Origin of the sequence: Alteraquisediminimonas sediminicola (assembly GCF_019740335.1) — a bacterium.
Classification (GTDB): Bacteria; Pseudomonadota; Alphaproteobacteria; order Sphingomonadales; family Sphingomonadaceae; genus Alteraquisediminimonas; species Alteraquisediminimonas sediminicola.
In genome coordinates, this window is sequence record NZ_JAHXZS010000004.1 from 1 (window position 1) to 230,686 (window position 230,686).

Annotated in this window: 192 protein-coding genes, 1 tRNA gene and 8 pseudogenes (1 of these 201 cut by a window edge); 97 read left to right on the top strand and 104 right to left on the bottom strand. The window is 58.8% G+C overall.

Annotated features, from left to right (window positions below):
* Together K6117_RS14460 and K6117_RS09375 are read left to right on the top strand one after the other, a co-directional pair.
* Positions 1-114: pseudogene (locus tag K6117_RS14460) on the top strand (biopolymer transporter ExbD); the annotation flags it as partial.
* Positions 115-151: 37 nt separating this feature from the next.
* Complete coding sequence (locus K6117_RS09375) at positions 152-607, top strand: ExbD/TolR family protein (protein ID WP_221794319.1); 456 nt, start codon at positions 152-154, stop codon at positions 605-607.
* Between the two features lie 303 nt (positions 608-910).
* On the opposite strand, the gene K6117_RS09380 is transcribed toward K6117_RS09375, so the two are convergent.
* A complete protein-coding gene (locus K6117_RS09380) occupies positions 911-2,176 on the bottom strand; it encodes a threonine ammonia-lyase (RefSeq protein ID WP_221794321.1) in 1,266 nt (421 codons plus the stop codon).
* Between the two features lie 56 nt (positions 2,177-2,232).
* On the opposite strand from K6117_RS09380, the gene K6117_RS09385 reads away from it, so the two are divergent.
* Positions 2,233-3,099 (top strand): NAD(P)-dependent oxidoreductase, encoded by an 867-nt coding sequence (locus K6117_RS09385; protein ID WP_221794323.1) that lies wholly within the window; start codon positions 2,233-2,235, stop codon positions 3,097-3,099.
* Positions 3,096-4,598, top strand: a complete 1,503-nt coding sequence (locus K6117_RS09390; protein WP_221794325.1) for an amidohydrolase — start codon at positions 3,096-3,098, stop codon at positions 4,596-4,598. The genes K6117_RS09385 and K6117_RS09390 overlap by 4 nt, the downstream gene beginning before the upstream one ends.
* A gap of 7 nt (positions 4,599-4,605) precedes the next feature.
* Here the strand turns inward: K6117_RS09390 and K6117_RS09395 are convergent, their stop codons facing one another.
* Together K6117_RS09395 and K6117_RS09400 are read right to left on the bottom strand one after the other, a co-directional pair.
* Positions 4,606-5,724 carry a M14 family metallopeptidase gene (locus K6117_RS09395; RefSeq protein WP_221794328.1) on the bottom strand — a complete coding sequence of 373 codons (1,119 nt, stop codon included), beginning with the start codon at positions 5,722-5,724 and terminating at the stop codon, positions 4,606-4,608.
* Between the two features lie 4 nt (positions 5,725-5,728).
* Complete coding sequence (locus tag K6117_RS09400; RefSeq protein ID WP_221794330.1) at positions 5,729-6,292, bottom strand: DUF4136 domain-containing protein; 564 nt, start codon at positions 6,290-6,292, stop codon at positions 5,729-5,731.
* 236 nt (positions 6,293-6,528) lie between these two features.
* Between K6117_RS09400 and purE the strand changes: the two genes are divergently transcribed.
* The 5 genes from purE (at position 6,529) to K6117_RS09425 (ending at position 11,307) form a co-directional block, all read left to right on the top strand.
* Positions 6,529-6,984 carry a 5-(carboxyamino)imidazole ribonucleotide mutase gene (gene purE / locus K6117_RS09405; protein ID WP_425514701.1) on the top strand — a complete coding sequence of 152 codons (456 nt, stop codon included), beginning with the start codon at positions 6,529-6,531 and terminating at the stop codon, positions 6,982-6,984.
* Entirely contained in the window at positions 6,981-8,054 is a 1,074-nt protein-coding gene (locus K6117_RS09410) for a 5-(carboxyamino)imidazole ribonucleotide synthase (protein WP_221794333.1), read from the top strand. Before purE ends, K6117_RS09410 begins: the two co-directional genes overlap by 4 nt.
* 63 nt (positions 8,055-8,117) lie before the next feature.
* Entirely contained in the window at positions 8,118-9,392 is a 1,275-nt protein-coding gene (gene serS, locus K6117_RS09415; RefSeq protein ID WP_221794335.1) for a serine--tRNA ligase, read from the top strand.
* Position 9,393: 1 nt separating this feature from the next.
* A complete protein-coding gene (gene surE, locus K6117_RS09420; protein WP_221794337.1) occupies positions 9,394-10,158 on the top strand; it encodes a 5'/3'-nucleotidase SurE in 765 nt (254 codons plus the stop codon).
* A 69-nt stretch (positions 10,159-10,227) separates the two neighbouring features.
* The gene (locus tag K6117_RS09425; protein ID WP_221794339.1) at positions 10,228-11,307 is read left to right on the top strand and encodes a M23 family metallopeptidase; all 1,080 of its coding nucleotides are present in this window, start codon (positions 10,228-10,230) and stop codon (positions 11,305-11,307) included.
* 27 nt (positions 11,308-11,334) lie between these two features.
* Here the strand turns inward: K6117_RS09425 and K6117_RS09430 are convergent, their stop codons facing one another.
* Positions 11,335-11,724, bottom strand: a complete 390-nt coding sequence (locus K6117_RS09430) for a flagellar protein FliS (protein ID WP_221794341.1) — start codon at positions 11,722-11,724, stop codon at positions 11,335-11,337.
* Between the two features lie 48 nt (positions 11,725-11,772).
* The gene (gene fliD, locus K6117_RS09435; protein WP_221794343.1) at positions 11,773-13,149 is read right to left on the bottom strand and encodes a flagellar filament capping protein FliD; all 1,377 of its coding nucleotides are present in this window, start codon (positions 13,147-13,149) and stop codon (positions 11,773-11,775) included.
* Between the two features lie 163 nt (positions 13,150-13,312).
* On the opposite strand from fliD, the gene K6117_RS09440 reads away from it, so the two are divergent.
* The 4 genes from K6117_RS09440 (at position 13,313) to uvrB (ending at position 18,345) form a co-directional block, all read left to right on the top strand.
* Positions 13,313-13,969, top strand: coding sequence for a protein-L-isoaspartate O-methyltransferase family protein (locus tag K6117_RS09440; protein ID WP_221794346.1), 657 nt, complete (start codon positions 13,313-13,315; stop codon positions 13,967-13,969).
* A gap of 15 nt (positions 13,970-13,984) precedes the next feature.
* Positions 13,985-15,430, top strand: coding sequence for a TolC family outer membrane protein (locus K6117_RS09445; protein WP_246604996.1), 1,446 nt, complete (start codon positions 13,985-13,987; stop codon positions 15,428-15,430).
* 66 nt (positions 15,431-15,496) lie between these two features.
* Complete coding sequence (locus tag K6117_RS09450; RefSeq protein ID WP_221794348.1) at positions 15,497-15,973, top strand: DUF2497 domain-containing protein; 477 nt, start codon at positions 15,497-15,499, stop codon at positions 15,971-15,973.
* A gap of 188 nt (positions 15,974-16,161) precedes the next feature.
* On the top strand, positions 16,162-18,345 hold the full coding sequence (gene uvrB, locus K6117_RS09455) for an excinuclease ABC subunit UvrB (RefSeq protein WP_221794350.1): 2,184 nt from the start codon (positions 16,162-16,164) through the stop codon (positions 18,343-18,345).
* Positions 18,346-18,385: 40 nt separating this feature from the next.
* Here the strand turns inward: uvrB and K6117_RS09460 are convergent, their stop codons facing one another.
* The 10 genes from K6117_RS09460 to K6117_RS09505 all read right to left on the bottom strand — a co-directional run bounded on the left by K6117_RS09460 (position 18,386) and on the right by K6117_RS09505 (position 29,961).
* The gene (locus K6117_RS09460) at positions 18,386-19,222 is read right to left on the bottom strand and encodes a type 1 glutamine amidotransferase (RefSeq protein ID WP_221794352.1); all 837 of its coding nucleotides are present in this window, start codon (positions 19,220-19,222) and stop codon (positions 18,386-18,388) included.
* 39 nt (positions 19,223-19,261) lie between these two features.
* Positions 19,262-20,488 carry an ABC transporter permease gene (locus K6117_RS09465; RefSeq protein ID WP_221794355.1) on the bottom strand — a complete coding sequence of 409 codons (1,227 nt, stop codon included), beginning with the start codon at positions 20,486-20,488 and terminating at the stop codon, positions 19,262-19,264.
* Positions 20,485-21,471, bottom strand: coding sequence for an ABC transporter ATP-binding protein (locus tag K6117_RS09470; RefSeq protein ID WP_221794357.1), 987 nt, complete (start codon positions 21,469-21,471; stop codon positions 20,485-20,487). Before K6117_RS09470 ends, K6117_RS09465 begins: the two co-directional genes overlap by 4 nt.
* Before the next feature lie 182 nt (positions 21,472-21,653).
* Positions 21,654-24,230, bottom strand: coding sequence for an ATP-dependent chaperone ClpB (gene clpB, locus K6117_RS09475; protein WP_221794359.1), 2,577 nt, complete (start codon positions 24,228-24,230; stop codon positions 21,654-21,656).
* Positions 24,231-24,309: 79 nt separating this feature from the next.
* On the bottom strand, positions 24,310-24,990 hold the full coding sequence (gene radC / locus K6117_RS09480; protein ID WP_221794361.1) for a RadC family protein: 681 nt from the start codon (positions 24,988-24,990) through the stop codon (positions 24,310-24,312).
* A 45-nt stretch (positions 24,991-25,035) separates the two neighbouring features.
* Complete coding sequence (locus K6117_RS09485; protein ID WP_221794363.1) at positions 25,036-27,348, bottom strand: ATP-dependent helicase; 2,313 nt, start codon at positions 27,346-27,348, stop codon at positions 25,036-25,038.
* A gap of 45 nt (positions 27,349-27,393) precedes the next feature.
* Positions 27,394-28,395: a nucleotidyltransferase domain-containing protein gene (locus K6117_RS09490; protein ID WP_221794365.1), complete on the bottom strand. Its 1,002-nt coding sequence runs from the start codon at positions 28,393-28,395 to the stop codon at positions 27,394-27,396.
* The gene (locus K6117_RS09495) at positions 28,392-29,258 is read right to left on the bottom strand and encodes an HprK-related kinase A (protein WP_221794367.1); all 867 of its coding nucleotides are present in this window, start codon (positions 29,256-29,258) and stop codon (positions 28,392-28,394) included. The genes K6117_RS09490 and K6117_RS09495 overlap by 4 nt, the downstream gene beginning before the upstream one ends.
* Complete coding sequence (locus tag K6117_RS09500) at positions 29,255-29,545, bottom strand: HPr-rel-A system PqqD family peptide chaperone (protein WP_343211768.1); 291 nt, start codon at positions 29,543-29,545, stop codon at positions 29,255-29,257. Before K6117_RS09500 ends, K6117_RS09495 begins: the two co-directional genes overlap by 4 nt.
* A 26-nt stretch (positions 29,546-29,571) precedes the next feature.
* Positions 29,572-29,961, bottom strand: coding sequence for a hypothetical protein (locus K6117_RS09505; protein WP_221794371.1), 390 nt, complete (start codon positions 29,959-29,961; stop codon positions 29,572-29,574).
* Between the two features lie 91 nt (positions 29,962-30,052).
* Between K6117_RS09505 and K6117_RS09510 the strand changes: the two genes are divergently transcribed.
* The 10 genes from K6117_RS09510 (at position 30,053) to K6117_RS09555 (ending at position 40,902) form a co-directional block, all read left to right on the top strand.
* The gene (locus K6117_RS09510; RefSeq protein WP_221794373.1) at positions 30,053-31,294 is read left to right on the top strand and encodes a sensor histidine kinase; all 1,242 of its coding nucleotides are present in this window, start codon (positions 30,053-30,055) and stop codon (positions 31,292-31,294) included.
* Positions 31,295-31,377: 83 nt separating this feature from the next.
* Positions 31,378-32,424, top strand: coding sequence for a substrate-binding domain-containing protein (locus K6117_RS09515; protein ID WP_221794375.1), 1,047 nt, complete (start codon positions 31,378-31,380; stop codon positions 32,422-32,424).
* 60 nt (positions 32,425-32,484) lie between these two features.
* Positions 32,485-33,867, top strand: a complete 1,383-nt coding sequence (gene pstC / locus K6117_RS09520) for a phosphate ABC transporter permease subunit PstC (protein WP_221794378.1) — start codon at positions 32,485-32,487, stop codon at positions 33,865-33,867.
* Positions 33,860-35,134, top strand: a complete 1,275-nt coding sequence (gene pstA, locus K6117_RS09525) for a phosphate ABC transporter permease PstA (protein ID WP_246604997.1) — start codon at positions 33,860-33,862, stop codon at positions 35,132-35,134. The genes pstC and pstA overlap by 8 nt, the downstream gene beginning before the upstream one ends.
* An 8-nt stretch (positions 35,135-35,142) precedes the next feature.
* Positions 35,143-35,922 carry a phosphate ABC transporter ATP-binding protein PstB gene (gene pstB, locus K6117_RS09530; protein WP_221794380.1) on the top strand — a complete coding sequence of 260 codons (780 nt, stop codon included), beginning with the start codon at positions 35,143-35,145 and terminating at the stop codon, positions 35,920-35,922.
* 11 nt (positions 35,923-35,933) lie between these two features.
* The gene (gene phoU, locus K6117_RS09535) at positions 35,934-36,629 is read left to right on the top strand and encodes a phosphate signaling complex protein PhoU (protein ID WP_221794382.1); all 696 of its coding nucleotides are present in this window, start codon (positions 35,934-35,936) and stop codon (positions 36,627-36,629) included.
* A gap of 29 nt (positions 36,630-36,658) precedes the next feature.
* Entirely contained in the window at positions 36,659-37,357 is a 699-nt protein-coding gene (gene phoB, locus K6117_RS09540) for a phosphate regulon transcriptional regulator PhoB (protein WP_221794384.1), read from the top strand.
* 32 nt (positions 37,358-37,389) lie between these two features.
* Positions 37,390-37,800, top strand: coding sequence for a SufE family protein (locus K6117_RS09545; protein ID WP_221794386.1), 411 nt, complete (start codon positions 37,390-37,392; stop codon positions 37,798-37,800).
* A 115-nt stretch (positions 37,801-37,915) separates the two neighbouring features.
* On the top strand, positions 37,916-40,243 hold the full coding sequence (locus tag K6117_RS09550; RefSeq protein ID WP_221794388.1) for a DNA translocase FtsK: 2,328 nt from the start codon (positions 37,916-37,918) through the stop codon (positions 40,241-40,243).
* A 206-nt stretch (positions 40,244-40,449) separates the two neighbouring features.
* The gene (locus K6117_RS09555; protein ID WP_221794389.1) at positions 40,450-40,902 is read left to right on the top strand and encodes a MarR family winged helix-turn-helix transcriptional regulator; all 453 of its coding nucleotides are present in this window, start codon (positions 40,450-40,452) and stop codon (positions 40,900-40,902) included.
* 27 nt (positions 40,903-40,929) lie between these two features.
* Here K6117_RS09555 and mnmA read toward each other — a convergent pair whose 3' ends face one another.
* On the bottom strand, positions 40,930-42,015 hold the full coding sequence (gene mnmA, locus K6117_RS09560) for a tRNA 2-thiouridine(34) synthase MnmA (RefSeq protein ID WP_221794391.1): 1,086 nt from the start codon (positions 42,013-42,015) through the stop codon (positions 40,930-40,932).
* 189 nt (positions 42,016-42,204) lie between these two features.
* On the opposite strand from mnmA, the gene secA reads away from it, so the two are divergent.
* Positions 42,205-44,943 (top strand): preprotein translocase subunit SecA, encoded by a 2,739-nt coding sequence (gene secA / locus K6117_RS09565; protein WP_221794393.1) that lies wholly within the window; start codon positions 42,205-42,207, stop codon positions 44,941-44,943.
* Positions 44,944-45,223: 280 nt separating this feature from the next.
* Here the strand turns inward: secA and K6117_RS09570 are convergent, their stop codons facing one another.
* The 3 genes from K6117_RS09570 to groES form a co-directional block, all read right to left on the bottom strand.
* Positions 45,224-45,523, bottom strand: a complete 300-nt coding sequence (locus tag K6117_RS09570; protein ID WP_221794395.1) for a hypothetical protein — start codon at positions 45,521-45,523, stop codon at positions 45,224-45,226.
* Positions 45,524-45,739: 216 nt separating this feature from the next.
* Entirely contained in the window at positions 45,740-47,395 is a 1,656-nt protein-coding gene (gene groL, locus K6117_RS09575; RefSeq protein ID WP_221794397.1) for a chaperonin GroEL, read from the bottom strand.
* 87 nt (positions 47,396-47,482) lie between these two features.
* Positions 47,483-47,770 (bottom strand): co-chaperone GroES, encoded by a 288-nt coding sequence (groES, locus tag K6117_RS09580; RefSeq protein ID WP_221794399.1) that lies wholly within the window; start codon positions 47,768-47,770, stop codon positions 47,483-47,485.
* Between the two features lie 382 nt (positions 47,771-48,152).
* Between groES and K6117_RS09585 the strand changes: the two genes are divergently transcribed.
* The 3 genes from K6117_RS09585 to K6117_RS09595 all read left to right on the top strand — a co-directional run bounded on the left by K6117_RS09585 (position 48,153) and on the right by K6117_RS09595 (position 48,976).
* The gene (locus K6117_RS09585; protein ID WP_221794401.1) at positions 48,153-48,359 is read left to right on the top strand and encodes a cold-shock protein; all 207 of its coding nucleotides are present in this window, start codon (positions 48,153-48,155) and stop codon (positions 48,357-48,359) included.
* 198 nt (positions 48,360-48,557) lie between these two features.
* Positions 48,558-48,707 (top strand): hypothetical protein, encoded by a 150-nt coding sequence (locus K6117_RS09590; RefSeq protein WP_221794403.1) that lies wholly within the window; start codon positions 48,558-48,560, stop codon positions 48,705-48,707.
* A 50-nt stretch (positions 48,708-48,757) separates the two neighbouring features.
* Positions 48,758-48,976: a hypothetical protein gene (locus K6117_RS09595; RefSeq protein ID WP_221794405.1), complete on the top strand. Its 219-nt coding sequence runs from the start codon at positions 48,758-48,760 to the stop codon at positions 48,974-48,976.
* A gap of 92 nt (positions 48,977-49,068) precedes the next feature.
* Here the strand turns inward: K6117_RS09595 and sdhA are convergent, their stop codons facing one another.
* From sdhA to sdhC, 3 genes are read right to left on the bottom strand one after another with little or no spacing between them, the layout of a single operon-like run.
* Complete coding sequence (gene sdhA / locus K6117_RS09600; RefSeq protein ID WP_221794407.1) at positions 49,069-50,871, bottom strand: succinate dehydrogenase flavoprotein subunit; 1,803 nt, start codon at positions 50,869-50,871, stop codon at positions 49,069-49,071.
* Positions 50,871-51,260: a succinate dehydrogenase, hydrophobic membrane anchor protein gene (sdhD, locus tag K6117_RS09605; RefSeq protein WP_221794409.1), complete on the bottom strand. Its 390-nt coding sequence runs from the start codon at positions 51,258-51,260 to the stop codon at positions 50,871-50,873. Before sdhD ends, sdhA begins: the two co-directional genes overlap by 1 nt.
* A 2-nt stretch (positions 51,261-51,262) precedes the next feature.
* The gene (gene sdhC / locus K6117_RS09610; RefSeq protein WP_221794411.1) at positions 51,263-51,688 is read right to left on the bottom strand and encodes a succinate dehydrogenase, cytochrome b556 subunit; all 426 of its coding nucleotides are present in this window, start codon (positions 51,686-51,688) and stop codon (positions 51,263-51,265) included.
* A gap of 241 nt (positions 51,689-51,929) precedes the next feature.
* Between sdhC and K6117_RS09615 the strand changes: the two genes are divergently transcribed.
* A complete protein-coding gene (locus K6117_RS09615) occupies positions 51,930-52,841 on the top strand; it encodes a 50S ribosomal protein L11 methyltransferase (RefSeq protein ID WP_221794413.1) in 912 nt (303 codons plus the stop codon).
* A gap of 188 nt (positions 52,842-53,029) precedes the next feature.
* A tRNA-Leu gene (locus K6117_RS09620) sits at positions 53,030-53,116 on the top strand.
* A gap of 202 nt (positions 53,117-53,318) precedes the next feature.
* Here the strand turns inward: K6117_RS09620 and K6117_RS09625 are convergent.
* The 5 genes from K6117_RS09625 to K6117_RS09645 all read right to left on the bottom strand — a co-directional run bounded on the left by K6117_RS09625 (position 53,319) and on the right by K6117_RS09645 (position 57,539).
* Positions 53,319-54,956: a recombinase family protein gene (locus tag K6117_RS09625; RefSeq protein WP_221794415.1), complete on the bottom strand. Its 1,638-nt coding sequence runs from the start codon at positions 54,954-54,956 to the stop codon at positions 53,319-53,321.
* Positions 54,953-55,384, bottom strand: coding sequence for a DUF2924 domain-containing protein (locus tag K6117_RS09630; RefSeq protein WP_221794417.1), 432 nt, complete (start codon positions 55,382-55,384; stop codon positions 54,953-54,955). The genes K6117_RS09625 and K6117_RS09630 overlap by 4 nt, the downstream gene beginning before the upstream one ends.
* Positions 55,384-55,704, bottom strand: a complete 321-nt coding sequence (locus tag K6117_RS09635; protein ID WP_246604998.1) for a DUF3489 domain-containing protein — start codon at positions 55,702-55,704, stop codon at positions 55,384-55,386. Before K6117_RS09635 ends, K6117_RS09630 begins: the two co-directional genes overlap by 1 nt.
* Before the next feature lie 223 nt (positions 55,705-55,927).
* Entirely contained in the window at positions 55,928-56,758 is an 831-nt protein-coding gene (locus tag K6117_RS09640; RefSeq protein WP_221794419.1) for a 23S rRNA (adenine(2030)-N(6))-methyltransferase RlmJ, read from the bottom strand.
* Positions 56,759-56,990: 232 nt separating this feature from the next.
* Positions 56,991-57,539 (bottom strand): pseudouridine synthase, encoded by a 549-nt coding sequence (locus K6117_RS09645; protein WP_221794664.1) that lies wholly within the window; start codon positions 57,537-57,539, stop codon positions 56,991-56,993.
* 422 nt (positions 57,540-57,961) lie between these two features.
* Between K6117_RS09645 and K6117_RS09650 the strand changes: the two are divergent.
* The 6 genes and pseudogenes from K6117_RS09650 (at position 57,962) to K6117_RS09670 (ending at position 62,493) form a co-directional block, all read left to right on the top strand.
* Positions 57,962-59,096: pseudogene (locus tag K6117_RS09650) on the top strand (IS3 family transposase).
* Positions 59,080-59,259 (top strand): annotated as a pseudogene (locus K6117_RS14645) (alcohol dehydrogenase catalytic domain-containing protein); the annotation flags it as partial. The pseudogenes K6117_RS09650 and K6117_RS14645, both read left to right, overlap by 17 nt.
* Positions 59,260-59,304: 45 nt before the next feature.
* Positions 59,305-59,910 carry a quinone oxidoreductase family protein gene (locus K6117_RS09655; RefSeq protein ID WP_343211769.1) on the top strand — a complete coding sequence of 202 codons (606 nt, stop codon included), beginning with the start codon at positions 59,305-59,307 and terminating at the stop codon, positions 59,908-59,910.
* Positions 59,911-59,997: 87 nt separating this feature from the next.
* Complete coding sequence (locus K6117_RS09660; RefSeq protein ID WP_246604999.1) at positions 59,998-60,771, top strand: glucose 1-dehydrogenase; 774 nt, start codon at positions 59,998-60,000, stop codon at positions 60,769-60,771.
* A gap of 383 nt (positions 60,772-61,154) precedes the next feature.
* Entirely contained in the window at positions 61,155-61,667 is a 513-nt protein-coding gene (locus K6117_RS09665) for a nuclear transport factor 2 family protein (RefSeq protein ID WP_221794424.1), read from the top strand.
* A complete protein-coding gene (locus K6117_RS09670; protein WP_221794426.1) occupies positions 61,648-62,493 on the top strand; it encodes a glucose 1-dehydrogenase in 846 nt (281 codons plus the stop codon). The genes K6117_RS09665 and K6117_RS09670 overlap by 20 nt, the downstream gene beginning before the upstream one ends.
* Before the next feature lie 27 nt (positions 62,494-62,520).
* Here K6117_RS09670 and K6117_RS14650 read toward each other — a convergent pair.
* The 6 genes and pseudogenes from K6117_RS14650 to K6117_RS09695 all read right to left on the bottom strand — a co-directional run.
* Positions 62,521-62,586, bottom strand: a pseudogene (locus K6117_RS14650) (DUF4236 domain-containing protein); the annotation flags it as partial.
* A 90-nt stretch (positions 62,587-62,676) separates the two neighbouring features.
* On the bottom strand, positions 62,677-62,907 hold the full coding sequence (locus tag K6117_RS09675; protein WP_221794428.1) for a PDDEXK family nuclease: 231 nt from the start codon (positions 62,905-62,907) through the stop codon (positions 62,677-62,679).
* 115 nt (positions 62,908-63,022) lie between these two features.
* Positions 63,023-64,444: a phage terminase large subunit gene (gene terL / locus K6117_RS09680; RefSeq protein WP_221794429.1), complete on the bottom strand. Its 1,422-nt coding sequence runs from the start codon at positions 64,442-64,444 to the stop codon at positions 63,023-63,025.
* Entirely contained in the window at positions 64,431-64,826 is a 396-nt protein-coding gene (locus tag K6117_RS09685; protein WP_221794432.1) for a DUF5681 domain-containing protein, read from the bottom strand. Before K6117_RS09685 ends, terL begins: the two co-directional genes overlap by 14 nt.
* On the bottom strand, positions 64,819-65,913 hold the full coding sequence (locus K6117_RS09690) for a DNA methyltransferase (RefSeq protein ID WP_221794434.1): 1,095 nt from the start codon (positions 65,911-65,913) through the stop codon (positions 64,819-64,821). The genes K6117_RS09685 and K6117_RS09690 overlap by 8 nt, the downstream gene beginning before the upstream one ends.
* Before the next feature lie 344 nt (positions 65,914-66,257).
* A pseudogene (locus K6117_RS09695) lies at positions 66,258-66,777 on the bottom strand (integrase core domain-containing protein); the annotation flags it as partial.
* A gap of 651 nt (positions 66,778-67,428) precedes the next feature.
* Between K6117_RS09695 and K6117_RS09700 the strand changes: the two are divergent.
* From K6117_RS09700 to K6117_RS09715, 4 genes are read left to right on the top strand one after another with little or no spacing between them, the layout of a single operon-like run.
* Positions 67,429-68,451 (top strand): universal stress protein, encoded by a 1,023-nt coding sequence (locus K6117_RS09700; protein ID WP_221794436.1) that lies wholly within the window; start codon positions 67,429-67,431, stop codon positions 68,449-68,451.
* Positions 68,448-76,925, top strand: a complete 8,478-nt coding sequence (locus K6117_RS09705) for a GH36-type glycosyl hydrolase domain-containing protein (RefSeq protein ID WP_246605000.1) — start codon at positions 68,448-68,450, stop codon at positions 76,923-76,925. Before K6117_RS09700 ends, K6117_RS09705 begins: the two co-directional genes overlap by 4 nt.
* A 35-nt stretch (positions 76,926-76,960) precedes the next feature.
* Positions 76,961-77,344: a hypothetical protein gene (locus K6117_RS09710; protein ID WP_221794438.1), complete on the top strand. Its 384-nt coding sequence runs from the start codon at positions 76,961-76,963 to the stop codon at positions 77,342-77,344.
* A gap of 37 nt (positions 77,345-77,381) precedes the next feature.
* The gene (locus tag K6117_RS09715) at positions 77,382-77,948 is read left to right on the top strand and encodes a hypothetical protein (RefSeq protein WP_221794440.1); all 567 of its coding nucleotides are present in this window, start codon (positions 77,382-77,384) and stop codon (positions 77,946-77,948) included.
* Positions 77,949-77,970: 22 nt separating this feature from the next.
* Here K6117_RS09715 and K6117_RS09720 read toward each other — a convergent pair whose 3' ends face one another.
* From K6117_RS09720 to K6117_RS09735, 5 genes are all read right to left on the bottom strand, one after another.
* Positions 77,971-79,515 carry a L,D-transpeptidase family protein gene (locus K6117_RS09720; protein WP_246605001.1) on the bottom strand — a complete coding sequence of 515 codons (1,545 nt, stop codon included), beginning with the start codon at positions 79,513-79,515 and terminating at the stop codon, positions 77,971-77,973.
* A 323-nt stretch (positions 79,516-79,838) separates the two neighbouring features.
* Positions 79,839-79,982 (bottom strand): IS66 family insertion sequence element accessory protein TnpA, encoded by a 144-nt coding sequence (gene tnpA / locus K6117_RS14655; RefSeq protein WP_425514705.1) that lies wholly within the window; start codon positions 79,980-79,982, stop codon positions 79,839-79,841.
* A gap of 400 nt (positions 79,983-80,382) precedes the next feature.
* Positions 80,383-81,318: a formylglycine-generating enzyme family protein gene (locus K6117_RS09725; RefSeq protein WP_246605002.1), complete on the bottom strand. Its 936-nt coding sequence runs from the start codon at positions 81,316-81,318 to the stop codon at positions 80,383-80,385.
* Between the two features lie 48 nt (positions 81,319-81,366).
* Positions 81,367-83,763, bottom strand: coding sequence for a sulfatase-like hydrolase/transferase (locus K6117_RS09730; RefSeq protein WP_246605003.1), 2,397 nt, complete (start codon positions 83,761-83,763; stop codon positions 81,367-81,369).
* Positions 83,764-83,849: 86 nt separating this feature from the next.
* Positions 83,850-86,345 carry a TonB-dependent receptor gene (locus K6117_RS09735; RefSeq protein ID WP_221794442.1) on the bottom strand — a complete coding sequence of 832 codons (2,496 nt, stop codon included), beginning with the start codon at positions 86,343-86,345 and terminating at the stop codon, positions 83,850-83,852.
* A gap of 291 nt (positions 86,346-86,636) precedes the next feature.
* Between K6117_RS09735 and K6117_RS09740 the strand changes: the two genes are divergently transcribed.
* Positions 86,637-87,311 (top strand): TetR/AcrR family transcriptional regulator, encoded by a 675-nt coding sequence (locus tag K6117_RS09740; protein ID WP_221794444.1) that lies wholly within the window; start codon positions 86,637-86,639, stop codon positions 87,309-87,311.
* A 51-nt stretch (positions 87,312-87,362) separates the two neighbouring features.
* The gene (locus K6117_RS09745) at positions 87,363-88,565 is read left to right on the top strand and encodes an aromatic ring-hydroxylating oxygenase subunit alpha (protein WP_221794446.1); all 1,203 of its coding nucleotides are present in this window, start codon (positions 87,363-87,365) and stop codon (positions 88,563-88,565) included.
* Between the two features lie 445 nt (positions 88,566-89,010).
* Here the strand turns inward: K6117_RS09745 and K6117_RS09750 are convergent, their stop codons facing one another.
* Positions 89,011-91,299 carry a TonB-dependent receptor gene (locus tag K6117_RS09750; protein WP_221794448.1) on the bottom strand — a complete coding sequence of 763 codons (2,289 nt, stop codon included), beginning with the start codon at positions 91,297-91,299 and terminating at the stop codon, positions 89,011-89,013.
* Positions 91,300-92,350: 1,051 nt separating this feature from the next.
* Between K6117_RS09750 and K6117_RS09755 the strand changes: the two genes are divergently transcribed.
* The 9 genes and pseudogenes from K6117_RS09755 to K6117_RS09795 all read left to right on the top strand — a co-directional run bounded on the left by K6117_RS09755 (position 92,351) and on the right by K6117_RS09795 (position 99,815).
* Positions 92,351-92,590: a hypothetical protein gene (locus K6117_RS09755; RefSeq protein ID WP_221794450.1), complete on the top strand. Its 240-nt coding sequence runs from the start codon at positions 92,351-92,353 to the stop codon at positions 92,588-92,590.
* Between the two features lie 48 nt (positions 92,591-92,638).
* The gene (locus K6117_RS09760) at positions 92,639-93,664 is read left to right on the top strand and encodes an MDR family NADP-dependent oxidoreductase (protein ID WP_246605004.1); all 1,026 of its coding nucleotides are present in this window, start codon (positions 92,639-92,641) and stop codon (positions 93,662-93,664) included.
* Positions 93,665-93,838: 174 nt separating this feature from the next.
* Positions 93,839-94,323: pseudogene (locus tag K6117_RS09765) on the top strand (IS3 family transposase); the annotation flags it as partial.
* A gap of 242 nt (positions 94,324-94,565) precedes the next feature.
* Positions 94,566-95,342, top strand: a complete 777-nt coding sequence (locus K6117_RS09770) for an SDR family oxidoreductase (RefSeq protein WP_221794452.1) — start codon at positions 94,566-94,568, stop codon at positions 95,340-95,342.
* Positions 95,343-95,363: 21 nt separating this feature from the next.
* A complete protein-coding gene (locus K6117_RS09775) occupies positions 95,364-96,467 on the top strand; it encodes an acetoin dehydrogenase dihydrolipoyllysine-residue acetyltransferase subunit (protein WP_281422131.1) in 1,104 nt (367 codons plus the stop codon).
* A gap of 11 nt (positions 96,468-96,478) precedes the next feature.
* Complete coding sequence (locus K6117_RS09780) at positions 96,479-97,477, top strand: thiamine pyrophosphate-dependent dehydrogenase E1 component subunit alpha (RefSeq protein WP_246605005.1); 999 nt, start codon at positions 96,479-96,481, stop codon at positions 97,475-97,477.
* Positions 97,478-97,490: 13 nt separating this feature from the next.
* A complete protein-coding gene (locus tag K6117_RS09785; protein ID WP_221794457.1) occupies positions 97,491-98,507 on the top strand; it encodes an alpha-ketoacid dehydrogenase subunit beta in 1,017 nt (338 codons plus the stop codon).
* An 11-nt stretch (positions 98,508-98,518) separates the two neighbouring features.
* Entirely contained in the window at positions 98,519-99,286 is a 768-nt protein-coding gene (locus K6117_RS09790) for an SDR family NAD(P)-dependent oxidoreductase (RefSeq protein WP_221794459.1), read from the top strand.
* 1 nt (position 99,287) lies between these two features.
* Entirely contained in the window at positions 99,288-99,815 is a 528-nt protein-coding gene (locus K6117_RS09795) for a nuclear transport factor 2 family protein (protein WP_221794461.1), read from the top strand.
* Positions 99,816-99,842: 27 nt separating this feature from the next.
* On the opposite strand, the gene K6117_RS09800 is transcribed toward K6117_RS09795, so the two are convergent.
* The 3 genes from K6117_RS09800 to K6117_RS09810 form a co-directional block, all read right to left on the bottom strand.
* Positions 99,843-100,610, bottom strand: a complete 768-nt coding sequence (locus K6117_RS09800) for a TetR/AcrR family transcriptional regulator (RefSeq protein WP_343211771.1) — start codon at positions 100,608-100,610, stop codon at positions 99,843-99,845.
* Between the two features lie 140 nt (positions 100,611-100,750).
* Positions 100,751-101,629: a sugar phosphate isomerase/epimerase family protein gene (locus tag K6117_RS09805; RefSeq protein WP_221794465.1), complete on the bottom strand. Its 879-nt coding sequence runs from the start codon at positions 101,627-101,629 to the stop codon at positions 100,751-100,753.
* Between the two features lie 19 nt (positions 101,630-101,648).
* The gene (locus K6117_RS09810) at positions 101,649-103,019 is read right to left on the bottom strand and encodes an aromatic ring-hydroxylating oxygenase subunit alpha (RefSeq protein WP_221794468.1); all 1,371 of its coding nucleotides are present in this window, start codon (positions 103,017-103,019) and stop codon (positions 101,649-101,651) included.
* A gap of 87 nt (positions 103,020-103,106) precedes the next feature.
* Between K6117_RS09810 and K6117_RS09815 the strand changes: the two genes are divergently transcribed.
* The 4 genes and pseudogenes from K6117_RS09815 to K6117_RS09830 all read left to right on the top strand — a co-directional run.
* On the top strand, positions 103,107-104,660 hold the full coding sequence (locus K6117_RS09815; RefSeq protein ID WP_343211770.1) for an aromatic ring-hydroxylating oxygenase subunit alpha: 1,554 nt from the start codon (positions 103,107-103,109) through the stop codon (positions 104,658-104,660).
* A 400-nt stretch (positions 104,661-105,060) separates the two neighbouring features.
* Positions 105,061-105,450: a VOC family protein gene (locus K6117_RS09820; protein WP_221794470.1), complete on the top strand. Its 390-nt coding sequence runs from the start codon at positions 105,061-105,063 to the stop codon at positions 105,448-105,450.
* Complete coding sequence (locus tag K6117_RS09825) at positions 105,447-106,097, top strand: glutathione S-transferase family protein (protein ID WP_221794471.1); 651 nt, start codon at positions 105,447-105,449, stop codon at positions 106,095-106,097. The genes K6117_RS09820 and K6117_RS09825 overlap by 4 nt, the downstream gene beginning before the upstream one ends.
* Before the next feature lie 45 nt (positions 106,098-106,142).
* Positions 106,143-106,562 (top strand): annotated as a pseudogene (locus tag K6117_RS09830) (SRPBCC domain-containing protein); the annotation flags it as partial.
* A gap of 84 nt (positions 106,563-106,646) precedes the next feature.
* Here K6117_RS09830 and K6117_RS09835 read toward each other — a convergent pair.
* Positions 106,647-107,504, bottom strand: coding sequence for an OmpA family protein (locus K6117_RS09835; RefSeq protein ID WP_221794472.1), 858 nt, complete (start codon positions 107,502-107,504; stop codon positions 106,647-106,649).
* Between the two features lie 217 nt (positions 107,505-107,721).
* The gene (locus tag K6117_RS09840; protein WP_221794683.1) at positions 107,722-108,057 is read right to left on the bottom strand and encodes a DUF2322 family protein; all 336 of its coding nucleotides are present in this window, start codon (positions 108,055-108,057) and stop codon (positions 107,722-107,724) included.
* Between the two features lie 379 nt (positions 108,058-108,436).
* Between K6117_RS09840 and K6117_RS09845 the strand changes: the two genes are divergently transcribed.
* From K6117_RS09845 to K6117_RS09855, 3 genes are all read left to right on the top strand, one after another.
* On the top strand, positions 108,437-108,925 hold the full coding sequence (locus K6117_RS09845; RefSeq protein ID WP_221794473.1) for a nuclear transport factor 2 family protein: 489 nt from the start codon (positions 108,437-108,439) through the stop codon (positions 108,923-108,925).
* A 27-nt stretch (positions 108,926-108,952) separates the two neighbouring features.
* Positions 108,953-109,702 carry an SDR family oxidoreductase gene (locus tag K6117_RS09850; RefSeq protein WP_221794474.1) on the top strand — a complete coding sequence of 250 codons (750 nt, stop codon included), beginning with the start codon at positions 108,953-108,955 and terminating at the stop codon, positions 109,700-109,702.
* 130 nt (positions 109,703-109,832) lie between these two features.
* On the top strand, positions 109,833-111,485 hold the full coding sequence (locus K6117_RS09855; protein WP_221794475.1) for an FAD-dependent oxidoreductase: 1,653 nt from the start codon (positions 109,833-109,835) through the stop codon (positions 111,483-111,485).
* A 129-nt stretch (positions 111,486-111,614) separates the two neighbouring features.
* Here the strand turns inward: K6117_RS09855 and K6117_RS09860 are convergent, their stop codons facing one another.
* Entirely contained in the window at positions 111,615-111,968 is a 354-nt protein-coding gene (locus tag K6117_RS09860; protein WP_221794476.1) for a VOC family protein, read from the bottom strand.
* A 195-nt stretch (positions 111,969-112,163) separates the two neighbouring features.
* Positions 112,164-114,122 (bottom strand): oxidoreductase, encoded by a 1,959-nt coding sequence (locus K6117_RS09865; protein WP_221794478.1) that lies wholly within the window; start codon positions 114,120-114,122, stop codon positions 112,164-112,166.
* A gap of 253 nt (positions 114,123-114,375) precedes the next feature.
* Here K6117_RS09865 and K6117_RS09870 point away from each other — a divergent pair, with 253 nt between their 5' ends.
* Together K6117_RS09870 and K6117_RS09875 are read left to right on the top strand one after the other, a co-directional pair.
* Positions 114,376-115,068: a TetR-type transcription factor C-terminal domain-containing protein gene (locus tag K6117_RS09870; protein ID WP_221794480.1), complete on the top strand. Its 693-nt coding sequence runs from the start codon at positions 114,376-114,378 to the stop codon at positions 115,066-115,068.
* 180 nt (positions 115,069-115,248) lie between these two features.
* Complete coding sequence (locus K6117_RS09875; RefSeq protein ID WP_221794685.1) at positions 115,249-116,886, top strand: flavin-containing monooxygenase; 1,638 nt, start codon at positions 115,249-115,251, stop codon at positions 116,884-116,886.
* Positions 116,887-116,925: 39 nt separating this feature from the next.
* On the opposite strand, the gene K6117_RS09880 is transcribed toward K6117_RS09875, so the two are convergent.
* Together K6117_RS09880 and K6117_RS09885 are read right to left on the bottom strand one after the other, a co-directional pair.
* Positions 116,926-117,300 (bottom strand): c-type cytochrome, encoded by a 375-nt coding sequence (locus K6117_RS09880; RefSeq protein WP_221794482.1) that lies wholly within the window; start codon positions 117,298-117,300, stop codon positions 116,926-116,928.
* A 121-nt stretch (positions 117,301-117,421) separates the two neighbouring features.
* Positions 117,422-117,640 carry a hypothetical protein gene (locus K6117_RS09885; protein ID WP_221794484.1) on the bottom strand — a complete coding sequence of 73 codons (219 nt, stop codon included), beginning with the start codon at positions 117,638-117,640 and terminating at the stop codon, positions 117,422-117,424.
* A 200-nt stretch (positions 117,641-117,840) separates the two neighbouring features.
* Here K6117_RS09885 and K6117_RS09890 point away from each other — a divergent pair, with 200 nt between their 5' ends.
* The 3 genes from K6117_RS09890 to K6117_RS09900 are packed head-to-tail and all read left to right on the top strand — an operon-like array spanning position 117,841 to position 120,661.
* Complete coding sequence (locus tag K6117_RS09890) at positions 117,841-118,893, top strand: type III polyketide synthase (protein WP_221794486.1); 1,053 nt, start codon at positions 117,841-117,843, stop codon at positions 118,891-118,893.
* Positions 118,890-119,585 carry a methyltransferase domain-containing protein gene (locus K6117_RS09895; protein ID WP_221794488.1) on the top strand — a complete coding sequence of 232 codons (696 nt, stop codon included), beginning with the start codon at positions 118,890-118,892 and terminating at the stop codon, positions 119,583-119,585. Before K6117_RS09890 ends, K6117_RS09895 begins: the two co-directional genes overlap by 4 nt.
* Positions 119,573-120,661, top strand: a complete 1,089-nt coding sequence (locus K6117_RS09900; RefSeq protein ID WP_221794490.1) for an NAD(P)/FAD-dependent oxidoreductase — start codon at positions 119,573-119,575, stop codon at positions 120,659-120,661. Before K6117_RS09895 ends, K6117_RS09900 begins: the two co-directional genes overlap by 13 nt.
* Here the strand turns inward: K6117_RS09900 and K6117_RS09905 are convergent, their stop codons facing one another.
* The gene (locus K6117_RS09905) at positions 120,662-120,922 is read right to left on the bottom strand and encodes a hypothetical protein (RefSeq protein ID WP_221794493.1); all 261 of its coding nucleotides are present in this window, start codon (positions 120,920-120,922) and stop codon (positions 120,662-120,664) included. It lies immediately after the preceding gene.
* A 135-nt stretch (positions 120,923-121,057) separates the two neighbouring features.
* Here K6117_RS09905 and K6117_RS09910 point away from each other — a divergent pair, with 135 nt between their 5' ends.
* The 3 genes from K6117_RS09910 to K6117_RS09920 are packed head-to-tail and all read left to right on the top strand — an operon-like array spanning position 121,058 to position 124,432.
* Positions 121,058-122,386: an Hsp70 family protein gene (locus tag K6117_RS09910; RefSeq protein ID WP_425514702.1), complete on the top strand. Its 1,329-nt coding sequence runs from the start codon at positions 121,058-121,060 to the stop codon at positions 122,384-122,386.
* The gene (locus K6117_RS09915; protein ID WP_221794495.1) at positions 122,383-122,856 is read left to right on the top strand and encodes a GreA/GreB family elongation factor; all 474 of its coding nucleotides are present in this window, start codon (positions 122,383-122,385) and stop codon (positions 122,854-122,856) included. The genes K6117_RS09910 and K6117_RS09915 overlap by 4 nt, the downstream gene beginning before the upstream one ends.
* A gap of 40 nt (positions 122,857-122,896) precedes the next feature.
* Complete coding sequence (locus K6117_RS09920) at positions 122,897-124,432, top strand: bifunctional aminoglycoside phosphotransferase/ATP-binding protein (RefSeq protein WP_221794498.1); 1,536 nt, start codon at positions 122,897-122,899, stop codon at positions 124,430-124,432.
* 23 nt (positions 124,433-124,455) lie between these two features.
* Here K6117_RS09920 and K6117_RS09925 read toward each other — a convergent pair whose 3' ends face one another.
* Positions 124,456-125,556, bottom strand: a complete 1,101-nt coding sequence (locus K6117_RS09925) for an HPP family protein (RefSeq protein ID WP_221794500.1) — start codon at positions 125,554-125,556, stop codon at positions 124,456-124,458.
* A 26-nt stretch (positions 125,557-125,582) separates the two neighbouring features.
* A complete protein-coding gene (locus tag K6117_RS09930; RefSeq protein WP_221794502.1) occupies positions 125,583-126,038 on the bottom strand; it encodes a globin domain-containing protein in 456 nt (151 codons plus the stop codon).
* A gap of 175 nt (positions 126,039-126,213) precedes the next feature.
* On the opposite strand from K6117_RS09930, the gene K6117_RS09935 reads away from it, so the two are divergent.
* Positions 126,214-128,286: a transglycosylase domain-containing protein gene (locus K6117_RS09935; protein WP_221794503.1), complete on the top strand. Its 2,073-nt coding sequence runs from the start codon at positions 126,214-126,216 to the stop codon at positions 128,284-128,286.
* A 184-nt stretch (positions 128,287-128,470) separates the two neighbouring features.
* Positions 128,471-128,815: a DMT family transporter gene (locus tag K6117_RS09940; RefSeq protein WP_221794505.1), complete on the top strand. Its 345-nt coding sequence runs from the start codon at positions 128,471-128,473 to the stop codon at positions 128,813-128,815.
* 423 nt (positions 128,816-129,238) lie between these two features.
* Here the strand turns inward: K6117_RS09940 and K6117_RS09945 are convergent, their stop codons facing one another.
* The 3 genes from K6117_RS09945 to K6117_RS09955 form a co-directional block, all read right to left on the bottom strand.
* Positions 129,239-129,751, bottom strand: a complete 513-nt coding sequence (locus tag K6117_RS09945) for a GNAT family N-acetyltransferase (protein ID WP_221794507.1) — start codon at positions 129,749-129,751, stop codon at positions 129,239-129,241.
* Positions 129,752-129,920: 169 nt separating this feature from the next.
* Positions 129,921-132,452 (bottom strand): ABC transporter permease, encoded by a 2,532-nt coding sequence (locus tag K6117_RS09950; RefSeq protein WP_221794508.1) that lies wholly within the window; start codon positions 132,450-132,452, stop codon positions 129,921-129,923.
* A complete protein-coding gene (locus K6117_RS09955) occupies positions 132,449-133,150 on the bottom strand; it encodes an ABC transporter ATP-binding protein (protein WP_221794510.1) in 702 nt (233 codons plus the stop codon). Before K6117_RS09955 ends, K6117_RS09950 begins: the two co-directional genes overlap by 4 nt.
* On the opposite strand from K6117_RS09955, the gene K6117_RS09960 reads away from it, so the two are divergent.
* Together K6117_RS09960 and K6117_RS09965 are read left to right on the top strand one after the other, a co-directional pair.
* The gene (locus K6117_RS09960) at positions 133,149-133,883 is read left to right on the top strand and encodes an arylesterase (protein WP_221794512.1); all 735 of its coding nucleotides are present in this window, start codon (positions 133,149-133,151) and stop codon (positions 133,881-133,883) included. The genes K6117_RS09955 and K6117_RS09960 overlap by 2 nt on opposite strands.
* Before the next feature lie 63 nt (positions 133,884-133,946).
* The gene (locus K6117_RS09965; RefSeq protein WP_221794514.1) at positions 133,947-135,047 is read left to right on the top strand and encodes an AI-2E family transporter; all 1,101 of its coding nucleotides are present in this window, start codon (positions 133,947-133,949) and stop codon (positions 135,045-135,047) included.
* Positions 135,048-135,226: 179 nt separating this feature from the next.
* On the opposite strand, the gene K6117_RS09970 is transcribed toward K6117_RS09965, so the two are convergent.
* Together K6117_RS09970 and K6117_RS09975 are read right to left on the bottom strand one after the other, a co-directional pair.
* On the bottom strand, positions 135,227-135,865 hold the full coding sequence (locus K6117_RS09970; protein WP_221794516.1) for a response regulator transcription factor: 639 nt from the start codon (positions 135,863-135,865) through the stop codon (positions 135,227-135,229).
* The gene (locus K6117_RS09975) at positions 135,855-138,143 is read right to left on the bottom strand and encodes a PAS domain-containing sensor histidine kinase (protein WP_281422132.1); all 2,289 of its coding nucleotides are present in this window, start codon (positions 138,141-138,143) and stop codon (positions 135,855-135,857) included. The genes K6117_RS09970 and K6117_RS09975 overlap by 11 nt, the downstream gene beginning before the upstream one ends.
* 517 nt (positions 138,144-138,660) lie before the next feature.
* Between K6117_RS09975 and K6117_RS09980 the strand changes: the two genes are divergently transcribed.
* On the top strand, positions 138,661-138,864 hold the full coding sequence (locus K6117_RS09980; RefSeq protein ID WP_221794520.1) for a hypothetical protein: 204 nt from the start codon (positions 138,661-138,663) through the stop codon (positions 138,862-138,864).
* A gap of 127 nt (positions 138,865-138,991) precedes the next feature.
* Here K6117_RS09980 and K6117_RS09985 read toward each other — a convergent pair whose 3' ends face one another.
* The 6 genes from K6117_RS09985 to K6117_RS10010 all read right to left on the bottom strand — a co-directional run bounded on the left by K6117_RS09985 (position 138,992) and on the right by K6117_RS10010 (position 143,426).
* Entirely contained in the window at positions 138,992-139,438 is a 447-nt protein-coding gene (locus K6117_RS09985) for a host attachment family protein (protein ID WP_246605009.1), read from the bottom strand.
* A gap of 378 nt (positions 139,439-139,816) precedes the next feature.
* Positions 139,817-140,503 carry a phosphoribosyltransferase gene (locus K6117_RS09990; RefSeq protein ID WP_221794522.1) on the bottom strand — a complete coding sequence of 229 codons (687 nt, stop codon included), beginning with the start codon at positions 140,501-140,503 and terminating at the stop codon, positions 139,817-139,819.
* A 2-nt stretch (positions 140,504-140,505) separates the two neighbouring features.
* The gene (locus K6117_RS09995; protein WP_221794524.1) at positions 140,506-141,180 is read right to left on the bottom strand and encodes a dienelactone hydrolase family protein; all 675 of its coding nucleotides are present in this window, start codon (positions 141,178-141,180) and stop codon (positions 140,506-140,508) included.
* Positions 141,177-142,562 carry an erythromycin esterase family protein gene (locus K6117_RS10000; RefSeq protein ID WP_246605010.1) on the bottom strand — a complete coding sequence of 462 codons (1,386 nt, stop codon included), beginning with the start codon at positions 142,560-142,562 and terminating at the stop codon, positions 141,177-141,179. The genes K6117_RS09995 and K6117_RS10000 overlap by 4 nt, the downstream gene beginning before the upstream one ends.
* Positions 142,563-142,657: 95 nt before the next feature.
* Positions 142,658-143,059: a glycine zipper 2TM domain-containing protein gene (locus K6117_RS10005; RefSeq protein ID WP_221794526.1), complete on the bottom strand. Its 402-nt coding sequence runs from the start codon at positions 143,057-143,059 to the stop codon at positions 142,658-142,660.
* 91 nt (positions 143,060-143,150) lie between these two features.
* Positions 143,151-143,426 carry a hypothetical protein gene (locus K6117_RS10010; protein ID WP_246605011.1) on the bottom strand — a complete coding sequence of 92 codons (276 nt, stop codon included), beginning with the start codon at positions 143,424-143,426 and terminating at the stop codon, positions 143,151-143,153.
* A gap of 140 nt (positions 143,427-143,566) precedes the next feature.
* On the opposite strand from K6117_RS10010, the gene K6117_RS10015 reads away from it, so the two are divergent.
* Complete coding sequence (locus K6117_RS10015) at positions 143,567-143,734, top strand: hypothetical protein (RefSeq protein WP_221794529.1); 168 nt, start codon at positions 143,567-143,569, stop codon at positions 143,732-143,734.
* Between the two features lie 15 nt (positions 143,735-143,749).
* Here the strand turns inward: K6117_RS10015 and K6117_RS10020 are convergent, their stop codons facing one another.
* Together K6117_RS10020 and K6117_RS10025 are read right to left on the bottom strand one after the other, a co-directional pair.
* Positions 143,750-144,589, bottom strand: a complete 840-nt coding sequence (locus tag K6117_RS10020) for a glycosyltransferase (protein ID WP_221794531.1) — start codon at positions 144,587-144,589, stop codon at positions 143,750-143,752.
* Positions 144,579-145,952, bottom strand: a complete 1,374-nt coding sequence (locus K6117_RS10025; RefSeq protein WP_221794533.1) for an O-antigen ligase family protein — start codon at positions 145,950-145,952, stop codon at positions 144,579-144,581. The genes K6117_RS10020 and K6117_RS10025 overlap by 11 nt, the downstream gene beginning before the upstream one ends.
* A 266-nt stretch (positions 145,953-146,218) precedes the next feature.
* Between K6117_RS10025 and K6117_RS10030 the strand changes: the two genes are divergently transcribed.
* Genes K6117_RS10030 through K6117_RS10040 form a run of 3 tightly spaced genes read left to right on the top strand, consistent with a single transcriptional unit; the run spans position 146,219 to position 149,677 of the window.
* On the top strand, positions 146,219-147,313 hold the full coding sequence (locus K6117_RS10030) for a glycosyltransferase family 4 protein (protein WP_221794535.1): 1,095 nt from the start codon (positions 146,219-146,221) through the stop codon (positions 147,311-147,313).
* 2 nt (positions 147,314-147,315) lie between these two features.
* Positions 147,316-148,428, top strand: coding sequence for a glycosyltransferase family 4 protein (locus K6117_RS10035; protein WP_221794537.1), 1,113 nt, complete (start codon positions 147,316-147,318; stop codon positions 148,426-148,428).
* A gap of 1 nt (position 148,429) precedes the next feature.
* The gene (locus K6117_RS10040; RefSeq protein ID WP_221794539.1) at positions 148,430-149,677 is read left to right on the top strand and encodes a polysaccharide biosynthesis protein; all 1,248 of its coding nucleotides are present in this window, start codon (positions 148,430-148,432) and stop codon (positions 149,675-149,677) included.
* On the opposite strand, the gene K6117_RS10045 is transcribed toward K6117_RS10040, so the two are convergent.
* The 9 genes from K6117_RS10045 to K6117_RS10085 all read right to left on the bottom strand — a co-directional run bounded on the left by K6117_RS10045 (position 149,667) and on the right by K6117_RS10085 (position 159,540).
* A complete protein-coding gene (locus tag K6117_RS10045) occupies positions 149,667-151,037 on the bottom strand; it encodes a pectate lyase family protein (protein WP_221794543.1) in 1,371 nt (456 codons plus the stop codon). The two genes, K6117_RS10040 and K6117_RS10045, sit on opposite strands and share 11 nt — an antisense overlap.
* On the bottom strand, positions 151,034-153,154 hold the full coding sequence (locus tag K6117_RS10050) for a GumC family protein (protein ID WP_221794544.1): 2,121 nt from the start codon (positions 153,152-153,154) through the stop codon (positions 151,034-151,036). Before K6117_RS10050 ends, K6117_RS10045 begins: the two co-directional genes overlap by 4 nt.
* Before the next feature lie 20 nt (positions 153,155-153,174).
* Complete coding sequence (locus K6117_RS10055; RefSeq protein WP_221794546.1) at positions 153,175-154,443, bottom strand: outer membrane beta-barrel protein; 1,269 nt, start codon at positions 154,441-154,443, stop codon at positions 153,175-153,177.
* A gap of 2 nt (positions 154,444-154,445) precedes the next feature.
* A complete protein-coding gene (locus tag K6117_RS10060; RefSeq protein ID WP_221794548.1) occupies positions 154,446-155,045 on the bottom strand; it encodes a polysaccharide biosynthesis/export family protein in 600 nt (199 codons plus the stop codon).
* Position 155,046: 1 nt separating this feature from the next.
* Entirely contained in the window at positions 155,047-156,447 is a 1,401-nt protein-coding gene (locus K6117_RS14465) for a sugar transferase (protein WP_246605013.1), read from the bottom strand.
* Positions 156,444-156,593 (bottom strand): hypothetical protein, encoded by a 150-nt coding sequence (locus K6117_RS10070; RefSeq protein WP_221794550.1) that lies wholly within the window; start codon positions 156,591-156,593, stop codon positions 156,444-156,446. The genes K6117_RS14465 and K6117_RS10070 overlap by 4 nt, the downstream gene beginning before the upstream one ends.
* Positions 156,594-156,805: 212 nt before the next feature.
* Positions 156,806-157,348 (bottom strand): ATP-binding protein, encoded by a 543-nt coding sequence (locus tag K6117_RS10075; protein WP_221794552.1) that lies wholly within the window; start codon positions 157,346-157,348, stop codon positions 156,806-156,808.
* Between the two features lie 104 nt (positions 157,349-157,452).
* Positions 157,453-158,058: a response regulator gene (locus K6117_RS10080; RefSeq protein WP_221794554.1), complete on the bottom strand. Its 606-nt coding sequence runs from the start codon at positions 158,056-158,058 to the stop codon at positions 157,453-157,455.
* Positions 158,059-158,070: 12 nt separating this feature from the next.
* Positions 158,071-159,540 carry an ATP-binding protein gene (locus K6117_RS10085; RefSeq protein ID WP_221794556.1) on the bottom strand — a complete coding sequence of 490 codons (1,470 nt, stop codon included), beginning with the start codon at positions 159,538-159,540 and terminating at the stop codon, positions 158,071-158,073.
* 723 nt (positions 159,541-160,263) lie between these two features.
* On the opposite strand from K6117_RS10085, the gene K6117_RS10090 reads away from it, so the two are divergent.
* From K6117_RS10090 to K6117_RS10100, 3 genes are all read left to right on the top strand, one after another.
* On the top strand, positions 160,264-160,470 hold the full coding sequence (locus K6117_RS10090; protein WP_221794558.1) for a cold-shock protein: 207 nt from the start codon (positions 160,264-160,266) through the stop codon (positions 160,468-160,470).
* A 39-nt stretch (positions 160,471-160,509) separates the two neighbouring features.
* A complete protein-coding gene (locus K6117_RS10095; RefSeq protein ID WP_425514703.1) occupies positions 160,510-160,941 on the top strand; it encodes a DUF6481 family protein in 432 nt (143 codons plus the stop codon).
* 123 nt (positions 160,942-161,064) lie between these two features.
* Positions 161,065-163,101 (top strand): M3 family metallopeptidase, encoded by a 2,037-nt coding sequence (locus tag K6117_RS10100; protein WP_221794560.1) that lies wholly within the window; start codon positions 161,065-161,067, stop codon positions 163,099-163,101.
* A gap of 10 nt (positions 163,102-163,111) precedes the next feature.
* On the opposite strand, the gene K6117_RS10105 is transcribed toward K6117_RS10100, so the two are convergent.
* Positions 163,112-164,425, bottom strand: a complete 1,314-nt coding sequence (locus tag K6117_RS10105) for a multidrug effflux MFS transporter (RefSeq protein ID WP_246605014.1) — start codon at positions 164,423-164,425, stop codon at positions 163,112-163,114.
* Positions 164,426-164,832: 407 nt separating this feature from the next.
* Between K6117_RS10105 and pdhA the strand changes: the two genes are divergently transcribed.
* The 4 genes from pdhA to lpdA are packed head-to-tail and all read left to right on the top strand — an operon-like array spanning position 164,833 to position 169,904.
* Positions 164,833-165,873, top strand: a complete 1,041-nt coding sequence (pdhA, locus tag K6117_RS10110) for a pyruvate dehydrogenase (acetyl-transferring) E1 component subunit alpha (RefSeq protein WP_425514704.1) — start codon at positions 164,833-164,835, stop codon at positions 165,871-165,873.
* A complete protein-coding gene (locus tag K6117_RS10115) occupies positions 165,873-167,234 on the top strand; it encodes a pyruvate dehydrogenase complex E1 component subunit beta (RefSeq protein ID WP_221794564.1) in 1,362 nt (453 codons plus the stop codon). The genes pdhA and K6117_RS10115 overlap by 1 nt, the downstream gene beginning before the upstream one ends.
* Positions 167,234-168,466, top strand: coding sequence for a pyruvate dehydrogenase complex dihydrolipoamide acetyltransferase (locus K6117_RS10120; RefSeq protein WP_221794567.1), 1,233 nt, complete (start codon positions 167,234-167,236; stop codon positions 168,464-168,466). Before K6117_RS10115 ends, K6117_RS10120 begins: the two co-directional genes overlap by 1 nt.
* A 28-nt stretch (positions 168,467-168,494) precedes the next feature.
* Positions 168,495-169,904, top strand: coding sequence for a dihydrolipoyl dehydrogenase (gene lpdA, locus K6117_RS10125; RefSeq protein ID WP_221794569.1), 1,410 nt, complete (start codon positions 168,495-168,497; stop codon positions 169,902-169,904).
* Between the two features lie 56 nt (positions 169,905-169,960).
* Here the strand turns inward: lpdA and pgi are convergent, their stop codons facing one another.
* The 13 genes from pgi to K6117_RS10190 all read right to left on the bottom strand — a co-directional run bounded on the left by pgi (position 169,961) and on the right by K6117_RS10190 (position 188,581).
* Positions 169,961-171,436 (bottom strand): glucose-6-phosphate isomerase, encoded by a 1,476-nt coding sequence (gene pgi / locus K6117_RS10130; protein WP_246605015.1) that lies wholly within the window; start codon positions 171,434-171,436, stop codon positions 169,961-169,963.
* A gap of 55 nt (positions 171,437-171,491) precedes the next feature.
* Positions 171,492-172,757: a cation:proton antiporter gene (locus K6117_RS10135; protein WP_221794574.1), complete on the bottom strand. Its 1,266-nt coding sequence runs from the start codon at positions 172,755-172,757 to the stop codon at positions 171,492-171,494.
* Positions 172,754-174,043 (bottom strand): sugar MFS transporter, encoded by a 1,290-nt coding sequence (locus K6117_RS10140; protein WP_221794576.1) that lies wholly within the window; start codon positions 174,041-174,043, stop codon positions 172,754-172,756. Before K6117_RS10140 ends, K6117_RS10135 begins: the two co-directional genes overlap by 4 nt.
* Before the next feature lie 14 nt (positions 174,044-174,057).
* Complete coding sequence (locus K6117_RS10145; protein ID WP_221794578.1) at positions 174,058-174,228, bottom strand: hypothetical protein; 171 nt, start codon at positions 174,226-174,228, stop codon at positions 174,058-174,060.
* A gap of 60 nt (positions 174,229-174,288) precedes the next feature.
* Positions 174,289-177,063 (bottom strand): phosphoenolpyruvate carboxylase, encoded by a 2,775-nt coding sequence (locus K6117_RS10150; RefSeq protein ID WP_221794580.1) that lies wholly within the window; start codon positions 177,061-177,063, stop codon positions 174,289-174,291.
* Positions 177,060-177,674, bottom strand: coding sequence for a bifunctional 4-hydroxy-2-oxoglutarate aldolase/2-dehydro-3-deoxy-phosphogluconate aldolase (gene eda, locus K6117_RS10155; RefSeq protein WP_221794582.1), 615 nt, complete (start codon positions 177,672-177,674; stop codon positions 177,060-177,062). The genes K6117_RS10150 and eda overlap by 4 nt, the downstream gene beginning before the upstream one ends.
* A complete protein-coding gene (gene glk, locus K6117_RS10160; protein ID WP_221794584.1) occupies positions 177,671-178,651 on the bottom strand; it encodes a glucokinase in 981 nt (326 codons plus the stop codon). Before glk ends, eda begins: the two co-directional genes overlap by 4 nt.
* Positions 178,651-180,474: a phosphogluconate dehydratase gene (gene edd / locus K6117_RS10165; protein ID WP_221794586.1), complete on the bottom strand. Its 1,824-nt coding sequence runs from the start codon at positions 180,472-180,474 to the stop codon at positions 178,651-178,653. Before edd ends, glk begins: the two co-directional genes overlap by 1 nt.
* Positions 180,471-181,166 (bottom strand): 6-phosphogluconolactonase, encoded by a 696-nt coding sequence (pgl, locus tag K6117_RS10170; protein ID WP_221794588.1) that lies wholly within the window; start codon positions 181,164-181,166, stop codon positions 180,471-180,473. Before pgl ends, edd begins: the two co-directional genes overlap by 4 nt.
* A complete protein-coding gene (zwf, locus tag K6117_RS10175; protein ID WP_221794590.1) occupies positions 181,159-182,598 on the bottom strand; it encodes a glucose-6-phosphate dehydrogenase in 1,440 nt (479 codons plus the stop codon). Before zwf ends, pgl begins: the two co-directional genes overlap by 8 nt.
* 61 nt (positions 182,599-182,659) lie before the next feature.
* A complete protein-coding gene (locus tag K6117_RS10180; protein ID WP_221794592.1) occupies positions 182,660-184,165 on the bottom strand; it encodes a tryptophan halogenase family protein in 1,506 nt (501 codons plus the stop codon).
* 265 nt (positions 184,166-184,430) lie between these two features.
* Positions 184,431-186,038 carry a putative 2OG-Fe(II) oxygenase gene (locus K6117_RS10185; protein WP_221794595.1) on the bottom strand — a complete coding sequence of 536 codons (1,608 nt, stop codon included), beginning with the start codon at positions 186,036-186,038 and terminating at the stop codon, positions 184,431-184,433.
* Between the two features lie 116 nt (positions 186,039-186,154).
* Entirely contained in the window at positions 186,155-188,581 is a 2,427-nt protein-coding gene (locus K6117_RS10190) for a TonB-dependent receptor domain-containing protein (RefSeq protein WP_246605017.1), read from the bottom strand.
* A gap of 540 nt (positions 188,582-189,121) precedes the next feature.
* On the opposite strand from K6117_RS10190, the gene K6117_RS10195 reads away from it, so the two are divergent.
* Entirely contained in the window at positions 189,122-190,162 is a 1,041-nt protein-coding gene (locus K6117_RS10195; RefSeq protein WP_221794599.1) for a LacI family DNA-binding transcriptional regulator, read from the top strand.
* Here K6117_RS10195 and K6117_RS10200 read toward each other — a convergent pair.
* From K6117_RS10200 to K6117_RS10225, 6 genes and pseudogenes are all read right to left on the bottom strand, one after another.
* Positions 190,159-191,043 (bottom strand): ROK family protein, encoded by an 885-nt coding sequence (locus K6117_RS10200; RefSeq protein WP_221794601.1) that lies wholly within the window; start codon positions 191,041-191,043, stop codon positions 190,159-190,161. The two genes, K6117_RS10195 and K6117_RS10200, sit on opposite strands and share 4 nt — an antisense overlap.
* 1 nt (position 191,044) lies before the next feature.
* Positions 191,045-192,193, bottom strand: a pseudogene (locus K6117_RS14705) (glycoside hydrolase family 68 protein).
* A gap of 100 nt (positions 192,194-192,293) precedes the next feature.
* Positions 192,294-193,469 carry a galactokinase gene (galK, locus tag K6117_RS10210; protein WP_221794603.1) on the bottom strand — a complete coding sequence of 392 codons (1,176 nt, stop codon included), beginning with the start codon at positions 193,467-193,469 and terminating at the stop codon, positions 192,294-192,296.
* Entirely contained in the window at positions 193,466-194,500 is a 1,035-nt protein-coding gene (locus K6117_RS10215) for a UDP-glucose--hexose-1-phosphate uridylyltransferase (protein ID WP_221794605.1), read from the bottom strand. The genes galK and K6117_RS10215 overlap by 4 nt, the downstream gene beginning before the upstream one ends.
* On the bottom strand, positions 194,497-196,605 hold the full coding sequence (locus K6117_RS10220; protein WP_221794607.1) for an alpha-galactosidase: 2,109 nt from the start codon (positions 196,603-196,605) through the stop codon (positions 194,497-194,499). The genes K6117_RS10215 and K6117_RS10220 overlap by 4 nt, the downstream gene beginning before the upstream one ends.
* Positions 196,606-196,609: 4 nt before the next feature.
* Positions 196,610-197,953, bottom strand: coding sequence for an MFS transporter (locus K6117_RS10225; protein ID WP_246605020.1), 1,344 nt, complete (start codon positions 197,951-197,953; stop codon positions 196,610-196,612).
* 353 nt (positions 197,954-198,306) lie between these two features.
* Between K6117_RS10225 and K6117_RS10230 the strand changes: the two genes are divergently transcribed.
* Complete coding sequence (locus K6117_RS10230; protein WP_221794609.1) at positions 198,307-198,492, top strand: hypothetical protein; 186 nt, start codon at positions 198,307-198,309, stop codon at positions 198,490-198,492.
* A 101-nt stretch (positions 198,493-198,593) separates the two neighbouring features.
* On the opposite strand, the gene K6117_RS10235 is transcribed toward K6117_RS10230, so the two are convergent.
* Positions 198,594-201,164 carry a putative Ig domain-containing protein gene (locus K6117_RS10235; protein ID WP_221794611.1) on the bottom strand — a complete coding sequence of 857 codons (2,571 nt, stop codon included), beginning with the start codon at positions 201,162-201,164 and terminating at the stop codon, positions 198,594-198,596.
* A gap of 242 nt (positions 201,165-201,406) precedes the next feature.
* Between K6117_RS10235 and K6117_RS10240 the strand changes: the two genes are divergently transcribed.
* From K6117_RS10240 to K6117_RS10290, 11 genes are all read left to right on the top strand, one after another.
* The gene (locus K6117_RS10240; RefSeq protein ID WP_221794613.1) at positions 201,407-201,985 is read left to right on the top strand and encodes an ANTAR domain-containing response regulator; all 579 of its coding nucleotides are present in this window, start codon (positions 201,407-201,409) and stop codon (positions 201,983-201,985) included.
* A 2-nt stretch (positions 201,986-201,987) separates the two neighbouring features.
* Positions 201,988-203,172, top strand: coding sequence for an ABC transporter substrate-binding protein (locus K6117_RS10245; protein WP_221794615.1), 1,185 nt, complete (start codon positions 201,988-201,990; stop codon positions 203,170-203,172).
* Between the two features lie 343 nt (positions 203,173-203,515).
* A complete protein-coding gene (locus K6117_RS10250; protein ID WP_221794618.1) occupies positions 203,516-204,901 on the top strand; it encodes a CmpA/NrtA family ABC transporter substrate-binding protein in 1,386 nt (461 codons plus the stop codon).
* Positions 204,902-204,912: 11 nt separating this feature from the next.
* The gene (locus tag K6117_RS10255) at positions 204,913-205,929 is read left to right on the top strand and encodes an ABC transporter permease (protein WP_221794620.1); all 1,017 of its coding nucleotides are present in this window, start codon (positions 204,913-204,915) and stop codon (positions 205,927-205,929) included.
* A gap of 4 nt (positions 205,930-205,933) precedes the next feature.
* Positions 205,934-207,604 (top strand): ABC transporter ATP-binding protein, encoded by a 1,671-nt coding sequence (locus tag K6117_RS10260; RefSeq protein ID WP_221794622.1) that lies wholly within the window; start codon positions 205,934-205,936, stop codon positions 207,602-207,604.
* 58 nt (positions 207,605-207,662) lie between these two features.
* Positions 207,663-208,907 carry an alginate export family protein gene (locus tag K6117_RS10265; protein WP_246605021.1) on the top strand — a complete coding sequence of 415 codons (1,245 nt, stop codon included), beginning with the start codon at positions 207,663-207,665 and terminating at the stop codon, positions 208,905-208,907.
* Between the two features lie 8 nt (positions 208,908-208,915).
* Positions 208,916-211,384, top strand: coding sequence for a nitrite reductase large subunit NirB (nirB, locus tag K6117_RS10270; RefSeq protein WP_221794624.1), 2,469 nt, complete (start codon positions 208,916-208,918; stop codon positions 211,382-211,384).
* Between the two features lie 2 nt (positions 211,385-211,386).
* Entirely contained in the window at positions 211,387-211,725 is a 339-nt protein-coding gene (gene nirD, locus K6117_RS10275) for a nitrite reductase small subunit NirD (RefSeq protein ID WP_221794626.1), read from the top strand.
* Positions 211,722-214,292: a molybdopterin-dependent oxidoreductase gene (locus tag K6117_RS10280; protein WP_221794628.1), complete on the top strand. Its 2,571-nt coding sequence runs from the start codon at positions 211,722-211,724 to the stop codon at positions 214,290-214,292. The genes nirD and K6117_RS10280 overlap by 4 nt, the downstream gene beginning before the upstream one ends.
* On the top strand, positions 214,285-215,088 hold the full coding sequence (gene cobA, locus K6117_RS10285; RefSeq protein WP_221794630.1) for a uroporphyrinogen-III C-methyltransferase: 804 nt from the start codon (positions 214,285-214,287) through the stop codon (positions 215,086-215,088). The genes K6117_RS10280 and cobA overlap by 8 nt, the downstream gene beginning before the upstream one ends.
* 11 nt (positions 215,089-215,099) lie before the next feature.
* Positions 215,100-215,891 (top strand): enoyl-CoA hydratase/isomerase family protein, encoded by a 792-nt coding sequence (locus K6117_RS10290; RefSeq protein WP_221794632.1) that lies wholly within the window; start codon positions 215,100-215,102, stop codon positions 215,889-215,891.
* A 57-nt stretch (positions 215,892-215,948) separates the two neighbouring features.
* Here K6117_RS10290 and bcsS read toward each other — a convergent pair whose 3' ends face one another.
* From bcsS to bioB, 8 genes are all read right to left on the bottom strand, one after another.
* Positions 215,949-216,644: a cellulose biosynthesis protein BcsS gene (gene bcsS / locus K6117_RS10295; RefSeq protein WP_221794633.1), complete on the bottom strand. Its 696-nt coding sequence runs from the start codon at positions 216,642-216,644 to the stop codon at positions 215,949-215,951.
* Positions 216,641-218,881: a glycosyltransferase gene (locus tag K6117_RS10300; protein WP_221794635.1), complete on the bottom strand. Its 2,241-nt coding sequence runs from the start codon at positions 218,879-218,881 to the stop codon at positions 216,641-216,643. The genes bcsS and K6117_RS10300 overlap by 4 nt, the downstream gene beginning before the upstream one ends.
* 244 nt (positions 218,882-219,125) lie before the next feature.
* Positions 219,126-220,391, bottom strand: a complete 1,266-nt coding sequence (locus K6117_RS10305; RefSeq protein WP_221794637.1) for an adenosylmethionine--8-amino-7-oxononanoate transaminase — start codon at positions 220,389-220,391, stop codon at positions 219,126-219,128.
* Positions 220,388-221,029: a dethiobiotin synthase gene (gene bioD, locus K6117_RS10310; RefSeq protein WP_221794639.1), complete on the bottom strand. Its 642-nt coding sequence runs from the start codon at positions 221,027-221,029 to the stop codon at positions 220,388-220,390. Before bioD ends, K6117_RS10305 begins: the two co-directional genes overlap by 4 nt.
* Positions 221,029-221,808 (bottom strand): methyltransferase, encoded by a 780-nt coding sequence (locus tag K6117_RS10315; protein WP_221794641.1) that lies wholly within the window; start codon positions 221,806-221,808, stop codon positions 221,029-221,031. The genes bioD and K6117_RS10315 overlap by 1 nt, the downstream gene beginning before the upstream one ends.
* Positions 221,805-222,440: an alpha/beta fold hydrolase gene (locus tag K6117_RS10320; RefSeq protein WP_221794643.1), complete on the bottom strand. Its 636-nt coding sequence runs from the start codon at positions 222,438-222,440 to the stop codon at positions 221,805-221,807. Before K6117_RS10320 ends, K6117_RS10315 begins: the two co-directional genes overlap by 4 nt.
* The gene (locus tag K6117_RS10325) at positions 222,437-223,600 is read right to left on the bottom strand and encodes an aminotransferase class I/II-fold pyridoxal phosphate-dependent enzyme (RefSeq protein WP_221794645.1); all 1,164 of its coding nucleotides are present in this window, start codon (positions 223,598-223,600) and stop codon (positions 222,437-222,439) included. Before K6117_RS10325 ends, K6117_RS10320 begins: the two co-directional genes overlap by 4 nt.
* Before the next feature lie 21 nt (positions 223,601-223,621).
* The gene (gene bioB, locus K6117_RS10330) at positions 223,622-224,653 is read right to left on the bottom strand and encodes a biotin synthase BioB (protein ID WP_221794647.1); all 1,032 of its coding nucleotides are present in this window, start codon (positions 224,651-224,653) and stop codon (positions 223,622-223,624) included.
* A gap of 108 nt (positions 224,654-224,761) precedes the next feature.
* On the opposite strand from bioB, the gene K6117_RS10335 reads away from it, so the two are divergent.
* Positions 224,762-225,418 carry a GntR family transcriptional regulator gene (locus tag K6117_RS10335; protein ID WP_221794649.1) on the top strand — a complete coding sequence of 219 codons (657 nt, stop codon included), beginning with the start codon at positions 224,762-224,764 and terminating at the stop codon, positions 225,416-225,418.
* A gap of 448 nt (positions 225,419-225,866) precedes the next feature.
* On the opposite strand, the gene K6117_RS10340 is transcribed toward K6117_RS10335, so the two are convergent.
* Positions 225,867-228,107, bottom strand: a complete 2,241-nt coding sequence (locus K6117_RS10340; RefSeq protein WP_221794651.1) for an ATP-binding protein — start codon at positions 228,105-228,107, stop codon at positions 225,867-225,869.
* Positions 228,108-228,250: 143 nt separating this feature from the next.
* The gene (locus K6117_RS10345; protein ID WP_221794653.1) at positions 228,251-228,676 is read right to left on the bottom strand and encodes an Hpt domain-containing protein; all 426 of its coding nucleotides are present in this window, start codon (positions 228,674-228,676) and stop codon (positions 228,251-228,253) included.
* A gap of 689 nt (positions 228,677-229,365) precedes the next feature.
* Between K6117_RS10345 and K6117_RS10350 the strand changes: the two genes are divergently transcribed.
* A complete protein-coding gene (locus K6117_RS10350; protein WP_246605023.1) occupies positions 229,366-230,331 on the top strand; it encodes a ParB/Srx family N-terminal domain-containing protein in 966 nt (321 codons plus the stop codon).
* 15 nt (positions 230,332-230,346) lie between these two features.
* Positions 230,347-230,686: the 5' portion of a DNA-methyltransferase gene (locus K6117_RS14480; protein WP_246605024.1), read on the top strand. 95 nt of this gene lie beyond the right edge of the window; only the first 340 of its 435 coding nucleotides appear in the window; the start codon lies at positions 230,347-230,349; the stop codon falls past the right edge of the window.

Consider the following 230,686-nt stretch of genomic DNA (forward strand, 5'->3'; position numbering starts at 1 on the left):
GCGGATGTGAACACGCCGTATAAGTGCATTGGCGGTACCGTGGCGGTGATGGGCCGTTCGGGCTTCTTCCGGGTCGGGTTCATTTCCGAGCCTAAAGGCCGGACGACGAGCTGATCCACCCCGCAGACCATAGTATTCAGGAGATATTTCCATGGCAATGAGCTCTGGCGGCGGTGGCGACGGCGCCCCGATGATGGATATCAACACCACGCCACTCATCGACGTGATGCTGGTGTTGTTGATTATGTTCATCGTGACGCTACCCCCGGCGACGCATGCGGTGAAGATTGATTTGCCGCAGGATTGCAAGCTGCAGCCGGGTGGATGCCCGCCGCCGCCTGCGATCGATCCGATCAAGAACACGGTGTATATTTCGCCGCAGGATGGCATTTACTGGAACAATGAGCCGATGACGCTCAGCCAGTTGCGCGCCAATCTCGATTCCACCCAGAATCGTGATCTGTATGAAATGCCGCCGCAGTTGGTGATGCAGCCGGACCCCAACGCCCGCTATGCGCGCGTCGATCAGGTCTTGGCGGAAACCAAAAAGGCCAAGGTCGAAAATCTCGGTTTCCTCGGTAATGAAAATTACATGGGTGAAATCTGAGAGACGATACGATCACGTCTTTTGAAGAATAGCATTAGGGCGGCCCTGTGAGGCCGCCCTTTTGTTTTCGGATAGCGGACGCTACGCTCGGACAGCGGACGCTACGATAAGTCTGAGGCAGGCTACGCGCTCTAGACATTTGTTGCCATGTCGTGACCTAAGAGAATTCGTTTCTCGTTCTTCCTCGCGATGCTCTGGAAAAATACCGCGCCATCAGACGGCGTCATATAAAAAAAGGGGCGCCCAACACATGCTGGAGCCCCCTTTAGTAATCGTTGAAATGCTGGCGCCTCAACCCGCGCTTTAGCTGGTCCGGCGATTTTTACCCGGCTTGCGGCCTGAAATGGTGAGTAACTCATAGACATAACCTGCATCGTCCAACTCAAGCTTGAGCTGTTCAAATGAAGCAGTGTCCCGGATTTCATATTCAATTTCCGTTTGCGTGCTTTTCGCCGAGAGAACACCAAAAATCCGTTGATGGGAAACCTCAAGGATGTTGGCGCCGTTACGGGTGAAAATGCCAGACAGCTCATGCAAGCTGCCAACTTTATCCTGCAACATGACGGCGATCCGTCCGATTCTCCCGGTTCGTGCCAGGTTCCTAAGGATAACATTGGCAAGAAATCGTGGATCGATATTACCACCAGACAAAATGACGCCGACATTTCGTCCTGCGAAGTCTGCGCGCACATTGCCGTCCTTGGTCGGCAACAAAGTAGCCAAACCAGCTGCACCTGCGCCCTCGACTACTGTCTTTTCAATGTCGAGCAATAAGGAAATCGCTTCCTCAATGATCGATTCCGAGACGATACGCATTTCGTCGACCAGACTCATCACATATTGCCGGGTGGTTTCCCCCGGAAATTTGACGGCAATTCCTTCAGCCAGCGTATCGCCGCCGCCCTCAATATGCTTGCCCGTTTTGAGGCAATACATCGCCGGATAGCGATTGGACTGAACGCCCACGATACGGATGTCTGGCCGCATGCCCTTGGCGGCGACGGTCACGCCGGAGATCAGACCACCGCCGCCAACCGGCACGATAATAGTATCGATTTCGGGCGCATCTTCGAGCATTTCAATGGCGACAGTGCCTTGTCCGGCCATGATCTGTCGATCATCGAAGGGGTGAACAAAAGTCAGCCCTTGTACGATTTCCTGCTCACGCGCATGTCCAAACGCATCTTCGAAGCGCTCACCGAACAAGATGACATTGGCACCATGGGCTTGGGTTTGTTGGACCTTCACCAAGGGCGTGGATACCGGCATCACGATGGTGACCGGGACACCTAGTCTCGCGCCGTGATAGGCAAGCCCTTGTGCGTGATTACCCGCCGATGCCGCGATGACGCCAACCTGACGGGCGTCGGGACTGAGTTGTAGCAGTTTGTTGAGCGCACCCCGTTCCTTATATGCGGCGGTGAACTGCAAATTTTCGAACTTTAGCCAGACATTGGCGCCGACCAATTGGGACAGGGTCTTGCTGAGCATGGTTGGCGTCCGAATAACAGCACCATGAATCCGCTGGTGTGCGTCGCGAACATCCTGAAGGGTCAGTTGGTTTTCCATGGATTTGCCCTATCGCATCTGGCGGCAAAGCGAAACTATGCTTATGCTCCCGCGCTATGGCAAAGATTGCATTTATTGGCTTGGGCGTCATGGGCTCCCCGATTGCGCGACACCTCCTCAATGCGGGGCATGATGTGACGGTGTACAACCGCACCCATGCAAAGGCGGAACTGTGGGTGACTGAACATGGCGGCCGCTCGGCGGATACGCCTGCGGCGGCGGCTGAGGGGGCGGATGCGGTGATCACCTGCGTCGGTGCGGATGTGGACCTTGAGGCGGTGACATTACGCGGCGAGGGTTGTTTCAAGACAATGCGCAAAGGGGCGCTGTTCATCGATCATACGACGGTGTCGGCCAAGATTGCGCGCCAACTTGCCATTGAGGGGCGCGATCGTGGCTTTCTGGTGGTTGATGCCCCGGTAACCGGGGGTCAGTCAGGCGCGGAACAGGGGACGCTGACCATCATGTGTGGCGGTCGCGAAAAGGCAGTGGCTGAGGCGACCCCCTTGATGCAGGCTTATGCGCGTAAAATTGTCCATGTCGGACCAAATGGGGCGGGGCAGACGACCAAGATGGTCAATCAGATCGCCTTTGTGGGTATTATCCAGAGCTTGGCTGAGGCGTTGCGCTTTGCCCAAGCGGCAGATCTCGACATTGATCAGGTGTATGAAGCGATCTCATCTGGTGCGGCGCAAAGCTGGCAGATGACGCATTATTGGCACTCTATGGCGGAGGACCGGTTTAATTTCGGTCTCGCCGTGGACTGGATGCGTAAGGATCTTGGGCTGGCGATAGAAGAAGCGCGGGACAATGGGGCGACATTGCCGATGGCGGCGATGATCGATCAGTTCTTTGCCGATGTGCAGCATATGGGTGGAGGGCGTCAGGATACCTCGGCTCTGGTGCGACGGCTGCCAAAGTGAAGCGCAGTTGGTGGGCAGCGGCGCTGGCCATATTGGCTGCTGGTTTTCCCTCCATTCCCGCGCATGCTGATGGCCTGATCGACAATGTAAATGGCTACACCATTGATGCGGCCAATCAGTTGCATCGCTTCAATGCATTGGTCATTCGTCCAGATGGCCGCGTGGGCCAGTTACTCCTTGCCACGGATAAGCGCCCTAAGGGTCTCGACTGGCGGTATGATGTTCAAGGGAAAACGATGTTGCCCGGCATTGTCGATGCAGCAGGTGCGTTGATATATTATGGCCTGCAATTAACGGGCCTCGATCTGAGCGCTGCCCAGCGCATGGCCGAGGTGCAGGCGCTTGTGCGGGGATATGCGCAGGCGCATCCCGAGAAAAAATGGGTGATCGGGCGTGGATGGACTCCACTGCCAGAAGCCGAGCGTGCTGCGTTGACGGCTACGGCACTTGATGAGGCTGTCGCGGATCGCCCTGTTGTCTTGTTGAGCGCGGATGGTGATTCTGCGTGGGTGAATAGTGCCGCGTTGAAAGTCGCGGGTCTGCAGGTTTCACCTGCCGACCAAGATAGCGTTATTGCCGGGCCAGCGATGTCCGCAATGCAGCGTTTCCTGCCGGAGACGCTTCCGGTCGAGCGAGATCAGGCATTGGCTGTGGCGCAATATGGGCTACTGGCTGCAGGCATCACCGCGATGACCGATCTTGGTACGAGTGAACGCGACTGGAACAGCTTTCGCCGTGCGGCGGATTCGGGGCGATTGAAGCTGCGCGTGACAAGCTATGCAGACAATATCGAGGGGTTGATCTCCATTGCGGGGGCGCGCCCGATGGCATGGGCGCAGGATGCGCGGTTGCGTATGATCGGGTTGGGACTGCAACTGGATAGTAGCCTTCAATCCGGAACGGCGTGGCGTGCTTCATCCGCATCCGCATCGGTCCTTGAGCTTCGGCGGATCGAAGATACGCGCCTGCGTAATCTATCATCACGTGCGGCGATGGACGGTTTTCAATTGGCGATTATTGCCCATGGCGATGCGGCCGTTGAAGAGGCACTCAACGTGATTGACGAGATGGTGCCGACCTATACGGGCGACCGGCGCTGGCTCATTCACGGCATCGTGCAGGTCAATGCAACGGATCTAGCGCGTTTGGACCGCAATGATATTATCGTTACGGGTGGGCCTGTTTTTGCTGATGGGAATGTGACATCGGTGTGGGGCAGTGGCATGCTTGCCGTTGCGCCAGATCCGATCGCGGCGATGTCGGCGCTGAGCCGGTCTGCCAATTTTCCGCGCATTGATGAGGCGCGTCTGCTTGCCTCCTTCACGAGCGGGCCTGCATATGCGGCCTTTGCAGAAAAGGATTTTGGTCGATTGCTGCCCGGCTATCTGGCCGATTTCATCTTGCTGGATGGTGATCCGCTGGCCCCGATTGCCGCCAATCATCCGATCCAAGTGATGGAAAGCTGGATCGGCGGCAAACGTGAATGGTCCCGCAAATAGGGCGATTTTAGAGCTGGGTGGCGAGTGTGGCCAAACAGTCCCGAGCCAGTTGCTTGCAGCGGGCGGGTGACCAGCCCCTCATGGGATCGGGGCATGGCGCGTGATCCTTGAAGGGCATTTCCAGCGTCATGCCAACACAGCCCATATGGGCGAAGCGGTTCGCCAGTTGATTGGTCGACATGGTCAGATTGGCCCGGCCCGGCGTAGATTTTGGATAACCGAGCCGCGTCTGGAATTCGGGGGTGCGATCCGCCAAGGCATCACGAAAGGCATAGAAACGCGCACCCTGCGGGTCGGTCCAATTGGGAATGCCTTCGAAACCGGCGATGAAATTGGCAGGGATGGCTTCGTCGCCATGCACATCCATTGCCCAATGAATGCCGGTTTGGTCCATGGCGTTGCGAACGCACAGCACCTCTGGCGAACGTTCCGGTGATGGTTTCGCCCATTCACGGTTCAGGTTCACCCCTGCCGCATTGGTACGCAGATGGCCGCGCCGGGCACCGTCCGGGTTCATGTTCGGAATGATGTGGAAGGTGCATTGATCGCGCAACTGTTTGGCGACAGGGTCTGTGTCGTCGGTGAGCATGTCCAGCGCGCCTTCCATCCAATACTCGGCCATTGTTTCACCGGGATGCTGGCGGGCATAGAGCCAGACCTGTTTTGGCCCCGTACCCATGATCAGGCAATCGATAGGCTGGCCATCAAGGCTTTGGCCAAGTTCGATCAATTGTACGCCCGGTTTGATCGCAGTGCGCTGGATGAGGTCGTGATGTCGCTCTATCGAATAGGGCGCGAAATAGGCGAACCAGACGCTGTCCGTGGCTGGGGTGTGGGTGATGGTCAGCACGCCATTGGCGTAGCTTGTGTTGGCGCAGCGCCAATCGTCGCGGTCATCGCTGTAGCGGGCGCGATAATCCGGCCAGCCTTCCGGATAGGCCGATTGACCACAATTCATGATCTTGAGTGTGATGGATTGCCCCCGCATCCCGGAGACTCGGAAATGGAACCATTGGAAGAACTCTGAATGCGCATCCTTGCGAATGGCGAGTTCTGCGATTTGGCCGTTGATGGTGATTATGTCGATATTGCCGCTGTCAAAAGAGGCGTTGATCTGCATCGTCATATGATTATTTCACCACAATCATTTTACCAGATTCGCCCGGAAAATCCGTAAATATGGCACTCGTCATCCGTGCGATAGCGGTGCGGGGATCGGCGGCGGCGGTTGTCATGACGGCCTCGGTTGTGGCGCGCCCTTCCCACAATACGACATTGTCCTGCACGCGACGAATGCGCAGATTGAGTGTATATGTCACCAGTTCGCGCGCCTTGGGCGTGCCAATGGGGAAGCTTGTGCCGACGCCAACGCCAAAGCCGCCGCTGCCTGTGCCGCCGCCGATACCGATCGTGACGGGCGCGCGCGGCGCGCCAGCGGCTCGTACATGGCGAGTGACGGAGAACAGCAGCAATTGTTCTGTATTTGCCGCATCCGTGGGACGAAAGCCGACCGTCCTGATTTCCTGCCCGATCACCGCTGCATATTGTTTGTTTTCCAAGCTGTCGTTGAGGGAAGGATCGGCGGGCATGATCCGGATATCACCGCGTGGGATGGGTTGAGTGAGATGGAAGCGTGTGACTTCAACCTGTGTGGCCGTTGTGGCGCATCCAGAGACCATGGAGCCAGCGAGCATAAGCGCTGCCATTGGCAATAATATCGATCCCCGAAAACGCAGCATGCGCCAAACTCCTCTAAACTTTGGTCCTGTACAGCATAGTCCGGGGTTAAGATGATGAGAATAGGCTTCAGAAACCCCGAATTGGCCGAATTTTGCGATTCCCAGTCGCGGAATTATGCCCTAAAGCCCAGTCTTCATCAGGGCTTGGGAATGCGGGAATGCCGGAAAGCACGCCAGTTGTTGGCATTATCATGGGTAGCCAGTCAGACTGGGACACAATGCGCCACGCGGCAGACACGCTTGCCGCACTCGGTATCGCTTATGAATGCCGGATTGTTTCCGCACACCGGACGCCAGATCGACTCGTCAATTATGCCAAGTCCGCAGTGTCGCGTGGGCTGCGCGCGATCATCGCTGGTGCGGGCGGTGCCGCGCATTTGCCGGGCATGGCGGCATCAATGACTCGTTTGCCGGTATTCGGCGTGCCGGTCGAAAGCAAGGCGCTGTCGGGCATGGATAGTCTGTTGTCGATCGTGCAAATGCCCGCGGGCATTCCGGTCGGCACGCTGGCGATTGGCAAGGCAGGGGCGACCAATGCTGCCCTGATTTCTGCTGCGATGCTGGCGACCACCGATCCCGCATTGGCAGAGCGACTCGATGCTTGGCGTGAGCGGCAGAGCGCCAATGTTGCCGAGATTCCTGAATGAGCGCAGTTCCGCCGGGTTCCACAATTGGCATATTGGGCGGCGGTCAGCTGGGCCGGATGCTCGCCGTAGCAGCGGCGCAACTTGGCTATCGCTGCCATATTTTCGCACCTGAAGCGCATAGTGTCGCGGCGGAAGTATCGGCGGACTGGACCCGTGCGCAATATGGCGACAGGGATGCGTTGCATCGTTTTGCAGCCTCGGTTGATGTGGTCACATATGAATTTGAGAATATCGACGTGTTGCCGATTGAAGAATTGGCAGACCATGTGCGTGTCCATCCCAATGTAACGGCCCTCGCGATTGCGCAGGATCGACTGCGGGAGAAGGATTATATTCGCGATCATGGCGGTCGACCCGCACCTTATCGCGAAGTGAGCAACAGGGCGCAGCTTGACGCGGCTATTGCCGACATTGGTCTGCCTGCGATCCTCAAGACGTGCCGTTTTGGCTATGATGGCAAGGGGCAGGTGCGGATTTATACGCCCGATGATGCGGCCGAGGCTTGGGCTGCGGTCAAGGGTGCGCCATGCGTATTGGAAGGTTTCATTCAATTCGAGCGCGAATTTTCTGTGCTCGCCGTGCGTGGTCAAGATGGCAAGATGGCATTTTGGGATACGCCGCAAAATCGTCATGACGATGGGATTCTGGCCCGGTCATTCGTGCCAGCCCATCCCATGATCATCACTCAGCAAGACGAGGCGCGTGCCATTGCAGGGCGCGTGATGGCCGATCTGGATTATGTCGGCGTGGCGGCATTTGAATTTTTCGCGACCGATAACGGGCCGGTGTTCAATGAAATGGCACCACGCGTGCACAATAGCGGCCATTGGACGATTGAAGGTGCGCTGACCTCGCAATTCGAGAATCATATCCGCGCCATATGTGGCTTGCCACTTGGTGATACAGGTCTCGCTGCCGATAAGGTCATCATGGACAATCTGATCGGGGATCAGGCATTGGCTTGGCATGAACTTTTGGCGGACCCTGCCAATCACTTGCATCTTTATGGCAAGGGTGAAGCGCGACCCGGTCGCAAAATGGGTCATTTGACGCGGCTTGAATTCGACTGATTTCCGTGGTGCGCGATTAGACCTACTTGCCAGTGAAGAGCGTGTCGGCCATAGCCGGAAACCATGCATGATATTCGTCTGATACGCGAAAACCCCGCCGCTTTTGATGCCGCTCTCGCCCTGCGTGGACTTGAGCCGCAGTCGCCCTCGCTGCTGGATATGGATGAACGCCGCCGGGCGCTGGCAACCGAAGCGCAAGCTGTGCTTGCCCGCCGGAATGAGGCGAGCAAGGCCATTGGTGCTGCCAAGGCCTCCAAAGATGAGGTGACATCTGCAGCGCTCATGGCAGAAGTGGCCCTGCTCAAGGAAAAGCTGCCCGCGCTTGAGGCGGAGGAGCGTGCCGCGGGCGAGGCGCTTGATGAGGCGCTGGCCGCATTGCCGAACCTGCCGTTGGACGATGTGCCGATGGGCAAGGATGAGCATGATAATGTGCTGGTTCATGAACGCGGCACTCGGCTGAATTTTGATTTTGCGCCACGTGAGCATGACGAGATCGCCGCACCGCTTGGGATGGATTTTACGTCCGCTGTCGCGATGTCGGGCGCGCGCTTTGTGGCGCTGCGTGGCAATATGGCCCGACTTAACCGGGCGCTGGGGCAGTTCATGCTCGACCTTCAGACCGGCGATCACGGCTATACCGAGATCGCGCCGCCGCTGTTAGTGCGCGATGAGGCGTTGTTCGGCACCGGGCAATTGCCGAAATTTGCCGAGGATCTGTTTCGCACAACGGATGGCCGCTGGCTTATTCCAACCGCCGAGGTCAGTCTCACCAATCTTGTCCGCGAGCAGATCATCGATCAGTCGACGCTGCCGATCCGGATGACGGCGCTGACGCCCTGTTTCCGTTCCGAGGCCGGGTCTGCCGGACGCGATACGCGTGGGCTTATTCGCCAGCATCAGTTCGACAAGGTTGAAATGGTCTCGGTTGTTGCCGTTGAGCAAGGTCTTGATGAACTTGAGCGGATGACCGTTTGCGCCGAGCGTGTGCTTGACCTGCTCGGCCTGCCATATCGCCGGATGTTGTTGTGTAGCGGTGATATGGGCTTTGGCGCGCGTAAAACCTATGATCTTGAGGTGTGGTTGCCGGGTCAGGATCGCTATCGCGAAATCTCCTCCTGTTCTTATTGCGGCGACTTTCAAGGGCGTCGCATGAATGCGCGCTATCGGGTTGAGGGTGAAAAAGGCACGCGCTTTGTCCACACGCTCAATGGATCGGGGCTTGCGCTTGGCCGGACGCTGGTGGCGGTGATTGAAAATTACCAACAGGCGGATGGCAGTGTCATCATTCCTGATGCTTTGCGTCCCTATATGGGTGGCATCACGCGACTGGAGCCCTGAGATGCGGATTTTGGTGACGAATGATGACGGCATTCATGCGCCCGGTCTGGCGTTGCTGGAACGGATTGCGCACCAATTTTCGGATGATGTCTGGGTGATCGCCCCTGCGGAAGAGCAATCCGGCGCTGGCCATTCGCTCACCTTATCCCGTCCGGTCCGGTTGCGAAGCCATGGCCTGCAGCGTTATTCAGTGACCGGGACGCCGACCGATTGCATCATGATGGCCGTTGGCCATGTGATGCAGGATTGCCTGCCCGATCTCATTCTTTCCGGCATCAATCGGGGCGCCAATCTGGCCGAAGACCTTACCTATTCGGGCACGGTGTCGGCGGCGATGGAAGGCGCCCTTGCGGGCATTCGCTCAATCGCGCTGAGTCAGCAATATCTTCATGAAGCCGCAGCGGATTCGGTCTCTTTCTCTGCGGCGGAAGCGTGGGCTGCGCGGGTGATTGCACCGCTGCTGGACCAAAAATTTGATCATCGCACGCTGGTGAATATTAATTTTCCGCCAGTGGATGCAGATCAGGTGCATGGTGTGCGGGTCGTTCGACAGGGTTTTCGTGATTATGGCCGATTGAGGCTGGTCAAGGGAACGGACCCGCGCGGCTATGATTATTTCTGGTTTGGCCTTGGGGAGATGATCCATACGCCGATGCAGGACACTGATCTGGAAGCTGTTGCCGATCGTTTCGTGTCGGTGACGCCGGTGCAACTCGACCTCACGCATTATGAGGTGCTGGATCAATTGCGCGCACTCTATTCATAAAACGACTTGGCAGCCTTCAGGCGTAAGGCCTATGGTGGATTGATGAGGAAATCTCGGCAATTCATATGCATGACATTGGTCATGTTCAGTTCGACTGCCTGCATCCCACAGACGCGGACGAAGGGCCAATCTGTAGCTGCAGTTGATCCGGCGGTACTGGGTTTGGAAGTTCCGGTCTCCTCCATTGCCGATGCATCAATATCAGTGCCGCAATCGCCGCCGACATGGAGCGGCAAGCCGGTGATGCCTAATGCAACCAGCGTGCAAGATGGAAACTATGTGGTGGTTGTCGGAGATACGTTGCGGGCGATCGGCAATCGTACCGGTGCGGGGTCAGAAGCGATTGCAGCGGCCAATGGCCTGATTGCTCCTTTTACCATCAAGGCTGGACAGCGTTTGAGAATTCCTGGTGGCCGCTATCATCAGGTGGCATCTGGCGAGGCGGGTATCGCGATTGCGCGTGCCTATGGCACGGACTGGATTACGCTTGTCCGGTTAAACCATTTGGAACCACCCTATGTGCTGCGGATTGGCCAGCGCCTGAAATTACCGGATGATGAAACTGCCGCTCTTGTCGTTGGGGAGGATGCCGACGCGACCAAGGGAGGGGTGGCAACACGGGCGCAGGCGTTCTCCGTCAATATTGATGAACTGTTGGCGGGTACTGCGTTGGCAGGGGAGAGCAGGGGAAATGCCTCACCTCCGGCGGCAATCACGGCGCAGGGTGGGGAGACGGCTAAATCCGGCGGGTTTATTTGGCCCATCGGTAACGGTCGGGTAGCCCGAGGCTTTGGTCCTTATGGGGAGGGGCGGGTCAATCGCGGCATTGATATCGCAACCTTTGAGGGGGCGGAAATCCGGGCGGCTGCGGCTGGCGTGGTTGTCTATGCCGCCCGCGATGTGGCCATGTTCGACGGCTTGATATTGTTGCGCCATGCCGATGGCTGGACCACGGCCTATGGCTATGCGGCGGATATTCGCGTTCGAGAAGGACAGAATGTGCGCAAGGGTGATATGATCGGCTTGGTTGGGCCTGGCCCGGATCAAGGGCCGCAGCTTCACTTTGAACTGCGCAAGGGCCAAGATCCGGTCGATCCCATGCGCTATCTTAGCAGTCAGGGCCAAGGCCAAAATCAGGTCGGGCGATAATATTGAAAATATGGTCAGGACGACCAATTAGCGCGCGCCCTTAATCCGTAGCCACGTGTGCTGCATTTCAAGCGCGGCTGATCGCACTTCTTGCACGCGTTCGCTATCAAAGGTGGCAATCGCCTGATTCAGGCCCGTCATCATGCCACGATATACTTGTGCGAATAAGGCGGTTGTATTGCCGCCGCGTTCAGGGTCTAGACTGGTCAGTAGCGCCGCGAGGATGGACCGCGCGCGAATCGCGCTTGGCTCTTGCGGTGATTTGGCGCCGAGGCGCATGCGTGCTGCCAGCACATCTAGCGACTGCACCAATTCTTCATATAGGATCGTGACAAGTCCATGAGCATCGACGCTGTTCAGCCGACTGGCAAGGTCAACTTCCTGATAGCGCGCACTGGCATCGCGCGGCTTTAGCATGGCGTAGGCTCCCATCAGTACATCTCGCCCATCGGTTGATCCAGACTATCAATTGGATTGGTTGGACCAGAGTTGAATCTGCTGGTCGAGATAGCTTTGCGTCGCCTTGAGTGCGCCGATCCGGTTGTCCATGGCGCTATATTGTTTTTCAAGGCGCTTGCGATAGCTTTCCGCGCGCGTTTCAACATCGGTTCGGCTAGCCGTCAGCGCATCGCCTTCACGCTTTAACCGGCTGCCAAGAACATCAAGCACTCCATCGGTGGTTGTCATTTTCTGCGCGAGGTTGCTCATCACGCTCGCAATGCCGGGGTCGCTTGTTTCGCTATGGATGGAATCGCGCAAGGGGTTGAAAATGGCCTCAACCTCATCCGGATTGGAGGCAATCACTTTTTCAAGCTTGGTCTGATCCACGCGGATGGTGCCATCCCGATTGGTGGCGATGCCGATGTCGTTGAGGCTGTTCACCGTGGCATGGCTGGTCACGGCGCGGTTGAGCAAGCCATTTAATTCCCGGTCCAGCCCGACCAACACCTGACCGCCGCTATTCGCAGTCCGCGCCTTGCCGAGGTCGGTCTTGAGTGTATTGAATGCCGACACAAAATCTTTGAGGGTTTGACGCAGTGTATCGGTCGAGCGGTCCGCGCCCAGCTGGATCGGCGTTGCGGCATTCGCCTGTTTCAAGGTCAATTCTACGCCCGGCACGGCATCGCTGATCGTGTTCGTGGTGCGGGACATTTCGATCCCATCAACGAAGAACAGTGCGTCTTGCGCCGATTGACCGAGTGTCATGCCACTGGCGCCGCCATTATATGCAAAGCGCGATAGCGCCGGTTCGCTGCTGGCCGAAGGGGTGAGTGAAAAGGCATTGGCCGCACCCGTTGAGCCCTTCATGACCAGACGGCTGCCCGCGTTGTCGCTGACAATGCTGGCGGTCACAGAACTGCCAGTGGCATTTATCGCATCCCGCAGGCCGGTCAGGCTGTCGTTGCTAACGGAGATAATGATGTCGTGCGCCGTGCCGCCTATGTTGAGCGTGAGCTTGCCCTGTCCCACGGCGGTGGTGGCGCTGGCCTGATAAGGCGAATACAGGGTCTGCGCGCGCGCCAATTGATTGACGGTGACGGAGGACGCAAGACTGCCGAGCAGGCTGCCGGACAGGGCTTTTGCCTCTATCGCGGCTGTGTTCGAACTTGTGGGTTGGGTACGTAACGTGCCACCTGCGACGAGATCAGACAGCGATGAGGCAAAGCCTTCGAGGTCGGATCGGGCTTGGGCAAGCGCACTGACCTTCGCCTGATTCGCGTTGGCCATTGTCTTGATACGGTCGAGTTTCGGCTGGCTTGAAGCTGCCGTAAGGTCGCTGACCAGCTTGGCGGTGTCGATGCCTGAACCGAAACCCAGGCTATTGGCGATCGACGTTGTCATGGCATTGCTCCTTCTGGCCTTGATAACGACAGGCGTTCAGATGGATTAAGTTCGCTGGGGTAGGTCACGCCCGGCCTTGGCGGCGGACGGATAAACCGCTAAGAACCAGATTGACCCTAGTGTATTGCGGTTATAGGACAGTCACTGCAAGGATGTATGACACGTGACCCACCAGAATTTTGATCAGATGCGCCACGCCATGATCGTGAGCCAGCTTCGCACGAATGCCGTTAATGACCCGCGCATTCTTGATGCCTTTGCCATCGTCCCGCGTGAACGTTTCGTGCCGGTCGAACGTAGCGCCGTTGCGTATGTCGATGTTGCCGTGCCGCTGGACGAAAAGGGGCGTGCGCTTAATCCCACGCTGACGTCTGCGCGGTTGATTGCTGAGATAAGCCCGGATGTCGGGGCCTCGGTATTGCTGATCGGTGCGGCGACCGGTTATCTTGCCAATGTTCTGGCCCGCATGGGTTGTCGCGTGACGGCGGTGGAATCCGATGCCGCACTGGCCACCAAGGCCCGCGCTTTGCTGGCGGATGAGCCATTGGTGACCTTAGTTGAAGGCCCGCTTGCCGATGGTGCACCGACGCAGGCCCCCTTTGATGCGCTGATTATTGATGGCGCAGTCGAATCGCTGCCGAAATCACTGGTCGCGCAATTGTGCGATGGCGGGCAGGCTGCTTATGTTTTTGCGGATCGCGGCGTTACCCGTCTTTGTGCCGGTCCACGGATTGGCGGTAGCCTGAGCGCGCAGCCATTTATCGAAATGCAGGCCGTGTCATTGCCCGGTTTTGCGCCAGTGGCTGGTTTTACATTTTAAAGGGATAGGTTGATCATGGGTCGTATTCCCCAGCTAATGGCGTCTGCTCTGGGATTGACCCTTGTCATCGGGGCGGCAAGTGCTGTGTCAGGTGAAACCCTTGGCGATGCGCTGCTGCGGACCTATGCGACCAATCCTACCCTGACATCGGCGCGTGCCGATTTGCGGGCGACGGATGCCGGGGCGGGGGTCGCACGTTCCGCCGCGCGGCCAAGGTTTTCTGGTACGGCGGGTTTGACGCAGAGCTTCAACGGTATCGGGACGCTTGATGAAAACGGGCGGTCGTTGACCCTTGGCGCGGATGTGTCGGTCCCATTATATGCTGGAGGCGCGATCAGCAGCGGCGTCCGGGGTGCAAATGAGCGCGTGTATGCAGGGCGTGCGAATTTGCGTGCTACCGAAGGCACGGTGTTCACCGATGTGGTGGCGGCATATATGGACGTCACGCTGACGCGCGCCGTGGTGGCGCTCAACCGCAATCAGGTGGATGTGTTGACCACCAATTTGGAAGCGACTCGTGATCGTTTTGAAATTGGCGATCTGACCAAGACCGATGTGGCTCAGTCTGAGGCGCGTCTTGCGTTGGCCAATAGTGCGCTTGCGAAGGCCGAGGGCAATCTTGTCGCCGCTGATGAAAATTATCTGCGCTTGACGGGCGGCCCGGCGGGCGAACTTGATGTGCCGCCGCCATTGCCACCGCTGCCGGATACGCTTGATGCGGTCACGGATGTGGCCTTGGCCGAAAATCCTGAATTGGCCGCCGCTGCTGCCACCGCCAAGGCCGCGCGCGCCGATGTCGATCATGTGCGCGCCAGTCGTCTGCCGACATTGAGTGCGGTAGTTGGCGCCAGTTACAATGATTATCTCGGCACATTGGATGAGGCGATGGGCCAGCCCGGCGCCTCGGTCGATCAGGTGCAAACTACCAGCCGAATCGGCCTGTCTGCGCGATTGCCTCTCTATCAGGGTGGCGAGGCCGGTGCGCGGGTCCGGCAGAGTCGCGAACAGGAAAATGCGGCGCGAGAACGTCAAATTGGGGTGGAGCGGTTCGTGATCGCCAAGGCGCGATCAGCTTTTGCGCGCTATCGGGCCGCACTTGATTCGATCACTTCAAATGAAAAGGCGGTTGCAGCCAGCCGCTTGGCGCTGGAAGGCAATCGCGCAGAAAATAGCGTTGGCACGCGCTCTGTGCTTGATGTGCTCGATGCCGAACAGGAACTGCTCAATAGCGAGGTCGCGCTCGCGACGGCCCGCCGTGATGCCTATGTCGCGGGGTTTGAATTGTTGAACGCACTCGGGCGCGCCGAAATGAAGGATATGAACCTCGAAGGCGGGGTCCTTTACGATCCGCTCGTCAATTATAAGTCAGTGTCGAACCAATTGTCGGATTGGTCCGATGGGGATGCTCGTCCGACCATCGCCACTCATAGTTACGGACCCGTCGCGCCACCTAAAAAATGAGGGGTGACAGCGACCATGAATTACGCAATATTCAAGCCTATGTCGGCACTTAATCAAGAATCATCGATGGAAGAGATCCTCGCATCGATCAAGCGGATCATCGCGGAGGACAGCCATGCGTCCACGCGTTCAGCTGCGAAGAATTCCAATGGCTCTCATATTCGTGCGGTGTCGGATGATGTCGATGGCGACTTTGCCGAGCAGGTGCTGGAATTGACTGACCCCGTCGGTTTTACGCCGCCCGCTATGGAAACGGGCCAACATGGGCATGCGCCTGCAGCGACACAGGCGACGAACAATGCTGATTTGGTGTCCGATATTTCAGTTCAGGCTACGCGTCAGGCGTTGGAAGCTTTGTCTTCGGTGGTGGTGCGTGCGCCATTAGCCCATGCTGGCGTAGTTGGAAGCCCGAGCGTCACGACGCTTGATGATCTAGTCGTGGATATGCTGCGCCCGATGCTGAAACAATGGTTGGACCAACATCTCCCTGAAATCGTCGAGGTGATGGTGCAGCGTGAAATTGCCCGGATCACCGGTAAATAGATTGCGACCGGCCTAGCTTTCAGCGCAATAGTCGGCCCAGTATCCTCGCCCAAGGCGAAGGCGGGCGATTGTCTGCTGCTGATGCTGACTAAGTCACGCTCTATATTCGTATAAGGCCGGATGTTATTCGGCGGGATCGCTGTGCCGGTCATTGCACATAGGCATGCTTTTCCCCATATCCATCTGCGATGGCAATCCAGATCCGCACCTCGCTCGATGAGCCGGAAGCAGCACAAAGCTTCATTCCCCACCGCCCGGAACGGCCCGATAAGGCCGAGGGTGGCAAGGCGTTCAAATTGGTCGCGGAATATGAACCCGCGGGCGATCAGCCCACGGCTATTGCAGAACTTGTGGCACAGATTGAGGGCGGTGAGCGCGATCAGGTACTATTGGGCGTCACCGGCTCCGGTAAGACGTTCACCATGGCCAAGGTGGTGGAAACGCTCCAGCGCCCGGCGCTGATATTGGCCCCCAACAAGACATTGGCGGCCCAGCTTTATGGCGAGTTCAAGAGCTTCTTTCCCGACAATGCGGTCGAGTTTTTCGTCTCTTATTATGATTATTATCAACCGGAAGCCTATGTCGCGCGGACCGATACCTATATCGAAAAGGAATCCTCGGTAAATGAGGCGATCGACCGGATGCGCCACTCTGCCACTCGGTCGTTGCTGGAGCGCGATGACGTACTGATCGTCGCCTCGGTGTCATGCATCTATGGCATCGGTTCGGTCGAAACCTATTCGGCGATGATTTTCGACCTGAAAAAGGGACAAATGGCCGATCAGCGCGAGATCATTCGTCAATTGGTCAGCCTGCAATACAAGCGCAATGATGCGGCATTCCAGCGCGGCATGTTCCGGGTGCGCGGGGATAATCTGGAAATCTTCCCCTCGCATTATGAAGATACGGCGTGGCGGATCAGCTTTTTTGGCGATGAGATTGAGGAAATTACCGAATTTGATCCGCTGACGGGCAAGAAGGTCGCCGCGCTTGATAGCGTGCGGGTCTATGCGAACAGCCATTATGTCATGCCGGGACCAACGCTGAAACAGGCGATGGAGGCGATCAAAGCGGAGCTTGGGCTGCGGCTGGAGGAGCTGAAGCGCGAGAATAAGCTGCTGGAGGCGCAAAGGCTGGAACAGCGCACCCATTTCGATCTGGAAATGATCGCCGCTACCGGCAGTTGCGCGGGGATTGAGAATTACTCTCGCTTCCTGACGGGCCGCGCACCGGGCGAACCGCCGCCGACATTGTTCGAATATCTGCCAGAAAATGCGATGCTGTTCGTTGATGAAAGCCATCAGATGATCGGCCAGTTGGGCGGCATGGCGCGGGGCGATCATAAACGGAAGTTCACGCTGGCCGAATATGGCTTCCGCCTGCCCAGTTGCATCGATAACCGACCCTTAAGGTTCGAGGAATGGAACGCGATGCGCCCGCAATCGGTGTTCGTTTCAGCCACGCCGGGGCCGTGGGAGATGGAGCAGACGGGTGGCGTGTTCACCGAACAGGTGATCCGCCCGACCGGCCTGATCGACCCGCCGGTTGAAATCCGGCCGGTTGAACATCAGGTCGATGATTTGATGCACGAGGCGAAAAAGGTAGCGGCGCTCGGTTATCGCACGCTTGCCACCACATTGACCAAGCGGATGGCTGAAGACCTGACCGAATATATGCATGAAGCCGGTCTGCGCGTGCGGTATATGCATTCCGATATCGAAACGCTGGAACGGATCGAATTGATCCGTGACCTGCGGCTTGGCGTTTATGATGTGCTGATCGGCATCAACCTGTTGCGTGAAGGGTTGGATATCCCTGAATGTGGCTTGGTGGCCATTCTTGATGCGGACAAGGAAGGGTTCTTGCGATCTGAAACCTCGCTGGTCCAAACTATCGGTCGCGCGGCGCGTAATGTCGATGGCCGCGTCATCCTATATGCCGACAAGATGACGGGCAGCATGGAGCGGGCGATACAGGAAACCGACCGCCGCCGGGCCAAGCAGCAAGCCTATAATGAGGCACACGGCATCACGCCGGCAACGATCAAGCGCGATATATCCGATATCGTCGGCCATCTGGCCAGTCGGGATCAGGTCACGGTCGACACCGGGGTGGAGGATCTGCCGCATTTGGTGGGCCATAATTTGCGCAAGTTCATCGATGAACTGGACAAGAAGATGCGCGTCGCCGCTGCCGATCTTGATTTCGAGGAAGCTGCCCGTTTGCGCGATGAAATCCGCGTGTTGGAGGCGCAGGAATTGGGCGTTCCTGCCCAGCGTCCATTGGGTCGCGCGGTCGAGGGGCGTCCCGGCACGCGCAAAACGCGCTTTGGCAAGCAGCAACAGGCGCGCGCGAGCAAAAGGGGCCGTTAAGCCCATTACGCCATATATGCGCGCATTGATTTAGAGCCGCTTAAGTCAGAACGCAGGTCTCGATCCATGCGATGATTTCGGCGCGTCGCCGCTTGTCATCGGTGATGTCTTCATCAATCCCCAATTGCCAGCCAATGCCGATCTCTGCTGAATTAGCAGCGAGCGCCACCAGCTTGTTGCGATAGGCGATCAGTTCATCATTGTTGGCGAAAAACCCCTGTGCCACCATGTCATCCGAATATAATGTATAAAGCTGGACAATCTGCTGGAGATCGAATTCCGGGTGATATTGCACTGCCCATGCAATAGATCGCCCGAGTGGGATGAGCGCGGCCTGTACCCGGCTGTGGCTATTCGATGCGAGCAAGGTCGCATTATCGGGCAGGCGGCTGACCTCATCATAATGGATGCACAAAGCATCAAATACCAAACCCTTGCCTCCGAATATCTGATGGTCCCGGCCTTCCGGCAAGGCGTAAATTTTGCGCGCGATCCCGACTTCGCGCCCGCGCGGGTTGCTGATCACCATGCCGCCCGCCGCCATCACGAGAATTTGCAGACCCCAGCAACTGCCGAAAATCGGCAAGCCATGATCCGCTGCTTCTTTGGTCAGGGCGATCTGGTTGGTCACGGCAAAATCGGTGTCATAAGCATGCAGCGCAGATCCGGTGATCACGAATCCGTCATAATCCGACCATGTCCGGCTATATGGCATCACACCATCCGGGTCGGCCCCGTTCAATATATCCAGTTCAATGTCCGGAAATTCCGCCGAGATCGCAATGGCGTAAATTTCGCTGGATGAACGGACGCCAATGGCGCGGGACTGGGCGCGCTTGTCGGCGGTATTGCCCTCTAGCAACAACAGGCGGGTCATATATCTCCATTCATCGCGCTGATTGGTCTAGACTGATAATTAGACGGGGTGATTGCGTTTGAACAGTCGCGCCAATAAGCTACGGCGCTTGACCCGCATCCGGCCTGATTTCAGGACATTGCGCCGAAATAGCCGCGCGCCGATGCGGATAATCAACCCCGTCCACATCACTTGCCACAACAGGGCCAGCACATGCGGCCATAATGCTGCCTCTTGGGCTGCCCGCGCCAGCATGGCAAAAGGCGAACTGAACGGGAACAGCACGGCAAATAATTCGATCGGTTCGCCGGTTTTCGTGACGGTAAAGCTGGCCAAAAAGAAGAACAGCAATTGTGCCATGGTCACCGGCATCGAGAGAGTCTGCACCTCGCGGACCGAAGATGCCATGCCGCCTATGCCCAGAAAGAGCGAGCCAAGCAGCAGATAGGCCGTAGTGAAATAGGTAATGGCCAGCACGAAGAACAGGGGCCAGCTAACCGCCGGGGTCGCCAATAACGGCAGGTTGACATCGGTCATCATGACGGCAATCGCGCCCGCGCCGAACCAGACGGAAATGCCGATAAAGGCCATGCCCAGCATCGCAAACAGCTTGCCCAGAAAAATGGCGTCAATCGGCACGGAGGCGGCCAATATTTCGATGATCTTGTTGGTTTTTTCTTCGACGAGATTGGAGAGCACCATGCCCGCCAGCAACATCGTCAGCAGGAATAAGATCATTTGGGCCAATTGGGCCGTGACCAGTCGGCTGGTGTTGCGCTCACTATCGCTGGCCTTGATGTTGGTCAGTGTCAGCCGGGCAGGTTTGGCCTGCCCGTCACGGGCATGTTGCAATATCAGGCCCACTGTCCCCTGCCAGCGGGCGACATCTGTCGGTGTCGCGGTGAAATGCGGATGGTCGAGCGAACCGGACAGCACCCCCATATAGTTTTTTCCGCCACTGCCTTGGTTGAGCAATTGGGCGATGCCCGCCTCATTCTGGTCACGTTTCGCTAGCGGCGCTAAAAACGGCAAATTGCCGCTGCCGAGTTGATCCGCCAGCCCGTGATGGGCGGTGATGAGCGCGTCCACCTCCGCTTGTGCCATGGCAATGGCGATAACGGGCTGATTGATGTCCTTGGCGACCTGACTGCCCACGCCGCCCGCCGCCAACCCGATCAGGATTGGGAAAAATGGGCCGAGCAGAAAGAAAATGAAGGATTTGGAGAAAATCACGGCGGTAAAGTCGCGCCGCGCGATCACCCATGATGCCTGTATCAGTCGCTTCATGCGATTTTCTCATCCTGTTCGCGGACCAGTTCAGCGGCGGCAGCCTCGCCCGCAATGGCGACAAAGGCATCATGCAGGCCGGGCCGTTCAATCGACAATGATAAAATCCCCGCATCGCCCTCAATCAGGGCGCGCAACAATGGCTCCACCCCGATGTCCGGCAGGGTGAAATGCCAATAATGCCCATCGGGCAATGTACCGGGGGGCAGGGCGGCACGCCATGGGCCATCCAGTTCGCGGGTTTCCAGCCGCACCTGTGGTCGCAGTCGGTCGCGCGCGGTCTCGACCTTGCCATGAAATGGCACTTTACCCCCGGTGATGATCGCGATTTCTTCGCACAATCGTTCGGCATGGGCGATGACATGGGTGGAGAAAATCACCGTTACCCCGGCATCGGCCTGTGCGCGGATCATGCGTTCAAGCTTTTGCTGGTTGAGCGCATCAAGGCCGGAAAATGGTTCGTCCAGCACGATCAGCCGGGGCCGATGCACGATGGTGCCAAGTAATTGGACCGTCTGGGCCATGCCCTTTGATAGCTGCCTGATCTGGCGTTCCATTGCATAGCCCAGACCATGTTCTGCCATTAAGGCGCGCGCCCGCTTGCGCCCTTCCTTCAACGGCAGGCCGCGCAGCGCGCCCATGAAGGCGATGGCCTCAACAGCCTTCATGCCGGGATATAGCCCGCGCTCTTCAGGCAGATAACCGACATGTTGCGCGACCTTGAGCGGGTTTTCGCTGCCGAGGATGATCCGTTGGCCGTCATCCGGCTCGATAATGCCGAGCAGCATCCGTAAAATCGTGGTCTTGCCCGCGCCATTGGGACCGAGAATGCCGAAAATACTGCCTGTCCGCACTTGCAGATCGACCCCATCGACAGCGCGGAAATCATCGAAATTCTTGATCAGTCCCCGCGCATCAATCGCGAGATCGCCCAAAGCGGGGGTGCTTGGATCGGCGGTGGGCGGCGAGGTGTCGACTGTCATGCCGGGGTCCAGTTCCAACAATTATCGGCTTAAGCTAAGAGGTCCGCGTGCCGCTGTCCATGCACCGGCTATAATGGCTAATCCCTAATCCGATGCAAATGCAGCGCGCAAAAATGCGGGCAAAAAGAAACCGGGCCTCGGTATCATGCCAAGGCCCGGTTCTTTGCAGAGGCAAGGAGCTATCAGACGGTCAGGTGAAGCCCGCCATCCCCCTCATCGACATGGACGGTCGATCCATCCGGCACATTGCCCGACAAGATCATTTCCGCGAGCGGATCTTGCAGATATTTCTGCACCGCCCGCTTCAATGGCCGTGCGCCATAGACGGGATCATAGCCCACCCGGCCCAGCCATGCTCGCGCCGCATCGGTGAGGTCGAGCGTGACCTTGCGATCCTTCAACAATTTGCCGACCCGGCTGATCTGGATGTCGACAATCGGTGCCATATGTTCGCTGCCCAGACGGTGGAACAGGATGATCTCATCCAGACGGTTGAGGAATTCCGGCCGGAAATGCCCGCGCACGATTTCCATTACCTGCGGCTCCACCGATTCGACGCTCGCGCCTTCACCAAGGCCCGCGATGAACTGCGAACCAAGGTTGGAGGTCAGCACGATAATCGTGTTGGTGAAGTCGACGGTGCGGCCATGGCCATCGGTCAGACGACCATCGTCCAGCACCTGCAACAACACATTGAACACATCGCTATGTGCCTTCTCGACCTCGTCGAACAGCACGACCTGATAGGGCCGCCGTCGCACCGCCTCGGTCAATACGCCGCCTTCTTCATAGCCGACATAGCCGGGAGGCGCGCCGATCAATCGGGCGACCGAATGTTTCTCCATGAATTCGCTCATGTCGATGCGGACCATGGCGGCGCTGTCGTCGAACAGGAATTCGGCCAGCGCCTTGGTCAATTCGGTCTTGCCGACACCGGTCGGGCCGAGGAACAAGAAGCTGCCCAAAGGCCGGTTCGGGTCCTGCAGTCCGGCGCGGCTACGGCGCACGGCGGTGGATACGGCCCGGACCGCATCGGCCTGACCGATCACTCGTTTGCCAAGCTCAGCCTCCATCGCCAGCAGCTTTTCTCGCTCGCCTTCCATCATCCGATCCACCGGAATGCCGGTCCAGCGCGAGACGACCCCGGCAATGTCATCTGCCGTGACTTCTTCGCGCAGCATGGCACCGCCTGCGACCTGTTCGGCTTCAGTCAATTGCCGTTCCAAATCCGGGATGCGGCCATAGGCCAGCTCACCGGCCTTGGCGAGATCGCCGCCGCGCTGCGCCTGTTCCAGTTCCGAACGGGCAGCATCCAGCGCTTCCTTGATCTTGGCCTCGCCTGCGATCTTTTCCTTCTCGCCCTGCCAGCGGGTCGTCAGTTCCGCCGATTGCTGTTCGAGATTGGCAAGGTCTTCTTCCAGCGTGTCGAGACGATCCTTCGAAGCCTGATCGGTTTCCCGCTTCAGCGCTTCGCGTTCGATCTTGAGCTGGATGATCCGGCGGTCGAGATTTTCGATTTCTTCCGGCTTGGACTCAACCTCCATCCGCAAACGGCTTGCGGCTTCGTCCATCAGGTCGATGGCCTTGTCCGGCAGGAAGCGATCCGAAATATAGCGGTTGGACAAAGTCGCCGCCGATACCAGTGCACCATCGGTGATCCGCACCCCATGGTGCAGTTCATATTTCTCCTTCAGTCCGCGCAGGATCGAGATCGTATCTTCAACCGTCGGCTCGCCCACGAACACGGGCTGGAACCGGCGTTGGAGGGCGGCGTCTTTTTCGACATATTTCTGATATTCATCGAGTGTCGTCGCGCCGATGCAGTGCAATTCGCCACGAGCCAGCGCAGGCTTGAGCAAATTGCCCGCATCCATCGCGCCTTCCGATTTGCCCGCGCCAATCAGCGTGTGCATTTCATCGATGAACAAGACGATCTGCCCCTCGGCACCCTTCACCTCGTCCAGCACGCCCTTCAACCGTTCCTCGAACTCGCCACGATATTTCGCGCCCGCGATCAGGCTGCCCATATCGAGCGCCATCAACGTGCGGTCCTTGAGCGTATCCGGCACATCGCCATTGGCAATGCGCAGCGCGAGCCCTTCCGCAATCGCGGTCTTGCCCACGCCCGGTTCGCCGATCAGCACCGGGTTGTTCTTGGTCCGGCGCGCCAGAATCTGGATGGTGCGGCGGATCTCCTCGTCACGGCCAATGACGGGATCGAGCTTGCCCGCGCGTGCTGCTTCCGTCAGGTCGCGTGCGAATTTCTTCAGGGCGTCATAGCGATCTTCGGCGGAAGCCGTATCAGCGGATCGGCCACCGCGTAAGTTGTTGATTGCCGCGTTCAGCGCCTCTGCCTTCACCCCTGCCATTGCGAGCGCCTTGCCCGCCGTCGTGCCGGATGCCAGCACCAGCGCCAGCAGCAATCGTTCGACGGTGACATAGCTGTCACCCGCCTTTTGCGCGACCTGTTCTGCCTGATCCAACACACGCACGGCATCATTATCGAAACCGGGGGCTGCCTGTGCGCCGCTGCCCGATACGGCGGGAATTTTGGCGAGCGCTGCATCGGTTTCGCGGGTCGCGGCCATCGCATCGCCACCAGCAGCCTTGATCAGACCGGCGCACATGCCCTCGCTGTCTTCCAACAGAGCTTTCAAGAGATGTTCCGGCGAAATCCGCTGATGATTCATGCGGATGGACACGGTCTGCGCGCTTTGCAGGAATCCCTTCGCGCGATCGGTAAATTTTTCAAGGTTCATGAAATGCCCCTTCCTTTCACATCTCATGTGGTGTTGCGGATATACAACACAAGAGGGGGGCTGATTTTTTCGAAACGGGTTACAACAGCCCTAGGCTCCGCAGGCTTTTATGGCCGGTCCTACCGATGATGATATGGTCATGCACAATGATGGCGAGGTGGCGGCCCGCCTCTGCGATTTTGCGGGTCAGGTCGATATCGGCCTTGCTCGGTTGCGGATCGCCGCTTGGATGATTGTGGACGAGGATGAGCGACACCGCGCCCAGATCAAGCGCCCGCCGGATCACCTCGCGGATATGGATCGCCGCCTCATCGACCGAGCCTTCCGCTGCCAGTTCATCGCGGATCAGCATATTGCGGGCATTGAGATAGAGGACGCGCACGCGCTCCACCGCCTGATGCGCCATATCGGCATGGAGATAATCGAGCAAAGATTGCCAGCTTCCCAAGACGGGCCGGTTGATCACTTCCGATTTCAGCAGGCGTAACGCCGAAGCTTGCGTGATCTTGAGCGCGCCGATCACCCCATCGGATAAGCCTGCGCGTCGCAATGCCTCGACATCCGCACAGAGCAAGGCACCCAGCCCGCCGAACGCGTTGATTAATTGTTTCGCGAGGGGCTTGGTATCGCGGCGAGGAATGGCGAGGGCGAGCAAATATTCGACCAACTCATGTTCAAGCAGCGCCTCCGGCCCGCCATCGACCAGCCGTTGGCGTAATCGGGCGCGATGACCGGACCCATCTTCTGCCAATTCGCCCATGACATCTCCTACGCAACATACATTTTACTCAGGCAAGACGACCTCTCAGGCCGGGTTGACGAAATTATCCATCACCCGTTTCAGGCCGGCCTGTTCGAACTCGATGTCCAGCTTGTTGCCGTCCATATCTGTGATCGTGCCATAGCCGAATTTGTTATGGAATACGCGCTGGCCGATCAGCAGATCACCGCGCGGCTTGGCGGCAAAGCTCGCGGCCTTTTCGCGGGCGCGGACCGGGGATATGGAAGACCAGCCATTGCCGCTCGCCCGTTCCCAACCGGGGCCATGGGTACCAGCGGAACCTGCATTCGGCGTGAACGACCGGGCGGCATTATTGTCCTGCACAAAAGCGCTGCCAAAGCTGTTGGCTGACACCGTATTGCCCCAGCCCTGATACCCGCGCGCCCCCGAGGTCATCGTCGTGTCCTGCTCGATATGGTCGGCCGGTAATTCTGCAATGAAGCGGGAGGGGAGTGCGCTCATCCATTGACCGTAAATGCGGCGGTTGGCGGCGTGCCAGATCGAACAATGCTTGCGCGCCCGCGTGATCGCGACATAGCCGAGCCTGCGCTCTTCCTCCAATGACGCCGCGCCACCTTCATCAAGCGCGCGTTGCGACGGAAACACACCTTCTTCCCAGCCGACGAGAAAGGTCCGATCGAATTCCAGCCCCTTGGCGGCGTGGATGGTCATGATCGTGACCTTCTGGCCATCGTCGCCCGCATCATTGTCCATCACCAGGCTGACATGCTCAAGGAACATATCGAGCGATTCATATTCCTCCATCGCGCGGACAAGTTCCTGAAGATTTTCCAGCCTGCCCGTCGCATCGGCCGATTTGTCGGCCTGCCACATCGCGGTATAGCCGGATTCCTCCAGCACGAGCCGCGCCAATTCGCCATGGGGCAGGGTGCTGGCCGAATCCCGCCACCGCGCAATATCGCCGATGAACCGCCCCAACGACCGCCGTGCCTGTGGAGTCAATTCATCGGTGTCGAGAATAGCAATCGCCGCCGTCGACAGCGAGATGCCCTGTGCGCGGGCCAGTCGATGGAGCTTGGCCATCGCGGTATCGCCTAGCCCGCGTTTCGGCAGGTTGATGATCCGTTCAAACGCAAGATCGTCTTGCGGTTGATGCACCATCCGCAAATACGCGAGCGCATCGCGAATTTCCGCACGCTCATAAAAACGAAATCCGCCGACGATTTTGTAGGCAATGCCGGTCGCGATAAAGCGTTCCTCGAATTCGCGGGTCTGGAACTGGGCCCGGACGAGGATCGCCATTTCATTGCTCGCCTCGCCCTGTCGCCGGGCATCTTCAATCGCCTCGCCAACGCACCGCGCCTCTTCCGGTCCGTCCCATACGCCGGTGACCTGCACTTTTTCGCCGGCATCCCGCTCGGTCCAAAGGCTCTTGCCAAGCCGATCGCCATTCATCGCAATCAGCCCCGATGCCGCGCCCAGAATATGCGGGGTGGATCGGTAATTCTGTTCAAGCCGGATCGTGACCGCGCCCTGAAAATCTCGTTCGAACCGCAAAATATTCGCGACCTCGGCCCCGCGCCAACTGTAGATGCTCTGATCGTCATCGCCGACGCAGCAGATATTTTTACGCTCCTGCGCCAACAGCCGGAGCCAGAGATATTGGGCGGAATTGGTGTCCTGATATTCGTCCACCATGATATATTTGAACCGGCGCTGATAATCGGCCAGCACCTCGCGATCCTTTTTCAGGATCGTCAGCATATGGAGCAGCAGATCTCCGAAATCACAAGCGTTCAAGGCGCAAAGACGCGCCTGATAGGCGGCATAAAGTTGCTTGGCCTTGCCATCGCCAAAGGCCTCATTATCCCCGGCATCCAGATCGGCAGGGGTCAGGCCCCGGTTTTTCCATTTGTCGATCACGCCCGCGAATTGCTTGGCCGGGAATTTTTTCTCGTCCAGCCCGGCGGCAGTGATGACCTGTTTCAACAGGCGGATCTGATCATCGGTGTCGAGGATATTGAAATTACTGTGCAGGCCGACAAGCTCGGCATGACGGCGCAGCATCTTGGCGCAGACCGAGTGGAATGTGCCCAACCACGGCATACCCTCAACCGCCGGGCCGATCATCCGCCCGACCCGTTCGCGCATTTCGCGCGCGGCCTTGTTGGTGAAGGTGACGGCCAGAATTTCGGACGGCCACGCCCGTTGCGTCGCGACAAGATGCGCCAGCCGCGCCGTCAGCGCAGACGTCTTGCCCGTGCCTGCCCCTGCCAGCACCAAGACTGGCCCGTCCGTTGTCAACACGGCCTCGCGCTGTGGCGGGTTCAGGCCATGCAGATAGGCGGGTTCAGGCGAATGTAATGCTGGCTCCATGATGCGAACGATTAGGGAACATCGTAGCGTAGGGCAAGGCCGGATTTACCCCTTGCGCCATTTGATAAAGAGGTGGCGGACCAGCATCAAGGGCGGCATTCGCAAGATATGGGCGCGCAGATAAAAGGCGAAACGCGTGATTGGATACGTCTTTTTCCCCCAGCCATCGCGGGAGAGGATGCAGCGCAGAAACCATCTGTCCCGCCATCCCAATGGCCGATCATCGCCAAAAAGATGTGCGGCCAGCCGATCAGCCTGCAATACATAAGCGGTCAACCCGTGGCGCGCGGCGCGGGAGAGCAGTTCCTTGTCAAAGTCCGGGTCTTCATGCCGAAACTCACGCAAGAGTTGGTGAATATCCCACAAATTGCGCAAGCCCCCCGCCAGATCGCCATCGGCCAGCAGATGCGCAACGGCATGGCAGATCATGTCGGCGGGGTTGAGGTGCGCAATCCCATCGTCGCGCCGCACACAATCGCGCACCATCGCCTCGGCATCCGGTTCCAAGCGATGGGTCAGCGGCAGAATCGTGTGATGCACATCGATCATTCGATCGCGGGCGCGATGGATCAAAGGGGGCAGTTCATGCATCCATTGGCGGTAATAATGATCGTCATAGGCATCGGCCTTGACCCATTCCCAGCCAGCGGCCAGCAATCTTTTCTCGGCATCATCAAGTTGGCGGCGCGGCAATAATATATCGAGGTCGCCGACAAAACGGCCATCGCCCGCCTCCAGCCCCGCGATGATATAGGCGCAGCCCTTCAACAGCACCACCGGATAACCAGCGCCATGAAAGGTGCGGCGCGCCATCTCCACTTCCCATCGTGCCTGTGTCTGGGCATGGGCAAGGGCGGTTCGCGCATCGTTCAGCCGTCGCCTGACGGCTTCCGGCACCTTCTGGCCCGCAAGGCGGATCGCCAGACTGCCGACCAATTGTTCGGCGCGGGCGATGGTGATGACCTCGGTCCAGTCCTTGACCGATAAATGCACGGCCTGTCCCGGCGCGCGCAACAGCCCGGCCAGCAATGATGACGCCCGCGTCATGCCAGTTCCGCCCATGTCTGTTCGACCAGCGCGATGGCGCTTGCGGTATCATTATAGTCGATGGCCCGCGCCGGGACTTGATGGACAAGCTGGGTCAAGGCGCGAAACCCGGCCTCGCCAAGGGTGATGTAATTGGTCGATGATTGGGTCAGGCGCATAAAGACTTCCGCCGCGCCAATCGGTCGAATGGCGGGCGGATGACCGAAGCGAGGGAATAACAGCAAGGCAGGGCGCGCAGGCTCATCCATCCGTTCAACGGCGTCCGGCCCCGGCATCAAATGGCGGATCGCACCCTTTGGCGTGCCGGTGAGCAGGGGGCCAAAGCGATCGGATGCGCCGATCAGCGCCTGCATCACTTCCACCGCCTCATTTTTCAGGCTGATGGCGCGGGGAAAGCCATGGGCATGGCCGGTATTGGGGTCGATCAAGGCGAATTCATCGCCCATGAAGCGCCAGCCGCGTTCACCCAATTGGGCGGACAAGGTTGATTTTCCTGCGCCCGACAGGCCCGTCATGATCAACGCCTTGCCATCGCGTTCGACCATTGATGCATGGAGCAACAAATAGCGCCGCTGTCCCAAGGCCATTTGCAGGTTCATCGCCATTTCGGCGGCCAGTATGCCATGGGCCAAGGGCAAGGGCATCGCCTCTGGCAGCATGAAATCGCCCCGAATATCGATATTCGGACGAATCCAACGCCGCAGCGGGCTGGATGGTTCCAGCCGGACGGTGAAATCAGGCACCGCGACCGCAGGCCGAGGATAGGCCTGATAAAGGCGGTTCAGCAGCTTGACCGGCCCGGCCCATACCGATCCGATGCGGAACATAATCGGGCCGATGCGAAGATGTATTTGGTGCTTCATGCGCGCCACACCAAACCGGCCTCTTCCAGTTCCGAAAGCCGCGCGGTGATCGACGCCATGGCATCATTATCCGGTGCAATGTCATGGGCCAGTTCCAGCCGGGCTATCAGCCCCGCCATATCGGTCGGCGCTTCGCGCAATGCGGCCAGAATTTCAGGCATCGGCGCGGCCAGAATGTGCGTCGCGCCGGAGGGGCGATGATAAGCGAGCGTCAGCCCCTCCATCTGGCTGATGACAAGCCGATCGGCAGGATCGCAGCGATAATAGGTTTTATGGATTTTACGCACAGGATGAACTCGGGTTAAGTGCTGCATCAGCCTTTTGGCATTTGCAACGAGGCATAGCAGGTAAAGCCGCTCATCCCATTCTGCAGCCGCCTGATATAATTGGTATAGGCTTCGCTGGTGGCATAATCGGTGCCGGGTAGGCTGGTCCCATTTTGTAGGGCGGTGCGCACCTCTTCGCCGCTGAATGGCCGGGCTGCAGGCGGGAATGCGCCGGGCGTTGACGGATCGACAAGCAGTCCGTCAGGGCCGATATAAAAATTGGATTGGGCAGGGTCAGGCACCGGAATCTGGCAGTTCAGTACCGAACCTGTCGTCTGGGCAAGGGCTGGACGCACGGTGACGATGGTCGCCGCCGTTACCGCTCCAAGTGCCAACATCTGCCTGCGTGTTGCGGCGAGTTGGGTTTTCCTGTCCATGTCATAATCCTTACGCTACGCACTCGTACACAGACGTTATACAGCACCGCTGAAAACTTGACGAGCCAAGATGGTTAATGCGTGACATGAAATGTTGAACGAATTTTTTCTCTATACGCCGCCATGGGGCCTGTTGCTGTTGGCTGCGGGCTGGGCAGCGATTGTGGGTTGGTCGCCTGCCTTGGCGGGACCGGCGCTGCTCGCGGGGCTGGCGCTTGGATTGGCGGCGTTTCAGCGCATGCGGTTTCAGATCGGACAGGTTGATCCCGGACATTTGATCGAGGTCGCCCCGGTGGCGAACGAGGCGCGTCTGGCGGCGCTGATGGAGGCGATCGACGAGCCCTTGTTGCTGGTGCAGGGGCGTCGGGTGATGCGCGCCAATAAGGCGGGGCTTGCCCTGTTCGGCGCGCATATCGAGGATGAAGATATTCGTCTTGCGATCCGACATCCGGCGGCGGCGGCCTTGTTCAGTCGTTTCGAACGCTCGAACGAACCGCAAGCCCGCCAATTAAAGGGTTTTGGCGGACCTGATCGGCGCTGGCAGATGCGGATTGCGCCGCTGGGCGATGGCGCGGCATTGGTCAGGCTGGCTGATCTTAGCCAGCAGGATGCGGCAGATCGGATGCGTACGGATTTCGTTGCCAATGCCAGCCATGAACTGCGCACGCCGATTGCAGCGTTATTGGGATTTATCGAAACGCTCAACGATCCGATGGCGGGCGGCGATCCTGCAACTCGCAAACGCTTTCTCGGCATTATGGCGACCGAGGCAAAGCGGATGGACCAGCTTGTCAATGACCTGATCTCCCTCTCGCGTATCGAGGCGGATCGATACACCGCGCCCGCCGGGGAGGTGGATCTTGGTGCGCTGGCCCATGTCGTGGCCAATCAGATCATGGCGGCGGGCGTGGCTGCATCCGGGCAGATTGCGGTCGATGTTGCCGAAGGCACGCCATTAGTGAAGGCGGATCGCGGCCAGATAGAACAATTGCTCCACAATCTGATGGGCAATGCCGTCAAATATGGTCGGGTAGGCGCGCCTGTGCGTGTTACGGTCAGGCCAGATGTGGGGGATATGGTGCGTTTGAGCGTCGCGGATGAAGGCGAGGGTATATCGCCCGACCATCTCCCCCGGCTGACCGAGCGTTTCTACCGCGTGGATGCGGGGCGCAGTCGGGCCAGCGGCGGCACCGGCCTTGGCCTCGCCATCGTCAAGAACATCGTGGAGCGTCATCGCGGAACGCTCAATTTTGCATCGCAACAAGGTGTCGGCACCAATGTCACTGTGCGCTTGCCAATGGTGGTGCCAGTCGCTGGGTTGTCCGCGTCATAAAACTGTCATGAAATTGTAACAGAAGAGCCGCGAAGCACGGCTAATGCCCGTGTCGAGATATTTTCGGGGGTTAAAAAACCGACATGAAACGCGCAATTTCAACACTATCGGCCATATCCGTCGCATTGGCCCTGACTGCTTGTGGCGAATCGGGCAACAATGGCGGTGCTCGTGACGGCATTCGCGCTGTCGGTTCATCCACCGTTCTGCCTTTTGCGAAGGCGGTGGCCGATAAATTCGGTCAGAAAAACCCGAACTTCAAGGCGCCCATTGTGGAGTCGCAAGGCACTGGTGGCGGCTTCAAGCTGTTTTGCGCAGGTGTTGGCACGGCCCATCCGGACATTGCGAACGCATCGCGCCGTATCAAAAAGTCCGAACTTGATGACTGCATCAAGAACGGGGTGAAGGATATTGTCGAGGTTCAGGTCGGGATCGACGGCATTGTGCTGGCGCATGCCAAGAATGCCGCGCCGCTGACCTTGAGCGAAGTCGATGTATATAAGGCGCTGGCCGCCAATCCTTTTGGCAAGCCGAACACCGCCAAGACATGGCAAGATGTGAACCCGGCGCTGCCCGCGATTGCGATCAGCGTCTATGGCCCGCCAACGTCTTCCGGCACGCGCGATGCCTTTGCCGAACTGATCCTTGAAAAGGGTTGCGATTCCGATCCGGCGATGAAGGCGCTGAAAGATAGCGACAAGGACAAGCACAAGAATCTTTGCACTGGCGTGCGGGAAGATGGTGCCTATGTCGATGCGGGCGAAAACGATAATCTGATCGTTCAGAAACTTGTCGCCAATCCGAACGCTGTCGGCATCTTCGGTTTCTCCTTCCTCGAAGAGAATGCCGATAAGGTGCAGGGCGTGGCGGTGCAGGGCGTGGTCCCGACCTATGCGACCATCGCCGATTATTCTTATCCAGGTGCGCGTCCGCTCTTCATCTATGTGAAGAAGGCGCATCTGAACTCCATTCCGGGCATCAAGGAATTCCTCGCGGAATTCGCCTCGGCCTGGGGTCCGGGCGGTTATCTTGCCAAGCATGGCATGATCGCCGCGCCGGAGGATGTCCGCAAGAAGAATGCGGACGTCATCGCCAATCTGACGCTGCTCGACCCGGCCAGCATCAATTGATCCATCGCAGCCATCCTGCTCATTGAAAAATGGGCAGGATGACAAGAGTTTTGACCTGACATGATCCAGATCGCGATCTTTTTGGTAATTGGCCTCAGCATCCTCGGCTTTGTCGCGGGTAGAGGTCGTGCCAGTGCCTTTTCCAAGGGACGAACTGCGGCAGCTGTTCGGCCACATAGTCGCCCTAATCATCACGGCGCGCATGTGCTGTTATGGGCGCTGATCCCGGCGTTGCTGGTGGCGGCGGCGTCGAGCGCTTTGGTGCCTGCGCTGGTGAATGATGCGGTGCTGTCCAGCCTGCCCGCCGCGCAACAGCCGCAAAGCCAGATGGATCGGGCGGCGCTGCTGGAAGAGGTTAGCGCGATTGCCAGCGGTCAGAGCATGGGCGGCTTTATCGAAGCCAGCCAAAGCCTGGTCCCGGCGTATAAGGTCGCCAATACCAAGTTCAACGGCATCGCTGCGGCGCTTGCGATATTGGTCGCGGTGATTGGCGGGCTGTTCGGTTTCTCCAAGGTGCGGCCAGATTTCCGGGCGCGGACGCGGGTAGAGCGGTTGACCATGACCGTACTGTTCATGGCCTCGCTGATCGCGATTTTGACGACCATCGGGATCGTCGGTTCGCTGTTGTTCGAATCGATCCGCTTCTTTGGCATGGTATCACCGGTCGAGTTTCTGTTCGGCACCCATTGGAGCCCGCAAATGTCGTCGAGCGGCGCTGCTGCCGGTTCCTATGGCGCGATCCCGTTGTTCTGGGGGACAGTCTTTATCGGTGCGATTATCGCGATGATCGTGGCCATTCCCTTTGGCCTGATGAGCGCGATCTACCTCACCCAATATGCCGCGCCGAAAGTGCGGAGCTGGCTGAAGCCGATCCTGGAGTTGCTCGCGGGCGTGCCGACGGTGGTCTATGGCTATTTCGCCGCACTCACCATCGCGCCGCCGCTGCGTGATTTCGCGGTATCGATCGGCATCACTGGCGCGTCATCGGAAAGCGCCTTGGCCGCCGGTCTGGTGATGGGGGTGATGATCATCCCGTTCGTGTCCTCAATGGCCGATGACAGCATCGCCGCCGTGCCGCAGGCCATGCGCGACGGGTCGTTGGCGATGGGCGCGACGCCATCGGAAACGATCAAGCGCGTGCTGATCCCCGCGGCCTTGCCCGGCATTGTCGGCGGGGTGCTGCTCGCCGTCAGCCGCGCCATCGGTGAAACCATGATCGTGGTGATGGCTGCAGGTCTTGCCGCGAACCTCACCGCCAACCCCTTTGCCAGCGTCACGACCGTCACGACCCAGATCGTGCAGCTGATGACGGGTGATACCGAGTTCGACAGCCCCAAGACGCTTGCGGCATTTGCGCTTGGTTTGGTGCTGTTCCTTGTAACGCTGGCCCTCAACATCATCGCCCTTCGGGTCGTGAAGAAATATCGGGAAGCATATGACTGAGCCGACAACAATGAAGCGGCAGCCCACCGACTGGAGCTCGCCCGCGATGGTGCGGCGGATCAAGGGCCGCTATGCCGCCGAACGCCGTTTCAAGGCGGTGGGGCTGGTGGCGATCCTGATCTCCGTGGCCTTTCTCGCCTTTCTCCTGCTGTCGATGGCGAGCAACGGCGCGCGCGGGTTCATGCGCACCGAAGTGAAGCTGCCGATCGATTTCCCGGCTTCCGCGATCATGATCGATCCGGCGGCGCTGAACGGCACGCCGGACAAGGCCGCAGAAGCCTTGGCCGCCGTCGATTTCGAAGGCCCGGTCGCAACCGCCGCCGAACAGGCTTATGGCGCAGATGGCGCAGGCCTGTTGGCGGACAGCGCGTGGATCATCGTGCGCGATGCGATCAAGGCCGATCCCAGCCTGCTCAGCCGCAAGGCCGAGATCTGGGTGCCTGCCGCAAGCGACCTCGATGTCGCGTTCAAGGGCGAGGGCGATGCCGCGTTGTTGAAGCGGGTGGCCGAGATGAAGCAGGCGGGGGTGATTACCTCCAGCTTCAATAAGGGCTTTCTGACCGGCGCGGATGCGACCGATCCGACGATGGTCGGCATCTGGGGCGCGTTCAAGGGGTCGTTGCTGACGATGATCGTGACGTTGCTGCTGGCCTTTCCGGTCGGTGTGTTCTCGGCGATCTATCTTGAGGAATATGCCCCGCGCAATCGCTGGACCGACCTCATTGAAGTGTCGATCAACAATCTCGCGGCGGTGCCGTCGATCATCTTCGGCCTGTTGGGGCTGGCGGTGTTTCTGGTGATCTTCCCGACGATGCGCTCTGCGCCGTTGATCGGGGGGATGACGCTGGCGCTGATGACGATGCCGGTCATCGTGATTGCGGGGCGTAACGCGATCAAGGCGGTGCCGCCATCGATCCGCGATGCGGCGCTCGGCATTGGCGCCTCGCCGGTGCAGGTGGTGTTCCACCATGTGTTGCCGCTCGCGCTGCCGGGGATTTTGACCGGCACGATCATTGGCATGGCCCGTGCGCTGGGTGAAACCGCGCCGTTGCTGATGGTCGGGATGCGGGCGTTTATCTCGGCCCCGCCTGCGGGCTTTACCGATCCGGCGACCGTGTTGCCGGTGCAGATCTTCCTGTGGTCGGATGAAGTCAGCCGTGGCTTTGTCGAAAAGACCTCGGCGGCGATCATCGTCCTCCTCGTATTCCTTCTCGCGATGAATGGCATGGCCATTTACCTGCGCAATCGTTTTGAAACCCGGTGGTGAACCAGATCATGTCCAATATTGAAAGCGCATCCACGCTCAAGATGACGGCGCGCAACGTCGACATCTTTTACGGCGAAAAACAGGCGATCAACAATGTCTCGATCGATGTGTCGATGGAACATGTGACCGCGTTCATCGGCCCGTCGGGCTGCGGCAAATCGACGTTCCTGCGGACATTGAACCGGATGAACGACACGATTTCATCGGCGCGGGTCACCGGCGACATCCGGCTGGACGGCCATGACATTTATGCGCCGGACATGGATGTGGTCCAGCTGCGCGCCCGGGTCGGGATGGTGTTTCAAAAGCCGAACCCGTTCCCGAAGTCGATCTATGAAAACATCGCGTACGGCCCGCGCATCCACGGCCTTGCCACCGGCAAGAGCGAGATGGACGAGATCGTCGAGAAGTCGCTGCGCCGTGCGGGCCTGTGGGATGAAGTGAAGGACCGTCTGGCCGATAGCGGCACGGCGCTGTCCGGTGGTCAGCAGCAGCGCCTGTGCATTGCGCGCGCGATTGCGGTCGATCCGGAAGTGATCCTGATGGACGAGCCCTGCTCGGCGCTCGATCCGATCGCCACCGCCAAGATCGAGGAGCTGATCCACGAACTGCGCGGTCGTTATGCGATGGTGATCGTGACCCACAATATGCAGCAGGCCGCCCGCGTGTCACAGCGCACGGCCTTTTTCCACCTTGGTACGCTTGTCGAATATGGCGAGACGTCGGACATCTTCACCAACCCGCGTGAAGAAAAGACCAAGGATTACATCACGGGCCGTTACGGTTGAGGAGCGCAGATATGCCAAGCAATACAGGACATACGGTCAAGGCGTTCGACGAGGAACTGGGCCAATTGCGCGCCCTCATCTCCGAGATGGGCGGCCTTGCCGAACAGGCCATCAATCAGGCCATGCAGGCACTGACGCGCCGGGATAATGATGCGGCGATGCGCGTGGTCGAGAATGACCATCGGATTGATGCGCTGGAGATGGAAGTGGAGCGCCTCGCGGTCCGCCTGATCGCCTTGCGCGCCCCGATGGCGGACGATCTGCGCGAAGTCGTGGCCGCGATGAAGATTGCGGGCGTGGTCGAACGTATTGGCGATTATGCCAAGAATATCGCCAAGCGCGTGCCGCAATTCGCCGAGGCCAAGGACATTGGTCCCCTCGCGATTTTGCCGGAAATGGGCAAGATGGCGAGTGAAATGGTGCGCACCGCGCTGGATGCCTTTGCCGCGCGCAGCCCGGAACAGGCACAGGCCGTTGTCGCCCGCGATACCGCGCTCGACACTTTCTACAATAGCGTGTTCCGCGCCTTGCTGACCTATATGATGGAAAATCCGCACAATATCACGCCGTGCGCCCATCTGTTGTTCATGGCCAAGAATCTTGAACGGGTCGGCGATCATGCCACCAATATCGGCGAGATGGTCTATTTCGCCGCGACCGGCGCGCATCTCGCTGAACGCGTGCGCGGCGGTGATCTGGACGACTGATCCTCACTTCACGATCGGATTTAGCGCTCATGGCACAACCTCGCCTCTTGCTGGTGGAAGACGATCCGGCGCTGGCCGAACTGCTCAAATGGAATTTTGAGCGGGAGAATTATATCGTCGATCATACGGCGGATGGCGAGGAGGCGCTGCTGCTCGCGCGGGAGGCGACACCCGATCTGGTCCTGCTCGATTGGATGATCGAGGGCCTGTCCGGGCTTGAAGTCTGTCGCCGTCTGCGTCGTCTGCCCGATACGGCCAATGTGCCGATCATCATGCTGACCGCGCGGGGCGAGGAAGAAGACCGTATTCGCGGTTTGGAAACCGGCGCGGATGATTATGTCACCAAGCCGTTTTCGCCGCGTGAACTGATTGCGCGGGTGGGCGCGGTATTGCGCCGGGTCCGCCCTGCGCTGTCGGCTGAAATCCTCGAATATGCGGACATCAGCATGGATTTGGTCGCCCATCGGGTGAAGCGCGGTGGCGATGTGGTCAATCTCGGTCCCACCGAATTCCGCTTGTTGCGGCATTTTATGGAGCATCCGGGCCGCGTCTTTTCGCGCGAACGGCTGTTGGATGCGGTCTGGGGCCAAGATAGCGACATCGAGGTCCGCACCGTCGATGTGCATATCCGCCGCTTGCGCAAGGCAATCAACGAAGGCGACAGGGCGGATATTATCCGCACTGTGCGTTCGGCAGGCTATGCGCTGGATGCTGATGGCAGCCTTTGACGACTTGGGCGCCCGTCGTTAAGGCAGGCGGCATGACACGCTCTATCACCGACCTCGTCGAAGAATATGAATTTCTCGACAAAGACGACCGTTATCGCCTGCTGATCGAGCTTGGAAACGAGCTGGAACCGATGCCCGATGCGCTGAAAAATGACGCGACATTGGTGCGGGGCTGTTCCGCCAGCGTGTGGATATATCCGGTCGAAGGCGAGGGCGGGACGCTCCATTTCCTGGCGGACAGCAACGCCGCGATCACCAAGGGGATCGTCGCCTTGGTAATCCTGATGGTGCAGGACCGTCCGGCCAAGGAGATCGCTGCGATGGACATTGCAGATGCCCTTGCGCCGTTCGATCTTAAAAACCAGCTCAGTTCCAATCGGACGCAGGGCATTCCCAATATGATCGCGTTGATCCGGGAAACGGCGGGCCGGTTGGCAGGTTGAGCAATACGGGCAGCGGTGGTGACACGCGCCCGTACGATAAAGACGCGCCTTTTGGCGTCTGCTTGACGCGGACTCCTCATCCGGCGCATTGTCCCGCGAGTTTCAAGAGGGCATCATGGCAAGCAGGGCACCTAATATAACCGGCGGCAATTGGCGGGCAGCCATTCGACGGGCCATTGTCCGCAGTTCGGCGTTTATCGGCGGCATTGGCATGGTCGCGCTTGCGCTGGCTCTTGCCTTCGCCTTAGCCAGCTATCACGGCAGCGATCCGTCGCTGAATACCGCAGCGGGTGGCCCAGTTGAAAATTGGCTGGGGATGCCCGGCGCCTATGTCGCCGATTTGCTGCTGACCCTGTTCGGGCTGGCGGCGGGGCTGACCGTGCCTTTGTTGCTGGTGATCGGGATGCGGTTGATGCGCGATCATCCGATCGGTCGACCAAAGGCGCAGTTTTTCTGGTTGTTGGGTGCCATGCTGCTCTTCGGCAGTGGCTTCGCCACGCTCGATAATAGTGCCAGCAGTAGCCTGCCCGGTGGCCGTGGCGGGGTCATCGGCATGTTGGTCGGTTGGCTCAACCATGCGGGCCTGTCACTGATTGGCGATCTGGCGATTAGCCGCATTCTTTCGCTGGTAATATCGGTCGTACTGGTGCTGGTGGGGCTGTTCTTCGTCTGGCGCGCGCTAGATGTGCAGCCGGGTGAGTTCGACTGGTTGTTCGGTCGCGGGCGCGATGATGACGGCGATGAAGACTGGCCGCACGAGAAGGAAGAGCGCCGGGCAGAAAAGCCTGTGCCGGTCCGCCGTCCGTTAGACGAGGGGGCCGCATTTGAGGCGCCGCCGATTGTGCCGACCGTCATCAATGATCGCCCGTCCGGGTCGGATCAGGTGCGTCGCAAGACCAAATCAAGACAGGAATCGCTCGATCTACGTGATCGCTACACATTGCCGGGGCTAGATTTGCTGTTGCCGCCACCGCCGTCCACGGGGTTTGTCATCGACAAGGCAGCGCTGGAGCGCAACGCCCGGCTGCTGGAATCGGTGCTGGATGATTTCCATGTGAAGGGCCAGATTGTCGAGGTGCGCCCCGGCCCGGTCGTGACCATGTATGAACTAGAGCCGGCTGCCGGGATCAAGGCCAATCGCGTGGTGCAGCTTGCGGACGATATCGCGCGCAATATGTCGGCATTGTCGGCCCGTGTTGCGACTATTCCGGGGCGCAGCGTGATCGGCATCGAACTGCCCAATGCCAAGCGCGAGTCTGTGTATCTCGCGGATCTTGTCGCCTCGGATGCTTTTGAGGATATGACCGCGCAATTGCCGATCATTCTCGGCAAGAATATTTCCGGCGATCCGGTCGTGGCGGATCTCGCGCCGATGCCGCACTTGCTGGTGGCAGGGACCACCGGTTCGGGTAAATCGGTCGGTCTCAACTGCATGATCCTGTCGTTGCTCTATCGCCTGACGCCAGAGCAATGCCGGATGATCATGATCGATCCGAAGATGCTCGAACTGAGCATCTATGATGATATCCCACATCTGCTCGCCCCTGTGGTGACGGACCCGCCCAAGGCGATCCGCGCGCTGAAATGGGCGGTGGAGCAGATGGAGGATCGCTATCGAATGATGGCCTCGGTCTCGGTCCGCAGCCTAGCCGGGTTCAATGAAAAGGTGCGCGGGGCCAAGGCCAAGGGCCAGCCGCTCGGTCGCCGGGTGCAGACCGGCTATGATGCCGATAGCGGCCAGCCGATCTATGAGGAAGAACAGCTCGAATATGAACCATTGCCGCATATCGTGGTGATCGTTGACGAGTTGGCCGATTTGATGATGACGGCGGGCAAGGAAGTCGAATTCCTGATTCAGCGGCTCGCTCAGAAGGCGCGCGCCGCAGGCATCCATCTGATCATGGCGACGCAGCGGCCATCGGTCGATGTCATTACCGGCGTGATCAAGGCGAACCTGCCAACGCGGATCAGTTTTTCCGTGACCTCGAAGATCGATAGTCGCACCATTTTGGGTGATCAGGGCGCGGAACAATTATTGGGCAAGGGCGATATGCTCTATATGCCGGGGGGCAAGCAGATTTCACGCGTGCATGGCCCGTTTGTCTCGGATGAGGAAGTGCGCGCGGTTGCCGATTTCTGGCGGGCGCAGGGGACGCCCGATTATATCCATGCCGTGACCGAAGAATCCGAAGATTCCGGCTATGCGATGGAGGGCGCGCCCGAGGGCGATGACAGCCCGGAAGGCCAGCTATATGCCAAGGCGGTGCAGGTCGTGGCCGAAAGCCAAAAGGCATCGACCAGCTATATTCAGCGTCAGTTGCGGATCGGCTATAATAGCGCCGCGCGCCTGATTGAACGGATGGAAAAAGAAGGCAAGGTCGGAGTCCCCGATCATGTTGGCCGTCGCGAAGTGCTGATCGATACGGATGGTCGTCCGGTCTGAAAAATAGCTATGAAAAATAAATCTTCATTTTGGATGTAAATTGCGTTGACCTTGTTGCGCAAGATGAGAAGGAATGCGCACAGTGATATTTAAATTATTTTTAATTAAATAAGCCAAATATCACTGGGGGGGGGCAACGAACGCGTTTCGATGGCTTAACGTGAGTAAATGTTGTGGTTTTTCAAGGCGACGACTTACCGGAACAGTTGAGGACGTTCCGCAACGAACTCGATCATTTGATGTTGGCATTTGACCGACTGAAAAATCGGGGAAATAGCCGGGCCAATATCAATAATTTTGATCGCGTGCTGAATTTCTATCGCGTGGCCAAGAGCGTCGCCTCTATGCGGCGGGAGCGGAGTAAATTTTTCGCAGATGATCTCTTTGGGGAACCTGCATGGGATATTTTGCTCGACCTTTTCATCGCATCGGCGGATGAGCGCCCTATATCTGTTACCAGTGCCTGTCTTGCTTCCGGCGTGCCGTTGACAACCGCTTTGCGCTGTCTCGATAATCTTGTGCGCCAAGGACTGGTCTCTCGGTCCCCGGATAAGCAGGATCGACGTCGGGCAATTGTGTCGCTGACCCCGAAGGGACAAGGTGCGGTCGAAGCCTGGATCGACATGGCCAATGATAAAATGGGCGCTATTTACGCCTGAGCGGCGTAGCGAAGTAACCGCGAGGACTTAGGCGGTTTCCTCGATCCAGCCGCCGCCCAGCACTTGTTCGCCATCATATAAGACGGCGGCCTGCCCCGGCGATACGCCATAAGCCGCCTCATTGAACACCAGCCACTCGCCTTGCATGACGGCGGGGGTTGGCTTGGCCAATGATCGCACCTTGGCCATGATCGGACGGCCTTCGACATTGCCCAGCCAGCTTGGATCGGTGATGCGCGCCCTGTTGATCGCCAGCGCCTCGCGCGGGCCGACGATCACGGCCTGCCGCTCCGGCTCCAGCCGCACGACATATAAAGGTTCGACCAGCCCGCCGAGTTCCAGCCCCCGGCGCTGGCCGACGGTATAATGGATCAACCCTTTGTGCCGTCCGAGTTCGCGCCCTTCCATATCGAGGATGGGGCCATCGATCCCGGCTTCCGGGCGGACCTTGCGGACCACGCTGGCATAATCGCCATTGGGGACGAAGCAGATATCCTGACTATCCGGCTTCAACGCGACGCCAAGGCCCAGTTCCTGCGCGATGGCGCGGACATCTGTCTTGGGCATGCCGCCAAGCGGGAAGCGGAGATAATCAAGCTGTTCACCGGTGGTCGCAAACAGGAAATAGCTTTGATCACGCGCCGGATCGGCGGCGCGGTGGAGTTCAGCGCCCAATGGCCCGACCTCGCGGCGCACATAATGGCCCGTGGCGAGGCAGTCCGCGCCCAATTCCTTGGCCAGTCGGAACAAGTCGGTGAACTTCACCCCCATGTTGCAGCGGACACAGGGGATGGGCGTGCGCCCGCGCAGATATTCATCGGCAAATTGATCGATCACCGATTGGCGAAAACTGCTTTCATGATCGAACACATAATGGGCAATGCCGAGACGATCCGCGACAGCGCGCGCATCGCGAATATCCTGCCCGGCGCAGCAGCTACCCGTCCGCCCCACGGCAGCGCCATGATCGTACAGCTGGAGCGTGATGCCGATGGTTTCCGCGCCCGAACGTGCGGCAAGGGCTGCCACCACGGATGAATCGACGCCGCCCGACATGGCAACGACAATGCGGCGGGCCTTGGCCGGGCCTTCGAGTTGGAAAAGATCGAACATGATGGGGGCGATGTAGTGGTTCCCAGCCGCTTTTACTAGCCTGTCAAACCCGCGTCATGCCAAGCAAAGGCGCGCCTCTTTCCTTGGCCCATTCCTTGACCTTTGCCCTGCCAGACCCTATTTCGCGAGTTCGGATCTGCGGGGCGTGAGGCTCAGGCGTTTCCCTGACGTGTTTTTCAAGGATTTTCCATGGTTTTCGCCCGGGTTGCCAAATCGATTTTCGGTTCATCTAACGACCGTTACGTCAAATCTCTGCGTAAGATCGTTGATCGGATCAATGCGCTGGAACCCGAAATTTCCGCGCTCGACGATGACGCGCTGAAGCACCAGACGATCAAGTTCCGGGAATATCTGGCTGCGGGCCAATCGCTCGACGATATTTTGCCGGAAGCCTTCGCCACTGTGCGCGAGGCGGCGAAGCGCGTGCTTGGTCAGCGCCATTATGATGTGCAGCTGATCGGCGGCATCGTCCTGCATCGCGGCGAAATCGCGGAAATGCGCACGGGTGAGGGCAAGACCTTGGTCGCGACGCTGGCTTGCTATCTGAACGCCTTGTCCGGCGAGGGCGTCCATGTCGTCACCGTCAATGATTATCTGGCGCGCCGCGATGCGGACTGGATGGGGCAGGTCTATCGCTTCCTCGGCCTGACGGTCGGCGTGATCGTGCCCAACCTCGATGAATATGCGCGTAGAGAGGCGTATAACGCCGACATCACCTATGCGACCAACAACGAACTCGGTTTCGACTATCTCCGCGACAATATGAAATATGATCGCGAACAGATGGTCCACCGTCCGTTCAGCTACGCGATCATCGATGAAGTCGATTCGATCCTGATCGACGAAGCCCGGACGCCACTGATCATTTCGGGACCGACCGACGATAAGTCGGAACTCTACATCGCGGTCGATGCGATCGTGAAGAATCTGTCGGCAGAAGATTATGAAGTCGATGAAAAGCAGCGCTCGATCATCCTGACCGAAGATGGCACCGAAAAGGCCGAACGGCTGTTGGAAGATGCGGGCCTGTTGCTGGGCAGCAACCTGTATGATTATGAAAACACGCAGGTCGTCCACCACCTCAATCAGGCGTTGAAGGCCAATGTCATCTTCCGTCGCGACATTGATTATATCGTGAAAGACGACAAGGTCGTCATCATCGACGAATTCACTGGTCGTATGATGGATGGCCGTCGTTGGTCCGATGGCCTGCATCAGGCGGTCGAGGCCAAGGAAGGCGCGCATATCGAGCCGGAAAACCAGACATTGGCATCGATCACGTTCCAGAATTTCTTTCGCATGTATCCGAAAATCGGTGGCATGACCGGGACCGCGCTTACCGAAGCGCCGGAATTCTTTGACATTTACAAGATGAACGTCGTCACCATTCCGACCAATGTCGATGTGAAGCGCATCGATCAGGATGACGAATTCTACAAGAATGAACAGGACAAGTTCGCCGCCATCACCCAGGCGATCAAAGAAGCATCGCTGCGCGATCAGCCGGTGCTTGTCGGCACGGTGTCGATTGAAAAGTCGGAATTGCTGTCGGAATTCCTGAAGAAGGAAGGCGTGGATCATAATGTCCTGAACGCCCGTTATCACGAAATGGAAGCTCATATCGTGGCGCAGGCGGGGCGTCTTGGCGCAGTCACGATTGCGACGAACATGGCCGGTCGCGGCACCGATATTCAGTTGGGCGGCAATCTCGAATTCCGTATGGCGGACGAGCTTGCGGGCATGGAAGACGGTCCGGAAAAGGATCAGGCCATCGCCGGGATCAAGGCCGAGATCGACGCCGAAAAGGCGCGCGTGCTCGAGGCGGGTGGCCTGTTCGTGCTCGGCACGGAGCGCCATGAAAGCCGCCGTATCGACAATCAGCTGCGTGGCCGTTCGGGCCGTCAGGGCGATCCGGGCCTGTCGCGTTTTTACCTCTCGCTTGACGATGACCTGCTGCGCATCTTTGGGCCGCAGACGATGTTCGCCAAGATGATGAACAAGAATCTGGAAGACGGCGAAGCCATCGTCTCGCCATGGATTTCCAAGGCCATCGAAACCGCGCAGAAGAAGGTCGAAGCCCGCAATTACGACATTCGCAAGCAGGTCGTTGAATATGATGATGTGATGAACGACCAGCGCAAGGTCATTTATGAACAGCGCGCTGACATCATGGATGCCGATGCCGTCGATGATATTGTCGATGACATGCGCCATGAAACGATCAACGCTTTGGTGGGCGATGCCTGCCCGCCGGAAACCTATCCGGAGCAATGGGACATTGCCGGGCTGCAAGAGCGTGTCGCTTCTTGCCTCAATCTCCAGCCGCAGTTCAGCGCATGGCTTGAAGAAGATGGAATCGAACCCGAGACCATCGAGGAACGCCTGCGCGCGATGTCGGATGAACTGATCGCCGCCAAGATTGCAGCGATTGACCCGGAGATGCGCCGCAGCATCGAAAAGTCGATCCTGCTCCAGACGCTCGATCATCATTGGAAGGAGCATCTGGCGACGCTTGATGCGCTGCGTCAGGTGATTCACCTGCGCGCTTATGCGCAAAAGCAGCCGATCAACGAATATAAGCGCGAAGCCTTCGCCATGTTCGAACGGATGCTGTCTGAAATTCGCGAAGGCGTTGCCCGTATCATTTCCTTCGCCCAGTTCCAGATGGAAGATCCGGCGCCGCTGCCTTCGATGCCGGACATTTTTACGACCCATATCGACCCGCTGACGGGCGAGGATGACAGTAGCGATATCGATGCCGGTTCAGGACTTGTCACGACCCGCATTCCGCCATTGCAGCATATCCAGCTCGACAATCCGGATCTTGGTGCGGACCCTGCTACCTGGGGCGACAATATCAGCCGCAATGCGCCTTGCCCTTGCGGGTCCGGCCAGAAATTCAAGCATTGTCATGGCAAGCTTGCCTAAGCTTTAGCTTTCAAGCTTTTGCACCAGAGCTTTGGGTTCAACCCGCTGGGCGGGGCCGGCTAGATCGCAACCGCTGAGGTTGTGATTATTTGTCGGTCTCGTGATTTTTGGTTCTATTTTCGTGGTTTGTGGCAATATTGACCATCGCCTTGGTTACGGCTTTTGCTGCGCTGCGAGTTGCATTCATTGTACGCACTCACCGATTTTGGCAGTGATGGACGCTGATTTTGCTACTAATCGCTTCCCTTATTATAGGTCGGGCAGTTCATGGATCGAAGGCCTAGATTTTCGCGGTGCTTTGCCCATCTTTTTTAATAATTGAAATAATGTCTATAGGGTATCTAAATATACCTTTAAATATTTCTAAGCTATAATCATATATTATGCAGTAAACATTCAATGAATTTAGGGATATTTCCACTTCATCTCCAATATTAATTGGTGCTTTTGTGGTAAAATTAATTCCATATTCAGAGATGTTTTGTAGAAATATGGGGTGATATTCCTCATTGTGCAGCAATAGAGAATCTATATCTAAATCGGCGCCTTGCCACAATTTTTGACGCCGATGATCGTTCATTGCCAGCTCCGCCTCTCATATCAATCGGCAATAAGGGGATATCTCCGCATTCGAGATATTCATTTCTCCATATTTTGGAGTAATCTTAATTTCGGCTTTGATAAAGATAATTTATCGGGGGCTAAAATAAGCCCCCTAAAGCCGCTTTGCCCGCAAGCCAAAAAAAGGGCCGGAGGATTGCTCCCCCGGCCCATTTTTGCGTCTTGGGGTGATGGATTAGAAATCCATGCCGCCCATACCGCCCATGCCGCCCATGCCGCCGGGCATGCCGCCCATGGCCGGACCCTTGTCTTCCGGAGAATCCGAAATCGCGGCTTCGGTGGTGATGAGCAGGCCAGCGACCGACGCCGCATCCTGCAACGCGGTGCGCACAACCTTGGTCGGATCGATCACGCCGGCCTTGACGAGGTTTTCATACACATCGGTCGATGCGTTGAAGCCCTGATTTTCGTCATTTTCGCGCAGCAGATTGCCCGAAACAACCGCACCGTCGAAACCAGCGTTGGTGGCGATCTGACGCAGCGGCGCGACAATCGCCTTGCGGATGATGTCGATACCGCGGGTCTGGTCGTCATTCGCGCCCTTCAGGCCATCAAGGGCCTTGGTGGCATAAAGCAACGCCGTGCCGCCGCCCGGAACGATACCTTCTTCAACCGCAGCGCGGGTGGCGTGCAGCGCATCGTCAACGCGATCCTTGCGTTCCTTCACTTCGACTTCCGTCGAACCGCCGACCTTGATCACTGCAACGCCGCCAGCCAGTTTGGCCAGACGTTCCTGCAGCTTTTCCTTGTCATATTCGGACGTGGTGTTTTCGATCTGCGCACGGATAGCTTCAACGCGGCCCTTGATCGCGGTCGCATCGCCAGCGCCATCGACGATGACGGTGTTGTCCTTGTCGATCGTGACGCGCTTGGCCTGGCCGAGCATCGCGAGCGTGACGGTTTCAAGCTTGATGCCGAGGTCTTCCGAGATCATTTCACCCTTGGTGAGGATCGCGATGTCTTCCAGCATCGCCTTGCGACGATCGCCGAAGCCCGGTGCCTTGACGGCAGCGATCTTCAGGCCGCCACGCAGCTTGTTGACGACGAGGGTGGCAAGGGCTTCGCCTTCGATGTCTTCCGCGATGATCAGGAGCGGACGGCCCGACTGGACGACAGCTTCCAGAATCGGGAGCATCGCCTGCAGGTTCGACAGCTTCTTTTCATGGATCAGGATGAACGGGTCGTTCAATTCGACGTTCATCTTTTCCGGGTTGGTGATGAAGTAAGGCGACAGATAGCCACGGTCGAACTGCATGCCTTCGACGACATCGAGTTCGAAATCGAGACCCTTGGCTTCTTCAACCGTGATCACGCCTTCCTTGCCGACCTTTTCCATGGCTTCAGCGATCTTTTCGCCGACCACCGTGTCGCCATTGGCCGAGATGATACCGACCTGTGCGATTTCCGACGAACCCGAAACCGGCTTCGAACGCTTCTTGAGGTCTTCAACCACAACGCCGACAGCCTGATCGATGCCGCGCTTCAAATCCATCGGGTTCATGCCAGCGGCAACCGACTTCATGCCTTCGCGCACGATGGCCTGTGCCAGCACGGTCGCGGTGGTGGTGCCATCGCCAGCCGCGTCATTCGCCTTGGAAGCGACTTCGCGGATCATCTGTGCGCCCATGTTTTCGAACTTGTCTTTCAGTTCGATTTCCTTGGCGACGGTGACGCCGTCCTTGGTGATGCGCGGTGCGCCGAAGCTCTTGTCGATGACGACGTTACGACCCTTGGGGCCGAGCGTGACCTTGACGGCATCTGCAAGGATATCAACGCCGCGCAGAATGCGTTCACGGGCATCGCGGCCAAATTTTACGTCTTTTGCAGCCATGTGCAATTCCTTCTTAAAATCTGATGGCGGCCATATCGGCCACCGATATCAGTGAGAAAAATGGGAGAAAATTTCAGGCGGGCTAAATTAGCCAACGATCCCGAGAATGTCCGATTCCTTCATGATCAACAGGTCTTCGCCGTCGATCTTCACTTCGGTGCCCGACCATTTGCCGAACAGGATCTTGTCGCCAGCCTTGACGTCGAGCGGGGTCACCTTGCCATCTTCATTCTTGGCGCCGGTGCCGACAGAGACAACTTCGCCTTCTTGTGGCTTTTCCTTGGCGGTTTCAGGGATGATGATCCCGCCAGCGGTCTTTTCTTCTGCTTCAACGCGACGAACCAGCACGCGATCGTGCAGCGGACGAAATGCCATGGATATCTTCCTCTCAAAATAGATGCGCCAGCCTTTGTCGCAACGACTCGGACTGGCACTAAAAGGTGATTAGCACTCGATAGGGGTGAGTGCTAACGATGCTGGATATGGGGTCGGGGGAAAAAGCGGTCAAGGGCACGGGACCAAATTTTTTCGCCATGCATATGCCATTGCACATGACGCGTATTTCATGTTTTCATATGCTGCTGAATCCTGGTTTTCAGTCCAGCCATTGAATTTCTGCCGATAAGATATATATAGGAAATGCTAACGTCGCCTGCGACTGAATTTTTGAAGCCCTTCGGTTATCCTTTTCTTTTCTTGCTACTTGGCTCCACGGGCTTTTTGTCTGTGGAATTACATGTTCTTGAAAGGAACGATGATGCCGATTGGTACAGTAAAATTCTTCAATATCGACAAGGGCTATGGTTTTATTGCGAATGAAGATGGTTCGGGCGACAGCTTCGTCCATATCTCCGCAGTTGAACGTGCGGGCATGGTGACCCTGAACAAGGATCAGCGTGTCAGCTATGAAGTCGAGACCGACCGCAGTGGTAAGCAAGCCGCCGTCAATCTCGAAGCGGCCTGATGCTGTTACGCCCGCATCCGGCCTTGGGGTCAGGTGCGGGCAATACACTGCGCGTTCGTCATCCGACGGCGTGCCTTTGGGGCTATGCGGCAATTCCGCTCATGGTTCCCCGGCAGGTGATCCGGCAACAGACCGAACCTGCCCCAATAATTATACATAGATGGAACACCGGCATTTGGCCCGTGTTCAGGACAGAAAATGCAATCAGATAGCGTACAGAATAATAACATCCGTCCGGAAACCGGACTTCGACACCGCACGGCCACTGGCCGCCAGCGGCCAGTGAATTGGCCGATGGCGCTTTGCCGACAAGAGCTTCGTCGGCTTGTTGCCGACATGGTGGACTGACATTCGGTCAGCTTTGCCCTGCATTCAGCCCGGCTTTAGGGAGTATCAAGATGAGCGCCACCAGCGATTTCTACCTCACCCGCGCCGATGAATGCGCGCGAAATGCCAATGGCGCTACCCTTGATAATGTGCGGGAGCGTTTCCAAAGGGCAGAAGCCGCATGGCGCGCCATGGCGGAGCGCCTGATCTCGATCGAGACCATGCGCCTGAACAAGCGCGATGCGGCTGATGCTCTTGCCGAAACGCTCGCTGCTAGTGCCGCGATCTGACGTTCCGGCAATTTACCCGAAGCGCATATAAAAAGGGCGGACCATCTCTGGCCCGCCCTTTTATCTGTCTCAACCCTGTTGGCTGATCCGCATCAATAGACGCGGGCCTTGGGCTTGATATAGGCCGCATCGTCGGTCAGCGTATATTCGTGGACCGGACGGGTATCGAGCGTGACCTTGCCGCCCTTGCCACCCCAGCCATCGAACCAGCTGATCGAATGCTTCATCCAGTTCGCGTCATCGCGTTCCGGATAATCTTCATGCATGTGCGCGCCACGGCTTTCCTTGCGGTTGAACGCGCTTTCGATCGTGCAACGGGCCTGCGCCACAAGATTGTCGAGTTCCAGCGTTTCGACCAGATCCGTGTTCCAGATCAGCGAACGGTCGGTCACGCAGATGTCGTTCATCTTGGTGTAGACTTCGGCCATCTTTTCGACGCCTTCGCCCAGCAGCTTGTTGTCGCGGAACACGGCAGCATGCTTTTGCATGGTCTTTTGCATATCGAGGCGAATTTCCGCCGTGGACGTGCCGCCCTTGGCGTTGCGGAAATGGTCGAGACGCGCGAGCGCCAGATCGGCACTGTCTTTCGGCAGGGCCTTGTGCGGCGTGTTCGGCTTGACGATTTCGGCAAGACGCATGCCGGTCGCGCGACCGAACACCACGAGATCGATCAGCGAGTTCGAACCAAGGCGATTTGCGCCATGGACCGACACACAGGCCGCTTCGCCGACGGCGAACAGGCCTGGCACGACCGAATCGGGGTTACCATCGCGCAACGTCACGACTTCGCCATGATAGTTACAAGGGATACCGCCCATGTTGTAATGCACGGTCGGTACCACGGGCAAAGGCTGACGGGTCAGATCGACATTGGCGAAAATCTTCCCGGTTTCGGTGATGCCCGGCAGACGTTCCGCCAGCACCTTCGAATCGAGATGGTCGAGGTGGAGGAAGATATGATCCCCTTCCTTGCCGACGCCGCGACCTTCGCGAATTTCCATCGCCATGCAGCGTGACACGACATCGCGCGAGGCAAGATCCTTCGCGGACGGCGCATAACGCTCCATGAAGCGTTCGCCCTGCGAGTTGGTCAGATAGCCGCCTTCGCCGCGCGCACCTTCGGTGATCAACACGCCCGCGCCATAAATGCCGGTCGGGTGGAACTGCACGAATTCCATGTCCTGCAACGGCAGGCCCGCGCGCAACACCATCCCGCCGCCGTCGCCGGTGCAGGTATGGGCCGAGGTGGCGGAGAAATAGCAACGGCCATAGCCGCCGGTGGCCAGCACGACCGCATGGCTGCGGAAGCGATGGATCGAGCCATCTTCCATGCACAAGGCGATCACGCCACGGCATTCGCCATTTTCCATGATGAGGTCGATGGCGAAATATTCGATGTAGAAATCGGCGTCATATTTCAGCGACTGCTGATACAGGGCATGCAGCATGGCATGGCCGGTACGGTCGGCAGCGGCGCAGGTGCGCTGCACCGGCGGGCCATCGCCCATATTCTGCATGTGACCGCCAAACGGGCGCTGATAGATCGTGCCATCATTGTTGCGGCTGAACGGCACGCCGGCATGTTCGAGTTCATACACGGCAGCCGGTGCTTCGCGCACCATATATTCAATCGCGTCCTGGTCGCCCAACCAGTCCGACCCCTTGACGGTGTCGTACATGTGCCATGTCCAATGGTCCGGCGTGTTGTTGCCCAGCGACGCCGCGATCCCGCCCTGTGCCGCCACAGTGTGCGAACGGGTCGGGAAGACCTTGGTGATGCAGGCCGTTTTCAGACCGGCTTCCGCCGAACCCATGGTGGCGCGCAGGCCAGAGCCGCCCGCGCCGACAACGACGGTGTCATAGACGTGATCGATGATTTTATATTCACTGGCCATTAGGCGGCCCCCCCGGTGACGGCAATCTTGAGAATGGAGATCACAGCGAGCGTGGCCGCCGCGATCACGGAGAAATTGAGCGCGAGCAAGGATGCGAACTTGTTGCCCTCGTCATGGACATAGTCCTCGATTACAACTTGCAGACCCATGCGCAGGTGCCAGAAGGTCGACACCACGAACAGCAGCATCGCCACCGCCGAGAAGGGCGATGACAGCCACGCCGTCACGGTTTCAAAGCCGAGGTCCGGCAAGCGGACCAGCGACACCAGCAGCCAAGGTGCCAGCAACAGATTGCCAATCGCGGTGAAGCGATGAACGACCCAATGATGCGCGCCCGATTTGGCCGAACCCAGACCGCGTACGCGGCCAATGCCAGTTCCCGTTCCCATTTTTACCTCGCCAGAATGAGTGCCCAAAGGGCAATCGTGGCCACGGCCGCGCCGACAATAACGGCAATCGACCAGAAGCGATTAGTGTGGAGTTCATAACCTGCGCCAATATCGAGCACGAGGTGGCGGATGCCCGACCCCATATGCTGGAAAAAGGCCCAGCTGATGCCGAACAGGATGATGAACGGAATGATATTCAGCCCGCCGACCTGAAGGGCATTGCCTTCATCTGCCAACATGCAATCCATGAATTGCGCATAAGTATCCTGGCCGGACGCCAGGGCGACGAGCCAAGCGATCAGCATCACGCCGCCGCCGATAGACAAGATGGTGCCGGTGGCGCGGTGCAGGATGGAGATCAGCATCGCCGGTCCCCAGCGCCAGATCTGCAAGTGCGGCGACAACGGCCGATTGCTGTTGCGGGCCATATTCATTCCCCCTGGACTACGATCAATGGGCGCGGACTCATCCAAGAGCCCACACCACGAGTTGACGAGACCTTTAGCGCAAAGATTCCGCAACGCAACCAGTACAAGCAGCGAAATCGGCGTGAAATGGTGTCAGCCATCAAAATCGACAGGTGGCGTTGAAGAGCCGATGACTCCTCGCTAAGGCCGTTTCCATCATCTGGCCGGGCCTTCCGGCGCGACCATCCACAAGGAATTCACCATGGCCGATCAAGGCGACAGCTGGAAGCTTATCATGCCATGCACCAAGGCCGAAGCCGAGGATGCGCCGCTGTTTGAGGCCCCGGAAGAAGCAGGCTGGCCGGTGATCATGACCAGCGAACCCGATCCCGATCTGCCCGAAGAATGGCTGATGGAAGCCTATTTCGATCATGAGCCGTCCCAAGAACTGGTGGCGAAGGTGCTCGCACTTGTGCCGTCCTCGACGGGTGTCGCGCCCCGGATCGAACATCTGCCCACGCAGGATTGGGTGACGATGAGTCAGGCCGGGCTGGAGCCTGTCCGCGCCGGTCGATTCTTCGTCCACACCCCGATTCATCGCGATGCGATTCCCGAAGATGCCGTGCCGTTCGAAATCGATGCGGGTCTGGCCTTTGGTACCGGCCAGCATGAAACGACCTCGGGCTGCCTGATTCTCCTCGACCTGCTGGCGACACGCGGCGTGGAGGCGCGCAACCTGATCGATCTTGGCACCGGCACCGGCTTGCTGGCCTTTGCCGCGCTGCATCTATGGCCGCAGGCATTGGCGATTGCGACCGACATCGACCCGATCTCGATCGACGTCAGCCGCGACAATGCCGTGGTGAACCATATCGCCTTGGGCGAGGGGCCGGGTGAGTTGGCACTCGCGGTGTCGGACGGCATGGCGCATGACGCCATCGCGGCTCGTGCGCCTTATGACCTTGTCATCGCCAATATTCTGGCTGGTCCGCTGATCGACCTTGCGCCTTCGGTATGCGCCGGGGTGGCGGCGGAGGGCTATGTGATTCTCGCCGGGCTGCTCGCGACGCAGGCGGAAAAGGTCGCCAATGCCTATGCGGCGGAGGGTGTCCTGCTCGAACACAGCATCGTGCGCGGCGATTGGGCATGCCTGTTGCTGCGTAAACAGGGCTGAGAAGCGTCGGGCAGGCGGGGGTCTGCCGGGATAGCTAAAAAAACTGGCCCAGCGGCGTGATGGCCATTGCGAACCCGGCAATGCTTTGCTAGTGGCACCCACCTACCAGCCGCCGGACCTGTCCGGCGGAGTTTGACCAAGCCAGCGGTCCAGCCTTTCCGGCAATCCCGTTGGTGTTTGAATTGAGTGCGGTCGTGGCGGAACTGGTAGACGCGCAACGTTGAGGTCGTTGTGGCCGAAAGGCCGTGGAAGTTCGAGTCTTCTCGACCGCACCAAACAGTCCCAGAAGGTAACTGATTTTCGCCCTAGGGCGTCGTGTCCTTGCAAAGTGGCGCAGTTCTGCGGGCTTTGGGGGCACCTCATAAACCTAGTGAAGTCAGAGACACCTATCTGGCGCGGTGTTCAGACAAAGAAAATGCCGGATTCTCTGTTCTCGAAAACCCGGCTTCACCTTGATTTTATGATGTGATTGGCAGCTCAGGCAGCGAAGCCGAACAGGCGTTCCTGCTCTATCCAGTCCGCAGGCATATCGCAGCTGAGTAGGCCACGGCGTGTCAGCCCCTTGGGCTGCGTACCAACAGCGATTGCTTCGATGATCCTCGGGCTCATCCAGGACAGGCGCAACAGCCTCGCCAGTTGGGTCCGGCATCGCCCTTCCTGTTTTGCGATCTGGTTGAGGCTGAGCACAGGCGATGCAAGTACGAGGCGCTGCGCCTCCATGGCATCGGCGACGAGGTCAAGAAGATCATCGGATGCACGATTTACCGATGCATCGGTATCTATCCGTAGCTTGGCTTCTCGAAACGGTCGTCGCGTTGGTAGCGGAATGGACCAGGCCCAGTTGGACTCCGTTGCGATGCCTAGGGCCTCAGGGTTGAGGAGGACCTCGATGCAATTGGCCTTGATGGTCATTGCTATAACGAGCGCGCGGAGGGCGGAATCTACCTTGCCAAGCTCACGCAGTTGGCCGGCTAGTAGATTCGCTGTGGCGAACAGGGTGCGCAGTTGCCCCGCCTCTTCGATGCCTGACAGTCGGCGGAGCGCATGCTCATCGTTGAGCAGCTCTTCGAGGTGGCCGATGAGGTGCTGTTCAAGAATGGCTCGGCGGAAGCGGAGGCCGGCTGGATCTCCGGGACGAGCAAGATCCTTCCGGGTTTCATAATAAGCGTATCGCCGCACCTTGCTCGAACCATAAGTGGGCACCATTGGCCGTCCTTCGGGATCAGTGATGAGGCCGCGCAACAAAGCTTCTTGCCGATCGTTGGTGGGGCGCTTCCTCGGCGGTGCTTTCTTCTGGAGCTGCGCCTGCACAGCATCCCACAGGTCTTCATCGACAATAGGTTGGTGATCTCCATCATAGACCTGTCCCTTGTGAACAATCTTGCCGCGGTAGATTGGGTTCTTGAGCAGGTGGAACAGGCTGCCCCGCTCAAAGGGGATGCCACCGCGATGCGGGCCGCTCGCGCGCTGCTGCACCTTGGTGACCACCCCGTCAGCGCGGAGGAGCTCAATCAAGGCAGGCACTGACCTAATCTCAAGGTAACGCCGCATGATCGTGCGAACGCGTTCGGCTTCCTCTGGCAGAGCCACCAGCTTACGCTCGACCACCTGATAGCCGAGCGGGACGGGCCCACCCATCCATATGCCTTTCTTCTTGGAGGCGGCGATCTTGTCACGGATACGCTCGCCGGTGACCTCGCGCTCGAACTGAGCGAATGACAGCAGCACGTTCAACGTCAGCCGCCCCATGCTAGTTGTGGTGTTGAACGCCTGTGTCACTGATACAAAGCTTGCCTGCTTGGCATCAAGGCGTTCAACGATCTTGGCGAAGTCTGTCAGGCTGCGGGTCAGACGATCAACCTTGTAGACGACGATCACGTCAACGAGCCCTGCGTCAATATCGGCCATCAGCGCCATCATGCCGGGCCGCTCCATATTCCCGCCAGAAAAGCCACCATCATCATAGCGGTCCTGAGCCAGCGTCCAGCCTTCATGACGCTGGCTCAGGATATAGGCCTCGCAGGCCTCGCGCTGGGCATCGAGGCTGTTGAACTCCTGCTCCAGCCCATCCTCGGTCGATTTGCGGGTGTAGACCGCGCAGCGCAGCATCTTCATTTCTTATGCTCCGTGAGGCCGAAGAACCTGTTGCCGTTCCAGTGCGTCCCCGTAATCGCCTTGGCGATGGCTGTGAGCGACCCCCAGCGCTTCCCATCGAACTCGAAGCCATCGTCAAGCACGATCACGGTATGTCCCGTCCCATGCCAGTCGCGGACAAGCCTAGTGCCGGGAGTCAGCTTGCGCGGCATCGGTTTCTTTACTCCGCTTTCTCTGGTCCTTGCCTTCACCTGCAGGAGCAGCAACCGGGTCGAGCGGCTGATCCCGCCCAGTCGTCGCTCCTGCAGTTTGTAACTGATGCCCAAGCGCAGCAGTTCAGGTGACAGATTGGGAGCAGGCGCGTCATAATGACGCACCCACTCGGGCTTCAGTTCTCCGGGCGGTAACTCAGCCAGTCGCCCGAGGGTCAGATATGGTCGGCGTCCCATCAGGCGGCGACCTCGATAGAAGTCGTTTTGTAAATGGTGGTGCCATCCTCGCGCTTGTCGCGCTCAAGCTCCCGACCTTTCTTGCGCAGCCCGGTTAGGAAGGCGCGGCAGGTGTGAGGTAGCCAGCCGGTGGCCTGGCACAGCTCTGCAAGCGAGGCGCCTTGTTCCTGCTGGAGCAGCTCTTCCACCAATGAGGCTTTGGTCTGTGCCTTGCTCGTAGTGGGTACCGGGGCAAGCATTCCCATGTCCGGCACTGCGGTCAGCGGCTTGCGGACCACCTTGCGCGGCTGCTTAGTGGGGGTGGTGATTTCCTTGGTCATCGGGTGGTTCTCCGTATCGGAGCAGCACCCCACCACCCAAGGCCCTGCCGATCGCGTCGGTCAGGGCTGCCGCCCGTTATACGGGCTACGATTTATGTGTGTTACCAATGCTCGGATTGCGTAGGAAGTCGAATGGAAAGTGGTGGTGGGCAGTTTTGTTAGGCGAAGGAGACTTTCCGGAATCAGGAAGGGATTTGCGGTTAGCGGACATTGATCGGGTATTCTAATCGCCCAACCAATCAGCTGAGATCTCACCCCTATGCCCTTCCGGCGCCAGCGCGGCGCGAAGGACTTCCAGCAGAGGCGGCAGCGCCTGCGTGAAGGCGTATGGCGGGTTGACGATGAAAAGGCCCGCGCCGTTATAGATGCCGGGCTGATCGCCATCGTACAACCAATGCTCCACCGACAGGAATTTCGGGATGCCGAGCTTGCGTAACTGCTCCTTCCACCGCCAATGCGTGGCGCGGTCTTTCAGCGGATACCAGATCACCGTCACGCCATGCGCCCATTTGCGGTAAGCGGCGGCGAGGGTGGCTGTGATACGGGCTCGTTCGTCCGGCTGCTCGTACGGCGGGTCGACCACCACCACACCGCGCGCGGTGCGGGTCGGCAGCATCGCCAGCCATAGCTCGTAGGCGTCGCGCTCATGCACAGCAGCGGGTGTGCCGCGCATCGTGCCGCGCAGGGCACTGGCATCCTCGGGATGTTTTTCGTTGAGGATCAGGAAGTCCTGCGGGCGCAGTAGCTGCGCCAGAATGCGCGGCGAGCCGGGGTAGTGCTGCGGCTCGGCCCCGACATTCACCGCCTGTACGGCGGCGCGGTAGTCGTTCAGCATGGGGTTCGGGTCGGCAAAGGCCCGCAGCACGCCGTGTGTGGACTCACCGGTACGTTGGGCGTCCTCGCCGTCAAGGTCGTACAGCCCGCAGCCGGCATGGGTGTCGATGAGGGTCAGCGCGCTCTGTTTTTGCTGCAAGGCCCGGACGAGGGCGATCAGCAGGCTATGCTTCACGACATCAGCGCTGTTGCCAGCATGGAAAGAATGGCGATAATTCATTGGGATGCAAAATCCTGACGATCAGCCTATATACGTGCTGCCGGGCGCGGAAGCCGAGCGGGAAACGATTGAAGCAACGAATCCGGCGCTCTTATAGCGCCGGGCGGAAGGCTTCAAAGCCTTTTTGCGCGAGGCCTCAAACCCGCTTTGGCGATGGGCGGCAACTGGCAGCAGGTACGGCTTTGATCTTGACGATTGAAAGCTCGGCGGCGCCTCCCGCTGCCAACCTCGCCTAGACAGAGATCTCCTCGAACTGGCCCTGCGCGATCCCGGCGACAGCCCAGTCGCCGATCGACCAGCGCACCAGCCTAAGGGTGGGCAATCCGACCGCCGCCGTCATTCGGCGTACTTGCCGGTTGCGCCCTTCGCGGATGGTGATTTTTAGCCAGCTGTCGGGAATGGACTTGCGCTGGCGTATCGGCGGATCGCGCGGCCACAGGTCCGGCGCGTCAATGCGCGCAACATCGGACGGCAGAGTCATGCCATCCCTGAGCCGGACACCCTGCCGCAAGCGCTCCAACTCCAGCTCCTGCGGATCGCCTTCGACCTGCACAAGGTAGGTCTTGGGCAGCTTGTAGCGTGGATCGGCAATGCGCGCCTGCAGCCGCCCATCATCGCATAGCAGCAGCAGGCCCTCACTGTCCCGATCGAGCCTCCCGGCGGGATAGACGCCCTTCACCGCAATGAAGTCCGACAATGTCGACCGAACCGTTGGCGATCCGCGGTCGGTGAATTGCGACAAGACCCCGAAGGGTTTGTTGAATAGAAGCAGCCTGGCCATCCTGAGTTCATAGCGCGTGATTGCGGCTATGTCTTCAAGCCCGTAATGCCGCCGGATAGGCTGTGTCCGCTCCTCCCAACAAAGCAGCCCAACAAGATAGCGGACGTCAGCCTCGAAACCGGACATGCAAAGGCGCCGCGAATTGGCTGAATCAATGACCGGTTTTGGTGGCCAATTTTGCGTCTGCGAACGACCGCTGTGTTGCGACTACCGCTGTAACTGAAGCGGCAGTGGCTCGTATTTCAACTCTTTGTTTCTAGATCTACGATGGTGCGGCGTCCTATTTGGACAGGCTGGGTTGCGGATCGTGCGGCTCAGTGCCCAAAGCCTCAGCGATTTGACCTTCCGCCGCCATTGCTTCAGTGAATAGCCCCTAGATTTCTGGACGCCTTTGATCCTAATTTTGAGGACAGGAGGCGATGATGGGGAAGCCCAATTTCAGTGATGAGTTCAAGCCTGATGCGGTGGCCCAGATCACCGAGCGTGGTTATCCGGTAGCGGAGGTTTCGCAGCGGCTCGGCGTCAGCCAGCACTCTCTGTATGCCTGGAAGCGGCGGTTCGCGAAGGTGGTGTCGGGCGATACCAGCAAGGACGCCGAGATCCGGCAGTTGAAGCGCGAACTGGCCCGGGTGATAGAGGAGCGCTACCTCCTAAAAAAAGCGACCGCGTATTTCGCCAGAGATGCCAAGTGAGATACGCGTTCATAGCTGAGCATCGCGACCAGTTTGGAGTTCGGGCGATGTGCCGGTGCCTAGCCGTGCAGCCCAGCGGCTACTACGCGTGGCGGAAGGACCCGCTGAGCCAGCGTGCACGGGAAGATGCCCGGCAGACCGAGCTTATCCGACAAGCATGGAATGACAGCAACAAGGTCTATGGCTACCGCAAACTGCACGATGACTTAATGGATCAGGGCGAGACCTGCTGCCCGAACCGTGTGGCGCGGCTGACGAGAATGGCCGGCATCAAGGCGCAGATTGGCTACAAGCGTCGGCCCGGCAGCAGCTATGGCGGCAAGCTATCGGTGGCCGTCGACAACACGCTGGCTCGGCAGTTCGATGTTGGCACGCCTGACAAAGCTTGGGTGACAGATATTACCTACATTCGCACCATGGAGGGATTTGCCTATCTGGCTGTCGTGCTCGACCTCTATTCGCGCCGCGTGGTGGGCTGGTCGATGCAAAGCCGACAGACCACCGATGTGGTGTTGCAGGCTTTGCATATGGCGGTCTGGCGTCGAAAGCCCAACTGATCCACTCCGATCAGGGTTCGCAGTTCACCAGCATGGACTGGGCTGCGTTCACCAGAGCCCACAACCTTGAGCATTCGATGAGCCGACGGGGCAACTGTCACGATAACGCCGTGGCCGAGAGCTTCTTCAACCTACTGAAGCGCGAGCGCATCCGGCGACGCACATACAAAACACGCGAGGAAGCAAGGCAGGACGTGTTAGATTACATCGAAATGTTCTACAACCCGGTGCGCAAGCATGTCAGGAACGGGATGCTGTCGCCCGTCGAGTTCGAACGACAGCAGATTTTGAATGCGGAAGGCGTCTAGAAAACTAGGGGCTATTCAGTTCGTCCCCGGCTATCAGGCTGCCGGCGTGGTAGGGGCGGTTGGACCTGAGGTCACGAGAGTCCGTCCTGGTGATCGCGTGGTGGGCTTTCACTGGCATGGTAGTCATGCAGAACTTTTCGCGGTGCCTGAATGCTATGTCTATCGGGTGCCTGACGGGGTTCACCTCAGGGATGCTTGCACGGTTCCCGTGACCTTTGGTACGGCCTATGATGCCTTGTTCACTTATGGTGACCTCAAGGCTGGCGAGACTGTCCTGGTGCAGGGCGCGGCTGGTGGTGTCGGCCTCGCGGCAGTGCAACTGGCCGCGCAAGCGGGCGCGCGCGTTATTGGGACTGCAGCGGGGTCAGAGCGGCTCAACCGGCTCCGAGAGCTGGGAATGCACCATGGTATTGATTACAAATCGCAATCCATTAGTGAAGTCTGCCGTACAATCGCTGGCGAAGCTGGCATCGACATGGTTGTCGACATGGCCGGGGGCACAGGCGTTGGAGCACTGATCGAAAGCCTGAGGCGCCACGGTCGATACCTCGCCGTGGGAGCATCGACAGGATCTGTGCCCAGCTTTGGTTTTTTCGACGTGATCAACAAGGCGCTGACAGTCAAGGGGATCACGTTTGGCCTCGAGATGCACACCGCTCGCGCCCATGCGCTGATTGAATGTCTGTTTGTTCGCGTGGGCAAGGGCGAACTTGTCATGCCTATCGACAGGGAGTTTGCCTTGGCGGACGCGGTGGAGTCGCATCATCATGTTGCCGGAGGCCATCCTTTCGGGCGCGTCCTGCTGCACCCCTGAAGCGGGTTGCGGCACCCTAGCGTCGATTTTGTCGCGCGGGCAGGGGAGCCTGAGATTTCCCGTTTTTTCAGGTTTTGGAGAATGTAGTTGCAGGGGTCGAGGCTTCAGGGAAAAATCGCGCTTGTCACCGGCGCAGGGTCGGGCCTTGGGGCGGCTATCGCTGCGCGGTTCGCGTCCGAAGGTGCGCGCGTCCTGATCACGGACATCAGCGGTGAAAAAGCACGCGCTCAGGCCACACGCTTTGGCGAGACCGCCAGCGCGATCGAACATGACGTCACCGATGCGGCAAGCTGGCAATCCGCCGCGCAGCACGCCGCCGACCACCTCGGTGGCCTGCACATTCTCGTGAATAACGCGGGCATTTGCCTGCCGGGTTCGATTGAAGACCTCAGCATCGAAGACTGGCATCGCACCCATAAGGTCGATCTCGATAGCGTCTTTCTGGGCAGCAAGATCGCCCTGCCATTGATGGTTGCCTCCAGCGTTGATGGCGCGGGCGCCATTCTCAATATCTCGTCGATCTCCGGCATTGTCGCCGCGGGCAATATGGCGGCCTATAATTCCGCCAAGGCCGGGGTGCGCCATCTGACTAAGTCCATCGCTCTGCATTGCGCGAAACAGCAATATCGCATCACCTGCAATTCGCTGCACCCGACGTTCATCGATACGCCATTACTTGATGGTTTCACCGGCACAAGAACGCGCGAAGACACCATCGCCAAATTGGGGCGGCAAATTCCCATCGGGCGCGTCGGTCAGCCGGACGATGTGGCATGGGCAGCCGTGTATCTGTGTTCCGATGAGGCGGCGTTCGTCACAGGCGCGGAGCTGGCGATAGATGGTGGCCTGTCCGCGATGTAGGCCGGGCCATTATCCACACGAATGGCGCGTTCAATCCGCATGCACATCTGGTCCGTTTCATGCAGCACCGAAGCCAATGCAGCTAGCCTTCGCCTGATCCCGCTGCCGAACGATCAATGTTCTCGGAAAGAATGCCATATGCCCTCGCTCAAAGGCTTGAGCCAATATTGCAGGGCTGTCCGCTTGCGTAGCGGGACCAATTCTTGCACGGGTACCCGTTCCACTACCATGGCGGTGCATGGTGCATCGGGTGGTTCACATTATCGCCCCGGTCACGTCCTAGCGCTTGTCGGAGGTGGAGCTGGCCAAAATAAAATTAGGGTGCTCTCTAAATTTGATAAGCTGCGGGGAAGCAAACTCTGCGCATGGATAGGAGGGCTGAGATGGAAGATCTTCGTGCCGATCTTCAGGCGATGATCGATCGGCAAGCAATCTACGAAGTGCTAACCCGCTACTGCCGAGGCGTTGACCGCTGCGACGTGGAGCTGCTGCGCTCCGTCTATCATGACGATGCGACCGACGATCATGGCATGTTTAAAGGCCTGGGTCATGATTTCGCTCCCTGGATAGTCGACTGGGAACGCCAGAATCTGCGAATGGGCCAACATCTCATCGGCAATTTTCGTTGCGATCTCGCTGGAGACGTCGCTCATACCGAAACCTATTGCATCTCGTTTAGCGAGGACAAGGAGGGCCGCAATGCGACCGTTTACAACCGTTATATCGACCGGTTTGAACGCCGTGATGGTGAATGGAAGATTGACGATCGCGTCGTCGTCATTGACATGACGCGGACAGACGAGCCGGCAGCGCCTTTCGGAAACGTGCCGGGATGGGATTTCACATTTGGTGCGCGTGACCATAGCGACAGGTCCTATGCACAAGAAGGGAACTGAGATGGTTAAGGAATTTGCCGGTAAGTCGGTCATCGTCACGGGTGCTGCGCGAGGGCAGGGGCGGGAAATGGCGCTGCAATTCGCTGCTCGCGGGGCGAACGTGGCAATCTGCGACCTCGGGACGGATCGATTGGCGACAGTGGACTATGAAATGTCGGGAGGAAACCTTCTCGGCGAGACGGCTACAACGTTGCGTGAGCATGGCAATAAAGTGATCGCGCACGCCTGCGATGTGCGCGATCAGCAAGCAGTCGAAGCTTTCGTCGAAGCCACGGTGGCCGCGTTCGGCGGGCTCGACATAGTGGTGAACAATGCCGGGATACTGAGTGGGAACCGTCCCGTTCATGAAATGTCGGAAGAACAATTTACGACGATGATCGACATCAACCTGACCGCCGTTTGGCGCGTCAGCAAAGCCGCTGTTCCACACCTGATCGCGCGTGGCGGGGGAAGGATCGTTAATATCGCGTCGGCGGCTGGGCTGGTCGGTGCGCCAGGTTTCGGTCACTATTGCGCTGCCAAGCATGGCGTCGTTGGACTGACAAAGACAATGGCGGCCGAACTCGCCCCCCATTCGATAACAGTAAATGCGATTTGCCCGGGACTAGTCGACACCAGAATGGTGGAACATTCGGCAGGGCAACTGGCGAGACAGACCGGAATGAGCGAGGACGAGGCCTATGATGCTTTTCTTTCCGTTCACCACATCAAGGAACGGATTACCCCGGTGCAGACGGCTGCTGCGGTGCTTTATCTCGCCAGCGAACTGGCGAGAACGACGACAGGTGCATGCATACCCGTGGATGGGGGCTGGACGGCAACCTGATAGGCACAAGTGCGAGAAAATGGTGCCGCACTTGCTGAAATTTAGCCTGATGCCGGGGAAGATCCGGACGGAGCGGCGAAATCGAAAGCCCATATACGACCTCGTATTCTCAGCCTTTGAACAGCTTAAAGTTAACCTGATAACGGAACAAGTCGATGTCAGGGGCGGCTCTCAGGGCTCGCCTCAGGCGCAGGTCATCATCCAAGGCGATAATGCAGCCTCGCACCTGCTGGCTCGGCCCTTCTTGAGTTCAACGACCAACAGCTCCTTCTTGTCCTTGCTCACAGCGAGGAGGTCCATCGGACCGGTATCAGTGGGATATTGCTGCCCATTGGCTTCGTCGCCGTCTGTGAAAATGTCATGCGCCTTGCCCAATTCGGTCGACGCCCAGTTCGCAACGAGGAAATCCTCCAAGTGTCTCTCAAGCGCGAAGACGGATGGGTCCTTGAACCGCGCCGGGATTGTCGTAGACCCTAACTCCAGACAGGAAGGGGCTACGATATGCCTGCGGCCGTTAAACGATCACCTCTCAAAACCCACTAAGCGGCACCATGACCATTCTCTGTGACCTGCGTGCGAAGAACCAGGCGAGGGCCTGGCTGATACTATCGACCTGATCGTCATGCCGACCTTGCGGAAAAGCGGCGATCTCGGTGCGCAGGTGATCGAGCCAGGACGCACGTTCGGGTAGGTAGACATGCCCCGCCTCAATCCTTGACGACTGAGCATGAAGCCGCGTCAGTTTGTCCTCTTTCGGCATGAACGCAGTCGGATAGGGGATGCCATGATGTTCGGTCCGAAGTTGCTGGATCAGTGACGTACCCGAGCCCTTGTCTTCGATCAGGATCGTGCGCGCATCCCATGTCTTCGCAAGTTCGACGACCCGGCGCTTGAGTGACGGAAAATCCCGCCGGGCGCGGTCAATGTCGAGGAGATATAGCCGGTCACCAACCGTGCCCCAAGTCGTGCACACGCTATAGTCATGATGCTCCTCCGGTTTGGAGGCGGTGTCCCATGACTGGATCACCGACATCTGCATGCGGGGTGGTGCTTCGTTGTAACTTTGGAACCACCCCCATTTGACGATCTCACCATCGGCCGGGACCGGACATTGCTGATACTGTGCAGAGAAGGTCGCGGACCCAAGCGCCCGCCTGAGACTGTCGAGCACATGCTGGGGTTCGCGCGCAGGGTGCAGTACATCTCCCGCCTTGCGATGATACAGCTTGCCGGGGCCGATCTCGATGCTGTTATCAACTTCAGCAATGGCGGGTAGACGTAGCGTGGTCCACCCCTCGAGCTGTTCGACATGGCCTGCTAGGTCATCAATATGTAGCCGCTGCTGCACCAGGATGATGGCATTCTCAGCCTTGTTGTTGAGACGGGAGAGGGCCGTGCGACTGTACCAGCCATTGACTGCCTCCCGCCGCGCTTCCGACATCGCGTCTTCAGGTTTGAGCGGATCATCGATGATGATCAGGTCACCCCCGCGTCCGGTGAGCGTCCCACCGATCGATGTCGCATAGCGATAGCCGCGCCTCGTCGTCTCGTAATTGCTCTCCTGGTTCTTGCTGTCGCTGATCCGGGTCGCTGGAAACAATCTGCGGTACCAGTCGCTCTGCATCAACGCCCGACAATCGGCAGCATGTTTGGCGGCCAGATCCGCCGAATAGCTCGCGGTGATGATCTTGCGTGTCGGGTCATGGCCGAGCAGGAAGGCGGGAAAGGCAACCGAGGCGGTGACGGATTTGAGCGATCGCGGCGGCACCTCGATCTTGAGCCGCTTGATCTTACCACGCCGTACCTGTTCGAGATGCCAGCACAAGGCATGGAGATGCCAGTTGGACAGAAACTGCTCGCCGGGATTGAGGGTGAAGAAGGACCGCATCAGAAAACTGTGCAGATCCTGCCGCAGCATCGCGTCAAGCAGGCGCGGGTCATGTTGCGTCATTGTCAGGACCTTCCGACAAGAGATGGCCAAAGCTTTCGAGAATTGCGCGATCCTCTTCAGACCAGTTGGTGTCCATCGGCGGCTCGTCATTATCCGATAGATGGTTATGTCGAAGATTGAACACGATGTTGATCGCCTTGAGGTCTCCTTTGAGCGCCCGCTCTCGCAGCCTGAACAACATGGCGGTATCAGCACGGACCCGTTTCCGTATTCCGTTGATCGATACCGTGACCTTTTCACTGAGCACGGGTTCGAGCAGATCGGCCATGCTCTGTTTGCGTCGGGGGCGACCACGCGGATTACCCGACTGACCCGGTTTGAAACGTGTGTGACGGGGAGGGCGGCCATAGCCCACGGCATCATTCGGTTCGGGCTCAGCCATGCTGCGCTTCCTTTGCGATCCGCTGCGCGACCTGTCTGAAAGTCTCTCCGGTCGAGCTAAGGGTTGGCATCTGGCCAAAGGCCGCCTCGAAGCGACGCAGGATGACGTCGCAATAAAGCGGGTCGAGTTCCATCAGACGCGCTACGCGCCCGCATTGCTCGGCTGCGATCAAGGTGGTGCCGGAACCGCCAAAGCCATCAAGGATGATGTCGTCGCGGTCGCTGGCATCTTTGATGATGTCCGCAATCATATCGACCGGCTTGACGGTCGGATGCCATGACAAGGCCTCCTTACGCTCGGCCGAGAAGCTGTTGACCCCGGCATAGTTCCAGACATTGGAACGATGACGCCCGTTTTTACCCAGTTCCACATTATTGATATGCGGTCGGCGGCCTTTCTTGAACACGGCCACCAATTCATGCTGGGAGCGGTACAAAGAGCCCATGCCGGCATTGCTCTTGGCCCAGACGCACAGGTTGAGCCAGTCATCATAGACCGCAGCCCCGGCGCTCATCAGCTCAGGCAGATGACGCCAGTCCATGAATACATAATGGAGTGAGCCGTCCTTCGCGACCTTGGCCATGGCATCGAGTGATCCGGTCAGGAACGCGATGAACTCGCGCTCGGTCATTTCACCCGTCCCTTGGACGAACTCACGATGCTGCATCTTGCCGAGACCGGAGACATGTCCCTTGATCGGGACATTGTACGGTGGGTCGGTGACGACCAAGCGCACCTTGTCGCGTCCCATCAAATTTTGATAGCTGGCGTGGTCCAGAGCATCCCCGCATAAGAGCCGATGTCGCCCCAATTGCCAAAGGTCGCCCACCTGACAGATGGCAGGGCCGGTCTGCACCTCAGGCACTTCATCAGGTTCGTCCACCGGATCACCCGCATCGATGATCAGTTCGATCTCGCGCAGGTCGAAGCCGGTCAAGGTCTCGTCGATTTCCAAGGTGCATAGATCGCCCAGTTCGAGCGCGAGCAATTCGCGATCCCAACCAGCTTTCTCGGCCAGTCGGTTGTCGGCGATGACATAGGCGCGTTGCTGTGCCTCGCTCAGCCAATCGATGCACAGGACTGGCACATCATCAAGGCCAAGCCTAAACGCGAACCCCTCATTGTTCTGTTACCGTTATCCCTGATTCGGTAGAATCATTACAAGCGGTATTTCAATTTGTTGCCAATATGACAGTGAAATAGCTGTTGGCGACGATATTTCGAACAGACTGAGAGTATGCAATGCTTACGCGAAGTCCGATATTTAATTACGCACGGCTTCCCCGCTGATGCGACAGGTTAGCGGCTGGCACTAATGATTGAAGCAAATTTCGCGATGCTAGGCGATGGATATAGGATGGGACCTGTCGAGAGTGTGTTTACAGGCGCTCACTCAATGACCGGCCCCCACTGAGTGGTCCGTGTGGATTGTTAGTGCATTTGTGCCTCTATCGCCAGTGTTGGCCGGAGGTGGAGCGTAGCGTAACCGGAGGACGGCGCTGGCGATGGAGCGGCGCCGGTAGCCCAGAGAGCTATGCGGGCGCACAGTGTTTTAATGCCGCCGCCAAGCTTCAATCAGTATTTTGGCTTCTGCAGGGCTGTAGAAGATTTCACCATTCAACAGCTCGTCGCGAAGCGACCCGTTGAAGCTTTCATTGTATCCGTTCTCCCACGGCGATCCCGGCGTGACGTAGAGTGTGGTCACGCCGATCTGTGCCAGCCATTTCTGGACGGCCGTCGCGATAAATTCGCTGCCGTTGTCTGACCTTATATTGGCAGGCGACCCGCGCGTGATGAACAACTCCGCTAATGCGGCCAAGACATCTTCGTGGCGGAGTTGGCGGGCGACAATAAGCGCCAGACATTCACGGCTGGCCTCATCGATAATCGTCAGAATGCGTAACTTACGGCCGTCATGCTTCCGACCCTCGACGAAGTCGTATGCCCACACCAATGCTCGAACGAATGGGCAAGTCCAGTCGAGAAAGTCGGTCTTCCGGAATTCCTGCATCTGGACTTCTGTAACGATATCCGTCTGTATGGTTTCATGAAGAAAGCGCCCATCGAAGATGACCTGCTGGATCTGGCTGACCGGCTATGCAACGCTGCTGGCATAATGATGGAAGACCACCATTTCCTCGCAGTCGCTTCGTCCGCAACGAATGTTAGGACGCGTCTCCGGGACCTTAAGCACTTCAAGGCGCAAATACACTAACAATCCACACGGAACACTCAGTGGGGGCGGTCACTTTGGAGAAAAGCATTTCATTCCCCAACATTAATAAACGCCCTTTATCGGGGAAAATACTGATTCCAGCCCTATCGCTGAACTGACTAAAATTAAAATGCGGCCCGAGGGCTTAATACGAGCTCTTTGACTTTAGTCCGGCATTGCTTGCTGTGTCGGGCTATTTTTTCGGAACTTTGGGACGGCGAGACAGTTAGCTCCATACATCCCGTCCACACCGCACTGCGGTCAGCTTCGTCATGATCACAAAAATGCGACATGAAATGAGAATTTCGACGCATTCGTTCATCCAAGCCGCATCAAGCGGCCATCATCGCTCAAATATGCGGGGCATATCCCGTCAGGAGTCCTATTATGTTGGCAGCAAGGGCAAATTCGACGAATGCGTTAGGAGAACAGTCTTCCAATGACTTCCATGTTGCTGCTTGCATTGCCCATCCCGAACACGCCGGGCCGATTTTGCAACATGCCTTTGCACTGGGCAAATCATTGGATGCCGATGTGACCTTGTTGCAGGTGCTGGAAGAACAACACGATTCCAACCGGCCCGACCCGATCGAATGGGACTTGCGCCGCCACGAGGCACGCCGGTTGCTGAACGAAATGGCCAGCCCGCCGGATGCATCGATGGCGCGGGCCAATATCCATCTGACCGAAGGCTTCAGGGCCGATGAAATCCAGCGTTTCGCGCATGATCATAGCGGCAGTCTGTTGGTCGTCGGCATGCAGGAAACAAGCGCAAGGCATTGCCGGGGGATCGGCGGGACGATCCATCATCTCCTCCATAGTGCGGCGGGCTATATGTTGCTGGTGCCGTGCAATGGTCACATGGCCCCCGTGACCAGCTACCGCCGGATTTTGGTCCCGGTCGATGGCTCTACCTGGGCTGCAAGCGCGCTCCCGCTGGCGGTGCGGTTGGCGCAGGCAAATAATGCGGAACTGCTGCTCGCTCATGTCATTCCGCCGCCGGAATTGACGGAGACCCGCCCCTATGATGCCGCTGACATCGCGCTTCGGGAACAGGTGATCGAACGCAACCAACAAACCGCCGATGCGTATCTGGAACGGATGCGCCAATATGTCGCGGATATGCAGGTGCGCGTCCGGATCATCTCTACCCAATGCAAGGATGTCCGCGCGAAACTTGAACAGATCATCCGCACGGAAAATGCCGATCTCGTCATCATGTCCGCGCGTGGTCATGGCCTGTCGGCCAATGCCGACATGCCCTATGGCAGCGTTGCGAGCTATTTGATGATGCATTCACCCGCGCCGTTGCTAGTGATCCCCGCGATTAGTGGCGCGGCAAAAGCCATGGCCCGACCCTCCAATGGTCAGGCGAGTGAAGTACGGATGCCGATGTTCAATCAAGTATGAACATCATGGCAGATGCGCAAGGCGATCCGGTCGTAGTCCTCGCCGATGAACTGGCGCTGCGTCATCAACTTGAAGGCCTTACCCGCAAAACATCGCCGATCGTCGCATGGGCCAAATTGGCAGAGGTCAAGCCATGGCTGTCACGCGCGCTGACCGCCGCTGGCCATAATGATGCCAGCAACGCCTCTGCTGCTGAATGGCTGCTCGATAATGATTTCGAGGTGCAGCGCGCCTTGCTCCAGATCGATGAAAGCCTGCCGCGCGGCTTTTACGATCGTCTGCCGGGCATCGCTGGCCGCGACAAGATCTATCCACGGGTCTATGACCTTGCCCATGGCCTGTTGCAGGCGGCCCATCTCCAGCTTGCGGTTGGCCAGTCGATCAGATTCATTTCCGCCTATCAGGCGCGAATGCCGCTGACGATAGCGGAATTATGGGCCTTTCCGACAATGCTACGGATCGCCTGTATCGAATTGCTGGCCGCAGGGTTCAGTGCCTTGTTCGAAAATGTCCCCCCGCCTTTCCCGGCGGATGTGACAGCCTATCTCCATCTACCGGCGGACCCGACCGAATGCGTGGCGCGCGCCATCGCCAATCTGGGGGTGGTCGCCGGCATTCAGTGGAAGGACTTTTTCGACCAGACCAGCCGGACCGAGGCGATTTTGTGCCATGATCCCGCCGATGTCTATCCCCATATGGATTTCGATACCCGCGACCGCTACCGTCATGCGATCGAAAAATGTGCGGAACTGACCCGATTGGACGAATGGGACGTCGCAGAGCGCGCCATCGCCCATGCGCGGCAAAGTCGCCACCCCCCGCTCAATCATGTTGGCTATTGGCTGATCGGCGAAGGCCAGCGCGCCTTTGAAGAAGAATTAGGCGTGCGGCGCAGCGGGTGGGAGGCCGTCACCCAGCCATTGGCGCGTTACCCGATGCATATCTATGCCCTTGCCCTTGTGGTGATCGGCGTGATCGGCTTGGTGCTGCCCGGCCTCTATCTTGCCAGCTTTCATCCATCGCCCGAGATATGGGTAGTCGGCCTGTTGCTAAGCGCAATCCCCTCCTCAATCATCAGCGTCACCTTCATCAATTGGCTCGTCAATCTGATCGTGCCGCCACGGGTGTTGCCCAAGCTCGATTTCGACAAGGGCCTTGCCCCCGATTGCACCACCGTCGTCATCATGCCGGTCATCATCGCCAAGCCGGGCGATATCGATGGGATCATGCGACGGCTGGAAAGCCATTATCTCGCCAATGCCGACCCGATCCTCCATTTCGCCTTATTAAGCGATGTGACCGATGCCGAACGCGCGCGCAACACGGGCGATGAAGTAATCGAACAGGCGCTCACATCGGGAATCGAGATATTGAACGCCCGTTATGGCCGGGATGCCAAAGGGCCGTTTGTCCTGTTGCACCGCCACCGGCTGCACAATCCGGCGCAGGGCTGCTGGATGGGTTGGGAACGCAAGCGCGGCAAGATCGAGCAGTTCAACCATTTCCTGCTGACCGGCGATGCCAGCGCCTTTCCCGTAACGACTGGCGATGTCAGCGCCCTTCACGGCACCCGTTTTGTCGTGACGGCGGACGCCGATACCCGCCTGCCGCCGGGCGTGGTCCATCGCATGGTCGGGACATTGGCCCATCCGTTGAACCGGGCGCATTTCGATCCGCGCTCCGATCGGGTGACTATGGGTTATACGATCCTGCAACCGCGCGTCGAAATCGCGCCGGATGTCGAACGTCAGTCCTTTTTCACCCGCTTTTTCGGTGGCGACACTGCCATCGACATTTATTCGCGCGCTGTGTCCGATGTCTATCAGGATCTCTCCGGTAGCGGCATTTTCATCGGCAAGGGCATTTACGAGGTCGCGAGCTTTGCCCGCAGTCTTGCAGGCGTGGTCCCGGATAACAGCCTGCTCAGCCATGATCTGTTCGAAGGTCTGCACGGTCGCGCAGGTCTTGCGACTGACATCATCATCTATGAAGGCTTTCCCGACGGTTATCTCGATCATGCGCGGCGCACGCACCGCTGGGTCCGGGGCGATTGGCAAATCCTGTTGTGGCTGCTGCCATTTGTGCCGGGACATGACCGGAAATGGCGGCGCAATCGTCTCGGCTGGTTTGACCGGCTCAAGATTGTCGACAATTTACGCCGCAGCATCGCGCCGATAGCGACGATGATGTTGTTGCTGGGCGGCTGGCTCATCCTGCCCGGCAATCCGTTGGTGTGGACATTGCTCGCGGTCGCCGCGCCCGGTGCGTATTTGTTCACGGATCTGGTGTCCGAAATTGCCAGCATCGGACATCGCGGCACATGGCGCAGCATGACTCGTCGCTTCCTGATCCATCTCGGGCGCTGGGCCTTGGTGCTGGTGTTTCTGGCCAATGACGCGGCTATCGCGCTCCACGCGATCGCCGTCACGCTCTTCCGGCTGATCGCGCGTCGCCATTTGCTGGAATGGACATCAGCCGCGCAGATGGCCGAACATTTTGCCAGAAGAGACCCGCGCCGCATGGCGTGGCGCGAAATGCGGTCGTCGCCCGTTGCGGCCGTCATCATTGGCGTGCTCGTCTGCTACTTCAGCCCGCAGGCACTAGGGGCAGCCCTGCCCCTAGTGCTGTTGTGGATTGCCGCGCCTGAAATCGCGACATGGATCGCGCTGCCGCTCCGCACAAAAGAGGAGACGCTGACCGCGCCCGACCGCTTGTTCCTGCGCAAAGTGGCGCGGCGGACATGGCTCTATTTCGAAACCTTCGTCCGGCCAGACGATAATTGGCTACCGCCTGATAATTACCAAGAACCGCCTTATGAAGAAATCGCCCACCGCACCTCGCCCACCAATGTCGGGGTCATGCTGCTGGCGGCGCTAACCGCATGGCGGCTTGGCCATATCGATCTAAGCGATCTGGCCGTGCGCCTGCGCAATACGCTCGATACGATGGATCGGCTCGAACGTTATCGCGGCCATATGCTCAACTGGTATGACACCAGAACATTACAGCCGCTTGATCCCCGTTATGTCTCGACAGTGGATAGCGGCAATCTCGCGGCCAGCCTGATCACCCTGTCCGCCGCCATGCGCGATGCCGATTTCGGCCCGGTGACGGTATCGGCGGCATGGGATGGCCTGCTCGATGAATTGATGCTGATAGACGATGCGCTGGAAGGGCTGGATGCCGCCGATGCCGCGCGCAAATTGCTTGCGCATATTATCAACATCATGAACCGGCCGCTGCCGATCACCGGCCATGCGGTGCTGCTCCAGCAATTGACCGCGCGCGAATTGCCTGCGCTACGCACCGCAATCCATGACATGATCGTGGCGGCGGGCCTGCCCATGGGGCCAGCGGCGGAACTGCGGCTATGGGTCGACCGCTTCGATCATCATCTCCACAGCCTGCGTCGCGACGAGAAATTATATCGCCCTTGGCTGGCCGTGCTTGAAGACGTACCCGCCTTATTCGCGCCCCACGCCGAACGACTGGCTGCGGATCTGGCGCGAGAAATGCCCCTGAACATGGTCGCAGAGACGGTCCATGCCGCTCGCGTGATCGCAGAAGGCTGGTATGCCCCGCCCGCTTCGGATGAGGAGCAATGGCGGCAAACGCTGATCAATGCGCTGGATGAGGGTGTCAACAACACCCATGGCCTGCGCGTCCTGTTGCAGGAACTGGCCGATCGCACCGCGCGCTGGGCGCATGATATGGAGTTCGGATTCCTGTTCGATGCCAGCCGCCGCCTGTTTTATATCGGTTATAATGTTAGCGCAGATCGCATCGACGCCCATCATTATGATCTGCTGGCCAGCGAAGCCCGACTGGCGAGTTTCTTTGCCATCGCCAAGGGGGATGTGCCGGTTGAACATTGGTTCTTCCTTGGCCGGCCGATCACCCGCAAGGCGGCGGGCTTGGCCTTGGTATCGTGGAACGGGTCGATGTTCGAATATCTGATGCCGAGCCTGTTCCTGCGGAGCGACCCCCGCACATTATTGGGCCAAAGCGACCGCACTGCCATCGATATGCAGCGCATTCACGGCGACAATCATAGTACGCCATGGGGCATATCAGAATCGGCGTATGCGATGATGGGCAGCGACCGCGCCTATCGCTATCATGCCTTTGGCGTGCCGGGCCTCGGCCTGCGGCGCGGGCTGGAACGCGATCATGTCGTCGCCCCTTATGCGTCCTTATTGGCGCTCGCGGTCAGGACCGGTCCCGCCGTCCGCAACCTGCGCCGTCTTGAGGCATTGGGCATGATGGGGCGTTACGGCTTTTTCGAAGCGATCGACTTTACGCCGGGCCGCGCCTTGCCGGGCGAACATGCGGCCATCGTCCAATCCTATATGGTTCATCATCACGGGATGAGTCTTGCCGCCATCGGCAATGTCCTGTGCGATGATATGCTGGTGCGCTGGTTCCATGCCGATCCGCATATCCAGACGATTGAATTATTGTTGAATGAGCGTATTCCTTGGGAATTACCGCCGGAACTCGCGCACAGCGTGGCCCGCGAACTCGCGCCTGCACCGGTAGCAGTGGCGGCCGTGCCGGGGCTGTATCCTTGGACTCCCGACTTTGAAACCCATGATCTGCAAGGCGAATGCCTGCATGTCATCGGCAATGGCCGGATGACAACGCGGTTCGGGCCGGGCGGATCAGGCGTGCAATGGCAGAGCTATGCGATCACCGCCTCCACGCCGGGGCCGTGGCTCTATCTCCATGAACCGGCGAGCGGCGAGGTCTGGCACGCTATGCCGGACCTCGCCGATATGACCTTGAGCGATACCAGCGTCGTGTTTCATGCGGAGCGAGTGGAATGCCACCGCCGCGCCTTTGGGCTGGCGGTCACGACAGAAATCACCATCGCCCATGCCGATGATCTCGAAATCCGGCGGGTGACCATGGTCAATGAAACCGACCGGCCCCGGACGTTGATATTGACCAATATTGCCGAGGTCGTACTCGCCCCCGCGCGGGAGGCCGCGCGACACCCGGCGTTTAGCAAGATGTTCGTCTGCAGCGAAACTCTGCCGGGCCTGAGCGGCCTGTTGTTCACCCGCCGCCCGCGCGCGCCTTCTGAAACGCCGCCGGTGCTGCTGCATCGGGTACTGGGCGATCGCAACGGCCTGACGCTGACGAGTTTCGACACCGACCGCGCGGCCTTTTTGGGGCGGCACGGCAGCACTTATAACCCAGCCGCGATGAAGCCCGAAGCACGATCAGAACGGCTGCATGAAACAACGGGCTGGACGCTCGATCCGGTGATGGCGCTGCGCGTTGTAGTGCATATACCTCCGCATGGCCGTAGCGAGCTGGCCTATCTGACTATCGCCGCCCCATCGCGCACCACCGCGATTGAAATTGCCGAGCGCTATGCCACGCACAATGCGCTGCAATGGGCGATGGCGGATGCCGCCGCCCATGCCGCGCGCGATATGTACCGCATCGGCCTTGCCCCCCACGCCCTGCCCGATGCATCCCGGCTGGTGGCGCGGATGATCGGTGCCGATCTTGAACGCACCGCGATCACCACGCCGGTCGCTATCCCGCCCGCACGGGCAGCTTTGTGGTCTTTGGGGATTTCGGGCGATGATCCGATCATCCTGTTGCGTGCAGGCGATGGCAGCAAGACCGCGATGCTACGGTCGTTGCTCGCCGCCCAGAAGCTTTGCCAATTGCGCGGCGCACCGGTTGACCTTGTCGTGCTGCATGAAGGCGATGAAGGCTATGTCGATCCGGTGCGCGAACGGCTGATCGATTGCCTGCGCGAAAATGAGGTGCAGGATCGGCTCGGCCTAAGAGGCGGCGTCCATCTCGTTGGGCGGGTATTACTGCAAGAAAATATGGTCATTACCCTCGAACGCGCGGCCCGACTGATATTGACCGAGGAGGGGCCAAATCTGCCCGATCAATTGGAACTTGGCCGCATCCTGCCGATCCCCCGTCCGCGTTTCGCGCCGATTGCGCCGGTGCAGGACATGACGCCCACACTGCCCCTGCCACGCGTGCCGGACCTGTTGTTCGATAATGACACCGGCGGTTTTTCGCCCATTGACGGCAGCTATGTCATCCAGCTCGCCCCCGGACAGACGACCCCTGCGCCATGGGCCAATGTGCTGGCGAATGATGGCTTTGGCACAATTGTGACCGAGGCGGGGCTGGGGTTCAGCTGGGCCTTGAATGCGGGCGAAAATCGCCTCACCCCATGGAGCAACGACCCGGTACGCGATCCGCAGACCGAATGCCTCTATCTGCGCGATGAGGAAAACGGCCATTTATGGACGATTTCGCCCGCCCCCATCGGCCCTAGCGTACCGGATGATGACACCGGCTGTCGCATCCGCCATGCAGCGGGTCATAGCATCTGGGAGCGCGCCAGCGAGGGACTGGAGCAGGAAATGCTTGCCTTTGTCGCACCGGACGATCCGATCAAGATCGTCCGCATAAGGTTGCGCAATCTGCGCCCGCGCGCGCGACGGATCACGGCCACTTATTACGCCCAATGGCTACTGGGATCGGTGACAGGCGAAAATGGCGCGCTGCGCTGCGCCGAATATGATCCCGCCCTCCACGCGTTGCTGGCGGTCAATCCTTGGTCCGACAGCTTTGGCCAGCGGGTGGCATTTCTGACAGCCAGCGAAGAGCCGCATAGCGTCACCACCTCTTGCGCCGAATTTCTGGGACCAAGACGCCGCACCGACCAGCCTGAGGCGTTGCAGAATTGGGACCTTGGCGGGCGATTGCAGGCAGTGGGCGATGATTGCTGCGCGGCCTATCAACTCCATGTCGATATCGGCCCCAATGAAACACGGGATGTATATTTCCTCCTCGGGCAGGGAGAAGACCGCAACCATGCCGCGCGTCTCATCGCCAAATGGCAGGATGCAAGCGAGGCCGAACGCGCGCTGACCGCGACCAACGCCCAATATCAGGCACGGCTGGATGCCATCACCGTCGCGACGCCCGAACCGGCGTTCGATCTGCTCATCAATCGCTGGCTTCCCTATCAGGCGTTGAATGCGCGCATTCGGGCGCGGGCAGGCTTTTATCAGGCGGGCGGGGCCTTTGGCTTTCGCGACCAATTGCAGGATGTGCTGGCGCTGCGCTTTGCCGACCCCGACCTTGCCCGCCGCCATATATTGGAGGCCGCCGCCCATCAGTTCGATGAAGGCGACGTTCTCCATTGGTGGCACCCGCCTGCTGGCGCAGGTGTCCGGACGCGCTGTTCGGACGACATGCTGTGGCTCCCCTTTGCCACCTGCGCCTATGTTGAGGCGACCGGCGATCGCACGATCCTTGCGGAGCATGTGCGCTACTTGCGGGCAGCGCCCCTCGCGGCGGATGAGGGCGACCGTTACGCCCAATTCGATACCGCGCCCAATGCCGCCAGCCTGTTCGACCATCTCGAACGCGCATTGGAACATGCCTATCAGCTTGGCCGCCATGGCCTGCCACTGATCGGCGCGGGCGATTGGAATGATGGGATGAACCGGATCGGCGAAGAGGGGCGCGGCGAGAGCGTCTGGCTCGGCTGGTTCCTCATCAAGACGATCAACATGTTCGCGCCCATATGCGCGACGGCACAGCATCCGGAAATCGCGATACGCTGGCTACGACGCGCGGAAGAGTTGACTACTGCCATCGAGACGACTTCATGGGACGGCAATTGGTATTGCCGCGCCTTTGACGATCAGGGCCGCCCATGGGGCACCGCCACTGACAGCGAATGCCAGATCGATTCCATCGCCCAATCATGGGCGCAACTGTCCGGCGCAGGCCGTCCGGAACGGATCAAGCGCGCGCTCGCATCGGCGAAAGAACATCTGGTGAGGGCGGATGATCGGATCGTCCGCTTGCTCGACCCACCGTTCAACCTGACCCCGCGTGAACCGGGCTATATCAAGGCCTATCCCCCCGGCATCCGCGAAAATGGAGGGCAATATACCCATGCGGCGGCGTGGCTTGGCATGGCGATGGCGCAATCGGGAGATGGCGATGGCGCGATGGAGATATTCCGCCGGATCAATCCGATCTGCCAGACATTAACCCCCGAACAGGTGCGGCAATATCGCATTGAACCCTATGTCGTCGCGGGCGATGTCGGCGGCAGCGGGCCGCATCTCGGGCGCGGGGGGTGGAGCTGGTACACCGGGGCCGCCGCATGGACTTGGCGGCTGGGGGTGGAGGAAATCATGGGGCTCCACATCATCGACGGCAAATTGCACATCAACCCGCATCTGCCGACCGACTGGCCAACGACAAGTGCCACGCTGCGCCGTCCGGACGGGAGCTTGCAGGTCCATATCGACAATAGTCTCGCCAAATCCACAGGCCCGACGACTATCACCGTCGATGGCCAGCCCTGGCCGGAAGGCGGCATCCCCTTCCCCGATGATGGCAGCACATCGCAGATCAACGTCCAGTTGCGGCGTGAAGCCCCGCCTTTCCGATCACGAACAGCGCGATGACGCGCGATTTTGCCACCCGAAATGGAGTGCCTGCGATGATGAAGATGACCATCACCCTATTGGCAGCGGCCTGCCTATCACTTGGCGCTTGCCGCAACAGTCCAAGCGATGCCGAAAGAATGGCCAATGAGAATGCGGCGCAGGCAAACGCCGATGCTGCATCCGCGAATTTCAACTCTGCCACCTCGCAGATGCAGGCGGAAAGCGCGCGGAGCGAAGCCGTTGTGGCGCGAGATACAGCCGCCGCCGCGAACATCAACTCCGTCACCTCGCAAATACAAGCCGCCGCCGCCCGCAATGATGCCGATGCCGCGCGAGAAAATACGCGGGCGGTGACCGATGCCGCCGCCAAGGCCGCAATCGCTGCAGAAGTAGCGGCGCGAAGCCAAGCGGAGACCTCGTCCCCGCCAACGCGTTAACTGACGCGACCAGTCGGGGGAGCGGAAATAGGCGACTATGGTGTACTATCTGGTCCTGTTCGCCATCGTTCTTGGCATCAACCTCATGCCGGCGTTCGGGCCGCCGACATGGTCCGTGATCGTCATCTACGGCATCAATACCCGCATGCCGGGGCCTGCGCTCGTTCTGGTCGCGGCGTCGGCTGCGGCATCAGGCCGCTTCCTGCTGGCCCGCGCCTTTGCCTTATTGGGCCATCATGTATCGGAAAAGACTAAAAGAAACGTCGCCGCTGCAAGAGAGGTATTCGAGCGAAAGAAGCGTAATTCGATTATCGCGCTGGGCGTATTCGCCCTTTCGCCCGTGCCTTCCGCGCCACTCTTCGAAGCCGCCGGACTTGCCAAAGTGCCGCTGCTTGGTTTCACAGCGTTCTTTTTCGCCGGGCGCACCTTTTCATACTCGATCTATCTTTTCACGACGAAAAGCATCGAAAGCACGAACCTCGGCGAAGCATTTCGCCACGCCATGACCAGTCCGTTCGGAATCGCCTTGCAGATTGCCATGGTCCTAATGCTGATTGGCTTCACCCGCATCGATTGGTCAAAATATCTGAACAATCGATCCTGACCCTATGAGGGTCAGGAGGCGCTCACGGGCCTATGTCATCCACGCCGCTTCTGAATTGCCTGCTGGCATCCTTGGTAAAACCGAGCGCCGCCGCAACCGCGACATTCCAGCCATAAGGATCGGTGCGATACATCAACTGGTTCGCCTGATCCACATAGACCGTACGGTACATCAGCCGGACCGGCACCATTTGGGGGAGCTTGACGAATGTCATCTTGCCGGTCGCAAGCGCCTTGGTCCATTGGTCGGCTATCCCCTCCCGATCGGCGAGCATGTGCGCAAAACCTAGCGCCTCGTTGACGCGCACGCAGCCATGGCTCAATTGCCGCTGGTTCTTGTCAAAAAGCGTCTTGGCGGGCGTGTCGTGCAGATAGATCGCAAACTCGTTATTGAGGTCGAACTTGACCAGACCGAGCGAGTTGCGCGGGCCGGAATTCTGCACGAGCGAGCCATTGCGCCAGCTCAAGTTATAGTGTTGGAAATAGGCCGCGTTTTTTCCAGCCATCTCGCCTTTCTGGATCGATTTCGGCACCGTCCATGTCGGATTGGCGACCAGACGGAACATAAAAGACGATATCTGCGGCGTTTCATTCCCTGGCTTGCCCACGACGACGTTGCGCTGATCGACTAGCTTCCCCTCGCGAAAATAGCTGAGTTCAGCCGCCGCAGTATTCACGTCGATGCGGGTTGGCGGAGGATTACGCGTCAGCCAGCGCAATCGCTCCATCGCGACCGCAATTGATCGCGCGCGATCACCGGGGCGCACATTGAGAATGACCAACGTATCCGCGCCAATGACGCCGTCATCACTGATACCATAATCGTTCTGGAAGGCCTTCACGGCCATCACGATTCCCTTGCTGTACATGTTGCTAGCGACATCGGTCTTGGTCGTCACCGGCAGGACTAGATAGCGATTTTCCAAAAGTGCCGCCTCGATCTGTGGGATGCGTGGATCTTGGTCACCCGGATGGATCAGGTCGCCACCGACAATTTCCTCGCTGTTGTCCTGCGGCATGACTTGTCGCTGTTTCAGATACGCCGCTGCCAGCGCGGCATATTCAGCGGTGTCTGGAGCAAGGCTATCCAGCCACGCCTCCACGCGACCCGCCCGCACCGCCGTGATCAATCCAGGCGAGAGATTCACCTTTGGCCGTGGGAGGGTGTAAATGCGATGCAATTTTGCCGGGTCGGCGACACCATGGGCCAGCGCACCTGCGTAGCTCAGTGCCGCGCGGGTCAAGGCAATCTCGCGGGCTTCGGCGGAGAGCTTCGACAAGTCCGGCATGAATGGCACGTGGTCCAGACCATGTCTCGCCCGTTTTTCAAGCGCTGTGGTCAAGGCCTGCGCCGCCAGTGGCGACCAGACCGGAAGCCAGCCGTTTTTTGCATAAAAGTCACGCATGGGCGTAGCTTGGGCCGCGGCCTGTAATGCCGCTGGCGCAATGCCGGGCACGACGCTTGAAAGCACCGATTCTGCATCGCTTTCGCTGGTATGGGCGACATCTGATCCGCTGCAACTGGCCGTCAGCACAAGGATCACCGGCAAAATTCGATGTATTCTCAATCGCACTAGTCCATCGCCTACACCTGCCATGCTTCGGTGAACGGCGCGCTGCATTGCCGCGCCCCCTGAAGCGCAAGGGATGTCAGTCAAAACCAGTTTTGCCCGGTGTTGTTCCAACGCCCGATCAAAAATCGGGACGACGGCTGGCACAGCATCAACAATCCGTTGCGCGGCGATATACCGTCACGCACGGATCTTATCCTCCATTATTACCGGATACGCCCCTCTCTTCATAAACCTCTTGGCGATGCGCATATAAAGCCCCACTATCAGACTATTATGCGCCGCATATTGTACACCCATCGATAGAAGGAACGTCCATGTCACGCCTTGCCAAACTGCTTCAGCGGCAGGCCGTGCAGTTCGCAATATGCCCGCTGGTTCAGCATCCCACGCGCCCACTCATCATGGTGAAAACGCCAGAATGCTTCCAGTTCCTCGTGTTTTTCCCGACTGACATGTGCTATCTCGAACCTCCATCCACGGAAAAATCCGTGGACCCAAGGTCAGAAGCCCTCTCGCAACCGGCAAGTGTGCATTCCCTGCACGCTTACATACGCCCTGTAAACTGAGGTGTTATTCCCTGTTAGGGAGAAATAAATTCCCTGTTTCCGTTACAGGGAATTTTCATGGTCTTTATTATTAGATCAGTGGCTTGGTGGAGAGAGTGGGCTACAAAATTGGCCATTCTGGCCAAAATTCCCTGTAAATTCCCATAAAACAAGGAAAACGGGCGGTGAGACTGACTCGCTCCAGACTGCACCGCGCACCAAACAGTCCCACAAGGTAACTGATTTTCGCCCTAGGGCGCAGGCTTGTGCGCCCCGCGCTCATCTGGCCTCAATGCTAGCTGCCGAAGCAACTATTTTACCTGATGACGCACCGAAACCCGACATGGCAGGTCGATGTGTCGACCGGCTGGGCATAGCGGGCTGCGGGCCTGTAGCGCTGGCAATAATTTTCCGCGCACAAATGCGATCCGCCTTTAAGCACCTTGCGGCCAATCGCAATATCGGGCTGGCACGGATCGAAACTGCTCTCTTTTAATGGGCCGCGCGGATTGCGAGGGATGCAGCAACTGCCTGCCGCCTTAGCCTCCTTGCCCGTATGGTGCGCGGCAAACCAGTCGCCGGTCCATTCCCAGACATTGCCGACCATGTCGAACAGGCCATAGCCATTGGCGGGAAAAGTCCGCACGGGCGAGGTGCCGACATAGCCATCCAGCGCCAGATTTTGCCATGGAAATTCGCCCTGCCAATAATTGGCTAGCATCGCTCCATTGGGTGCCAGTTCATCGCCCCATGCAAAGGCCGCGCCTTCAAGGTCGCCACGTGCTGCATATTCGAACTCCGCCTCGGTCGGCAGCGATTTGCCCGCCCATGCGGCATAGGCTTCGGCATCGGCATAAGCGATGTGGACCACCGGATGATCGTCCAGCCCTGCAAGATCACTCCCCCGGCCACGCGGGTGACGCCAGTTGGCTCCAAATTCAAAGGACCACCATTGGGAAAAGTCATGAAGCGGCACCGGCCCCAGCGGCATATGGCTGACCAGCGAACCGGGCTGGATCATCTCCGGCAATATGCCGGGATAATCCGCCGGATCAGGCGTCTGTTCCGCCAAGGTCACCCAGCCCGTTGCTGCCACGAAGGCGGCGAACTGGACATTGGTGACCGGCGTTTCATCAATCCAGAAATCATCGACCACGACATGATGGGCAGGCGCTTCTTCAGGATAATGGTCATTCGACCCCATCATGAACTGGCCACCTGCGATACGGCGCATGCCGTCCGTTTTACCCATCTGCGGTTCCATCTTCCTATCGGCGGCGCATTGCTATCACCCGCACCCTCATGGGTTGATCTCGAAGGTGACGTTCTTGATCTCACCGGTCAAGGCGCTGTTGTTGACGTCATAGTCCGGGCTGACCGCAGAAATCATGTCGCGGCCAATATCCAGTCCTTCGGTATGCGACATCCATCCTGCGACCGTGCGACCGATCCGGCCAGTGGCTACTGCCACGCCATCGACCGAAACTGTCATATTGCCGGGGGTGCCGGGCTTTTTCTCATCGGCAATGAATTGCGCGGTCACATGATGCTTGCCCGGTGCCAGTGCATCTTTGCCTCGCACAGTGAACTGATCAGCCCCCACGGCATTGTAGTGGAACACTGGCTTGCCGTTGTGGAGATAGAGGCTGTAGCCGCCAAAGCGCCCGCCCTGCGCGACTATCACGCCCTTGGCATTCGCCGTATCAACCGTGATCTCGGCATCGACGGTGAAGGAATTGCCAATGGTATGCGGTGCGGCATCCTCCACTATCCCGGTCACGCCCGCAGGATAGACGAATTGCTTGCGCCCCGTGCCCAATGAGGGTTTCCCTGCCGTGCCCTGACTATAATCATGGATCGGCAGAATGTTGTTCTTCGCCGCCTCAGCCCAGAAGAAGTTCTGCATTTCCGCCAGCTTTGCCAGATATTTCTTGGAGAGGTCCGTTGCGGTCGAGAAGTCCTTGTCCAGATTGAACAAGACCCATTTACGTTGATCCGGCCCGATATCCAGTCGCCGGTCGCCGGCAGCGCCAGCCTCCCATGCCAAACGCTTGGGCAGGGTGCCAGCCATCCAGCCGTCACGATAGATTCCGAAATTTTCCATCATTTCGTATATCTGCGTGCGCCGTGCAGATGGCGCTTTTGGTTGGGTGAAGCTGTAGGTCAAGCTGATGCCGTCAATGGGTTGCTGTTTGACGCCATTCAACGTTTCAGGCGCAGGAACGCCAGCGGCATCCAGCACGGTCGGCATGATGTCGGACACATGGCTGTACTGATCACGCAGGCCATTTTTGTCGGCGATATGCTTCGGCCAGGAAATGACCATTCCGTTGCGTACGCCACCGGCTTGCGATGCGACTTGTTTCCACCAAGGGAAGGGCGCATTCATCGCCCACGCCCAAGCAGCTGGCATGTGGTTGTACATGTTCGGTCCACCGATCTCGTCGAGATGATGGGATAATTCGGCGAAATTTTCCTTGCGCCCGGTGATGGTCGATTGCTCAAACGCAAGGCCGTTCAACCCGCCTTCCGCGCTGGTGCCATTGTCGCCCTGAATGTAAATAATCAGTGTATTGTCGAACTCACCGCTGCGGCGCACTTCATCAATCACCCGGCCGGTCTGATAATCAGAATAGGCCACCGATGCGGCATAGGCTTCCATCAAGCGGGCGTAGACGCGCTGCTGCTCGGCATTGAGCGAGGCCCATGCTGGCAATGAAGCCGGGCGGGGCGAAAGCTTGGAGTTTGCCGGGATGACGCCCATCGCCTTTTGGCGCTTGAAGCTCTCTTCGCGGACCTTGTCCCAGCCCTGATCGAACTTGCCCCGGAATTTTTCCAGCCACTCCTTCGGCGCATGGTGCGGCGTATGCGACAGTCCCGGTGCATAATACATAAAGTACGGTTTATCCGGTGCAGCGGCTTGCTGCTCCCGCATCCAGCCAATCGCATGATCGGCCATATCCGCTTCGAAATGATAGTTCGGGTTATTTTGCGGTGCATCGACCCGCCGGGTGTTTTCTACAATGCTCGGCTGCCACATCGACGTATCGGCAGACAGGAAGCCGTAAAAATATTCAAAGCCCAGACCTGTCGGCCAGCGATCATAAGGTCCGGCGATGCTGGTTTCCCATTCCGGCGTCAGATGGTTCTTGCCGAACATGGCCGTGTTATAGCCGTTTTCTTTAAGAATTTCGGGCAGGGTTCCACCCGATTTCGGGATGACAGTGGTATAGCCATCATAGCCCGTGGGCAGGTTGCTCACATTGCCCATATTCACATTTTGCGGCAGGCGACCTGTCAGCAGCGAAGCGCGTGTCGGTGAACAAAGCGCGGTGGTGTTGAACCGATTATAGCGCAGCCCCTCTTGCGACAGCGCGTCAAAGGTTGCCGTTGGCACCGGGCCGCCAAATGTGTTGGTGACGCCAAAGCCAACGTCATCCGTCAAAATGACCAGCACATTGGGCGCGCCTTTGGGGGCGGCCGGATTGGAGGGCCAGCGCGGTGCATGGCTCTCTGCCACCGTCTTGCCGACACCCTCAGTTGGGGCCATCGGGGCCGTCTGCGCAAATAGGGACGGCGCATGTAACAGCGCGATTGCAGACACTGTCAGCAGCGAGGTCAATCTGCCTGATCGACGGCCTTGTGACATGCGGTTGTGGATCATGACGCGGTGCTTGCTTGAAATCTGCTGGGACATGTCTTCGTCTCGCTAGCTGAAATTTTAAAAAAATGCGTTCCGGACGCCGGGAGGGGATTTAGCGCCCGGAACGCGTGCCTTCCGGGTCAGTACCGGAAGGTAATTTGTGCCTGAACGGTGCGCGGCAGATTGGCGAAGCCGATCTGGTCACCGGCAATGCCGTTGACAGTCCCGGTCCCGCTGCCGGTGTTCGGCGCATCCAAGCCGCCGGTCGCATACCAGCGATCGGTCAAATTCTTGCCGATCAGCGCGAACTCCCAATGGGTGTCCTCGGTCTTGACCCGGATCGAGGCGTCGAGGTTCACATAGGCTTTCTGGCGGGTGTACGGACTGCCGAACGCACTCGCGAGATAGTTGTCGCTATAGCGGCTATCGACCGACAGGCCGAGGATCAGGCCGTTACCCACGGGTGTTTCGTAGGAGGCACCGAGCGTCGCCGTCCACAGCGGCGCATTGGCCGTCGGCGAACCCTTCAGGTTCTGGTTAGTGCCGGTTTCGCCGGAGATGATCGGACGCGTGGTGCCATTCGCGAGCAACAACAGGTTGCAACCTGCAGTCGACTTTTGCCCGGTGTAGCATGGTGCATTCGGGACATTGCCGTAGCGCGCCTTGTTGTAGTTCACGCTACCGCGCAGGTTCAGCCCTTCGATCGCACGCGGGGCGAATTCGACCTCAAGTTCAACACCTTTGGTGGTCGCCGAACCGGCATTGATCGTGCTGAACGCGAACACCGGCGCGTTGAAGAAATCGAGCTGGAGGTTGCTATATTTGTAGCGATACATCCCCACATTGAAGCGCAGTTGGCGATCAAGCAGGATCGTCTTGGCACCGACTTCAAAGCCCTTCGCCTTTTCCGGATCGAACTCGAAATCGGCAAGGCTGGCGGATGGGCTGTAAATACCTGAGTTCGAAAAGCCGCCCGACTTATAGGCGGTCTTATAGGCAGCATAAAGATTGATGTCGCGGTTTGGCTTGAAGCTGATCGTGGCTTCCGGCGACCAGTTGTTGAAACTCAGGTTCGAGGGCAGGCGGATGCCCGGTGCGAACACACCCTGCGTCACGCGGGTTGGATGGGAATAAGGCTGGATGAAATAGCTGTCCTTGGTCTCGTGCGTGTAGCGCACGCCGCTGGTGACCTCGACCTTGTCGACCGGCTTCCAGATCACCTGGCCGAAGGCGGCAATGGTCTCGCCTTCGGTCTGGCTGTCCTTGGAGTTGGCGACATAACGACGGAAAGTCGGGGTGGCCGCGCTATTCTCCAGCCCGCCTGATGCCGTCCACGCAAGATAATCGCGCTTGGTCTTCTGGTAATAGCCGCCGACCATCAAATTGACCGGCCCATCATAGTTGGTCAGAGCGCGGAATTCGCTGGATAAGGCATGGAAGGTCGACCATTCAGTCGCGAAGATGCCACCATAAGGCGGGGTGACGGTCGTGCCATTGAAGTCGCTCGGCAGGTTGCTCGCCGACAGGCTATCCGCGTCGAAGCGGAAGATGTTGCGGTTCCAGTTATAGTTGGTGACCGATGTCAGCGTGATGTTGTCCAGTTCGTAGCTGAGATTCGCGGTCACCGCCCAACTGCGATAGCTGTTGCCGAGAGCGCCGTCGTCGAGCGCATAAGGCACCGCATTGGCGCCGTTCCATAATGCCGTCGGGAGCCGGTTGGCAGAGGATTGAAACTTGCGGGCGCACTGCACATTCGGGTTCTTTGCGGCATAACCGGTTGGACAATTATAATAGACTGACGAAGACGCCGGATTGTCGTTGTTATTGGTGCCGAAATTGCCCTTCAAGGTGGCGGCGAAGCGATCTGTCGGTTCCCATTTCAGCGTGGTCCGGATGTAGAATTCTTTACTACGCCCCTCGCCCGCCGGACCGGAATTGTGGACTGTCTGCGTGCCGGTGGCAATGTCGGTTGTACGATAGTTAGTCGACGTCGCGAGATTCTTGTAATAGCCGTCATACATCTTGCTGCCGCGCACCGCGACACGGATGCCGAGCGTTTCGGTCAACGGGGTGGAGACGATGGCTTCGCCCGTCACCTGCCTAGCAGCAAACTCATAGCCGACGCGACCGATCACTTCCAACTTGTCGCCGGGATCTGCGGTGGTGATCGAGACCACGCCTGCGGTGGCATTCTTGCCGAAGAACAGCGCCTGCGGGCCTTTCAGAATTTCTAAGCGGCCAAGATCGAAAAAGCCTTCGTTGATGGTGCGGCCCTGACCATAATAGACGCCGTCCACAATGACGGCGACCGACTGCTCAAGGCCGATCGAGGACGAGTTCGAGCCAATGCCACGCAACACGAGGGTCGCCCCCGAACCGGACGGCGCACGGCCGATCACGAACTGCGGCGTCGAAGCAGCAACGCGCTCAAGACTCGAAAGGTCATAACGCTCGATCTGTTCTGCCGAGATGGCGGTCACAGACACAGGCACATCCTGCGTCGTTTCGACGCGTTTGCGGGCAGTGACGACGATGTCCTGAATGCCGCCTTCATCCGATTGGCTGGCGGCGGCACTGTCCTGCGCTAGTGCGGGGGCTGCGATACAACCAGTGGCGATGATGGTTGCCCCCAACATGGCCTGACGCAATGTGTTTAGCCTGCCATTTGGGCGTTTATCGAGTGAATTCATGTGCATCTCTCTCTGTCGTTGTTGCCGTCGAAATTGATTCGATCCTCGTGTGGTGATCGACTTAGATCACAACTCGCATAATTAACGCAAGTGACTTTTAATTTAGGGTGTATTTTCGCAGTTTTTTCGAAAATTTACCATATATCCCCATATTTCAGCAATTTTATAAACTCATATGAGTTATTTATTCCGTGAAAAGTGCTTGCTGTGTCACGCGAGTGCGTTATTTATGGTGGGATGAATGCAAGCCATAAAAATGCCGAAGAATTGGATGTGTCGCCCCAGACGCTGACGGTCAAAGAGCAGCTCATCCTTGCTGGAGAGCAGCTTTTTGGACAAAAGGGTATTGAAGGGACTTCCTTGCGGGAGATCGCGACCAAAGCCGAAAATGGCAATAACAATGCCGTCCGTTATCATTTCGGATCCAAGGAAGGCCTAATTCAGGCGATCTTTCACTATCGCGTGGCGCAATTGGAGCCTTATCGCGCTGAAATGTTCAAAATCGCCAAGGCTAAGAGCACCCTGCATGATCTGCGGACGCTGATAGAAATTCTGTATCTGCCCCATCTCCAAATTTGCGATGATGTGGGGCGTCACCCTTATATTGCGTTTCTGCTGCATTATTTGCTGTATTATCGTCCAAAAGGAATGATGCATGTCGCAGATCAGGCCTCGCCAAATGGTCCTAATCTGTATTTATTGCTAAAACTGTTGAGAGAGCGATTTTTCTATTTAGATCCTGATGTACTTGAGCGCCGTTTGCTCACCGCGAACGTCACTTTTTTCTCGGTTGTCCTCTTTCACGACGAGTTAACACAGCGTCTTGATCAGTCGACCTTTCGCGAGGTGTTGAGCGATACGCTGGAACAAATTGTCGCCGCTTTCAATACGCCCGTGCGGCCAATGGAATAACCTGTTGAGGCGGACATGAGGTATCATCCCCAAAATCTTAGGAGATAGAAGATGGACGTTCGCCAGCAACTGGTCAGCGATGCCGTAGAAATGCTGGCGCGACTTGAAAGTCGCTCGATTACGCAGGCGCCAAGCGTGAAGACGTTGGATACTGTCGCCTACACCGACTCGGCGATCTTCCAGCAGGAATGCCAACACATCTTCCGCAAGATCCCGTTGATGCTTGCGGCGTCGTGTGAGTTGCCAGCAGTTGGTGACTATAAGACGATGGAGGTCGCTGGCATTCCGATACTGCTGACGCGTGGCAAGGATGGCCAAGTAAGGGCGTTCCTGAACGCCTGCACCCATCGCGGGTCAAAGCTGGCGCACGATTGTGGACATGCCGCGCGTTTTACCTGCCCTTATCACGCATGGACCTTTGGTCTGGACGGTAGCCTGATCAGCGTGGCGGCACGCAAGGCGTTTGGCGATGTTGATGCCGAGGCCAGTGCACTGATCGAGTTTCCGACCACGGAACGGGCCGGCCTCATTTGGGCGATACTCGACCCTGCCGCCTCGCCTGAATTCGACACATTTTTGTCCGGCATCGACAAGCTGCTTGAGGGGTTCAACTTCGCCAACTGGCATTATTTCGAGAGCCGCTCACTATCGGGCGCTAACTGGAAACTCGCCTTCGACGCGCATCTTGATTTCTACCATTTGCCCGTCCTGCATCGCAATACATTCGGCAATAAGATCAGCAATCTGGCGGAATATTTCTATTACGGCCCGCACCAAAGACTCGGGCTCGTGTCGACTGATGAGCATGTGTTGGAACAAGACGATCTGGCCAGCCTAGCGCACCAACCACAGGAAGAATGGCCGCTCGACACTCTGTTGTTTGGCGAGTGGATCATCTTCCCCAATGTGTCGATTAACTGCTTCTACAAGGGAGGTCGCGGCGTCATCATCTCGCAGATATTCCCCGGCAGAACTGCTGAAGAATCCATCACGGTGCAGATGTTCCTCCACGAGAAAAAGCCGGAGGGTGAGCTACTGCATGATGCCCGTGCCATGTCGGATTTTCTCGGCCATGTCGTCAGTGAGGAAGATCTACCGATGTCGCGCGATCAGCAGCAGGTGTTTGCTTCAGGCCTGCTGCCAAAGGTCCAACTCGGCCGCAACGAAGGCGGCGTGCAGCACTTCCATCACTGGCTTGACCTGTTCGTCAACGCCCCTGCACGGGCGTCACTTGCAGAGATCATGAAAGGCTAGGATAACAGTCAAAAGGACTGCCATATACTCATGAGATCATATTGCTGAATTTAGTTCTGCGGTGCGACTGTGGCCTTCTACCCCGCAAGCGAGCGCCGTTTCAGAACCCTCCAAGCGGCCAGCACGAACCGCGCATGGGACGTTATCAGGCCTTATATGCGTCGGGGGGGGGCTGGCTAACCCATCAAGTCTAGGCACTGCGGTCCAGTCGGGCGTTTGGTAGGCAGGGCGGGCCTGAGTCGGCGATGGTGCGCTCAATTTCAGTTCAGAGCGGGCAGGTTCAAGGGGGCTGAATGTACGCGCTAACAAAGCATATAATGTTGGTAGGGAATTTGTATTAAAAAATATTGGTTTTATTGAAAAGCCCCGCGGCTTGAACCGAGCCGCGGGGCAATACACAAAGATAGGAACGAAGCGCTACTTATATATTAAGTTCGGTCCAGAATTAGAACTTGTAGCCGACCTGCACACCATAAACGCGCGGCTCGCGAGCCGTTGCGAAGCTCCACAGACCAGCCACGGTGAACGCGGTGGCAGGGCCACGGTTGTCGAGCAAGTTACGCCCGAACACCGTGATGCGGGTTTCGCCGCCACCAGTTGGCAGGATGTAAGAGAGCGACGCATCAAGCAGGCTCTGCTTGTTGGCACGCACACGCGGATCGTTGGAAGTCAGCACGGTGGTGCCATTGTCCTGGATCGTCGGGATACGAGCATCACGCGAAACCTGCTGGTCATAGGCGCCGATGTAGCGATAGCCACCGTTCAGGCGTACCTGATGGTCATTGCCGAGCTCATATTTGTATTCGAAGCTCACAGACGCTGTGATCTTCGGCGCGTAGATCATGTTGACGCCCGAATAATCATAGATGTGCAGACCCGAATCGAGGACGTTGTCATCGCCATCAGTGATCGACCAGGCTTCCTTGTTGGTGAAGCCGGAGAAGCGGTTGTGGAGATAACCCAATGAACCACGCACGGTCAGGCCATCAATCGGACGGGCGGTGAAGTCGGCTTCGATACCCTTGACCTTGGCGGACGCGGCATTCTCGACGATCGTGATGTTGCCGGTCGAACCACCCGACTTGGTGATCGTTTCTTGGATGTCCTTGTATTTCACGTAGAAGCCGGCAAGGTTCAGGGTCAGGCGACGGTCGAACAGTTCGGCCTTCACGCCAGCTTCAAACGAGTTCACCTTTTCCGGGTTGAACGGCGTCGTTGCCGATACCTGGTCAAGACCGCGACCGCTAAAGCCGCCCGAACGGTAACCCTGCGACCACGAACCATAGACCATCAGGTCGTGGGTCGGACGATAGTCGAGCGAGACCTTCGGCGTGAACTTGGTCCACGACTTGTGGTTCCAGCCGAAATCGGTGAACACGCCAGCGCCGTCCGGTGCCGAGGTATCCAGGCCCTTCTTGTCATGCGTCACGCGGCCACCGAAGTTCAGGCGCAACTTGGGCAGGAACTCCCAGTTGAAGTCACCAAATGCGGCAACGCTCTGCGACGTGCCATGGGTGATCTGCGACTGGTAGAAATCACCGCCGAACAAGCTGGTCTTCTGGTTGAGCGTGTACTTGCTGTCGAAGAAATAGCCGCCGACGACGAAGTCGAAATTCTCGGCGAACTGGCCACTGGCGCGCAGTTCCTGGCTGATCTGGCGATATTTCGAGTGACGGTCAACCTTGTAGAACGGCTCCGCAAAGCTGTCCACGTCCTCATATGAGCTGTCTTTCGACTCACGATAGTTGGTCAGCGAGGTCAGCTTGACCAGACCGGCGTTCCAGTTCATTTCCAGCGTGGCGGCTGGCGAGCTGTAGCGCGCCTGGCCCGGATCGGCGAAGACGGTGTAGAGATCCTTGGTGGTGTTGCGATTGCATTCACCCGGAACCGCCGCAAAGAGGCAGAACACTTCACCTGTGCCCGAAATGTTGGACACTACGTTATCCTGCTCGGAGACCTGCTTTTCGAGGGTCAGCAAGGCGTCGAAATCTTCGCTCGCCTTGTACAGGAAGGACGCGCCGAAGTTAGTGTTATTGCCACCACCACGAGGGCTGCGATCGGTGTAGTATTTGTAGAAGCCGTCGGTCTGGGTGTGGAAGGCGAAGACCTTTGCGAACAGCTTGTCCTTGACCAGCGGCACGTGCAGCACACCGCGTTCGGACATGGTATTGAAACTGCCATATTCCATCTCGAACTTGCCGCCGAGCTCTTCCTTCGGTCGGCTGCGCTTGATGTTGATCACGCCGCCGATGGTGTTGCGGCCGAACAGGTTGCCCTGCGGACCACGCAGCACTTCGATCGAATCAATGTCGAAGAAGTCGAGCAGCTGGCCGGTGCTGGTGCCGATAAAGGCGCCATCAACCACGACGGCCACGGTCGGATCGAACGACTTTTCAATGTCGGCGAAGGAGAGGCCGCGGATCGAAATGTTCGCTGCCGCGCCACCGGTCACCTGTTGGGTGATCAGGAGGTTCGGGGCCGTGCCCTGGATGTCAGCGATGCTGACCGACGCCTTGGATTCGAGCTGCGATGCAACAATCGCGGTCATTGCGATCGGGGTCTGCTGTAGCGTTTCGTTGCGACGACGGGCCGAAACGATAATGTCCTGAATCTGGTTGCTGTCATTGGCCTGGGTGCTGGCGTCGGCAGCTTGGGCCGGCGCGGACATTGCGATTGCCATCGAACTGGCAAAGGTGGTCAGCAGAAGTTGACGTCGAAAATTGATTATTTTCATTTTTATATCCCCCCTATAAGGTTGTGTTCTAGATTTACGCGTCTCTGGCTGTACATGGTCTGTTAGGATGAGGTCATCGCCGCATATCGCGCGAGACGAATACTCTTCCTTCATTCACTGCGCTTGGACCACAACTGCAACAGAGCGTGATTTCACCAAGCTATATATTATCGTTGATACGCCAACATTTTTTATAACTTAAGGCGAGAAGCATTCTTCAGAAATCTAGATGCGCCCATCTCGCGTAATATTATTAGTTTAAATACTACAGCCAGCTGAAAATATCTCTCGGACCCAATTGTCTGTCAATACTAAGACTAAGGATAGCGGGAGGGAGGGAGGGAGGGAGGAGTAAAGGCCTTCCGTGTGGCTGAGCTGCCAAGAGGAGCGCTCCGGCCGATGATATGATGGAGCCCGCTGCCTTTTCATCCGCACCCAGAAGATCAATTTTGGTAGTGCGGACGTTCTATTATTATATCCGCAGCCTGCGTTGTGTGGGTGCGACGATCCCGCCATACTCGCCTTCGAGGCAGATTAGGTGGAGAGGGCAAAGCCCTGTTTGGAAGCAACAAGACTGCCGGCGTGATCAACATTCGCCGTTCGCGCCCGACGATGGAAATGGGCGTCGAGTACTATGTTTTCCGCCTTTCCGGTCGGTCGCGTATTCACCGATTATTTCTGCCAGCCTGGCGTTTGGCATCCTGTTATTCCTTATTATTTATAGTTTTTTGCGCCAAGCGGACTGTTAGCGATTCCTACTCGGAAAACGATTCTACGCGCTCCATCTAAACTATAATATAGGATAGTATCGTAGATGCGGGGCCGCCCATAGGCCTGACATATCGGAAACGCCACACCAAAAAGAGTGGGGATCGATTGCGGTGCGCTCTGCGTGCCGAAGGGGGGGGCGATGGAAGGTCAGGTTCTTCAGGACGAGGCAGTGGTCGTCACGTGCGCGGGGCGCGGGACCGGTCGCGAGATTGCTTTGACCTACGTGGCCTAGGGCGCCAAAGTGGTGGTCGCTTCGCGCACAAAGGAAACCGTCGCTAGGGTGACCAAGGACATCAACGATGCCGGCGGCGTCGTAATCGGCGTTGCCTGCGATGTCGGTGACTGCGATACGTTGAAAAGACAGCCAAGGCGTTCGGCGCTGTCCATATCCTTGTCAACAATGCACACGGCTTCGGGACCGAAGCCGATCCGCAGTTTTCTAAGGAGTTCGTCGCTTGCGAGGATGCAGAAGGACGATTGGGAATATACCTTCCGTATCGGCGCTACGGCCATACGGTGATGCTGGAAGGCGGCATGCACACTTTGCTTTGACCGAAGGATTATGACGATGAACGCGGGCACAAATCGGTTGTGGCAGGTCGGCAAGCCGAATGACGATATACATGGCGGCATGGCGCTGGTGCGCGGCCACTTCGAGCGCGGCGAGGGTGCCGTGCCTGCGGTGGGCGAGGGGCAGGTGCTCGTCCGGGCGGAATATTTTTCGCCCGATGCGATGAATCATGCCTGGGTGCGCGGCATGCCGGGCAAGTTTGATCCGCTAGCGCCTGGCACCACGATGCGCGGCGGCGTAGCGGGTACGATCATTGCCAGCCTCAATCCGGATTGGCCCGAGGGCACGCGGGTGACCGGTTTCCTCGACTGGGCAGATTACTCGCTGAGCGACGGCACCGATCACATGGGCGTGCCGTTGCAACGCATCCCGGATGGCGTGGCGTCGGCGAGCGGGTTGGTGACGCTGGGCATGAGCGGTGTCTGCGCGTGGCTGGGTCTTGCCCATTTCACGCGCCCGCGCCCCGGTGATACGGTTTTGGTCTCCGGCGCATCAGGCGGGATCGGCTCGATTGCAGGGCAACTCGTGCCACTGTTCGGCGCGCGTCCGGTGGGCATTGCCGGGGGTGCCGAGAAGTGCGCGGCTGCTCTGGCCAACGGCTTCGACGCGATGGTCGACTACAAGGCGCACGACCTGCCGGGCCAGATCGCCAAGGCATGCCCGCAAGGCGTCGACCTGTTCTTCGACAATGTTGGCGGCCCTCTGCTTGATGCAGCACTGGTGAACATGAGCCATTACGGACAGGTACTGATCTGCGGCGGCACGGCGCATTACGGCGTCAAGCCAGAGCCGATCTACAACCACATCCATATGGCGATGCGTTCGCTCACCATGCGCGGATTCTTCTATTTCGACCATGTCGACCTGTGGGACGGCGCGCGGCAGCGATTGGCACATTGGTTGCGTGACGGCCGCATCCGAGAATGGCTCGATGTCGAGGAAGGCTTTGAAGCGGTGCCGGATGCCGCGCTCGCCGGGTTTCACGGCGGCGTGAAGGGGCGCAAACTGATCCGGATCGCTTGAGCGCGCTCCTTGTCCTGTTGAGTGCAGGAGACGGGAAAAGGTTCGTAACGGCTAGGGAGAGGCGAAGGCCGTGTCCATACTAGGGCGTGGACTCATTTCGCGGTGCAACAGAGGCGTGTGCAGATGAGTTTGACGGCAGCGAGATAGTAAGCGGGATTCGTCTCATCGGTTAGCAGGCCCTTGATCGTGGCTGCCAACACTCTGGATCGCCAGTTCAACGTGGCCGCGCCGGACCTGCCTGGGTGACAGACATCACCTACATCCGCACGATGGAAGGCTTTGCCTATCTCGCTGTCGTGCTCGACCTGTACTCACGCCGCGTGGTGGGCTGGTCGATACAAAGCCGCCAGACCAGCGACGTAGTCCTGTAGGCCCTTCACATGGCTGTCTGGCGGCGCAAGCCAGAGCATCGGGTGCTGATCCATTCTGACCAGGGCTCTCAGTTCACCAGTATGGACTGGGCGGCCTTCACCAGAGCTCACAATTTTGAGCACTCGATGAGCCGGCGACGGACCTGTAAAACACGCGAGGAGGCCAGACAGGACGTATTCGATTACATCGAAATGTTCTACAACCCGGTGCGCAAGCATGTCAGGAACGGGATGCTGTCGCCCGTCGAGTTCGAACGACAGCAGATTTTGAATGCGGAAGGCGTCTAGAAAACTAGGGGCTATTCACAGAGCCGCCGCCAACAGGGCGGTCATATACGCATCACCAATTACTCTTAGGTGTGACTGCGGGTTTCTGCCTTGCAAGCGAGCGCCGTTTCAGATCCCTCCAAGCGGCACAGGCCTGCCGATCCACATGTCTTTCTTCTCGCCGTCTTGCCGCTGTTGACGCGGTACTCGAATGAGTATAACCACGGTTATGGATAATAATAACACTTGTTTTTGAGGACTGAATGGGCGAGCTATCAGGCAAGGTTGCGCTTGTTACGGGCGGCACGGCGGGCATTGGTGAGGCCGCTGTTCGCCGTTTTGTGCGGGAGGGTGCGCGTGTCCTCTTCACAGGTGGGAACATCGATGCCGGTGAACGAATCGCCCGTGAAACAGGTGGCCTGTTTTGTCGGCATGATGTGGCCAATGTTCAGGACTGGCCGCAGCTTGAAATGCAGCTTGCAGCGCTTGAGCGGCTAGACATTGCCTTCGTCAATGCAGGTATCAATAGTGATGATAGCGACATTGAAAGCGTGTCATTCGACGCATGGCGGCGGATATTTGCCGTCAATGTCGATGGCGCGATGCTGACGTGCAAAGCGGCAATTGCGGCGATGAAGAAAAATCCCGAAGGTCCGTCGGGTTCGATCATTATCAATTCCTCGATCACGGCCATGGCCGGATTGCCGGGAGATGTTGCCTATACGGCGAGCAAGGGCGCCCTGCTTTCGCTGGCCAAGTCGATCGCCGTGTATTGCGGCAAGGCGGGTTACAACATTCGATGCAATTCGATTCACGCGGGCATTACCGAGACTCCCAATATCACACGCGCAATGGCTGCATCGGAAGATCCTGCTGCAGCCCGCGCATATTTGGAGCGGACCTCGCCATTGGGCCGGCTCGCATCTGTCGATGAGATTGCCGATCTGGTCTCATATCTCGGTTCGGCACGTTCCAGCTTTGTCACGGGTGCGGCCTGGGTGATTGATGGCGGTGCGACCGCTGGATTTCCGGGCCTTTAAACAATATCTGAAAGGACTTTCATGAGTGGAATAACGGCTGTCAGGATACCTAAATGGGGTCTTTCCATGACCGAAGGCACTGTCGTGGCTTGGCACAAGGCCGTGGGCGATAGCGTCACCGAGGATGAAGACCTTGTCGATATCGAGACGGCGAAGATAACGAATGTCGCGCTGGCACCCGGCAATGGTGTGCTGCGCCGCATCACGGTCGATCTCGGCGATACGATGCCGGTAGGGGCGCTCATCGGTGTCATTGCCGATGCAGCGGTTGCGGATGCCGAGATCGAGACGTTTATCGAGGACTTTAATGCCCGTTTTGGTGTCTTGAAAACTGAAGGGGCGGGAGAGGCGGTGTTTCAACCTGCCACTGTCGATAGTCGACTTGGCCCCATCAGTATCGGTCAGCGCGGCGATGGATCTGGCGATACAATCCTGCTGATCCATGGCTTCGCGTCCGACATGAACAGTTGGGGTTTCAATATCGAAGCGTTGGGCGAGGGGCGAACGCTGGTTGCGCTCGATTTGCCCGGACACGGCACATCCACCAAGAATGTTGGCGATGGCACAATCGCCACGTTGGCTGCGGCTGTCGGTGATGTTCTCACCCGGCTCGAAGTGGAGCGGGTGCATCTTGTCGGCCATTCATTGGGCGCTGCGGTGGCTCTGCAACTGGCTGAACTGCTGGAAGGAAAGCTGGGCGAGATGGTCCTTGTCGCGCCCGCAGGCTTGCCGGGCAGCACTGTTTCCTCCGATTTCCTGAACGGGCTGCTGACGGCGCGTCGCCAGCGTGAGTTGAAGGGTTATCTGGAGATGCTGATGGCCGATTCTTCTCGTGTCACGCATGAGATGGTCGAAGACATCATCAAATTCCGGCGCGTGGATGGCGTGATGGACGCGCTCGGCAAAATCCGGGACCAGATCAACAGTGGCGAACAGTTCGCCGGCCTGGGTGCATTGGTCGAGAAATACCGACCGCTCGTCATCATTGGCGAGGCCGACCGCATTATCGTGCGCGACTCCCTTCAGGAAAACGGGGAGGTCAAGGTCATCCCATATGCCGGTCATATGCCGCATGTGGAGAGTCCCAATGAGGTCAATGCGCTTATCGTTGCGCGTCTGGGCTAAGGAATAAGACTATGAATATAAGCACATTGGATAAGAGCTTTGCGATGCAAATGAGTCGCGACGAGTTATTGCGCGCCTATCGCACAATGATCGAAATCCGCGCGTTTGACGAGCGGATCGAGAAGGACTTCGCCGCCGGGAAGATACCGGGTTTCGGACATGTCTATCTTGGTGCTGAGGCGATCGCAGCGGGCGCTTGCCATGATCTCGCCGCAGATGATTATATCGCTTCGACCCATCGCGGCCATGGCCATTGCATTGCCAAAGGCTGCGACCTTGAAGGCATGATGCTGGAAATCTTCGGCAAAGCCGGTGGCATTTGTGGCGGCAAGGGCGGTTCGATGCACATCGCCGATTTCGACAAGGGCATGCTGGGTGCCAATGCGATTGTCGGTGGTTCGCCGCCCATCGTGGTCGGGGCTGCACTGAACCAGAAAATCCGGAAGACGGGCAAGGTCGCGGTGGCCTTTGCGGGTGATGGCGCTTCCAATCAGGGCACCACATTCGAGGCGATGAACATGGCGGTCGTGTTGCAGGTGCCGGCCATCTTCGTGATCGAGAATAACGGGTTTGGCGAGCATACCGCATCCAGCTATTCGGTGGGCGCGGAGTCCATCGCTGCCCGCGCCGCCGCTTTCGGTATGCCGGCGGAACAGATTGATGGGGTCGATTTCTTCGCAGTGCGAGAATCGATGCTGAAAGCCCTTGAGCGTGCGCGCACCGGCGGCGGGCCGACCACCATCGAGATGAAGGTGCCGCGCTATCTTGGGCATTATATCGGTGATCCACAGGCGTACCGCACCCCTGCAGAACTAAAGGCGGCCCGTGCTATTGATCCCTTGGTGACGTTCCGGGAGAAGGTCGTGTCGGCGGGGTTGCTTGATGCCGAAACCTTCGCCGTCATCGATCTCGAGACCTATGCGCGCGTTGAAGCCGCTGCAGAGAAGGCCTTGGAAGCTCCCTATCCTGATCCGTCTGCGCTCGAACGCGACGTTTATATTTCATATTGAGAGGCCGAATATCATGGCTAAAAAAACATATCTGCAGGCTATTGCCGAAGCGCTGCGCCTCGAAATGCGGCGCGACCCCAATGTGTTCCTGATCGGCGAGGATATCGCTGGCGGGGCAGGCACTGATCACCGTGGTTCGGTCGGCGGGATTTTCGGCCTGACGTCGGGATTTATCGAGGAATTTGGCGCGGATCGCGTGATCGATACACCGATCTCGGAAAGCGCGATCATCGGCGCCGCGAACGGGGCGGCGATCACCGGCATGCGGCCAGTGGCCGAGCTGATGTTCGTCGATTTTGTCGGGGTCTGCCTTGATCAAATCTTCAATCAGGCGGCCAAGTTTCGCTACATGTTCGGCGGCAAGGCCAAATGCCCGCTGGTCATTCGCGCGCCGATCGGCGGCGGTCTGCGCGCAGGCGCGCAGCATAGCGCGACGCTGCACCCGCTCTTCACCATGTTTCCGGGATTGAAGGTGGTGATGCCGTCCAACCCCTATGATGCCAAGGGCCTGTTGATCGAGGCCATCCGCAACGATGATCCGGTCATCTTTCTCGAACACAAGCTGCTCTACGGGATGGAAGCCGATGTGCCGGATGAAGCCTATTGCATCCCCTTTGGCGAGGCCGATTTCGTTCGCGAGGGTGATGATGTGACCTTGGTTGCGTTCAGCGCGATGGTGCCTCGCGCGGTCGAGGTGGCAGACAGGCTGGAGCGTGAGGGTATTTCAGTCGAAGTGATCGATCCGCGGACCACTTCGCCGCTCGATAAGGGCGCTATTCTGGAAAGCGTCGAGCGCACGGGCCGACTGGTGATTGTGGACGAAAGTCCGCCACGTTGCTCCATGGCTTCCGACATTGCCGGCATCGTCGCACAGGAGGGCTTTGCCTTCCTCAAGGCCCCGATCGAGGCTGTGACATGCCCGCATACGTCCTCGCCTTTTTCCCCTTCGCTTGAGGATGCCTATATGCCCAGCGTGGAGAGAATCGAAGCCGCTGTGCGTAAGGCACATGCATATCGCGCTGCCGCATAGGAAGGGCCGGTATGGATCTCCAACTTAAAGGCAAGCGCGCGCTGATCTCCGGTGGGAGCAAGGGGATCGGGCGTGCCTGTGCGCATCGCTTGCTGGAAGAGGGCGCGAGCGTCGCCTTCTTCGCGCGCGGGCAGGACGCCATCGATCAGACGGTGGCCGAACTCTCGCGCATAGGTCCGATCTTGGGCTATGCCGTCGATGGCGCAAATTATGATGCTGTCACGCGCTGGGTGGACGTCGCCGGGGAGGCGCTGGGCGGGGTCGACATTGTCGTCAACAATGCCACTGCTTCCGGCCAGCTTGAATGGGGGCGCGAGGCCTATATCAACAATTTCGATGTTGATCTGATGAGCTGCGTCGCGCTCAACGATGCGGCCTATCCATGGTTCAAAAAGGCGAAGGGAGGCGCGATTGTCCAGATCGCCACGATCACCGCGATCGAGCATCACGACATGCCGATCTCGCCGAGCTATGGCGCGATGAAGGCGGCTGCCATCAACATGACGGCGCAACTGGCGCAGCGGTGGGGGCCGGAAAACGTCCGTGCCAATTGCGTTTCACCCGGCCCGATCCAGTTTCCTGGTGGTGTGTGGGATTCGGTGCAGGTCGGCTATCCCCGCGAATATGAGCGCGACCGCACGCAGCATCCATTGCAGCGTATGGGCACCGATTATGAGGTCGCCGATGTCGTGACCTTCCTTGCCAGCCCCCGTGCGGCTTGGGTCAATGGTGCCAATGTCGTCGTCGATGGCGGTTTTACCAAGCAGGTGGGATTTTAAGATGGCGCTGGATGAGAAGCTTTGCCTGCTGCTTGAAAAACAGGCCATTCTTGAGGCACTGTATCGCTATGCGCGCGGTTGGGATCGGTTCGATCGCGAACTTGTTCTCAATGCCTTCCATCCAGACGCCACGATTTGCCATGCGGGTTTTGAAGGAACGGCGCACGCGCTCATGAATATGTGGCTAGATGCTTGTGCTACCCGCAAATCGATGACGCACCTGATTACCAATGCGTTGATTGAGGTCAGCGGCAACACGGCGATCAGCGAAGCGCATTTCTTCGCCCATCATCGCCGCGCCGCAGAAGGGGGCGTTGGCGAAAAGGATTGGTTCATCAAGGGCCGCTATCTTGATCGATTTGAACGTCGCGCCGGTGATGAGTGGAAGATCGCACATCGCATTGGCGTGCTGGATTTTGAACGATTGGTGGACCCTGCCGATCCAGAACTCTCGCAATTGCCCATGAGCGCACGTGGCAGTTATCGCCCTGCCGATCCCCTCTATTTGTTGCTGGGCTCTATATCGTAACAGGCCAAATCATTGGCTATGAGTCCCTCAGGCGCGCTTGGAGAGGTAGCGCTGTTCGTTGCCTTCGCTGAGTGTTTCGATTTGCAGCATGGCATCAACCAGCAGCTTGCGTAGGCGCGCATTCTCGGCAGCCAATTCATTTTCGATCGGCGCTTCGGCCTTTTGCCTGGGCACGGGCAGCCGCGTGGGCATCGGCGTGCCGAGCAGGGTCATGATCATTTCAACCTGTTCACGGACCAATTGGCGCTGCTGATCCGCCGACCAGACGCCGAGCGCGCCATGAATGCCAATCCCGGCGACAGCCGTTTGCAATTGCTGCGCGATATGATTGCGGGTCATTCTTGCCGTGTCCGGCGTAAAATAGCCGCGGATACGCATCATGCCGACCAGAAGTCGCCGCCAGCGCTGGCCGAAGTCGCGCTGTTCGGCGATGATGTCTTCATCAGATAATGTTTGCGCCCAGAATACCATCCAGACACGGGCATCGATCATGCGTTCTTCGTCGAGCGGCAACAATGTCTCAAGGCATTCGGCGAGATCGGCATTGGCGGCGATAGCGAGCTTCAGCCGACGGACCTGTCGGGCCGAGCATTGGCGCAGCGTGAAGAGCATCAGCTCCTTTTTACTGTCGAAATAATGCGAAACGATATGGGTGCTGTAACCGGCCTCTTGGGCGATCTCGCGGACTCTGACGCCGTCCAGGCCGCGCTCGGCAATGATCCGTGCGGTTACGCGCGCGACCTCATAGCGCCTGTCGTCGCGGTCGCCGCCGATGATCTGTCCATGATCCTTCACAACCAAGCCATGCCTCACTGTTGTTGTTGAAGATTTGCCATGCCCCAAGACAGGGGTTGGGGGAAGAGCGCGCGGACAGAAATTGGCGGTGCCGATATTGCGGCACCGCCTTTACCGCGACCTTGGCGGCAGTCCTTCGCTTATGCTGCGCCGACCGGCAGAGACAAGCGTTCGAAACAGCGCATGGTCGCCGCATAGGACTGCCGCGCGGCTTCAGCCGGTGTAAGCTTGCGCAGTTCTTCGGAGAGGATTTCCACGCCGTACAGGCCGCGATAGCCGGTTGCGATGACATGTGCGAGGAAGTCCGGCACGTTGAAATCGCCTTCGCCCGGTAGTTTGCGACGGAGCAGCGTGTCCTCCATGATCGTGCCAACCAACGCCGCATTGGCGTCGTCCAGCTCGATATGCTTGATATATTGCGGCGGAATGGTCGCGAAATCGGCATAAGGAATGCCGCCCCGGTTCATATGCCAGACGTCGAGTAGCAGGCCGCCCCATTGCGGATTGGCATCCTCGACGATGCTGATCGCTGTGGGGAGATCGCGGACGTTGGAATCCGGAAATATCTCGATGGTGACCATGGTCCCGGCATCGCCCGCCTGACGGGCCAATTCGGTGAAGCTCGAACGCATCCGATCAATGGACCATGACGTCCCGGTAATGTCGCCCCCCACTTTGATCTGATACGCGCCCAGTTGTTCGGCGGCGCGGAGCAGATAGGCGCGGTCCTCATCTGCGCGCACGCGGCGCTCACCGTCCGCAAACCAGTCGAGCAGGACTTCGAACTCGACATGATCAAGGCCAGCATCGGCGATGATCGCGCGAATACCCTGAAAGCCATGCTTGGCCTCCAATGCCCGAAGATCGTCGGTGACCAGCCCGATCCCGCAATAGCCAGCCTCGGCAGCGGCCCTCGCGCGTTCTTCGAGTGAATGCGGGCTGACGGTGTTGCCGGCAAGTGGCATCACATTGCCGGCAATGGTGAAGTAACTGGCCATCAGGCGTGGACTTATTGTCATATGCTCTCCTCCCGCTGTTTCAGTTGTTAAGATATTTTTCGAGCGTGTGCTGGATGTGGCGGAGCCGGGATTCCAGATAGGCGGAATACACGCCGACACCGGCCTTGCTGGCGTGCATGCCGTCACGCTGCAGCCGCAGGATATTGGTGTCCTGATCGAACAGATTGCCAAAGCCGGGGTCCATGCCCGGTACATCGGTATAGCTGCCGTCTTCCGGGACGATCACGACCTCCGCCGGGGCCGGGCGCTCCTGTCCCGGCGACAAAGGGCGCAGAAACAGGATGTCGAACGTGCATCGGTTGGGATCGTTGCCGATCGGGCGATAGACGTAAAGCACGCGTACCGAGATCCCGGCAAAGATGAACAGGTTCGGGAACAGGGTGTATTTGATGGAATCGATCACCTCTGCATTTGATAGCGCCGCGAGATCCATGCCGAACTGTTCGGTCATCGTCGTGCGGACGGTGCGGGCCATCATGCTGCGCGCCGTTTCACCCGGGGCCAGTTGCGGACGGCCACCGATGACCGCGCCATCGCCCATGAGCATCATGTCGAGAATTTCCTGCTCTGGCAGCGGTTCGGGCAGGGACGGGCTGGATACCCCAAGCGCAACGATGTCGCGGCTGACATGGTCGCCGAAAATGTCATGCTGGGCGTTGATGTCACCCGCTGTGCCGACGCACTGGGGGTGGACGAGGTTGGTATGATAGCCCTCGATGAACGCATCTTGGGCGGCCTTCCAGTTGCAAGGCAGCTCTTTGCGGGCGTGTACGCTGACATACCAATCGGTCATGTCCCAGTTACGGAAATGCGCGGGCAGCACCTCGAGATAGTCTGCGAGCGAAGGCCCCGTATCGGCGAGGTTGATGAATACCATTCCGTTCCAGCTATCCACCCGGACGGTTGGCAACCGCATCTTGGCCTTATCGAGATGGGGGAAGTCCCAAGAACAGGGGACGTTGACGAGGTCGCCCTCAAGGCTCCAGTTCCAGCCATGATAGGGGCAGTGGATCGATGCTGACCAGCCTGATCCCTCTTTCAGCTTTGTGCCGCGGTGGAGACAGCTATTGTGATAGGCCTTGAGCTGGCCATCGTCGCCCCGCACGATGATGACAGAGTGGCGACCGATTTCATAAACGTGAAAGTCGCCCGGGCTTGCCACATGTTCCTCGCGGCAGGCAAATTGCCAGACGCGGCTCCACATTTTCTCCATTTCCCGGTCGAAATAGGCTTGGCTCGTATAGCGTTCGAGCGGAATGGGATCGAGCGACGGCAGTGGATTATTGTCGATCCGCAGGACGTCTGGCACCCGGCCACCATCCCGATCCAGAATCTGCTGATAGGTGGGGCGGGGTCGATCGATATCCTCAACAGAAATAATCTTATTCATTTATTTCTCTCCTATATCAATTTGAGAGGCTCCAGCTTGACACTTTTTGCCCATGATAATAACCACTGTTATGACACTACATAACGAATGTTTGCAAGGGTCGATTTGACCATCTTGAGATTGGCCGCGCCGCCACGCGGTGGGCTTCCAAGCCTCCGCCATTTGTTGATCTGGCGCGTCGGGCAAAGAGGATGGTCATCCCCCTTGCAACTGGGAGAGGACGAAGAAATGGACGCAGAAACGCCACGCGATTTGGGCGAGAACGAGATGCTGGGGTCTGCTCGCTGCCCCGGGGACGGCTGGATCGATTTGATGGAGGCCGATTCTCGTGAGGTTCCGGCATTTCTGAAGACCGAGCATTATGAATATCTCGGTTCAGACCCGATCTCGACGGAGCGTTACTGGCACCCCGACTTTGCAACGGCTGAGAATGCGAAGCTATGGCCCTATGTCTGGCAGTTTGCCGCACGTGAAGAAGAACTCCCCGAACCCGGCGACTATGTCGTTTTTGAAAATGCAGGACGCAGTTATCTGCTCGTGCGTCAGGAGGACGGGGCTGTTCGGGCTTTCCATAATGTCTGCCTCCACCGTGGCCGGAAGTTGCGCACCGAAAGTGGGTGGGCAAGCGAATTTACCTGCCCTTTTCATGGTTTTTCGTGGAAACCGAATGGCGAACTCAGCAACATCCCATGCCGATGGGATTTCCAGCATCTTGAAGACGACAAGATGAAGCTGCCGGAGGCGTCGGTTGGTCGTTGGGGCGGCTATATTTTCGTCCGTGAGGCGGATGAAGGGCCGGCGCTTGAGGAATATCTGCATCCGATACCGACGCATTTCAAACGCTGGAAACATGAAGAGTGTGTCACGACGGCGTGGGTAGCAAAAGTTGTGCCTGCGAATTGGAAGGCCACGATGGAAGCCTTTATGGAATCCTACCATGCATATGTGACGCATCCGCAGCTCATGCCTTTTCACGGCGATGCGAATGCCAGCTACCATGTTTGGGGCGATCACGTGAATGCATCATGGTCGCTGTTCGGCGTGATCTCCCCCCATCTAGATCCTACCAATAAGTCCCAGCAATGGATTGTGGACGAGTTCGAGCGGTACAATGGCCGGACGGCAGACAATTTTGATGCGTCGGCTCAAGTGCATGTCGAGGTGCCGGAAGGCTTAACTGCGCGACGGGCGGTCGGTGAAGTCGCACGGCTGAGTTACGCCAAATTATACGATCAGGATTTCAGCGACGTCAGCGATAGCGAACTGATGGATGCGTTGGTGTACAATGTTTTCCCGAACTTCTCCTTATGGGGTGGGTTTACACCCAGCATCATTTACCATTGGAAGCCAGGGCCTGATCCTGATCACTGCATCATGGAAGTGCGTATCCTTACCCGCATGCGGCCTGATCAACCCATGCCGCGTTGTGTGCCGCGCAAATTTCTGGGCTTGGACGAAAAATGGACGGATGCGCCTGAACTGGGTGTTTTGGGTGACGTTTTCGAGCAGGATAATGGCAATCTTCCCTATGTGCAGCAGGGCCTTAAGGCGTCGGTCACGGGTCAAATTCAGCTAGGAAATTATCAAGAAATTCGCGTGCGTCATTTTGAGAATACCATCGATAAATATTTGAACCGGTAACCCTGAGAACAAGTGAGCCTTGCACAACAAAAACGCGAGATTTGTGATGTCTGCTGGGCGCTTCGCGTGCAGATAATATGGCTGAGCATCGCTTGAGGTGATCATGAAAGATTAGGGTAGCAGCCCGCAGGGAGGTGATGCACAGTAGAACCCGAGGACTTGCCATGTGTTATGGACGAGACGGTCTCCAATGGCGACGACCTGCCGCCCGCCTGAGTCCATTTCGGCTTGCCCTATGGCCATAGGGGGTGAATATTGTGACCTGCGCAGGAATGTCGCCGATCACCGATCGAATGGGAGTTTGAGCGATGGACGACTTCATCTGGTATGAACTCCTGACCACTGACGCCGCCGCTGCGACGAAGCTCCGCCATCGCAGTGTTGCGGCAGGGGTAAGACGATGACGGTCGAACTCAATCATACGATCGTCTGGTCCAGCAACCAGATGGCGTCCGCGCGGTTTGTCAGCGAGATCTTGGGCCTGACGCCACCCCGGCGCTTTGCCCATTTCGACGTAGTCGATCTGGCAAATGGCGTTTCGCTCGACTTTGCCGACAAGGAAGGGCCGATCGCGCGACAGCATTATGCCTTCTTGGTCGGCGAGGATGAATTCGATGCGGTCATGGCCCGCATCGCGCAGCGCGGCCTGACCTATTGGGCTGATCCGGCGAGGACCATGCCGGGCGAGATCAACCATTATGACGGCGGTCGTGGCGTTTATTTCGAGGGGCCGGACGGTCATTTGCTCGAAGCGATCACCCGGCCCTATGGGAGCGGAGGGTCGGCATGATGCTCGCGCTCTATGGCCATCCGTTCTCATCCTACACATGGAAGGCGCTGATCGCGCTTTATGCTAATGCCACGCCGTTCGTATTCCGGATGGTCGATCCCAACCATCCGGAAAACGTCGCGCGGGTGCAGGCGGCGAGCCCGCTTGGCAAGTTTCCGTTGCTGGTCGATGGCGAGGTGGAAGTGTTCGAGGCAAGCTCGATCATCGAATATCTCGCGCTTCATCATCCCGGCCCGGCGATGCTGTTGCCCGCCGATCCGGACGAAGCGTTGCGGATGCGGATGTTCGACCGGGTATTCGACAACTATGTCATGAACGTGATGCAGGAGAGCGTCGCGGAGGTGATCCGCGAGGGGGCTCTCAGCGCGCCAACTCGCGAGCGGGTCCACGCCGCCTTGCGCCGCAGTTATAACTGGATCGATAACTGGCTCGCCACTTATCGCCGCCCGATGACGGTCAGCCTTATCGAATGCGCCGCCGCGCCGTCGCTTTTCTATGCCGATTGGGTGCTGCAGATTCCCGATGAGTTCGCGCTGCTCCGGGCATGGCGGGCGCATCTGCTGGCGCTGCCGCCGGTCAAGCGCTGCATTGACGAGGCGCGGCCTTGGCGTCAGTTTTTCCCGCTCGGTGCCCCTGACCGCGATTGAGGAGAAAAACGATGGCCGAGGCCCCTTTATGAGCTCAGCGTTACCACCTTTATTGCCGCGCCACCCGAACGGGTGTGGCGGGCGATGGACAAGGAGATGGAAAAATGGTGGTGCCCTGTCCCTTGGACCACTCAAATCATCGAGCAGGACAAGCGCCCCGGCGGCAGGACCTGCGTGGTCCTGCGCGGTCCGAACGGTGAGGAAGAACGGCTGGAGGGTGTCTATCTTGCCTATGACGAAGGGCGGCGCATCGTTTCCACTGACGCAGTCGATTATCGCTTCTACCCACAAGGGCCGTTCATGATCGGTACGTGGGAAATCTCGCCGGAGGGTGACGGCACCCGCTACACCGCCTCTGCCCGACACTGGAGCGAGGATACAATGCAGATCCATGCGGATATGGGCTTCGCCGATGGCTGGGCGGCCTGTGCGCAGCAGCTGAAGGACCTGTGCGAGGCTGGATGATGGCGGCGACGGATCGCCGCACCTCATGGTCACAGGCGGTCCCTGTCAAGAATGTCGGGGTGAGCAAAGCCCACCCCGTGTGTCTCACATACCGTCAAGGCCCTTGCTGACCAAGATATTCACCGAAACGCGGCGGTTCTGTGCCTTGCCTTCGGCAGTGTCATTGCTCGCCAACGGGTCCGCTTCGGCCATGCCGGTTGGGGTCAGCATGCGATAGGGTTTCCAGCCGCAGGCCTGCTGAAGATAGTTGATGACACGACCGGCGCGCTTTTCGCTCAGCACCTGGTTGAGCTCCTCACTGCCGGTTGAATCAGTGTAACCGACCACAAGCATCAGGGCGTTATTCGTCCCTTCGGCTGCGGTTGCCGTGGCGCAGAGATCGGCCTTGGCCTGTTCCGACAGCACGGCCTTGCCCGTATCGAAGTACACATTTGTCGTGCTCTTGATATTATATTTGTCGATATCGCCCATGCGACCGCGCAGGGCCTCGGTGGCTGCCGCCTGTTCGTCAAAGCGCTGGGCGGTGCCATTCCGAATCATGGTCGCGGTCTTCAGATCGGTGTTCCGGAAAGTGATCTGGCTCGCCACCAAGCTGTCGCCCGATTGCAATGTCTTGACCGTCACTGGAAGGCCGTTGAGCAGCGAAGCTGCGGTCAGCTTATTGCGGGCGCTGAACAGCCCCTTGCTGGCCTTGATCCGGGTGTCATCGTTGATCGCGATAATAGTATTGGTGCCGTCGGCAGCCGTGACCTGTATCTTGTCGCCGCTGCGCGCGGAGATGATGCCTTCGATCTGCGGGCCGGCTGGCAGCACTGCGCCATTGACGATGATGCTGGTCCCGGACGGGTCCTGTTGCTGTTGCGCGAACACGGCCCCCGATGTCGGTAGGGTGAGCATGGCAAGCAGGAAGAGCGCGCCGGGCTTTTGGGAAATGACATGCATGAAACTATTCCTTTAAAATATATCCGTCGGTTCTGCGTGTTCAGGTTCACCTGTCTGGCACATGAACGCTACTGACAAGATTGTAGGTTATGCAGGTGAATGGAGTGCGTCCTGCGGCGAACCGAAGCAGACCTCGCTGCACCGGCGTAGGTACATGTGCCAGCTTCGGCAAAAACCCGCCTGTCAGTTCTCGAAAAAGGCTGGGCGGGCCGCCACATCAGTGGCTGATGGCGATGATGTCGATGCGCAGTGGTGTGCCGCCCGTGGCGATCGCAAAGAGGCGGTCGATATTCGGATGCGCGCCCGGACGGTTGCGTGCATCCGCCATATGCTCGGCGAACACGGCCAAGCCATGTTCGGCTGCGTTCGCGTCCAAGGTGCCAAATAGCTGATGCAGATATTGATATACGGCGAGCGAGCCTTGCTTGCCCGGTTGATTTTCGATGCTGGCGACCACCATTCCCTTGTCGTCGATAAGGTCGATGCGTTGCACGCCATCGACGGGCGGCAATTGCTGAACATTATCTTTGAATGTCATGCTTGGTTGAATCATCGTCAGCATTTGTCGAATTCCTGAGTTCATTGCGCGCGGGCATGTAACAGCTTCTTCGAATTTCCGCTATGAGGCGCGCGCAGATCGGCGCCCTATGGTCGTGATTGAGGCGCATTGCAGCCACTAGTACGGCCTGAACGAATGTCCGCTCCACGCGCGTCTGGCCCGAAAGATGGTGCGAGATTCCGGCACGTTTGTTGAGGCATTCGGCTATTTTCACACCTCTCTCTGGGCCAAATCTAAGATGGATTTTGAACGTCTCAGATGGGCGCAGATCCAGCGGGTCAGTTTATATGTGATGGCTATCATTTTATAGAGTTGTCGCTGGTGACACGCACTCTACCGTTTCAGGCTAAATATAGGCGAGGAGAAATCGAAGATGAGCGAAGCGCTGCGCGCGGCCAACTGCCAGTTGGTACGTGACTATCTCGATGCTGTGAGTTTCTGGAAACTCGACGTGATCACCGCATTGTCGACCGAAGATGTGGTCTTCGAGGTGCCGTTCTGTCCGCCTGGCTTTGAACGGGTCACGCAGGGGCGCGAGCGTTATGTTGAAGTGTTGCGACAGGCCAGCACCGTCATGATCGAGGGGCCAGAAAATCTCCATGACATCAAAGTGGATACGCTGGCTGGCGACCCCGGCGAATTGGTCGTGGAGTACAAAAGTGCGATGGTGCTGCGGTCCGGCGCGGCCTATAGCAACCGCTATCTTGCCCGGTTCACGGTGCGCGATGGACGCGTAGCGCGGTTCACAGAATATTGCGATCCCATCAGCCTTTATACGGCGATGGGTGGTCATGTCCCGCCCTTGCAGGCTCTGGCTGATAACTCGATGCTGCCGCCGCTACTCAGCACCGAAAACGCCTGACCAACTGTTCCGACGAGAGGATAAAAGATGACAAAAATACTGCTCGGCAAGACGGCACTGGTTACCGGCGGTTCGCGTGGCATTGGCCGGGCGGTCGCGCTGCGCCTCGCCAGCGATGGCGCGCGCGTGGCGGTGAATTACCGCAGCGACAAGGATGCGGCGGATGCGGTGGTGGCAGAGATTCAGGCGGCAGGGGGCGATGCCTTCGCTATATGTGCCGATATTTGCTCGCCGACAGCGATCTCGGCCATGTTTGCAGCCTTTGATGCCAAGGCCGATGGGCTGGACATTCTGGTCAATAATGCGGGCATCGGCAGCATGGCCACCCTCGCCGAGACCGACGAGGAGATATATGATCGCCAGATGCTGGTGAATACCAAGGGGCCGTTCTTCGTGACCAAGGCAGCGCTGCCGCGGCTACGCAATGGCGGTCGCATCGTGAATGTGTCCTCGATGGTGGCGCAGGTCGCTTATCCTTCTTGCATTGCTTATGCGATGAGCAAAGCGGCGGTCAATCACTTCACCCTTTCGCTGGCCGCCGAACTCGGCGCGCGCGGAATCACGGTGAACGCGGTGACGCCGGGCGCGACGATCACCGATTTCGCGCCTGACCTGTTCAACGATCCGGCGACAGTTGATTTGCTGGCGAGCCTTGCTGCGCTGAAGCGGGTAGGCCAGCCCGAAGATGTGGCCAAGGTGATTGCGATGCTTGTTGGCCCGGATGCCGTATGGGTCACCGGCCAGGTGATCGAGGCTTCGGGGGGAATGCATCTCTAAGTCCTTCGCCTAGGACTTTTTGGAGTGTCAGCCTGTGCCGGCGAAATCTACTGTAGTCCTAAATAAATAGACATGGGGCGATGGCGATTGCCAGCTGCTCCAGCAACACCGCTTATGTGGGAGATGGAAGATGACTGAAGACGTGAAATGGGATCTGGAGGCTGACGTCGTCGTTCTGGGTTCTGGCGGGGCGGCCATGACAGCAGCGATCTCTGCTTATGATTTCGGTGCCAAGGAAGTGGTCATTCTGGAAAAGACCGGAATGGTCGGCGGCACGACTGCCATGTCCGGCGGCATGCTGTGGATTCCCAACAACCATCATCAGCACGAGGCCGGGCTTGAGGATTCCGACGAAGAAGTCGTGACCTATCTCGATTCTCTTGCCCCGGGTTCGCTTGATCCTGAAACCTTGTGGTCGTTCATGCAGAATGGTCCGGAGATGCTGCGCTATCTGGCGGACAAGACGCCGGTGCGCCTCCGCGCCTTCACCGATTTCCCCGATTATCAGCCCTATTCGCCGGGCGCGAAGCCGGATGGCGGGCGTTCGCTCGACAATGAAGCCTTTTCCTTTGAACGACTTGGCAAATGGGCCGCCCGCGTGAACCCCAGCAAGATGGCGTATCCGCTGCGCGGCAGCCTGATGGAAGCGATCAGCGGCTCGCTGGACGAAGCCACCCTCGCCGAGCGCGAAGCAGGCGATTACCGTGGTCTGGGTCAGGCGCTGGCCGGGGCTCTTTTCAAGGCCGTGCTGGATCGCAACATCCCGGTTGAGTTCGAAAAGCGCGCCCGCAAGCTGGTCAAGGATGGCGATCGGATCATCGGCGTCATTGCCGAGGATGCCAATGGCCGCGACTTCCGCGTGCGCGCGCGTCGTGGCGTGGTGATCGCCACCGGCGGTTTCGAATGGAACGAAATGCTGGTCAAGGCCTTCATCCGCGGTCCGCTCACCGGTCCGGTCAGCGTGCCGGAGAACGAAGGCGACGGCCTGTTGATGGCGATCGAAGCCGGTGCACAGCTCGGCAATATGCAGAACGCGTTCTGGCAGCAGAGCGTGCTTGAATATAAGCCGCAGCACCGCAGCGCAAAGCCCAATTATCTGTTGGGATCGGACGAGCGCGCCCGTCCGGGTGCCATCCTTGTCAACAGCGCTGGCAAGCGCTTCGTGAACGAAGCCGCCAACTACAATGCCATGGGCAAGGCGCTGGTCGCTTTCGATGCCGGCAACCATACATATCCGAATCTGCCTTATTGGCTGATCATCGATCAGCGCTACAAGGACAAATACCCGGCGTTCACCTCCACGCCGGGTTCGCCGATCCCGTCCTATATGATGCAGGCCGACACGCTCGAAGAACTGGCCGAAAAGGCGGGGATTGACGCTGAAGGGCTGAAATCCACCGTGGTGCGCTTCAATGACATGGTGCGTAAGGGCCATGACGACGATTTCAATCGTGGCGACAATACCTATGACAATTTCTATATGTGGGGCGATACGGATTTCGAACCCCCTTATCGCACGCTGGGCGTGATTGATAAGGGCCCCTATTATGCCGTCAAAATGGAATCCGGCGCGCTTGGCACGTCCGGTGGTCCAAAGACCAACGCCGATGGCCAGGTGGTCGATTGGAACGGCAACCCGATCCAGGGCCTGTATGCGGCGGGTAACGTTATGTCCGCGGTGTTGGGCGAAATCTACGGTGGCGCCGGCGGGACTTTAGGCCCGGGCTTGACCTTCGGCTATATCGCTGGACGTCACCTTGGTACGCATATTTCGAACCACTGATAGTGGTTCCATGCGCCATGCCGAGCAGCGCCAAGCGCCCTGCCGGCATGGCGCAATATGCCGTCCGAGACTTTCATGACACTTCGCGTGACTGGATCGCCTTAGGGTGATCGGGCCACGCGTCAGTCGTCAACGCGGCAATGGGCTGTAGAACACCAATCCGTTGCCCTTGTTGTCATAGACGACAGCACGCCGCTCATGGGCATCATTATATGGTGCTTTGACGATCGTGCCACCGCCGGACTCGATCGCCTTTGCGGCGGCATCGACATCGGCGGTCTTGATCCCGACCACGACTTTTCCTGGCATGGGGTGGTCGATCTCCGTCGCCAGTGCGAGGGTCACCGACCCGCCATCCAGTGCGGCATATCTGGTGCCGTCGCGGAATTTCAGCGGCATGCCGAGGGTGTCCGTGTAAAAACTGATCGACTCATCCAGATTGTCGGTTGAGAGCATGATCATTCGTACATCAAGGTCACTCATTTTATCCCCTTCATCCAGTGTCTGACCCGGCGGGTGATGCCGGCACATGTGGTCGCGGGACGGCTATGGACGTGCATGGCTATTGTCCCGGTCGCCTTTCTCATTATGCCAGCCTGACGATGAACGCCAGCAGGCGACTGTCGCCCAGCAGATGTACGCGACATTCGACAGCCAATTGATGCGGTCAGGTTATTTTCAGGCGATGTTGCGGGCGGCGAGATGGCCTTCGCGAATGGCGGTCTGGAGATAGCGCGGGCTGCGCACATCGCCGACCGCAATCACCTGACCCGACCAATCGGCCAGCCCGTCGATCAGGTCGCGATTGCCCATATTGTGCGACACGAACACGATGGTGTCGGCATCAACCTCGATCGGTGCGCCGCCATAACGATGGGCGATCGTCGCCTTGCCTTCATTGATCTCTGAAAGCCGGGCATAGGTGATGAGGCGGAAATCGCCCTTGGCCAAACGTTCCAGCGCCGGTTCCGCCGACAGGCTTGGCTCCAACTTGGGCGCGAAGCTCGACAGGCCGGTGACAAAGGTTACGCCCACGCCTTTTTCGATCAGGAATTCAGCGGCTGCAACCGCCTCATAATGGCCGGTATCGTCATAAACGACGGCGCGCTTGCCCCAGTCGCGATTGCTGTTTTCGAGCAATAGATCATGGCTGGAGACGACATGGCGGCGCTCCATTCCGGCGGTGACGGTGCCGGGGCTGAGATGCTGGCGACCATCCATGCGCGGGAAGGAGCCGGTCGCGACGATCACGACGTCGGGCGCGATGTCGGCGACATCCGATGCATCGACATAGGTGCCGAGCCGGACATCGACGCCAAGGCGATAGACCTCGCGTTCCAGCCATTCGGTGATGTCGCCAATGCCCATGCGACGTGGCGCGCGGCGGGCAACGTTGACTGCGCCGCCCAATTGGGACGAGGCCTCGGCCAAAATCACGCGATGGCCCTTGGTGGCCGCGATCCGCGCGGCTTCCAACCCGGCAGGGCCGCCGCCGACGATCAGCACGGTCTTGGGGGCCTTGGTCGGCTCGATCAGGTCTTCCGAGAGCGTGGCTTCCATGCCGATGGCCGGATTGACGGTGCAGCCGATGCGCCCGACCGTGACCAGACCGCCGATGCAGCCATGGTTGCAACCGATGCAGGGGCGAACATCCTCTGGCCGACCGGCCAGAGTTTTGCGTACGATGTCCGGATCGGCAATATGGGCGCGGGTCAGTGCGACGAGGTCGGCGGCGCCTTCCTTGATGACCTGATCGGCCTCTTCCAAGGTGCGGAAACGGCCGGTGACGAGGATCGGTAGCTTGACCCCGGCGCGTACCGGCGCCGAATGCGGCACTTCATAGCCTGCAGGCTCATGCATTGCGCCGATGATCTTATGGGCATTGTAATCGGTGCCGATGGTGAGGTTGACGAAATCGATCAGGCCGCGCTCGTGGAACAGATTGGCCACGGTCGCGACATCATCCGATGTCATGCCGCCGGGCAATAATTCCGGGCTGAGCCGCACGCCGAGCGCCATATGTGTGGGCAGCATCTCGCGGACCATCGAGAGCAATTCGAGCGGCAGGCGCATCCGGTTTTCAAAGCTGCCGCCATATTCATCGGTGCGCTGATTATGCAAAGGCGACATGAACTGCTGCATCAAATAGCCATGGGCCATGTGCAGTTCGACCCCATCAAGGCCACCCGCGATGCAGTCGTTCACCCCATCGGCATAGGCTTGTTTCAATTGCGCGATTTCGGCCTTGCCCATCGGCTCGGCCTGTACGCCCAATAAGGCGCCGACGCTATCGGAGGACGACCAGGGCGGGCTGCCATTAGCCTGTGGGATTTCATTGCCGAGATGGCCGATCTGCTGGAAAATCTTCATGCCATGCGGGCGGCTGAGTTCCATCAGCTTGCGATAGCCTTCCACCAGCCCCGGCGCGCCCTGATACAGGAACGGATAGACCGAACTGCCGACCGAGAGCAGCTCAAGGATCGTGAGACCGACCCCGCCTTTGGCACGGGCGACATGATAATCGATCAGCGTATCGTTCATCGTACCGCCGCCAAGACCGGTGCCATGGCCGGTGCGGACCACGCGATTGGGGAGGGTGACAGGGCCAAGATCGATCGGGGTCAGGACATATTTCATGGCCGTGCATTCTCTCTGCTTTAAAAGGTCGGGGCGTTGCATGCCGCGTTATGATATGCAGCCATCACTATCTAGGGGGCGCGCACAACTCCATATTGTCAGAGGATTCTACTGTGGCCACGGCTATCGTCTAAACAGCGCTTGCGGTTGACCTTGGGCCTTATCGGCGGCAGGGACGTGCAGAGGCGTTCTCTCTATGGTCATTATCGACCATCAGTTTGAACTCGTACGACATGTGCAAGCGAAGAGATCTATGCCCAGCAAGAAGCCCAATGCACCCTCCAAGATTCAGTCGATCAAGGCAGAGGTCGATGCGATCAAGCGTCGGAGCATTCTTGAAGAGGCGGTGCAGCAATTCTTCGAAAATGGTTATGAAGCCACGTCGCTTGAATCAATCGCAGATGCGCTGGGCGTGACCAAGCAATTCATCTATTCGCGCTTTCGCAGCAAATCGGAACTGTTGGTGTCGATCTGCCGCGCGGGTGCGGGCGCGGCGGACAAGACGGTAGAATATAGTGCGACGCTGGAGGATGAGCCGGTCAGGCGGCTGGGCAGGATCATGCAATATTTCGTCCAATTGCAGATCGAGAATCGCCGCGAAGTCTCGCTCTATTTTCGCGAGGCGAAAAGCCTGCCGCCCGAAGAGGCATTGGCCATCGATTCGTCCAAATTGCGATTCCACCGCATGCTGTGCGGCGTGTTGAACGAGGGCAAGGACGCAGGGCTATTCGAATTTGATAATACGTCGCTGGCCGCCTCGGCTTTGGGCGGCATGGCATCATGGGCATTCTTCTGGTTCCAGCCGGAAGGGCGGTGGGAGCCGAAGTCCGTGGCGCGGCAATTGGCGGCGCTGGCGCTTAAAACCGTTGGCGTATCCGACCCTTCGCAATTTCTGGAGGCCGATCCGCAGGGACAGGATGCGCTGATATTGGGCGACCCGGCCTAAATTTCCATGCGCTTATCGGCGCGACTTTCCCATCGCCGAACATGAAATTTCCCGTCCGCAGATAGCGGCGATAGGTGTCGCGCACATCAAAATGTTCTTGACAGTGGATAAATATTCCCATCAGTATATTTTATGATTGAGACGGCCCGATATCGTGGCCGGACCTTGGGAGATTTTTCTGTGATCAATGGCGAAAAGAGCCCGGCATATGATGCCATCGTGATCGGTGCGGGCGTGACCGGCATGTATCAAACCTATTTGCTCGATCAGGCCGGAATGCGCGTCCTGGGCATCGAAGCGGGTAAAGATGTGGGCGGGACGTGGTTTTGGAACCGCTATCCGGGCTGCCGTCTCGATACCGAAAGCTATGCCTATGGCTATTTCGCGCTGAAGGGCATTCTCCCCGATTGGAATTGGAGCGAAACTTTCGCGTCCCAGCCGGAAATGCTGCGTTATTCCAATGCGGCGGCTGACAAGATGGATGTCCGCAAGCATTACAAGTTCAACACCAAGGTGGTGGCTTCCCATTATATCGATGGCGACAATGTCTGGGAGGTCACGCTCGATAATGGCGAGATGGTCACCTGCCGATATCTGATCTCGGCAACCGGGCCGTTGTCGGCCTCGCGCATGCCGGATTATAAGGGCATCGACAGCTTCAAGGGCGAATATTTCCATTCGTCGCGCTGGCCGACCGAGGCGGACGGCACGCCCAAGGGGCTGGACTTTACCGGCAAAAAGGTCGGCATCATCGGCACCGGCGCGACCGGTGTGCAGATCATTCCGATTGTCGCGAAGACTGCCAAGGATCTATACGTGTTCCAGCGCACCCCCAATTGGTGCACGCCGCTCGGCAATGCACCGCTGACCGCAGAAGAGATGGATCATATCCGTCAGCGCTATCCGACCATTCTCGAATATGTGAAGTCGACGCCGACCGCATTTCCCTATCATCGCGATACCCGCAAGGGCACCGATGTGACGGAAGCGGAGCGCAATGAATTCTTCGAGGAACTCTATGATCAGCCGGGCTATGGCATCTGGCTCAGCGGCTTCCGCGATTTGTTGCTCAGCAAGGAATCGAACAAATTCCTCGCGGACTTCATCGCCAAGAAGATCCGCGAACGGGTGAAGGACCAGAAGGTCGCAGAAACATTGATCCCGACCGACCACCCCTTCGGCGCCAAGCGCGTGCCGATGGAAACCAATTATTACGAGGCCTATAATCAGGATAACGTCCACCTCGTCGATATCCGCGCAACGCCGATTCAGGAAGTCATGTCGGATGGCATCCGGACGACGGATAATATCTACGATCTCGACGTCATCATTTTCGCCACCGGCTTCGATGCGGTTACCGGCGCGCTTGATCGGATCGACATTCGGGGCAAGGGCGGCCAGTTGTTGAAAGACGCATGGGCCGATGGCCCGTCGACGTTCCTCGGCTTGCAGGCGCGCGGCTTCCCGAATTTCTATACGCTGGTGGGGCCGCATAATGGGTCGGCATTCTGTAACGTCGGCGTGTGCGGTGGGTTGCAAGCGGAATGGGTGACGCGGATGCTGACCTATATGCGGGATTATGGCCTTAGTTTTGCAGAGCCGTCACAGGCCGCAGAAGATCAATGGACCACCGCGGTCTATGCCGATTTCGCCCGCACCTTGATGGCGGATGCCAATGCATGGTGGGTCAAGACCACGACCAAGCCCGATGGCAGCATCGTGCGCCGCACCCTTGTCTATGTCGGTGGCGGACCGGAATATCGTCGCCGCTGCGAAGAGGTCGCTTATTCCAATTATGAGGGCTTTGAGCTCGCGTAATGCGCAAGGGGCTGGCGTGCGCGCCAGCCCCGCTATTACTTAATGCTGATGCGTTTTCGCGAGGCTATCTGGCTTGGGATTGATCGTTTTCAAATAGGCAATGAAGCGATTGATTTCCGATGGCTTCCATGGCGTGGACGGCATGCCCTGATGGCCGACGTCGATCCCCTCGGCCAATGCCTCTTGCAGGCTATCGAGCGGATAATGGGTGGCCAGCGTGCGGAATGGCGGTGCGGCGGGCAGGGGGCTGTTGCCCTGTCGTTCCACAGAATGGCAATGGCTGCAACGCGCCTTGGCCAGCGCATGGCCTGCCTGAACATAGGCCTTGGATGCCGCAAAGGCCGATGGCCCAGCGAACAGACACATCACCCCGATGAGCGAAGTTGAAACGGCTTTCAATCTGTCAATTTTCATCTCAGGCGCACTCATTTCCATTGTTTGGCCTGCGACCATTGGTCACGGCATGGATTGAGGTTTAGAGTGAATGGTAGTGAAATGGAATATTTCACAGCCCGGAAATAACGGCCTGCACGCCTTAGGCGGCGAGGCGCATCTGGTGCGGGAGCTGATGTTCACCCGTGAGATTGTGCATGGATTGGCTGGCGATCAGGCGGAGGGGACTGCCCCACATGTTTGACGCTAGCATCTCAGCCCAATTTGGCTCCGACATATCATCTTCCAGCACGTCATCATCAATAAAGGCCGTGACGGCCATTGCTTGCATCAATTCGACCATGTTTTTTCCCTTCGTCATCGGGAGTAACAGTTTAAAGTTTATGCAAAGTTAATTGTATATTCCCTTCTAATATGGTGCGGAATGCGCCCCTATCGCCTTTGGTACGGGACTCGTTTGACAGGTCCGACAAAAGGGGTCAGGCTTTTGTCATCGCAATGAATCAAGAGCGGTTGTTTCAAGTTCCGCCTGTGTTGGGCCAGCTTTGTATAGGAATAGCCATGGCCGCTTATATCAATGCAATCGGCACCGCAGTGCCCGATCAGGATGTGCATCATCAATTTGTCGCTTGGGCAGAGCGCCAGTTGCAAGACCCGCGCGAACGCCGCCTGTTTGACCGGATGGTATCGCGGTCCGGGATCGAACGGCGTTGGTCTGTTCTATCGCCGGGGGAAGACGGGGCGCCTGCCTTGGGGGCAATGGACTTTTATCAAACGCCTTGGCCGTCAACGGCAGCGCGGATGGCGATCTATGCCCGCCAAGCGCCCAAGCTCGCGATCAAGGCGGTGCAGAGTTTGCCTGACGATGTGGATTTATCCCGGATCACCCATTTGGTGGTGGCAAGCTGCACCGGCTTTGTCGCGCCGGGCGTCGATCAGATTATCGCTCGCGAACTCGGCCTTGATCCGGGGGTGGAGCGGCTATTGGTCGGCTTCATGGGCTGCTATGCCGCGATTACCGCGCTGCGCACTGCGCGGCATATTGTCCGGTCGCAGGCCGATGCCAAGATATTGGTGATCTGCGTGGAGTTGAGTTCGCTCCATTTGCAGGATGTGCATGGGCTGGAGCCTTTGCTGGCGATGTTGCAATTCGGCGATGGCGCGGCCGCTGCCTTGGTCAGCGCGGACCCAAAAGGCTTGGAAATCGAAGAGACATTCACGCTCCATTTGCCAGATTCAAGCGACCTCATCTGTTGGGACATTGGTGATGCGGGGTTCATCATGCGCCTGTCCGGGGCGGTGCCGAACAAGATATTGTCCGCCTTGCAAGATCCAGAGGTTCGCAGTGCTATTGTTCATGGCGGGCCGGTAAATGATTGGGCCGTACATGCGGGTGGCCGGTCGATCCTCGATGCGGTGCAGCAGGGGCTGGAACTTGCGCCGGGTGATCTTGACGATAGCCGCGCGGTACTGCGCGACTATGGCAATATGTCGTCCGCGACGTTGATGTTCGTGCTGGCCCGCAAGCTGCAAAAACAGGGTCCGCTACAGGGTGTGGCTATGGCCTTTGGCCCGGGGATCGCCGTTGAGGGCTTTCATTACAGATCGGCATGAGGATGCTCGCCCAACGCGCCACCACCCCCGAACAGATGGACGCGCCGGACCTTGATCCGGCGGTGTATCGCGCGGTGCTGGCCGATTTGGAGCGGGTCAATCGCATGACCTTGGCCGCGCGACCGACATTGGCCTTTTTAGACCGTCTGGCGACGCGCGGGATGCGGTTGCGGATTTTGGATGTCGGTTTTGGCAATGGCGATATGCTGCGGCGGATCGCGATATGGGCGGCGCGGCGCGGGGTCATGTGCGAATTGGTCGGCATCGACCTTAATCCATCGAGCCTCACCGCCGCCCAAACGCAAACCCCCGCGCATCTGCCGATCACCTATCGGGTGGGGGATTATGCGGCGCTGGAGGCCGAGCCTTGGGATGTGGTGTTGAGCAGCCTCGTCACCCATCATATGGATGACGCAGAGCGCATCGCGTTCATCCAGTTTATGGATCGGGTCGCCTTGCGCGGCTGGTTCATCAATGATCTGCATCACCATATTCTGGCCTATCTCGGTTATCCGGTGCTGGCGCGGTTGATGGGGGTGCATCGGATCGTGCGCGAGGATGGACAATTGAGCATCGCGCGCAGTTTCGGGCCGGATGAATGGCGGGACATGCTGGCGCAAATCCCCCTTTCCGGGACGATTCAAATAGCGCGCCACTTTCCGTTTCGATTGTGCGTGTCATGCGTCCGCTGATTATCGGCGCGGGTCCGGCCGGTTGCGCGGCGGCGCTGCATCTGGCGCAGCGCGGGATTGCGCCCTTGGTGGTCGAGCAGCAGCATGTCATCGGCGATGCGATTTGCGGTGGCTTTTTAAGCTGGACGACCTTGGCGAAGCTTGATGATCTGGGCCTTGGCGCCAAGCAATTGGGCGGACCGTTGGTGACGCGATTGCGGGTGTTCGCCGATGATCGCGTGGCGTCTTTTCCATTGCCGGGGGTGGCGATGGGCCTGTCGCGCCAAAGGCTCGATCAAATGTTGGTCGATCAGGTCAAGGCGGCGGGCATTGAGGTGCGGTTTGGCACCAAGGCGCAGCATTTGGCACCGGGCGAGGTCCAGCTTGCGGATGGGGAGGTCTTGACGGCGGAGATGATTTTTCTCGCCAATGGCAAGCATGATGTGCGCGGGTTTAACCGCCCTGCCGATGGTGCGGGGGGCGATCCGTTTCTGGGGCTAAGGTTCCGGCTGACGCCTGCGCCGGTATTGGCCGAAATGGTCGGCGATGCGATTGAGCTGCATGTCTTTGCGGGCGGTTATATCGGGATTAATGTGCAGGAAGACGGCAGCCTGAATTGCTGCCTCGCGGTGCGGAAAAGTCGTTATGCACGCGCGGGCAACAGCCTTGATCAATTGCTGGATCAATGGGGGCGGCGCAATCCGGCCTTGGCGGCGCGGGTGAACGCATCGCCGCGCTTGGGCCGGACCGATGCGATTGGTCATTTGCTGTATGGCTGGTGGACGGCGGACACCTTGCCCGGCATTTTCCGGCTGGGCGATCAGGCGGGGGTGATCCCGTCGCTTGCGGGCGAGGGGATCGGCCTTGCCCTCACCAGTGGTGAAATGGCGGCACGTTATGCCGTCGCGGGTGGGGCAGCGGCGGCCCCTGATTATCAACACGCGCTGGCGGCTAAATTACGAGGCCCGTTTCGCTGGGCGGGGTTGATGCAGCAGATGGCAGGATCGTCGGTCGGGGCCGCATGGCCCTTGACGGTGCTGGAAAAGCTGCCCGGCCTTGCCCGCTGGCTCTTCACCCGGACTCGCATTCATCCTTGATCAGTCATCGTCCAGTCGGGCGGCAAGATCCATGAAATTGCGCGCGGCGTCTTGTTCGGCAGGGTCTTTGAACGCCACATCCAGATCGGGTGCCGCGCCGAGCATGTACATCAACGCCCAAAGGCCAAAGCGTCTGCCAGAGTCTGTTTCCAGCCCGAAATCGACCCGGACCCGTTCCAGCCCGGAATCCAGTGTTTCCTGTTTCATGCTGACGATATCGGCGTGTCCGAAATAGCGGACGAGAAGGTCTTGAAAGTCCATCTTGCCGCTCTAGCCCGATTTGCCGGACCAGCCACCCCTTTTCTTGCCCCCCCAAGGGTGTTTGGGCAGTTGCTTGCGCGCCGCTCCGCTGTCATAGGCGCCGGTCCCCCGGGCCAGTATCGGACGCCCGGCTTCATGGATGAGATGATGGTGAACCCTGTGACTGGCCGCGCGTTGGGCCTTGATTTCGGCACGACCAATTCAGTGGTGGCGATTGCGGATGCAGGCGGGGAATCCCATCTCGTCGATTTCAAGGGACCAAATGGGGCGGGGCCGGTGTTTCGCTCGGCCCTGTGCTTTTGGCAGGATGGGGATGTGCGCGGCGGTATCGCGCATGAGGCCGGGCCATGGGCGATCGATGAATTTCTCGAATTTCCGCAGGGCAGCCGCTTTCTTCAGTCGTTCAAATCGGTCGCGGCGAGCGCCAGCTTTGAAACGGCCAATATCTTTGAAAAACGGATGCGGTTCGAACAATTGGGCCATGTGTTTCTTGAACATTTCCTTGCCCATGGCGGCAAGGCGCTGGCCGATTTGCCGGATCGGGTGATCGTCGGGCGGCCCGTGCAATATGTCGGCAACCGGCCCGATGCGGTGCTGGCGCGCACGCGTTATGATCTGATGTTCGCCTTGTTCAAGCGCGAGGTGCATTATGTGTATGAACCTCTGGGCGCGGCGTTCAGCTTTGCATCAAGGCTGGATCGGCCCGCGACCTTGCTGGTCGCCGATTTCGGCGGCGGGACGAGCGATTTTTCGGTGGTGCGGATTGAGGCGCCGGGCGCGGCGCAGCGCTGCACGCCGCTGAGTTCGGCGGGGATCGGCATTGCGGGCGATCGGTTCGATTATCGCATCATGGATCATCTCGTGCTGCCGATGCTGGGCAAGGGGGGCAGCTATCGCTCGTTTGACAAATTGCTGGAAATCCCGGCGGGGCATTTCAGCGATTTTGGCGATTGGTCGCGGCTCGCGCTGATGCGCAATCGGCGGACCTTGGAAGAATTGGCGCGGTTGCAACATAGCGCCGTCGACCCGGCGGCGATTGGCCGGATGATCGCGGTGGTCGAAAATGAGCTTGGATTTTCGCTCTATGATGCGGTCGGCCAGTTGAAGCGGACCTTGTCGAGCGAGGATCATGCGCCATTCCATTTCAGCGGCGCAGGGCTGGACATCCATGCCGAGGTCAGCCGCGCGACCTTTGAGGGCTGGATCGCGGAAGACCTCGCCCGCATTGCTGAGACCGTCGATCAGGCGCTCAGCAAGGCGCAGTTGACGGCGGACGGGATCGATCATGTGTTTTTGACCGGCGGGTCGTCGCTGATCCCCGCAGTGCGACGGATTTTCGAGCAACGCTTCGGTGCGGACAAACTCGACAGCGGCAATGAATTGACGTCTATTGCCCATGGGCTGGCGTTGATCGGGCAGGAACCGAATATCGCCGAATGGGCCGTGCAGGAGAATGCGCAATGAGCGTCGCCTTTCGCCGTGATAGCGATGAGGAACATCTTGAACCGAAATTCGAGATCCCGATCCCGCCCGGCCCCAATCTGGTGACGCGGCGCGGGCTGGCGCAGATCCGGGCGCGGTGCGCGGCGGTGGAGGCATTGTTGCCGACATTGACCGAAGACGCCGCGATTGCCGAGGCCAAGCGCGATTTGCGATATTGGACGACGCGCCAGTCCACGGCGCAATTGGTGCCGGACCCGAATGGAGAGAAGGTCGAACTGGGTTGTCGGGTGCGCTTTACCCTGAAGGGCAAGGAACGGACGGTGCAGATCGTCGGTGATGATGAGGCCGAACCGGCGCAGGGGCTGTTGTCTTTTTCCGCGCCATTGAGCCGGGCCTTATTGGGGGCCGAGCCGGGCGAGATCATGCCGTTCGCGGGCGATGAGGAGGCGATAGAGATTATCGCCATCGACGTACCGGACAACGCGGTTTAAGCTATCCCCCTCCAGCCAATGAGGGAGGGGCGCGCAAGCGATGTCAGCGGATGACGATCAGGCCGAGGTAATAAAGTTCTTTGCGTCGGGCGCGGCATTTGAGGGGCATCCGGTGGTGCGCCGCATCGATACCCATGGGGCGACGGTATTCCTGACCGCTGATCGCGCGTGGAAGCTGAAACGCGCGGTGCGGTTTAATTATCTCGATTTCTCGACGGCGGCGCGGCGACGCGCGGTGCTGGAAACCGAACTGCACCTCAATCGCCGCACCGCGCCTGCGCTATATCGCGCGGTGCATCCGATCACGCGCGGGGCGGATGGGGATTTGCACATCGGCGGGTCGGGCGCGGCGGTGGATTGGGTGCTGGAGATGGTCCGCTTTCCCGATGGGGCCTTGTTGAGCGAGATCGTCGATCAGGTCGGGCTGGCCGATGAACTACTGCTGCGCCTTGCCGATCATGTGGTGGCGTTTCACCGCGATGCACCGATTCATCAAGGCGATACGGGCAGCACAAGATTTCGACGCGCGGTGGAGGGCAATGTCTCGAGCCTTGCCGTGGTGGGCGATATATTCGACCCTGCAATGGTCGCGACATTGGTGGCGGGGTTGCGCGATGCGACCGAACATCATGCGGCCTTGCTGGATCAACGGGCGGTGATGGGGCGGGTGCGGCATCTGCATGGCGATCTCCACCTCCATAATATCGCGCTGATCGATGGCGGGCCGACGCCATTTGACTGCCTTGAGTTCGATGAAGATCTTGCCACCATCGACACGCTGTATGATCTGGCCTTTTTGCTGATGGACCTGTGGCATCGCGATTTGCACCGCGCGGCCAATCTCATCTTCAATCGCTATCTCGATCTGATGGCCGAGGATGAAGCGGGTATCGCCTTGATGCCCTTGTTCCTTGCCCTGCGGGCGACGATCCGCGCCCATGTCATGGCGCAACAGGCCGCGCGGCACCCGGATGATCCGACATTATTGGCGCAGGCTCAGGATTTTCTGGCGTTGGCGCTGCATTCTCTGGACCCGGTGAAGCCCCGATTAATCGCGGTGGGGGGATTATCGGGCAGCGGCAAGACCACGCTCGCGCAAGCCTTGGCCTGTGATCTTGGGCGCGCTCCGGGGGCGCGGTTGTTGCGGAGCGATGTGTTGCGCAAGCGCTTGGCCGGGGTCGCGCCCGAAACACGGCTGGGACCAGCGGCTTATGCCAAGGGCAGCAGTACGGCGGTCTATGCCCATCTCTACGCGCTGGCGGCGGCGGCGCTGGGTCAACAACAGGCGGTCATCGCCGATGCGGTCTTTGCGCTGCCAAAGGAACGCGCGGCGATTGCAGCGGTCGGGCAACAAATGGAGGTCGAGACGGTCGGCATCTGGCTTGATAGCGGGGAGGCGATGCGCGTGGCGCGGGTCAATGCCCGCTTTGGCGATGCCTCGGATGCGGACGCGACCATTGCCGCTGCCCAATCAAAGATCCAAGTCGGGCCGCTGGCGGATTGGCGCGTGCTGGATGCGACCGGCGGGGCGGATGAGGTCGCCAATCGCGCGCGCCGCGCCCTTGGCTGGGGCTAAGGCGAACCGTTCAGGCACCCCGTTCAGGCGCGCTGGGCCGCCGCGATTGCGGGACGCAGCCCACCCTGCCAAAGGGCCGCGAGCAGGTCCGTCTGGGTGATGATGCCCATAAGTCGCCCCGTCTTGTCCGTCACCAAGACCTGATGCACCGCGCCCCCCGCCAAAATGGGGAGCAGTTCTTCAATCTCCATCTCCGGTCGGGCCGTGGCGACGGATCGGCGCATCTTTTGGCTGAGACGGGTTTTGCTGGCCGGGTTCAGATCGCCCAATTCGATCAGACCCTGCACCTGATAGCGGCTATCCACCACCGGCATCGCCAGCAAATGCAGCGCTCGCATTTTCGCATAAGCCGCATCGATCCGATCATCGACATGGCCGCAAACAATATCGCGCGACATGATATCGGCGCAGTCGATCCGGCGATGGCGATGCAGGCGACGATGGGCGCGGGCTTCGGCACGGCGGAACACGGCGTGCAGATCTTCCGGGTTGATGTCGAGCACTTCGCCATGATCGGCTAGCGCATCGTCGATATCGGCGGTGGTAAAGCCGATCCGCTCCAAAGGCGGCAGATCGATGGTGCCATGGAGATTGGTCGCGCTCGGCACGGCCCGGTGCGGATAATCATGGCGCGTGGCCTTGTGGAACAACCACCCGCAGGCCAGCAGCAACAAGGAATTAAGCCCGACCGGGATAAAGGCAAAGGACCAGCCCGCCGCCGTCACCGCCGGTCCGCCGATCACCGAGGTCAACGCCACCGCGCCACCGGGCGGGTGCAGGCAATTGGCGAGGCTCATCACGATGATCGCCCCTGCCACCGCCAAGGCTGCGGCCAATATCGGATCGGGGCAGATCAGATAGGCGGCATGGCCCGCCAGCGCCGACAGCATATTGCCGCCGACGATCGACCAAGGCTGGGCCAAAGGACTGGCCGGCACGGCGAACAACAACACCGCCGATGCACCCATCGGCGCGATGAGAAAGGGGAGGGAGGCGAGATCATGCTGGAGCCACAAGCGGCAGGTAAAGCCGGTCAGCAACAGGCCCAATAACGCGCCCAATGCAGATCGACCCCAGCCATGACGGCCTATCAACGGCATGAAATTGCCGCGGCGCTCGGTCATCTGTCTCGCCTCCCCCTGATTGACGTTTAGGCGGCTTCGGTTTCCCGCTCTTCGTAGTATTCGCTTTCCTTGCCGATCAGAATGTCAGCGAGGAACCAATAGGCTTCGCCCCATGCGTTCAGCACTTCATCCGTGGCGGCATCGCCCAAGACGTCGCGGATCGCGGGCAGCAGGGCTTCGGCTACCAATGGATAATGTTCAGCCTTTACACCGGTTTCGACATGGCGGGCAACCATGCGCGCAACCGGGGCGGAGAGGTTTTCGAGCTTGTCGATATTCTGGGCATAGCCAAGGATCGCCCCCGCCAGCCGCTTTGGCTGTTCGCCGCTTGCCTGTGCCGATTGATCGAACATCGCCTTTACCTCTTCGTTCTCGAACAGGCGTTCATACATACGCGTGGTGATGGCAACGCCATGCTGTTGCAATGCGGTACCCGTCGATTTGACGATAAAGATGGTCTTGGCAGAGAGCGGCTTGGTCATGCGTGGTCCTTTGTCATGCAAGAGAAGTGATGCGGACAGGCGCATAATGCCATTTGTTATAAGATGCAAATAAAATGTATCTTTAAATAGCCGGATTGGTTTTTGCGCCCGACCAAGCGCGATCAAGCCCGCAAAGGGCGTTTCAGCATCTCGCGATTTGATGTAGTCAGGCGTCATGAACGACAATCGGTACGCGGATCGCCATATCATCAGACCCAGTGCATTGGCATGGCTGCCGCATGATGCGCCGATCTGGCTGGCGCAAATCGCGGATCGTCTTGTCCTGCTTTATGACCGTTTCCGGATATATATCACGGGCCGTAGCCGTGGCTGGTGGCGGTTCCGTGTGTTGGCCGGATTGGGGCTGGTCTTTGGGCTGTTGTTGCTGTGGCTGGCAATCACTGCGCCGCTCAGTCGTTCGCTCCAGCCGATTGCGCCGCCGCGCTTGACGTTGCTGGCAATAAATGGCGAGCCGATCGCCCAAAGCGGCGCGATCATTGATAAGCCTGTGCGGATGTCGGATTTGCCGCCGCATGTGAAACAGGCATTCATGGCGATCGAGGATCGGCGGTTTGAGAGCCATTGGGGGATTGATCCGCGCGGCATTGCACGGGCGACATGGGCGAATGTGATGGGCGGCGGCGTGCGTCAGGGCGGATCGACCATCACTCAGCAATTGGCCAAGATCACCTTTTTATCGCCGGAACGCAGCCTGTCGCGCAAGGCGCATGAGGTGTTGATCGCCTTCTGGCTGGAGGCGCGGCTGACGAAGGATGAAATCCTCGAACGCTATCTCTCCAATGTCTATTTCGGCGACAATATCTATGGCTTGCGCGCCGCATCGCGTCATTATTTCTCGCGCCAGCCGGAAAAATTGAGCCTGTCGCAGGCGGCGATGCTGGCGGGGTTGGTGCAGGCGCCATCCCGGCTTGCGCCGACGACCAATCCCAAGGGAGCGGCGGCGCGCGCGCAGATGGTGCTGAATGCCATGGCGGATGCGGGCTATATCAGCGCGGCCAAGGCGGCATCGACCGCGATGGCACAAGTGGATATGGGCAATATCGGCAATTCCAACCTGCCCAATGGCACCTATTTCGCCGATTGGGCGATGCCGCAAGCGCGCGAAGCAACCGAGGGCGGCTATGGCGATGAGAAAATCCGCACCACCCTTGATGCGCGGTTGCAGCGACTGGCGGAACAATCGGTGCGCCGCGCCGGGCTGGGCCGCGCACAGGTCGCTTTGGTCGCGATGCGCCGCGATGGCGAGGTGGTGGCGATGGTCGGCGGGCGCAATTATCGCGATTCCAGCTTCAACCGCGCCACCATGGCACAGCGCCAGCCGGGATCGACGTTCAAGCTGTTCGTCTATCTCGCGGCGCTGCGCCAAGGCATGACGCCCGAGACGAAAATTTCGAACGCACCGATGCTGACCGGCACATATCGTCCGCAAAATGCGGGCGATCATTATGGCGAGATGATCAGCCTGCGCGAGGCGTTTGCGCGATCGAGCAATGTCGCGGCGGTGCGCTTGTATCAGCGTGTGGGTCCGGGGCCGGTGCTGCAAGTGGCGCGGGAGATGGGTGTGCGTAGCCCGCTTGCGCCAACGCCGAGCCTGGCGCTGGGGACGTCCACAATGAACTTGCTGGAACTGACCGCCGCTTATGCCGGTGTGGCCGCCAATCATTGGCCGGTCGAACCACATGCGATCCGGCAGGAGGCGAAAGGGATTATTTCGCGGATTTGGGATGGTAAAAGGTCGCTCAATGGCCGGGTGCATGCAGAAATGCTCGATCTGTTGCGGGCGGTGGTGCAGCAAGGCACGGGCCGTCGCGCCGCATTGGACATCGCCACTTATGGCAAGACCGGGACCAGCCAGAACAATCGCGATGCGCTGTTTATCGGCTTTGCCGATGATCTGGTGGTCGGCGTCTGGATCGGCAATGATGACGACACGCCGTTGAATAATATCAGCGGCAGCGGCATGCCCGCCCGCATCTGGCGCAATTTCATGGCACAGGCCGTCAAGGGCGCAAAACGCGCGTCTGCGACAGTGAAAACCGACACGCCAGAGGAGAATGCGGCCTTGCCGCTTGATCTGCCGGTGCTGGAAGAGAACGCAGTGCCATTGGATGCAAATGTCGCGACCGTGACAGAACCGGAACTGGGCGCACCGGTTGCGGCGGAACCTTCGCCGCCAGAATTGGGTGCGCCATCGCAGATTGTTGCGCCCGCCGCCGTGGCGCCATAATCGGCGGCCAGACGGCCTGATGAGGCGTCATTCTCATCGGACTGACTAGGCATTGCAATAGGTCCAGCCCCTAAGGATTTGACCGAATATCATTTCTGGTCAACGTTCGCGCCCGATGTCGGGGCCTAATTTTAGGGCGGGGTGAAATCACTCCAATAATAAAAACCGACCGAGGAGAGAGAGCATGGGGACAATTGCGGGTATTTCCGTCAAGGTAATCGCGTTTTTCATTTTTATCGTCATCACCCAGATTGCCGGATCATCGATGTTGGCGAAGACGGATGGTTTTCGCGTGCCGGTCTGGACCGCCGCCTGTCTGGTGACCTATTTCTTCTCCTTTTGGGCGATGGCCGATGTGATCCGTCAGGGCGTGCCGTTAAGCCTGTTGATCCCGCTGATGGCCGCGATTGTGCCGCTGGTGGTGATCAGCATCGGCGTCTTCGTCTTTGGTGAAGCCGCATCTTTTACCAAGATTGCCGTGTTGAGCGCGGCCTGCATCGCTGTCGGCCTTGCCAGCGGGATGAAATAATATTGGTCTGGGCGTCGCGCATGATCTGTGCGCGACGTCGATCAGGCATTGCCTGATGGCCATATAATATCTGTATAATATCTGTCGGGAATGCTGTGAATTTATCTGGCATGTCCCGCGACACCAGCCCTCAAGGATAATGTTGATCCGGGGTCGAGACATCCAAATTCGCGGGCGAATTTTTCAATCATCTTACCGCCTGTGATCAACCAGCATGAGGCGCTGGTGTCGCGTTGGCATGTCCCTCTCCCATGCCCTTGGAGCCTTTTATGCTTATCGTCCTGATTAACGGGATCGACCGGAGCGGCTCTCAAATTCACTTGAGAAGCGTAATTGCAATCCCGCATGCATGAGTCAATCAAGCAAATGCAGATTTTGCATATGTGGATGCTTATCCTTGGATGCGTTGCACGAATGCCACAGTTACAGCACGGCCTCCAGCAAGACCAAGCTCGGGTCTTCCGGATAAGGCGAGGCGGTGAAGCCCATTTCGCGTTCAAGGTCGATGGCGGCGTGATTCTCGCGACTTTCGATCGATTGTAATTTCTTGATCCCGGCATCCTTCGCATAATGGGCGACATGTTCAAGCAGGGTCCAGGCAATGCCCTTGCCGCGCATATCGCTGCGAATCGAGATCGCGACTTCGGCGGTGTTGAGCGCCTTGTCCGCCGCGAGCATCGCATTGGCGACGATCAGCTTGGTCTCCGGATCAAAGGCGATAAGGTCTTCGGTCTGGCGATGATCGACCTGCGTCATCGCACCGATCTGCGCCTGTCCCACCTGCTGGATCGGGCTGAGAAAGCGGAAACGCAGATCATCGGGCGATACATGGGCGAAAAACGCCTTTAACGCGGCCTTATCCTCTGGCCCTGCTGGCCGCACATGAAATTTGAAACCGGTGCGGGTGTGCAGATCGGCAGTTCCCTTGATGCTCATCTTGATGCTCCTTGTTGCGGATGCCGTGATGGTCGCATGAGACTTAGGTTGAAATGATCTCGATCATATTGCGCTGCTTTTTCGATTGATTCGCATCAAGATGTTACATCCAAGAGCGGGAATTGGCGCAATTTTAATTATTATTTAATGTGGCGACATAGGTCGTGCGCTACATTTGGCGCAACGCCTGTGCGGGCCGCAGGGAGATGAGCGGGAGCGAGCCGATCAGGCCGATGCCAAGCGTCATGACCATACCGACAGCTAAAGTGCCGAGTACGATCACCCAATCCGGCGCCCAGTCAAAGCTGAAGATCTCCACCACCACGAACCATGCGGCCAATGTGCCAAGGCCCAAAGATACCAACGCCAGCACAATAGCGAGCAACCCATATTCGAGCGCCTGTATCGTAAGAATCTGTGCGCGGGTCGCGCCCAAGGTCTTTAATACTACGCTGTCATAGCTGCGGGCCTGCCTTGATGCCGCGATGGCACCGACCAGCACCGCAATCCCGGCCAAGATCGCGACCGAAGCGGCTGCAACAATCGCGCTCGACATTTGGCGCAACAGCTTGCTTACCTGATCGACAATATCGCCCACCGCGATGATCGAGGCGGAGGGGAAGGCCGCCAATAATGTCCGAGACATGCTCGCTTCATGGCGGGCCTGCATCGTGATGGTGGCGGCAAGACTGTGCGGCGCATGGGCAAGGGTGTTGGGCGAAAACACCATGATGTAATTAAAGCCCATATTATCCCAGTTGATCTGCCGCAGCGAGGCGATCCGCGCCGTGATGTCGCGTCCCAGCACGCTGACCGTGAGCGTGTCGCCGATGCGGACATTCATTGTTTTCGCGACCTTGGCATCAAGCGAGACCAATGGCGCGCCTTGATAGCTTTTGGGCCACCATTGGCCCTCCAGCAGATCGCTCCCCTCTGGCAGGGTTTCGCTATAGGTGACGCCGCGCTCGCCGCGCAGGAACCATGCGTCATTGGGCAGTTCTTTCAGGTCTGCCACCCGTTGCGGGCCATAAGCGATAATGGTCCCGCGCAGCGCCGGGATGATGTTGAGTTTCGCTTCGGGCGCTTCCTGCCGCACCAAATCAACAAAGTGCGCCTTGGCATCCGCCGGAATATCCAGCACGAATTGGTTCGGCGCGGTTTTGGGGACGTTGCGGCTGATTTCGGCATCGAGACAGGTCTGGATTGCTGCCAATGTCACAAACAAGGTCAGCGCCAATCCCAATGCGATCACGAGCGCCGGGGTCTGTGCGACGGGGCGGTGGAGATTGGCGACGGCCAGCCGCAGCAACGGATTGCGCGGGCGGGGCAGGCGGGCGGCGAGCAAGCGCACGGCCCAACCGATACCCAATAATAACAACAACACTGCCGCAATCGCGCCCAGCACCGCCGCCGAAAAACGCACTTCATGCGCGGTGCCAAGCGCCAAGGCGATCACCGCTGCCATTGCCGCGACCAGCATCAACAACGCGCGGCGATCAAGCGCGCGGCGTTGTTCGACCACCGCGCGAAATAGGGCTGCCGCCGGTTCGGTCCGGGCGCGGGCCAAGGGCGGCAGGATGAAGATGAGCGCGATCAACAGGCCATAGGCCGCGCTTGTCATCAACGGCAGGGGATAGAGCGCAAGGCCGGGGCGCACGGGCAGCATATCGCCCGCCAATGCGACCAGCAAAGGCGGCAATAACGCGCCGACGACCAGCCCGCAGCCAATCGCGAGCAGGGCCACAGTCGCGATTTGCAGCAGGTAAATCCGCGCAATATCGCCCGATGTCGCGCCCAGCACCTTGAACGTGGCGATGCTGCTGCGTTTGAGGGTGAGATAGGACGACACGCCATTGCCGACCCCGATCCCGGCGATGATGAGCGCGGTCAGCCCGATCAGCGAGAGAAATTGCCCCATGCGCTCGAAAAAGCGATTGGCCCCCGGCGCCGCATGGTCGCGGTCCTTGATCTCCCACCCCATGGACGGATAGCGCGCCTTCAGCCGGTCGCCGACCTGTTTCGCATCCGCATTGGCGGGCAGGCGAATACGGTATTTGCTTTCATAGAGGCTGCCGGGCTGGATCAAGGCGGTCTGGCGCAGGCTATCGAGCGACACAATCGCGACGGGACCAAGGGTGAAGCCCTCGCTGACACGATCCGGTTCCACCGCGATAATATCGGCGATATGGAAGCTGGCCGCGCCGAAGCGTAACCTGTCGCCAATCGTGACGTGCAGCCGGTCGGCCAGCGCCTGACCGATCACGATTTCGCCCAGCTTTAAGGGCTTTTGGCGCGGGCCATGCCGCAGTTGCAGCCTGCCATAGAGCGGATAGAGATTGTCCACGCCCTTCAATTCGCTCAGCACGGCCATCGGTGTGCCTGTGCCGCCCGCCACGCCATCGGCGCGTTGCGCCATCGCCCGCATGCGGATTGTCTCGCTCATTTGGCCGAGCCTGCGAAATGCGGTCTTTTCCGCCTGACTAGCCTCACGCTGGGTCATCGCGATTTCGACATCGCCGCCCAATAATTCCCGCCCGCGCGCGGCGAGTTCGTCGCTGATCGCGGCGGTCAGGCTACTGATGGTCGCCAATGTCCCGACACCGAGCAACAGGCAGATGAACAACAGCCGTAGCCCGCGAAAATTGGCGTGGAGGTCGCGCCGTGCGATCGACCAGCTTTGCGCCCAGCCGAGCAATGTCAAAGCGCAGGCTCCGTCACGATCCGGCCATCGCGCATCTCGACGATCCGGTCGCAACGCGCGGCAAGCGAGGGATCATGGGTGATGATGACAAGGGTGGCGCGGCTGGCGGCCTGTCGGGCGAACAACAGATCGATGATCTGCGCGCCGGTTGTGCCGTCCAGATTGCCGGTCGGTTCATCGGCAAAGATGATGTCCGGTGCGGGCGCGACGGCGCGGGCGATGGCCACGCGCTGTTGTTCGCCGCCCGATAATTGCGCCGGATAATGATGGAGACGATGGCCAAGCCCGACCGCTTCCAATTCCGCCTGCGCCCGTGCAAAGGCATCTGCATGGCCCGCCAGTTCCAGCGGCACCGCGACATTTTCGAGCGCGGTCATCGTCGGCAACAGATGGAAGGATTGCAGCACGATCCCGATCCGCCCCCGCCGCGCGCGGGCGAGCGCATCTTCATTGAGCTGGCCATAAGCGATGCCCGCAACGGTCACCTCGCCGCCGCTCACGCGCTCCAGCCCGGACAAGGTGGCCATCAATGATGATTTGCCCGATCCGCTGGCGCCAAGGATTGCCAGACTTTCGCCCTGCATGACATCGAGATCGACCCCGCGCAAAATTTCGACCGGCGCATCGCGCAGCCCAAGTGACAGCGTGACATTGCGGGCGTGGATCGCGATAGTATTGCCGTGCTTTGAACCGTGCATGAAGAGGGTTTGCTCCTTGGCCACCAATCTGTTTCGTTATGCGGCATTTTTCCTGCTTGTCCAACTGACGGCCTGTGGCAGCGCGCCTGTTGCCGATAGCGCCAATACGACGGATGTCGCCGCGCATACGACACTGGCCGCACCAGCGGCGGAGGTCGAAAAAGACCGGTTGGTGGTTGCCTTTGGCGATAGCCTTTATGCGGGGCTGGGGTTGGAACAGGGGCAGGGCTTCGCCCCCGCGCTTGAAGCGGCGCTGACGGCCCAAGGCCTTTCGGTCCGGGTGCATAATGCGGGCGTATCGGGCGATACCAGCGCGGCGGGCCTGCAACGGCTGGCGTTCACGCTGGATGGATTGCCACGCAAGCCTGATCTGGTGATCTTGGGCCTTGGCGGCAATGATATGTTGCGCGGGCTTGCCCCCCAAGACACAAAAGCCAATCTGGAAGCGATGTTGACCGAATTGCAACGTCGCAAGATCAAGGTCGTGCTGACCGGCATGTTGGCATCGCCGAATATGGGGCCTGATTTCGCCGCTGAATTCAACCCGATTTACCCCCGCTTGGCGCGAAAATTCGGCGTGACCTTATATCCGTTTTTCCTTGATGGGGTCATCGGCCATCCGGCATTGATCCTGCCGGACGGCATTCATCCCAATGACAAGGGCGTGCAGGTGATCGTCGCCCATGTGGCCCCGGTGATCGTCAAGGTACTCGGCGACGCTACGCCCCTGTAATATGGCCATGTAATATGCGTGATTTCATCTCCTGACCTATGTCTGTTAGGACAATGCGCAGGCATGAATGCTTTGATTCTCGCCAATGATGAGGCTTTTCGCGTGGGCAGATTACAAGACCGCACTTTCCTGATGCTCACCATTATCATCACCCTTGGTTTCGGGGTGATCGTCTGGCCGTTTTTCGGCGCGATTCTCTGGGGCGTTGCGGCGGCCATCGTCTTTCGTCCGTTGAACGCGCGCTTGCTGAAATTCTGGCCGGGGCGGCGCAATCTGGCGGCGATTGTCACGGTGTTGACGATCATGGCGCTGGTGATTTTGCCGGCGGTGCTGATTTCGACCTTTCTCGCGCAAGAGGCGTTGGCGCTTTATGCGCGGGTCCATGTGACGGGGCTGGATTTCGGGCAGAATTTTCAGGATTTACGCAACGCGCTGCCGAATTGGGTCGTCCAGATTCTGGATCGGCTGGGGCTGGCGAATATGGAGGGGATTCGGACCAAATTATCCGCCGCCATTGCAGGGGGACTGCAAGACATTGCCAGTCGGCTGTTGAACATCGGGCAGGGTGCGTTCGGCTTTATCGTGGCAACGGTCATCATGCTGTACCTGACGTTCTTTTTCCTGCGTGATGGACAGATATTATCCGCCCGCATTGGTCAGGCGATCCCCTTGGCCGCGCATCAGCGCGATGCGTTGTTCGAGAAGTTCGTCACGGTGATCCGGGCGACGATCAAGGGCAGTCTGGTCGTGGCCACGCTGCAAGGGACGATCGGCGGTGTCATATTTTGGGGGCTTGGCATTCATGCGCCTTTGTTATGGGGCGTGATGATGGGGATTTTCTCGCTGCTGCCTGCGGTCGGCACCGGGATTATCTGGGTACCGGTCGCCATTTATCTGCTGGCGACAGGCGCGATCTGGAAGGGCGTGGTGCTGGCCGTCTGCGGCTTTTTCGTCATCGGCATGGTGGACAATGTGCTGCGCCCGATCTTGGTGGGCAAGGATGCCCGCTTGCCCGATTATGTTGTCCTGATTTCGACCTTGGGCGGTGTCCAGATGTTTGGCGTGAATGGCCTGATTATAGGGCCGGTGATTGCGGCGATGTTCCTCGCGGTGTGGGAGATTTTTCCCACCGCATCGCAGGCGGATCACAAGGGCGAGGGTTAAATACCCCCCTCACTGCGCGGTCATTCCTGCGCCTCGTCATTCCCGCGCAGGCGGGAATCCAGAAGCATTATCATTCAAAGGACGCGCAACCTAAGTTGGTTCGTTCTGTCTGGATTTCCGCCTGCGCGGGAATGACGGGGGGGCGTGGGAGCGGCGAGAAGGCGCAAATGTCGATGAGACTAATGCGTGGTGTGCGTGTTTTGGTTATTGTGCAGGCCCGCCGCGAATGCGATCCGCAGGGCATCGGAAAAGCTGCGGACTCCCAATTTTTTCATCAGATTGGCGCGATGGACCTCAACAGTGCGCGGTGAGATCGACAGATCATAGGCGATCTTCTTGTTGGGCATCCCATGGGTCAGGCATTCCAACACCTCGCGTTCCCGCATGGTCAGGGCCGCCAGCCGCAATTCGGCTTCCTGCATCGCGACATTTTGGCCGATTTCATCCCGAATATGGGCGGTGGCCATCTCAATGGCCTCGATCAGCCGTTCCTTTTCAAACGGCTTTTCGATAAAGTCGATGGCGCCTGCGCGCATGGCCTCGACCGCCATGTTGATTTCGCCATGGCCGGTAAAGATGATGACCGGAAAACGCAGACCGCGCGCCTTGAGGGCAGCCTGAATTTCCAGCCCGTCCATTTCCGGCATCCGCATATCCAATAGCATCACCCCCAATTCCAGATGGCCGGCCTCTTTCAACAGGTCCACCCCGGATTCAAACTGGATCACTTGATAGCCAGAGGTCTTCAGCAAAAAGGCGGTCGCGCGACGCACTTCTTTTTCATCGTCGACGATATAGATAATCGGCTTATTCGCCATCGGTTTCCCCCAATTCGCCTCGTTGCAGGGTAAAGTGAAAAATCGAGCCGCCGTCTTGATCCGGTTCATACCAGATGCGCCCGCCATGCGCTTCGACAATGGTGCGGCAGATCGATAAACCCAAACCCATGCCCTCGCTTTTGCTGCTCGTGAACGCGCGGAACAATCGGGCGCCGATGGCGTCCGGGATGCCGTTGCCGGTGTCCATGACGGAGAACCGGATAAATTGATCGCCATCGGGACGGGTCGAAATGGTGATGCGCTTGGTAGCGGTATTGGCCAGCGCTTCGGTTGCATTGCGCATCATGTTGATCAGCACCTGTTGAATCTGCACGCGATCCACCAGCACGAGCTTCGCTTGCGGATCAAGGTTGAGGGTGATCTCCACGCCCAATTCTCGGGTACCGATCGCGCCGAATTCCAGTGCCTCGCGGATGATCGAACGGGGGTCTTCCAGCGTTTTTTCGAGCGTGCCATGCGAGACGAAATCGCGCAGATGGCGGACGATTTTGCCCGCGCGCATCGCCTCTGCCGCGGCATGTTCCAGGGCATCGGCAATGTCTTCATTCGGATCAACGATCAGGTTTTTCAGGCCTTCGACATAGTTTTTGACGGCGGTAATCGGCTGGTTCAATTCGTGGGCAAGGGTGGATGCCATTGTCCCCATCGCGCTGACCCGCGCGACATGGATGAGTTCGGCGCGCAACTCCTCCATCCGGGCCGTGTCACGCTGATGTTCGGTCAGATCGCGGATAAAGCCAGTATAAATCGGCTGCCCCTCGCCATCGGCTTCGCCGATATAGAGTTCGATCGGAAAAACTTGGCCGTCGCGTTTGCGCCCCCGCATTGTCCGGCCCACACCGATGATGTGGCGCGCGCCATTGCCATGCAGTCGGGTGAGATAATCATCATGCAATTCACGATCGGGAGAGGGCATCAGAAACGAGACATTGCGCCCGAGGGCTTCTTCTTCCGTATAGCCAAATAGGCGCTGGGCGGCGCTGCTGAACGACAGAATTTGTCCTGTGCCATCAATCACAACTATCGCGTCGGGGACGGTGGCGAGGATGGATTCCAACAACGCCGAACCGGCGCGCAATTTGCGTTCGACCTCGCGTTGCTCCGAAACATCATGGACCACAATGCTATAGCCACGCAAACTGCCATCAGCCCAGAATAAGGGCGTAATCGATTCATGGGCGATGAAATCCGTGCCGTCTTTGCGTCGATGCAGGGTGTCGTGCGACAGGCCGCCTTGCGCGCGGGCGCGGGCAAGGTCGTCTTCCTGCCCCTTATCATCTGGTGCCGCTCCATCTTGTGATGGCCGGATGTGAAAGTTGGACCGGTCTGCGCCCAGCACTTCATGGTGCGCCCAGCCGGTCAGCCGTGCCGCGCCATCATTCCACATGGAGACCCGGCCTCCGCTGTCCAGCATGTAAATCGCATATTCGCGAACGCCATCGACCAGCAGGTTCAATTCTTCGGCGACATTGGCCGCATGTTCGGCGTTGAGAGACAGTTCGGCCTGAATGGCCTTTTCCATCGTGATGTCGCGGCCGGTCAGCACAGCTCCATGAATGCGTCCGTCTTTATCCTCGATGGGGGTGAAGTTGAACCTGCCGATCCAGCGTTCACCGGTATCCTTGCGGCGAATATAATATTCCGCACCAACCGCGGATTCGCCGCGCAAGCCACGAGAAAGAGGCCAGAATATGCGTGGGACATGGGTGTTGTCGAGGAGCGTTACCTCGAATATTTCATAGCCCTTTCGTGCAGCCTCTACAAAATCTTGCTTGGAATCGAAACGGTGGAGCTTGGTATAGGCGCTGTTGCACTGAACGAGTTCACCCTTGAGATTCACGATCGCAAAGCCATCGGTCAGGCTTTCGATGGCCTTGCTCAAAAAATGTTGGCGCGTATCTATCTCGGTTTGCAGTGATGCCACAGTCTGGTCGGCCTCTACCTGACGGGTCACCCGTTCCGTGAAGATAATGATGCCGCCAATCTCGCCCGACGCTTCATACCAGGGAGTCAATTCCCATCTGAGCCATTCGACTTTCCCATTGGGGAGTTGAACGGCTTTCTCGTCGCTTGAGAAGGGTTCTCCCTGCAATACGCGCTGGTGAATATCGCGCCAATGTCCGTCCAGATCGGGAAAAACGTCATAATGGCAGCGGCCGATGACGGGTTCATTTTCAATCCGGTAATCGGCCAGCCAGCGTTTGCTGACGGCGAGATAGCGCATCTGACGGTCTAACATGGCAATAGCTGCCGGCATATTGGCCAGCAGTAGATTGGCAGTGTCACCTAAAGGATCGATACTTTGCAGTTCGCCCCCTCTCCGTCGCCCGATGCGACTTGTCGATTCATTACATAATTAATTATTCAATAGATATATATAATTAAAAATTGCAATTAATTTATGCTTTTAACTCCGTATTCTGGCGTGAGCATGTAACGCATCCAATCGCTTGGAGTTGGGGCGGTAGGACAATCTCCACATATAATTTTATATAATGTTCAATATTATATCGAACACAGATTTCGCCTGTGGGTGCAGGAAGTTGATAGCCTGAACTTTGTCGACGCTTTCTGCGAATGCGCCCTGTGCTCTAACTGTTTCAGGTTCTGCGTAGATTCCCTGATTCTTTATTGGCAAGTCCTTGGCGACAAGGTGCCGGTTCGTTTCATGTTGGAAGCCAGAATATAGTTCCGTCCCCATAAGTTGATCGCAGGACAAGGACTGATGGCTGAAACCATGCCGGATGGAGTGCAATGGTCGAAGGGGTAACGCCATGATGCAGATATTTGAAGGAAAGTCCTGGGAATATTCCCTTGCGTGCCAGGCGGATAATGGGGAGGCGCGGCAATATTTGCTGAACGTCCATCCGCAGCCCTTGGGCGCGCGGGCCGTGTCGGACCTGTGGCATGAACGGCAGGTCTTTTTCACGCAAAGCTATGTGTTCAACCTGCATATGCCGAATCGATGCTGCCTTTAAAGCGCAGCATACACATCGCATTATATTGTATTGTATAACATCTTGAAGCGCCCGATCATTGTCGCCGATTTTCGATCAAAAGGGCGACAATGAACTGGCGCTAAGATGTCTGGATTTCAGTCCCGGGTCAGGCTTCGATACTGCCCAACAGTCGCGAGATTTCGGCGACGGGGTGGCCGGTCAAATCCTTGTCGATCTCTTCAATCAACCGGTCCTTGATGGCCTGACTGTAATGGCTGCGCAAGACGCCCAATGTGCGCGGCGGGGCGACCACGATAATGTCGCCTTCCTGATGTGCGGCGGCTTGTGCCAGTGCCGCGACGGCCTCGGCAGCGAATAGATCTTCGCGGGCCTGATGCGGGTCGCCTGTTTCATAGGCCGTCCGGCCCGTCCCCATGCTCGAAAAGCCGACACCCGGCGCATCAGCAAGTTGCTCGCGACTAGGCGGATTGTCGATTTCCCGATGGGTGACCGTTTTTAGATCCGGCGAGAAGGCTTCACCCTTGTTGCACAGGATCAGCATTTTGGCGCCATCGACCACCAAGACCAGCGTGCCTTCTTTGATTTTCATCATTCGCTCCCTCAATAAAGAAGGTGGCTGCAACCGGACGAGTCGCCGGACATCCACATCCTGACATCCATTGTTCGCCGATCACCGGCGGGTGGCGATATGGGGGTTTTCCCTGATAGACGAGTGACCCGAATCTGAAGTTCGCCTCACTTTGTGGCAAGTTGGTTGCCAATTCCAAATCTACCACATTAGGGGGGGCAGCATCCCGGTCGCCATCATCCCGGTGTCCCAAAAAATTAGCCCGACATTGCACGCAATGCCGGACTAAAGTGAAAGAGCTCGTCTTGAGCCCTCGGGTCGCGTCCTCTTTCTAGGCAATATAGCGATAGGGCCGGAATCAGTATTTTCCCCCATGAAGGGCATTTTTTTTGGTTTCAGCCCCTAATGATGAGGAGTGAAATGCTTTTCGCCGAAGGGCGCGGCGGCTTTCATCAGGTTGATGACTTCCTCGTCCGATGTCTGGTCGAAATTGTCATAATGTGCGCCCACCGCATAAAATGGGTCGGGCTGGGACAGGCAGACGATGCCGTCGCACAATGGCGATAATTGCATGAGGGTATCCGTCGGCGCGACCGGCACGGCCAACACCAATTGCTTGAGTTGGGTCTTGCGTAGTCCGGCCAATGCCGCGCGCACCGTGCCGCCGGTGGCGATTCCGTCATCGACCAAGATCACCGTCCGCCCGGCCAGCGATATCGGTGGATGGTCCTGCATATATTCGGCGCGGCGGCGGTCGATCTCTGCCAATTGGCGCTGCTTTTCGGCCTCGATATAGGCAGGGCTGGGGGCAAGCTGGCGCACGACCTCTTCGTTCAGGACCATTTGCGGGTCATCGCCATCGACGACCGCCCCTATGCCCAGCTCTTCATGCCCCGGCGCGCCGAGCTTGCGGACAAATAACAGGTCCAGTTCCGCTTGCAGCGCTTGTGCGATTTCAAACGCCACCGGGACCCCGCCGCGCGGCAGCGCGAGGATGACGGGATGCGCACCGTGGAGATAATGGAGTTCTGCGGCCAATTGCCGCCCTGCATCCTGCCGGTTCTTGAAATGACGAGAAGGGCTGGCCATGATCATTTTTCCATTTTTGACGCGGCGAAATATCGCAAAAACCAGATGCCGGCGTGGTTGATGACTTGATCCAGCGTGCCGGGTTCTTCGAACAAATGGGTCGCGCCGGGGATGATGACGAGTGAGACAGGGCAGTGCATTGCCTGCATCGCGGCGTGGTTCAGCTCGATCACCGGGGTGTCGAGACTGCCGACCAGCAGCAATGTCGGCGCATGTACCCGGCTAAGGGCTGTATGTCCGGCAAGATCGGGCCGTCCCCCGCGCGACACCACGGCCTTGATCCGACCATCGGCCTTTGCCGCCGCCAACAATGCTGCGCCGCCACCGGTGCTCGCGCCGAAATAACCGATTGGCAGCGCCTTGGTGTCAGGCTGCTCCATCGCCCATTCGGTCGCGCTGGCGAGACGATCCGCCAATAACGGGATGTCGAACACGTTGATCCGGTCAAGCTCTTCATCCGGCGTCAACAGGTCGATCAATAAGGTTGCCAGCCCTGCCGCTCGCAGGGCATCGGCCACATGATTATTACGCGGGCTGAGCCGACCGCTGCCACTGCCATGGGCAAAGATGACCAGCCCTTTGGCGGCATCCGGCACGCCCAACAGGCCTTGCAGATGGTGCGTACCGACATCGACTGGCACGGGGGCGCTGAGTGCGGGTTCGAGATGCGCGATCATAGCCCGAATGGCCAGGTTTCGGGTGCGCCATGGGGGCGTTCCCGGCCCAATGGCGTCACGGCCTTGGTCTGTTCGAACCAGATAAAGGCATCGAATTGCTCGGCCAACACGGCCTCGAAATAATGGCTCATGCGCTCGGTTTCTGGACGATAGACCACGCCGATGGCGCGTTCGAGATAGGGGGTGGACAACAGTTCGGCCAGCGCCGCCTTGTCGCCTGTTCTGCTGCGCCAATCGGTGAGGGTGCGGGCAAGGCCGGTGCGGCGAAAGGCATGTTCGTAGCTGTCTTGCCGCGCGGGTCGCACGGTCTTGATCTCCATCTCGCCGCCCCAGTCGCTGGCGGCGGCGACCGTGCCGGTGTCGGTGCCAAAGCCGATCAAGACGGCATCCTCGCCATAAGCATTGCGGCAAAGCTGCCCGATATTGAATTCGCCGGACCAGCCCATGGCGGTCGCGGCCGCATTGCCGATATGCGAATTATGCGCCCAGACCACGGCCTTGGCCTGTGGGCCTTGATGCGCGAGCAGCGCCTGCAACGTATCGAACATATGTCGGTCGCGCAGGTTCCAGCTTGCCGCCGAACCTTGATACATCACCCGATAATAACGTTCTGCCGCGCGAATGATGCGGGCGTTTTGCGCCGCATCGAAATATGCTTCGCCGTCATCTTTCAGATAGCCGAGACGCGCCGCCAATAATTCCCCCAATTGTGCGACGACTTGATCTTCGCAACTGTCGCGCTGGCCATAGACCACGGCGCGGCCATAAAGCACCGGATCATCCTGCCATGGCGTCAAACAGCCGTAACGCGCGCGCGCTTTCCCGGCTTCGGCGGGATCGACCCGGTCGAGATACGCCAGCACCGCATGGATGGATTCGCCAAGGCTATAGACATCGAGACCCCGAAACGCGGTGCGCTGTTCGGCAGGCAGGGCCTCGTTATGATGGCGCAGCCAGTCAGCAAAGGCGAGCAATTCGGCATTGCGCCACATCCATGTCGGGAAGCGGACAAAGCTGTCGCCGCGCCTTGGCCGGGCGGCATGATGACGGACATAGGCGTCGATATGCGCCGCATCGGGCCAGTCGGCCTCTACCGCGACAATGTTGAAGCCATGATGGGTGATCAATCGGCGGGTGATCGCGGCCCTTGCGGCATAGAATTCCGAACTGCCATGCGTCGCCTCACCCAATAGCACGACCCGCGCATCGCCATAGCGGTCGAAAAATGGCCCGAAATCTTCATGATCATAGGGGCTGGGTAAGGATTCCGCATGTGCGCGCAGGGCATCCACCATCTCATCGGATGCGCCGCCATCAACATTGTCGCGAAGTTCCACGATGCCCATGCAAGAGTTCCGATAATCAACATGTGAACGCTGCATTATCCATAAAGATTGGGCTGTTTCTGCCAATCCGGGGGAATGCTTAGAATAGCGGACGCCGCATGATAGGACGTTCAATTTTGGCTGTGTCGGGCTTAACGGCAGCGCGCATCTTTGCGGTCAATTGCCCGACCGCCGATGGCGCCAATGCCCGCGCCCAAGATGGTGCCGAGCGTTTCCGACCCGCCGGGCGCGATGATATTGCCAAGTATGCCCCCGGCAATCGCCCCGATAATCAAGCCGGTGGTGCCATCCGAACGGCGGCAATAATAGCGACCATCCTGACCGCGATAGATGCGGTCCCGTTCGGCGAGCTGGCGTTCGCGATAACGCGGGGACTGGTGATAATAACGGCTGGCATCATAGCTGCCATAACGGGGGTCTGGCCGATTATAGTCATAGGCACGCCAGTCCCGCGCTGGTCGGTCGGTGTTGCTGTCCAGGCTGCACCCCATCAACATCGTGCCAGCCGTCAAAATGGCGAGGATCGTCCGCATGTCATGCCTCCTGATCTTGCAGGTCGGCCATCATAATGATCGGGCTTTGCAGCGGCATTCGTAATAATACGCGCAGCTTTGTTAAGCGCGATTATTCTTCCTTGTTGGACCATGTGCCGGTTGAATCGGCATAGGCCTCCAACTCGCGCCAATGGCGATCCCAGCCGGGGCCACGCTGATTTTCGGGAATTTCCATTTCGACCCACATCCGCGCCCGGCTGACCGGATTAATAGCCAGATTATTGGGGGACGATTGTAGGCGCAACGCGATGTCCTTGATGCCAAGGGGCGCAGCGCCAGTGGCTACGGAGTCGCCCTCCGTCTGATCGTTGGTCGCAAGCGGTTCTGGTGTTGTGGGTTCAGCCATGTCGTGTCTGATTAGGCGCGCGTCTGTCCCGGTTCAAGCCTGTCATCGCGATCGGGCAGATATGGGCCTTAGTCGTTCATTAGGAAAATAAGGTTAATATTATTTTATAAGAACGAGTTGACCATGACATGGAGCGATGAATGAGCATGTATCACCAGCAGCAGATCCCATGCGAGGGGGCCATCGCCATCATTGATCAGCAAATCGAGCGCTTCGAGGACAAGTGCCTGAGAACGGTGTCGCGCTGGTCGGGCTATCTGGCGTTCGCAGCCGTCTGGGCGGCGATCATCTGGTGGGTCGCCCAATAACGCATTTACCCATATTCATACCCCGCGCCCGATCAGGCGGAACAGCTTGCGTCGCATCATGCGTGCTTGATGGGGGATGGCCAGCAGCAGGGCGTAAGACAATAGCGCCTTGAAAAAACCGGCCCTGTTGCCGGAGGCCGCATGATGCACGATGCGGGCGGCGCAACTGTACATGATTTGATGCGTGCGCCGCGCCGTCGTAATATTGCCCGCGTGATAATGTCGTCGGACCAGCGGTTCTGGCACCATGGCGAACCGGCAATCAGCGCGAATGGCCGCAAGATAGAGCGCATAATCCTGCGCGTTGACGAAGGTCTCGTCATAGCCACCCAAGCGCAGGACTGTCTCGCGCCTGAAGGCAAGAGTGGAATGCACCAGCACATTGCGCCGCAATAGTGCCGCGCGAATGGCTGTATCCTCTGTCGGCGAGGTGATGAGATACGGCCTGTTCTCATTGCCGTCCCTGCGGCTGTCGCCGATGATGCCCTCTGCCCAGCTACAGACAAAATCGGCCCCGGTGCGCGCGAAACAGGCCATTTGCTGCGCGAACCGATGGGGATAGGATTGGTCGTCGTCATCGGCGCGAAAGATGATGTCCGCCTCTGTCGCATGGAGTGCGCGGTTCAGCGATGGCGTGATCCCGAAATTGCCGCGATTGAAGATAAAACGCAGCATCGGCCAATATTGGCGCAAATGCTCCTCTTCGTCGGGCATTGTCGCCCGATCGATCACGACGATCATTTCATTGGCGGGGTGCGATTGTCCGATCAAATCCGGCACGAAACGATCCCATCCCGGCTGTGCGCTGGTGGGCAGGATTACGGCAGTTAGGGGGGTAATGGGCTTATCCCTCATCAGCAGGATAGATGCGTTTGGGACTGAAGATCGCGCGGTGCGGCGCTGGCATCGCAAAAGCGCGTCGCCAAGGTTTTTCGGCGGGCAATATGCGGTTGGCGATCGGCTGCTCGGCATAGCGGGCGATGAAATAGCCGGATGTGATTGCCACGAATATCAACGCATCTCCGGATAATGGACCGGCATTGTGATAGAATATGTGCACCAGATACGGGATGAAATAGGAAAAAATACGAATGCTGTTCATCGCTCTGGGAATGATTAATGGAATGAATAAAATAGCTATCGCACCATATTTTGCCAATATATTCAGATAATAATTATGAATTGGCCAGATGCGGATGGAGTCGCTGCCGTTCGCATAAATGCTTTGTTCGGCATATTTTTGCCAATGCTGTGTGCTGTCAAAATCCAGCCCATAGCCAAAGGGATTGTCTCCTACCAGAAGGAGGCCGAAATTCCGCAGCACTTCGCGATGTTGGGAGGAACCATCCTCGGTTTGGGCCACGCGCAACCCGGCATCGGCCAATGTGTCGAGCATCGGTCCCGCGCCAAGGGCCGCCAGCATGGCCAGTGGGACAAGCACCAACAGGCCGCGCGCGGCATGCTGTGCGACATAAAGGGGGATGAATACCGCCAGCCCCAATAAGGGCGATCTGTTGCCGGTCGCTGCGCAAATGACGATCAGCATCGCGATCAGCCCGAAGATTGCAGGATCGAACAGACTTCCCCCTTTCGGCCTTGATACCAGACGCAAATAACAGGCGGCGGCAAAGGCGGTGCAGGCCTCATTGGCGAACACCACAGGGGAATAGGACAGGCCCAACGCGCGTTCCCGGCGCTGGATGATGTCAAGCACTGCCACAGGGTCCCCCGATATATGCCCGACCATCAACCGCGCCTGCCATGCGGCCTCGATTCCCAAAGATTGCGCAAGGGCGAAGATGGCCGAAATGGTGAAGGCGAGCATATAAGCCTTCAACAGGGGCCGAATGCCAAATTTCAGCGCAATCGCAAAAGTGGTGAGGATGATCAGCAATGTCTGGATGTGGATTTCGGCGAACTGGCCGAGTGCGGCCCGCATATCATCACCTGTGATGATGGTCGCGGCCAAGCCGAGAAAGGCGAAGGCGATCACGGTCGCGGATAGTTTGAACGTTTCTTTGAAGCTGCGGACCAGTATCGGCAGGTCGCCCAGCAATAACAATCCGGCAGACCCGATCAATGCAATGGATCGCAGCGGCAAAGGGCCGATGCTGAGCTTGATCGCGTTCAAGGAGAGTAGCAAGGACAGGCCATATAGCCACAGCACGGCCCTTGAAAATGTCCCGTGCCTGCGCCGACCTCGGATGACACGGGACATGATTTCACAAAACTCCGCCAATAATGTGCACGTCTGACGGACGCGAACGCGAACCGCAGGCGAGGGCGGTCGCGACATATTGGCAATGGATACGCTTACGCAACATAACAGCCTATATCTTGAATAATTTGTAAGAATAAACAACAATAATATATTATAATTTTGGTGATAAATTGTCAGGATGCTGTCAGATAATAGTGATATGTTTGATTTGATGTACTATTAAACGATGGTTTTTGGTGTAAATGCGTCTGAAATGTGCAGTAGTGGCGAATTCCATCTTTGTGGTTGGCGCACGCGGTATCCCGGATGTGGAGGGGGGCGCGGAAAAAAATGCCGAGCGCCTGTTTCCATTGCTCGTGCAGCGTGGCTGGGCGGTGACACTGGCAGGCATCAGGGATAATCTCCACGCCAGTCATTATCGCGGGGTCCGGCTGGTCGGTGTGCCGCGATCACGCCTGCTGCGCACGGACAAGCTGTTATATTATGTGGTGGCCGTGTGGATAATGTTCCGGCATCGGCCCGCGCTTGTGCATCTGCAGGGGCTGGGCGCGGCGATCATGCTATGGGCCTATAAGCTTGCCGGGGCCCGGACGGTGGTGCGCTATGGCTCGGCTGATTATCTCCTGCCCAAATGGGGATGGATCGGCAAATGCGGCTTTCGCCTCGCGGAGTTCCAGTTGCGTTTTGCGGATGCGGTGATCGCCGTGACGCCTGCGCTGGCGGATCGTTTGGCGCGCCGGGGCATCCGCCGAAATGTGCATGTCATTCCCAACGCGATTGATGCGCCGGAAGATTTCGATAATTTGGCCGATATCCAATTGCCGTCAAAGCCCTATGTCCTCGCGGTGGGGCGGATGACGGCGCAAAAAAATGTCGAACGGTTGGTGCAGGGGTTCAATCTCTTTGCCAAGGACCATCAAGACATCATGCTGGTGATCGCGGGCGGGGTGGACGACCCGGCCTATCTGGCGGGGCTGATGCCCTATCTCAATGATCGGATCATGTTGCCGGGGCGATTGCCGAGGTCGGCGCTTGGCGCATTATATCGTCATGCCAGCGTCTATGTGAACGCATCCATCCATGAAGGCTGTTCGAATGCGGTGATGGAGGCGATGAGCTGGCGCACGCCTGTCCTCATTAGCGATATCCCCGAAAATCGCGATTTCGGCCTGCATGACCATCATTATTTCGACCCATTATGCCCACAGGCGCTGGCCCAAGCTTTGGCGCAGGCACTATCGCGGCGGGATGATTTTATCGTCGATAATGCGCGGTTTTTACGCTGGCACGAGGTCGCGGATCGCACTTCGGCGATTTATGGCGCGCTTGGCCTTGTGCCAATGGGGACGGCCAATTGACGATGCGCGTCCTCACATTATTTTTATCCGCGGGCAAGTCCTTGCACTGGTGGCAGGCTTCAGGCCTGTTGTCGCGTGAGTTGTCGGTCTATCGCGAATATCTGCGGCTCTATATCTTCGATCGCATCCAGATCTTCACTTATGATACGCGAGATCATGAAATCTTGGCCGATCTGGCACGGGATGAACCACTGTTTCAGCGGATAGACCTGCTCGCGCCCCCTTATGGGCAAGCCAATCTCGGCTGGGCGCTGATTGGCCCTTGCCGATATTATCGACGGCTTGCACAGAGCCATGCGTTCAAGACCAATCAGATCAGTGGGTCTTGGGCGGCGATATGGGCAGCATTCCTCACCCGACGGCCTTTGATCTTGCGGATGGGCTATATTCTCTCACAGCGATTTGCACAGAATGGTCAGCCAGTACGGGCGATGCTGGCTCGGCTGATCGAGCGGCTGGGCATCAAGCGCGCGGCCTATGTCGTCGTGACATCGCAGGCGGCCTATCGAACCATGTTGCCATTGGTGGGGGCGCGTCGGTTGTGGCTGTTGCCGAGCTATGTCGATGTCACGCTGTTTCGCGCCAAACCGACCTATGATTTCGATGCGCCGGTCATCAGCATTGGCCGGATGGAGCCGCAAAAGAACCAGCAGGCATTGATCGACGCCTGTGCGATGACAGGGGTCGGGCTGGTGCTGCTGGGCAAGGGGTGGCTTGAGCCAACACTCAAGGCGCATGCATCGGCGATGAACAATCAAACCGTCTTTGCCGGGACACTGGATCATGCGGCGCTGCCCCAGATGCTGCATGCGCATAGCATCTTCTTGTTGCCCAGCCTGCATGAAGGGCTGCCAAAAGTCCTGATCGAGGCAATGGCGGTGGGGTTGATCTGCATCGGCACGGCTATTCCGGGGATCACCGACCTGATCGAAGATGGTGTGACCGGCTATTTGATCGACGGATTTGACGCGGCGGCCATTGCCGCAGGCATCGAGCGCGCCCGATCCGCACGGGACATAGAGATCGGTCGGCGTGCTCGGGCGCATGTGGTCGCGAAATTGGGTCTTGCCGCTTATGTGCAGCATGAATCCGCGTTGTTCGAATGTCTGAACTGACATGACGGCGCACAGGGGCGTGTCAGAGACGCGCTGGCGGGCATGGGCCGTGCGCGGGCCGTTTGCGATTGCGGCGGCGGCGCTGCAAGGCGGCATGAATTATGCCATCATCCTGTATCTGAGCTTTGCGCAGGATCTGGCGGCGACGGGCGCATATCGGACCGTTTTTTCTTATTATGGCCTGTTGTCGCTGGCGAGCATGTATGAAAGCAACAAGGTCTATATTCGCGATGTCGTGCGCGGCGATGTGGATGGCCTGACGGCGATTGTCGCCAATCGCCTGATTTTTTCGCTCGGCAGTTTTTTGGCCATTGTGCTGGCATGGGGGATAGGACGGGCATCGGGCCATTTTGCGGTGCCGGACATATTGCTGCCGATTGCGGCAATTTCTGTGTGCGTATATCCGTTCGACCTCTATCTCGCCCGATTGCAGGCCGAACGCCGCTTTGCCTATTTGTTCATGATCGAGAGCCTGAAATATGGCGGCGCATTGCTGTTGTTTTGCCTTTTGATCGCCATCGGTTGGTCGGTCGGGCTGGCGGTTGTCGCGCAATTGGGTTTGCTGGCGTTGTGCAATCTGTGGTTTTTCGCGCTGCACTGTGCGCGGGATGTGCAGTTCGGCGCGATGCTGGTCCGCCCGTTCGCGCTGTTGAACGCAACGGCGGCACGAGATGCGCGGACATATAGCATCGCCAATATGTTGCCGGCATCGCTTGAACATGTGGACAAATTATTGGTGGGGGCGGTGTTCGGGCTGCAATGGCTGGGCATTTATGCGCTGGCCTATTCAACCGGGCGCTTTGTGTACAATATCATCAAGCCTGCGCTGTATGTCTATTATCGCCATTTCGTCGATGCCATGCCGGGCTGGCGATTGTTGCGCCGGGTTGCCTTGGGGGCAACATATCTGGGGGCGTTGATGGCGGGCGTGTTCCTGTTGCTGGTGGCGCAATGGCCGGTCATGGTGCATTTCGCGATGGGACGATGGGTGACGGTGATCCTGTTTCTCGGCTATGGCCTTGGCATGTTGCATGCCCTGTATGCACAGGCATTTGCACTGAACCGCCAGTCGGTGGCGGGACATGCGTTCAAGGCGCATTTGCTGGCTACCACGGCCTCGCTGATATTGCTGGGCGGGGCGCTGGCCAGCCCGCCCGCTACGGCATTGGTGCTATTGGCGCTGCAATATCCGCTGCGCGACGGTCTGTCGGTGTTGTTGATGGCGTATTATCGCGGCATTAGGGTTTGAAGCCGTCGATCAGCCCGTTCAGATAGACTTCGATATGGGTGAAGCCGTCTTTGTTCTTTTCGCCCTGATCATCGGGCGATGCGGGGTTCAGACCATATCGGTGTTCGAACCAATCAGGCATGCCATCACGGTCGGTATCTGCGGGCGCTGGCGGCGATGCGTCCGGCACAGCGGATAGGACAGGCGGGCGATCAATGATGCGTCCGTTGTTGTCGATCACCTGCTGCACGATCTGGCGGTCGATGCGGTCGCGCCCGGATGCCGTCATCGCGCCTGCATGGGTCAGGACATAAGCCTTGACCGCACCGGACCGTAGCGGGGTGACATGCGCAGGGCTACCACCTTGCGTGACGATCAGGCCCGGCATTTGCAGCGCCTCGCCATGCGCCAACGCCCGCTGATCCTGTGGCGTTGAACGATGCGGCAGGCGGATATTGTCCTTAAGCGTGATCCGGCTGGCCGAAGTCATCGCATTGACGGCAATGGGTGGATCATTGCCGGTGGTCGAAGGGCCGCGCAACATCACATTGCCGATCATCATGACCCGTAAAGTCAAACTGCCCAAACTACCGCCGCCAACCGCCATGGCCGCACCCGACCGGCCATGATTGGCGATGAGATTGTTGACGATCTCCACCTCATGCCCGGCCCGGACTTCAGGATTGCGCTCTATATTATCGGCGAACAGATTTTTGATCACGGAAATCCGGCGGGCGTCCGCCTCATCGCCCTGCCAGTTCGCAATCAACAGGCCTTTGCTGTGTTCGCCCTTGGGGTGGCCATTGCGACTAAGGCCTTGGGCCACGATATTATGGGAAAAGCTTATATTTTCGACCTTGCCGTTGATCGAGACATTTTCATCAATGCCCCAACTGAAACTATTGTGATCGATCATGATGTTCGAAAGAACAAAATCGGTCGTGCCGATCATCAATCCGTCGCGCTCGCCAAAGGGCTGGCCGATGGGGCCATCGCCGGGACGAAAATGCAGCCCCCGGATGATGATGTCGCTGGCCTTGAGGCGGATGCGCGCACCTTTAAGGGTGATGCCCTCGCCCGGCGCGGATTGTCCGGCGATGGTCAATCGGCCGGATGTGACCAAAATCTGGCGGGTCAATGTGATCGTGCCGGCGACATCGAATATGACGATGCGCGGGCCGGTCTGTTGTTCCAGCGCCCAACGCAGCGATCCGGGGCCATCATCCTTGAGGCTGGTGACATGCAGCACCGTGCCGCCGCGCCCCCTGGCGGCAAATGCGCCATAGCCCTCGGCGTCAGGGAAGGCGGGGACGGGCGTTGACGCGGCCAAAGCCTTGCCCGCCCATGCCAGCATCAACGCAGGGAAATGCGCCTTATTCACACGTATCGGCCATCATCATCGGCGTAATGATGTGTATAATGCGGGCCGCCATAGCTGAACTTGCGGATCTGGGTCAGATCGACCTGCGTCAGGCACAGGCCCGCAATGGGCGCGCCTGTGCGCCCGATGATCGCGAGCGCGGCCTCGACGGTGCGCCTTGCGGTCTTGCGCCAGCGGCACAGGAACATCACGGAATCGACATGTTCTAGCAGGATACGGGTATCAAAGACGGGCAGGATCGGGGCTGTATCGATCAGGATCAGGTCGTAATGTTGCCGCAGGTTTTTGATCAGCGCGCCAAATTGCGGTGCGCTGAAGATATCGAGCCTGCCCGATGACAAAGGCGCGGCGGGCAACAGATCAAACCCGCCGGGCAGATCGCGGATCAGCGTGTCCTCAAGCGCGGCATCGCCATCGAGAATATCCACCAGCCCCTTTTTAGCCGCGCGCCCCAGCAAAATGTCCGTCGCATGCTGCCGCCGCAGATCGCCATCGATGATGATGGTCCGTCGCCCGGCATTTGCGGCCAATGCGGCCAGACAGACCGCGCTTGTCGTCTTGCCCTCGTTCGGAATGGCCGAGGTGAGCGCGATGACCTGATTGACGCCGGTCGCGAGCGGGCGGCTGATCGCGGCCAACAGGCTAATGTGCATTTTCGTGAAGGCGCACATAGGGCGCGTCAGCATCGTCACGACGATCACAGTGATGTCTGGATTGGCCCGTTTGGGAAATAGCCCGGCAGAGGCGATGGTGGGCAATATCGGCAACGCATCGACGTCCAGCGATTGTTCTACCTGATGCCCGGTGGAAAAATGCGATTCCAGCATCATGCCGAGTGCCGACACCAACACGCCCACCACCAGCCCGCCCAGCACCGCAATGATGACATTATAGACGAGATGGGGCGAATGAGGCGCCAATGGCGACGTGGCGGGGGATATAATCGCGGAATCGGGCCGTTCAGTCCCCAATTGTGTGGAGGTTTGTTGATAACGCGTCAGATAATTTTCATAGGTTGATCGTAGCGCACTGGCCTTGCGTTCAAGTTCGGCAAGCGTGGCATAGGCCTGACTATTGCGGTTCAACCCGGCGGCATTGGCGGTGGCGCTGGCTTCGATTGACTGGCGCATGCCGGTCGCCGCCGCCGCCTGCGCGCGTAAGTTGGCGAGCTCATTCTGCCGGGCGGCGATAATGGCCGAACGCGCGCGCACCGTTTCTGCCACCAAAGCCCGGTTGATTTCGTCCAGCTTCTCGCGGGTGGCGATGTAATTCGGATGGCGTTCGCCATAACGGCTCTGGGCGACGCCCATTTCCTGCATCGCGGCGGCCTGTTGCGCGTGCAATGGCGCGAGCGAGTTTTGGGCGTGGGCGGTGTCGGTCGCCACATTGTCTTGCGTTGCGGCGTGTAGCCGATCAATCGCGGCGCGTTCATCCGCCTGCGCGGTGGCGAGTTGCGCATTGAGTTGCGCCGCATTTTGTTCGGCCAAGGTCGTGCCGTTGACGCTCATCAGATTGTGGGATCGCCGGAATGTCTGGACCTCGGCCTCGGCAGCCCCCACTTCGCTCGCCATGCTGGCGACGCGGCGGCTCAACAGATCGCCTGCGAGGCTGGTCGCCGCGCGCTTGCGCTCCTGTTGCAGCGCGAGATAGGCAGCGGCCGCCTTGTTCGCCAATAACGCTGCATGCGATGGCGATTGCGCTCTCACCGCAATGTCGATCAAATAGGTCATGCCCACCCGCCTTATATCGAGCGCCTTGGCAAAGCGCTTGATCGTCGCATCGGTACTGGCTTCAGCGAATTCCGGGTCCTGCATCAATTGCGCATCACGGACGACGCGTTCAGCCACTGTGCCCGATTGCAAAAAATGGACTTCGGTATCGACCACACCTTGATCCCGTGCTTGCAGGCCGGACAATGCCTCTTGATTACCGGTCAGATTTTGCGTGCGCGGTTCGACAATCACGCGGGCCGTGGCCTCATATATTTTGGTCGCAGCCAGGCTGTAGGCGATCGCCACCGTCATAAAACCGATGACCGCCAAGATCACCAGCGGCGCGGCACGAAAGATAAATGCCTTGATGTCGTCGATATTCAACATGCGATCATTGATGTTCATGGGGCTGACGGCAGGATTATTCATAATTTTACTCTCACGCCGCCGCTCACCCGCAGCCGATTCAAATGATAAGGAGCTGGCAGCGCGTTGATCTGTTTTCGCTGCCAATCCACGCCAACCAGCCAATCGACATGGTCGGTCGCGCTATAATCGGCGCTGATCCCGGCGACGTGGCGCCGGACGGTCCGGCCGGGGGCTTGAAGCTTGAAGGATTCAGATGTGCCATAGACCCGCATCTTCAGATTGCGACGCAGATGATGGGCGATGTCGCCGCCCAAGCGCTGGCTGATGCTGCCGCCATTCTGGATGGCGCTGGTGTCGAGCAATTCCCGGCTGGCCTTGACGGACAACATGGTTCGTGGCGTGACCGAATATTCAAAGGCCGCGTTATAATATAGGCCTTTGGGGCTGGACAATGGTGCCAAATATCGCCGTTTTTGCCAGCCAGCCGCGACCTTCAATCGGGTAAGCGGGGTCGGCTGAAAACGCACGCCCGCATAGAAGGCATATTCCTTCGCATCCTGTGAGGGGATCACCGGCAATATGCGTTCGCGGCGTCGATACGCGCTGCCGAGATAGAATAAAGCGTCGGGCGATATGGCGTAACCGGCCTCGAAGATTGGGCCGTAATACAGGCTGCTGCGTTGTCGTTGCGCCAGCTCCGCCTGGGGTGGTTCAATGTGCCGATTGTCGTGGTAGTCGCGCCGCTCCAGCACAAAGCCGGGGCTGAACACAAACCGCCCCGGGCGATAGGAAAATCCAGCGCTGGCCTGATATTGATTGAAGATGATCGGGCGCAAATTGCCGATTGTCGTGAAGATTTCGGTGCGGTCCTCGGTAAATCGGCCGATTTGCGCGCGGAGGGCAATCGTTACATCCGGGCGGGGCGCGCTATAATAATTAAAACCGGTATTGATGGTTTCCACATTGTCCGATCTGCGCCTGTCATGCCGCGCCGCGCTGGCCCGCAGATAGGCCTTGATGCGGTAATTGGTGGATTTGGTGAGGATGTCGATGCTTGGTTCGATCAGCGCTGCATGGGCGCTTTGATCATGGCCATCAATCTGGGCATTGCCGTCTTGGCGCACCGATAATGAGACTATGGGGCGCACGATATAATTGCCGAAACGCAGGCCTGTCGCCTCGGTGCGAGGGTCGCTGGCCAGTTGGAAGGCGGGGGAGGGGTCTAATTCATCCTGCGCCGCATATAGGGCGTCCGGGCGCTCCTGCGCCGCAGCGGGCAGCGCCATAGCGGCCATCAAGATCAGCATCGGCCATAGACCGCGCATCGTCAAAATCGACGTTCCAGCATGCGCACCGTGTCGCCGGGGGCAAGCAACATCGCCTGATCGGATTTGACGAGGACTTCGGCCTTGCCATGCGCGCGCCGAATGGCAAAGACATCCATGCGGGCGCGATAGGTATAGCCGCCCGCCAGTGCCGCCGCCTTGCCCAATGTCATATCCGGCGCATAAGCAAAGGCGCCGGCGCGGTTGACCTCGCCCAGCACATAGATTTGCGGCACGCTGGACAATTGGATGGCAATGCGCGGATTCTGGTAAAACCCCTGCGCCAGCGCCGTTTCAATCGCGCTGCGCAATTGATCGAGGGTCAGGCCCGATGCCGCCACCGCCCCGACCAACGGCAGGGAGATCGCCCCATCGCTGCCAACTTCATATTCGCCGTTGAAGGCGGCATCTTCATACAGGCCGATCCGCACCTTGTCCCCGATGCCCAACAGATTGGCATTGGGGTGCAATTGTTCCAATTCGGCAACGGACAAGATGGGGCCATCGCCAAGCGATGCGCACGCCGCCGCCGACAGGGCGAATGTGCACGCAACCGTGCGCACAGCGACGTGGAGCAGGCGTTTCAGGTGTTGCGGTGTCACGTTAATACGCCTTTTGATGCACCAGAACCAACAGGGTTCGGATCAAGATGACAATGTCGTTGAGGATCGAGCAATTCGCGACATATTCGAGGTCGCTTTGCAATCGGGCGGCGAGTTCATGGGGGTGGTCGGTCGCGCCGCGTTGTCCCCGTACCTGCGCCAGCCCCGTAATCCCCGGCTTGATCGCATGGCGGAACCAGTAACGGCGGTCGACATGCCAGAAGAGCTGCTCCCCCGCGCGTGAGCCAAGCGCATGCGGGCGGGGGCCGACAAGGCTCATATCGCCCGCCAGCACGTTGAAAAGTTGCGGCAATTCATCCATGCTGGTGGACCGCAACATACGCCCGATACGGGTGATCCGGTCATCATTGGGTGTGGCTGATTGGGCGCCAATATGGTCGGTGCGTTCAGCACGCATCGAGCGAAATTTATAGATGTTGAACAGGCGATTGCTCCGGCCCATGCGGGTTTGCCGGAACAGGACAGGGCCGGGACTGTCCCATTTGATGGCGAGGGCGATGGCCAATAATAACGGCGTCAACACGACCAGCACAGGCACGGTCAGACACAGGTCGAACACGCGCTTGCGCATCCTTTTGCCTAGGCTGACCGGCCCGGTGAAAATACGGAAGCTGGTATTTTTTTCCCAGATTTGATCGCCAATGCTGGGGAGATGTCCCATTTCCGGCAACAATATATCCGCGCTGCACGGAATGGCTTTGAGGTAAACAGACCACAATGCGCGCCGTTCCGGCGGACAGTCGACGAAAACATGGTCCGCGCCATGGATCAGGCAGGAAAAATGGTGGAACATCAAGGGATCGTCCGCATCCGGGAAGATGCCTAATGTGTCGACATCAATCCGTTGGGTCATCGGGATGCCGGCAATGCTGCCGCCATCGGAAATCAGGATGCGGCGCATAAATCCATCGCGCAGCCGATGGCGCACCAGCCAGATGATCGGCATGCGCAATGCGATCAACAAAGGCAAGGCCGCCACCGTGCCGCCGATCAGCAACAGGCCCATGTCCGTTCTATATTGGCCGGTCACGCGCAGCAGCAAGAGGTGGATCGCCAAGGTGCAGCCGAGCGCCCACAAGATGCGGCTTGCGGCACTGTTGCGACAGGTGAATACTTCCGCGAGATAGGCTTGTTCATAATATGCCAACAATAAGAAAATCGGCGAAAAGGACGCTGCCATCTGAATGTTGAGCAGGACCTGCGGATGGCCTTGCAACAGCCCGTCCGCTAAGGTGAACGCCAGCCAGATGCCGCACAGGTCGAGCAGCATCTGCGCGCCCGCCAATATGGCCCGCACCTGATGGGTGCTGGTCGTGCGTGGCGCGATCAAATTCGGGGTGTCGGTGCTGGCGTTGGTGGCATTGGGGGTCATCTGGTTCATGATGACGATGATTTTCCGGTCAAGGCGGGGCCAATAATATCAAACATGAAGCGTGTGACAGCGTTCATCCGCATGGCGTTTATCGCGGCGTAAAATTGAGCCGCAAATCCAGCATCTCTTGATACAGTTTTGCGGGATTTGTTCATGATCACTCCACGCTTAAACAACAAAATACCTAAAATAACACCAATTTTATTTGATATGTTTTAATATAAATTAACATATTACGAGATAATATTACATTTTTATTCAAATTTATTTATTGTTGATAGAGTATTAACGAAGGTTATCCGCCTCATCTGATACGAACCTGACAATGTTTGGCAAATTGGTTCTAATGGCTAGATTGAGGTCAGTGTTATTTGTTTGAAGAATCCGTCATCTGTATCTCTGGGTATTTGGCGTCGCGCGACAGGACGGATATGTTGTCCTCAGAGCCGACCCGTTGTTCGTCATGCGTGCGCGCCAGATGTCCGGAGATCAGTTGCGCCATATCGCGGTAATGCGGCTGCAGTTTTTCGGTGGCGATGTGGTCGTGCAGATCCGCCTGCAATTGGAGGACAGACAGGCACGTGCGCAGATCATGGACCATGTCGTCGCTCAGTTGCTGTTGGCGCTGTGCGTCCCTTTCCATCCGCGCCAGCAGCAAATGCAGCGACGCGTCGGTTTGCGCAGTCGCGATCAACGGCCGTAAACCGTGCCTGATGGTCCGGATGAAGACCATGATCAAGACGATGGACACGCATAAAATGCCCCATGCGACAGGGTTGTAAAGCGCAACTGGCCCTGAGCGTCCCTGACCGATCATCACCGCAGATAGGAGCAGCAGCCAATGGGTTGCGCCGATCAGCAAGGTGGCGCGGGTCAGGTACCGTTCAATGGATGCGCCGTTGGCGATCACCGAACCGGCCTGGAGGGAGCAAGGGAACGAGGGCGATGTCCTTCGGCCTTGAGTGAATAACCAAGGCCGCGCACGGTATGCAGCATCTTCGTGACGCCCGCATCCTACAATTTGCGTCGCAGCCGGGACACAATCGCCTCAAGCGCATTGGGGCTGCCGGGGTCGTCGAAATTATACAGGCTGTGCTCGATCAGGTCACGGGTGACCACGGTCCCTTCGCGCCGCATCAGCAGTTCCAGCAGCGTCGTTTCCTTGCTGGAAAGTTCGATCACTTTATCATGGCAGCGGGCAACGCGATGGTTGGTGTCGAACGTCAGCGGGTATACCTCCAGCAACCGCGCCGCGCGTGTGCCGGGACGGCGCAGAACAGCGCGCAATCGCGCTGACAATTCCCGCATCATAACGGGTTTGACCAGATAATCATCGGCACCCGCATCAAGGCCCGCGACCATATTGTCCAGCTCATTGCGCGCCGTCAGGATCAACGTAGGTAATGGCAAGCTTTGTCTGCGCTTGCTGGCCAGCCAATCCAGACCGTCGCCATCCGGCAAGCCAAGGTCGAGTATCATCGCTGAATATGGAGCAACGTCCAACGCCTCTTGTGCCTGACGCAGCGATGCCGCCACGTCGCACGCATAGCCATCGCGGGTCAGGCCGCTGGTCAATAACTGGGCTAATTCCTTATGGTCTTCCACGAGCAGGATGCGCATGCCTGGCCTGCGTTATCGCTGTGCGAATTGCGTGGGGTGGCGGGATAGGAGCGGGCGTCCATTGGCCTGACTTATTGGCTTGGCGTGATAGCGTGGCTTGGCTGGCAATCTCCCGGTTCGCGCTTCCTTGCGTGTGGCGGTCGGCTGGGCATGGGCAATGTGTGCGCCCCGGTTACGACGCACCATCCGGTCTGCGGCAATATGTGTCAGGACGCGCGTCATGGTTTCCGCGCGCACGGGCTTGAGAAGTATATCGACATAGCCAAGGTCGGCGATCATGGGATGGTGGGAAAATTGCGGATCGGCGGTCAGGGCGACAATCGGGATATGCGCCTGTGGTCCCGCCATGCCGCGAATGGCGCGGGTGGCATGGACCCCGTCCAGCACAGGCATGCGCGAATCCATCAGGATCAGGTCAAAGGGGCGACCTTGCACCAAAGCCAGCACCTGTACGCCATTGGCCGCGCACGACACATGATGGCCAGCGTCTTCCAATAATGCAGTCATGAAGCCGCGAATGACCTTATTGTCCTCCGCCAGCAGGATGTGCAACGCCGTATCATGGGGCAGCAATGCTTGTTCGGCAGTTGTCGCGACCGATGTCGCCTCAACGGCAAGCGCGGTGTCCTTCGTTAGCGTGATGTCGCACCAGAAGATGCTCCCTTTACCGGGCTGGCTGGTGACGCCAATGCGGCCACCCATTGCTTCCATGAGGTGACGGCAGATACTGAGACCAAGACCCGTGCCGCCGAACCGAGAGTCTGCGCTTGCGTCTGCCTGCATATAAGGGGTGAACAAGCGATCCTGTACCTCCGGCGCGATGCCGATGCCATTGTCGTGCACTTCAAACCGCCATTGCGTGGCATTCGGCTCTGCCCCGATTGCCACCTGTGCGCGTATCACCACATCGCCATAATCGGTGAACTTCACCGCATTGGCGACAAGATTGCCCAGCACCTGTTGCAGTCGCGCGCCATCCGCAAGCCAACGCCCGGCCCCGCCCTCAATATCGCACAACAGGCGCAATTGTTTTTGTTCGGCAAGCGGGCGGTATAACGCCGCAACCCCTTCGCACAAAGCGTTGAGGTCGGTGCTGGTCGGTTTCAGCGGCATCGCGCCATGTTCGAGTTTGCTAAAGTCGAGAATGTCATCGATCACGGATTGCATCAATGCGCCTGCGCGGGCGAGATTATCGAGATGGCATTGTCTTTTGTCGGGTGCCGTTTCCACGCCCAGTCGATCAATCGTCCCGAGCACCGCCGCAAGCGGGGTGCGGAGTTCGTGGCTGGCCATCGCCAGCCATTGCAACATGTCCTCCTGCGTGCGTTCGGGCGTCGGCAGCGATAAGGTCTGCGGTGGCGCTGTTTTGCCGCCAGTGAAAAGGCGCAATATGGATCGACCCGCCATCGGCAGATAGGTCAGCAAGGCGCAACTCAATAAGGCGTTGGCTAGCCAAGCATTATATTCAGCGGTAGATTGCAATGACAAGGCGAGCGTTGCCAGCGCTAGAATTCCAGTCGCCGGGATGAGCATGCGCGTTGTCAATCTGGCCGTTAGTCTGGCGATCGATCCGGCCATCCATCCGGGTTGCGGCGCTTTGAAAACCACCATGATTGTTACTCTACAAAAATAAAAAATTATTTATAATAACTATTAGCAATATCTTATTGCTGACATTGTTAAGAATTTATCTACCATATTTAGATGTAAATCTGGAATAATATTTTTACCATTAACCACCTATCTCGTTTTGTGTAAATTGTATAAATTATGCATCATTATACTTTATAAAATTTTGTAAATTATAAATAAATAATCCAATTCGGAATCATCTAGTCAGATATGAAACTGTGCGGCCAATAGGAAGTGACAGCGCATGATGGCGTCCGTGTTGCATGCGATATTGCTCTCATCATGCTTGTGGTGCCGGTAAAAAATGTCGATGGCCTGTCAAAGAGGTTCGGGATCAGTCGATTTCTCGATGTATTTCCGCTGCTATTTGTGACGAATTCCAAATTATCGGGCGCCTTGCCTCAAGTATTTTTGCAATTCCGCGTCGAATCGGTTATATGGACACCGCTGACGTCGCCTGCGACGGATATTGGGCCGCTCTGGCTCTCCCTTTGTCCCTTTCTAGCCTTACCGAAGCCGGGATGTGCCGCCATTGGCATATGCCCGTCACACATGGGATAAAGGATGCCCAATATGATTACCGGAACCGTCAAGTTCTTCAATGCCGACAAGGGTTATGGCTTTATTGCACCGGAAAGCGGTGGCGATGATGCGTTTGTGCACATCTCTGCTGTGGAACGTGCTGGCATGCACACGCTCGATAAGGACCAGCGCGTTTCTTATGAGCTGGAAACTGATCGTCGTGGCAAGACCTCGGCTGTCAATCTTCAGGCTGCCTAATAAAGCATAACGATGCGGGCGGCCTTCAAGGCTGTCCGCATGGTTGCTTTGCAGAAGACTATTCTGCCCGCCTTGGCCTTTGGCATTGGCGGGCAGATGTATTTTACCCAGACCCAATATATTCGGAGCATTTCGTTACATATGGCTTCCTACAAAGACCCAAGCTTTCAGGACCGCACTAATCTTGCCCAGCAGGCAAGGCTCAAGGCGCTCGAAATGCTGAAAAACAAGCCAGCTGTGGACGAAGCTGTTATCGCCGAACGTAAGGCCGCCCAAGAGCGGCGTGAAGCCGCCGAAGCGGCAAAGCGTGCGGAAAAGCGTGCGGCGATGGAACAGGCCAAGGCCGAGAAGCTCGCGAAAAAGCTTGAAGCTGCCGCCGCTGCCGACAAGCCGGTGATGACCGAAGCCGAGAAAAAAGCCGAACGCGATGCGCGTTATGCAGCGCGGAAAAACCGTAAATCCGGGCGCTGATCGCCGCTGCAATGTGCAGCGGATTAAAGGTGCTGGGGGTTTAGCCCCTTGAAACCTGCGATGATCTATACGACTTGAGGGTCATGCGGCGCGTCTGTGCCGCAGACTTTTTCAAGGATGGATATGATCGACTTTAATCCGCTTCTCGCCGACACGGATCTTCCAGATTTTGCCGCCATCAAGGCAGAGCATGTCATCCCGGCGGTCGAGCAGTTGATCGCCGATCATCGTGCCGCGATTGACGCGATTACCCAATCGTCCTCGGATGCATTCGCGGCGATCATCCTGCCCGCCGAACGCGCCGATTTCGCCCTGACGCGTGGTTGGTCGCCGGTCAGTCATTTGAACAGCGTGGCCGACACGCCCGAATTGCGCGCGGCCCATGGCGCGGCGGTGGAGATACTTACCACCTATATGATGGAGGCGGGCCAGAACCGCGCCCATCACGCGGCGATTGAACGCATCGCCAAGCGTGCCGATTATGCGACCCTGCCCGATGCCGAGCGCCGCGCGGTCGAATTGGCTTTGCGCGGATTCCGCCTGTCCGGCGTTGCGCTGGAAGGGGAGGCGCGGACCCGCTTTCTCGATATCGGGGTGGAGTTGAGCCAATTAAGCACCGCGTTCGGCAATGCCGTGCTGGACGCGACCGAGGCGTGGCACGAACATATCGCCGACGAACAGATGCTCGACGGCATTTCCGAGAGCGATAAGGCGATCCTCGCGGCTTATGCTGAGGAAAAGGGCCTGTCGGGCTGGCTCGTGACCCTGCGCCAGCCGAGCGTGATGGCGGTGCTGTCCCATGCCAAAAACCGCGACCTACGTTATCGCGTCTATCGCGCCTATAATATCCGCGCGTCGGAACAGGCCGATGACCCAAGCTTCGACAATAGCGCCCGGATCGAGGCGATCTTGAAGCTGCGGCATGAATCCGCCCAGTTGCTAGGCTTTGCCGATGCGGCGGCGCTGTCGCTGGAAACCAAGATGGCGGCGGATGCTGCGGAGGCGCTGAGCTTCCTCTCCGATCTCGCCACTCGTGCGCGACCCATTGCGGAAAGCGAGCTGGCACAGGCGCGGGCATTCGCGGTGGAGCGGCTGGGGATCACTACGCTGGAGCCATGGGATATGGGCTTTGTCGCAGAGGCGATGCGACGCACCCTGCATGGCGTCGATCAGGAGGAGATCAAGACCTATCTCCCGCTGCCGCGCGTGCAGGCCGGGACCTGCGCCCTGATCGCGCATTTGTTCGGCGTGCGGCTGGTGGAAAATCCCGGCGTGTCGGTCTGGCACAAGGATGTGATTTTCTATGATGTCGTGCATGAGGCGGGCGAGGTAATCGCGGGCGTCTATCTCGATCTCTTTGCGCGCGCGGGCAAAAGGGGCGGGGCGTGGATGGATGTCTGCCGCCCGCGTTTCCGCGATGCGGACAAATTCCATCGGCCCATCGCCTATCTCAACACCAATTTCGCGCCGCCTGCGGGCGATCAGCCGTCCTGCATCACCCATCAGGATGTCGAGACGTTCCTGCATGAATTCGGCCATGTGCTGCATCATCTGTTGACCGAGGTTGACCTGCCGTCGATTGGCGGCATTTCCGGGGTCGAATGGGATGCGGTCGAATTGCCGAGCCAGTTTATGGAGAATTTCGCCTGGGACCGGGCCTCACTGCTGCCCCTGACCAGCCATGTGACGACCAATGAACCCTTGCCGGAAGCGCTGTTTGACCGGATGTTGAAGGCACGGCATTTTCAGGCCGGGCTGGCAGTGTTGCGCCAGATCGAATTTGCGACCTTCGATCTGTTGCTGCACCGTGATTTCGATCCGGCATCGGGGGCGAAGGTGATGGACGTGCTGGCAAAGGTACGGCGCGAGATTTCGGTGTTCCAGCCACCCGAATGGAACCGCTTCCCCCATGCGTTTGGCCATATTTTCGCGGGCGGCTATGCGGCGGGCTATTATAGCTATTTATGGGCGGAATTGCTATCGTCGGATGCGTTTGAGCTGTTCGCCAATGTGGACACGGCAGGTGGCGGCGCAACCGCATTTCGCCGCGAAATCCTCGCGATGGGGGCGAGCCGGACGGCGGCGGAGAATTTCCACGCCTTTGCCGGACGCCCGCCCCAGATCGACGCATTCTTAAGGTTGCGCGGCCTTGCCGCGTAACCCCACAAAGTCAGGCGTGAACCTGCACCGGGCGGCGATAGGCGCGGAATAATCTCCCGCGTTCGGTGATGAGGATTGCCAGTAACGCAATGATCGCCAGCACAAAGAATCCGGCCACTACGGGTATGACTGTGCCGTCAAATTGCTGCCCAACCACAATGCCGATCAGCGCGGCCAAGAGGGTGGAGCAAAATCCCTGTGCCGAGGCGGCAGTCCCGGCCAGTTCGCCCATGGATTCCATCGCAATCGCGCCGAAATTCGATCCGCCCAAGCCGAAACAGGCCATGGTCGCAAATTGCAGTCCGGCGAATATCCACATATTTTCATAACCGGCCAAGGCGATGCACAGATGCACGCCGGAAATCAGGATCACCCCGATCAGGCCGCTATGCGATACCCGGCGCGGGCCGAAGCGTTCGACCACCCGGCTGTTGGTCCATGCCGCGACCCCCATGCCGATCGCGATCAGCGCGAAAATCACGGGGAAGCGATCAAGGTCGTGAAAGCTATGTTCGAAAATCTGCTGTGCGCTGTTGATAAAGCCCAGCAATGCGCCAAACATCATTGATGCAGCCAGCGTATAGCCGACCGAATATCGTTCCGTCACCGTCGCCTTGAACCCGCGCGCGATCACGCCCAATTCAATCGAGCGTCGATATTCGGGGTGGAGCGTTTCCGGCAATCGCAGCGCCAGCCAGCCCGTGACGCACAAGGCAAAGGCCGACAAAAACACGAAAATCGCGTGCCAGCTCGATACCCATAAAATCCCTTGTCCGATGCTCGGCGCGAAAATCGGGATGGTGAGGAACACCATGAACGACAAGGATGTGATCCGCGCCATCTGGCGTCCAGCGAAACGGTCGCGCACGATGGAGATGGTCAACACCCGGGTCGAGGCCGAAAATGTCCCCATCAACACCCGCGACAGAATGATCGTGGTGAAATCATGGGCAAAGGCGGCGGCCAAAGCCGAAATGGCAAACAGGATGAGCGTGATGATCAACACCGGCTTGCGCCCATAGCGATCGGACAAGGGGCCGTAGAATAATTGGGTAGAACCAAAGCCCAGCATATAGGCGGCGATGATCCATTGCTGGTCGTTTTCCGCCAAAATCCCCAGATCGCGGCCCATGTTGGACAGCGCAGGCAGCATGATATCGACGCCCAATGCGTTGATCGACATGATTGCCGCAATGATCGCGACAAATTCCAACAGGCCAAGCCCTTTTGGCAGGCCCAGTTGTTCGGGGGAGGTGGTTCCATGCATCGCGCGGATGCTTGTCCCATCCGGGCCGGGGTTACAAATGAAATTCGTGGGCGTCATATGAATATTATTGCAGCTATGCGGCGCAGGAGGCGCCCCGTATTGGATGCACTGACAGGACTTGGCATGGTGCGGCGGTTGAGCAACGGCAAATATGCGGCGTGACGGCGGATGTGGGGTTGAGATAGGGTTTTAATCAATGAACTGAAAAATAAAGATATTAATTTATGCAATCGATTGTTGAAATTTTCGAAAATACCTCTATCATCACATGCCAACGCCCCGCGCACGCCATGCCGGGGGATATAGATCATTTGGCAGATAGTTTGGATGGAGGTGGATCTTGACCCCTGACAAGTGCGTAAATCTGCGCTAGCTTGATTGCGGCGCGTTTAACGATGCGCCATTGTGTGCGTTACATAGAACTTCTTCCACCTTCACCTCCCCAGAAGAAAGAGGATCCCATTTTGGCCCGTAAACCGGCATCCGCCTCACCTCCGGCATCCGCCACATTGCATCCCCCCGTCCCCCAGCGCCATGGCGCCAAGGTGGAGGAGATGCTGGAATTTTACCGCCAGATGGTGTTGATTCGCCGGTTCGAAGAACGGGCCGGGCAGCTTTATGGGCTGGGGCTGATCGGCGGGTTTTGCCACCTTTATATCGGGCAGGAAGCGGTCGTCGTCGGCATGCAGTCCGCGATTACCCCGGGCAAGGATAGCGTGATCACCGGCTATCGCGATCATGGCCATATGCTGGCACTGGGCATTGATCCCAATGTCGTGATGGCGGAATTGACGGGCCGTGCGGCCGGCATCAGCCGGGGCAAGGGCGGGTCGATGCATATGTTCTCGGTCGAACATGGCTTTTTCGGCGGGCATGGGATTGTGGGGGCGCAGGTGTCGCTCGGCACCGGGCTTGCGTTCAAGCATAAATATGCCGGTGATGGCGGCGTGTGCCTCGCCTATTTCGGCGATGGCGCGTCCAATCAGGGCCAGGTCTATGAGTGTTTCAATATGGCCGAATTGTGGAAATTGCCGATCATCTATGTGATCGAAAACAACCAATATGCGATGGGGGCGAGCATCAACCGCGCGTCTGCCGAGGATCAGCTCTATCGCCGGGGCGAAAGCTTCCGCATCCCCGGCATTCAGGTCGATGGCATGGATGTGCTGGCGGTGCGCGGGGCTGCGACGGCGGCGCTGGAATGGGTGCGGGGCGGCAAAGGCCCGATCATCTTGGAAATGAAGACCTATCGCTATCGCGGTCACTCCATGTCCGATCCGGCCAAATATCGGTCGAAGGAAGAGGTGCAGTCGATGAAGGACAATCGCGATCCGATTGACCATCTGAAGGCGGAATTGCTGGATCACGGCGTGACCGAAGATCAGCTCCGCGTGATCGACAAGGACATTCGCGCATTGGTGACGAAATCGGCGGAATTCGCCGAACAGTCGCCGGAACCGGATGTATCCGAACTTTATACCGATGTGCTGGTGGGGCAATATTGATGTCGATGGAACTGAAGATGCCCGCGCTTTCCCCGACGATGGAGGAAGGCACGCTCGCCAAATGGCTGGTGAAAGAAGGCGATGTCGTGAAGGCAGGCGATGTGCTGGCCGAGATTGAAACCGATAAGGCGACGATGGAATTCGAAGCCGTGGACGAAGGTGCAATCACCCAGATCCTGATCCCCGCCGGGACCGAAGGGGTGAAGGTCGGCACGACCATCGCCCTGATGCAAGGCGATGGCGAAGAGGCTGGGCCTGCGCCGGTGGTTGCGCCTGTCGTTGCTGCTGCACCTGTCGCTGTGGCGGTAGCCGAAGCTGCGCCGCCCAAGCCGGTGGCGGCTGTCGCGGTGGTTTCAGAACCGAGCCATGAGGGCCCGAGCGTCCGCCTGACGGTGCGCGAAGCGTTGCGCGATGCGATGGCCGAGGAAATGCGCAAGGACGACCGCGTGTTCGTCATGGGCGAAGAGGTCGCGCAATATCAGGGCGCGTATAAGGTCACCCAAGGTCTGCTCGATGAATTCGGTGCGCGTCGCGTGATCGATACGCCGATCACCGAACATGGTTTTGCCGGGATCGGCGCGGGCGCGGCGATGGGCGGTCTTCGCCCGGTGATCGAGTTCATGACCTTCAACTTCGCGATGCAGGCCATTGATCACATCATCAATTCGGCGGCCAAGACCAATTATATGTCCGGCGGCCAGATGCGCTGCCCGATTGTGTTCCGTGGCCCGAACGGCGCGGCGGCGCGGGTGGGTGCGCAGCATAGCCAGAATTATGCGCCTTGGTATGCAGCAGTGCCGGGCCTGATCGTCATGGCCCCTTATGATGCGGCGGACGCCAAGGGCATGTTGAAGGCGGCGATCCAGTCGGAAGACCCGGTCGTGTTCCTTGAGAATGAACTCCTCTATGGCCAGAGCTTCGATGTGCCGGTGGCGGATGATTATGTCGTGCCGATCGGCAAGGCGCGGATCGTGCGCACCGGGACACAGGTGACATTGGTCAGCTACTCCATCGGCGTGGGCGTGGCGCTTGATGCTGCGAACCAATTAGCGGCAGAAGGCATTGATGCCGAGGTGATCGACCTGCGGACCCTGCGCCCGCTCGATACCGACACGGTGTTGAAGTCGCTTTCGAAGACCAACCGGATGGTGGTGGTGGAAGAGGGCTGGCCCGCATGCTCCATCGCGTCGGAAATCATCGCGGTGGTGATGGAGCAGGGCTTTGACGATCTCGATGCCCCGGTGCGGCGCGTGACCAATATCGACGTGCCGCTGCCTTATGCGAACAATCTCGAAAAACTGGCACTGGTCAAGGCGGCGGATGTTGTCGCGGCGGTCAAGTCCGTGTGTCAGGGGATGTGATGATGCTGGAACTGAAAATGCCGGCGCTGTCGCCGACGATGGAAGAAGGCACGCTCGCCAAATGGCTGGTGAAAGAGGGCGATACTGTCCGCGCAGGCGATGTGCTGGCCGAGATCGAGACCGACAAGGCGACGATGGAGTTCGAAACGGTCGATGATGGGGTGGTGAAGTCGATCCTCATCGCCGCCGGGACCGAAGGGGTGAAGGTCGGCACGCCGATTGCGCTCATTGAGATCGAAGGCGAGGCGGCTGCGCCGGTCGCGACTGTAGCTGCGCCTGTGCCTATTAAGGTCGAGGCCGCGCCAGTGGTGGCTGCACCCGCACCCGCGCCTGCGCCGGTGGTAGCGAAGGTCGCGGCGAAAGCAGAAGGCGACCGTATCAAGGCCTCGCCACTGGCCCGTCGTCTGGCGGCGGCCAAGGGGGTGAACCTTGCGACGCTCACCGGCTCCGGCCCAAATGGACGGATCGTGAAGGCCGACATATTGGGCGCGCCCAAGGCGGTGGCCGCTCCGGCCCCGGCTGTGGTGGTGACGGATGGCACGACCCCGCATGAGGTGGTGAAGCTCTCCGGCATGCGTAAAACCATCGCGCGCCGGTTGACGGAATCGAAGCAGCAAGTCCCGCATATTTACCTGACGGTCGATATTCGATTGGATGCGCTGTTGAAGCTGCGCGGCGAATTGAACGAGGCCTTGACCCCGCGCGGGGTGAAGCTGTCGGTCAATGATCTGCTGATCAAGGCGCTGGCCGTCGCGCTGGCGCGGGTGCCGGCGTGCAATGTGTCGTTCAATGGCGATAGTATGTTGCAATATCATCGCTCGGATATTTCGGTCGCGGTCAGCATCCCCAATGGCCTGATCACCCCGATCCTGACGGGCGCGGATACCAAATCGGTGGCCGATCTCTCGACCGAGATGGCGGCGCTCGCCACACGGGCGAAGGAGGGCAAGCTCCAGCCGCATGAATATCAGGGCGGCACGGCCAGCCTGTCCAACATGGGCATGATGGGGATCAAGCAGTTCGAGGCGGTGATTAACCCGCCACAGGGCATGATCATGGCCATCGGCGCGGGTGAGCAGCGGCCTTATGTCATCGACGGCGCACTCGGCATTGCGACCGTGATGTCGGCGACCGGCAGCTTCGACCATCGCGCGATTGATGGCGCGGACGGGGCGCAACTGATGAAGGTCTTCAAGGAACTGATCGAACAGCCGCTTGGCCTGTTGGTCTGATCTGCATCGCGATTAAAAAGGGTATTTTATGTCCGACCAGTTCGATCTTGTAGTGCTTGGCTCTGGCCCGGGTGGTTATGTGGCGGCGATCCGTGCGGCGCAATTGGGCTTAAAAACCGCGATTATCGAGCGTGAGAGCCTTGGCGGCATCTGCCTCAACTGGGGCTGCATCCCGACCAAGGCGCTGCTGCGTTCGTCGGAAATCTACCATTATATGCAGCAGGCCGAAAAATATGGCCTGACGGTCGAAAAGCCGGGCTTTGATCTGGCGAAAGTCGTCGCCCGCTCGCGTGGTGTCGCCAAGCAGCTCAATCAGGGCGTGACCGGCCTGATGAAGAAGAACAAGATCACCGTCTATTTCGGCGATGGCAAATTGACCGACAAGGACATGCTGGCCGTCACCAAGGACGGGCAGGTGACGAATGTCTCGGCCAAGAACATCATCATCGCCACGGGTGCCCGCGCGCGCGATCTGCCGTTCGCCAAGGCGGATGGGCAGCGCATCTGGACCTATCGCCATGCGATGACTCCGCCGGAAATGCCGACCAAATTGCTCGTCATCGGGTCTGGCGCAATCGGGATCGAGTTCGCGAGCTTCTATAACGACATGGGCGCAGCCGTGACCGTGGTGGAAATGCTCGACCGGATCATGCCGGTGGAAGATGCGGAGGTGAGCGAGTTCATGCTCAAGGCATTGACCAAGCAGGGCATGGATATTCGTCCCTCAACCGGCGTGCAGGCGATCAAGACCGGTGCCAAGGGCGTCACCGCCGAGATCAAGGGCGCGGACGGCAAGATTACCTCGGAAGAGTTCAGTCATGTCATCGTCGCGGTCGGGATCGTGCCGAATACCGAGGCCATCGGGCTGGAGGCGCTGAACATTGCGACGGATCGTGGCCATCTCGTCACCGATGCATTTTGCCGCACCAATGTGCCGGGCGTGTACGCGATTGGCGATGTGACCGGTGCGCCATGGCTCGCGCATAAGGCGAGCCATGAAGGCGTGATTGCGGCGGAACATATCGCGCAAGCGCTGGGCAAGGACGCGCATCCGCATGCGATGGACAAGGCGAATATTCCGGGTTGCACCTATTGCCATCCGCAGGTCGCCAGCGTTGGCATGACCGAGGCCAAGGCCAAGGAAGCGGGCCACAAGGTCAAGGTTGGCAAATTCCCGTTCATCGGCAATGGCAAGGCGATTGCGCTGGGCGAGGCGGAAGGGTTCGTCAAAACCGTGTTTGACGAGGCGACCGGCGAGTTGCTCGGCGCACATATGGTCGGCGCGGAAGTGACGGAACTGATCCAGGGCTATGTCGTGGGCCGTACGCTGGAGACGACCGAGGTTGAGCTGATGCAGACAGTGTTCGCGCACCCGACGATCAGCGAAGCGATGCATGAAAGCGTGCTCGCCGCTTATGGCCGGGCGATACATATTTAATTTATTAGGCCCTCAAGCACCGTCCGGCGTTTGAGGGTCTAATACAAATTCCTCACCTACCCAAATGCCCTTGCAGCAAGGGCCGCGGTGGAGGGGTCGAAGCCTTGCGTGCCATTGTGTTCAATCGCCCGCGCCATTTCCTTGCCCAGTTCGACCCCGAATTGATCGAACGGATTGACGTTGAGCCAGACCGCATTGACGAAGGTACGGTGCTCGTAAAAGGCGATCAGCGCACCAAGCGTGGCCGGATCAAGTGCATCCAGCAGGATCGTCGTCGAGGGCTTGTCGCCCGCATAGGCGCGGGCGGGGTCGTCGCTTGATCTGCCGGTCATCAGTGCCGAGCCTTGGGCAAAGCAGTTGATCAGCAACTGGCGGTGATGCGCCTCATCCAGATCATGGCCGGGCGCGATGACGGCGACAAATTCAATCGGCGTCTTGACCGTGCCTTGGTGGAGAAGCTGAAACACCGCATGTTGGCAATCGGTGCCGACGCCGCCCCATGTGATCGGGGCGCTGGCGGTGTCAAGCGGCTTGCCTTCAAGCGTGACGCTCTTGCCGTTGCTCTCCATTTCCAATTGCTGAAGATAGGAGGGCAGCAGCCGCAGCCGTTCATCATAAGCGAATACCGCGCGGGTCTGGCAGGCCATTTGTTCGACATAGAAACGATCCGCGATGGCGGCGATGACCGGCGCATTGCGATCCAGCGGCGCATCGCGGAAGTGGCGATCCATGATGGCGGCTCCGGCCAATAATTCTTCAAAGGCGGGCCAGCCGAGCGCCAATGCCGCTGGCAGACCGATTGAGGACCAGAGCGAATAGCGCCCGCCCACGGTCATGCTGAACGGCAGGATGCGGGTTTCATCAATCCCCCATGCAAGCGCCGCTTCCGGCACGGCAGTGACGGCGATGATGCGGCCATAGGGATCTTCGACCCCGGCATCTTCCATCCATTCGATCACGGATGTGCCGTTCAACAAGGTTTCGCTGGTGGTGAAGGTCTTGGATGCCAGCACCAGCAACGTGTGGCGAGGATCAAATCGGGCAAAGACCTGCGCCAAGGCCGCGCCATCGACATTGGAAACGACCGCGACCTCATATCGGCCCGCATCGCGCCCAAGACTATCGATCAACAGGTCCGGCCCCAATGCCGAACCGCCGATGCCGACATGCAGTATGTGCCGGATATCGCCGAATGCCCCGGCGTCCACGGCCTCGACCAGTGCCTTTGTCCGTTGATGGAGCAGGTTGGCCCGCGCGACGCTGTCCGCCGTGCCTTCGCCGCGTTCGGCCATATGTTCGGCCGGGCGGTTTTCGGTGACGTTCACGGCCTCGCCGCCAAACAGCCGGTCGCGCGCGGCGGTGAAACCCAAGGCTGTCAGATGGGCAAGGCCGGCGGCGATCCGGTCGGCATCGAGATGGGTCTTGGCAAAGTCGAACAACATGCCGGATTGCTCAATCCGCAGTCGGGATAGCCGGTCAGGATCGGCAGCAAACAAAGAGCGGATCGGGGTAGTGGCTGGGGAGGAGGCCATCAGTAACTCCATGAACAAAATGGGGAGGAGGTAGGGCGCGCGGATCGCACCGGGATCAATGGACGGTCATTGTTGTATCCGTGCCGGTTGCGCTCTTTTTGCGGTTGGTCAGTTCAAACAAGGGGGAAGCCATCAGCGTGCTGACAATCGCCATCAACGCCAGCATTGCGAACAAGGGCGCGCCGATGATGCCGCGTTCAAGCCCGATATTGATGATGATCAGTTCCATCAGGCCACGTGCATTCATCAGCACGCCAATGCCTATTGCGGTAGGATGATCCTGTCCTGATAAGCGTGCGGCGACATAACATGCCCCGCCTTTGGCGAGGATCGACACGAGCAGTACGAGGATCGCGATGCCGATCAGACTAGGCGTATCGACCACCAGCATTTCGGTATTGAGGCCGGAATAGGTGAAGAAGATCGGCAGCAGAAAAACCGTGGCAAATGGTTCCAGCCGCGTGCGCAGCCCTTTGACCAACGCCCCGCGCGGCATGGCGGTGCCGAGCAAAAATCCGCCAAACACGGCATGGATGCCGATGCTGTCCATCGCATAAGCCGAGAGTAGAAACAGGATCAGGCAGATCGCCAGCAGTGTCCCGCTCACGTCGTTCTCGCGTTCGGCTATGGTCCCCAAATGCTTGAGATAACGCGGTGCAATCACGACCATGACAAACGCGAAGGCGAGGCCGCCGCCCACGGCCTTGATCGCGACAATCGGGCCTGCGCCAAGGCTGGCCAGCACCAACGCGATGACGGCCCACGCCCCGGCATCGCCAATCGCGCCCGCCGAAAGGGAGAGGGTGCCGAGCTTGGTCCCGCTGATCCCGCGTTCATGAATGATCCGGGCGAGCATCGGAAAGGCCGTGATGGCAATGGCCGAACCAAGGAACAAGGTCGCCTGCCACGCGCTGACATGCGGCGCGAACAGGCCGGGTGTCCCCATCATGCCGGGGATCAGCAGGGCCGCCGCGAGAAACGGCACCAGCATCCCCGCCATCGAAACGGCGGCGGCGCTGCGCGCGCTGGCGCGGAATTCCTGCCGGTCGAATTCCATGCCGACGATGAACATATACAGGCCCACGCCCAATTGCGCCCCGACATAGAGGATCGGCTTGGTCTCCACCGGGAAGATCATCGCCTGCATCTGTGGGGCGAGCGCCCCGAAGATCGAGGGGCCGAGGACGACGCCCGCAATCATTTCGCCCACCACCTGCGGCTGGCCGAGATAGCGATGCGCCAGCCAGCCAATCACCCGGCAAGCGATGATGATCACCGCCATCTGGAGGAAAAAACTGCTGCTCAATTGGGCGATGGTCATAGTGTTTCCTGCTGTCTTGCGGTCCAAAAACCGAAGCTGATAATCACGGCATAGCATGCCATCGGTATGGCCAATGCAATGGCCAGCCCGGCGCTATCCGCGAGCGAACCGGTGCACCAGGGGATAATCGCCCCGCCGACAATCGAGGTGCAAAGCAAGCCCGATGCGCGCGGCGCATCGTCGTTCATGCCTTCCGAGGCGAGGCTAAAGATCGTCGGGAACATGATCGAATTGGCGAGGCCGACCGCGATCAGGCTCCATGCCGCGATAGGACCGCTGGAAAGCGAGGATGTCAGCACCAGACCAAGCCCGGTTGTGCCGCAAATCGCGAGCAACACCCCCGGCCTGAATGCCCGTAATGCAAATGCGCCGAACAATCGCCCGATCAATGCACCGAGCCAATAATAAGACAGCATCACCCCCGCTGATTCCGGATCGAGCGACAGGACGCGCGGGGCGCCGAGATAGTTGATCATAATGCTCGCGATCGATACTTCCGCCCCGACATAGAGGAAGATGCACAGGCAGCCCCATGCCAGCCGCTTGCGCCGCAGCAGCCCGAAAATCCCTCGAAATTCGACGCGCGCGACTTCTGCCTTGTCCAACAGGCCGCGCCACAGCCAGAAGAAACCGGCGATCAGGCTCAGCACAATCGCCAGACCGATATAGGCATGGGCGATGTTGGCAGTTTCCGCGACCTGATGGGCACGGAGCGCATCGCCGGTCAGCGAGGCCGGATCGACCGTGCTGGAAGTGCCAAGGATCAGATGCGCGCCAAAGCGGATCATCAAAAAGACCCCGAGCGAGTTGAACAATTGCGCGAAGGTCAGGCGGCTATGCGCGGTCTTGGGATCGCCCAACAACATGATCAGCGGGTTGACCGCGACCTGCAACAAGGTGATCCCGCCGCCCAGCACGAACAAGGCCGCGAGGAACGACCCATAAAGGCCGGAATAGGCGGCGGGCAGAAACAAGATGCAGGCAAAGGCCATGATCGCAAAGCCCAGCACCAGACCGCGCAGATAGCCGATGCGATTGAGCAGCATCCCCGCCGGGATGGAGAACAAGGCATAGCTCGTCAAAAAGGCGAACTGCACCAGCATCGCATTGGCATAGTTAAGTTGAAACAATGATTTGAGCTTGGGGATCAGCACATCGTTGAGATTGCCGATCCCACCGAACAGGAAGAAAGCAGCGACGATCAGTAATTGCATGGCGAGGATGTTGCGGCCCGTGGAGGCAATTCCGCTACTAGGTGCATCCGCCGATAAAATGGGTGTGGACATGATTTCTTTTCGACTTATCGGCGGTGGAGGAGGCGAATGGCCGTGCCGCCGCCTGCCGCCAATCGGATCGGGCCGTAGCTCACGGCATCAAGCGTGGGCGTGATCTTCTTGTCCGGCGATGCGGCGATGGCGGGCGATGTCATCACCCCAAGGGCCAGCATCATCAAGATCCAGATCCGTTGCACGCGCTCTCTCCGTTTGTTTCTATTATTTGATATAATTATATTTTATTCTAAAGTGCAGTTCTATCCATGTGCGCCGAAATGATTGGCGATGGCGGTGCTGATCCGCAGGCAAAGCTGGTTGGCGCGCGCAATCGGGTCGATGAAATCGCGCTGGATTGCGGTATAGGCTTGCGCCTCGCCATCAGGATAATCGCCGGGTTCATCGACGTTGAAATCCTCGATTGATGGTGCGGATACCGGAAAGGCGCGGCGCAACAGAGTGACGGCCTCATCGATCCTGAGCGTGAAGATCATTTCCAATATATCGTCGCGGCTGATGTCGTTGCTGCGTGAAAAGACCGGAATCTGCACCGCGCGCAGGAACATGTGCTGCATCAAGGCAAGGCGCAGTGCATGCAGGACGCCCAATGACCGCCGGGTTTCTTCCCGCGCCGGATCGGCGGGGATGATGTCCTTCAATCGGGCGAGCAGGCGATGCAATTTCAGCCCATCGACCCGCAGGCGCGAGGCCATGCGGCGGAACTGACCGGTGCGGTCATCGCTTTCCAATTGTTCCGCCAGTGCCAGACAGGGGCGCTGGAGATGGTTTTCGGTCCCGCGATACGGGCGGCTGGCCCAATAGGCCGAGTTGAACAATTCGCCATAAGCGGCGACCGTCTTGATGCTGGCGAGCGCATTGGCCGCGCCGATCATCCGCACCAATTGCCGTCCGCGTACCGACCGATCCAGCAGGGACGCGATGATCTCTTCATCCTCGCCTGCCGCCGTGCCGATGCCGGAAATGACGTTCACCGGATAGCCGAGCTGCTGCAACACCGCATTATGTGGAATAGCGCGGATCTGCCGCAGGTTCATCTCGCGGTCGGCAGACAGATCGGACTGGCGGCGCGATTTGCGCGAGCCGGTTTCATTGAGCATGCCAAGGCCGAACGCGGTGATCGCGCGGGCATAGGTGCGCGACGCGAGATAATCGCGCTGGACCCGCCGAATGCCGCGATAGAAATCAAGGCTGAGATCGGTGCGGTCGTAAAAGGGATCGTCATCCGCCTCAATCGGCGCAAGCTGCACCTCGGCAATCCGGCTGAGCGTCGCCAGTGCCAGCGCCGGGGTGCGGAAAAACAGGAAGCCATCGCCGCCTTGGAAGCTGACTTCCAATTCCGTGTCGATTTCGGCCTGTTGAAATTCGCCGCGCGCCCAATGGCTCATCGGATAGGTCAGGCGATCCGCCATCGATGCCGGGTGCGCGCCACGGCCCATGGATTCGCCATGGGTGTTGAAAATGAGCGCGCGAACACCCTGCAACCCATGATCCGCCATCAACCGGGCCAATCGCCCTTGCAGCCGTTCAATCGCCAGCGCCGCCGGGATTTGCCCGACGAAGCGCCCGGCATCGGAAAAGCCGGTCTGGATCGATACGCGCCCGCGCTGGCGGGCATAGGCCTGATAGCTTGGTTCCCCCAACATCGCATCGAGGAAGCGCGCGCCATGTTCCATCGCGGTTTCGGTTTCGAACAAGGGCGACACATCGACGCGATGATCGACCCCGAATAATTTGGCGAAATAGAGTGCCGCCAACACGGTTTGCGGCTGTTCGCATTCGGCGATCAACATCCGGATCGGCGCATCCGCATCGACATGGCGGATGATCTGGGCAATGGCGAGGAACTGCCGGACGGCGGTCGTGCTTTCAATCGCCAGCGCCGCGAAATTGCTGCGGAGCGGTTGCACCTCATCCAACAGGGTGCGTAGCCGTTGCAGCGCAGTGCCGGAGGAGAGGTCGAGGACATTGTCCTTGTCGATCCGCCGCCGGATCGCATTGTGCAATTGGGCGCTGTTCACCCGGAAATGAATCCAGCCCATGCCAAGGCCATCGGCCTCCATCGCGGCGGCCAAGGTCAACAGTTCGATGGCCTGTGGCGTGGCGGCATTGGCGGCATCCGCCCGCAATTCCGCGATGATGGGGCCAAGCGACAGCAATTTGTCTGGATGGGGCGCGGTGAAGATATTGGCCGCAACGGACAAAGCGGCGGGGTCGTTCAAATCCGTTGCCAGCAATGCCGCCATGTCGCGGCTATATTTTGCGGCGCGGCCAAGGCGTTCGGCCAGATCGGCCAGCCCCGCCTGTGCGGCGCTGATCGCATAGCCCGCCAGCCGTTCGGCCTTTTCTTCCAGCCGGAATGAGATGCTCGTCGCCCAGCCGATGTCGGTGCGGCCATCCATGTCATAGCCGACCCATGTCGCCAGCCGGTATAAGATCGGCGTGACCTGCTGATATTCATTGGGCCAGCGCTTGGCCGCAACATCCAATATGATGCGGTGCAATTGATCGCGGGCGGCAGCGGCGGCACGCATCGCGGCGATGGCCTGTGCATGTTCGCCATTGAGGGTGATCGGTTCCTTGCCACCGGGCAGGGTGCAGATGGCGGGGGTGACCGAACCGCTGCTGGCCGCGCCCGCAATGGCTTGGCTTTCGTTGCCGCTCAACAAAAAGGTCGGGTGGCCGGTGAAAACACTGTGCAGCAAGGGCCGCGACCAGCGCGCGCAATAGGCGTTGAAATCGCCCGATGCCGCGACCTGTTCAGCCAAGGCGCGAAAGGCGCGCAAATTGGTGGCGGGATCAACCGGGGCGATCAGGCGATGGAGGCGGGACGCGCGGCTTTGCAGGGCTTCGCATTCCAGCCCGGAGATGATCTGATCGAGATCGTCGAGCGAATATGTCCCCTGTTCAAGGTCGCGCGAAATATCGATACCGAGCTGGAACACCGGGTTGAACAACGGCGTCTGCGCGGTCAGCGCATGGAGTTCGTTGAGACGATCCCGGAAGCGTTCGGTCATGCGGCCAACTCCTTGGCGGCGCGGGCGGCGGCCTCGATTTCGGATGCGACCGGCACGCCCTTGGGGACGAGCCAGCTCCCGCCGACGCACAATACTTGTTCAATCGCGAGCCAATCCGGCGCGGTGGTCTGTGTAATCCCCCCGGTCGGACAGAATTTCGCCTGACCAAAGGGGCCGCCCAATGCCTTCAGCGCCGGAATGCCACCGGACGTTGCCGCCGGGAAGAATTTGAAATGGGTCAGGCCCAGATCCAGCCCGCGCATGATGTCGCTGGCATTGGCCGTGCCGGGGAGGAACGGAATACCGCTCGCGACCGCCGCCTTGCCCAAGGACTCGGTCAGCCCCGGCGAAACGATGAATTCGGCCCCGGCATCTAGGCTGACGCGCAAATCCGCCTCGTTCAACACGGTCCCTGCGCCGACAATCGCGCCTTCGACCTTTTTCATCTCGCGGATCACCTCCAGCGCCGCCGCCGTGCGCAAAGTTACCTCCAGCACCCGCAGCCCACCCTTGACCAGCGCCTGCGCGATGGGCTGGGCATAAGCCGCATCCTCGATCACGAGTACCGGGATGACGGGGGCGGTCCGCATGATCTGTTCGATCTTGGTCATGCTGTATGTTCCTTGGCAAAGGCCGCAGCGGCACCAAATAGGCCGGGCTGGGCATGGGTGATGAGTTTGACCGGGATTGATGCCATCATCGCATCGAACCGGCCCTTGGCGCGGAAGCGGTCGGCAAAGCCGGAACGCAGCAGCACGTCCTTGATGCGAAGCCCAAGTCCGCCCGCGATCACGACGCTATTGCCACCTTGGACCAACGCAATATCCCCGGCGATGCTGCCGAGCGACATGCAAAAACGATCGATCGCGGCGGTGGCGAGGCTATCTGCGCCCTCCAGCCCGAGCGTCCATGTCTGGCGGTCGTCCAATTGTTGAATGGCGCGGCCTTCAATCCCCGCCAGCGCCTCGTAAATCTCGACAAGGCCGGGGCCGGATACGACCCGTTCCACCGACACGCGACGATAACGCTGGCGCAACCGCGCCAAAATCGCATCCTCAATGCTATCGAGCGGGGCGAAATCAATATGCCCGCCCTCGGTCGCCTGCACATGATAGCCGGTGGCTTGATGCAGCACATGGGCGACACCAAGGCCGGTGCCGGGGCCGATGATGCTGGTCACGCCATCGCGCGGCCATATGTTTTGCGGGCCGCAGAGATGGACAAAATGTTCATCCCCGGCTTGGGCAACTGCATGGCCGACCGCCTCGAAATCATTGATCAGGACATGCGCATCGACACCCAGTTTTTCATTGATCATCGCCGGGCGGATGATCCACGGATTATTGGTGAGTTTCAGCACATCGCCCCGGATCGGGCAGGCAATTGCAATCGCCGCCGCACGGGGCAGTGCGCTGCCGATCTGCCGCCCGAATTCTTCCCATGCGGTTTGCAGGCTGGCATGTTCGGCGGTCTTGAGCGTCACGGCCTCGCCCAAGGCGACGACCTTGCCGTCCACAGCTTCGGCCAACGCAAAGCGCGCGTGCGTGCCGCCAATATCGACCGCGACAAGCTGGGTAGCGCGCGCCATTACAGCCCCGCCGCCGCCAGCATCGCCGATGCGCCGCGTTCGGCTCCATCGGCGCCATGGCGCATCATTGCGAACAATTCCCGGCCCGTGCCATCGGGCAGCACCGGCGCTTCTGCCGGTTGCCGTGCGGCCAAAGTCGCCGCATCCACCAATAGTTCGAGAATGCCATCATGGCCGCACAGGCGGATCATGTCGCCATCGCACACGAGGCTGAGCGGCCCGCCGCCCAGCGCTTCCGGCGTGCAATGGATCGCGGCAGGCACCTTGCCCGATGCGCCCGACATACGGCCATCGGTGACGAGCGCGACCTTGAAGCCCTTGTCCTGCAATACGCCCAAGGGCGGGGTGAGTTTATGCAATTCCGGCATGCCATTGGCGCGCGGCCCTTGGAAGCGCACGACGACGATCACATCATGGGTGAACTCGCCCGCCTTAAACGCGGCCTGCACCGCTTCCTGACTGTCGAATACCCGTGCGGGGGCGGTGATCTGCCAGCGTTCCTTATCGACCGCGCTGGTCTTGAACGTTGCACGCCCAAGATTGCCGGTGACGAGCCGCATCCCGCCATCGGGCAGAAATGGCGTGGCGGGCGGGCGGAGCATCGAGTCGTCAAGGCTGTGCGCCGGGGCGTCCTGCCAGATCAGCTCTTCGCCCTCCAGCCGGGGTTCGCGGCCATAATCCGTCAGGTCATTGCCGCCGACGGTCATGATGTCTGGATGGAGCAAGCCCGCATCGATCAGTTCGCGGATGACAAAACCCATGCCGCCCGCCGCGTGGAAATGGTTCACATCGCCCGATCCATTGGGATAGACGCGGGCGATCAGCGGGACGGCAGCAGAGAGTTCGTCCAGATCCTGCCAGTCGATCTGCACCCCTGCGGCGCGCGCAATCGCGGGCAAATGGATCGCGTGATTGGTCGACCCACCGGTCGCGAGCAGGCCGATGCAGGCGTTGATGATCGCCTTTTCATCGACGCAATGGCCAAGCGGTCGCCAGTCATCGCCGCGCTTGCCAATGGCGGTGAGGCGATGGACGGCGGCGCGGGTGAGTTCGGTCCGCAGCTTGGTGCCGGGATTGATGAACGCGGCGCCCGGCATATGCAGGCCCATCATTTCCATCATCATCTGATTGGAATTGGCGGTGCCGAAAAAGGTGCAGGTGCCAGCCCCATGATAAGAGGCGGATTCAGCCTCCAGCAATTCCTCGCGCCCCACCTTGCCTTCGGCATAAAGCTGGCGGACGCGCTGTTTTTCCTTATTGGCAAGGCCGGAGGGCATCGGGCCAGCGGGGATCAGGATCGTCGGCAAATGGCCGAAACGCAATGCGCCGATCAACAGGCCCGGCACGATCTTGTCGCAAATGCCGAGCAATGCCGCGCCCTCGAACATGCCGTGCGACAAGGCGATGGCCGTCCCCATGGCGATATTATCGCGGCTGAACAGCGATAATTCCATGCCGTCCTGCCCCTGCGTCACGCCATCGCACATCGCCGGAACACCGCCCGCGACTTGCGCGGTCGCGCCGACTTCGCGGGCGAACATCTTCATCGCTTCCGGGTAACGGGCATAGGGCTGATGCGCGGACAGCATGTCATTATACGCGGTGACGATGCCGATGTTCATCGCATGGCCATCGCGGATCAGCGCCTTGTCCTCGCCACTCGCGGCAAAGCCATGGGCAAGATTGGCGCAACCAAGGCCCGAACGATGGACGCCTTTTTCCGATTGCACCGCGATCATATCGAGATAGCGGCGGCGGCTGGCCTTGCTCTTTTCGATCACGCGGTCGGTAACGCGGGCGATTGCGGGGTGAAGGGTCATCACAGGCACCAATGCACAATAAGGGGTTGTTCAAGACCAGCCAGCACACGACCGATGGGCAGGGCCGATGCGGCACCCTCCGCCAAGGCGCGTTCGAGCAATATACGCTTTTCCGCGCCGCTAATCACGACCCGAATGGCATGGGATGCGGCAATGGCCGAGCGAGTCAGTGTCACCCGCGCGACCGGGGCTTCTGGTGGCAACGGGTCCGGCATGACGCCCATCACACGGCGGTCAGCGGGCGCATGCAATAAGGCCTCAAGATCGGGACCGGCAAAGATCGACGCGGTATGGCCGTCATTGCCCATGCCGAGCCAGACGAGATCGAGCGGCCAATCAAGCGTGGCGAGCAGCGCATCGGCCCGGTCACCCGCCAGCCGATATTCTTCAATCACCGGGGTCAGTGATATTATCTTGGCCGGGGTCGGTTGAAATGCGGTGCGCAGCATCGCGACATTGGACAGCGGGCTCTCCTCCTCCACCAGCCGATCATCGCCGGGGATGATCGTGACCTTCGCCCAATCGAGCGGCAATTGCGCCAACAACGCGATCACCGCGATCGGGGTCTTGCCGCCGGGCAGCGCAATCGCGGCGTGGCCTTGGCGGGCAAGCGCGTCCGCAATCACCCCGGCCACGTCGTTGCTCACGGCCTTGGCCATCGCATCGGCATCATCATGGATGCGCCATTCAATCATGCCAGCTCACCCCATGGCGTTCGGCCAGCGCGACCGCCGCCGAGGGTCCCCAACTGCCCGCCGTATAGGGCTTGGGCGTCAGGCCATGTTCGGCCCAGCCCGCGCGGATTGCATCGACCCAATCCCATTGGGCTTCGACCTCATCGCGCCGTACGAATAGGGTCTGGTCGCCCTCGATCAAATCGAGCAGGAGGCGTTCATAAGCGATCCGTTTGACTGCAGCGGCAAAGGCATTGGGCATGTTGATGTCGAGCGGCACTTCACGCAGGCGGATGCCGCCGCGATCCAGCCCCGGCACCTTGGCCATGACCGTGAGGCCGATATTTTCATCCGGCTGAATGCCGATGATCAGCCGGTTGGGGCTAGTCTTTGCCCCTTCCGCCGCAAAGATCGAATGGGGGACGGGGTTGAACTGAATGATGATTTCGGTCGTGCGCTCCGGCAGGCGCTTGCCCGTCCGCAGGAAGAACGGCACGCCCTTCCACCGCCAATTATCGATATGCGCCTTGATCGCGACAAAGGTTTCGGTGTCGGATGGGTGGCCCAATTCCTGATCATAGCCCGGCACCGCCACGCCATCGATCGCGCCTGCGCGATATTGGCCGGTGACGCTATCGCCGCTGCCCAAGGGCCGCAGCGAGCGCAGCACCTTGACCTTTTCATCGCGCACGGCGGTGGCGTTGAACTTGGCCGGTGGCTCCATCGCCACCAAGGCCAGCAACTGGAGCATATGGTTCTGCACCATATCGCGCAGCGCGCCCGCCTGATCGTAAAAACCGACCCGGCCTTCCAGCCCCACCGTTTCGGCGACGGTGATCTGGACATGGTTGATATGAGTGCTGTTCCACAAGGGTTCGAACAGGACATTAGCGAAACGCAGCGCCAGCAAATTCTGCACCGTTTCCTTGCCGAGATAATGATCGATGCGGAAGGTGCGGCTTTCCGGAAAGACGCTGGCGACCGCATCGTTGATCAGGCGGCTGGTGGCCAAATCGCTGCCCAGCGGCTTTTCCAGGCCGATCCGGCATTTATCGCCCGCAAGCCCCGCCTGATGCAATCCGGCGATGGTTGTTTCAAACAAGGATGGCGCGGTGGAGAGGAAGATCGCCAGCCCGTCCGTGATCGGCCCGACCTTTTCCGCGAGCACGCCGAAGCCATCCGAGGATGACGCATCCAAAGTCTGATAACGCAACCGGTCGAGAAATGCCGGGACTGCAGCCTTGCGATCTTCGGGCAGAAAGCGCGCCAGCGCCTCTGCCGCGAACGCGCGATACCCCGCATCGTCCAGTTCCGACCGCGCCGTGCCGATAATGACCAGATCCTGATGCACCAGCCCATCGGCGTGGAGCGCGCATAAGGACGGCAGCAGCATCCGCTGCGCCAGATCGCCGGTCGCCCCGAACAACAATAGCTTGTCAGCGATGAAATTCATGAACTCTGGCTCCTTGGCGGATGGTTGTCGCCATGATTGATCATGGGGTGCGGCGCGTGCATCACGCGCCCGCCTTGCAATGGCGGTCGATATAGTCGCGGTGTGACGGCAGCATGTCCGCCGATTGCGCCAAGGCGCGCTGCAATTTGCCCAGCCATTCGCGGCCATCCAATGTGCGATGGTCCATCAATGGATCGGTGCGTTCCGGCATATTGCCCTGTCCGATATGGACAGCGAGCCAGCTCGGTGCACCGAACAGATCCATTTCATGGGCGAGCAACCGTCCATAGCGGCGGAAATGATCGATCTTCCAGCGCAGCGTATCGGGAATGTCCATCGCCGCGCAATAACGCCACAGCGGGCTATCGTCCCGGCTGGTCAGTTTATAATGGAGGATGATGAAATCGCGGATGCGTTCAAATTCATTGATCGCGATGCGGTTATATTCATCAATGATAAGCGGATCGAAATCGCGGGTTGGGAAGAGCGCCAGCAATTTGGCGATGCCCGCCTGAATCAGATGGATGCTGGTCGATTCCAGTGGTTCCATAAATCCGCTGGACAGGCCGATGGCGATCACATTCTTGTGCCAGAACAGGTTCCGCCGCCCGGTGGTGAAGCGCAACGGGCGCGGGTCGCCCAAGGCCTCCCCATCAAGGTTCGCCATCAAGGTCGCGGTCGCCTCATCATCGCTGATGAACTGGCTGGAATAGACATAGCCATTGCCGGTGCGGTGCTGCAACGGGATGCGCCATTGCCACCCGGCCTCGCGCGCGGTCGAGCGGGTATAAGGGGTGAAATCCGGGGAGGAGGCGCACGGCACCGCCATCGCGCGATCGCACGGCAGCCAATGGGTCCAATCCTGATAGCCGGTGTGGAGCGCCTGTTCGATCAACAGCCCGCGAAAGCCGGAGCAATCGATAAACAGATCGGCCTCCAATCGCTGGCCATCCTCCATCACGACATGGTCGATAAAACCCGTTTCGGCATTGAGACCCGTCCCGGCGATCTGGCCTTCCACCCGGATAACGCCGCGCTGTTCCGAATAGCCCCGCAAATAGCGCGCATATAAACCGGCATCGAAATGATAGGCATATTCATAGGTCGATAGCACATTGCGCGGATCATTGACCGGCGGGGCGAAACGCCCCTTGCTCGCTGCCGCCCATGCCATGCAGAGGTCATCAAGCTTCGGCGCATCGCCCTCGGCCTGCGCCTTCAGCCAATGCTGATGGACCGGCAACAGATCGAAATTGCGGCCATAGCTGCCAAAGGGGTGGAAATAGCGATGGTCCTTTTTGCCCCAATTGACGAACTCGATGCCGAGTTTGAATGAGCCTTGGGTGGCGCGGAGAAAGTCGTTTTCTTTGATGCCGAGCGTCTCGTTGAACATGCGGATCGGCGGGATCGTCGCCTCGCCCACGCCGACGGTGCCGATCTGTTCGGATTCGATCAGGGTGATGCGACAGCCCGATTGGAGCGAATTGCCGAGCGCCGCCGCCGTCATCCAGCCCGCAGTGCCGCCGCCGACAATGATGATGGAACGGATCGCGCGATCATTGTCCATCGGGGTTCTATCTCCTGTGCCTGATGTTTTTCGATACTGACCGAATATGCCGCAATTGCACGAAAAATCTGGGGGCAGGCGGCAGGTTGCACTACCAGCCATGCCCCCGTAGTTTTCCGAACGGGCCGCGCATCCATGTGGGGGGAATGTGCGGTTGCGACCATTCAGGAGTGAAGAAAACTCAATATGCTTCGTTGTTGCCCCATTCAAAGCAAATTTTGCAATCGATTGCAATCGATTTCTGCACAGATACGCAAATGGGGCGTCAACAACGTGGTTTTTTCAGGTCGAAGGCGATCACCAATCGTTCGCCATCCGAAAATGGCACGGTGCCATGCCACATGGTCGATGGGAAAATCGCGATGCGGCCCGGCGCGGGTTCAACCGTCCGATAGGGGAGCAATGACAGGCCAAGCTCCTTGGGTGCATTGCCAAGGCTGAGATGACCCGCAGGTGCTGCACCCATTTGTGCGTTTGAGGGCAAGGCGATATAAAAAGCGCTGCTCAACCAGCCCATCGGATGGGTGTGCGGCACATTATAGCCCTGTTTTAACAGCCGGACCGACCAGCTCCCCTCGATCAACAATTGTTCGGGTTTGAGGTCGCGGTTGGGCAGGCCAAGCAAGGGATGCCCTTCCTCAAATTCGGACAGGGCGGCGACATAGCGCCGCATCGCGTCCAACAAGGCCTGTCTGGTGCGTTGGAATATCGGTTCATGCCGCAACAGGACCGACCGATCCGTTTGTGTCCCGCCGCGCACCGATTGTTCGATATAGGGCGCGTGCGCGATATGCAGGGTTCTCAGCACATCTGCGAGTTCGTCCAGTTCGCCTTGATCGAATGCGAGATCAAAGCACTGGATCGATTGATCTGGCCGATCCAGCCACAGGGCGCGTTCCATATCGCCCTTCATCCGCCAGATGATCGAGAGATAGGGCCAATAGATATTCGCGGATGGGGTGCTGATCTGCGATAAGGCCACGGCCTCGGCCTCGGCCCAGCGTTGTTGCCGGATCAAATGGCGTAGGCGGCACAGGTTGATGACATCGCCCTGTATCTGCGCGCATTGTGGGAGCAAGGCCTCGGCCCGCGCCTCATCGCCGGATTCGACCGCGACGAACAACCGCCCGACGGTGAACGCGGGTTGCACGCCCAGCGCTATTTCGGCCCGGTCGAGAATTTCCAGCGCGGCCCGCCAATCGCGGCTTTGCGCAACCATGCGAAACCAGGCGAGCCACAAGCCGGGGTTGTTGGGTTGTGCCGTACAGGCTGTTGCATAGCTGCGGCAGAAATCGGTGGTGTCGCCTTGGGTCCAGCGCAAGGTTGCCAAGGTGCGATGCCCGTCGAGCCAATCCGGCTGCCGCGTCAAGGCGTCGGTCAATAAGGCGGCGGCGGCTTGATGCTGGCCCTCCGACATCATCGCCAAGGCCATGTTGCGCAGGATTTCGAAATTGCCGGGTGTGTTTTGGGGCGCGTTTTGCCAGGCGCGTTGAAAGAGGTCGACTGCCGGATGGCCCGATTCATAACGGATCATCGCATGGCCAAGCGCGGCCATCGGGTCATGCGGCGCCAATTGCGCTGCCCTGGATAATGCCGCCTCTGCCGCCTCCATCATTTGCAGACGGTAAAGGGCGTGGCCGAGCATTGCCCAGATCTGGGCATCATCGGGGATGTGCGTGGTCAAGTCCCGCAACAGTTCGACCGCGAGCGGGGCCGCGCCCTCGGTCAAAGCCTGTCGCGCGATGGCGATGCAGTCGACCAAAAGCGCAGGCGTTGGGCTAATATTGCCCCCTGCTTTCAGGCGTTGTCGCAATGTTGCGACCTGATCTTGTAAACGCGCGATCGTCTTGATCCCCCTGATGTGCCGCCACAACCATAACGCCTGATCGCAGGCAATAAAAAGGGGGGAAGCATCGTCATTGCCGACGGCGCTTCCCCCCTGATTATTTCATCCGCCACTTATACATCAGCGGGGATGCGGCTGCTCGATCAGAATTTATATTTGAGCGAGGCCGAGATGGTGCGACCCAACATGGCGCTATTGTCGAACACGCCTGCACCATTGCGGATGGTGTCGGTCACGATGCCGCCATTGCCGCGATAGCCAAGCTTGTTGAACAGATTGTTGACGTTCATCCCGAGTTCGAGGCCAGTGTAAGGACGGACCTTCACAAAGGCGTTGAAATAGGTCTGACCCGGAATGGTGTACTGCACGCCCGGATCACCCGAAGCCGAAGCCATGCCGGTGAGCGAGGACGTCTGGCCATCCGCGGTGAAGCCGATGGCGGCCACGCCCGTGTCATAGCTTGGCGATACGCGATAGGTCAGTTTTGGCTGCGCACCTGGCGTTGCGCCATTGGTGATGTCCTTGGTGCGGTTGTAATTGCCGGTCACCACCAGACTGAAATTGCCGTAACGCAGGTTGCTGGCAAATTCAGCGCCATAGCTGTGGAAGGTCGCCGAGATGTTCGGGTCGCGACCAAGCGACGGGGCGGTGAAGTCGTAATTGTTTTCCGTGACCTGCGCCCGATACAGGGTCAGTTCCGCATTAAACGCTGCTTCGCCGATGCGGCCACGCTTTTTGATGCCGAGTTCCTGCTGTGTCACATAATTGACGGACAAAGCGTTACCACCAACCGACAGCGAGCCATCCTTGTTGAACGCCTTGCCATAGATCAGGCGGTCGGCGTTGAAGCGACCACCGCGGCTGACGCGGATGAAGGCCGAGGTGTTGTTGTCGATTTCGTACAGGGCACCGAACGACCATGAAACATAGCTCTTGGTGTAATCAAGAATTTCATAAATGGTGCTGCTGGTGTTGTAGGTCGGCAGGCTAGCCGAACCCAATGCATCGGTGACGGTGATGTTCTCGCCTTCAACCGGTGCAAAGGTGACGCCCGTTGCCTTGACCGAGTCAAAACGGACGCTGGCATCGAGATTGAGTGCACCGATCTTGGTGTCGACATTCAGGTAAGGCGCAATATCGGTGTAGGTCAGGTCATAAGACCGACCGCCACAGCAACCGCCCCATTGATTGTTGAACCCGGTCAGGCCGTTGGCCGTCAACTGGTCCCCGCCGGCATCGAACAGGTCGAGCGGCACCGGATTGTGATTGCCGTCCAGCGTCTGATAGGCGTTGTTCAAACGCCAATCCATGGCGATGTCCTGACGCATGAAGAACACGCCGGTATTGACGGTGACGTTGGCGCCATTGGTTTCGAACTTGCCCGTGATCTTGAGATCGTCGGCAAGGCTGCCCACATCCTTCATGCGGACATAAGCCTGTGCGCTGTTGTTGATATAGGTGCCGTTATAGGTCTGGCCCACCATTGGACCCGCGGCATATTTGAAGCTGCCACCGGCTGCGGCATTCGCGGTCAGGGCTTCGCCGGTCCACATGTTCGAGAAGGTGCCGCGCATGTCGGTCCAGCGGAACGCGTTGTGGACGGTCAGATTGTCGTTGAATTCATAATGGAATTCATTGCCAAATGCGGTCGACACCGGATGGATGCCCTGCATTTCGACCTGTTCGAGATTGCCCTCGGCATTCAGGATGGTGAAATGGTGATTATACGCGCCGGTGCTGGCATATTTGCGAGCATCGATGCCGGGGATGTTCTTGAACCCGGTGATTTTGGTGCCACTCAGTTGCGCCAGCGATGGCATCGAGGTGAAGGTCGGGTCTTGCGCATCCAGACGCTTCACGCTGAAGCGGATATAGCCCTTGCCATCGTCAAAGTCCTTCGTGATGTTGGCCTTGATCTGATAGCCCTTGGACGCGGTATAGCCGATATGGGTCGGGCCATTGCCGTCCTTGACGAAGCCGCCGATGTGGAAGCGCAGCGTGTCGTTGATGCGGGTGCCGAAGTTGAAATCGACGCGCTGTTCGCGATAATTGACGCCCGTGGTGACGCCGACCGAGCCGCCTTCCTTGTCGCCGGTCTTGCTGACATAGTTGATGACAGCGCCCGGTGCCTGACTGGCGAAGGTGGACGAAGAACCGCCGCGCACGGCTTCGACGCGATCGACATTATTGTCGAAGCGGAGCCAATAATCGTTGTTGCCGAACTGGATATCGCCGAACAAGGTGACTGGCAGGCCATCTTCTTGCAGCGCGACATATTCCGAACCGCCGGTGGACACCGGCAAACCGCGCACACCGATATTGGCGTTGCCACCGGGACCGGCGGTGTCTTGCAGGTTAAGACCCGGAATGGAGCGCAATACTTCGGCTTCCGAACGCGGGGTGAAATCCATGATTGCCTGATTGGAGACGCTGGTGACCGAGATCGAGCTTTTCAGCTTGGTCTTGTCACCGGCGGCGGCGGTTACCACGATGGTGTCGAGCCCGTCGTCTGCCGACGCGCCAGCCTGAGCCTCTGCGGCAAGTGCCGGGACCACCATCATGCTCGCCATGCTGAGAACGGCAAACGAAACATACGACTGCAATGTCGATTTCCTCATAACACCCTCCGTTAAAGGCCATTCAACAGCATCTGAGCTATCTGGCCAAGTTTATCCGTAACGCCCCACATGTGCGCATCGGCACATATTTGCTGATGGTCCATTTAGCAGAGGCAAACGTTTGCATCAATAAAATTGCAAACGTTTGCGGCAATCGAGTGCAATAAACTTGAACTGTGATCAGTTTGCCACATGTGACAATGGATTTCGTTAATAAATCACTGTTTATAAATATATAATAATGTATTAACCATGCGTAAGAGGTGAGCGGCAAGCCAAATTTTTCATCGGCGCTGGATGGCAAATGGCGTGTGCCTGCACTGGCCGAATATCGGGCGCGTGCGCTTCCTGCCGGGCATCATATAAGGCTTCGAATCGAGGGGGTGATCATCTTACGCCCCCCTAGAATCGCAATCGATTGAATTTTTCGAAAGGATTGATATGATTGAAGTGCGATTAAATCGGCACGACGTTTGCCGTCCTTAATTTCGCATGTTTTTCAGGAAGAATGTTTCGCCCTTGCCCAAACCGACCAAAATTCGCAACATCAAGGAACTGGCCGAACTTGCCGGCGTGTCGCCCGGTACGGTGTCGCGCGCGCTCAGCGATTCCGGGTTGATCAGTGCCAAGACCCGCGAACGGATCAAGGATCTGGCGGCAAAGCATGATTTCCGCCCGAATGCCATGGCTCGCAATTTGCGCATTCAAAAGACCGGGGCCATCGGCGTGTTGATTCCGCTTGGCCATGAAACCGGCCAGCATATTTCCGACCCGTTCTTTATCACGATGCTGGGCCTATTGGCGGATGCGCTGACGGAGCAGGGCTATGATCTGATGTTGTCCCGCGTCATTCCCAGCGATACGGGCTGGCTCGATCGCATCGTCGATTCGGGCCGGGTGGACGGGTTGATCATCATCGGTCAATCGGATCAGTCTGCGGTGCTGGACCGGGTGGCCGCGCGCTATCGTCCGATGGTGGTATGGGGCGGACATACGCCGCAACAGGTGCATTGCTCGGTAGGCTCGGACAATTTCAAGGGCGGCGACCTTGCCGCCAGCCATTTGATCGAACGCGGGTGCAAGCGGATTGCATTTCTGGGCGACCCCAAGGCGCTGGAAATCGGCCAGCGGCTGGAAGGCTGTCGTGCGGCAATGGCACGGGCGGGCCTGTCCGATGGTTTGACGGTGTTCCCGGCCCATTTGGTGGCCGAAGCCGCGCAAAGCGACATCGCCGCCTTTCTCGGTACGGGCCAGCATCGGCCACAGGGCATTGTTGCGGCCTCCGATGTGGTCGCGATGAGTGCGCTTCGGGCGTTGTCGGAGCGTGGCATTGTGGTGCCGGACGATATTCGGGTGATCGGCTATGACGATCTGGCGCTGGCCGAACTGACGGTGCCGCGCCTCTCCACGATCCGTCAGGACCTGACCAAGGGCGCGGCGGCGCTGATCGATCTGTTGCTTCGGCGGATCGCGGGCGAGGATACGCCCTCGCTGGTGATGGAGCCGGAACTGATCGTCCGGATGTCGACCTAACCCGCCAAATTTTCCGCCAAAGCGAGCGCACCTAACAGCCCCGCTTGGTCGCCCAAAGCGGGCAGGGTGATGATGTCAGCGGGTGCGCCGACATAATAATCCTTGCCCAATGACGTGGCGCAAGTTTTGACGCGGTCGATCATCCCCGGCGTCCCCATCACGCCGCCGCCAAAGATGATCCGGCCCGGTTCGAAAATCGCCTGCAATGTGCTGACGATCTGGGCGAGATACCAAGCGATAATGTCGTGCGCCGGATGGTCGGCGGGGAGTTCGGATAGGGATTTCCCCCAACGCGCCTTGATCGCCGGGCCGCTCGCGACGCCTTCAAGGCAATCGCCATGATAAGGGCAGATGCCCTCGAAATTGGTGTCGAGCGGATGGCGCGGCAGGCGCATATGCCCCATTTCTGGGTGGCTGAGGCCGTGCAATAATTTGCCATCGACCATCACCCCGCCGCCAATGCCGGTGCCGATGGTCAGATAGACCGCCACGCGCTGCCCTTGTGCTGCGCCCCAGCGATATTCCGCAAGGGCTGCGCCGTTCACATCGGTGTCGATCGCTACGGGGCAGTTGAATGCGCGGCGCAACGGGCCGACGAGATCGGTATTGGCCCAGCCCTGCTTGGGCGTGCGGGTGATATGGCCCCAATCGGGCGATGCGGGATCAAGCTCAAGTGGGCCGAAACTGCCGATGCCGATGGCCGTCAGCGGGCCGTGGATCTGCACTTGCAGCGAGAACCATTCGACCACCGCGCCCAAGGTATCCGTCGGATTGAGAGTGGGCAGGCGGGTGGTGGCTATGATGTCGTCCTTGCCCCTTGCGATGCCGAGGACGAATTTGGTGCCGCCCGCTTCGATCAGGCCATAAAGCGCATCGCCCATGTTATTGCTCCTGCACCCAAGCCGATTTGCCATCCAGCACAAGGCGAAACACCGGTGCAGGCGTGCCGCCGAAATGCGCGCGCCGGAAGGCGGGATCATCCTTGATCTGCTGGCCATTCAACCCCCAAAGGTCGATAAAGCCCCAGACCGCCAAATCATTATCGATCCACCAGCTATAGCATTGGAACGGTTCCGCCGCCGGGCAGGCCGCGACCAGACCGCTGCCGTTGAGCGGTTCATAAGGGCCAAGCACGGCGTCCGCGACCATGCCATAAATGCCGGTCGGGCCGTTCGGACCATCGGGTGCGAATACTTTGCGCTGGGTCGACCAGAACAGATAATATCGCCCATCGCGATGGATCAGGATCGGGCGTTCAAGTTCGTTGTTCAGCCCATCCGCCGAGATCAATGGCGGCAATAATGTCTAGCGATCATGAGACTGGCCATCGCCCCGGATGATCCCGATGGCCCCGTTCCAGTCATTGTCGGAACGTTTGAGCGAGCCGGTGAACAGCAGATAATTCTGTCCATCAAGCGGATCACGGAAATGCGCCGGGTCGCGAAAACCCTTGATAAAACCGGGGACACCCTCGGTGCCGCCGACCCGCATATAATGATCGTCATCGGCCTCGACGATTTCGACCGGAGCCGTCCAGTTTTCAACCCGCGCCAGTCCATCGGCAAAATGCAATTGGCCGCTGGTCTGGAACAGCCGTTGTTCAAACGTGCGCTGCGCCTCATCACGGCGGCCAGAGGCGGTGAAGAACAAGGTCATGACGTTGCTGGCCGGGTCGTAAAGCGCCGAACCCGCCCATTCGCGACTGCCGGGGGCATGTCCGTCCGGCATCAGATCGCCGCAATCGCGCCATTCATTGCCGCGCTGCATGACCAATCGGATGCGGGCGATATCATGGCGTTTGTCCGGATCGGGCAGGGCCGGGGCGGACAGGATGTGCCACAAGGTCCAGCCATCAAATTGTGCGGTGCTGCCGTCGATCAATTGCACCGGCCATAAATCCCACAGGTCGATGCCGGGCAGGACGGGGGCGACATCCGTTTGGGTGATGACCGGAATTTCATGCTGGGCATCGCACACCGCCGCCTCGATGTGCGACCTCGTCCAGTGCGATGGGGAATGGCTAACGGGCATCGTCCCTACCTTGGTTTATTATGCAAATAGTTTCAGTTTTGAAACTAGCTGGATGATGCTGAAATTGCAACAATCGATTGCATAAATTAAAAATGTTGTATTACAGTGTGATGATGGATGCGCCTGCACAGGGGTTTTCTACCATGATCATCGGCGCATCGCCTTTGGGGGTGCGATAGCTGGATTCGATCTGGCGTTGGACAAATGTCACCATGTCATGAGGCAGCAAGGCCACCACCGCCCCGCCAAAACCACCGCCGGTCATCCGCGCCCCGCCTTGCGCGCCGATGGCGGTCGCCAACAGTTCTACTAGCCCGTCAATCGCGGGCAGGCTGATCTCGAAATCATCGCGCATCGAGTGATGGGATTCCGCCATCAATGCACCCAGCAATTCAAGATCGCCCATCGCCAACGCCTCCGCCGCATAATGGGTGCGCGCGATTTCCGTAACCACATGGCGTGCGCGACGAAAGACCTGTGGATCAAGCTCCAAAGCCTCTGCGTTCAATGTGCCAAGGTCGAGATCGCGCAAGGCCCGCACCCCGAAATGGCGGGCGGCGGCCTCGCATTCGGCACGGCGGCTGTTATATTCGCCAGCGACCAGCCCCCGCGTGATGCCAGAATGGACGATCATAATCGCGAGGTCATCTCCAAGGCTGATGGGCGTTGCATCAAGGCTGCGACAGTCGATCAACAGCGCATGATCCTGTTCGGCCCGCGCACTCACCAATTGGTCCATGATGCCGCATTGGCATCCGGCGAATTCATGCTCGGTCTGCTGGCCGATTTTTGCGAGCAACGTCCGGTCGATATCGGGCTGTCCCGCTATCGCCGCCAGCGCCAGCCCGACCGCATTTTCCAGCGCCGCCGAAGAGGATAGCCCTGCGCCTTGCGGCATATCGCCGACAATCGCGATGTCGGCCCCCAGGATGTCCAGCCCCTCGGCCTGCAACAACGCGGCCATGCCGCGAATGTAATTGGTCCAATGCGCATCCGGGTCCGGTGTGATCGGGCGGTCGATGGCGAATTCGGCGCGGGCGCTATCAAGATCACCGGCAATGATCCTGATCCGCGCATCATCGCGCGGCTTGATCGCGACCATGGTCTGGCGGGAAATCGCGGCGGGCAGGACGAAGCCGTCATTATAATCGGTATGTTCGCCGATCAGATTGACCCGCCCCGGCGCACGGGTCATCAGGCCGGGCGCGACATCGAAACTGTTGCGAAACAGGCTGTGCAGCCGATCCTGCATGTCGCTGGGTGGTGATATGGTCATGCGGGCGTTCGGAAGTGCACGGGGCTGACGCCTCGCAATCTGGCGGCGGCCTGTTCGGGGGTGAGGTCGCGCTGCGCCTCGGCCATCATTTCATAGCCGACCATGAATTTGCGTACCGAGGCAGACCGCAACAATGGCGGGTAGAAATGGGCATGGAGCTGCCAATGATCGATTGCGTCCTGCCCAAAGGGCGCACCGTGCCAGCCCATGGAATAGGGAAAGCTGCACTGGAACAGATTGTCATAACGCGCGGTCAATTGCTGGATCGCAACGGCCAGATCCGCCCGTTGCGCCGGGTTCAGTTCGGGCAAGCGCCGGACCGGAAAGCGCGGCAACAACAAGGTTTCAAACGGCCACGCCGCCCAATAAGGCACAATCGCCAGCCAATATGCGGTTTCCACCACGACGCGCTCGCCGCCCGCCTCGCGTGCCGCCAGATCCATCAGCATCGGCGCATCATGTCCGGCCAGCCAGTCGCGCTGGGTACGGTCTTCGGTGGCAAGATGGGTGGGGACATGATCGGTCGCCCAGACCTGCCCATGCGGATGCGGATTGGAGCAGCCCATCATCGCGCCCTTGTTTTCAAAGATCTGCACATGGGCATAGGACTGGCCGAGTTCCGTCGTCTGTTCGCAATAGCTGTCGATCACCCGTTTAATCGCCATGAGCGGCAGTTCGGGCAGGGTTTTTCCATGGTCCGGGGAAAAACAAATGACTCGGCTCAACCCCTTTGCACCCGATGATTGGAACAGATCGTCCGTGCTATCCGGTGCGGGTGTATCGGGTTGGAGCGCCGCAAAGTCGTTCGCAAAAACGAATGTCCCGGCATAATCCGGGTTCATATCGCCCGTCACCCGCGCATTGCCGGGGCAGAGATAGCAATCCGGATCGTGGCTGGAGGGTTGGCTGAGATCCGGCGCATCCTCTTGGCCTTGCCATGGCCGTTTCGCGCGATGCGGGGACACGAGGACCCATGCATCATTGAGCGGATTATAGCGGCGATGGGGATGTTCGGTCGGGTCGAATGTCATGGCCCGACGATCCTGAATAGCGCCACTTGTTCGGCCTTCATCGGCGGCATCGGCAGGCCAACGGCGTTGAGCCAGCCGCCCGCCATCTCCAGCCCCGCGCCGCGCATCGCCTCCAGCGCCGGGGCGGGCGGAAAGCCGTGTTTATGCGGATCAACCGGATCAAGCCGGGTGATGCGATAGGCGCGGTTTGGGTCGAGCATATCGAGCCGGAGCGTGGGCAAATGGCGCTGCCCACTGGGGGTAAGGCGATAGACGAACAATAACAATTCATCCGCATCGCCATGGGCCTGCCAGACCAGCCCGTCTTGTGCCTCGCCCTGCCAGAGTTTCCCATGATGGAACTGGTCGCGATATTGTTTGTACAGGGCGATCCATTGGGCGAGTGTCTCGCGATCTTGCCCGACAATCTGCCGGGCATCGAGTTCGACCCCGAAATGTCCGGTCAACGCCACGCCCGCGCGGAAGGTCATCGACTGGCTGCGGCCCGTGCTGTGCGCGGGGGAGGCGCCGACATGCGACCCCATGATTTCGGGCGGCATGAATTGGAGAAAACCCTGTTGGATTGCGATACGCGATACGGCATCGATGCAGTCGCTCGCCCAGAAACGATGGGTGTGGCGGATGATGCCCGCATCGATCCGCCCGCCGCCACCGGCACAGGCCTCGATCTCCACCTGCGGAAATGCAGTACGCAAACGGGCGAGCAGGGCATAGGTCGCCTGCACCTGCTGGCGATAGCGCGGGGTCGCGCCTGCGGTCACAAGATCGCGATTATGATCCCATTTGAGATAGGCAATCGGCAGGGTCGCGAGCAGATCGGCGATCTTGTCGAACAGATAATCGCTGACCTCCGCCCGCGCCATATCGAGCACGAGTTGATTGCGCGCGGTCAACAGCGGGCGACCCGCGATCTGCAATGCCCAATCGGGATGGGCGCGATAAAGCTCGCTATCGGGATTGACCATTTCCGGTTCGACCCACAGGCCGAATTCCATTCCGAGCGCGGTGACATGGCTGGCGAGCGGCAACAGGCCATCGGGATATTTCCCCGCATCCGGCCACCAATCGCCGAGCGACGATGTATCGTCATGGCGGCCATGGAACCAGCCGTCATCAAGCACAAAGCGTTCGATCCCGATCTCGGCAGCGGCATCGGCCAGTTGCGCCAGCGCGGCCCCGTCATGGTCGAAGTAAAATCCCTCCCATGTGTTGAGATGGACCGGGCGCGGCTGCATCCGGCCATCGGGCCAGTCCATCGCGGCGCGGATCGCGGCGTGGAAATTCTGGGCGATGCCATTCGGACCCAAGGTCGAACAGGTCGCGAGCATCTCCGGCGTCTGCACGCTCTCGCCGGGGGCGAGAATGACCTCGCCCGGCGCAAACCATTCGCCCATCTGCCATTGATATTGGCCGTCATCGATCCATTCGATGCATTGGGCATGATTGCCGGACCATGCGAGCTGCGCGCCATAATGTGCTTGATCTGCCGCGACCACTGCGCCCGGAAAATTATCGTGCGAGGTCAGGCCGCGCCGGTTTTCGCGCCGCCACAGGCTGCGCGACAGCCTGTCCTCCACCGCGATGAATTCATGATTGTGCCGCCCGGACCATGACCGGATATGGGTCGTATTCTGGGGCAAGGGGACCGTCCCGGAGGCGAGCCATTGCACCTCGAACGGGGCATCGCCGGTATTGGTCAATCCGGTGGACAGGGTCAGTACATCGCTATCGGGATCGAGCTTGAGGGTGATTGCCACCTCCAATCCCGCCACGGCGTCAAAGAGGTCGAAACGAATGGCCGTGCCGGGCGTGATCCATGTCGCCGTGCAACCGGTCGGCGATTGGGCATAATCCCGCCCCGCACGATGGCCGAGCAGGGCGCTCTGCCCGAACCAGCCCAGCCCGAAGGTGGGAAACAGGCTGAGCGGTTGATCATGATCGAGCGAGAAGGACGGCAAGGGCCGGGTGTCGCGCAAATATGGCCCCGGCTCGGCCCCATCCGCCAGCCTTGGTCCCCAATATCGCCAGATCGGGGCCTCATCGTCATGGACCTCGATCACCGCCGTGACGCGCTGGCCGTGAAGGGTGATGAAATGTGCGGTCATCAGATCAGGCCTTGTGCGTGCGAATCCGCGTCACCGCGACGGCGGCGCAGATCAGCAACAGGCCGGACAAGGTGATGACGTTGCGCGCATCGCCGCCCAACAGCGGGCCATAATAAAAGGGCAAGGTCACGGCGATCAGGATCATCGGAATGACGATGAACATATTGAAAATGCCCATATAGACGCCGGTCCGCGCCGCCGGGATCGAATCCGCGAGGATGACATAGGGATTGCCCATGATGCTCGCCCAGCCAAGGCCGACGCCAATCGCGGGGATGAACAGCATTGTTTTATCCGCGACATGCGGCAGCACGATCATGCCCAGCCCCGCCAGCGTCAGGCATACTGCATGGACCCGCGCCGCGCCATGTTTGCGGGTCAATGGCGCCATCGCAAAGGCCGCGACAAAGGCCACCGCATTGTAAAACGCCGCCATCTGCCCATTGGTCAGCACCGCATCGCGAAAGCCGGTCGAGGTCGGATCGGCGGTATCATAGACCGAACGGCTGATCGAATAGACGATATAGCCCCAATAACAGGCCATGCCATACCATTGAAACAGGCACATCAGCGCCATTTGTCGCATCTGATGCGGCATTTCACGTATCGCGCTCCAGATTTCTTCCAGCGTCGCCAGCGCCGATTTCGGCATGGCCTCGATCTTGGCGCGTTCCACGGCGGTCAAGGGCAGTTCCGGCACCCGCCAGATTGACCAGAGGATCGTCGAGACCGAGAGCAATGCCCCGATCATGAATGAGGCGCGGGTGATATAGGGGATGTTGTGGCTATCCACAGCATCCTTATCCATGCCGAACCAATAGACGAGGATCGACGGGGTGACGAAGGCCAAGGTCTGGGCAAGGCCGGTAAAGGCGCTTTGGCTCAAAAATCCGATTTCATGCTGATCGTCGTTCAGCCGGTCCTTCACATAGGCGCGATATGGCTCCATCGTGATGTTGTTGCCCGCATCGAGCAACCACAACAACGATACCGCCATCAACAGGCTGTGCGATAAGGGCATGAACAACAGCCCGAGACTGCACATCAGCGCGCCGATGATGAAATAGGGCGTGCGCCGTCCCCAGCGCGATGCGGTGCGGTCGCTCATCGCGCCGATGATCGGCTGGATCAGCAGGCCGGTGACCGGCCCCGCCAATTGTAACAACGGCAGATTGGCCTCATCCGCGCCGAGATAGGAATAGATCGGGCCCATATTGCCCTGTTGCAAACCGAAGCTGAATTGCAGGCCGAGAAACCCCAGATTCATCTGGAGAATGCGGGCAATCGGCAAATGGGGCTTGCTGCCCGAGAGGCCCAGACTGCCCGACATATTCAAACCGATTGCCATCGACCTCTCCTAATACGCCGGCATCAAGGCCGAGCTATTTATCGCCAGTCTATATCATCAGAAAAGTGATTCAACAATCGATTGCATTGATGGCGTGCATTTTCGGATGGAACCCCGGTTTTTGGTGGGAAATGTTATGGCCAATAGCGGCAATCGAAACTTTCGTCCCTGTAAAGAAAGCTTGCTGGACTTATATCTACCAATATAATAGAAAATATATCGGGCTAAGGTTTAGATCCTAGGACCCCGCGGCTTTTGAAGGAACAGCTTGCTCCGCGTCATCAACGGCTAAAGCGCACGGCACTGAGGCCCAAAATAGCCAGGTTTCGTGTTTCCTGCATCAGGAGACGACGATGAACATTCAGTCAATAAACTTACCGACGCATGGCCGAACAGCAGATCGACGGTTGGTCCCGGTGCGCCCCCGGCGTTCTGCAAGTGATATTCGCCATATCCATCCTTCATGGCTGGAACGCGATTATCAACAGCCGGGCGGTGTTTTGGCCCCGGAGGAATTCTGGACGCGTTTGGGCATCTGAGGGGCTTCATGCCCTGAACGTGCTGCAAATGAAAAGGGGCCGCATGCGATTGCATGCGACCCCTTTTTTAGGCTGTTGATAGCCCGGTTTGGATGACCGGATTAGAAGCCTGTGCGCAACATCACACGTACTTCGCCGCCGTTCAGGCTTTCGAGCGCAGTGCCCGAAGTGCCATATTCGACGCCGAAATCGGTGGTGCCAACCTTGAAGCGCAGGCCGCCCGAGATCGACAGCGTGTCATCGGTCGTCGATGCGCGGTTCAGCGTGTATTGGCGGTTGAGCATGTCGCTATACGCCATGGCCTGATGATAATCGCCCGCGATGCGATGGCGATATTCAGCACGTGCCGACGGAATGATCTGGCCCCATGAGGTCAGGATCGTGGTTTCCGCCTTGGCGCCGGTCGACAGCAACTGCACCTTCTGGTCCGCATCTTCAAAGGTCAATGCATAAGGGGTTGCGCCCTGTTCTGCAAAGCCATCAAGGTTGATGTCCAGATAGCTGTAACGGGCAAAACCCGACAGCAATACGACACCGGCAGAACGCTCCAGCGTCAACGATGCCGATGCGAACTTGGTGTCGCCCTTGCGTGCGCCCGTCACGGAGCTGCTGTCCGCCGTCACATAACGGTGGCTGGCAAAGTCGATCCAGGACTGACCCAGCGCCACATCGAAGAACGCCGAGCGTGCGAGCTTGTAGCTGGCATAAGCAAGGACGGTTTCTGCTTCGTCCTTGGAACGAGTGCCCTTGTTGCCCGTTTTGCTGTCGTTCCAGCCATGGCCATAAGCGATACCTGCGATCAGGCGATCAGAGGCGCGCAGATCGACACCAACGGTCAGGGCATCCGCATTGAACTTCAGGCCCTTGTCGGTGGCAAAGTCAATCGAACCAGCGGTCCAAAGGGCGATCAGCGGCGATTTGTCATCGCATTTGAACGCCACAGGGCTGGTGTTGCCGGCATTGACGGACGTCGCAACCGAGCCATTGGCCTGAGTGGGGTCATTGGCGGCTGCAACCTGCTGGTCACCGCCCGTCACTGCGAGCTTGTTGTCGATACCGCAACGCAGGCCCGAATGGAGCGAGTCCATGTGACGCATGACGTTGTTCAACTGGCCTTCGCCAAAGCGGCTGGCCGTGCGGAAGTGGTTGTCGATCATGCCCTGCACTTCACGATCGAGCGTCGGATCAGGACGTTCGTCGAGCGTGAGGGTGTAGGTCCGGCTGCCCGTATAGCCATCCGCGTCCACGACGCAGACAGTGAAGGTATAGGCACCCGCTGCGGCACGGCTGGTGCCGGTGATGGCGCCAGTGGTCGAATTCAGCGTGAAGCCAGACGGCAATGCGCCCGCGCAGATGGTGTAGGTATAAGGACCAACCCCACCCGAAGCCACGACAGTGCCCAGATAGGGAATGCCCTGAATGGCATTAGGCAGCGTTTCCGGCCCGACGGTCAAACCCACATCGGCGATCACGCCGCTGGTGGTTTTGCTTACCGTGAGCGCGGTCGGCGACGTGCTGTCCGTTGCCGTGATGGTGTAGCTGTAAGGACCCGTGGCCGTCGGCAAGCCCGATACAAGGCCGGTTGCCGGGTCAAGGGTCGTGCCCGCCGGCAGTGCGCCGCCGGTCAAGGTGTATGTGATCGGACCAACGCCACCCGTTGCCACGTTGGTTTGTGAATATGGCGCGCCGAGCTTGTTCTGTGTCGATGGCGTGGCCGTCATATCCAAGGCGGCTGCGGCAGCCAGTGTGCCGCTGATCGTCTTGGTGACAAACGCGCCAAGGTCGTCCGTCACCTGAATTTCATAAGTGAAAGGACCGAAGGTTGTCGGATAGCCGGAAACGAGACCAGTGTTCGGGTCGAGCGTGGTACCATCTGGCAGTGCGCCGCCCGTCAACGTAAAGGTATAAGGGCCGGTGCCTGCAAAGCCGACATTCTGTTGGCTGTAGAGCGAACCGACCTGCGTGGTGCTGGAGGGCGTCGCGATCATGTCGAGTTCGCCGGTGGCCGCAGAGATGACGATGGTCTGGATGCCGGAAACGCCCGTCTCGGTGCCGTTGGTGGCAAAGACGGTGTAGGTGTAAGTACCGGCAACAGTCGGCGTGCCGCTGATCGCGCCGGACGACGGATCGATGCTCAGGCCCGGCGGCAGTGCACCGCTGGCGATCGAATAGGTGAACGGCCCGGTTGCGCCGCTCGCGCTATAGGTCGTGCCGGACGTATAAGCCGTGCCGACGGTGCCATCGCTGGGGGTGCCGCTGACGGAAATGACCAGCGTACACGCGCCCGCAGGCGCACGATTTACCACCAGCGACAGGTCTACAACCCCCGTGCCGGTCGTGCCGGTCACCGTGCCGGTGACTGCCCGGTTGCCGTTGCCGGCGCAGGTCAGGCCGCTCAGCGTACCATCGCTGTTGATGGTGATGCCTTCCTGCGGCACGGTCGCCGAATAGCTATAAGGCCCCGTGCCACCGCTACCCAGCAGGAACGGGGTATGATTATACAGCGTCCCTTGGTCGATGTGGAACGGCGACGGATTGGTCGTCACCGTAATGGTCTGGGCACTGGCTGGTGCGACCAGCAACATGGTCGTCAGTGCGGACACCATGACCATTAAATAAAGCAACGCCCGCTTCCATAAGGAAGCAGGCTGATCCGTCGGGATGGCCGACATATTTAACCCCTTTTTTAATAAAATATTGATTGGGTTAAATATTAGTTGACGATCTTAAGGTCAAACCACTGGGGCTGTAGACGGGCTCGATATGACATGGAAATTGCCGCAAGGAGTCATGGGGTTAGGGCTTAGTTGTCCGCATCTATGTCAATATGAGAACGATTGTAGCGGCCAGCCGATCTTGTTAGGGTGCGATTAGGGCATGGCGTTTTTGTTGCGATGCAATATAAAAGTGCATTATGCGCGTTGCGATTGTTGATGAAAGCCCGGCAAGGGCGGCGGTGATCCGCGAAGGGCTGGAAGCATCCGGCCTGCGGGATATTAATTTGTTCACCGAACGCCGCGGGCTGGTCGCTGCGCTTAATGACTTGCAGCCCGATGTCATCTTGATGAACCTCGCCAATCCGAGCCGGGATATGCTGGAAGAAAGTTTCATGGTGTCGCGCGCCTTGGCCCGGCCCATTGCGATGTTCGTTGATCAAAGCGATGAAGATGCGATCGCACAGGCGGTCGATGCGGGCGTGTCGGCCTATGTCGTCGATGGCCTGAAAACCGAGCGGATCAAGGCGGTGCTGGAACTCGCAATCAAGCGGTTCAACGCCTTTGCGCGGCTCCAGTCCGAATTGGATGAGGCGCGCACGGCGCTTGCCGACCGTAAATCGGTCGATGCGGCCAAGGCGTTGCTGATGAAGAAGCGCGGGATGGATGAACCGGCAGCCTATGCGGCGCTGCGCAAGGCGGCGATGGATAGCGGTCGGCGCATGGCCGATGTCGCGGATGCATTGCTGACGGCTGAAAAATTGATGGGAGGGCTGTGAGCATGGACCGGGTGCGTGTCGGTTTCCTGCCTTTGGTGGATGCAGCGCTGCCCATTTTGGCGCGCGAACTGGGCTATGCCGAGGCCGAGGGGATCGATCTTGAGCTGGTAAAGGACATGAGCTGGGCCGCCGTCTGCGACCGGCTGATCTATCGCCAGACGGATGCCGCGCATATGGTCGCGCCCTTGGCGCTGGCGGCGACATTGGGGCTGGGGCGGCCCGCTGTGCCGCTTGCTGTGCCGTTCGTACTGGGCCTGAATGGCAATGCGATCACCTTGCATCCGGCGATTGCGGCGCAAGTGACGGAGATCGGCGCGTTGCAGGATGTGACGATCACTGGCCAGCGGCTGGCCGCCTTGATCCGATCACAGACACGCAAGCTACGCTTTGGGGTGGTGCATCGCTATTCCAGCCATAATTACATGCTGCGTTATTGGTTGTCGGGTTGCGGGATCGATCCCCATCATGATGTCGAGATCGTCACCGTCGCCCCGCCTTATGCGGCAGAGGCGCTGGCGGATGGCGAGGTGGACGGTATTTGCGTCGGCGAACCATGGAACAGTGTGGCGGTGGATCGCGGCGTGGGGGTGATTGTCGCCGTGACCGCGCAAATCTGGCAGCGCGGGGTGGAAAAGGTCCTGACCATGCGCCGCGACCGGATGGAAGAGATGGGCGAGCCAGCCCATCGCCTGATCCGCGCGCTCTATCGGGCGGGCGAGGCATTTGTCGATCCTGAACGGCAGGATGACATTGCGGCGTTATTGGCCGGGGCAGATTATCTCGATGGCTCGGCGGCACTGATCGGGCGGGCGATGTCGAATCATATTCTGCTCGCCAAAGATCATGCGCCGGTGTCGGTGCCCGATTTCATGGTCCAGCATCGCGAGGCCTCAAATTTCCCTTGGGTCAGCCAGGCCGCATGGCTTTATGCCCAAATGTGCCGGGCAGGGCATGTCGCGCCAAGCGACCATGATTATGAACTGGCCAAGGCGGTGTTCCGGCCCGATGTCTATCGCGCCGCGATGCGTAATACAGGTGCGGCGTTGCCGGGCGCGAGCGCCAAGCTGGAAGGTGGCATTACCGACCCTGTGGGGGTTGGCACAGTGCAGGGCAGGCTGATCCTTGGCTCGGACAGTTTCTTTGACGGGCGCGCATTCGATCCCGATAATCTGGCGGCGGCTTTATAGGGTCATTTGATCTGTATCTGCCTTCAAATTAGGCACGGTTTCGCACGGTTTTTGGGCAATTGCCTATAAATGCTGCACTGCAAAAATTCTCTTGCGTTCAAGCCGAATCAAGGTCATCTTTAGGCCATCGGGCGATGACGTCCGGTGATGAAATAGTCGATCCGCTGCAACGGCGCGCGTGATCTGACTGGCACTAAAATGCAACGGCAATGTCGCCACCTGCTTGGGAAATATCCTTCGCAGCGTGGTTTTCCGCGTCCTCGATCATGATGATCGAGAGGACAGGCGAGTGTGCCGAACCGTTTCCAGCTTTCCAATTTCGACCATTAAGGGGAATTCAACCATGCGGACGATTGTAGGTACAGCCATAGGCCTCGCATTGATGGCATCACTCACCGCTTGCGGCGGTAAAGATGCGTCAGAAGCCCCGGTCACGAAAAGCGATCTGGAAAAGCCGGTGTTGAAGCTCGGCTTCATCAAACTCACCGACATGGCCCCGCTCGCCATCGCCAAGGAAAAGGGCTTCTTCGCGGAAGAGGGCCTGACCGTGATGCTGGAGCCGCAGGCGAATTGGAAGGTTCTCCTCGATGGCGTGATCTCCGGTCAGCTTGATGGTGCGCACATGCTGGCGGGCCAGCCGATTGCAGCCAAGATCGGCCTTGGCGTGAAGGGCGATCTCGTCGCGCCGATCAGCCTTGATCTGAACGGCAATGCGATCACTTTGTCCAACCGCGTCTATGCGATGATCGAACCGACCTTGGCCAAAGGCCCGGACGGCAAGCCGCTGCACCCGATTTCGGCTGCATCGTTGAAGCCGGTCGCGGACAAGATGAAGGCCGAGGGCAAGCCGCTCAAAATGGGCATGGTGTTCCCGGTCAGCCCGCATAATTACGAACTGCGGTATTGGCTGGCGGCCGGTGGTCTCAACCCCGGTTTCTATATGCCGGGCGATGTCGCCGGGACCAGCGGCGCGGATGTGCAGCTTTCCGTTACCCCGCCGCCGCAGATGCCGTCGACGTTGGAAGCAGGCACGATTGACGGCTATTCGGTCGGCGAACCTTGGAATCAGGCGGCGGTCGCCAAGAAGATCGGCGTGCCGGTCATCACCGATCACGACATCGCCAATTTCAACCCGGAAAAGGTGCTGGGCCTGACCAAGGCCTTTGTCGAAGCCAATCCCAAGACCGTCAAGGCGCTTGTCCGCGCAATCATCAAGGCGCAGATGTGGCTTGATGCAGAAGGCGGCAAGAACCGTGCGGAAGCGGTGAAAATCCTGTCCCAGTCGAAATATGTCGGCGCGGATGAAAAGGTCATCGCGGCGTCGATGACTGGGCAATTCACCTTCGGTCCCGGCGACACTCGTCCGGCACCCGATTTCAACATCTTCTTTGGCCATTATGCCGGCTATCCCTTTTATTCGGATGCCGTCTGGTATCTGACGCAGATGCGCCGCTGGGGCCAGATTGCCGAGGCCAAGCCGGACGCTTGGTATCTCGATACGGCCAAGGCGGTCTATCGCCCGGACCTGTACATGGCGGCGGCCAAATCCTTGGTTGATGAAGGCAAGGCACCGAAAGATGCCTTCCCCGAAACAGACGGTTTCCGGGCCGATCAAGGCAAGTTCATCGATGGCGTCGCCTATGATGGCAAGCAGCCAAACGCCTATCTCACAAGCTTTAAAATCGGGCTGAAGGGTGATCAGAAGGTCACTTCTACCGGCGTAAAATAAGGAAAAGCCCGATGTCTAAGGCTGCATTGAAACTCGTCGGAACGGAGCATGAAGTGACCCCCAACGCCACCAACACTCCTGCCGCCAGCCCCCAACAGGCTGTCCCCGCCACACGCTCCCCCTTGAATGTGTCGGTCTGGATTGCCCGCTTGAAGCTGCCGTCACCCGACAAGCTCTTTGCGGCCCTCTGGCCGCCAGTGCTCGGCATGAGTGCCTTCCTCCTGCTCTGGGCGCTGGCGGCCCCTCGCATTGAAACCTCGCTCGGCAATTTGCCGGGACCATATGAGGTGCTGGATCAGTTCAAGGTGCTGTGGGCAGAACATGTCACGGCGCGCGCCGATGCGGCAGCGGTCATATCGGCGGGCGGCATGTATTCCGGCTCACCGACCTTTATCGACCAGATCTTCACCTCGCTCGAAACCGTGGCGATGGGCTTTATCCTCGCGACCTTGGTGGCGGTGCCATTGGGGTTGCTCGCCGGTCTGTCCAAGACGTTTAACGCTGCGATCAATCCGCTGGTGCAGGTGATGAAGCCTGTCAGCCCGCTTGCATGGTTGCCGATCGTGACGATGGTGGTGTCGGCCTCGATCACCAGCACCGATCCGATGCTGGCCAAGAGCTTTGTCATCTCGGCGATCACCGTGATGCTGTGCTCGCTCTGGCCGACGCTGATCAATACGGCGGTTGGGGTATCGAGCATCGACAAGGATTTGCTCAACGTCGGTCGCGTGCTGCGTCTGGGCTGGATGGCCAAGCTGACCAAGCTCGTCCTGCCATCGGCGGTGCCTTATATCTTCACCGGTATGCGCCTGTCGCTGGGTGTGGGCTGGATGGTGCTGATTGCGGCGGAAATGCTCGCGCAGAATCCCGGCCTTGGCAAATTCGTCTGGGATGAATTCCAGAACGGTTCGGAAAAGTCGCTCGCCCGCATCATGGTCGCCGTCATCGTCATCGGTCTTATCGGCTTTGCCCTCGACCGGATCATGGGCGCGATCCAGACCTTCGCCAGCCGCAACGCCGGGAGATAATCGCATGACGACCCAGCCGATCCTCTCGTTGAAAAATGTGACCAAGGGCTATCCCGGCATGCCGGTCCTGAACGGGATCGACCTTGATGTCGCCGAAGGCGAATTCATCGCGATCCTCGGTTTTTCAGGGACTGGCAAGACGACGCTGATTTCGCTGATTGCAGGGCTTGCCAGCCCGGATAGCGGCGAAGTGACCATTCGCGGCAAGGCGGTGGACGGGCCGGGTCTGGAAACCAGCCTCGTGTTCCAGAGCTATTCCCTGTTTCCGTGGTTGACGGTGGAGGGCAATGTCGCGCTGGCGGTCGATGCGGTACATAAGGGCAAGACCAAACAGGAACGCGCGGCGCTGGTGCGTCGCACGGTCGAACTGGTCGGCCTTGGCCATGCGATGGATCGTAAGCCGTCGGAATTGTCGGGCGGGATGCGCCAGCGCGTGTCGGTAGCCCGCGCCTTGGCGATGAAGCCGGAAATTCTGCTGCTGGACGAGCCATTGTCGGCGCTTGATGCGTTGACCCGCGCCAAGCTGCAAAATGAGATCGACCGCATCCGCGAACAGGAAAAGCGCACGATCATCCTCATCACCAATGATGTGGACGAGGCATTGTTGCTCGCGGATCGGGTGGCCATTCTCGAACCGCAGCCATCGGGCAAGATCGGGCGCATCTTCGACGTCAACATTCCCCGTCCGCGCGAACGCACCGCGCTCAACCATGATGAGGCGTTCAAGGCGCTGCGCAGCAAGATCGCCAATTATCTGGATGATCTCAACACAGCCCGCAACAATGCAGGCGGCGATGATTGCCAATTACCGCAGATTGCCCCGATCACGGGTCTCAACCCGCCCAAGGCCTATCTCGATGCGGCGAAATCGGGGCTGGAACGGCGCTATCTCGAATTCTTCAAGGTCAACAAGGTCTATCCAACCCCCAAGGGACCGTTGACCGTGGTGGAAGATTTCACCTTGTTGATGGACAAGGGCGATTTCGTATCTTTGATCGGCCATTCGGGCTGCGGCAAGTCGACCGCGCTGACGATGGCGGCGGGCTTGAACAGCATTTCGGGCGGCGGGATCGTACTCGATGGCCATGAAATCAGCGGCGCAGGGCCGGACAAGGGCGTGGTGTTCCAATCGCCCAGCCTGATGCCCTGGCTGACCGCGCGGCAAAATGTGCTGGCAGGCGTCAACCGCGTCTATCCCCATGCGACCCGCAAGGAACGGCTGGAGATCGTCGATTATTATCTCAACCGCGTTGGCCTTGGGGATAGTCTTGATCGGCTGGCGGCGGAAATGTCGAATGGCATGCGCCAGCGTGTCGGCATCGCCCGCGCTTTCGCCTTGTCGCCCAAGCTGCTGCTGCTCGATGAACCGTTCGGCATGCTCGATAGCCTGACCCGCTGGGATTTGCAGGATGTGCTGATGGAGGTGTGGGAACGCACCAAGGTCACCGCGATTTGCGTCACCCATGATGTTGATGAGGCGATCCTGCTCGCCGACCGGGTGGTGATGATGACCAATGGACCGAATGCGCGGATCGGCAAGATCCTGCATGTCGATCTGCCCCGACCGCGTGACCGTAAGGCGTTGCTCGAACACCCGAAATTCTATGCGTATCGCGAGGAAGTTTTGCAATTTCTCGCCGATTACGAACACGGCGCCCATGCCGAGGCTGCCTGAGAAACGCGTAAATGAGGATGCCCTGAAAATGAAAACGACCATGAACAGGGAGAACAACATGACCAAGACCATGATGACGACCGCCCTTTTTGCCTCTGCTGCTGCACTGGTCACCCCCGCATTCGCGGATGAGATCAAGCTCAAGCCGCTGGTCGATGCGCGGCTGCGCTATGAACAGGTTGATCAAGACGGGCTTGCCCCCAAGGCTGAAGCCGTCACGGCGCGCGCCCGCTTGGGCGTGGAAGCCAGCAACAGCGTGTTTTCGGCATTGGTTGAGGCGGAAGGCACGCTCGCGCTTGATGAAAAATATAATAGCGGGCTGAACGGCAAGACCGCCTATCCATTGATCGCCGACCCGGAAAATGTCGAGCTTAACCGCGCCCAAGTGCAGTTCAAGGGGCTGGCCAAGACGGTCGTCACCATGGGCCGCCAGCGCATCAACCTTGATGACCAGCGCTTTGTCGGCGCGGTGGGCTGGCGCGATAATGAACAGACGTTCGATGCCGTGCGGGTCGAATATATGGGGATCAAGAACCTGAAGGCGGATCTGACCTATAGCTGGTCGGCCCGCACCATCTGGGGCATGGACGGCGGCAATCGCTATGGCGCGGCTCGGCAACAGGCGATCTCCGGGGACAATGTTTTTGCCAATGTGACCTGGAAGCAGCCGCTCGGCACCGTGACCGGCTTTGCCTATCTCGTCGATCAGGATGAAACGAAGGTCTCTGGCTTCCGCAATTCCAGCCAGACCTATGGTGCGCGCTATGCCGGCAATTTCCCCCTGACCAAACTCGCCAAATTGTCGGCGGTCGTCAGCTACGCCTATCAGCGCGATTACAAGGCCAATCCGAATGATTATGCGGCGGATTATTGGCTCGGCGAACTCGCGGTGGAGGCCAAGGGCTTCAAGCTGACCGGCGGTTATGAATTGCTGGGCGCAGGCAAGGGGACAAGCGCGGGCCAGACGCTCGCGAGCTTCCAGACCCCGCTTGCAACCCTGCACAAGTTCAATGGCTGGGCGGATAAATTCCTGACCACACCCGCCAATGGCTTGCAGGATATGTATGCCACGCTTGGTTACACCCGTCCCAAGGTTGGTCCGTTCGATGCGATCTCCGCGAGCGTGACCTATCATGATTATGACAGCGACCGTTTCAACATTGATGACGGCAGCGAAATCAATCTGGTGCTCGCGGCAAAGCTCCGGAAATTCGCCTTCACGCTCAAATATGCCGACTACAACGCCAAGGCTTTTGCCACCGATACCAGCAAGCTCTGGGCATCGGTTGAATGGGCTTACTGAGGAAATAGATGATGTCCAACAAACCCCATCTCATTGTTATTGGCAACGGCATGGCCGGTTGTCGCGCGGTTGAGGAAATCCTTGCCCGTGATGGCGACAAGTTCCGCATTTCGATCTTCGGCGCGGAGCCGCGGGTCAATTACAACCGGATCATGCTGTCGCCGTTGCTGGCGGGGGAAAAGAGTTTTGAGGACATCATCATCAATGGCCATGACTGGTATCAGGATAACCAGATCGAACTGGTGTCCGGTGATCCGGTCGTGGCGGTTGATCGCGCGAAAAAGACGGTGACCGCCGCATCGGGCCGGGTGGAACATTATGACAAGCTCCTGATCGCCACCGGGTCCGATCCGTTCATCATCCCGGTGCCGGGGCATAAATTGCCCGGCGTCATCACCTTCCGCGATATGGACGATGTCGGCGCGATGCTGGAAGCGGCCAATCGCGGTGGCGATGCGGTCGTGATCGGCGGCGGTCTGTTGGGGCTGGAAGCCGCGCATGGCTTGAGCCTGCGCGGTATGAAGGTGACGGTCATCCATCTGATGCCGACCTTGATGGAACGCCAATTGGATGAGGCTGCGGGCTGGCTGCTCAAATCCGCGCTGGAAAGCCGGGGCCAGACGATCCTGACCGGGGCCGATACCGCCGAAATCTATGGCGAGGGCAAGGTCGAAGGCGTGCGTTTGAAGGATGGCCGCGACATTCCGGCGACCATCGTCGTGATGGCGGTCGGCATTCGTCCGAATACCAAGCTCGCCAAGGAAACCGGCCTCGCGGTCGGGCGCGGCATTCAGGTCGATGACGATATGGTCACATCGGATGCCGATATTCTCGCGGTCGGCGAATGCGTCGAACATGATGGCAATGTCTATGGCCTAGTCGCGCCCTTGTGGGACATGTGCCGCAGCCTTGCCGCAGGTCTGGTCGCGGAACCCAATGGCTATCGCGGGTCGGTGACATCGACCAAGCTCAAGGTCGCGGGGCTGGATGTGTTTTCCGCTGGTGATTTTTCGGGCGGCGAGGGATGCGAGGACATCGTCCTGCGCGATGCGACCCGTGGCGTGTACAAGCGCGTCATCGTCAAGGATGACCGATTGGTCGGCGCGGTATTGTATGGCGATACGGCGGACGGCAATTGGTATTTCGATCTGCTGAAAAAAGAAGAGGATGTCTCCTCGATCCGTGATGCCCTGATCTTCGGTCAGGCGTTCGCATCCGGCGGGGGCCTTTCCGCAAACCCTATTGAGGCCGTTGCGGCCATGGCAGACGATGCGGAAGTCTGCGGCTGCAACGGCGTGACCAAGGGGCAGGTCATGGCCTGCATCGGCGGCGGGGCGACCAGCCTCGATGCAGTGCGTGCGGGCTGCAAGGCATCGGCGAGCTGCGGTAGCTGCACCGGGCTGGTGGAGAACATTCTCGCCTTCGCCATGGGCGATGATTATGCGGGCGAGCGCGAAAACAAGCCGATGTGCAAATGCACCAGCTTCACCCATGAAGATGTCCGCAAGGCGATCATCGACAAGGAATTGAAGGTCATTCCGCAGGTGATGCAGGCTTTGTCATGGAGCACGCCGGACGGGTGTTCGTCCTGCCGCCCTGCGCTCAATTATTATCTGTTGTGTGCATGGCCGGGCGAGCATGAGGAAGATCCGCAGAGCCGGTTCGTCAATGAACGCATGCACGCCAATATTCAGAAAGACGGCACCTATTCGGTCGTCCCGCGCATGTGGGGCGGGGTTACGACCCCGAACGAACTGCGCGCCATTGCCGATGCCGCCGATAAATATAATGCGCGGATGGTGAAGGTGACGGGTGGGCAGCGGCTCGATCTGTTTGGCATCAAAAAGGAAGATCTGCCATCGATCTGGGCTGATTTGAACGCCGCCGGGATGGTCAGTGGCCATGCCTATGGCAAGGCTCTGCGCACGGTTAAAACCTGTGTCGGTTCGGAATGGTGCCGGTTCGGCACGCAGGATTCGACCGGGCTTGGCATCAAGCTGGAACAGATGACCTGGGGGTCATGGATGCCGCACAAGTTCAAGATTGCGGTATCGGGCTGCCCTCGCAATTGCGCGGAAGCGACGATCAAGGATTTTGGCGTGATCTGCGTCGATAGCGGTTATGAACTGCTGATCGGTGGCAATGGCGGCATTCATCTGCGCGGCACGGATTTGTTGTGCAAGGTATCGACTGAGCAAGAGGCGATGGATTATTGCGCCGCCTTCATCCAGCTCTACCGCGAAGAAGCCCGTTATCTCGATCGCACCGCGCCTTGGGTGGAACGGGTCGGGCTTGATTATGTCAAGCAGCGGATCGTCGAGGATGCGACCGGGCGCGAGGCACTGCGGAGCCGGTTCCTTTATGCCCAAAGCTTTTTGCAGGTCGACCCATGGGCCGAACGCGCCGCTGGCAAGGAAGCGCATCTGCACCAGCATATCGCTGAAATCCGGCCCTTTGCCGTCGTGGGAGGACGTTGATCATGATCGCCGAATGGCTCGATATTGGCCCTGTGGACCAGCTCCCCGCCTTGGGCGCGCGCACCTTGCCGGTGCAGGGAGGCGAGGAAATCGCTATTTTCCGCACCGCCAATGGCAGCGTCTATGCGCTCGTCAACAAATGCCCGCACAAGCATGGTCCACTGTCGCAGGGCATTGTCCATGACACGACCGTGACGTGTCCGCTCCATAATTGGCGCATCTCGCTCATCACGGGCGAGGCATTGGGCGAGGACAAGGGCTGCGTGCCGGTGATTCCGGTCAAGATCGACGGGGGGCGCATCCTGATCGGTCGCGCTGCAGCTTTGGCGGGGGTGATGTGATCGAAACGCGGACCACTTGCGCTTATTGCGGTGTCGGTTGCGGCATCCGCGCCACGCCGACCGGTCCGCGTGCGGTCACGATCAAGGGCGACCCGGATCACCCGGCCAATTTCGGGCGGCTGTGTTCCAAGGGGACGCATCTTGGCGAAACCATCGGGTTGGAAGGGCGCTTGCTCTATCCTGAAATCAATCAGGTGCGGGTCGATTGGAATATCGCGCTTGATCATGTCGCCAGCCGCTTTCAAGCGACCATTGCCGAACATGGGCCGGAAAGCGTGGCCTTTTATGTGTCGGGCCAGTTGCTGACCGAAGATTATTACGTCGCCAACAAGCTGATGAAGGGTTTTATCGGCACGGCCAATATCGACACCAACAGCCGCCTGTGCATGGCGAGCGCGGTCGCCGCGCATAACCGCGCCTTTGGCGAGGATGTGGTGCCATGTTCTTATGACGATCTGGAAAAATCCGACCTGATTATCTTGGTCGGGTCGAACACCGCATGGTGCCATCCGGTGATCTGGCAGCGGATCGAGGCGGCGCGGGAAAAGCGCGGGACCAAATTGGTCGTGATCGATCCCCGCCGCACCGAAACCGCCGAACGCGCCGATCTGCATCTGGCGATTGCGCCCGATGGCGATGTGGCGTTGTTCAATGCGTTGCTGTTGCATTTGCACCGGAATGGCGGGCTGGATGAGGCGTTTCTGGGGACCAAGGTCAACACGCCGGATGATTTCTGGGCGCAACTGACTGCGGGTGATTGCGGCGTTGATCAGGCCGCGCTCGATCAGTTTTTCGCCCTGTTCGCCGCCCATCCGCGCACCGTGACTCTGTTCAGCCAAGGGGCGAACCAGTCCACCTCCGGCACGGACAAGGGCAATGCGATTATCAACCTCCATCTTGCCACTGGTCGGATCGGCCAGCCCGGCATGGGACCGTTCAGCATCACCGGCCAGCCCAATGCGATGGGCGGGCGCGAAGTGGGCGGGCTTGCGTCCATGCTCGCGGTGCATATGGGTTTTAGCGCCGCCGAACAGGACCGCGCCCAGCGTTTCTGGCAGTCGCCCAATATGTGTTCTGGTCCCGGTTTGAAGGCGGTCGAGATGTTCGATGCGGTCGCCGCTGGCAAGATCAAGGCGATCTGGATCATGGCGACCAATCCGGCGGTCTCGATGCCCGATGCGGGCGATGTGCGGGCGGCGCTGGCGAATTGCCCGTTGGTCGTCGTATCGGATTGCATTGCCGAGACGGACACCACCGCCTTTGCCCATGTGAAGCTCCCGGCCCTTGGCTGGGGGGAGAAGGATGGCACCGTCACCAATTCCGAACGTCGTATTTCGCGCCAGCGCGGCTTTCTCGCCCCCGCAGGCGAGGCGCGGCCCGATTGGTGGATCATCGCGCAGGTGGCGCAGCGCATGGGCTGGGCCGATGCGTTTGATTTTCCCAATGCCGCCAGCATCTTTCGGGAGTTTGCGGCGCAGACCGGCTTTGAAAATCAGGGCGCGCGGGTGCTGGATATTGGCGATTATGCCGATATTTCGGATGTGGATTATGATGCGCTCGAACCCTTTGTCTGGGGCGGGGCATCGCCCTTTGCGGATCGCCCGTTCACGACATCGAATGGCAAGGCCAATCTGGTGCTTGCCAAGCCTGCGCAGCGCGAGGCCGATCCGGCCTTTCCGTTTCGCCTCAACACCGGGCGTTATCGCGACCAATGGCACACGATGACCCGCACCGGCCTGTCGCCGAAATTGTCGCAGCATCGCCGCGAACCATTGGTCGAGATACATCCGGATGACGCGCAGGCGCTGCATATTCAAGATGGCGGGCTGGCAGAGGTCGCGACACCCCATGGCGCGAGCATCTATCGCGTATCGGTGACGGATGGCCAGCGCCGGGGCGAATTGTTCGTGCCGATGCACTGGACCGATCAGTTTTCCTCTGCAGGGCGCACGGGCCTGTTGCCGGGCAAGGACCGCGATCCCGTGTCGGGCCAGCCGGGGTTCAAGAATACGCCTGCGATAATCGCGTCGGTCGCGCCCGATTGGAGCGGTTTTCTGGTGACGCAGACGCTACCGGACGCGATCGATTTGCTGTATCATACCAAAGTCCGGACTCCGGCGGGCTGGTTGATCGAACTGGCGGGCATGGGCGATGCCGATGCGGCGCTCGCGTTGCTGCCATCCGGCGAACGGGCTGAAGTGGTCGATGCACGGCGCGGCACGATCCGGGCGGCGGTAATTGGAGATGGCCATTTGCAGGCGGCGCTGTTTATCGCCCGCGATGGGAGCCTGCCGCCGCGCGATTGGCTGGTGGCGCAGTTGTCGATGAACGAAGCGTCGTCGATTGAATTGCTGGCCGGGCGTTCGGCCACGCCTGCCCCTGATCGGGGTGCGATTATTTGCGTCTGCTTCGATGTCGGGATGATGACGATCCTCGACGCGATTAGTGCCCAATCCTTGACCTCGGTCGAGGCGGTGGGTGCGGCACTGAATGCAGGCACCAATTGCGGGTCATGCCGCCCTGCGATTGCTCGTCTGTTGTCGGAAAAGGAACTGATCAATGGCTGAATTGATTGCTCCGGGTGAAGTCTGGCTGGTCGGCGCGGGGCCGGGCGATCCCGATCTGCTGACGCGCAAGGCGGAAAAGCTGATTTTGGCTGCCGATATTGTCTTTTACGATGCGCTGGTCGGGCCGGGCGTGCTCGATCTCATTCCGGCAGGTGTCGCCCGCATCAATGTCGGCAAGCGTTCGGGGCGGCATAGCAAGGACCAGACGAGCATCAACGATTTGCTGGTCAAAGCGGCGCTGCGGGGCCAAAGGGTGGTGCGGTTGAAGGGCGGCGATCCGTCGATCTTCGGGCGGTCGGCAGAGGAAATGGCCGAACTCGCCGCGCATGATATTCCGGTGTCGATTTGCCCCGGCATTACCGCCGCGAGCGCAGCCGCCGCCAGCGCAGGGATTTCGCTGACGCTTCGAGGCATGGCGCGCAAATTGACGTTTCTTACTGCTCATGCGCGGGCGGGCGAAGAATTGGAACTCGATTGGCAGGCCTTGGCCGATCCGGAAGCAACCCTTGCGATTTATATGGGCAAGGCGGTGTCGGGTGAGATCTCTCGTGCATTGATCGCGCATGGGCTGGCGAAAGACACGCCTGCGCTGGTCGTGGAAAATGCCAGCCTGCCGAACCAGCGCCTGGTCCGCACGCGGCTGGACCTGTTGGAACTGGCGGCAGCCCCGGTGATTACCGATGGCCCGGCGATTTTGCTGATCGGCCCGGCTATCGGCGCATGGCCGAGCTGTTTGTTGCAAGGGGTTGCAGGCGAAGGCCGTAGCATTGTATCCGACCTGTCCCGGGTGGACTAGGAAGAATATACATGACTGACGAACCGATCCTGTTGAACGTCGAAGATGGTATCGCGACGATTACGCTCAATCGCCCGGAGGCGGGGAACGCGATCAACCTGCCGCTGGCCAAGGCCATGTTTCAGGCCGCGCTCAAATGCGAGGCCGACCCATTGATCCGCTGTGTCGTGCTGACGGCGAAGGGTCGGCTGTTTTGCGGCGGTGGCGATCTGGGCGACTTTGCGACGGCAGGCGAGAATATCGGCGCGTATCTGGCGGAACTGGCTGGCACGCTGCACATGGCGGTGGCGCGGCTGATGCGGATGCGCAAGCCATTGCTGGTGCTGGTCAACGGCCCTGCGGCTGGTGCTGGCCTTAGCCTTGCATTGATGGGCGACATGGTGATTGCCGGTCGTGCGGCGAATTTCTCGACGGCCTATGGTGGCGTCGGTCTCAGCCCGGATGGCGGTGCCTCATGGATGCTGCCGCGCCTTGTCGGCATGCGTCTCGCGCAGGAAATGATTATCGCCAATCGTCGCCTGTCGGCGGAAGAGGCCGAGGCTCATGGCCTGATCACCGCTGTGGTCGATGATGCGGAACTGGTGGCCGAAGGGCAAAAACGTGCCGCACGGTTGAATGCCAGCGCGGTTGGCGCGATTGGCGCGGCCCGCGCGTTGTTGCTGGAAAGCGTCGGCGGCGGGTTTGAAGCGCATCTCGATTTCGAACTGCGCTCAATCGCCGAACGCGGCACCAGCGCCGAATGCCGGGAAGGCGTCGCGGCCTTCCTTGAAAAGCGCAAGCCGGATTTCAAAAGCGTCGGTTGATGCGATGCAAAAAGGGGCGAGGCTGAAATCCATCATCGCCCCTTTTTTCGATCAATTTTAGAATAATGTGCTGAGCGCGATCGATCCATAAGCACGTGGGCCACGGCCTGCCTGTTCGGATGCGCCACCGCTTATTTGCAAGGATACATTGTGCGCGATGGCCTTGCTCGCGAACATGCCGGCGAATCCCTTTTTATAGCTGGGATCGCCTTGCAGCCCGGCCTCGATGCCCATGCGCAGATCATCCCGGCCAATGCGATGGCCAAGCTGTAATTTCGCCTGATAGGTGTCGTCAAACGCGCCATAGCTGCCATACCAGCCCAGCCGCCATTTCGGGCCGTCCAGCGCACCATCACTTTGGAGGCCGAGATCCCAGTTCGATCCGCGAAGATCGTTGCCGGGATCGTTGGGCGACAGGCTGGTGTCGGAAAAATGCGGCCCGGCCGATACATTCGCCCAGCCCCAATCGCCGGAGAATTGATAGACAAGGGCCGCATCCGCGCCGACATATTTGCCGATAATCTGCTGGCCGTTGGCTTCATATTTATAACGCCCTGCGGCAGTCCCCGCTCGGATGGCGAGGCCATGGCCAAGCGATGCGCCCGGCAATGACATCACGCCGCCCGCATAGCCGGACTGGCTTTCGCTGATCGTGCCGCCGACATAGGCTACGCCACGCAATGGTTCGGCGAAGGCGCTGTTCGTGCCGCAGATTGCTATGATGAAGCTGGTCAGCAGTGTCATGTTCTTCATGCTAATGCTCCTGCGGTGCGCATCCATTTTGGCTCCCGATGAAATTTGGTTATCGCTTGTGGCCGTTCGTGCAGCAGGGCGAGGCAGACGCGCCCGCCGCCGACCGAATATTCGCGATAGGCTTCCAGTTGCAGTCCTTCTTCGCTGCGACCATTCACGCGCAGGCGGAAATTTGCGGCCTGTGGCAAGGGTTCGAAGGACAACAGGCGGAAATTCTCTCCTTCTTGTCGGACAAGGCAGCGCAGATGGCCATTTTCGCTGCGGAGATGTCCGACATGCCATTCTGATGCATCGGCTTCGCCGCTGTGGTTCCACAGATGGGACAAGCGGAAACGCTTAACCTCGGACCAGCTATTGACGTCCCATTGCAGGGTGTTGCCGTACAGGCAGCTATTGAGTGGGTCCGCATCGCTGTCTTTCAGCCATTCGAAGCTCAATCCCAGCACGACTTCTTTCCCATCGCCAGAGATGTCCGTCCGCTGGACACGTCCACGGAACGGGACCGGGCCGCTCGGCAGGGACAATTGCCCATGAAGGATCGGTCCCAATGCGGCATGGCGGGCGGTCCTCAGGCTCATGCCGCGTGATGACACATCATAAGCAATCGCCATGGAAGACGGCACATCGTCGCTGTCGCCGACACGTACCTGCGCTATCATCGGCAGCGGGAAGCGGTGTTCGGTCCGCTTTTGATGGCGACGACCGCTGGCAAAGGACAGGGCCTTGACTGCAATCGCGCCATTGACCGTCAGCCAGACGAGGTTCGAGATGAACGCGCCTTCCGGCAGATGATGCTGGGTTAGATAGATCAGTGTCCCGGCAGTGATTGAACCGATCACCCCAATGGCCATCACGAATTGTGGCCATAGACGCAGCCAGAGGCTTCCCTGCATATCCAACCCCTTGGGCGTGACGGAAAAGCGCCATTTTATCGGGATCACCAGCGCAAGCGTCGCTTTCATGAAGGTGAAGAAGCGGAAGAAATTATATTCTTCGGTCCAGATCGTCTTGGCATAGCCGCGGCTGAACAGTTCATTGACGATGACGCCTGCCGTGAACCAAGCAAGGAAGATGCCGATGAACGGCCAGCCCGCCCAGATGATGGGCATTGATCCGGTCAGGATCACGGCCATTGGCAGGAAATAGACGATCGCCTTTTGCCAGCCTTCGAAATAGGTGATGGTCGACATGAAATAGGCGAGGCGTTGCGCGAGGGTCAGGTTGCCGCGAAAGAGAATGCCTTCCTTCAGCCAGACCTGCATCGCGCCCCGGCCCCAACGCAGCCGCTGGGTATCATATTGATCGAGGGTCGCAGGCGACAGGCCGAATGCCAGCGCTTCGCTATGATAGACCGAGCTCCAGCCGCGCTTGTGAATGCGCAAAGAGGTGTGCATGTCCTCGGTGATCGTGCCAGTGGCGACACCGCCGATATCTTCCAGCGTGGCCTTGCGCATCACGGCACAGCTGCCGCAGAAAAAGCCTGCGTTCCAGCGGTCCTTGCCCGGCTGGATGACGCGGTAGAACAGGGTCTGTTCGTGCCATGCTTCCTTGGTGCGCGCGGAGCCGCGATGCTGGAACGACCCGGTATTATAGAAATCCTGCGGGGTCTGGACGAAGCCGACCTTAGGGTCGACGAAATAGCCTAGGGTGCGCTCCAGAAATTCCGGCGATGGCGCATGGTCGCAATCGAGGATCGCGACGAATTCGGCCTCAGTATATTGGAGTGCGTTGTTGAGATTGCCCGCCTTGGCATGGGACCGGTCGGATCGCGCGATATAGCGCGTGCCCAATTCACGGGCGAGCGCTTCCATCTCCGGCCTGCACCCGTCATCCAGCAGCCAGATGTCCTTGACAAGGCGGACCTGCTTGGCAGCCAGCAAGGTATTGCGCAGAATATCGACGGATTCATTCCAGGTCGTGATCAATATGTCCGCTTCATAGCCCGCAGGCGGGGTCGGGGCGCGACGCTCGACCAAGGTCCAGGTGGAGAACACATGCAGCAGCAATGTCATCACCCCGAATAATTCCGCTACGAGCATCAAGGTCGAAATGATTGGCGCGGCCGGGTTCCACAACGGCAGGCGATAAGCAAAATAGCCGATAGTGATCGCGAGATATGCGATAAACGCAATGGCGGCGACCGGCCCAACATTGTGGTGGTGGCGAAATTGCGTCGATTCAACCGGCGTTCGCGCATCTGCGCTATATTGCGCGACGCTATCAACATCATGAAACACGGACTGGTCCCCTTTGGTCCTTGTAGTCCGCTTGAGTTCGCATATGCTGGTTAATAATTAATTATTGATATTAATTAAGTGCGATATTTTGGACGGATTTGGGGCTATTTATACAATTTATAATATTGATTTATAATGATAATAACTCAATTTTCTGGTGCTAAATTATTAAATCGATTTGAATGGCTGCAACCATTTTGCATCATTCATCAAGGATGTTTCCCGCTGTCATGCGCTTGCCTTCTCAAATGGCGAGGCTGATCACGGCCTCGGCAATTGCGTGATGCAGTCGGTCAAGGTCTGCGGCCTCAATGCTATAAGGCGGCATGACATAGACTGTATTGCCCATTGGCCGCAGTAACAGGCCTTGTTCCCGGAAATGCGCCAGCAGCCGGGGCGCGAGATGGGATAAATAGCCCTGATCTTGGCCCTGAGGTGTCGCCATCTCCATGGCGATGATCGTGCCTAATTGGCGCGGGTTTTCGATCCCCGGCACGGTTGCCAAGCTGTCTAAACCCGTCTGTTGGTGCGCGGCCAATGTCGCGATTCGCTCCAGCACCGGTTCATCCCGCCAGATCGCAAGATTGGCATTGGCGGCGGCGCAGGCAATCGGGTTGGCGGTATAGCTGGAGGAATGGAAGAATTGCTGCGCCCGGTCGGTGCTGTAATGCGCGTCATAAATGGCGGCGCTCGCCATCGTCGCGGCAAGTGGCAGTGCGCCGCCGGTCAAGCCTTTGGACAGGCACATCAGGTCCGGCACGATCTCAGCCTGTTCGCAGGCGGTTAACGTCCCGGTCCGGCCCCATCCGGTCATCACCTCATCGGCGATGAACAACACGCCGAAACGCGCACAAATCGCCCGCATTTCAGCCAGCACCCAAGCAGGGTAGATCAGCATCCCGCCCGCGCCAAGGATCAACGGCTCGATAATCAGCGCCGCCAGTTCGTGCGACCGGCAAGCCGCCTCCAGCGCATCCAAAGTCGCCTGTTCCTGTCCGGCGATGGGAAAGGGCAACGTCCCGACATCGAACAATAATGGCGTATAGGCACGGTTATAGACGCTTCGCGCGCCGACCGACATCGCGCCGATGGTGTCGCCATGATAGCTATGTTCCATCACCATGATGCGGTGACGCGTCTGGCCCCGGTGCAGCCAATAGCCCAAGGCCATTTTGATCGCGACCTCGACACTGGTCGACCCGGAATCGGACAGAAACACATAAGGCAGTGAGGGCGGCATGATCGCGGTCAGCCCTTGGGCCAAGGTTTCGGCCGGTTCATGGGTCCAGCCCGCGAAAATCACCTGATCGAGTTGTTGCGCCTGCGCGGCAATCGCCGCCATGATCCGGGGGTGGCAATGGCCATGGGTCGTGACCCACCAGCTCGAAATACCGTCGATGATGCGCTGACCATCCTCGGTCCACAAGATCGCCCCGCTGCCATGCGTCACCAGCGGCGTTGGTTCGCACAGGCCATGTTGGGTGAACGGGTGCCACAATGAAGATGTCATGCGGTGAAGTCCTCAAGGCGGAAATGGGCCTGAAAGGCGCTGGCCAAAGTCGCGTGATTGAGTGGTGCGATCAGCGGCAGGCGGCCCAGTCGCTTCACCCCGGTAAAGTTCGTAATCAGCGCCTCATTGTCCTCATTGGCATCGCCGACAAAGGCGATGCCGTGAATATTAATGCCGCGCCGTTTCAGGGCTTCGATCGACAACAGGCTATGGTTGATCGTGCCAAGGCTGGTCCGTGCCACAAGAATGGCCGGCAAGCCCCATGTCACGAACTGATCGGCATATAAGGTGTCACGGGTCAGCGGGACCATCACCCCGCCCGCCGCTTCGATGATCAACGGGCCATGGACCATCGGCGGGGTTAGTCGGGCTGTGTCGATCATCACCCCGTCAATTTCGGCGGAAAGATGCGGTGAACAGGGCGTGGTCAGGCGATAGGCCTCGGGCAGGATCTGGGATGCTTTCACGCCCGACAATCGGGCGACGGTCGCGCTGTCGCTCTCGGTTGCCGCATCTATGCCCGACTGCACCGGTTTCCAATAATGCGCGTTCAATGCGCCGACCAAGGCGCTGGCGAAGATGGTTTTGCCAATATCGGTATCGGTGCCGGTGACGATGAAGATGGGGGATGCTGACATCAGCCGATGGCCTCTCGCTGATAATGACAGGTGACGATCTGATAGGTGGCACATCCGCCCGCCATTTCAAATCGGCGCATCACGCGGCGCAGCGCCGCCGGGGGCAAGGGGCGGTGGCATGGATCGGCGGTGCCTGCGCCGATCTGCTTGACCCCGTGGAGAAAGTCGCGGGCATTGTCATAACGGTCGATATGAGTGGCGACGGTGCAGGTGGCTTGCACGCCAGCGGGCTTGATCGCGTGGTATTGGGCAAGGCTGGGGAAGGCCGGGGTGCCGGGCGTCAGGCCTTCTGCCAGATGGGCATGCCGCCATTCATGGAAACTGTCGGCACCCAAGGTCGTGAAGATGCAATGCCCGCCCGGTTTCAGGCGCTTAATCAGCCGCGCGACCCCGGTTTCGATGTCATCGAACCATTGGAATGCGAGGCTGGAACAGATGAGGTTGAAGCCTTCTTCCCCATCCGGCGTGCCATATTCGCCGTCGAGCGTGGCAAATGCGATGGCGGGGTGGGTGCCGATGCGTTGCTGGCACCGCGCGACCATCGCGGGTGAAAGGTCGGTGACGAGATATTGCCCGTGGAGGCCATGATCGATCAGGCCTTGGGTCAAAAAGCCGGTGCCGCAGCCGATTTCCAAAATCCGGGGCGAGGGCGGCAGATCGAGCGTCGCAATACGGTCGGTGAGCGCATGGGCGACGATCTGCTGCACCTTGGCATGGCGGTCGTAATCCTGCGCGTTGGAAAAGGCGCGTGCGATGCGATCATGGCGCGGGGCGTTCATGCGATGCGTTCCAGCCATGTGGCGATCTGCGCCGCGCAATCGGCGGCATGGGTGAGGGGGAGGAGATGCCCACCATCTGCAAATGTGATCTGTTCCAGTTGCGGCGTGTGGGCAAATAGCTGCTGGCGCATCTCGGCAGGGAGTAGGGGGTCTTGCGCGCCGTGCAGGGCCAATAAGGGCAAATCCCATTGGCTGCTGTCCGTCCGGCAGTCGCCATCGCGTAGCAGCGTCAGATCATCGCGCAACATCGCCGGGTCGGGATCGGGGAAGGGCGCATCGGTCCCGCAACGTTGGCGAAAATCGGCGAGTACTTGCCGGGGGGCGCGGTCCAATTGCGTCAACATCCGGGTGACGATGCGCGACGCGACGCCGGGGAAATGGTCTTGCGCGGTGAAACAGTCAAAGCCGTTGATCGCGACCAAGGCCAGGCAATGGGCGGGCGGATCGCGCAGCAGGTGCATCGCGCCAAGCGAATGGGTGACCGCCACGAACGGCCCGTCCATTATCGGTGCAGACGGCGCGTGAAAATAGCCGCGATCCATGCGCATGGCCGGGAATTTCGGTAAAGCGGCGGCCACCCCATCCCAGAAATGGGCATCAAAACCCCAGCCATGGAGGAACAACAGCCTCACCGACAATCCTCAATGCTGTTGAGCAATTGGTCGATGTCCGCAATCTGATGGGGCGCGCGCAGCACCAGTCGCAACCGGCTCGTCCCGCTTGGTACGGTCGGCGGGCGAATGGCGGCGGCCATGATCCCGGCTTTTGCCAGTCGCGCACTCAATTCCACGGTCGCTGTAGCATCGCCGATCATTGCGGGGACGATATGGCTGTCGGACGGGCCGGTCTCCATGCCCAAATTGTGCAAGCCCTCGCGTAATCGCTCGCTGATGCGGGCGAGATGTTCGCGCTCCTCTTCCATTTGCGGCACGAGATCGAGCGCGGCATCAATCGCCCCCAAATTGCCCGGTGGCGGCGCGGTGGAGAAGATGAAGCCGCCGCAATGGTTCACCAGATAATCGCACAGTAATTGCGACCCGGCGACATAAGCCCCGGCGCTGCCCATGGCCTTGCTGAATGTCCCCATCACCAGATCGACGCCGCCCGGTGTGTGGGCGGAAAGTCCTGCGCCAAAGGGACCGGATACGCCGGTCGCATGGGCCTCATCGACAATGAGAAACGCATCATATTGGCGGGCGAGGGCGGTCAGGCGGTGGATGTCGATACTATCGCCATCCATGCTGAAGATGCTCTCCGTCAGGATGAAGCGGGCGGGGGCTGCCGCGCCGCGCGTCATGAGCAATTCTTCGAGATGGTCGAAATCATTGTGGCGAAAGCGGATCTGGCGCACCCCTGCGGCGGCGCAGCCTTGATGCATGCTGGCATGAACCAGACGATCGCTGAATACCGCTGCCCCCGGCGCGGCGGCAAACAGGGCCGGCAGGATCGCGGCATTGGCCTGCCAGCCGGTGGCGAACAGCAACGCGGCCTCGGTCCCCTTGAATGCGGCGATCTTGCGTTCCACACTCAGATGCGCATCGCTGGTGCCGGTGACGAGCCGCGATGCGCCCGATCCAGTTCCCATCTCGTACGTCCATGCACAGGCGCGTTCGATCAGCGCCGGATGCTGTGACAGGCCGAGATAATCATTGCTCGAAAAGTCGATCAGCATTTGGCCATCGCGCAGGATGCGGCCACCGGGTCGCATCTGGGCCGGGATCAGGCGGCGGCGCTGGCCGCGTGCCGTCACGGCCTGCAATGCGTCGGCAAAGCGCTGATCGAGCGTGCTCATCGGAACATGTCGGGCGGATGGTTACCGCTGGCTTCGCATCGGTTCCGGCCCGGTCAATGGGCGCAGACCGAGCTTAGCAAACAGTGCCGCGTCCTTATTGTCGCCCGGATTGGCGGTGGTCAGCAGCATGTCTCCGGTGAAAATCGAGTTCGCCCCGGCGAGGAAGCACAGAGCCTGGGTGGAATCGCTCATCGCCTCGCGTCCCGCCGATAGGCGCACCATCGATTGCGGCATGGTGATGCGGGCAACGGCGATGGTCCGGACAAATTCAATCGGGTCGATCATCAGATCGGGAATGTCCATCAGCATATCGCCCAAGGGTGTGCCGCGCACCGGCACCAGTTCGTTGACCGGCACGCTTTCAGGATGCGGATTCATCGTCGCGAGCGCGAGGACAAGCCCAGCGCGATCGGTCGTTTGTTCACCCATGCCGACGATCCCGCCACAGCACACCGAAATCCCGGCGCGGCGCACCTGATCCAGCGTATCGAGCCGGTCCTGATAGCTGCGGGTGGTGATGACCTTGTCATAATATTCGGGCGAGGTATCGATATTGTGATTGTAATAATCGAGGCCCGCCGCCGCGAGTTGATCCGCCTGCTCGCCACTCAACATGCCCAAGGTCATGCAGCTTTCCAGCCCCATCGCCTTGACCCCTTCGACCATTGCGACAATCGAGTCCATGTCGCGGTCCTTGGGGTTGCGCCATGCCGCGCCCATGCAGAAGCGCTGGGAACCAGCAGCCTTGGCGGCGGCGGCTTCAGCCAGCACCTGTTCGACAGCCATCAATTTTTCAGCCTTGAGACCGGTCGGATTGTTCGACGATTGTGAGCAGTAACCGCAATCTTCGGCGCAGCCGCCGGTCTTGATCGACAACAGGCGACTCAGTTGCACTTCGCCCGCGCGATGATGCTGGCGATGGACAGTGGCGGCGCGGAAGACCAGCTCGTCAAACGGTAACTCAAATAATTCAGTGACTTCTTGATGCGTCCAGTCGTGCCGGATGGTGCCGGATGCGTTTGTCTCGGCAGTGGCAATGGCGGTGTCGGTCATGACAAAGCTCCAAATTATCGATAATATACGGCGTTGCCGCTGGTTTATCACTGTGTAAGAAGGGTGGAGACACAATGTCACGCGCAATCTTCATAGATTATCGATAATATGAACCTGATTTCTGCACATGATACCGCCGATCATAATCTGACCGTGGTGGAGCGCATCGCCGAGGAATTGGCGCAACGGATATTGGACGGGCGTCTGGCGCCGGGCAGTCGGTTGCGGCAGGAAGAGTTCGCCTTTGAACTGGGCGTCAGCCATGTCACGGTGCGCGAGGCGTTCCGGCGGCTGGAGTTGCAAAATCTGGTCGAGAGCCAGCCGCGTCGGGGCGTTCGGGTGACGCCGCTCGATGCGCGGAGCGAACGCGAGATCATCGCGATGCGGGTGGCGCTGGAGGGGATGGCGCTGCGCCATATTACGGGCCGGGTGTCGCGCGCGCAGTTGCAGAAGATCCGCGCGGCGTTGGAAGATGGCGACCGGGCGGAGGATATCATGGCCGCCGAGGCCGCCAATCGCGACTTTCACAATGGGCTGGCGGCACCCTGCGGGATGCCGCGCCTGAATGCGCTCATTGCGGAACTCAACCTTGCTTATTCGCGCTATGCCATTGCCAATGCCCGCGAGACACCGTGGCGCAGACGACTCAATCTCGACCATTGGCAAATTTTCGAGGCTTATGCCGCCGCCAATTACGAGCTCGCGGCGACGTTGCTGACCGGGCATTTGGGGACGGCGGATCGGGTCAGATGGCATCGCGCCTGATGTGATCGTTGCGCTTTAAAGTGGCGCGCCAATCTTTGTATTTTGGATCAAACTCTGCTATAAAAATCGCTGTTTCCCGGTGTTTGTAGGGAATGTCGCTGCGCCCTTTGAAAATGGCGAGGAAAGCGAGGGAGTTATGGTCAGGCTGGACCCGAAGCCCCCGGATGATGGGGCGCAAAGCCTGTTACGGCGGGCTATCGGGGCGACCATGTCATGTCTGAATTGTGGGCCTGCCACACGGAGTTGGTGCGGGACGGTGATGCATATTGTCAGCCTACGATTTATCCGGGGGCGTTCACATCGTCGCGAATTGTTCCATGCGATTGATGAGTGGATTGACGATACATCCGAAGACCGGGATAAAAAATAACGAGATCTTGGATATAGTTGACTGTTATCACTTCATTTTTTCGGGAGGCTGGCTCCCCCACTTTTACGCATGATTGCTTTAATGCATGGACATGGCCGCCGAAGGTCGATCGCGCGTCAGTTCGTGGAGCAATTCCAACAATGGCCCGCTGTCAAACGGCTTGGTCATAAAGCCGTTAAATCCACAATCCGCATAAATATGACGCCGCGACACATCTGCATCCGCCGTCAGGGCCATTATCGGCACCGTCCGATAAGGATCATCAAGCGCGCGAATTTTTCGCGAGGCTTCCGCCCCACCCATTTCCGGCATTTGCATGTCCATGATGATCACGTCAAAACCACCATTGGCGGCAGCTTCGACCGCCAGTCGACCATTTTCAACCACGGTCACATCATGCCCAAAGGCTTTTAATGTTTCTGACGTGACCATTTGGACGATGGGACTGTCTTCGGCCAACAGGATGTTCAGCCGGGGCATGGTCATTGCCGCATCCCTTGTCGAAGCGGGTTGCGGCACCGCGTGGCTGGCAGGCATGCAACCCTCTGGCAGGTCCACTTCAAACCAGAATGTGGCACCTTGCTTGCCATCGCTGATCACATCTATTTCGCCGGACATCGCATCCACCAGATGCTTGCAGATGCTGAGACCCAAGCCGGTGCCGCCATATTTCCGCGTGGTAGATGGATCGCCTTGCACAAAGGGGTGGAACAGTCGCTCCATCATTTCCGGCGGTACGCCGATGCCATTGTCGCGCACCTCGAAACGCCAGCGGAAACCATCTGCGGTCGGGTGCAGCGATTTGATCCTGATCTGGACTTCACCTTCCGAAGTGAATTTGATTGCGTTATTCACAAGATTGCCAAGGATTTGCTGCAAACGGAGCTGATCAGCCAATACCACCGGCCTTTCCCCTTGCACCTGCCAATCGAGCCGCACGACCTTTCTGCTTGCCGCCGCGTCATATAATTCCACAACGGATTGGGCGAGCAGATGCAGGTCGAGCGGATTCGCATCGAATATCGGCACTTCGCTATCGAGTTTCGAGAAATCCAGCACGTCATTGATGAGCCGGCGCAACAGATTGGCCGACCCTTCAAGCCGATGTAAAAAATCGCTGCGCTGATCTTCGGATTTGATAGTCTTCAGCAGTTGAATCATACCAATCACGCCGGTCAAAGGCGTGCGTAATTCATGGCTGATCATAGCGATGAAGCGAGACTTCGCCTGTTCTGCTTCTCGTGACATCGCAAGTTCGTCTAACGCCTTGGCCTTTGCGGCCTTGACGGTGTGCAATGTTTCAAGGGCGTGGATCATCTGGTTGAAGCTGATCTGCAAATGCCCGATTTCATCATCGATGCCATCAAACTCAATCGGCGTCAGCGCACCAGATTTCGATACAATGTCGAGATGGCGTTCCAGTCTGGACAGGCGGTTGGTCGCGCCCCATCGTACCAGACTATATAAGATGGCGATCATGGCGACGATCAATAAGGCCACCCCATATGCCATTGAGCGTTGCAGGCTGTGTCCCGCCGCCGCGATGTCGCGGTTTTGTCGATAGATGAGATACGCCACATTGCGGCCATCCACCCCATGGACAGGCACTTTAATATTTGAAAAATTATTATCTTTCTTGATGTTATAAAGATTATCATTGCCGATGTTGAAACTGTAGCTGGCATTAACCTGCAAGAGGTCCGAGATCAGGGCGGGGGTGATTTCACGCCCGATAATCACAAACCCTTCCGGCGTGCCAGAGCCATCGGTATTGAAAATGGCGGTCGCGCCAATCGCCAGCAGCCTATCGCCAATACGGGCAAAGCTGCTGAACTGCCCATCTTTCAAGATGCGCTGCATGACAACTGCGGAGGTTGTATAGGCCATCCATGCACGGGCCTGCGCGGGATCTTCTTTTAACGCGGTGAGGTCGAAATAATTGCCCCGCACAAATCGGCGATCAAAGCGTATATAGGTGATGGAGTTGGCGTCGAGATTCTTCATCGACATGGCGGTGAGATAGTTGTTTTCAAATTGGCGGTTTTGGTCGCGCAGATAGACAGCGCTATCGTCCCAAAAACCCCAATCGAGGACGCTGCCGATCATGGATTGTTCGATATTGTGCAGTACCGCCTCGGTGCGGGATAGGCCTGTCGCAATCTCGCGCTGTTCCAATGCGCCAAATTGCCGACTCACGATGAGCGTGCCCAAAAGCAGAATCGCGAGCAAACCAATCACGCCCAGGACCGCAACGCTCACCCCCAGTTTCAGGCTGAGGCGATTGTTCCGGAAACGCTGGATGATGGATTGTTTGTTCATGACCATCCGATCTGGCATTGGCTCTTCTGGTCCCGGTTTACGCGTCACGCCAAGGGATGGCGTTCAAGGTGAAACCTTGTACTGGAATCTGCTGCTGCACGCCTTTGCGTGGAGAGGATAAACCCTCTGGCTGGCCGGGCTGGCTATGCATTGCGACCGGCGATAGCGCGCAGCGTATCCGTTGCCACTTGTCGCAGGTGATTGATGGCATGGTGAATATCCACACCTGCATCCGCTGTTTTTTCGAACTGCCACAGCCCATCCGCTAAGCGTGGCACGCCCAAAATGCTCGACGCGCCCCGCAGGCGATGCGCAGACTGTCGGGCTTGCGCAAGCTTGCCGGAGACAAGGTCGTCAATCATGGTGGGGACATTGCCGACAATCTCAGTGCTGATCATGTTGAACATATTCGCGACGGCTTGTTGGCCGATCAGCGTTTCCATTTCTGCGACCTTGTTCAGGTCAAGCAGCGGGATTGGATGTGTCGCTACCGGGTCGGCGAAATGATCATCGGACACGGTTGCTACGCTCTCATCGCGCCTCTTGGTGGCCAAATTGGAACGCAACATTCGAGGTTATCCTTTGGTCGTCAGCCCATCAGCTAATGCACCATATTGAACTACATCGATTTGAGGAAACTTTATCTCCCTCAAAATGGCATCGCCTGAGGGGGGAATGGCTCACCCCGGCAAATGAGGATATGCGCCCCTTGCGGGTTTCGGCGCGACTGGAGGGGGCAAGTGCATTGAAGCGTAGCGCACACATAACCGCATACAGGCTGGTTATGGTGTTAGTGAGATGATGTCTAAAGTGATCTAAAATGGTGCGCGGGGCAGTCTGGAGCGAACCAGTCTCCCTGATATTCCCGGGAAAGCAGGGTGTATTCATCGCATGGCTATGGTGACAGGCTCTGAATTGGCGAGGTTCTGCAGAGGCTTAGGTCCAAAGATCGCTATCTTTATATGCGAAAAACAGGGCTTCAGTGCGAAAAAGCAGTTATGATAGAGACACCTTGCCGCACATCTTTCGTCAAATTTTTCAATATCTTGACATAATTTTTCATCTTGCCAAACGTGCAACCCTATACTATGAAGACCTCTCGCAACCGCCCGCCCCGGCGCGGTCTGGCCTCTCTCTTGCGGGGCCTTCATGCGGCAGCGTCGTGGTCATTTCCGATCAGCGAGGCAGCTTAGACAGTCGACCGGTTCCTCAGGGATCTGGTCCGATCGTCGATAGCTGCCGGGCCTGGAAAAATACCATGACTGACAAAGCCGTTAGGACCCGCAAACGTCCCACCTCGAAGATCGATATACCGTCCCCCGCACCAGCCTCCTCGTGCAACCGGTTTCACGAGAAGCTGAAGCTCGTCATCGAATATGTCGACCCCGAGAGCCTCACTCCCCCCGCACGCAAGCTGCGCAAGCACAGTCCTCGCCAGATTGCCCAGATCATAGCGTCTGTCAGGCGTTTCGGGTTCATAGACCCCGTCTTGGTGGACGCGAACAAGAAGATCATTTGCGGCTACGGACGCTGGATCGCGGCATGCGAACTTGGCATGGTAGAGATCCCCGTCATCGACGCCTCACATCTGAGCGATGAGCAGCGTCGCCTTTATGCCATCGCTGAAAATCAGCTCGGGGCCATGAGCGAATGGGACCTGGATGAACTCAAGCTCGAATTTGGCGAATTGCTCGAATTCAACCTGGACCTCAATATTGAGCTTACCGGCTTCACTACCTGCGATATAGACCAGATCGTGGCCGAACCGGCAGAACAGGAAAGTCCCGTCGAGCCTGAAGTCGTTGTGGAGGAAGTGCCGGTCACGCGCCTTGGCGACCTCTGGGCATTGGGGGGTCATCGCCTTTTCTGCGGCGACGCACAGGAAAAGGCCAGCTATCAGCAGCTGATGGGCAATGAACTCGCCCAGATGGCGTTTTGCGATCCGCCGTTCAACACGCCGATGCGCATGATTTCCGGCAAAGGTCGTGCAAAGCATAAAGACTTTGCCATGGCCGCAGGTGAAATGGTGAAAGGACAATTCACCAGCTTCCTGACGACGATCTTCATGAACATGGTAGCCTGTAGTATGGATGGCGCCATTCATTTTCAGTGCATGGACTGGCGGCATAGCGTGGAAATGCAGGAGGCCGGCGCGCGCGCCTATCGCGAACTCAAAAACCTCATCGTCTGGAACAAGGGGTCGGGCGGTATGGGAACCTTCTAGCGTTCCCAGCATGAGTTGATCTTTGCCTGGAAAACCGGAACGGCAAAGCACATCAACAATTTCGGTCTCGGCGAGAATGGCCGCTACCGGACCAATGTCTGGACCTATCGCGGCAACAACAGCTTCCATAAGGACCGCGACAAGGAACTGGCCGCCCACGCCACGGTCAAGCCGATCGACCTCGTCGCCGATGCCATTCGGGACTGTTCGCACAACGGAGGCATCGTCCTCGATGCGTTTGGCGGATCCGGCACTACCCTGCTCGCAGCCGAACGCACGCATCGTCGCGCCCGGCTGATCGAACTGGAACCACGCTATTGCGACGTGACCATCCGGCGCTGGCAGGAGATGACGG

What these genes read in the sequence shown, in the direction of transcription:
- K6117_RS10140 (WP_221794576.1), bottom strand. Translation starts at nt 174,043, where the DNA reads ATGTCCACACCCATTTTATCGGCGGATGCACCTAGTAGCGGAATTGCC.
- pgi (WP_246605015.1), bottom strand. Translation starts at nt 171,436, where the DNA reads ATGGCCTCCTCCCCAGCCACTACCCCGATCCGCTCTTTGTTTGCTGCC.
- K6117_RS10340 (WP_221794651.1), bottom strand. Translation starts at nt 228,107, where the DNA reads ATGAACAAACAATCCATCATCCAGCGTTTCCGGAACAATCGCCTCAGC.
- K6117_RS10105 (WP_246605014.1), bottom strand. Translation starts at nt 164,425, where the DNA reads ATGACGCCCACGAATTTCATTTGTAACCCCGGCCCGGATGGGACAAGC.
- K6117_RS09760 (WP_246605004.1), top strand. Translation starts at nt 92,639, where the DNA reads ATGAACGCGGGCACAAATCGGTTGTGGCAGGTCGGCAAGCCGAATGAC.
- K6117_RS09895 (WP_221794488.1), top strand. Translation starts at nt 118,890, where the DNA reads ATGAGGATGCTCGCCCAACGCGCCACCACCCCCGAACAGATGGACGCG.
- K6117_RS09930 (WP_221794502.1), bottom strand. Translation starts at nt 126,038, where the DNA reads ATGACCAAGCCGCTCTCTGCCAAGACCATCTTTATCGTCAAATCGACG.
- K6117_RS09740 (WP_221794444.1), top strand. Translation starts at nt 86,637, where the DNA reads ATGAATGCAAGCCATAAAAATGCCGAAGAATTGGATGTGTCGCCCCAG.
- fliD (WP_221794343.1), bottom strand. Translation starts at nt 13,149, where the DNA reads ATGACAACGTCGATCGCCAATAGCCTGGGTTTCGGTTCAGGCATCGAC.
- lpdA (WP_221794569.1), top strand. Translation starts at nt 168,495, where the DNA reads ATGTCCGACCAGTTCGATCTTGTAGTGCTTGGCTCTGGCCCGGGTGGT.
- K6117_RS09775 (WP_281422131.1), top strand. Translation starts at nt 95,364, where the DNA reads ATGAGTGGAATAACGGCTGTCAGGATACCTAAATGGGGTCTTTCCATG.
- K6117_RS09685 (WP_221794432.1), bottom strand. Translation starts at nt 64,826, where the DNA reads ATGGCTGAGCCCGAACCGAATGATGCCGTGGGCTATGGCCGCCCTCCC.
- zwf (WP_221794590.1), bottom strand. Translation starts at nt 182,598, where the DNA reads ATGAATTTCATCGCTGACAAGCTATTGTTGTTCGGGGCGACCGGCGAT.
- K6117_RS10260 (WP_221794622.1), top strand. Translation starts at nt 205,934, where the DNA reads ATGACGACCCAGCCGATCCTCTCGTTGAAAAATGTGACCAAGGGCTAT.
- K6117_RS09725 (WP_246605002.1), bottom strand. Translation starts at nt 81,318, where the DNA reads ATGGGTAAAACGGACGGCATGCGCCGTATCGCAGGTGGCCAGTTCATG.
- K6117_RS09880 (WP_221794482.1), bottom strand. Translation starts at nt 117,300, where the DNA reads ATGAAAATTGACAGATTGAAAGCCGTTTCAACTTCGCTCATCGGGGTG.
- K6117_RS09425 (WP_221794339.1), top strand. Translation starts at nt 10,228, where the DNA reads ATGACATTGGTCATGTTCAGTTCGACTGCCTGCATCCCACAGACGCGG.
- K6117_RS09485 (WP_221794363.1), bottom strand. Translation starts at nt 27,348, where the DNA reads ATGGAGCCAGCATTACATTCGCCTGAACCCGCCTATCTGCATGGCCTG.
- K6117_RS10150 (WP_221794580.1), bottom strand. Translation starts at nt 177,063, where the DNA reads ATGACCGAACGCTTCCGGGATCGTCTCAACGAACTCCATGCGCTGACC.
- nirB (WP_221794624.1), top strand. Translation starts at nt 208,916, where the DNA reads ATGATGTCCAACAAACCCCATCTCATTGTTATTGGCAACGGCATGGCC.
- K6117_RS09945 (WP_221794507.1), bottom strand. Translation starts at nt 129,751, where the DNA reads ATGAGCATCAAGGGAACTGCCGATCTGCACACCCGCACCGGTTTCAAA.
- sdhC (WP_221794411.1), bottom strand. Translation starts at nt 51,688, where the DNA reads ATGGCCCGCAACAGCAATCGGCCGTTGTCGCCGCACTTGCAGATCTGG.
- pstB (WP_221794380.1), top strand. Translation starts at nt 35,143, where the DNA reads ATGTCCAATATTGAAAGCGCATCCACGCTCAAGATGACGGCGCGCAAC.
- phoB (WP_221794384.1), top strand. Translation starts at nt 36,659, where the DNA reads ATGGCACAACCTCGCCTCTTGCTGGTGGAAGACGATCCGGCGCTGGCC.
- sdhD (WP_221794409.1), bottom strand. Translation starts at nt 51,260, where the DNA reads ATGGGAACGGGAACTGGCATTGGCCGCGTACGCGGTCTGGGTTCGGCC.
- terL (WP_221794429.1), bottom strand. Translation starts at nt 64,444, where the DNA reads ATGACGCAACATGACCCGCGCCTGCTTGACGCGATGCTGCGGCAGGAT.
- K6117_RS09905 (WP_221794493.1), bottom strand. Translation starts at nt 120,922, where the DNA reads ATGGACTTTCAAGACCTTCTCGTCCGCTATTTCGGACACGCCGATATC.
- K6117_RS10120 (WP_221794567.1), top strand. Translation starts at nt 167,234, where the DNA reads ATGATGCTGGAACTGAAAATGCCGGCGCTGTCGCCGACGATGGAAGAA.
- K6117_RS09395 (WP_221794328.1), bottom strand. Translation starts at nt 5,724, where the DNA reads ATGACGATGCAGATCAACGCCTCTTTTGACAGCGGCAATATCGACATA.
- K6117_RS09915 (WP_221794495.1), top strand. Translation starts at nt 122,383, where the DNA reads ATGAGCGTCGCCTTTCGCCGTGATAGCGATGAGGAACATCTTGAACCG.
- K6117_RS10315 (WP_221794641.1), bottom strand. Translation starts at nt 221,808, where the DNA reads ATGAACGCCCCGCGCCATGATCGCATCGCACGCGCCTTTTCCAACGCG.
- serS (WP_221794335.1), top strand. Translation starts at nt 8,118, where the DNA reads ATGCATGATATTCGTCTGATACGCGAAAACCCCGCCGCTTTTGATGCC.
- secA (WP_221794393.1), top strand. Translation starts at nt 42,205, where the DNA reads ATGGTTTTCGCCCGGGTTGCCAAATCGATTTTCGGTTCATCTAACGAC.
- K6117_RS10100 (WP_221794560.1), top strand. Translation starts at nt 161,065, where the DNA reads ATGATCGACTTTAATCCGCTTCTCGCCGACACGGATCTTCCAGATTTT.
- mnmA (WP_221794391.1), bottom strand. Translation starts at nt 42,015, where the DNA reads ATGTTCGATCTTTTCCAACTCGAAGGCCCGGCCAAGGCCCGCCGCATT.
- K6117_RS10245 (WP_221794615.1), top strand. Translation starts at nt 201,988, where the DNA reads ATGGACCGGGTGCGTGTCGGTTTCCTGCCTTTGGTGGATGCAGCGCTG.
- K6117_RS09495 (WP_221794367.1), bottom strand. Translation starts at nt 29,258, where the DNA reads ATGAAGCACCAAATACATCTTCGCATCGGCCCGATTATGTTCCGCATC.
- K6117_RS09975 (WP_281422132.1), bottom strand. Translation starts at nt 138,143, where the DNA reads ATGCCGGCAGCTATTGCCATGTTAGACCGTCAGATGCGCTATCTCGCC.
- K6117_RS09820 (WP_221794470.1), top strand. Translation starts at nt 105,061, where the DNA reads ATGACGGTCGAACTCAATCATACGATCGTCTGGTCCAGCAACCAGATG.
- K6117_RS10200 (WP_221794601.1), bottom strand. Translation starts at nt 191,043, where the DNA reads ATGGGCGATGCGCTTTATGGCCTGATCGAAGCGGGCGGCACCAAATTC.
- K6117_RS10055 (WP_221794546.1), bottom strand. Translation starts at nt 154,443, where the DNA reads ATGCGCGGTCTATGGCCGATGCTGATCTTGATGGCCGCTATGGCGCTG.
- phoU (WP_221794382.1), top strand. Translation starts at nt 35,934, where the DNA reads ATGCCAAGCAATACAGGACATACGGTCAAGGCGTTCGACGAGGAACTG.
- K6117_RS10025 (WP_221794533.1), bottom strand. Translation starts at nt 145,952, where the DNA reads ATGTCCCGTGTCATCCGAGGTCGGCGCAGGCACGGGACATTTTCAAGG.
- K6117_RS09705 (WP_246605000.1), top strand. Translation starts at nt 68,448, where the DNA reads ATGAACATCATGGCAGATGCGCAAGGCGATCCGGTCGTAGTCCTCGCC.
- K6117_RS10325 (WP_221794645.1), bottom strand. Translation starts at nt 223,600, where the DNA reads ATGAGCACGCTCGATCAGCGCTTTGCCGACGCATTGCAGGCCGTGACG.
- clpB (WP_221794359.1), bottom strand. Translation starts at nt 24,230, where the DNA reads ATGAACCTTGAAAAATTTACCGATCGCGCGAAGGGATTCCTGCAAAGC.
- glk (WP_221794584.1), bottom strand. Translation starts at nt 178,651, where the DNA reads ATGGCGCGCGCTACCCAGCTTGTCGCGGTCGATATTGGCGGCACGCAC.
- K6117_RS09635 (WP_246604998.1), bottom strand. Translation starts at nt 55,704, where the DNA reads ATGACCAAGGAAATCACCACCCCCACTAAGCAGCCGCGCAAGGTGGTC.
- K6117_RS09910 (WP_425514702.1), top strand. Translation starts at nt 121,058, where the DNA reads ATGGATGAGATGATGGTGAACCCTGTGACTGGCCGCGCGTTGGGCCTT.
- K6117_RS09750 (WP_221794448.1), bottom strand. Translation starts at nt 91,299, where the DNA reads ATGAAAATAATCAATTTTCGACGTCAACTTCTGCTGACCACCTTTGCC.
- K6117_RS09900 (WP_221794490.1), top strand. Translation starts at nt 119,573, where the DNA reads ATGCGTCCGCTGATTATCGGCGCGGGTCCGGCCGGTTGCGCGGCGGCG.
- K6117_RS09385 (WP_221794323.1), top strand. Translation starts at nt 2,233, where the DNA reads ATGGCAAAGATTGCATTTATTGGCTTGGGCGTCATGGGCTCCCCGATT.
- surE (WP_221794337.1), top strand. Translation starts at nt 9,394, where the DNA reads ATGCGGATTTTGGTGACGAATGATGACGGCATTCATGCGCCCGGTCTG.
- K6117_RS09985 (WP_246605009.1), bottom strand. Translation starts at nt 139,438, where the DNA reads ATGATGAAAATCAAAGAAGGCACGCTGGTCTTGGTGGTCGATGGCGCC.
- K6117_RS09550 (WP_221794388.1), top strand. Translation starts at nt 37,916, where the DNA reads ATGGCAAGCAGGGCACCTAATATAACCGGCGGCAATTGGCGGGCAGCC.
- K6117_RS10070 (WP_221794550.1), bottom strand. Translation starts at nt 156,593, where the DNA reads ATGAACAAATCCCGCAAAACTGTATCAAGAGATGCTGGATTTGCGGCT.
- K6117_RS10135 (WP_221794574.1), bottom strand. Translation starts at nt 172,757, where the DNA reads ATGACCATCGCCCAATTGAGCAGCAGTTTTTTCCTCCAGATGGCGGTG.
- K6117_RS09860 (WP_221794476.1), bottom strand. Translation starts at nt 111,968, where the DNA reads ATGAGTGACCTTGATGTACGAATGATCATGCTCTCAACCGACAATCTG.
- K6117_RS09730 (WP_246605003.1), bottom strand. Translation starts at nt 83,763, where the DNA reads ATGTCCCAGCAGATTTCAAGCAAGCACCGCGTCATGATCCACAACCGC.
- K6117_RS09670 (WP_221794426.1), top strand. Translation starts at nt 61,648, where the DNA reads ATGCACAAGAAGGGAACTGAGATGGTTAAGGAATTTGCCGGTAAGTCG.
- K6117_RS09715 (WP_221794440.1), top strand. Translation starts at nt 77,382, where the DNA reads ATGGTGTACTATCTGGTCCTGTTCGCCATCGTTCTTGGCATCAACCTC.
- K6117_RS09465 (WP_221794355.1), bottom strand. Translation starts at nt 20,488, where the DNA reads ATGAAGCGACTGATACAGGCATCATGGGTGATCGCGCGGCGCGACTTT.
- K6117_RS09805 (WP_221794465.1), bottom strand. Translation starts at nt 101,629, where the DNA reads ATGACAATAAGTCCACGCCTGATGGCCAGTTACTTCACCATTGCCGGC.
- K6117_RS09665 (WP_221794424.1), top strand. Translation starts at nt 61,155, where the DNA reads ATGGAAGATCTTCGTGCCGATCTTCAGGCGATGATCGATCGGCAAGCA.
- K6117_RS09595 (WP_221794405.1), top strand. Translation starts at nt 48,758, where the DNA reads ATGAGCGCCACCAGCGATTTCTACCTCACCCGCGCCGATGAATGCGCG.
- K6117_RS09445 (WP_246604996.1), top strand. Translation starts at nt 13,985, where the DNA reads ATGGGTCGTATTCCCCAGCTAATGGCGTCTGCTCTGGGATTGACCCTT.
- K6117_RS09585 (WP_221794401.1), top strand. Translation starts at nt 48,153, where the DNA reads ATGCCGATTGGTACAGTAAAATTCTTCAATATCGACAAGGGCTATGGT.
- K6117_RS10345 (WP_221794653.1), bottom strand. Translation starts at nt 228,676, where the DNA reads ATGTTGCGTTCCAATTTGGCCACCAAGAGGCGCGATGAGAGCGTAGCA.
- K6117_RS10180 (WP_221794592.1), bottom strand. Translation starts at nt 184,165, where the DNA reads ATGGACAATGATCGCGCGATCCGTTCCATCATCATTGTCGGCGGCGGC.
- K6117_RS09965 (WP_221794514.1), top strand. Translation starts at nt 133,947, where the DNA reads ATGAATGCTTTGATTCTCGCCAATGATGAGGCTTTTCGCGTGGGCAGA.
- K6117_RS09615 (WP_221794413.1), top strand. Translation starts at nt 51,930, where the DNA reads ATGGCCGATCAAGGCGACAGCTGGAAGCTTATCATGCCATGCACCAAG.
- K6117_RS10015 (WP_221794529.1), top strand. Translation starts at nt 143,567, where the DNA reads ATGAGCATGTATCACCAGCAGCAGATCCCATGCGAGGGGGCCATCGCC.
- K6117_RS09430 (WP_221794341.1), bottom strand. Translation starts at nt 11,724, where the DNA reads ATGCTAAAGCCGCGCGATGCCAGTGCGCGCTATCAGGAAGTTGACCTT.
- K6117_RS09710 (WP_221794438.1), top strand. Translation starts at nt 76,961, where the DNA reads ATGATGAAGATGACCATCACCCTATTGGCAGCGGCCTGCCTATCACTT.
- bioB (WP_221794647.1), bottom strand. Translation starts at nt 224,653, where the DNA reads ATGACCGACACCGCCATTGCCACTGCCGAGACAAACGCATCCGGCACC.
- uvrB (WP_221794350.1), top strand. Translation starts at nt 16,162, where the DNA reads ATGGCAATCCAGATCCGCACCTCGCTCGATGAGCCGGAAGCAGCACAA.
- K6117_RS09980 (WP_221794520.1), top strand. Translation starts at nt 138,661, where the DNA reads ATGATGCAGATATTTGAAGGAAAGTCCTGGGAATATTCCCTTGCGTGC.
- K6117_RS10010 (WP_246605011.1), bottom strand. Translation starts at nt 143,426, where the DNA reads ATGGCTGAACCCACAACACCAGAACCGCTTGCGACCAACGATCAGACG.
- nirD (WP_221794626.1), top strand. Translation starts at nt 211,387, where the DNA reads ATGATCGCCGAATGGCTCGATATTGGCCCTGTGGACCAGCTCCCCGCC.
- K6117_RS09570 (WP_221794395.1), bottom strand. Translation starts at nt 45,523, where the DNA reads ATGAACGATCATCGGCGTCAAAAATTGTGGCAAGGCGCCGATTTAGAT.
- bcsS (WP_221794633.1), bottom strand. Translation starts at nt 216,644, where the DNA reads ATGAAGAACATGACACTGCTGACCAGCTTCATCATAGCAATCTGCGGC.
- K6117_RS10040 (WP_221794539.1), top strand. Translation starts at nt 148,430, where the DNA reads ATGACGGCGCACAGGGGCGTGTCAGAGACGCGCTGGCGGGCATGGGCC.
- K6117_RS09810 (WP_221794468.1), bottom strand. Translation starts at nt 103,019, where the DNA reads ATGAATAAGATTATTTCTGTTGAGGATATCGATCGACCCCGCCCCACC.
- K6117_RS10265 (WP_246605021.1), top strand. Translation starts at nt 207,663, where the DNA reads ATGACCAAGACCATGATGACGACCGCCCTTTTTGCCTCTGCTGCTGCA.
- K6117_RS09790 (WP_221794459.1), top strand. Translation starts at nt 98,519, where the DNA reads ATGGATCTCCAACTTAAAGGCAAGCGCGCGCTGATCTCCGGTGGGAGC.
- K6117_RS09870 (WP_221794480.1), top strand. Translation starts at nt 114,376, where the DNA reads ATGCCCAGCAAGAAGCCCAATGCACCCTCCAAGATTCAGTCGATCAAG.
- K6117_RS09835 (WP_221794472.1), bottom strand. Translation starts at nt 107,504, where the DNA reads ATGCATGTCATTTCCCAAAAGCCCGGCGCGCTCTTCCTGCTTGCCATG.
- K6117_RS09745 (WP_221794446.1), top strand. Translation starts at nt 87,363, where the DNA reads ATGGACGTTCGCCAGCAACTGGTCAGCGATGCCGTAGAAATGCTGGCG.
- K6117_RS09400 (WP_221794330.1), bottom strand. Translation starts at nt 6,292, where the DNA reads ATGCTCGCTGGCTCCATGGTCTCTGGATGCGCCACAACGGCCACACAG.
- K6117_RS09990 (WP_221794522.1), bottom strand. Translation starts at nt 140,503, where the DNA reads ATGGCCAGCCCTTCTCGTCATTTCAAGAACCGGCAGGATGCAGGGCGG.
- K6117_RS10305 (WP_221794637.1), bottom strand. Translation starts at nt 220,391, where the DNA reads ATGACATCTTCATTGTGGCACCCGTTCACCCAACATGGCCTGTGCGAA.
- K6117_RS09630 (WP_221794417.1), bottom strand. Translation starts at nt 55,384, where the DNA reads ATGGGACGCCGACCATATCTGACCCTCGGGCGACTGGCTGAGTTACCG.
- K6117_RS09780 (WP_246605005.1), top strand. Translation starts at nt 96,479, where the DNA reads ATGAATATAAGCACATTGGATAAGAGCTTTGCGATGCAAATGAGTCGC.
- K6117_RS10195 (WP_221794599.1), top strand. Translation starts at nt 189,122, where the DNA reads ATGTTTTTCAGGAAGAATGTTTCGCCCTTGCCCAAACCGACCAAAATT.
- K6117_RS10090 (WP_221794558.1), top strand. Translation starts at nt 160,264, where the DNA reads ATGATTACCGGAACCGTCAAGTTCTTCAATGCCGACAAGGGTTATGGC.
- cobA (WP_221794630.1), top strand. Translation starts at nt 214,285, where the DNA reads ATGGCTGAATTGATTGCTCCGGGTGAAGTCTGGCTGGTCGGCGCGGGG.
- K6117_RS09505 (WP_221794371.1), bottom strand. Translation starts at nt 29,961, where the DNA reads ATGGACAGGAAAACCCAACTCGCCGCAACACGCAGGCAGATGTTGGCA.
- groL (WP_221794397.1), bottom strand. Translation starts at nt 47,395, where the DNA reads ATGGCTGCAAAAGACGTAAAATTTGGCCGCGATGCCCGTGAACGCATT.
- K6117_RS09515 (WP_221794375.1), top strand. Translation starts at nt 31,378, where the DNA reads ATGAAACGCGCAATTTCAACACTATCGGCCATATCCGTCGCATTGGCC.
- K6117_RS10240 (WP_221794613.1), top strand. Translation starts at nt 201,407, where the DNA reads ATGCGCGTTGCGATTGTTGATGAAAGCCCGGCAAGGGCGGCGGTGATC.
- K6117_RS10290 (WP_221794632.1), top strand. Translation starts at nt 215,100, where the DNA reads ATGACTGACGAACCGATCCTGTTGAACGTCGAAGATGGTATCGCGACG.
- K6117_RS10250 (WP_221794618.1), top strand. Translation starts at nt 203,516, where the DNA reads ATGCGGACGATTGTAGGTACAGCCATAGGCCTCGCATTGATGGCATCA.
- K6117_RS09855 (WP_221794475.1), top strand. Translation starts at nt 109,833, where the DNA reads ATGACTGAAGACGTGAAATGGGATCTGGAGGCTGACGTCGTCGTTCTG.
- K6117_RS09700 (WP_221794436.1), top strand. Translation starts at nt 67,429, where the DNA reads ATGTTGGCAGCAAGGGCAAATTCGACGAATGCGTTAGGAGAACAGTCT.
- K6117_RS10215 (WP_221794605.1), bottom strand. Translation starts at nt 194,500, where the DNA reads ATGACATTCGACCCGACCGAACATCCCCATCGCCGCTATAATCCGCTC.
- K6117_RS10350 (WP_246605023.1), top strand. Translation starts at nt 229,366, where the DNA reads ATGACTGACAAAGCCGTTAGGACCCGCAAACGTCCCACCTCGAAGATC.
- K6117_RS09510 (WP_221794373.1), top strand. Translation starts at nt 30,053, where the DNA reads ATGTTGAACGAATTTTTTCTCTATACGCCGCCATGGGGCCTGTTGCTG.
- K6117_RS10255 (WP_221794620.1), top strand. Translation starts at nt 204,913, where the DNA reads ATGTCTAAGGCTGCATTGAAACTCGTCGGAACGGAGCATGAAGTGACC.
- K6117_RS09590 (WP_221794403.1), top strand. Translation starts at nt 48,558, where the DNA reads ATGCAATCAGATAGCGTACAGAATAATAACATCCGTCCGGAAACCGGA.
- K6117_RS09865 (WP_221794478.1), bottom strand. Translation starts at nt 114,122, where the DNA reads ATGAAATATGTCCTGACCCCGATCGATCTTGGCCCTGTCACCCTCCCC.
- eda (WP_221794582.1), bottom strand. Translation starts at nt 177,674, where the DNA reads ATGACCAAGATCGAACAGATCATGCGGACCGCCCCCGTCATCCCGGTA.
- K6117_RS10095 (WP_425514703.1), top strand. Translation starts at nt 160,510, where the DNA reads ATGGTTGCTTTGCAGAAGACTATTCTGCCCGCCTTGGCCTTTGGCATT.
- bioD (WP_221794639.1), bottom strand. Translation starts at nt 221,029, where the DNA reads ATGTCAGCATCCCCCATCTTCATCGTCACCGGCACCGATACCGATATT.
- pstA (WP_246604997.1), top strand. Translation starts at nt 33,860, where the DNA reads ATGACTGAGCCGACAACAATGAAGCGGCAGCCCACCGACTGGAGCTCG.
- K6117_RS10000 (WP_246605010.1), bottom strand. Translation starts at nt 142,562, where the DNA reads ATGCAGCGTTCACATGTTGATTATCGGAACTCTTGCATGGGCATCGTG.
- K6117_RS09645 (WP_221794664.1), bottom strand. Translation starts at nt 57,539, where the DNA reads ATGGCCAGGCTGCTTCTATTCAACAAACCCTTCGGGGTCTTGTCGCAA.
- K6117_RS09885 (WP_221794484.1), bottom strand. Translation starts at nt 117,640, where the DNA reads ATGACGAAGGGAAAAAACATGGTCGAATTGATGCAAGCAATGGCCGTC.
- K6117_RS09920 (WP_221794498.1), top strand. Translation starts at nt 122,897, where the DNA reads ATGTCAGCGGATGACGATCAGGCCGAGGTAATAAAGTTCTTTGCGTCG.
- galK (WP_221794603.1), bottom strand. Translation starts at nt 193,469, where the DNA reads ATGACCATATCACCACCCAGCGACATGCAGGATCGGCTGCACAGCCTG.
- K6117_RS09640 (WP_221794419.1), bottom strand. Translation starts at nt 56,758, where the DNA reads ATGAATTATCGCCATTCTTTCCATGCTGGCAACAGCGCTGATGTCGTG.
- radC (WP_221794361.1), bottom strand. Translation starts at nt 24,990, where the DNA reads ATGGGCGAATTGGCAGAAGATGGGTCCGGTCATCGCGCCCGATTACGC.
- K6117_RS10115 (WP_221794564.1), top strand. Translation starts at nt 165,873, where the DNA reads ATGTCGATGGAACTGAAGATGCCCGCGCTTTCCCCGACGATGGAGGAA.
- K6117_RS09545 (WP_221794386.1), top strand. Translation starts at nt 37,390, where the DNA reads ATGACACGCTCTATCACCGACCTCGTCGAAGAATATGAATTTCTCGAC.
- K6117_RS09970 (WP_221794516.1), bottom strand. Translation starts at nt 135,865, where the DNA reads ATGGCGAATAAGCCGATTATCTATATCGTCGACGATGAAAAAGAAGTG.
- K6117_RS09380 (WP_221794321.1), bottom strand. Translation starts at nt 2,176, where the DNA reads ATGGAAAACCAACTGACCCTTCAGGATGTTCGCGACGCACACCAGCGG.
- K6117_RS09815 (WP_343211770.1), top strand. Translation starts at nt 103,107, where the DNA reads ATGTTTGCAAGGGTCGATTTGACCATCTTGAGATTGGCCGCGCCGCCA.
- K6117_RS09460 (WP_221794352.1), bottom strand. Translation starts at nt 19,222, where the DNA reads ATGACCCGCCTGTTGTTGCTAGAGGGCAATACCGCCGACAAGCGCGCC.
- K6117_RS10220 (WP_221794607.1), bottom strand. Translation starts at nt 196,605, where the DNA reads ATGACCGCACATTTCATCACCCTTCACGGCCAGCGCGTCACGGCGGTG.
- K6117_RS09840 (WP_221794683.1), bottom strand. Translation starts at nt 108,057, where the DNA reads ATGATTCAACCAAGCATGACATTCAAAGATAATGTTCAGCAATTGCCG.
- K6117_RS10005 (WP_221794526.1), bottom strand. Translation starts at nt 143,059, where the DNA reads ATGCGGACGATCCTCGCCATTTTGACGGCTGGCACGATGTTGATGGGG.
- K6117_RS09995 (WP_221794524.1), bottom strand. Translation starts at nt 141,180, where the DNA reads ATGATCGCGCATCTCGAACCCGCACTCAGCGCCCCCGTGCCAGTCGAT.
- pgl (WP_221794588.1), bottom strand. Translation starts at nt 181,166, where the DNA reads ATGATTGAATGGCGCATCCATGATGATGCCGATGCGATGGCCAAGGCC.
- K6117_RS09375 (WP_221794319.1), top strand. Translation starts at nt 152, where the DNA reads ATGGCAATGAGCTCTGGCGGCGGTGGCGACGGCGCCCCGATGATGGAT.
- K6117_RS09450 (WP_221794348.1), top strand. Translation starts at nt 15,497, where the DNA reads ATGGAAGAGATCCTCGCATCGATCAAGCGGATCATCGCGGAGGACAGC.
- K6117_RS09625 (WP_221794415.1), bottom strand. Translation starts at nt 54,956, where the DNA reads ATGAAGATGCTGCGCTGCGCGGTCTACACCCGCAAATCGACCGAGGAT.
- K6117_RS09825 (WP_221794471.1), top strand. Translation starts at nt 105,447, where the DNA reads ATGATGCTCGCGCTCTATGGCCATCCGTTCTCATCCTACACATGGAAG.
- K6117_RS10080 (WP_221794554.1), bottom strand. Translation starts at nt 158,058, where the DNA reads ATGCGCATCCTGCTCGTGGAAGACCATAAGGAATTAGCCCAGTTATTG.
- K6117_RS09935 (WP_221794503.1), top strand. Translation starts at nt 126,214, where the DNA reads ATGAACGACAATCGGTACGCGGATCGCCATATCATCAGACCCAGTGCA.
- K6117_RS10235 (WP_221794611.1), bottom strand. Translation starts at nt 201,164, where the DNA reads ATGTCGGCCATCCCGACGGATCAGCCTGCTTCCTTATGGAAGCGGGCG.
- K6117_RS14465 (WP_246605013.1), bottom strand. Translation starts at nt 156,447, where the DNA reads ATGAACCAGATGACCCCCAATGCCACCAACGCCAGCACCGACACCCCG.
- K6117_RS09850 (WP_221794474.1), top strand. Translation starts at nt 108,953, where the DNA reads ATGACAAAAATACTGCTCGGCAAGACGGCACTGGTTACCGGCGGTTCG.
- K6117_RS09955 (WP_221794510.1), bottom strand. Translation starts at nt 133,150, where the DNA reads ATGCACGGTTCAAAGCACGGCAATACTATCGCGATCCACGCCCGCAAT.
- purE (WP_425514701.1), top strand. Translation starts at nt 6,529, where the DNA reads ATGGGTAGCCAGTCAGACTGGGACACAATGCGCCACGCGGCAGACACG.
- K6117_RS09940 (WP_221794505.1), top strand. Translation starts at nt 128,471, where the DNA reads ATGGGGACAATTGCGGGTATTTCCGTCAAGGTAATCGCGTTTTTCATT.
- K6117_RS10230 (WP_221794609.1), top strand. Translation starts at nt 198,307, where the DNA reads ATGAACATTCAGTCAATAAACTTACCGACGCATGGCCGAACAGCAGAT.
- K6117_RS10035 (WP_221794537.1), top strand. Translation starts at nt 147,316, where the DNA reads ATGCGCGTCCTCACATTATTTTTATCCGCGGGCAAGTCCTTGCACTGG.
- K6117_RS09795 (WP_221794461.1), top strand. Translation starts at nt 99,288, where the DNA reads ATGGCGCTGGATGAGAAGCTTTGCCTGCTGCTTGAAAAACAGGCCATT.
- K6117_RS09770 (WP_221794452.1), top strand. Translation starts at nt 94,566, where the DNA reads ATGGGCGAGCTATCAGGCAAGGTTGCGCTTGTTACGGGCGGCACGGCG.
- K6117_RS09960 (WP_221794512.1), top strand. Translation starts at nt 133,149, where the DNA reads ATGAAGAGGGTTTGCTCCTTGGCCACCAATCTGTTTCGTTATGCGGCA.
- groES (WP_221794399.1), bottom strand. Translation starts at nt 47,770, where the DNA reads ATGGCATTTCGTCCGCTGCACGATCGCGTGCTGGTTCGTCGCGTTGAA.
- K6117_RS10020 (WP_221794531.1), bottom strand. Translation starts at nt 144,589, where the DNA reads ATGAGGGATAAGCCCATTACCCCCCTAACTGCCGTAATCCTGCCCACC.
- K6117_RS09735 (WP_221794442.1), bottom strand. Translation starts at nt 86,345, where the DNA reads ATGTTGGGGGCAACCATCATCGCCACTGGTTGTATCGCAGCCCCCGCA.
- K6117_RS09785 (WP_221794457.1), top strand. Translation starts at nt 97,491, where the DNA reads ATGGCTAAAAAAACATATCTGCAGGCTATTGCCGAAGCGCTGCGCCTC.
- K6117_RS10050 (WP_221794544.1), bottom strand. Translation starts at nt 153,154, where the DNA reads ATGAACATCAATGATCGCATGTTGAATATCGACGACATCAAGGCATTT.
- K6117_RS09470 (WP_221794357.1), bottom strand. Translation starts at nt 21,471, where the DNA reads ATGACAGTCGACACCTCGCCGCCCACCGCCGATCCAAGCACCCCCGCT.
- K6117_RS10190 (WP_246605017.1), bottom strand. Translation starts at nt 188,581, where the DNA reads ATGGCGAGCATGATGGTGGTCCCGGCACTTGCCGCAGAGGCTCAGGCT.
- K6117_RS09410 (WP_221794333.1), top strand. Translation starts at nt 6,981, where the DNA reads ATGAGCGCAGTTCCGCCGGGTTCCACAATTGGCATATTGGGCGGCGGT.
- K6117_RS10335 (WP_221794649.1), top strand. Translation starts at nt 224,762, where the DNA reads ATGAACCTGATTTCTGCACATGATACCGCCGATCATAATCTGACCGTG.
- pstC (WP_221794378.1), top strand. Translation starts at nt 32,485, where the DNA reads ATGATCCAGATCGCGATCTTTTTGGTAATTGGCCTCAGCATCCTCGGC.
- K6117_RS10225 (WP_246605020.1), bottom strand. Translation starts at nt 197,953, where the DNA reads ATGGCAATCGGTTTGAATATGTCGGGCAGTCTGGGCCTCTCGGGCAGC.
- K6117_RS09890 (WP_221794486.1), top strand. Translation starts at nt 117,841, where the DNA reads ATGGCCGCTTATATCAATGCAATCGGCACCGCAGTGCCCGATCAGGAT.
- K6117_RS09925 (WP_221794500.1), bottom strand. Translation starts at nt 125,556, where the DNA reads ATGACCGAGCGCCGCGGCAATTTCATGCCGTTGATAGGCCGTCATGGC.
- sdhA (WP_221794407.1), bottom strand. Translation starts at nt 50,871, where the DNA reads ATGGCCAGTGAATATAAAATCATCGATCACGTCTATGACACCGTCGTT.
- K6117_RS09490 (WP_221794365.1), bottom strand. Translation starts at nt 28,395, where the DNA reads ATGACGCGGGCGTCATCATTGCTGGCCGGGCTGTTGCGCGCGCCGGGA.
- K6117_RS09845 (WP_221794473.1), top strand. Translation starts at nt 108,437, where the DNA reads ATGAGCGAAGCGCTGCGCGCGGCCAACTGCCAGTTGGTACGTGACTAT.